This window comes from Pantoea sp. Lu_F5_004, from assembly GCF_051136245.1.
Taxonomy (GTDB): domain Bacteria; phylum Pseudomonadota; class Gammaproteobacteria; order Enterobacterales; family Enterobacteriaceae; genus Pantoea; species Pantoea agglomerans.
Genome location: NZ_CP194948.1, coordinates 1 through 163,713, shown reverse-complemented (window position 1 = coordinate 163,713; position 163,713 = coordinate 1). Strand labels below are relative to the sequence as shown.

Sequence of the window (163,713 nt, the reverse complement as noted above, 5' to 3'; positions counted from 1 at the left end):
TAGGAAGATCCGTGATGTGAACAGGCGAGAGCCGCTGTTACTCGATACAGTGGATACTATCACTCACTACAGCGGTTAATCTACTTACCATAGTGGTTATTTCTCTCGATACAGTGGTTGTTTTACTCGTTATAGTGGTTATCTACCCGGCTTTAACGCAGTCATACCGTGGCCTGAGGCTATGCCGGGATCTTTAGGGAACTTAATAAGGATCTTAAATGGATCTGTTATTGGATCTATTCAGTGGATAACCTGAGAAAACTGACTGAAAAAGAGTCGAACCACCGCCCTCCCCCTTTCCTTGATCTCCCTCTTTCATCGCAAGCACTCTGGAAAAAGCCGTCATCTACGCATAAGCAGGGTTATGCACACCGATTCAGGCCATTTACTCGCTATAGTGGTTGTTGAGTACTCGCCAGCGCGGTTGCTTTTCTCGCTATAGTGGTTGTTATACTCATTATAGTGGTTATTCTTCTCGCTACAGTGGTTACTGGCCCCCTTCCAGGCCTTGTGTCACAAGGCTTCAGACGCTGTAGGGATCTGTTAAGGATCTCAATTTGATCTATTGAGGATCGACCAATTGGATCTGGCCTGTGGATAACGGGGATAAACACATCAAACAAAGAATTAGCTGAGAGTCTCGGTCAGAAGTGATTCTTACCTTCAGTTCTGAACGTGTGGTTTACCAGAAGCCCGGTTGAGAAGATTTTTTACGGACAAAGCGATCTAACGCAGAGCACAGGTAAGACTGGAATGTTGCATACACCTATAACCATTAAATCTATAAGGTTACCAGGTTTGAATCAGGTCTCTGAAGCGCGTCCAGTGAAAATACAGAGAACTCACCATGACATTAAACACCTATCTATTTGATAAATAATGAGTTATTTATTATTTTCATGATGAAAACACCAGGGGATGCTTACTTAACGCAATATCTTTGTTTTGTCAGTGCTCAGAATCTGTCAGACATACTAAAAGAGAAATTAAAATGACGTTCCCGGAAGAAATTAATAAGTCGCCGGTGAAAGAACAACAGGAAGAACAAATACGTTCGGAAACTAACTAAAGCTTATAAACAGGCTTAGTGCGCAGGAAGTAATTTCAGGCATGTAAGAATGAGATGAAGATGAAGAGATAATATCCGGATCTGAATCCAGCACAGCAGAGCGTTAATTCTGACTGTCCGGTATGTTACATTATGGTGAATTATCCTAATTAAGATTGCTGTAAGCCTTGCCGCTTTAATCCTGCCCCCTGCTCCTGCTCTTAAATCGGCAGTCTTACTCTTTCATTATTTTGGTTCGTGACATCATAAAATGTTAAGCGAATTAAACCCTCATCTTTTCAGTACTAAGCCCCGCACTAAAAAGTCTTATGCGGAAAAAATGCCTGACATTATGTGTACAAGCAGCGAGACAGATTATGACCGCTACATAATGACAGGGCATCAAAGGGCATAGATTTGAAAGCAGTGATCATAAGTTAGCACTGATAGAAGTAACGATTACTAGCGCACTTTACCGTTATGCCTACTCCTTCAGGTTCAAAAACACTGTAATAGCTTCTGAGTAAAACTCTCCGCCAGCAGTAAGTACTGAGTGAAAGTACATTAGTTCTGGAAATTTTTCACCAGGCCATTTCACCCGTAATTACATGATTTATAGTAACTTTTATTGAATTTTCATGCTGAAAACACCATTGAAAATACATGAAAACGGTTTACGAGTAATCAGCAGACCGGCAGATGATTTATCAGAATTGGAATACGTCGATCTGAATCCTTAGTCGTTAAGATATTCGTTTCCTGTCGCCATTTTAAGTTCTCTGTCTCCACAAACCTGTAAGACACAAAAAAGCAGAGCGATTCACTTTCCAAGATTTACAATAGCACTCTGCTTGCATCTCACCATCACGAACAAAAAATCCAGGTTTTTGGCATTTTTCTAAAAAATTGGCAGATATGTGCTTTTTGTGTAGTATGCAAAAAACATTAACGCAGAGGGGCTTATGAAGCGTGATTATGGTGGAGTGCTGGAAATGGCCACACGTGCCAATTCCATGTTACACGGACTGAGTAACCACATTGAGCAGCAGCGTCAGGAATTTAACCAGACCGGTTTTTACCAGACCTTCTCACGTAATGCTGTCGCCAACATGCCATTGCTGAGTAAACATGCTGTTGTCGCCGCAATTGGTGATATGGAAGCAGCAGGTTATCAGTTTGGTAAAAAGCAGACCGGCAGCACCTCACAATACGCCCTGACTATCCAGAATGTAGTCGACATCTATCAGCATCGTAAAGTACCGAAATATCGCGACCGGCACGATGGCCCCTTTGTCGTATTCGTTGTCAGCCTTAAAGGCGGTGTCTCGAAAACAGTCAGCACCGTCACGCTGGCCCACGGTATGCGTGCACATCCTTCTATGCTGCACAATGACCTGCGTATTCTGGTTATAGACCTGGATCCACAGGCATCAAGTACGATGTTCCTGAGTCATACCAACAGTGTCGGTTCAGTTCTGGAGACGGCAGCGCAGGCGATGCTGAACGATCTTGATGCAGACCAGCTTCGTAAACAGTTTATTAAACCTACCGTCATGCCAGGCGTTGATGTGATCCCTGCCTCTATCGACGATGGTTTTGTTGCAAGCGACTGGGAAGAGCTGGTTGCTGAGCATCTGCCTGGCGTTGCGCCTTCGGAAGTATTGCGCCGCAACGTGATTGATCGTCTGGCAGGTGACTACGATTTCATCTTCCTTGATACCGGACCTCACCTTGATTCATTCATGCTGAATGCAATTGCAGCCAGTGATGTTCTGCTGACGCCGACGCCCCCGGCACAGGTCGATTTCCACTCCACCATGAAGTATCTGACGCGTCTGCCGGAAATGCTGGAGCGTATTGAGTCTGAAGGCATTGAACCCCGGCTTAAAGCCAATATCGGCTTTATGTCCAAAATGACTTCTAAACACGATCACCTGACTTCGCAAAGCTATGCCCGGGAAGTGTTTACCAAATCGATGCTGGATTGCAGCCTGCCGCGACTGGATGGATTTGAGCGCTGCGGTGAATCCTTTGATACGGTGATCAGTGCCAATCCCTCCTCTTATCCGGGCAGTGCGGACGCTCTGCGCAAAGCTAAATATGAAGCCGAGCAGTTCTCAAGGGCTGTGTTTGACCGCATTGAATATATCAGGAGTACCCTGTGAGCAAACCTATACAGCGCATCGGGCGCAAGTTTGGTGATTCTGCTATCGCAAACATGATCGACAGCAGCAGCCAGTCGCGCACATTTACGCTGAAGTCGGGCGCGAAGGCCACCTTTGTGCGCCAGCTAATCCTGCATGATGATATTGAAACCAGAACCAGCGTTGACCCAAAAATCAACGGACGTGACCAGAGCACGCTGACGCCGGAATCGCTTCAGGAGATCACCCGCACCATTACGCTGCAGCAATTTTTTCCGGCTATTGGTCGTGTCAACGGTGACCGGATTGAAATCATGGATGGTTCGCGCCGCCGCGCCGCATGTATTCTTTCCGGTGCCAGTCTGGAAGTACTGGTCACCGCTGATGAACTGAGCCTCAGTGATGCGCGTCAGCTGGCCGCTGATATTCAGACAGCAAAAGAGCATAACCTGCGTGAATTAGGCCTGCGCTTTATGCTGATGAACGAAAATGGCATGAGCAAAACAGAGATTGCTAAAGCAGAAGGCATCTCAAACGCCAAGGTCTCACGTGCGTTCCAGGCCGCAGCCGTACCCGCTGAATTTATCGAACTCTTTCCGGTCGTATCTGAGCTGACACTTCAGGATTACCAATTGCTGCTCGATGTCTGGGAAGAGGCGAAAGCGGAAGCGGTTGATGCCTCCTCGCTGGTAAGCGATATTAAGCAAACGCTAAAAGCTAATGATTCCCTGCTAAGCGCCAATGCGGATGAGAAGAAGAGCGCGATTCTTAACGGCTTTAAAAGCGCCCGTCGTCAGTTAAAAAAACCTGCACCCGTCAGCAAGACGGTGACGGAAAAGCTGGCTACCTTTACCACTGCTAACACCTACGCGCGTCGTAAAACTAATGATGAGAAGCGCACCGTGCAGTATGAATTCAGCCGTCTGCCAAAAGAGATTGCTGAACAGATCGACGCGTCGATCAGACAGATACTCTCCACGTTAAAATAATCCTCTTTACGTTTTGGATACCAGAACCGGCCCCTGTGCCGGTTTTTTAATTCTTCCCTCCACCGGCCTCCCGATTGTGCAATCCGTATCTTATCGCTTCGCCTGATCACGACTTCTGTTAGTCACACATCATTTCCGATGGGTAACGCTTGAACTCAGCACGGTTTATCGCTATAGCTAAAACGGTTTAGCTGTCAGGATTAATCAGAGGAGTTTTTTATGTCTGTACGCGTATGGTGCCTCGGGGATGCCGTGGTGGATTTGTTTCCCGAAATGCCGGGTCGCCTGATGCAGTGTCCGGGCGGGGCGCCTGCCAATGTCGCCGTTGGAATTGCCCGTCTGCAGGGAAACAGCGGTTTTATCGGACGAGTAGGGGATGATCCCTTTGGTGAGTTTATGCGGCAGACGCTCATTGAAGAGAAGGTTGATACCCGCTACATGATTGCCGACACCCAGCACCGCACTTCAACCGTAGTGGTCGGACTGGATGACCATGGCGAACGGTCCTTTACCTTTATGGTGAGGCCGAGTGCTGACCTGTTTCTTGAGGCGCAAGACCTGCCCGTATTCTGGCATGGGGAGTGGCTGCACTGCTGTTCTATTGCCTTATCAGCTGAACCGTCACGCACGGCGACCCTGACCGCCATGAAGCAGATCCGGGCAGCAGGCGGCCATGTCAGTTTCGATTTAAATCTGCGTCATGACCTCTGGCCCGATCCGCAATTGCTGCATGCGGTGGTGAACGAGGCGCTGAGCCATGCGGACGTGGTTAAACTGTCCGACGAGGAACTCGATTTTCTCTGTCCGGATCAGGAATCCACTGTCAGCATGCCGAAGCTGGCGGCGCGATTCAGCATAAAACTATTGCTGGTCACGCGGGGCAGGGAAGGGGTGATCGCCTGCTATCAGGGCCAGCTATACCACTATGCTACTTCACCCGTGGTCAGCATCGACACTACAGGCGCAGGTGATGCCTTTGTGGCCGGATTACTCTGGGGGCTGGCGAAGTTGGGTCTGCCTGCCGATGAATCGCAGCTGGCCATCTGCCTTACCAGCGCACAACGCTGCGGTGCACTGGCAATCACGGCTAAAGGAGCCATGACAGCACTTCCGCGGCTCCACCAGCTGAACGACCTGCCAGACTGATTATCATTATTCCCCCTGTTTTGGGAGCTATCTCACAATCACTAAACCGGTTTAGCTATTTTCATTGCGCAGGGAAATTACCCGTGGCTATGATTTGCGCCTAAACCGGTTTAGCAAAAAATCCGGTGGTGATAGCCTCTCTTCAGGGACATAAAAAATGAAAAAAAGCGCGTTAGCAGTGAGTCTCTCAACGATATTACTTTCCACATCAGTCTGGGCCGACTCCAGTATGAGCAGCATTGAGGCACGCCTTGCGGCCATGGAGCAGCGACTGCAGGCAGCCGAGCAGCGAGCGAATGCAGCGGAAACCCGCGCACAGGTCGCTGAGAAACAGGCACAGATGGCTGAGAAGCAGGCACAGCAGCTGGCTGCCGTGCAGCAACAGACCCAAAACTCCACCGCTGAGGTCGCGCAGCGCACCGCGAAACTGGAACAGAAATCAACCGATGAAGGTGGCTTCGAGTTCCACGGTTATGCCCGTTCAGGATTGCTGATGAACAGCTCGGCCGCCAAAACTCAGGGTGGCCCGACCGTGACCCCTGCCGGGGAAACCGGCGGGCACGTTGGTCGCCTTGGCAATGAGCCAGATACCTACGTTGAGCTCAACCTTGAACATAAGCAGACGCTGGACAACGGCGCCACCACCCGTTTCAAAGCGATGCTGGCCGATGGACAGCGCACCTACAACGACTGGACAGCCGCCAGCAGCGATCTCAACCTGCGTCAGGCGTTTGTCGAGCTCGGGCAGCTTCCTACCTTCAGCGGCGCATTCGATAACGCCACGGTCTGGGCCGGTAAGCGTTTTGATCGCGATAACTTTGATATTCACTGGATCGACTCCGATGTGGTGTTCCTTGCCGGTACCGGTGCCGGTATTTACGACATGAAATGGAGCGATCAGGCGCGCAGTAACATTTCCCTTTATGGTCGTACCTTTGGCGACATCGAAAACAATGAAAACACTGCGCAGAACTACATCCTGTCGCTGAATAATTTTGTCGGGCCGGTGCAGCTGATGGTCAGCGGTATGCGTGCGAAAGATAACGATGACCGACGGGATATCGACGGCCTCAGAGTCAAAAGCGATGCGGCAGAAACCGGCGTACATGCGCTGCTTGGCCTGCATAACGACAGCTTTTATGGGCTGACAGAGGGCACCTCGAAAACTGCACTGCTCTATGGTCATGGACTGGGCGCAGAGGTAAAGTCGATTGGTTCTGATGGCGCACTGTTGCCGGAAGCGAACACCTGGCGTCTGGCGAGTTACGGTATTACCCCGCTGGGCGGTGGCTGGCACATTGCACCTGCTTTACTGGCTCAGCGTAGTGACGATCGTTATGTCAAAGGTGACAGCTATGACTGGGCGACAGTTAACCTGCGGCTGATTCAGGAAATCACCCAGAACTTTGAGATGCAGTATGAAGGCTCTTATCAGTACATGGATCTGCGTCCCGAAGGCTACAACAACCGTAATGCGGTCAGCGGCAGCTTTACCAAACTCACCGTTGCGCCAACCCTGAAAGCCGGTGATGTCGGTGACTTCCTCAAACGTCCGGAAATTCGTCTCTTTGCAACCTGGATGAACTGGGATCATCGGCTGGATAACTATGCCAGTGACGACGCTTTCGGCAGTAAAGGATTCGATGCCGGTGGCGAATGGAACTTCGGCGTACAGATGGAAACCTGGTTCTGACCGGGCGGCCCCGGATGCCGGGGCCAGAGATCAGGATGGATAAAAACATAACAAGATTGAGGTGTGTATGGACTATGTAAAAATATCGCGGGCATTGCTGCCCCTGCTGGGTGGTAAAGAGAACATCGCCAGCGCTGCTCACTGCGCCACCCGGCTGCGGCTGGTGCTGGCGGATGATGAAAAAGCGGATACCACCGCGATTGGCAGGATTGAGGGGGTTAAAGGCTGCTTTCGCAATGCGGGCCAGCTTCAGGTTATCTTCGGAACCGGCGTGGTGAACAAGGTCTATGCTGCCTTTATCGCCGAGGCAGGCATCAGTGAATCGAGCAAATCCGAGGCCGCTGATATAGCCGCACGTAAGCTCAACCCTTTCCAGCGCATCGCCCGCCTGTTGTCGAACATCTTTGTGCCGATCATTCCGGCGATTGTGGCATCAGGTCTGCTGATGGGCCTGTTGGGGATGGTCAAAACTTACGGCTGGGTCAATCCGGAAAATGCGCTCTATATCATGCTGGATATGTGCAGCTCGGCGGCCTTTATTATCCTGCCGATCCTGATTGGCTTTACGGCTGCCCGCGAGTTTGGTGGTAACCCGTTTCTTGGTGCGACACTGGGCGGCATTCTCACTCATCCGGCGCTGACCAACGCCTGGGGCGTCGCCGCCGGTTTCCACACCATGAACTTCTTCGGCATTGAAGTGGCGATGATTGGCTATCAGGGCACGGTATTCCCGGTGCTGCTGGCGGTGTGGTTTATGAGCATGCTGGAAAAGCAGCTGCGTCGGGTTATCCCGGATGCGCTGGATCTGATCCTGACCCCGTTCCTGACGGTGATTATCTCTGGCTTTATTGCGTTGCTGATTATCGGACCGGCGGGTCGTATGCTGGGTGATGGCATCTCCTTTATTCTCAGTACGCTGATTGCGCACGCCGGCTGGCTGGCGGGACTGGTGTTTGGTGGACTCTATTCGGTGATTGTGATTACCGGCGTCCATCACAGTTTTCACGCTATCGAAGCCGGACTGCTGGGCAATCCTTCCATCGGCGTGAACTTCCTGCTGCCTATCTGGGCGATGGCGAACGTGGCTCAGGGCGGTGCCTGTCTGGCCGTATGGTTTAAAACCCGCGATGCGAAGATCAAAGCGATTTCGCTGCCTTCAGCGTTTTCCGCGCTGCTGGGGATTACCGAGGCGGCTATCTTTGGTATTAACCTGCGCTTTATGAAACCCTTTATAGCGGGTCTGGTGGGCGGCGCGCTCGGTGGTGCCTGGGTGGTGTCGGTCCATGTTTATATGACTGCGGTCGGACTGACCGGTTTGCCGGGCATGGCGATTGTCCAGGCTGGCTCTCTGCTCAACTATGTCATCGGCATCGCCATCGCGTTCACCACTGCATTTGTGATCTCTTACCTGCTTAAATACAAAACGGATTCTGAATAATGGCCTCATCAACACGTCTTGCCGCCATTCTGCAGGCGGTGATGCAGGGTATGCCAAAGGCGCTCAGCGACAGCCATTACCCTGGCTGGCATCTGGCACCGGTAACCGGCCTGCTAAACGATCCCAATGGCTTTATCCATTTCGACGGTGAATATCATCTCTTCTATCAGTGGAACGCGCTGGAGTGCGCGCATCAGCAAAAATGCTGGGGACACTGGCGCTCAGCCGATCTGCTGCACTGGCAGCATCAGCCCATCGCCCTGATGCCAGACGAGGAGTATGACCGCGGCGGTTGTTACTCGGGCAGTGCGGTAGACGATAACGGTGTACTGACGCTGATCTACACCGGCAATGTGAAGTTTGATGATGGCTCGCGCACCGCGTGGCAGTGTCTGGCGCAGCAGAACAGCACCGGCGGTTTTGACAAACTCGGTCCGGTTATCGCCGTGCCGGAGGGCTACACCGGCCACGTTCGCGATCCCAAAGTGTGGCGTCATGAAGATTACTGGTACATGGTGCTGGCCGCGCAGAATACCCAGCTGCAGGGCAGGGTACTGCTTTTGCGTTCTGATAATCTGCGCGAGTGGCAGAACCTCGGCGAGATTGCGGGCAGCAAACTGGGCGGGCTGGACGCCGCTGGCTACATGTGGGAGTGCCCGGATATGTTCACGCTCGGCGACAGCACCTATCTGATCTGCTGTCCGCAGGGTGTTATGCCTGAAGAGAAACGCTACCTGAACAGTCACGCCTGCGCCTGGCTGAGTGGCTCGCTGGATTATCAGCAGGCTGCATACCTGCACGGCCCGCTGAACGAAATGGATGCCGGGTTTGAATTCTATGCACCACAAACCACGCTGACCGCTGACGGCCGGCGTCTGCTGGTGGGCTGGATGGGAACGCCAGACGGTGAAGAGATGGCCCAGCCAACCGTGGCGCATCACTGGATCCATCAGATGACCTGTCTGCGCGAGCTGAGCTCCCGCAATGGCCGGCTATGTCAGCAGCCGATTGCAGAACTGCAGGCGCTGCGGGAGAGGGAGCAGCACTATCAGGGCCGCGCCGATGACGCGCCGCCAATCGCCGCGCAGCGGCTGGAGCTTGCGCTGGAGAGCCTGGGCGATATAGAACTCAATTTCGCCGATACGCTAATCCTTACGTGGCAGCAGAATGAACTGCGGCTTGCCCGTCGCAGCCTGGTATCGGGTCAATGGACCTATCGTTACTGGACAGGGGCTGCGCGCCGGTTGCAGATCCTGTGTGATCACTCCAGCGTTGAGATCTTTATCAACGACGGGGAAGGGGTGATGAGCAGCCGTTATTTTCCGGACCACCCGGCGATGCTAACCCTGCGCGGTCGCGCAGAACTGCAGGCCCGCTACTGGTCGTTACGCCGCTGCATGGTAGAATAAGTCCTTGTTTCACTAACCGATGCCTTGCCGTGAGAAAAACAAAACGCGTTACCATCAGTGACATCGCCGGACTGGCTGGGGTTTCTAAAGCCACTGCCAGCCTGGTGCTCAACGGCCGTGGCGAAGAGTTACGGGTGGCGAAGGAGACACGTGAGCGGGTTCTGACACTGGCCCGGGAACACCATTATCAGCCCAGCATCCACGCCCGGATGCTGCATGACGCCCGCAGTCATACGCTGGGGCTGGTGGTACCGGAAATCACCAACCACGGCTTTGCGGCCTTTTCCCATGCGCTGGAAAATCTCTGTCGCGCGGCCGGTCTGCAACTGTTGATCTCCTGCACCGATGAAAATGCCGGTCAGGAGATGGCCGTGGTCAATAACCTGGTGGCGCGTCAGGTCGACGGGCTGATTGTCGCCTCAAGTATGCTGAGCGACAGCGACTATGTCAGCCTCAGCGAACAGCTGCCGGTGCTGCTGTTTGACCGCCACATGAACAATACCAGGCTGCCCTGGGTCATCACAGACTCTGTGACGCCCACCGCTGAGCTGGTCGAAAAGCTGGCGCGCACCTGTCCGGAGGAGATCTATTTTCTTGGCGGACAGTCTGACCTCTCCCCGACCCAGGATCGTCTGACGGGATTCAAAGAGGGACTGATGCGGGCGGGTGTGACGCTGCGGCCGGAGTGGATAATTCAGGGTAACTACCATCCCGGCAGTGGCTATGAGATGTTTGCCGCGCTCTGTCGCCGGCTGGGACGCCCCCCTAAAGCGATGTTCACCGCCGCCTGCGGTCTGCTGGAGGGAGTACTGCGCTACATGAGCGAGCATAACCTGCTGAACAGCGACATCCGCATTGCCAGTTTCGACGATCACTATCTCTATGATTCACTCTCCATTCCGATCGACACGGTTGAGCAGAATGTCCCGGCACTGGCGCAGGCCTGCTTTTCAATGCTGACCACCATGATCGCTGGAGAGGATCCCGCTGACAGTCAGCTTATCCTGCCCGCCACGCTGCGGCTGCGCGGTTAACCGCCGGGCGCTTCAGGGCAGGGCGCTGCAGTGCTTTACCATTCGACCGGCAGGGCGGTGACGCCGCGCAGATTGGCTCTGTGGTTGCGGCGAACGCCAGCGGCCACGGGCCGCATCTCTGGCAATCGCGTCAGTAATACTTCCAGCGCCACCTCCATTTCTGCCAGTGCCAGCCGGTAGCCCATACAGTGATGTATACCGCCACCGAATGCCAGACAGCGCCCCTCATGCCGCCGGATATTCAGCCGTTCCGGAGAGGTAAATACCAGCGGGTCGTGATTGGCTGCACCAAGGCTAAGGAAGAAGCGGGTTCCGGGCGGGATGAGCTCTCCTGCCAACTCAATCTCTTCCAGAGTCGTGCGGTAAAGCATCTGGACCGAACTGTCGTAGCGCAGACATTCCTCTATGGCATCGGGTATCAGCGCATGATTCTGTTTCAGGCTCGCAAGTTCCTGCGGATGAGCATGCAGGGCCAGAATGGTGTTGCACAGCATGTTTGACGTAGTCTCATGACCGGCAAGAAACAGCAGTATCACATTGGCGATGATCTCATCGTGATCCAGCTGGTCGCCGTCACTGTCGCTGCGCAGAAAAAGTGACACCAGATCGCTGGCGGTGCTGTCACGACGGGAGACGATCACGGCACTGAAGTAATTTTCCAGCACGGCAAAAGCTTCAGCGGCTTTCAGCAAATCCGACTGGCTGATTTGAGGATCGAAAACCCTGACCAGCGCAGAGGTAAGGCGACCCAGTTCTGGTGCATCAGATTCTGAGACATCCAGCATCCGGCAGATAATGCGCACCGGTAGCGGAAAAGCGAATGCCTGAGCCAGATCGCAGGCACGACGGCCTTCCAGTGCATCAACCAGTTCATTGGCTATCGTCAGCGCCATCTCCCGGAGGGATTTAATCTCCCGGGCGCTGAACGCCTTCATAACCAGTCCTCTTAACCGGTTATGATCGGGTGGGTTCAGCACCAGAAACATTCTGCTGATACCCTGAAACAGCGGCAGTCCGGCTGCATCATCACCAAATCTTACTCTGACACTTTCCATATAATTTTTACCGACCCGCCGGTCGTTCAGCAGGGCGTCCACCACGGCGTGACTGCCACTGATGATGATCTTCTCTCCGGCAGGGATAAGCGGTCCCTGCTGATGCAGTTTTCGATAAAGGGGAAAGGGATTGTCAGAGTAGTCGGGGTTCATGAGTTCATGAAGCTGCATAGCATACTCCGGTGATTGAGGGTTAGTGCTGGCGCTGAATGCGGGAGAGGGAAGCGAACAGGCTGTTTTTATCACTTTCACTGAGGTGAGGTGCCGTGAGTTGTGACATCAGAAATTCTTTGTCCTCCTGCGAGAAGGCGCCAGCCATCAGGCGCTGGCTGATGGCCGTCAGGAGCTGGGTATCCAGCTGTTGTATCTGCTGTCTGGTCTCGGTCAGATCCCTGACAGGAACAGCGCTGTCTGGTGCTGAGAGCCAGTCAGCCCGATAGCGATACTGGATCGCCTTGCTGGCGTTCATCAAAGCGTGAACAAACGGCTCCACGGAGTGGGGTTCAAGCCCGGCCTGTTGTGCGTTTTGCAGCATGTTATCCAGCACCACCTGTTCCCGTGGCAGATCCTCAATAGGTAAATGATGCAGTGCTTTATAACCCGCCACCGCTTTCATCACCTGCATCCGTTCATTGAGCGCAGAAGAGAGTGATCCAAGAGAAACAGATGAAACCGAACCTGCAAAAACGTTACTGCACATAAACAGTGAAGAGAAAAAAATTGCCACAAAGTGCGTCATTTGCCTGCTCCATAAATGAAAACTGGCACTAATTTAGGCATGAAAAAATAACTGTGTGTGATTATTTTGTTTTCAAAATGTGAACAGAGGCCTGTGCCAGCCTGATACTGGCATATTGTTAATTTAAAGCCGGTTTTTCGCTTTTAATTCATGAAAGCTTCATATTGGTATGTCATTGTGCCCGGTTTATTTCAGCCCGGTCAGGCCGTTACCGGCTGTCATAATTCGATTAAGAGCGTCCGGCGTCTGATGGGATCATCTGCGAAGATTAACTGAGGTTTAGCAGGGCGGCACAGCCGCCCGGATCGGGTTTTGCGGAGTCAGGACAGACCTGTTATCAGGGAACGAACACGGCACGAACGCAGCCATCTTCTTTATGTTTAAACATTTCATAGCCCCGCGGCGCCTCTTCCAGCGGAAAACGATGCGTCGCCATGAAAGCCGGGTTCAGTTCGTTTCGGGCAACATGTTCAAGCAGACGGTGCATGTAGCGTTGCCCATGCTGCTGGGCGGTACGAATGGTCAGGCTCTTATTGATCATCAGCCCTAGCGGAAACTTATCCATGACGCCGTACACCCCCAGAATGGCGATGTTGCCGCCTTTACGGCAGACATACATCGCCTGCCGCAATGCTGCGCCCACATCAGTTTCAAGATGCAGCATCTGTTTGGTCTTGTCGTAGACCTGACTTAATCCCTCGCCACGTGCTTCCATACCAACAGCATCAATACAGCTGTCCGGGCCGCGTCCGCCGGTTAACTCCAGCAGCGCTTCGTTGATATCGACCTCCGTATAATCCAGCGTGATGCTGCCGGCGTAGTCGCGCGCCATCGCCAGTCGCTCCGGATAGCGATCGATACCGATGACCTGATGAGCTCCCATCAACCATGCGCTTTGCTGTGCCATCAGGCCGACGCCGCCACAACCCCAGACCACCACCGTGTCACCCGGATGAATATTACAGAAATCGGCGCCCATGTAGCCGGTGGGAGTCGCATCGGAGAGGAACAGCGCCTGCTCATCGGTTACGCCCTCAGGGACGACGAAGCAATCATTGTCCGCAAAAGGCACGCGAACATATTCTGCGTGTGAGCCTGCATAGCCACCAAACGCGTGACTGTAAGCGTATATGCCACCGGTCGCGTGACCCAGCACCGTCTCTCCTTTCTCCCACTGCGGATGGGTATTGTCACAACAGGAGGGCAACTGATGCTGGCAATACCAGCAGGAACCACATGAGATAAAGGAGGGTACCACCACCCGATCACCGCGTCGGATATTGTTGACCGCGCTGCCGACCTCCACCACTTCTCCCATGAATTCATGCCCCAGGATGTCGCCTTCCCGCATACCCGGAATCAGGCCATCAATGACGTGCAAATCGGAACCGCAGGTGGTAGTGAGCCTGACGCGAATAATGGCATCATGAGGATTGAGCAGACCAGGATCGGCCACGGTTTCAACGCTTAAATCGTTAACGCCATTCCAGCAGAGTGCGCGCATTTATTTCTCCTTATCCTGATGTCCGGCATGACGACCCGCAGGCTGCCCCTGCAGCGTGGGGATCTCACCGGTCTCTGCCAGACTCTTAAAGCGATGTAACGCTTTGCTGGCCACCTCTTTCGGTAACAGATCAAATAACGTCGTCACCTTTTTTCCCAGTGCGCCACCCGGTGGGGTGAAGTGCAACGTCAGAGCCAGTTCAGTACCCCATTCACCCGGGGCAGGGCGCAGACGTAATTCACCTTCGTTAGGAATGTCAGCACCTTCCAGCGAGCGCCAGACAATAATTTCGCCTGGCTGCGCTTCAACAATGCGGGTTTCCCAGCGGTAGTGCTTACCTAATGGCCCTTCAATCTGCCAGTGCGCATCGCTTTTATTAACCGGTTTCACGCTGGCAAAGTGGCTCATAATGCGTGGCAGGGTATCGGGCTCAAGCCACAGGGCAAAAAGTTCAGTGGCGGGCAAACCGACGGTAATCCAGCGCCGCAGTGTCAGGGTATTATCACTGGCGGTTGTCTGAGATGTTGTTGTCAAAACGTCCTCCGGTAGCTCTCTCAGTGGAACGAAAATCATTCAATCTGAGTTAAGAACAGCTAGCGGAATTTTGCGAGCGAAGCCGTGCCCTTCCGCGAAGATCAGCGATGCCAGAAAGGATGCCGGGTCGTGCGCACAGGAAAGCGCCATGCCGGTCTGGGTTCAGGTATAATGTGATTCGCGAGTGTGGCGGTTTTTTAGCAGCAACAAGAGGTAGATATGTCTGAATCTGAAGCGACTACCGGTGGTAAAAGTGTCGCGGCGTTAGTTGAGAGCCTGGAAAATCAGGCGGCAAAACGTTCAGACGCGAACTGGCACGAAGGTCTGAAAAGCAGCACCAAAATCGCACTGGAAAAAATTAATGGTGCGTTTGAGGCAAAATGGATCAGCGCAGACGAGAGCCTGAGCCTTAAGCAGCGCGTTTACAGCGTGCAGGATAAGTTGATTGAGCTGGCTTTGTGGTGATTTAAATTGCCCGTTGGCCCGCACGTAAATCGTCAGGGGTAAAAAAATGATATTTCAGCACGCAGCGTCGCCCGGCATTTTGTGCGCTGCGCAGTGAAGGAGTATTGCCGGGCAGAATGGTACCGGTGAGCAGCGCCTTCTCACCATATTGATGATGAAGCTGCTGCTGCAAACGCTGCTGAGCGCGCGCGGCGAGTCCACGGCCCTGATAAGCGGGCATTATCACTTCATCCATAATCTGAAACCCCTCAATAAAGGTCAGTCGCCGGGGGACACAAATCATCAGCCCTGCCACTATGCCCTGCCAGATAATCAGAAACACATGTCCCGCGGCGATATCCTCCCGTAACTCCTGCCTGCTGGTTGCCAGTAGCTGATCGCGCAGATGCGGCAGCGTGTGCCAGCTGGCACGATAGGCGCGGTTAATCGCCGTGATACAGGCGGGATAATCTTTCCGGCAGGCTGTCACCAGTGAAATATCTTCGTCGACAGGAACAGAGAGTGAAGCCAGGTCGCTGAGGAAAAGCAGTTGATCGGTTATACCGATGTCAGGATAAGTCGCAGGCAACAGGATGCGCAGCTTCAGAGGTTTCAGCGGCTGCCATGCCTGCATAATGGCGCTAGCGACCCTGTAATCGATGATGCCGTCACGCGCAACAACCTCAATAAAGGGCTGTGCAGGATCGCCACCCAGATAGCGCGGCCCGGTGAGATAACGCTGGCCATTTATCGTCAGTTCACGCTGCAAAAAGGCGTGCTGGGGCAGACCGGTTTCACGCCATGGAAAGGCGGCAGAAAAATGGTGATCGTGGCATCGTGTCTGCTGCTGCGCCAGCCAGCTGGCAAGCCAGTCGCTGAGACGTTCAGATGAGACAGGAACAGTACGGTAGAGCGACACCATATAATCCAGCATAAGATTCCTTATTGCCCGCCGTCAGTGATCTCCTGCCTCTCTCCGCGATAAATCTGTACCGTTGCCGGCTTGCAGATGAGGCTGATGAGAGTGTAAACGATGTGCTCTGTTTATGACCATCTCAACCTCTCAGCAAGCACCATTAGACCCCCTCTGCATGACGGCTCCGGACCTGCCAGACGGTTCAATGCTAACAATATGAGCAGATGTCCGTCATCTTGTGTGATCGCTTATCGCTCCGACCCTCTGAGCTGAATTAATCATGGGTAACGATCTCTTCGGGTCTGGCTGGATTTCGTATACATGGTCAAATTAATTGATGAAATAAGGTAGGGTTGCCCAAAAATTTAAACGCGAAATAGAAGTGAAATTTTTACTTAAATATTACTGAATCAGATAATCGGCAGCCGATAAATGGATTATGATAACGAGGCTGTTCAATAATTATAAAATTTCCGTTCTTTTTAACACTCGGGGGTTACATGGTTCATATTGATTTATGCACCCAGGAGGGCGTGATGAAAGCTTATGCTTTTCAGACGCCGATGCAGGCAATGACTCTGCTGGAAAAAATTAAAGATGATGAGTTTCAGTGGTTTAACCTTGAGTGGGAAGGGCGTCGCTTTACCTGTCCGCATCATTTTATTAAAAGGCTCAGCAGCCGATCTTATATTAAATCCTTTTGGCGTTAAATTCGCTTAAAAGATAAGGCTAATGCACAATTAAATATTGTTGATGCAGGTTTTATTTAACTGTTCTACGCATATTTTTAACGCAATAAATAACGGGGCAGAGCCTGCCCCGTTATTTTCAGCAACCGGATGGCGTTGTTATCACGGTCAGCGATAATAATAGCGCGTCATCTGCACAGATTCCGGTCTGCTCAGTATCATTATTACTGCTTAATCATTTTCTGCTGTTGCTTATCAGGGCTATCGAAACGCTAAACAATCCTTTCCTTTATGCAGGACTGGACGGTTGTGGGCTGCGCCCGCCAATGCGCCGTGATCCTGTGTAAATCATCTTCTGTTCTGCCCTTGACGAGAAACGTCTACTGTTACACTCAGATGACACTTAATCCGGATCCCGACTGCAATGCCCTATGAAAAAATGCGCCTTCGCTCGCTGCTGACTTTGCTTTCCATCGGGGGCGTCATTCTGACCTCCGGTCTGCTGCTGAGTGCGCTGCTGCTGTTTCAGAAGGCCAACATCGAAGACAGTCTGCTTGAAGGGAACATTGCCTATGCCCGCAAGCTGGCTGATACCACCGATCGTTACCTGGCGACAGCGCAACGTGAACTGGCCTGGAGTGCGTCGCAGATCAAGGGGCTCAGTGATATCAAAAGACTGGAAGCAGAGAGCGATCGCCTGCGAATGCAGTCGGGCTTTTTCAACTCGGTGGTGGTGGTCAATCATGATGCCATTATCGCAGCAACGTCACCCGATAGTCTGAATCTCATTGGCGTGAAGCTACACTCGGCGGCCAGCCTGCAGGCCATAGCGACCCAAAAGCCTTTTATCTCAGCTCCTTTTACCTCTGCTGCCGGTAACTATGTGGTGTTTTTATCACAACCTCTGTTCAGCGAAGATGGCCGCTATCTGGGCTACATTGGCGGGACTATTTATCTCAAGAAACAGAGCATGCTGAGCGAGATCCTGAGCCAGCATTTTTATACCAATGGGTCAACGGTCAGCGTGGTCAGCAATGAAGGGCTGATTATTTTCAGTCATGACGCGGCGCGCGTCGGAACAAAGATGCTGCTGAGTCTGGCACTGCAGAAACGGCTCGCCACGACAGAAAGTGGGCATTTTACGCTGGAGAGTGAGGGACAGCACTATCTGACCGGCTATGGCACACTGCATAAAACCGGCTGGAACGTGTTTATTACCGGCACTTCTGAAACGGTCAGGCAAATTCTGATGCGCACAGCAGAAAGCGCTGTCTGGTTCGTTCTGGGCATTATTGCCGTGACGGCGGCTATTATTGCCTTTATGGCCGGTCGGATCGCCTCTCCACTGGAAAAGCTGGCTGACAGAGTGCGCGATGGCGGCAGCGAAGCGCAGGCGGAATCTCTCGCCACGGTAAAAACCTGGTATTACGAGGCTGACCGGCTCAAAGAAGCCGTGCAGGCGCATCGCCACGCCGTTGCAGGTCACCTTGCCGCGCTAAACGATGAGGCGATGACCGATCCGCTGACCGGGCTCTGTAACCGACGCGGATTTTCGGCGCTGGCGGCGCAGTCAGACAGCGAGCATGAACAGTGTGCCATAGCCATTGATATTGACCATTTTAAGAAGATAAATGACTGGTACGGGCATGACGCGGGTGATGCGGTTCTGGTGAGCCTGGCAGCGTTGCTGCGTCAGGCCTGTCGCACCGGCGATATCGTCAGCCGGTTTGGTGGCGAGGAGTTTATTCTGCTGCTGCCGCATACCACGCTGGCTGATGCCGTCCGCACCGCGGAGCGCATCCGTGAGACCGTCAGCGCCACCACCTTTCCGTTTGCCGGAACGATGACGATATCAGCCGGGGTGGCTTCACGGAGTGCTCAGGATAGCGATCGCGACTCTCTGCTGCGGCGTGCCGATGAAGCGCTTTACGAAGCAAAAGCCGCCGGGCGTAATACCGTCATCATTGCCGGACCTGAGGGGTTCAGCGCGTCTGATTCGGTCGGGTAAGATTCCAGGGTGGGACAGGCTCAGCACTTACTGCGCAATCGCCAGCCGAGCCACTCATCCAGTGCCGCTTCAGGCAGCGGCCTCGAGTAGAAAAAGCCCTGTGCCTGGTCGCAGCCGAACTCGGTCAGCGCCGTATCGGTTTCCGCATTCTCCACGCCCTCAGCCAGCACCATATAATCGAGATCTTTAAGCATCGCTATAATACTGCGGGCGATGACGCGCGATGCGGTGTCAGATGAAATTTCGCTGATCAGTGAACGGTCCAGCTTGATCACATCCAGCGGTATGCGCCGCAGATAACTGATATTGCTGTAGCCGGTTCCAAAGTCATCCAGTGAAATACCGAATCCACGAAGTTTCAGCATCTCAAGCCCCCGCATTGCGGTTGCGCTCTCCAGAATCCGTTCCGTCTCCAGACACTCAATGCCCAGCAGCGAAACCGGGAGCTTCGCCCTGATCATCTGTTCTTCCAGCTCGTCGGCAAACCCGTCACGGGAAAAATCGCTGCTGCTGACGTTAATGGTGATGGGCAGCTGAATATAGCTGTTGCGCAGCCGGGAGAGCCGGGCGATGGCGTGCTCTGTCACCCAGGTGGTCAGTTCGCTGAGCAGCTCGGTTTGCACGGCAAAGGGTAAAAACTGTGCAGGAGACAGTTCGCCGCGCTGCGGATGCTGCCAGCGGATCAGGGCCTCCAGGCCAATTGGCTTGCCGCTGTGCAGACAGATTTTAGGCTGATACGCCAGCCACAATCCCTTATCCTGGCGTATCGCGATGGCCAGATCATGCATCAGGGTGAAGTCCTGCGTATGGCGCGTATCAGTAGCCTCGCTAAAAGGCATCGAGGCGACGTCGCGTGTAATGGCCTCGTGCAGCGCGCTGACCGCACGCCGCAGGATCTCCTGGGCAGGCATCTCCCCGGTATTGAAACTCGCCTCACCGGTGTGGGTCATCAGTGCAACCGACAGCCCATCGCCGAGATCCGCGCTGATCCCGGCCAGCTTGTTTGCCACCCAGCTGGCAGTGAGTCTGCTCTCCTGACGTGTCAGCAGGGCAAAGCGCCCGGTGGCCACGGTATAGAGCATCTCTCCTGGCGCAGGCCTCAGGCGCAGCGGCAGCAGTGTCGCCACATCTTTCAACAGGCTTTCAACCGGCCCCATGCCCATTGAGCGTGCAAGCTCGTAGGCGCGCGGCATATCGATACAGTCAATCAGCACCAGCCGCCGTGGCGTGGTGTCACCGGAGGCGGCAAGAAATTGCAGGTCGCGAATCAGACGCTGGCGGTTGGGCAGAGCGGTTACCGGGTCGGCAAAGCCAGCCGAGTACCAGGCCTCAAGAAATGACATCACCAGTGCCGCCAGCATCTTCAGCATGGCAACCTGATCCGCATTAAAGGGATGAGGCGCGGTGTCAGTCACGCACAGCGTACCCAGTATCAGACCTGTGCTGCTTTTAAGCGGTACGCCGGCATAAAAGCGGATAAAAGGCGCGCCAACAATCAGCGGATGCTCAGCAAAGCGGGTATCCAGCAACGTATCGGGTACTACCACGGTGCTGTCACTGTCCACTGCATGGCGGCAGAGCGAGTCCTGCCGGGAGGATTGAGTGAGTGTGAAATTTTGCGCGGCCTTTACATGCTGCATCTCATCATCCAGTACGGAGATAAAGCTGCCGGGTATACCGAGTGCCTGGCTGGCCAGCCGGACGAACTGTCGCAACACATCGTCACGACTTTCGTCGTTACTGCGCAGCGCGTGCAGGGTTCGCGTACGGCAATCGTCGCCGTCGCTGAGACTCATAAGCATGGATTCCTCCGCACCGGCTGATTACGGCGCGAAATTAAACAGAAAAATTGAAGGGTATGACGTCATGACTACAGGCAAATTCTGCAAAAAGAAAGAGTCATGACCATTTATTTTTTATCACACTGCACGCCACTACTGGTCAGAATAGCAAATCCCTTTTCTTTAACGAAATATTTTAGTAATTACGATTCTATTATTTTGTCGTTAAAAACTTTTAATTTCTTAAATATCCTGCCAGTATATAGAGCATAAACATAGCGCACTATATAATAACGCGCTAAAGTAGATGACATAACTTATTTTTGATTAATTTTAACTACACCAATGACAACATCGGGGAAACCTCATGAATTCACTCAGGCATTTCACTATCCGCCGCGTTGTGCTGTGGATGATGATCGTCTCACTGGGCATCGTCGTGCTGGCAGGCGGCTACAGCAGCCAGGTAGTGCGCGATATCTTTCGTCAAACCGATCGTTCGGCCGTTCTGACGCAGCAGCTGAGCTTTCTGGCACAGAGCGCTATCGTCATGCAGAGCGGTACGCTAGCCGATAAAAACGCGCTCGTCGCCTCCACCCCGGCCGATGCTGACTGGGATAGCTTCCGCGCGGCACTCACGACAACCCCCTCAGAATATGCAACGGTTGCCCGTGCGCAGCTGGACAAGGTGACGCAGCAGCTGGCCGGGAATCAGGCCCCGTTGAAGGCTGACCGGCATCGGCTTGAGGGCGTCTTGCTGGCAGCACTGCTGGCGGCAGTAGCATTGCTGCTGTTTTGCGACCGCTATCTGGTCGTTCATCTGGTGCGTCCGGTAGGTAAAATTCGCGGTCATTTAAAAATTATTGCCGATGGCGATCTGACGCGCGAGCCGGAAGATCTGGGGCGCAACTGTGTCGGACAACTGGTGCCGCTGGTCAAAGAGATGCAGCACAGTCTGTTGCAGACGGTCAGCGCTATCCGAGACAACGCCGCCATTCTTCATCGTGAAGCGGGCGACATTGCTGCGGGTAATGCCGATCTCTCCGACCGGACATCCACTCAGGCTGCTGCGCTGGAGCAGACCGCAGCCAGTATGGAGGAGATTACCGTCACCGTGCGTCACAATGCACAGAATGCCCGGGAGGCACGTGAACTGGCTGCCAGCACCACGGATACGACTCAGCAGGGCGTAGAACTGGTTCAGTTGGTATCGGCAGCCATCACCAGCATCGCTCAGGGATCAGAAAAAATCCGGCAGTTCACCACCACTATCAATGGCATTGCGTTTCAGACCAACATTCTGGCGTTAAACGCCGCTGTAGAAGCTGCCCGTGCGGGTGAGCAGGGCCGCGGCTTCGCGGTGGTCGCCAGTGAGGTACGTTCACTGGCACAGCGAAGTGCTGCTGCCTCTAAAGAGATCGAAGAGCTGATTGCCGATACCGTGGCACGCGTTGACGATGGACGGCGGGCGGCTGAGAGCGCAGGTACCACCATGGAGGCCGTGCTGCGCGGCGTCGGCGGCGTGAATGAACTGATCGGACAGATTGCGCTGGCTTCGGATGAACAGAGCAAAGGGATTGCTCAGGTCACGGTCGCCGTTGCAGAACTTGATCGCGTAACGCAGCAGAATGCGACGCTGGTTCAGCAGGTTTCGGCGACGGCAGGCAGTCTCAGTGGACAGACTGAAACGCTGGGCAGCGTGATTACGCGCTTTACCCTGCCGCATCCTCCTCTCGCCTTAGAGACTAAACGCGTCACGCCTGCTGAAAAAGGTGGCTGGGCAACGTTTGCGCGGGCATAGCCTGAACGTATTTTTTCTGAACTGTAGATAATGTCTGTCCGGGACGGGATAACGATTAACGCTCACTCTTTTTAAAAGAGGAATGAAACGGTCATTTTTTGTGACTGTGATTGACGTTGATCATCATTGGATCAACGCCACCATTCAGAATGACAATTACTCTTCTCAGCGGTACAAAAATTATCCGGGCAGCGATTTAAATATAATTCAGGTTATTTTCTCTGTTTTTACTGGTGCGCTACGCTTTCCTGATAAGTGTAAAATGCCGGGCTTTTAAAACTTAACTCAAATTTATGTTTTGGCCGCAGGCGTGTTCTTCCGCCAGGCCATCTCGCCGGGGCACCGTTATGCGGAGTATTTATATGGGAAATCAGATTTTACAACGGCCTGTCGCCGTCCAGCACAACGTACGTGAACTACGCCTTGCGGCCGGTCTCTCTCAGGAGATTGCAGCCGAGCGTTTCGATCTTAGTCAGCGTGTCTGGCAGACCAAAGAAGCAGCGAAAAATCCTGCGCTGCTCAGCCAGGGAGAATATGAACTGCTGATGTTGCTCGCCGGAGAGCATCCGCACTATCAACTGGTACCGAAGCTCAAAAAGTAAGGCATTCAGCCCCTGTTTTCTCTTAAGTAAAGTCATGTCGGGCCGATATAGAGAGTTAAGCGAAGCGTGTTTACCGCTCGTCTGCTCTGTTCTGGCCAGATAATGTTGGGCGTTCGTCGCACCCTCTCTGCCAGGCATAACGTATTAACTGATGCCTTTATGTTTGCGGCGTCAGCTTTATCGGGCTCAGCGCGGCAACCTGTTGCTGCCGGGTTCACTGACGGGCCTTTCTTCTGGCAGCGGGTCGGCAGTGAACTCTGCGCGTTCTGTCTGATTGAACGTGTCCTCTTTATGCTGTGGCTGGCCTGCCACAGCAGATAACATCAGAGGAGAGTTACGCTGAAACGTCCAGTTTATCATGATGCCGAGGCGGCTCGCCTCGACGCACTTAAGCAGTATCATCTGATGGATTCACCGCCGACCGATGCGCTGGATCGCCTTACTACGCTTGCCGCGCGGCTGTTTCGGGTGCCGGTCGCTTTTGTCTCGCTTATCGATGAAAAGCGACAGTTCTTTGCCTCCCGTTACGGTTTAAATATTTCAGGTACGGCGCGCAACGTTGCCTTCTGCCACCATACGCTGGCGCAGGGCGATATCCTCTGCGTGCCCGATACGCTGAAAGATCCGCGCTTCCGCGATAGCCCACTGGTTCACGGTTACCCCTTTATCCGCTTTTACGCGGGGATCCCGCTTTCGACCCCGGATGGGCATCACATTGGCACGGTCTGCCTGACCGACAGCCATCCGCGTGAGCCGCTGACCGCAGAGGACCGGAAGCATCTGATTGATATTGCTGCACTGGTGATGGATCGCATGGAGATGCATCGTCTGGAGTTATTGCGCTACACCAGCCAGCAGCGACTCGAGGCGATCTCATCCACTTCGCCTGACGCCATTGTCTGCACCGACCTTCGGCGTGGCATAACCTTCTGGAACCCGGCTGCCACCGCGCTGTTTGGCTACAGCGCAGAGGAGATGCGCGGCCAGTATATCAGCGAGCTGATCCCGGCTCGCTGCCAGACTGACTACCGTAATGAACTGGTCCGGATTACCTCTGACGAAGCGGCTATCTCGCACCCTCGCTCTTTGCAGATATGGGGTGTCACGCGTGAAGGTCGTGAATTTCCGGCAGAGGTCTCTTTTTCGGGCTGGCGTGAAGAGGGCGAGCGGCTGGTGGGCATGATCATCCGCGATGTCACGGCCCGCTATGAGAGTGAGGCGCGGCTCTGTGAGCTGGCCTCACTGGATATGCTGACACGTCTCGCCAGCCGGAGCGCGTTTATGGATCAGGTGGGCCAACTGACCCGGGCGGGCGTCCCCTATACGTTACTGATGACCGATCTCGATGGTTTTAAAGAGGTTAACGATACGCTGGGGCATGCGGCAGGCGATGCGTTGTTGTGTCACGTTGCCGAACAGATTCGTGCCGTCTGCGCCAGTGCTGTAACAGCTGCGCGCCTGGGCGGTGATGAATTTGTGATCCTGTTAGCGGGCGGCAGTGCTGAGGCAGCGATCACTGCGGAGAAACTGATTGCGGCCGTTCAGACGCCGTTCCGCTATCACGACTCGCCGGTGGTGGTCGGTGCCAGCACCGGCATCGCCTCCTATCCGGAGCACGGAAGGGATCCCTCTTCGGTGATGTCCGCCGCTGATCTGGCGCTCTACCGCGCCAAAGCGTCGGGTAAAGGCTGCAGCATGCTGTTTATGCCCGCGTTTCGTGAGGCGGAGCAGCAGCGCCGCCGCTTTGAGCGCGAACTGGAAACGGCTGTGCGGCAGCAGCAGTTCACTCTTTACTATCAGCCCCGCTACGACGTTGAAAGCGGAAAGCTTATTGGCTGTGAGACGCTGGTGCGCTGGCAGCATCCGACGCGCGGGCTGCTGTTGCCGGCTGAATTTATAGGCATGCTGGTTAAAAGCCCGCTTTCAGTCACGCTGGGTGAATGGATCATCCGCAGTGCTCTGGCACAGGTCCGGCAGTGGCAGGTTCGCTCTCCTCAGCTTCGCGTCAGCATCAACCTGTTTCCGCGCCAGCTGGCAGGGAACAGCCTGGAGACGGTGATACGTGAGAGTGCCGGAGGCGATGCCGGTTTTGTCGAGCTGGAAGTGGATGAGCCACTGCTGGCCGTGCTGATGCAGGATATGCCGGTTCAGGTTGACGCCGTACGCCGAACGGGAGCCTCGTTCGTTATCGATCATTACGGGCGTACGCTGGGGGCGATTAACCTGCTGCGCTATAGCGTTGTGACGGGTTTTAAAATCGATAAGTCGATGACGCACGAGCTGGGTTCCAGCGTGCGGGTGCGTATGATGTTCCGGGCAATTACCGCGCTCGGCAAAAGCCTGGGTATCCGGGTGGCTGCCGAAGGGGTGGAAGACAAAGAGCAGATCGCCTTTGTTACCGCCGCCGGATGCGACATTATGCAGGGCAATGGTCTGTGCCAGCCACTGACGCCGGCGGACTTTGAGGCGATGCTGTGCGGAGAGGAGCACTATCCACCCGCTGTCGCCAGTGGTTCCGACATTACGCCACGCGAATCGGTCTGATGGTGGCGAGCGGAGAGGAGAATGCCCGACGCCTGATAGTCTGCGCCTCAGGGTGAGTGTGCGGGCCGGTATTCCTGTTTCAGCAAGCCGAAGATCCAGTCATCCTGCCACTGGCCGTTGAGAAAGAAGTTCTGCCGCAACGTTCCCTCCTGCACAAAGCTCGCTGAGATCAGGGTCCGGCGTGAGGCCGCATTGCCTGCTGTCACCGTCGCGCTCAGTTTGCGGTAATCCTGTTGCTCAAAGCAGAAGGTGATAATGGCATGCAGAGACTCGCTGCCGTAGCCTTTGCCCTGCGCATCTGCGGCCAGAATAAAGCCAAACTCCGCAATACCCTCTCCGCGATCGATAAACCCGCAAAAGCCAGCCGGAGAACCGGATGTTTTTTCTCCGATAACCAGACAGAGCCAGTGCCTGCAACCCTTGTACCAGGCGGGCAGGCGGACATCAAATGAGTGGGTTCTGATCTCTTCAGCGCTGCGCGGATCGCTGATGTACTGCATCACCGATCTATCCTGACTGACTGCCAGATAGAAGGGCCAGTCTTCCTGCCGAAGTGGCCGATAAGTCAGGCGTGGCGAGGTGACTTTCAGCGGTATTTCAGCCGGTACTTTAGCTGGCTCTTCAGTTGTCATCGTGCAACTCCCTGTGGATCGGATCTCTGTGGCGATGGCGCAAAAATAGCACAGAGTGGCTGACTGGCGGGACGCGCTTTCGCTGCTCTGCGAGGTATCCCGCAATCCCGACGCTATCTCAACAGCGCCTGCTCTCGTGTATTATCCAGATCCCGCTGGCCACATTTGCTCTTATCGCTGCGCTGTCAGGCCTTCTTCCCACTTCATTGCTACGCTTTTAGCCAGATGGCTGAAAATTGACCCTGATGAGAGTAATCCCCATGGAATTGAAAACGTTTGAAACTGGAGCCTGGGCTGCACTGCAGGAATCTGCGCCCGATCCACAGGGCGGATTTCGTTATCTGATGCTCTGTACGGTCGATGCTCTGTTGCAACCTCAGGCGCGCACCGTGGTTCTGCGCCAGTGTGTCGACGACCGCCGGATGCTGACATTTCATACGGATGTTCGCAGCCCGAAGTGGCAGGAGATGGCGGCGAATCCGCAGGTTACCGTGCTGGGATATTGCCATCAGCGTCGCCTGCAGCTGCGGCTGGCAGGGCGGGTTGAGTGTTATGCGGCGGGAAGTGATGTTGCCCGGGCAGCCTGGCGTGCGTTACCGCAGCACACGCGGCAGACTTACACCGGCGGACCTCCGGGGGAAGCGCGGACAACGGCTAATGAAACGCCTGACGCGACGGCAGCGGAAACCGGGGAATCCCGTTTTGGCGTGGTGATTTTTCAGGCCAGTATGCTGGACGCCTATCAGCTTCAGCGAAACGAAAATCAGCGCGCCCTGTTTCGCTATTCGGCTAACGGCGAGTTGCAGGAAAGCGAATGGCTCAACCCCTGACCCGATATGCCTGATTCACTTCAGGTCGGGTTAACGCCTGATTGATCCTGTTTTCGCGCACGCGATAAAAGAGATTTCACTGTCTGCCGCTTCGTTATCTGTTTTTTATCTGCCGCACCGCTTAATCGATTTTAGCACCACGTTATCTTCATATAATGGCGTTTTTCTGCTTTTTACTATCTTTTGTCATTGTTTGTGCCATGCTTTAACTAACCGAAAAGCAGTGACTTATGCTCAAGGTAAAGAAAAGAACAAATGATCGCTCTGTATCACAGGCAGGTTAAACATGAACAATCAACCTCCTGAAAAACCAGGGTCAGAGGGTAGCGACCAGGTGATAAGCCTGGCGGAGGAAACCGTTGAGGTCTCGAAACAGCGGGTCATCGACGGTCATGTCAGGGTTACCCGACAGGTCACTGAGCATCAGCAGAAGATTGCGCTGATGCTCCGGCACCAGACGGCGGAAATAGAACGCATTCCTAAATCGGAACGCCTGGCTGAGATGCCGGAGATCCGTGAAGAAAATGGTGTTCTGATCATTCCTGTCGTTGAAGAGGAAATCGAGATCGTTCGTCATCTGGTGCTGAAAGAGGAGTGGCATATCCGCAAAGTTGTCAGTGAGGAAGCGACAGAACAGGTTGTCTCCCTGCGAAAACAGCACGCTCACCTGACCCGAATACCCTATTCAGAGCCGTCCGAATCCATCACCGAGGAGCACAACATGGCGCGTGAAACAATCGTAACAATGTTCAGCAATATCTCACTGGCAGAGGGTGCAAAGCGTAACCTGATCAAGGCCGGGTTCCTGGATGATGACATTGATATCATCTCCGGTGATCGTTTGCGTACCGAAGGTCAGGAGGCCCGTCACCCTGGCTTCTGGCAACGCCTGTTCGGCAATACGCTGGAGGAGGATCAGGCCGAAGTGTATGAAGACGCGATGCGAACCGGCGGAGTAGTGCTGTCGCTGCGGGCCGATGAAGATGAATTACCTCGCGCCCTGGGCATCCTTGATGCACATGAAGAGCTTACCGAGCGCAGTGCGGCGCTGCCCGATGATTACGCGCCCGGTTACGCGACCAGTGATGGTCTGACTGCACCTGCCAGTGGAACGCTTCAGGATAATGCCGCCGTCGATCCGCTCTCTACCGCTCCTGCCCATCGTGGCGCTGCCCGTACTGCCCTGACCGGTGACGAAAGTGACGAGGATGTACTGCGTCTGGCAGAGGAGCGACTGGAAGTGGGTAAACGTCTGGTCAGCGAAGGGTCAACCCGCGTTCGCCGCTACACTGTCACCGATCAGGTGTCAGAAAATGTATCGCTGCATGAGCAGCACGCCGCAATCTTCCGTCGTCCGGTGAATGAATCAGGTTCACCCACTCATGTTGACTGGTCTGAAAAAACTGTCGAAGTGGAAGAGACGCATGAGCAGCCCGTCATTAATAAGACCGCGGAGATCATTGAAGAGGTGGTGTTACGTAAAGAGACAAGCGATCGGGTTGAAACCATCAACGATTCGGTACGTCGTCAGGAAGTGGATATTGACCATGCCAGTACAGATCCTCTCGGCGCAGACCGGCTGACCGGGAATCGTACTGTGGCCGATCCGTTACTTGAAAGCACGCGTCAGGCCCGCGCTGACCACGACTCCCGTCCGGTAACGCCAGGCAGCGAGCCAGCGCATAAAGAGGGTTTCGCGGAGAAGGCCGGTGATAAAATCTCGGAAGCGAAAGAGAAGGTTGAAGACAAGTTTAAAAAGCCGTAATGCCGGAGCGGTAATTGTCGCATTTCATGCCTGAAAAACCCGTCGCAGACGGGTTTTTTTCATAAATCACACTGAAATTCCGAAGGCAATTTAATGGAATCACTTAGACCTGGCACCCGTTAATGGTGAATGGCCACATTGAAAGTTATATAGACCTCTCGTCTTAAGTGTATGTACGTTATTAGTGACCAGCCCCCCAGTATTAGATACAACGATCAGTTAGTAATGTCGGTTTGTTTACCTTCTGATTTTCCATTTCTCCAGCCTGCTGCAAATTCAGACGGCGTCTGGTTATTCAGCGATGAATGAGGTCTGGACTCGTTATAGTCCTGCCGCCAGTCATTAATGATTTTCCGGGCACGAACAATATCGCTGAACCAGTGTTCATTCAGGCATTCATCGCGAAAGCGTCCGTTAAAACTCTCAATAAATCCGTTCTGTGTCGGTTTACCGGGCTGAATAAGCCGCAGCTCCACGCAATGCTCAAAGGCCCATTGGTCAAGTGCTCTACAGGTAAACTCCGGCCCCTGGTCAGTTCTTATCGTAGCCGGATATCCGCGAAACAGCGCAATACTGTCCAGTATATGCGTGACCTGCACGCCTGAAATCCCAAAGGCAACAGTGTCAGTCAGGCATTCTTTTGTGAAGTCATCGACGCAGTTAAGGCACTTGATCCTGCGACCGGTGGCCAGTCCATCCATGACGAAATCCATTGACCAGGTCAGATTGGGCGCATCCGGGCGAAGCAGCGGAAGTCGCTCAGTCGCCAGACCCTTACGACGTCGTCTGCGCTTCACACTCAGGCCGTTAAGGTGATAAATGCGGTATACCCGCTTGTGGTTGACGTGAAGGCCCTCACGACGCAATAACTGCCAGATCCGCCGGTAACCAAAGCGACGGCGTTCAGGTGCCAGCTCTGTGATGCGTAGAGATAGCTGCGCGTCAGCAGCCGGACGCTGAGCTGAATAACGGCAGGTTGAAAGAGACAGACCTGCCAGCCTGCAGGCACGACGTTGCGACAGACCCGTTGCATCACACATGACTTCCACGACTTCCCGCTTCTGGTCTTTCGTCAGAACTTTCGACCCAAAGCCACCTGAAGCGCCTCCTTATCCAGCATGGCTTCGGCGAGCAGCTTCTTAAGGCGGACGTTCTCCTCTTCAGGTGACTTAAGCCGCTTTACCTCAGGGACTTCCATGCCGCCAAACTTCTTGCGCCAGGTGTAGAAAGTAGCGTCTGAAATAGCATACTTACGGCAGAGTTCCCGTGCAGAAACCCCGGCTTCGGCCTCGCGGAGGATACTGATGATCTGTTCGTCGGAAAACGCTTCTTCATGGGGATGCCCTCATGTGGCTTATGAAGACATTACTAACATCGGGGTGTACTAATCAACGGGGAGCAGGTCATATCAGTCATAGCACCATCGCCTGGCACGGGCTGACTCGATTACCATCCCGATAGTAAGAGGGATGGCCTCGCGCGGGTTTTTTGGATAGTAGAGGCTGAAAGTCACCAGATCAGAATCCATTCCAAACGCATCGAAGACGTTCTGAAGGCATTCCGCAGCGTCCTCCGGGTCAAGCTTCATGTCCTGATTAAGCGACATCTCTGGCGTGAGTGTTTTTTTCCGGAACGTAAGCAGCGATCGGCCGTTCCACGGCTCAATGAGTGCCATTACGCGTGCCTGTGTGTCATCTACCATAACTTATCCTCCCCGCGAGCGATGGCATTGTACAGTCTGACCGAATTGAAACTGATATCGGCAACGTCTCTTGCCAGAATCACCCAGCCCACGACGGGTATCGCCCGACCGACAAAGGTGCTGAGCTTATGCGTAAAAAGGATACGCGCGGTCCGGGGCGGGTATCCCCCTACGATGGTGGGGAGCTGTATGCCGAAAGGAAACTTGGCGTTAGGGAATACTCTGCGTGCTGCCCGTGAGGCATAGGAGGTACCCTTGAGAGCATCGCGCGGTTTGGTGCGGGTAGTCAGGACATTACGTCCAGACAGGATGGCCACGATCGCTCCGAAGTCATCAATGCCCAGCTGTTCAGCGACTTCTTCACAGAAAATCATGAAAAAGAGCTCACCAGTGGTGAGGTTCGGTCTGCCCGCGTAGAAATAGGTGTTATTGAGTTCTTCAGTCGTATCCACTGCCAGCTCCCACAAGTTCACTTCATTCATCATCCTGATGCTTTTTAAACAATACCTCGCGCGTTCATGCTTGACAACCTGACGGTCTGCGACAGGATAATAAAAAACGGTAATTTCACCTCATCTCCCTGCAGGCACTCGCGGCATCATTTCAGAAATGGGCATGGTTTCGCTATCCTTATGTCTTAAATGATTTTTTATGCCGTCAGCACGCTGAATAACGGGAGCGGGACGGCACCAGGCACTCTGGAGTGCATACCTGGCCATAGAGAGATAAAGGTTATAGAAAGGTTCGTGGGGTATTAAACATTTCCCATTGTTTATATCCATACCTTACATAGACCTGCATTTATCGATACCACAGGAATCTACATTAGAGTCACATAAGCGATTTGCTAGTGACGGCTTTGCCTTATTTAAGTTTGCTCCAACGTTTTTCTTAAGAGATAAAAAGGCTTTCTGTACATGTTGGTTACCAGTCTGTGCTGCCACGAAGCGATGAACCCCCCTCGCGTTGTGCAGACCGCGATCCCTGACTACCCTTGCTGTTGTTTCTATCCCAAAACGGGCCGGATAGCCTGAACGCCGGATTAGCATCTGCAATTTTTAGTCATTAACGGCAGGCGATCGTAAATCTGCCGTGCATTATCAATCAGGGAAATCATGACAGAACAACGCAACGCCGATCATTACCGCGCTGATGAGCACATTGATCCTTATATCTCGGTTCAGGGTGCAAGAACACATAATCTCAAAGATGTTTCACTGCGATTTCCCCGCAACGCCATGGTGGTGTTCACCGGGGTTTCAGGCTCCGGTAAATCGTCCCTCGCCTTTGATACCCTCTATGCTGAAGCCCAGCGCCGGTTTATCGAGTCGGTGTCGCCACATGCCCGTCGTCTGATCGATCAGGCTGCTGCGCCGGAGGTGGATAATATTGACGGACTTCCACCCGCGGTGGCGCTTCAGCAGAGCCGGGCTGGCGCGCAGGAGCGTTCAACGGTGGGCAGCCTCACCCGAATTTCTGTCACGCTGCGCCTGCTGTTTTCCCGGGCGGGCGTAAGGCCCGAAGGCGTTCCCTTTATGACCGCCGATTTTTTCTCACCTAACAATCCTGAAGGTGCCTGCCCCCATTGCCAGGGACTGGGAAGAGTGCACACCGTTAAAACCGAGTCGATGGTGCCGGATGTCTCACTGAGCATCCGCCAGGGAGCTATCGCTTCCTGGCCCAGAGGCTGGCATAACAAAAATCTGCGCAGCATCCTTGAGACACTCGGCTACGATGTCGATGCGCCCTGGCATACGCTTTCAGCCCGGGATCAGCAGTGGATACTGCTGACTGACGAACAGCCCTCGGTGCCGATTTTTGTCGGTCTGAACGCTGAGCAGCGTGAAAAAGCGCTGGCGGCGGGCGAAGAGCCGGCTTATACCGGCACGTACACCAGTGCAGCAAAAATCGTGCTGCAGAGTTATTCGGGTGGCAGCGAGACGACAAAGAAACGACTGGCACGCTTTGTGACAGTCACTCCCTGTTCTGAATGCCACGGTAAAAGGCTAAACCGGGATGCGCTGTCCGTCACCTTTGCCGGGCATGACATTTCCAGCCTGAGTGAGCTGCCGGTCTCAGAGCTTGCTGAACTGCTGAAGCCTTATGCACGTGGCGCATCGCCAGACCTGCCGGCAGAGGCAGCACTGCGTGAGGCGGTTATCCGGATGGCGTCGGATATCTGTATGCGGCTTGAGCAACTGGAAACGCTGGGTCTGGGTCATCTGGCGCCGGGACGCCGTACCACCGTACTCTCATCCGGCGAGCTGCAGCGCGTACGTCTGGCCACCCAGCTGATATCGCGGCTTTTTGGCGTGCTTTATGTGCTGGATGAGCCGTCAGCCGGGCTGCATCCAGATGATGTCAAATCGCTGCTCGCATCCCTGAAGAACCTGGTGCGTGCCGGTAATTCGCTGGTGGTCGTCGAACATAATATTGACCTCATCGCCGAGGCGGACTGGCTTATCGAGGTCGGCCCAGGCCCGGGAAATAATGGCGGTGAGATTGTCTATAACGGCGAACCAGCAGGGCTTGAAGAAGTCAGTGCGTCACCCACCTCGGGCTATCTTTTCTCACGAAGCTATACCGGGCTGCGCCAGCGCCGGCCCGCAGAGAGCTGGCTCAGCTTTGAACAGGTCTATTGCAACAATATTGCCGGAGTGGATATCGCCATCCCACTGGGGAGAATGACGGCCGTCACCGGCGTGTCCGGCTCCGGAAAATCGACGCTGCTGAATCGCGTGCTTCCGGAAATGCTCGGACGTTTTGACAAAACGCCTGACATCGAGGAGGGCGAGGAAGAGGATCTGGTGCCGGACGTTAAGGGTCAGGTTGTCAGCGGAAGTGACGCCATCGGCCGTCTGGTCCGAATCGATCAGCGTCCTATCGGACGGACACCACGCTCAAATCTGGCCACTTACACCGGATTTTTCGACATCGTCCGCAGGCTGTTTGCAGACACCGACGCGGCGAAAGCCAAAGGCTTCAGCGCCAGCCAGTTTTCCTTCAATCTGCCAGCCGGACGCTGTCCTGCCTGTGAAGGGCAGGGACAGATTTCGATTGAGCTGCTCTTCATGCCGAGCGCTACCGCCACCTGTTCCGTGTGCGCGGGAAGCCGTTATAATCCCGAAACGCTGGAGGTGAAGTGGAACAATCTGACGATAGCGGATGTGCTTGATCTGACCGTGGACGACGCCACTGAGGTGTTTCATGGACATGACGGGATCCAGCGTTCGCTGAAGGCACTGACGTCGCTGGGGCTGGGATATCTGACCCTGGGTCAGCCCGCCACTGAACTGTCGGGCGGCGAGTGCCAGCGTATCAAGCTCGCCTGGGAGCTGCAGCGGGTCCAGCGAACCTCCACGCTTTATCTGCTTGATGAACCGTCGACAGGCCTGCATCCATCGGATATGGATAAGCTGCTGGTTGTGCTGGATGAACTGGTGAAGCGTGGTCATACCGTCATCATGGCGGAACACAACATGCGCATAGTGGCAGAGGCGGACTGGGTGATTGATCTGGGTCCCGGCTCGGGTCTTAAAGGAGGAAGAGTTGTCTCCTCCGGCTCACCGGAAGAGGTCAGCGCATCTGCAGAGAGTCTGACTGCACCCTGGCTTTCCGCACAGCTGAAAAAGAGGGCGGGCGATCCGGAGTAAGCGGGCGTTAGAGATATCTTCCGCTGAAGGTGATGCAGTCTGAGGGCTCAGGGGCAATATGGAGGCTCCTGAACCCGCAAGCTCTTATTATTACCAGAGGAGAAGCCTTCTGGTCAGGAATGATATCGGTATTCTGCCAGTAGAAATGACCTTCCCGGCTTGTAAGGACTTTACTCAATAATATCCCTGTCACTCCCGTTACCGCTTTGCAGGTTTTCGATGGAATGTATCAACCTGCGGGCATTCTTAGGCGATCGCAGCAGCCAGGCCGTCTCTTCCAGTGAGTTATATTCTTCAAGCGACATCAGCACGCAGGATTCACCGTTCTGGCGAGTGATCAATACCGGCGATTTATCTTTAACCGTCTGAGCCATAATGTCACACAGATTCGGTTGGGCTTCGCTGTAACTGATTGCTCTCATGGAACCTCCGTAGTGGGTATTACAGCTCATTTTACAATGACGACTGCTGGCAGGGGAGTTTAGGTGAGAATTCTGGAGATGAAATCTCGAAAGTGTTTCCTTTTGCGAAACAGATGATGTAGTGTTTCTTATGGCGAAACAGGGAGTTTGATCGTGATTAAAAGCTGGAAGCACAAGGGATTACAAAAGCTTTATGAGAAAGGCGACACAAGCGGCGTGCAGTCTCAGGACGCAGAACGTATCAGGCTGCGCCTGCTTGTAATTGATGAAGCCGTATCAACGGATGAATTCAGAAACTATCCGGGCTTTCGCTTTCACCCACTGAAGGGTGACAGAAAGAACCTCTATTCAATTACGGTCAGAGCAAACTGGCGCATCACGTTCGAATTTACAGACGGCGACGCATTCATTCTCAACCTTGAGGATTATCACTGATGGCAATGTTTAATCCGCCACACCCTGGTGGCCTGATAGCGGAATATCTCGAAGATAACGACATCAGCCTGCGCAGTCTGGCTAAACAGCTGGGCGTTTCCGCAGCTTCGCTGAGCAAAGTGGCTAGCGGTAAAGCCTCCGTCAGCCCGGAAATGGCTGTACGGCTGGAGGCGGGCCTGGGTATTGCGGCACGGCTCTGGTTATCCATGCAGGCCGCATGTGATCTGCATAAGGCGCGAGAAACTACAGATGTTTCCGGCGTTCCTCTGCATCCTGGGATCGTAGCATCATCATTGCGGGACGAGACGGTATAGTCCTCGCCCCGTAGCGGCTTTCCTAATCGCCAATACAAACCTTTTATCTCATCAGCGCAGCGGCGCATTAACCTGTAACGCATCCAGCTCACGGGCGTCGTGACTGCAAAAAAAGGTGATTTCGCCGCCGCGCTGGCAGGAGAGCTCACGCAGTCGCTGCTGATTGTGCCGTCTCGCCACGTTATCCATGCCCATCATCCACTGGTAAAAGCGCAGTCCTGGCGTGCAGTGCCGCGTCTGCTGCCGCATTTCGCCGCGGTAAAACCAGGCATCGCCGCCGTGCAGTAGCCAGCCATCGGGTTGCTGAATCGCGATACCCGCGTGACCCGGTGTATGGCCCGCCAGCGGTACCAGCAAGATCTCCGGCGGTAAGTCACGCAGGCGATTAACCGCCTCAAAACCAAACCACTTTTCACCCTGCGGCTGATAGGTCTCCCAGTTGCTGATCCCACCCCATTGTCCAGGCCGGTAACGTTCCCGTGACAGCCAGCTATGGCGCTGATGCGCGGTATCAACCTCCTGCTGCAACAGATGGATTCGCGCCTGCGGAAAATCGGTCAGTCCGCCAGCATGATCAAAGTCGAGATGGGTCAGAATAATATGCCGCACATCCTCAGCCCGCAAACCCAGTGACGTAACCTGTGACAGTGCGGTCAGTTCATCGCGGCGCTGAATATTGTTTAATGCGCGGAAAAAGCCGGACAGGCGGCTGCCGGGCGCATGGATATCCTGGCGACCAAAGCCGGTATCAACCAGCACCAGCCCGTCGCGAGCCGTCTCAATCAACAGACAGTGACAGACCAGATGTGCTTTCAGGCCTTTACTGAATCCATCATAGAACGCGCCGCCCAGCGGGCACATACAGCCACAGTTAAGGTGGTGAATTTTCATCGGGCCTCCATAGGGTAAATCGGGATATCTCTGAGAAGCTACGGCATGTCCGGCGCGCAGCACATCAGCCTGGCTATAGAGTGTAGAGAGGGATGACGCAGTAGGCGGAGCGGTGAAGCGGATAACCGGGCAAAATTGCCGGTTATCCGCCAGAAAGCAGAGGATTATCAGGTGTGGAACAGCGGGAAAGCACCGGTCAGCAGACCGCCCGCCATCAGCACCAGACTGACCAGAATCCCCCACTTGATGGCAAAGCGCTGGTGGTCGCCGATGTCGACTTTCGCCAGACCCACCAGCAGGTAGACTGACGGCACCAGCGGGCTCAGCAGGTGGAACGGCTGGCCAACAATAGACGCGCGGGCAATCTCTTCCGCGGTGATGCCGTAGCTGGCTGCCGTCTGGGCGATAACCGGCAGGATGCCGAAATAAAACGCATCATTCGACATAAAGAAAGTAAACGGCAGACTGACCAGCGCGGTAAACACCGCAAGGTAAGGCCCGAAGCTATGTGGAATTACCGCCAGCAGACTCTTCGCCATGGCATCAACCATGCCGGTGCCGGAAAGGATGCCGGTGAAAATACCGGCGGCAAAAATCAGCGAGGTGACGGCCAGGACGTTACCGGCATGGGAGCCGATGCGCGCTTTCTGTTCCTCCAGCGTCGGATAGTTGAGCATCACCGCAATCGCAAACGCCAGCATAAACAGGATCTGAATCGGCAATAAACCAATCACCAGCAGCACCAGCAGCACGGTGGTCAGGATGAAGTTAGGCCAGAACATCTTCGGACGGCGATTAGCTGCGCACTCTTCAGCATCGCCCAGTCCCAGCTCAATGTTGTCGATATGGTGATCTTTCAGGGTCATTACGCCAAGACGCTTACGCTCACGCAGGCCAAACAGCACCGCCATCGCCACCAGGCTGGCGCAGGCCAGCAACATGGCGGGCAGCATCGGAATAAAGATGTCGAGGGCGTCGATGCGCAGTGCCGCTGCAGCACGGGCCGTCGGGCCACCCCAGGGGGAGAGGTTCATGATGCCGCTGGCGAGATTGACCAGACAGGTCATCATCAGCACGTTCATGCCCAGCCGGTGATAGAGCGGCAAAAAAGCAGCAATGGCGATCATGTAAGTGGTCGAGCTGTCACCATCCAGCGAGACCATTAGCGTCAGCACCGCCGTTCCGACCAGCACTTTCAGGGGATCCCCGCGCACCAGCCGGAGAATGAAGCGCACCAGCGGGTCAAACAGTCCGGCATCGATCATCAGACCAAAATAGAGAATGGAGAAGGTCAGCATCACGCCGGTAGGGGCCAGCGTTTTGACGCCATCCAGCATCATGGTACCCAGGCCCTGGTAAAACCCGCCAATCAGCGCAAATAGGGTAGGTATAAGGATCAGCGCAATCAAGGCTGACATGCGTTTGGTCATGATCAGATACATGAAGCAAACAACCATGGAAAAACCCAGTATCGTCAGCAAATTAACAGCCCTCGCAATGGCGTAAAAGTAATGAAAAAGTTACATGTCGGCAGGAAAATTCAGGTAAGTACTTAGCGTGATAATGATTAACCTGTTGTTTTAATTAACCCTGCTCAGAAAGATGATATTAAATCGCTGTCAGGATTTAGCATTTATTTAACAAAAAAAAGTGATCACGATCATCTTTAAACGAATCTTAAACGAGTTTGTGTGACTGGGATCAAAGGGGGCCACGTGCAACCATGCATTTCGGGCCAGCTGGAAATGGAATCAGAGGTGCTGGGTACAGGAGAAACAGGGGGAACGGCTGAGTCAGGATGCTCAGCCGGGCAGAGGGATTAGTTACTTAACAGCTGGAGAATCATCTCAGGAGTCTTGTTCGCCATCTTGCTGACGGCCGTCTGACCCTGCTGAATAATCTGGCTGCGTGCCAGCTGGCTTGCTTCTTCAGCATAGTCCGCATCCTGTATGCGGCTGCGAGCCGTTGACGTATCCACGCCCTGCTGCGCCAGCACATTACGGTTCGATTCGTAACGATTTATCTTCGCGCCATAGGTCGACTGATAGCCGCTGATCTTCTCCAGCGCGCTATCGAGAGCCTTCATGGTGGTGGAGATGTCATCACTGTTCAGCAGTGTGGTGTTGTTCAGCCCCAGCGTTTTGGTATCTGACGGCGTAGCGGGGATGCTATCCGACTGCACTGGCTGACCATAATCGGCGCTGGTGACCACTTCCAGAGGGCGACTCTCATGTGGCGGCGTTGCAGGCACGCCTTTGGGTTCCGGCAGCTTTCCCCAGGTCAGATTGCCGGTGAAGGAGCCATTGCCCACCACCACAACAATCAAATCCTCGCTGACGGTATCCAGCGTGATGCGCTCAAGCCGGTTACTGGTGATGGTGCCGTTGTTGAAATCGCCGCTGGCGACATCCTCATAGCGATCACCGTCACCGCTGTAAGTGATGTTCATGCCGTTGTAGGTGTTGCTGTTACTGCCCGCCAGCGTCCAGCTCGGGCCGCCCTCCAGCAACTGAGAACTGTCATAAGTCGCACCGCTGGCAAATCCGTTACTGCTGGTCAGGAGGCGACTATCCGCGGTAGCCGCATTAGTGATGCTTTTGCTGGCCCAGGTGTAATCAGGCGCACTGCCGTCCAGTGGTGTACCGACCAGGTGCTTACCGTCGCGGGTAAAAAGCTGGAGATCGTCATCCATACCCAGCGAATCAATCGTGATGCTTATCGCCGTCGAGCCTGCCGGGATATAGGCCAGCGGGATCACGCCCGAGGTAAAGGAGTAATTCTTGCCCGGCACCGGAAACTTTGTGTTGATAGGGTCAACGTTACCCAGTTTCGCAGGAGGCAGATCGGGATTATTAGTCGCCAGCGGATAACGCCCGAAAATCTCGGTGTGGTCAGCGACTTCATTGATGTCTGCCAGAATCTGCTGATACTGGCTGTTGACGCTCTGCCGATCCGCGTCTGACAGCGTGCCGTTGGCTGCCTGGACCGACAGGGTGCGCGCCTGGACCAGCAGATCGACGATGCTGCCAAGGCCGCCACTGGCAGTCTGGGAATAGCTGATGGCGTCATTGAGGCCACGCGCTACCACCGCATCGGCATTGATATTGGCCGTCATGCGGTTGGCAATCGCCTGACCTGCCGCGTCATCTCTGGCACTGTTAATTCTCATCCCTGATGATAACCGTTCAACCGTTCGTCCCAGAACAGAGTCAGTGTTGTACCGCGTTTTGTTCGTAATCGCGGCGGTTTCGTTATGGTTGATCGTTAACATGGTCGCTTCGAACAGGGAGAGGAGTCTCTGTTTTATCGGCAGGGTGATAAGCAGCTTTAATCTCTGTGGCGACAAAAAGGCAGGGAATACGGGGCCGGACGGTCAACAGTCTGATGGCTAACCGCTTTTCAGATAAAAATAATTAACGGTTCAAGGATGGCAGGAAACACGCCTGCTACGCGATGACGCAGCAGGCGAACGAAGATCAGTTAAAAACCATGCCGCCATCAATCAACAGCGACTGACCGGTCATGTAATCGGAATCGGGACTGGCGAGGTAGGCGACACAGGCTGCCACATCTTCCGGCTCTGAAAGACGTCCCAGCGTAATGCGTTTCGCAAATTCCTCGGTGCCGTAACCGGCAGGCTTGCCGGCTGCTTCAGAGATCTGCCGGTCGATCTCTTCCCACATCGGTGTTCTGACAATGCCAGGGCAGAAGGCGTTGACCGTGATGCCGGCAGGTGCCAGATCGCGCGCGGCGGTCTGCGTCAGGCCGCGCACGGCAAACTTACTGGAACTGTAAACCGCCAGCTCCGGATTACCGACATGACCCGCCTGAGAACAGGCGTTGATGATTTTGCCGCCGTGACCTTCTGCAGCAAACGCTTTAATCGCGGCCTGCATACCCCAGATCACCCCTTTGACATTGACGTTGTAGACCTTGTCGACCACCGCTTCGGTGATCTCAGCAATCGGCGTGGAGGGCGCAATACCGGCATTATTGACGATGACGTCAAAGCCGCCCAGCGTGCGGCGCGCCTCTTCTACCGCTTCCATCACCTGATCACGCTGCGAGACATCGACTTTCAGCGCAATCGCTTTGCCGCCCTGCTTATTGATCTTCTCCGCGACCTGGCGTGCGGTCTCCTGATTAAAATCGGCTACCGCAACCGCCAGTCCATCTTTCGCCAGACGCAGGGCGATCGCTTCACCAATGCCCTGGCCTGCGCCGGTCACAAATGCCACTCTGTTTTTCATCATGATTTCCTTTTTGAGAAATTAAAGAAGCTGGCTCAGATGCAGCTGACCCATCAGCAGCGGGTTGTCGGTGTAATCGACCGGCACAGCCACCACGGCGGGTCCCTGAACATCCATCGCTTTACGCAGCGTCGGCTCCAGCTCTGCCGCGCTGGTCACCGCAAAGCCCGCTGCCCCAAACGCTTCGGCGTAGGCTTTGAAATCGACCGGCCCAAAATTGACGCCCGAGACGCGGTGATATTTTTTCTCTTCCTGCATCGCCACCATGTTGTAGGCGTTATCGACCCAGACGATGTGCAGAATGTTGGCTTTTAAGCGGACGGCAGTTTCCAGTTCCATGCTGGATTGCAGGAAGCCGCCATCACCGGAAACTGAAACCACTTTGCGCTGCGGCTCGACCAGCCAGGCACCAATCGCCCACGGCAGGGCCACACCCATCGTCTGCTGACCGTTGGAGATCATGATCTGCCGGGCGCGGAAGCTGTAGAGATAGCGGGCGATCCAGATGTGGAAGCTGCCCATATCGACGGTAAGGCTGACGTCACTGTTAATGATGTCCTGCATGGCGCGCACAATGCGCAGCGGATGCAGAGCAAACTGATTGAGGCTGGCACCCTGCATCGCCAGCAATTTGCGCTGCTGCTGACGATCCTCAAGGATGGTGGCGGCTTCCGGGGTCAGCTGGAGTGGGGCGGTGATGCGCGCGGCGAGTTTACGCACCGTGGCGGCGATATCACCCACCAGTTCTGCGTCCGGCAGATAGCGGTTATCGGTCTCAGCGGGTATTACGTCGATATGAATCAGGGTGGCGTTACCGCTGTTCCACATCGCCGGTTCATATTCCACCGGGCTGTAGCCGATGGTGACGATCAGGTCAGCCTGTTGCAGCAGCCTGTCGCCCGCCTGGTTGTTAAACAGCCCGACGCGCCCGGCGAAGCGTGAGAAGTGATCCTGTCTGACCGCTCCCGCTGCCTGATAGGTGCTGGTGACCGGAATGTGACTGCGTGTCAGCAGCTCATGAATCGCTTCGCTGTTCTCTGTCTGGCTCGCCATTAATCCCAGCAGGATGACCGGATTTTTAGCCCCGGCGATGGCCTCGCTGACGGCGTCGATCATTGAGTCAGGTGCGGCGCCCAGTACCGGGCGGCCTTTGCTGCTCAACGCTTTGCCGGTAACCGGCTGATCGACAATATCCTGTGGCAGGCTGATAAAGGCACCGCCGCCCCGGCCATGTTCGGCGTGGCGAAACGCATTCGACAGGCATTCAGAAAGCGCAGCGGGGTCGGTGACCTCAACTGCATATTTAGTGATTGGGCGAAACATTGAAACCGTGTCCATGCTCTGATGAACCTGCTTGGCACTGTCGGAGCGCTTCACCTGACCGCCGATAGCCACCACCGGATCGCCTTCGCTGGTGGCGGTGGCCATGCCGGTGATCAGGTTGGAGCAGCCCGGCCCGGAGGTGACCAGCGCCACGCCCGCATTGCCGGTAAGGCGGCCCACTGCGGCGGCCATAAATGCGGCGTTTGCTTCGTGGCGAACCGGGATGGTCTGGATGGAGGAATCCAGCAGTGAGTCGAAGACTTTATCAATTTTTGCGCCAGGAATGCCAAAGACGTGGCGGACGCCCTGTGCCTCAAGTTGCGCCACCACCAGGTCAGCGCCACAGGTCCAGAGTGTGGTATCGGTTGGAGTTTTCATCGTCATTCCTCTGATTAGCTTTCTACCGCACGAATCGCGGCGTCAAGATTGGCGGGGTTCAGGTCGGCATTGAGAAAATCGCTGTCCTGCGGCAAATCCACGACCAGCTTGCTGATGGCACCAAAGGTCAGGGTGCCCTGTTCCAGCGCATAATCGAGAATGTGGCCGCCGCCTTCGCGGTCGTCGGTAATAAAATGTTCGTGATAGCCCGCAACGTTAATGCCCTGCATATATTGCGGCGTACGGAATCCGATCAGTTCGCCCGCACGCTGGCTGAAGGCAAAGGTCGGCTGATCGCCCAGCACTTCCGGCATGGAGCGATAGGGACGGCACTGGCACGGCACGGTGCGGGTCTCGACGCGACTGAAACGACCGCTGATGCGCAGTGCGCAGAACTGGTTATCGGAGGTGATTTCGTTGTCGATCACCTGATGGATCGCCTCACGCGACATCGGCCGGTCAAATTCATACAGATGCTGCGGTTTAAAAAAGGTCATCACAGCAAACGGGGTTTTCTGCGCCGGATCGGCCGGGTGCGCGCTGCCATCGGCATGCAGCTGATAGACCTTGCTGTCAAACGCGATCATCTCGCCATCCAGCCGGTTAAAGGTACCCAGGCCAAAATCCCCTTTACGCAACAGATCGGCAATACACACATTGCCGTCGTAAACGCCACTCAGCAGCGCACTCATTAAAGAGGTCTGATAGATAACGCTTTCTGGTGCATCCTGGGAAAGCCTTAAGACAGTATGTTTTAGTTGATCCTCACAGGAACAATCAGTTACACAATTGCTCATTTGATGCCTCGTCGATTAACCGTTAAGCCGTGTTAACCTAATGGTGAACCGATTCAGTCGGTGGGTCCAATAGCGAAACCTGTTAACTTTGAGACGTTTTTGATATGGAACTTCGCCACCTGCGTTATTTTGTTGCCGTAGCCGAGACGCTTCACTTCACCCGGGCCGCTGAAATGCTGGGGATTTCGCAGCCGCCGCTGAGTCAGCAGATACTGCGACTGGAGCAGGAAATTGGCACACCGTTGCTGAAGCGCCTGACGCGTGGAGTGGAACTCACCGAAGCGGGCGAAGCGTTTCTGGCGGATGCCAGGCAGATAGTGCAACTGGCCGATCAGGCACTGGAGAACGCACGCGGTATTGCGCGCGGGATCAGTGGTCAGCTGTCGCTGGGCTTTGCCAGCTCGGTGGCGTTTAATCCACGCATCTTCACCCTGATCCGCCAGTTTAAAGAACGTTATCCGGCGATGGAGCTGCTGACCCGCGAAGAGAATATGTCTTTGCTGATGCAGGATTTACAGGAAGGATTGCTGGATGCCGCTTTTATCCGGCTGCCGTGTGAAAGCAGCAAAGCATTTAATCTGCGCGTCATCTCCACCGAAAAGATGCTGATTGCGCTGCCGCGCTGCCATCCCCTCAGCGGCACACCCACCGTGGCGCTATCCGCGCTGGCGGGGGAAACCCTGGTGATCTTCCCGCGCGACGTCTCGCCCAGTCTGTATGAGTTGATTGTCACTGCCTGTCTGCGGGCGGGCTTTTCGCGTCACACTTTTCAGCAGGCTCCGCAGATCACTACGTCGCTGGGCATGGTGGCGGCGGGCTGCGGGATTGCGCTGGTGCCGGAGTCGATGCGCTGCGTAGATAACCCCGGGGTCAGCTTCTGCGATATCGAAAACAACACGCTGTTTACTGATGTTGCCTTTGCCTGGCGTCGGCTTCACCCGTCAAAAGCGGTGCTGCATCTGCTGGCGCTGCTGGCAGAACAGCCTGCGGCACCAGGCGAAGCGGGTTGATAAGCGCCAGCTATTGAACTGAAAACAATAACCAACTGGCGGCCAGGGACCGGGATGCCAATAATCGGTGCATGACTACATACCGCGTAAGAGTCGGGTTTCACAACCCGTCAGCCCTGACATTCAGGCAACTGGATGAAATTCTGGAGCCGCAGCGATTCTGGAGAACAGATTCGGCGGGCGGCCAGTTCCGCTATTTCATGGAGTATGAGTACCAGTCTGACGTGCGGGATCTCTGTTCGGTCTGCTCGCTGGCCTACAGTCAGGCCTGCAAAGTCAGAAAGTGCCCGCTGATTCTGGTCGAGGTGATGAACTGATCCTTTCCGGCGATCCCGCAGTTCTCAGCACGGGATCGCCGGGTATTGTTTTAACGTGAACCGCGCTGCATCAACAGACTTAACGCGGCGGGCAGCACCGTGAGCGTCACCAGCGTACCGCTGACCAGACCGCCAATAATCGCCAGTGCCATGGGCCCCCAGAAAACCTGATGGGCTATGGGGATCATGCCGAGTATTGCCGCACAGGCGGTCAGCAGAATGGGACGCGCACGGTGATGGGCAGCCTGCCGGATTGCCTCACCCGCGGGCAGTCCGGCCCGGCTATTCGCATCGACTTCACTGATCATGATTACCGCGTTGCGGATGATGATCCCCGCCAGGGCAATAATCCCCAGCAGCGCCACGAACCCCAGCGGTGTGCCAGCCGGCAGCATCGCAGATACGATGCCGGGCAGGCCAAAGGGTGCCATGCTCAGCGCCAGCAGCATGCCGGAGAAGCGTTGCAGCTGAATCATCAGCAAGACCAGCATGACGCAGATCGTCACCGGCAGCAGAGCAAACACTGAACCGTTGCCTTTATCCGATTCGGCTGCCACGCCACCTTCTTCAATACCGTATCCGGCAGGCAGCGAGGCGCGCAGGGCGGCGACGGTTGGTGCGAGCTGCTGCGAGACCTGTTCAGCCCGCTGACCGGGCGCAATATCGGTCTGTACTGTGATGTAAGCCAGCCTCTGACGTCGCCATATCACCGGGTCATCCACTCCCCAGTTCAGCGTTGCTACCTGTCGCAGTGGGATTTTCTGTCCGCTGGCATTAGTGATCATCAATCCTGCCAGTGTGTCAGTGTCCTGCCGCTCCGGGTCATTGCTGCGCAGCACGACATCGATCAGGCGGTTACGATCGCGCAGGGTGGTCACCACGCTGCCGGACATCAGAGTATTCAGCGCGGTGGCTATCGTTTCGGAAGAGAGTCCGGCTGCGCGGGCTGCGGTCTGGTTCACCGCCAGCGTCATGACCCGTTCTGGCTCTCCGGCGGTAAGATTGACCTCGCGTGTCAGCGGTGAGCGGGCGATCAACGCCGCCAGCCGATCGGCCGCCTGCCGCACCCTGGCATTATCCGGGCCGGTGATACGATATTTCAGCGGCCAGCCGACCGGTGGACCCAGCTCAAGCGGCGATACCCGGGTGGTGATATCACTGAAATCCACCGCCAGCTTCTGTTCCAGCCTGCTGCGCAGCCGATCGCGCGCCGCCAGATCTTTCGCCACCACCACCAGCTGCGCGATGTTTTCATTATCCAGCAGCACATCCATCGGCAGATAAAAGCGTATTGCGCCCGAGCCAACGTAGCTGGTGAAGTTCGCCACATCCCGATCGTTGCGCAGCATCTGTTCCAGCTGTGCGGTCCGGCGGGTGGTTTCAGCCTGCGCTGCACTGGCGGGAAGCGTCAGGCTGACCAGCAGCTCGGGGCGATCCGACGCAGGGAAAAATTCACCCTGCATAAAAGTGGTGGCGTAAAGGCTGACCAGCAGCACCGCCATCGCTGTGCCAATCGTCACCAGCCGGTTGCGCAGAATCACCTCCAGCAGCCGATGGTAGCTCCGCGTCAGCACGCCCGGCGGCTTATCGGCCTTGATGTGCCTGGCCGACAGCAGCCAGCAGCCGGTGAGCGGAGAGAAGATGACAGCGACGACCCACGAGCAGAGCAGCGCCAGGGCGATCACCACAAACAGCGAGTAGCAATATTCTCCGGCACTGGAGGCGGCGAACCCGACCGGAATGAAACCGGCGATCATCACCAGCGTACCGGTCAGCATCGGAAAGGCGGTGGTTTTAAACGCATAAGTCGCGGCTTGCCACTTGCTGTCGCCTGCCTCGAGTCGCGCCACCATCGCCTCGACAGTGATCATGGCATCATCCACCAGCAGCCCCAGCGCGATAATCAGCGCGCCAAGCGAGATGCGCTGGAGTCCGATGCCTGCCATTAACATGCCGGTAAAGGTCATTGCCAGTACCAGCGGGATCGCCGCCGCAACGACCAGACCGGCACGCAGTCCCAGCGAAACAAAGGAGACGGCTAACACGATGACGACCGCTTCGCCCAGTATCCGGACGAAGCCGCTGACCGCGTTTTTCACCACCGAAGACTGGTCGGCCACACGGGTCATAGTAATACCGTGTGGTAACTGACCGGCCAGCATCTGCATGCGCTGACTGAGCTGCTGACCGAAATCGAGCATGTTGCCGCTGCCGGCCATGGAGATCGCCAGCCCGATAGCCGGAACGCCGTTAACCCGGAACGTCGGGGCTGGTGGTTCGGCAGGTTGCAGGCTGATGGTGGCCAGATCGGTCAGCGGAATAAAACGCTCACCGATATGCAGGGTAATCGCCCGCAGATTTTCAACCGAAGTCAGGGTGCCGCTGACCCGCAGCGCAATATTCTCGCGGTCGGTACGCAGGCTGCCCGCCGGGACGACATCGTTCTGGGCTTTAATGGCGTCGCTGACCTGCTGTAAATCGAGACCCATGCCGTTCAGCTTGCGCGGCGAAAAGGCGATAACCACCTGCTGCTCCTGTACACCTAACAGGCTGGTTTTACCGATGTCGGGCAGACTGGCCAGGTTGCGACGCAGGTTATCAACCCGGTCGCGCAGCTCTCTGGCGGTAAAACCATCCGCCGTGAAGCCATAAATGGTGCCGAAGGTGTCATCAAACTCGTCGTTAACGGCCGGACCCTGCACGCCCTGCGGCAGTGAAGGGGCAACGTCCTGCATCTTTTTACGCAGCTGGTACCAGATGCCGGCCACCTGAGAGGGCGGCGTGTCATCGCGCAGGTTGACATAGATGACGGTTTGTCCGGCGCGGGTTTCGCTCTCAACCGCGTCCAGAGACGGGATCTCCTGCACCTTCTGTTCCAGTACGTCTGTGAGCAGTTGCACAGTGGTGTTCACATCAGCGCCTGGCCATTGGGCTGAGATTACGGCGGTTTTGATAGTAAACGCCGGGTCTTCGTTGCGTGACAGATTTTCATAGCTCAGCACACCCGCCGCCATGACCAGCAGCATGAAAAAGATCACCAGTTGCTGATGCGCCAGCGCCCAGCCGGAGAGGTTAAAGCCAGACGATTTTTTCATGGAGCCTCCTGGGAAAGCGCCACTTTTTCGCCAGGCTGCAGAGTGCTGACCCCGGCGGTGACAACGCGCTCCCCCGGCCGGATCCCGGCAGTAACGAAGATTTGTTGCGCGTTAAAGCGGGCCAGCACTACCGGACGAAGCTGCAGGCGTGACGCCGCATCAACGACCAGCAGCGCGGGTTTGTCTGCGGAGCGGGTCAGGGCGCTGGCGGGCAGGACGATGACCGGCGGCTGCGCATCGGGAAGGCTGACAATGACCGTGGCACCGGGAGCCATCGCCTCAGGCGGCTGATTTAGCGAGATGCGCAGCCGCCATGTGCGGGTCTGCGGATCGGCCTGCGGGCTGATGTCACGCACTGTGCCACTGGCCTGCACGCCGGGATCGGCGAGCAGCGTCACTTTTAGCGGTGTCCGGTCATCAGGGCGCAGCAGCGCAGGCGTTGTCAGGTCAAACACCGCATCGCGTGCATCTCCTGCTGCCAGCGTCATCACATTTTGTCCGGCGCTGACCACCTGACCTGGCTGAACCGTGATGGCGGTGATCCGACCTGCTGCAGGCGCAGTCAGCTGAGTCCAGCTGAGGTTATCCTGGGCATTTTTCAGTGCCGCTTCGCTGCTGAGACGGCGGGACTGCGCGCTCTGCCAGTCCGCCTGGGCGCTGTCCAGCTGGCTGCGGGCGATGGCCCCACCGGGCATCAGCAGCCGCATCCGATGCAGGTTAAGCGCGGCGACCCGTTCGGCGGCGCGTGCGCTGTCGAGATCGGCCCGCGCGCTGCTTAGCTGATTGCGTGACTGATCATTTTCCAGCGCTGCCAGCGATTGCCCGGCGTTGACGCGATCGCCCAGCTCAACCGCACGGCTTACCACCCGGCCATCCAGCCTGAATGCCAGCGCAACCTCTTCATGAGCACGGATTTCGCCAGTCAGCACCAGCGACGCATCACTGCTGAGCGGTGGGGCAATCACTGATTTAACCGGGCGGAGCGGGGCGGCAGGCGGAGCAGAACTATTGTCCCGGCAGCCGGTCATGATGAATACCCCAAGCAGCACGAAGATGATCGGTGCAAAGATGTGAATACCAAAGAGATGACGCCACACCTGGCGGGCAGCATCCGATAAGAAGTCTGTCATAACCGGGTTCCTTTAATGAGTTGTGCTCATTGAACCCGGCTTGTGTCCAGAAACGTTTTATGAACCATCAAGAAATGGTCAAGCCAGAACAATTTATCTCGCTGGCAGCGTTATCCCGATCAACAGACCGCCGTCGGCGGGCAGCGTGGCGTGAAGCGACCCGCCGTGCGCCTCGACGATCGCTTTGGCGATCGACAGTCCCAGACCGCTGCCGCCGGAGTGGCGGGCGCGTGAGGAGTCAGCCCGGGTAAAGCGGTCAAACAGCTGCGGCAGGAAGTCCGGTTCCACACCCTGACCGTAATCACGGAAGGTCATTGTGATCGCCTGATCGCTCTGGCTGGCGGTGATCAGCAATGCGCCACCGTCGGCAGCATAGCGCAGCGCATTTTCACAAATGATGGTCACCACCTGGCCCAGCCGGAAGGTATCGGCATACAGTCGCAGCTCCTCCGGTGCTATGACACTGATATTCACACCCGCCTGTTCTGCCTGCGGCATCAGCCAGCCGGAGCGCTCGCGCAGTAATTCGCAGAGATTAAACCACTCGCGGTTCAGGGTAAGCTGCCCGGCATCCGCCAGCGACAAGAGATGCAGTTCGTCTGTCAGGCGACTGAGCTGCGTCAGTTGCTTCATGATCATCGCCAGCTGTTGCGGTTCGGCAGGAAAGACGCCATCCAGAATCCCCTGCAGGCGACCCATCGCCGCCGTCAGCGGCGAGCGAAGTTCATGCGCCATCGCCACATGCGAGGTGCGCAGCTCACGCTCGTAACGCGCCAACTGCTGCGTCATCTGATTGAAGTCTTCAGTAAAACGTACCAGCTCCTGTGGGGCTTCTTTTACGATTACTGCCGATCGGCCAAATTCCCCTTTCGACACCGCTCGCGCTGCGGTAGCCAGCTGGCTGAACTGCGCCGACAGCGGGCGGGCGAAACGCAGCGCCATCAGCACCATAAACGGAATCATGACTACGACCAGCACGATCACGGTAAGCCAGTCCGACGAGGCCAGCGACGGATCGGAGAAGTTGATGCCCCACCACTGGTCGATAATCTGATGAAAGCGTGCCGGATCGCTGGCAGGGTGTTGGCGCAACCGGGTGAACTCATCCAGCAGCGCGGGCGGCATTCGGTAATAGACCCAGTACGCCTGCACGGCAAAGCGCAGCCACATACAGATGGCGATGAGCACCACGCTGCCGATCGCCAGAAACAGCACCCGGATGCAGATCCAGCGCCACAGTGAGGTATGCGTATCGTTCTTCATGGCTGTCTGAACCGGTAACCGACGCTGCGCACTGCCGGTAAGACATCAGAGATGCCTGCGGCTTCCAGTTTGCGACGCAGGTTATAGACGTGGGTATCGACTACCCGCTCAAGCGCATCGCTTTCCGGCAGACAGTGCTCCAGCAGAAACAGGCGGGTAAACGGACGTGTCGGGGCACGCATCAGGGTGACCAGCAGGGAAAATTCGGTCGGTGTCAGATCGAGGCGGCGCGGTGAGGCACCGTCACTATCGACCACTGCGGTAAGAGCCACCGGGTCCACCACTAAACCCGCCCAGCGCAGGGTTTCTGCCGCGGGAACCTGACTCTGCTGGCTGCGGCGCAGTACTGCCTGAACGCGCGCCACCACTTCGCCCGGATGATAGGGTTTGACCACGTAGTCATCCGCGCCATAGCGCAGTGCGCCGATGCGGTCCGGCGCATCACCCATCGCTGTCACCATGATTACCGGCGTATCGTCACGACGTCGCAGCGCTGCCAGCACTTCAGTACCGTTCATGCCGGGCAGCATGATATCCAGCAGGATCAGATCGGGCTGCCAGCGTCTGGCGGCATCCAGCCCGCCTGGCCCGTCACCGGCAATCATGACCTCATAATTTTCACGTTTCAGGTAGGCCTCAAGTACGCCCGCCGCATCAGCATCATCTTCAATAATCAGTACACGTTTTGACTGCATTTTCGGATCACCTTGACTGTTTCTTCATAAATCCCTGGTCGTTCATTGACACTCGCCTCGCATACTCCGGCCATTGACGCGGCTCTGAACCCCTCAGCTCCGCACCTGATGTGATAATGAGGAAACGTGATGATAACCGGAAAAATAACGCTGCACATGGTCTGTTTTTCGCTGGCATTAAGTGCCGCTGCGGCCATGGCTGATGAGAGTACCACGCCACCGCCCAGCCTGACGCTGGGCATTGCAGGTATCAATGCACCACGCTACAGCGGCGCCGATAAGCAGCACTGGCAACTGATGCCGGTGATCCAGGCGCGCGATGGGGCCTTCTTTTTAGACTCGCAGAAAGGGATTGGCTACGACCTGCAGGCAGATAACGGGCTTTATCTTGAACATACGCTGGGCTACGGGCTGGGCCGATCTGACCGGAATTCATCCTGGCGTGACGGGGATGACCGGCTCAGGGGCATGGGGAATATCGACGCAACGATGAACACCGCGCTGGCGCTGGGATGGTCGGTAACGCCGTGGCTGGTGCTGGAGGGCAAAGCGACGCTGCCATTAAGTGATAGTCAGGGTGTGCAGTACCGGACTTCCGTAACCCTGATCCCCTGGCAGACCAGTGACGATACCGTGGCACTGCAGGTGGCGGGTCTGTTTGGCGACGGGCGTTATATGAATACCTGGTATGGCGTTAACAGCAAGCAAAGTGCGCGCAGCGGATTTGAACGGTACGACGCCGCGGGTGGATTTTATGGCACCGACACCAGCCTGACCTGGAGCCATCAGTTCACGCCTGCCTGGGCCGCCAGTGTGATAGGTGACTACAGCTGGCTGGATAAGCATGCTTCAGATAGCCCCATCGTTGCACGGCACAACGGCGCATCGGCCACCCTGGCATTGAGCTACACCTTCTGAATGGCACCATGAAGAAAAGTGAGATGCGCAGCCACCGCCTTTTGCTTGCGGCACTGATTCTGTTGTATGTCGTGGTCTATACACTGACAGGCGTGGCGCTTAGTCTGTTGGATGCGCCGGGACGGGGGTAGCGCACTGCTGCAGTTGTTCGTCGCTTTAAGGCGCAGAGTGACTGCGCCAGGCATGTTCATTTTCTGCTACAGATGTCAGGCACGCTGGTCTCGCTGGTAAAGATGAATAATCTCTTCAGAGAGTTCGCGAGCCAGCATCGAGGTCATCAGGTGATCCTGCGCGTGAACCATAATTAATGTCATGGGTTGACGGCCTTCGCCTGCATCCTGTTCAATCAGCCGTGTTTGCATTTTATGCGCCTGTCGGGTGAAGGTATCCGCCTCGTGCAGCAGAACCCGGGCCTGTTCGATTTCACCCTGACGCGCCGCCCGTAACGCCTCAAAGCAAAGGCTGCGCGACTGCCCGGCATTAACAATAATTTCCATTACCGCCTCTTCCTGATCGATCATGCTAAATTCTCCGGATGGTTAAAACCGTTACGGGCAGCAGTTGCAGCAAACCATTCCCCGCTTTTTTTCACCGTGCGTTTCTGAGTAGTGATATCAAGCTCGACAAAACCGTAACGGTTTTTATAGCCGTTACACCATGACCAGTTATCAATAAAGGTCCACATATGGTAACCGAGGCACTGACTGCCCTCGTCGATCGCCCGGTGAACCCATTTAAGATGTTCAGCAACAAAGTCGATTCGATATTGATCGTCTATTTGTCCGGCCTGAACAAAACGTTGTTCATCTTCGACACCCATTCCATTTTCTGAAATAAAACAGCGTGGATTCCCATAATTCAGCCGCAGATTAGTGAGAATGTCATAGATGCCTGGTTCGTAAATTTCCCAGCCACGGTATGGATTCATTTTTCGGCCCGGCATCTCATAACTTTCAAAAAACCATTCAGGCATAAACGGAGCGGCAGGATTAATAGCGCTATCGCGGCATTTGACCCGCCGCGGCTGATAGTAATTGACCCCCAGCAGGTCAATGATGCCGTCAGCGATCAGCGCCTTGTCCTCAGCCTGCGTTAACGGTAACTGGTCGTACTGTCTGAGCAGCGCGACCAGATCCGCCGGAAATTCACCCCGTAAAACCGGGTCGAGAAAACTGCGATTAAACAGCAGGTCTGCATGATGAGCGGCCATGAGATCCGCCGGGTGCTGTGACCGCGGATAAGAAGGCGTGAGATTAAGCACAATGCCGATCTCTCCCGCTGAGCGGCTGGTCCTGAAAGCCCGGACCGCTGAGGCATGAGCCAGTACGGTGTGGTAAGCCACCGTAGCTGCCCGGCGGAAATCCACCACGTTAGGATAATGGAAGTCATACAGATACCCGCCTTCCACTGGCACAATCGGCTCGTTAAAAGTGAACCAGTGCAGCACGCGATCACCGAATAGCTCAAAGCAGAGGCTAGCGTAGCGAGTAAAAGCTGCAACGACCTGGCGATTTTCCCAGCCTCCCTGATCCTGCATCGACATCGGCATGTCAAAGTGAAACAGCGTAATAAATGGGGTAATGCCCTGTGCCAGGAGCTCATCAATCACCCGATTATAGAACGCCACTGCCTCTTGATTGACGTCGCCGGTGCCATCAGGGATCAACCGCGACCAACTGATGGAGGTGCGGAAACTGTTGTGATTCAGTTGCTTTAGCAGAGCGATATCCTGATGCCAGTGCTGGTAAAAAGTGGACGTCTCACCTGGGCCAACCTGCTGATGAAAGCGGGATGGCTGCTGCGAATACCAGTAATCCCAAATGGTGGCGCTTTTGCCACCGTTCAGGCTATCGCCCTCGGTCTGCAAAGCGGAACTGGCGCTGCCCCACCAGAACTTATCAGGAAATATATAGTGCATAATGCCTCTCTTCAGAAGAATCAGGGGGTACCGGCGGTTTTTGCCAGCGGAGCAGGTGACTGCGACTTTTCCGGCTCATTTTTCATCAGCGATCGCTCGTAGGCCCGCAGGAACGGCAGGTAACACAGCGCTGAAAACGCCATGCAGACCAGGCACATGACTACAGGACTGATCGCCCAGTTAGCTGCCCACGAGGCGCCAATCGGCGCTGGCGTCGTCCATGGCGTGAGAGAAACCACCTGAGCCAGCCAGCCCAGCCGGGTTGCGGTATAAGCCAGTACTGCGTTAAGCATCGGCACGCAGACAAAGGGGATAAACATCAGAGGATTCATGATGATCGGCGCGCCAAACAGGATCGGCTCGTTGATATTAAAAAAACTTGGCACAATGCCCATCCTGCCGATGGTTCGCAGATGGGTAGCGCGGCTGCGCAGTAACAGGAAAGCGAGAGGCAAAGTAGAGCCGACACCCCCAATCAGCAGATAGTGATCCCAGAAGCCCTGGAGATAGATATGCGGCAACACCGTGCCTGCCGCCAGGGCAGCCTGATTAGCAGAGAGATTAGCCATCCAGAACGGATTCATAATGCCGGTCACAATCAGTGCTCCGTGAATGCCGGCGAACCAGAAGATCTGACATAGCAGCACCGACAGCAGAATGGCAGGTAAAGAGTCAGACGCGGAGACCAGCGGTGCCAGCAGATGCATGATGGCCTGTGGAATGATCATTCCGGTCCGGGCTTCAATAAAAAGGTTCAGCGGGTGAAGAGTGCCGATAATCACTATCACCGGAATCAGGATCTCGAACGATCGTGCGACGCCGGTCGGTACCTCTTTTGGCAGACGGATAGTGATGTTGTTGTGCTTCAGCCAGGCGTAAACGCGGGTAGCGTAAATGGCAGTAATCAACGCGGTGAAAATCCCCTGACCGGAAAGATATTCGGTTGAAATAGTGTGATTTGAGTAGGGAGCTGCCACCAGTAAAAAGGCCATAAAGGCCAGCAGACCAGACATCACCGGATCCAGTGCGAATTGCCGTCCCAGACTGGCCCCGATACCCACTGATATAAAGAAAGTCATGACTCCCATGCTGAGATTAAACGGCAACATCAGCTGGTCACGGTAGGTGGCGGAAAAATCGAGCCAGGCACGGGCCAGGCTGTTGGTGCTGGTGGCGGAAAAGGGAGGAAAGATAAATACCAGCATAAACGAGCCAATAATCATAAACGGCAGGGCCGCAGTAAAGCCGTCACGGATGGCTATCACATATTTCTGCTGACCCAGCCGACCAGCAAGTGGCGTAATTGATTGCTCGATCACCGTAATCATCGATTGATAGAGGGAACTCATAAGGCCGCCTTGTCATGTGCTGCTGCGATCAGTGACAGGGCAAAATGCAGCACCTTGTCCCCCCGCTGCATGCCGTAATCCATCATATCGATCGGTTGTATCGGAATATTCTGGCCAGCTGTTTTTTCCGTCAGGCTTTGCAGCATGTACTTCACCTGTGGCCCAAGCAGAACCACCTGATAGTGGGAAAATTGCTCATCAAACTCCGCCACGCCAAATGCCTTTATCTCAACGGATAACCCTTGCTGAGCGGCCGCTTCCTCCATTTTTCGCACCAGCATGCTGGTAGACATACCTGCTGAACAACACAACATGATTTTGTACATGGTCACTGTTCCTCACCCTTTACACTCAAGTGAGGCTGATTGGATAACATATGGAAACCGGTTTCCATTGCGATAAATAAGAAGTGTGATGACTGTCAGAAACCCTTATCTACAGGTTTTTTTAATTAGATAACGATCACAAAAATGACTGAAAAGCCAGGGTAAGACCTGTATATGGGAAAACGGTTTCCACAGCATAGTGAAAAAGTTATACTTTGAGCTGCGAATTAATGTACAGCAGGACAGGGTTGGCTTTTTTTGGCTTAGCGCCATTTTCAGGGGAGAACGATGTCTACTATCAACGATGTATCGCGGCTGGCTGGGGTTTCCAAAGCCACAGTTTCCCGGGTGTTGAGCGGCTCACGTGGCGTGAAGGAAGCCAGTCGTCTGGCGGTACTCAAAGCCGCTGAAGAGCTGAATTACCGGCCTAATGTTATAGCCCAGTCATTATTCAGTCAGACAACCCACTGTATTGGCGTAATCTGTGCGCAGGAAAATGTTAACCAGATTACCGCCTGGCTTTTCGCGCTGGAAAAACAACTGCGCCAGCATCAAAAACATCTGTTGTTACGCTTTGCGCGCAGTAAAAGTGAAATCCTCACCGCACTCGATGAGCTGAGTTGTGGCCTGTGCGATGATGTGCTGATCATTGGTGCGCACTTACCGCTTAACATTGATGATGAACATGTCATTCTGGTCGACTGTGCTGAAGCAGAAGGGCCAAACAGTATTCAGTTCGATCACGCCTTTGCCGCTGAGACAGCCTGCAATTTCCTGATTAACCAGGGCCGGCGTCAAATTGCATTAATCCAGCCAGAGAATGGCAGTACGGCCGGGCAGGTGTTAGATGGCTATAAACTGGCGCTGGAAAATAATGTTTTACCCTTTAACCGCAATCTGGTCATCACTGATGCGGTCTCATCATCGGTAGCTATTCAGATGCTGTTGAATAACGCCAGTAGTCGTATTTTTAATGCATTACTGGTGGCTAATGAGCAGGAAGCACAGCGCGTAATGACGCAGTTACAGGCGTTCAATAAAGCGGTGCCTGACGACGTAATGGTCTTTAGCCTGGCGGGTACAGTTAATTTACCAGGTTTACCTGCTATACCGGCGATTGAATATTCCCTTGATGCGCTTGCATCCCGTATCGTCAGCTGGTTAACCGCCACTACCCAGCAGATGCTGGGTAGCTCGGTACTACGGGGTGATTTGATTATTCCCGACTGGCGGCAGCGCTAATTAAGCCAGTGGTTAAGCGATATTGCTCTGCTGGCGCTGCAGGAAGTTCCAGGTTGCGCCCAGCATGCCGGAGTCGTTGCCATAGGTCGCGGTATCAATGCGGATATCAAGATCATATTTTGCCAGCTGCTCTGCCAGTTCCTCGAGGAACGGCTCCCGCTCGGTAATTCCCCCACCGATAAATATCATCTGCGGATCAAACACGCTGAAGAGGTTATATAAGCAGGCTGCAAGATCCTGGTAGAATTTATTCACCACCTGCTGCGCGGCTTCTTCTTTGCGATCGTATGCGTCAAAGACATCTTTACCGGTAACGTCGTCGGAAGACTTTTCGATGAGCTGGCTGTAATTCTCCCGAAGCGCCGTCATGGTACAACTCTGGCTCATAGTATGGCGTTCAATATTGCTGCTGTCAGGGCGCGAAGTCAGCAGGCAGCCAAACTCGCCCGCGCGATTACGACCGCCCCGGATCAGCGCGCCGTTGCAGAAGGCCGCTCCGCCTAATCCCGTGCCGATGGTTAACATCAGAAAATCACTGAGCTTTTTTGCTTTACCCAGCCACTGTTCAGCCAGTAAGGCGCAGTGTGCATCATTTTCGACCGTGGCAGGCAGTGAGGTTTTTTCCGTAAGCCACTGGCTCAGATGAAACTGGTCGAAGTCCCGAATGGTACCGCCCATGGCGATATATCCGGCTTCTGCATCAATATAACCGGGCGTGCTGACGGCGATGCCAGCACAGCCGGGATTTTTCTCCAGCCATGCCAGGATTTCATCAAGTATTTTGTCGCGTGAATTATGGGAAATATCAGCACTGTCACTGGTCAGAATATTTCCCTGTTCATCAATCACGCCCATTTTTAAAGAGGTGCCACCAATATCGAAAGCTGCAATCTTCATTAACGTTCTCTGAGGTTGTTTTCATCCGATTAATTGTAGTGCTGAAAGAAAAAGGGCAGGAGGTCTGTCGGAGGCAATTTTGTCAGGAAAGGTACAGATTTATATGATGGGTGTGGCAGAGAGGGCGTTCTGATAACCCCGACACACAGGGAAGAACTGAGTAAGTTCTTTCAGGATGGCTGATGTATCACCCGCGCTGAGAGGGTGCCTGGCAGCGCGGGCTTAATAGTTGCTATGCCGTCATGACCACTTACGCAACAGGAGACTGGCGTTGACGCCGCCAAAACCAAAACCGTTCGACATGGCATAAGTCAGCGCGGTAGGACGTGCATTGAGCGCCACCAGGTCCAGATTACCTGCGGCTTCATCGGGATGATGGAGGTTCAGCGTCGGCGGAATAAGCTGCTGCTGCAGCGCCATCAGGGTGAATATCGCCTCAACGCCGCCTGCTGCACCCAGCAGATGGCCGGTGGCGGATTTCGTTGAAGCGATCGCGACCTGCGAATCATCGCCAAACACTGCGCGAATAGCCGCCAGCTCACCGTGATCGCCAACCTGAGTTGAGGTAGCGTGTGCGTTGATATGCTGGACGTCGTCCGGGCTGATGCCCGCCTGGCGCAGTGCGGTCCTCATCGCCCGCGCAGCCCCGCTGCCATCCTCCGGACCCGCGGTTAAGTGGTATGCATCGGCGCTGGTGCCATAGCCGACTATCTCCGCCAGCGGCGCCGCGCCGCGTGCTTCGGCATGGGCCAGCGACTCAATCACCAGCAGGCCGGCACCTTCGGCCATCACAAAGCCGTTTCTGTCGCGATCAAACGGACGTGAGGCATGGTGCGGCTGATCTTCATAGCCCACACATAGCGCACGTGCAGCCGCGAAACAGCCCAGCGTGACGCGATCCAGCGCCGCTTCTGTGCCGCCACAAATAGCAATGTCCGTTTCACCACTTCTTATTAACCTTGCGGCGTCACCAATCGCCTGAACCCCCGCCGCACAGGCAGTAACGGGCGCGCCCAGCGGACCGGTGAAGCCGTGTTTGATCGAGACATGACCCGCAGCCATGTTGGCCAGAAACGAAGGTGCTGTAAAGGGTGAGAGCCTGCGCGGGCCGCGTGCATCGGTAGTGCGCACCGCGTCGGCAATGGCACCAAAGCCGCCGACACCTGAAGCAATAATCGTCGCGGTGCGTTCACGCGCTGCCTCATCTTCAGGATGCCAGCCCGCCTGATTCAGCGCTTCTTCTGCTGCCAGCAGCGCGAATTCTATAAAGCGCGACATCTTTTTACGCTCTTTCGGCGCAATGAACGCCTCCGGGTCGTAACCTGCCAGCGGATCTTCATCGATGCCGGGCACGCTGCCACCCACTGAAATACCGGTGCCAGCAGTAAGCGTGTCGGGCAGGGTACGTATACCTGATTCCCCTGCCGTTAATCGCCGCCAGACGGATTCAACGCCACAACCGAGTGGCGAGACGATGCCCGCGCCGGTAATGACAATGCGTTGTGATGAGGCTAAGTGACTCATAATTTTGCTCCCTTAGACAGTCCGGACAGTGAGTGAAATGCTGCTGCGGAGAATAGATACACGCCTTGAGGGCGAAAGGTGAGGCCCTGCGTAGGGTGGTGCGATAGATGAACGCAGGGATGGAATACAGCAGACAGAGATAAACTTAGCAGCATCAGAATCCTGAGCGATAACCAGACAGAGTGCTATCGTTGATCTTGTGACTAAATAAGTCAATAGTCACATCATGCGCAATGATCAGGGCGCAAGGCTACGTAACACCAGCGCTGCCAGTTGTGCAGAGGCTTCTTCAGCATCATCAAGGCTGTACTGCAGCAGTACCGGACTGGCGTAGGGTTTGATCACCCGATAGATTGCCTCCGCCGCTTCGTCTGCCGGGGTTTTACGTTCAAACTCACCGGATTCACGACCCCGTCGCAGGATCTGCTGGATCAGATTCAGTAATCGCACTTCGTGTGCCATCGCTGACGGCCAGCGGTCACGCGACGCGACGGCAGCAATGTCATACAGTTTACGTTCGTGAAAAAAGAGTTCAGTGCCGGTGACGGAAAGCGTGCGAAACAGTCGCCGCAGTTGCTCCGATGCTCCAGGCGCATCGGCGATCGCGGCTTCGACGCGCTGCATAATCATCGCCAACCGGGTGGAGCAGATCACTTCGCCAATCGCCTGTTTCGATTCAAAAAATTTGTAGATATAGGCTTTGGAAAAGCCGATAGCACGGGCGAGATCGGAGACGGTGGTTTTTTCGTAACCATAATGCGCGAAGTGCTGCATGGCAGCATCAACAATCTGGTCACGCACATTGTGCCCGGCCGGGCCGCGTGTGCCATTTTCCATTACGGATTGAGTCATTGTCAGAACCTGGCAGATCAAAGGTGGGTGAAAAAATTCAGTGACCACTGTTAGGGGTGGTCACATTTTAGGCCCTGATGCGATTAAAATCCATGGTTCGCAACGAATTAAGAGAGTTGACGCCACTTAACCCGCACAGATGGCAAACTGGCAAGGTCGAGACTGATATTGACTTTGCTGGTTAGCATTAAGGTGATTTTAAAGCCTGCATTTTTCCGGGGAGTTCGCCTTTAAGGCCGGTTATAAAGCCTGAAACAGGATAAAAGAGTCTACGTTCGCTTGCGTGCCGAATTTGAATGTCAACTTAACATCATCTGAGTGAGTTGACAGATTCAGGGCTCTTTAGTGCTTCTTTAAATAAGCTGAATTATACTGTCGGAAATGGGCGCAAATTCAGTGATTTCTTAATGATTTACATTATCGATGATCAAATTACCTACAATTCAGATGACTGTACGCTGAGTCATATTCCTACCCAGGAAACGCTGAGTCTGAGTATTTCATCGGGTCGGCTGTTTGAGCAGTTGCTGAATTCCCAGGGAGAAATACTGGCACGTGAAACCCTGCTGACCGAAGTCTGGGATAAATATGGCCTGCGCGGATCAAACAGTAATCTGAATCAGTATCTGAGTATTCTGCGCAGAGCGCTCGCGGCTTATGGTTGTGAAAATCTGATTATCACCATTCCGAAAATCGGCATCCGACTCAATACTGACATCAAAATTGAACGTGAATCTTCCCCGGCTTTTGTTGTGACAGAGGTTCAGAGTGATGAAGAGTCTGCGGAGAGTACTGTTTCCAGCCAGGATAGCCCGGCGATAACCCACGATCTCGTTTTGGCCGACAAGGTTGTCAAAAAATCTGGCCTCAGCGTCAGGCAGGTTATTTTTGTCATCATCATGCTGATGTTGCTGGGAAGCGCTTTCTGGTACTTCATTATAAGTGAGCCTGCTGAAAAGAATTCCTCTATGAGTATTATCAAGCTGCAAGGCGGCTGTGAGGCGGTGATTGTTCAGGGACTGGATGTGTTTGAGCAAAAGTCACTGGATAAGCAAATTCTTGAAATTCTCAAAGAGAATAATCAATCCTGTGTGCCGGGACGACGCATCTATTTCGATAAAAATACTCCATTCACAACAACGGATTATGGCAGGACTATTCTCTCCGCATGTAACCTTAACAGCAGTGGCCATATCGTTTCCTGCGACAGCTTCTATTATCTTGACTGGAGAACGTTTTGAAACGTAACGCCACATTAATGCTGACGCTAACACTCGCTGCGCTGCTGCTGGTGCTTTTTGCCGGAATTAATTATTTTAAGCCCCGGCCTGACGATTTTCCTTTCCGCTGCTCAGCGTTCAGCCGCTATGATCTTAGCCGAAATGATGATGAAAAGATTAAGTTTGCTGTTTCCCAGGATCTTCGCTTTATTGATTCTAAACTGGGCTATCTCTTGCTGAACGGGCAGGTAACTTTTGGTGATAAAGAAACAACGCTTAATCGACGCATTGCGCTGAGCGCAGGGAATAAAATTGATAGGGACACTTATCGCTATAAAATAAGAACGGTCATTACCGCAACAAACGATACGACGCCAGATGCCGTGTTTGATCTGCTGCTGGCGGAGATCACGCTTGATCCTGGCTATCTGCAGCTGGATACGACTCAGGTCGATAAAAAGACCTATCTGATCGGTGGGCCGCTCGCCTATCTCTTTACCTGCCAGCGTTATTAAATGAAGAGACTTTCAGCTGAAATATAAACCGGAAGAGCCAATGCTCTTCCGGTTTGCTTTTAACTGCGCATTGCAGACAGCGTGTCTGTTACGCAGTACGGAAGCTTTCCAGGGTATCTGAGAAAATCTGAAGATCTGCAGCGCTAATAGGACTCGCCTTCGACAGAGAGAAAATCAACAGGTCGTCCATGTTAAGTGTGAATACCGCTTGTTTCTGGTAAAGACGAAGATTATCTGGCCGAAGGAAATCATAGGTAATCATGATGCCTGTAGTGAGATTATTACCCAGCACCACTGGCTGATGGACTTCCTGTTGCCAGTCTTTCATCTGCTTTTGCAGAATAGCGAGCTGGCTAAGAATATACTCTTCCGGATTATTATAGTCGCCTATAGATAATTTTTATATTCTGTGCTTTTTTATAAAATAATGAACAACATGCCATTATGAGCGTTTGCACTTTATAGCAATGGCTCATTCCTTCCTGGAAAAATTATTCTTTTCCAGGCAAATTAAAACGTCAGCAGGCCGAAAACCACGGCTGCAGCGATGCCAACAATACCCATGCCAAATGCAGATCCACTAATTGGATTTGCAGCAGGCACTGAGTCAGGGCTCACCCACTCAGTTTTTTCTTTTGAGCTTCCGCCTAATTGGTTGAAGAAATCTAAAATTACTGAAGTTAAAGACCCTCCACTAACGCCTTCGATTTCACGATTGTTTAATTCACGCTTGATATTTCCTTATGCAGTAATTACTGGAGCAGTGGCATCAAACTGGTTTTCAACAATCTGATTGAACCAGCCCACAGTTGAATCCCAGCCATTGATGGCACCATAAAGTGCGCCATCAACCAGGCCAACAACTGCGCCGACAATCAGGCCGACACCGCCAGAGATAATACCTGCACCTACGATGCCACCTGCGCTACCGCCGCTCAAACCGAAAGCAGTTATACCGGTAACACCACCTACAACGACAGCACCAACAAAATCAAAAAACCTGCGCCTGAAACATTTCGCATTTCTACAGGTGTTAAATCTCTCATTTACATCTCCAATAATAATCACTTATTCAATTATTCAGTATTGAATTTTTTAAAATGCCGCTTCAAGCGAACGGCGCTATTAGATTCGTAGACCATAAAAAATAAAATAGTAAAATATCCATAATTAATATTACGTGCTATTGGCATTAATAACTGAAGATGTGTTTTGTTTACAATGCATTTACATTCGTAGTAATTTAGAGTGCCGGGGTGAATATATTCACATCGTTATATGTTTTTTCTGCCGACTATTGATGAGGTGATTTAATTTTACCTTTAATCAGCTTTTCCTGAATGAAGAAAATGGTACGCATTCTGCGGCGAAAAAGCTTCAGAGGGAGGGTGTGCAGCTTGGTTAAAAGTCCAGAGAATGAGAAATCGGTCCTCATATGCAATTTAAGGTGAATGTTGCAGAGGTAAGGTAAATATATTTTTTGGTGTTTTTATCTGAGTTTTTGCTAAAAATTAGTATATAAAACTATATGCCTTACAATTTGTTATTTAAATGTCTGTTTTGGGGCCGGTGTGGTTTAATTTATGCCATCAAATGCTGTCGTGTTTTTTTATTTTTAGAGAGGAATTAACAATGGTTCCATAATGATTAAAGGTTTATCAATTATGCCGCATATTTAAACTTGTAGTGCCTTTTTGTGTGCTTGATATAGCGGGATTATAACATCAATGTTCATATGATTATGATTGATTCCTTTTTTAAGAAAAAAGTTATAACACTATCAGTAAGTCTCTACTTGTTAGTTTGATATACTGATTAATTGGCTTTTGAGCGGTGAAATATCTGGTTGTGACGTCGAATAGTGGCGTGATGCTCTTCCTTTTTGCGCGTTTATGGTGTTGAATTTTATCGGTATGGTTTTACTATAGTGAAACCAGTAGCAACCATTCTATGGCTCATATTTGGGGGAGAGTCAAAGATCATCAATACACCAGGCGAAAAAAAGAGACTATAACAAACGGATTTTTGCTAATTTTTCTACTAATCACTAACCTTGTGTTAGTTAGATTGAGTTAATTATTATGTATAGAGTGACTGAAAATCATGAGCGGATCATCGATGCGCTAGCCGGGTATACCCAGGTTGCTAATCCAGATGAGATTTCGCGCGGCAAGCGTCGTTATCATCTCACTAAAGATAATGTGCGCCGGGTTATGTTCATTCTTGATGGTGATTTCTTACTCAAATTAAAGAGCGAAAATAAGGTATTAAATATCTTATCGGCTCCTTTTGTTGTCGGTGTCACTCCGGCACTCGATGAACCACCTGTCTATCTGGAAAGAATTGATTATGGAAAGGTCAGTTTCATTGATTATGATGTGTTCTGGCGCCTGGTGTTTGAGAAAGACCTTTTCAATGATGCCATGTCCATTCTATCTGGCCAGTACTCTGACCTGATGAACTACATCCAGCTACCTAAAAATAACTCATATGATGAAGTGATTTCGTTGATTGGCCGCTGGGGGAAACTGCCACCGCACCTTAAGAAGAGATTTTCGGCACTTTATCTGATTGAAAACAGTTCTCATCTTTCAAAAAGCTCCATTTGCAGAGTGCTGAAAGAATTAAAAGAGAAAGGTGAACTCACCCTGGTTAATGGCAAGTTTACCTGATAATTTTTGTCTAAACTTTGAGATGCTTAAGGGAAAAATGGATTTTAAAGTCATTTGTACAAATGAAAACTACTTCTTTCGGCTGGGCATCTCAAAAATTATTGAGCAAGCACTGTTATGTGACACGCCAGTAGAGTTTTTACCCGCTTATGACGCACAAAATTTATATCAGGCGGATTTCATACTAATCAGTGTTGCACAGTGGCGCCTTTATATGTGCCAACCTGCCTACCGGGAACGGAAGCCCGGTAGCATTTTAATGGTGTTTGTTGATGAGGTTGCAGACATCGTTACGGAACAACTGCCTCTCTGCTATCGTTCTTTAATTACTATCTCGCGCAACGATTCTGTCCGTACTATTTCTGAAAAAATCGTCCATTTCTGGCTGGAAAATCAGGAAAGCGTCAAAGGATTTGTACCCTCGGATTGCTCACATTGTTATTTTTCGCGTATCACGGTTGTTCAGTTGCAGGTGCTAAGCTTTTTAAAGAAAGGGTACAGCGTGGGGCAGACAGCTAAACGTCTGAATCTTTCGGCTAAAACGATCTATGCACATAAGTATAATGTGATGAAGAAGTTTTCGCTAAGTGGTGATAAGCAGTTTAACGCTTTTATTAATGATGTCACCCTGCTGGAACTTTATAAAGGCGTTATTGAATCTGCAAAATTTTAGCTATTTACTCAGTACATATTGGAGTGATTTCTGAAGTTATTAGTCATTTCTGATGAACTGCTTCCCTGTGATGCACAGACTGCCTTTCGTGTTCAGGGTGTAAAGAGGTTTTTGTGAAGAAAGAGCCACTAGACAAAGAAAAATCTTTGGCCATTACTTTTAAAATGGTGACAGCAATCATGTTAGGTATGATTATTCTGCTATCTGTTTATATTTACAGTAACTATGTCGTTGCTGCACCCGTACTTCATCTTCCGGATACGTTTCAGTCAGGCGTGGATAGCCGTAATCTCTCTCAGTCTGTGCCAGCACTGAACTCTTCGCACGAAGGTCAGCAGGAACAAGCCCGACATAATCGGGAATTATCAACCGGGCTTCTTTTCAGCATCTGAAGTGGCAGTATTAAAAGTCACTTGTTGTATCAGCCATCGCCAGTACCGGAGTGCGAAGTTGTATGCCACTTATCTTTTCGCCAGTGAGTTGCCCGAAGTTACATGAACCGTCTGATAGGCTGATGAACTTAAAAGCCAGCGTCATCGCTGGCTTTTTGTGTTTTTGTAGAGGATTATTTCAGGATAAATATTCGATCTACATTGATTTCGCTATAGCCATCATCGCGGTCGATTTCACCGGTAATCCGGACCTTTTTGCCAATCAGATAACGATCATCATCGTCGTCATCATCTATATCGACACGAATACGGCCAGTCGAATCTTTTAACCAGTAGTGATTATCATCGGCCCTGCCACTGATAGTCCCTGTGAGCGTAACCTGTCGATCGTCGTGCATCGTTTTCGCCTCTGCAACGGTGACCTCCTGACGAGCATACGCCGAGCCCGAGCCCGAGCTGAGCAAGGCCAGTATCATCCATAATATTTTCTTCATTCACATCTCCTTTAACACGCATCTTTTACTGCGTTTATTTTTTAAAAACTAAAGCGGTAGCCGGCGTTCACCTGGCGCTGGTTGAAACGATTACCATCAACCATATCGGCTTCGATAAAAAGGGTATGGCTACTGATTTGCGCGCTGACAACGACACCGTTATTTCAGCCATTTCCTTCAAATGAGAGACGCTCCTCTGATCCATTCAGAGCTATAAGCAGCATCACCGTCAAACTCGCGTAAAACGCCTGTTTTAACATAAGTGTTAGTTTGTAATTGCTCTGATTAACTTCATCGCCTGCCAGTACAGTGGCTCATCCCATCATCGATTTAAAACTTTATAAAATGTTAAGGTCATTTGACGCCCGTACCGAGGTCCCATGCTGATGACCTGCGGTTAGTTGCAACTCTGGTTCCAGATAAAAATCCATGAGTTCGTCAGATAAACTGAATTTTTTTTGCTTTGAGTCATCCACTCAGGCCTGATGAGACACCATTACCGTATGTGTGATTATTCTGAGTATCGGTGACATTAAACAGATTCCTCAGGATCTTAACGTTCGAGCCGTAACCGCTGACACGCAATGCTATACCGTTGGTGCCCCTGAGTACTGATTTGTAATGCGTCGGCCTGCAATGAGGACTGGTTGCTCACAACCACCCCTTCTGCGTAAGCAATACCTGACGCAATCGATGTGACAGAGCTGCCCGATCCTAAATTTGCAGAAACCTGTTTTCCGCTCAACTCAAAAGCGACTGCGGTTATCCCTGAAGCATTGAGCACTAATTTATCAGCAGTAAAGTGACTGCCTGCAGACTGGATGAAAATGCCTTTAGCATAGTGCTCAGCATCTTTCACGGTAACCGTACTGCCTGTACCGGCAGTGATTTCAGCGGCAGTTGCACCTGTTACCAGGATCCCATAATAACCATCGCCAGTTGACTGATCGGCGATCAATGTAGTGCCATCAGCCAGAGTAACATCTCCCCCTCTCTGGCTTCCGACAACAGCAGCAGAACTGACCAGCGGCAACATACCCATTCCGCCAGCCAGCATCATCGCTTTTACGCGTTTATTTCTATCAGGAATTTTATTCATATCAGTAACTCTTCCTTAAGGTTTTATTAAAGGGCTAATAGCCTATGAATAGCGCTAAATAGGCTTGCTACCTCTCACTTCATAATTTGTCTTAGCCCGATACGAATTAAGTGTATTGTTTATTAAATCCATTAATAACAGCATGTTTACTAAAGGTGGCAGGATTATGCAGCGTGGAAGTGAATTGTGTAAAGAGAGTGAAAGTGTGTATCTTTTGGCTATAGGTTAAAAGGTATGCGGCATTCTGCGGGAATTTTTATTGAAAATTAAGCTTATGAGTTAGCTGTAACTCGGGAGGGTTTGTTATTTATTATTACAGTTATTCTCATTTGACAGTTATTTATTCTCTCCTGTCCGGAAGTTATCATATTATCAGAAGCAATACGGCTTGTTCAGAGATAGTTTAGCGAATTATTGCTATCATTATTGCACGCTCAGATACACTGCCCGGTTTCAGAAGTGAACTGGCCTAAAAGCTTTTCTGACAAACGTGTGGTTAAGAGCCCCTTAATTAAGACAATGATCGTTATTGCGCGCTGAGTCATAGCCTGGTGAACATGAGAAACGTAGTCTCACCGACCTGAAGTTAATGTTGAGAGAGGGTTAAATGAAAATAGTAAACCGAATAATGGTCTGTTCCCTGATGCTGGCTACTCTGCAAATGAGTGCCTGCACGCCCCATAGTGCTGAATCACCGCGCCTTACAATGCGTAATCCCGCAAGCGAATGGTGTGCTCAGCGTGGCGGACAGCAGGTAGAGGAGGCATCATCGAACGGAAATACACTCTATTGCCTGTTACCATCCGGAGAAAAGATTGAGCAGTGGGCATTGTTTCATCGCGATCACACGAAATAATCTTCTTGCGATTCGCCAGCCAGCAGGCGGGATGTGAGTGAAGTCTATGAAATTGAAGGTCATTGTTAACGATCACTTTTTGCGTCCAATCCCGTCCGGGTACTGATAAAAACCTCATTCTTTTATTACAGTCTTTTTTCTGTACGCCCTCGGCTTTGTGGCCTCATTCCTGCCCCGGAAAATGAGGCTTAGCCTTGCTATTTCTTATCAGCAGATCTTAAATTGTTTAATCGCATGAATGATTTTGACTGTTATTTAATAAGAGCAATCACAGGTGTGTTTAAGTAAATGCAAATGCATGATGTACGAAAAGATTTTCAATCCGAATTAATAAGTTATTTTTTATCAATGTGTGTGCTTGCCAATTTATTTTGATCTCATTTGGCAATAAACCTGATTTTGCTTTTGAGGTTCTTTAAATAATAAATGTTCAATCCATTTTGGCAATGGTTTTTTATTGTCTTATAATACATATAGTTATCACGGTTTTTGCGATAACCTCCCTCCTTTTTTTGATCTGAGTCAATTTATATAAAAAAATCAGATTCTGTTACCGATTGTCATAATGATACTATTTAATTAATTAAGGTATTTTCTTAAATAATAAAAGTATCATGAGGGCAATCCATTGAAATATTTTGGAAGCGCAGCGCTATGTTGCACCTTCTTTATTTGCACCAAATCTTATGCGGGCATCATGCTTAACGACATTGATGTTCAGGATTATCGCGATTTTGCAGAAAATCTGGGTAGTTATAATGTGGGTAGAATCAATGCCCCAGTTTATAGAAAAGATGGATCGCAATCTGACTATCTTGATTTTCCCATGCCTGATTTTGGCGGCGTATCTTCTATGGGCTACGCAACGCTTATCTCACCTTCGTATATTGTCAGTGTAAAACACAACTCCGGTTATAAAACGGTGGCATTTGGCAATGGTGCTCAATATGCCACAACCTACAATCTTATCAATCGTAACGAACTCAGCACACAAGATTTCCATGCGCCGCGGTTAAATAAGGTGGTTACGGAGGCTTCGCCTTACAATTACGTGACCAAATCAGACTTTATCGCTAATTATAAATCCCGCTATTCATGGTATACCCGAGTAGGTACCGGTACGCAGGAGCAAATCAATGATGACCAGACTGAGCGTGTCCGGCTGACGGGTGCTTATGACTGGAAGACTGGCGGTACTATCAGCGCAACTAACGTACAAGACATATCTTATAACACCTATCTGCGTTATTACAATTTGGGTCCTGATGATGCTAATACCACGCCTCTTTCAATCGGTGCTAACGCCGGAGATAGCGGCAGCCCGGTATTTGCCTGGGATGACATTGAGCAGCAATGGAAACTCGTCGCGGTTCATGTTGGTTACGACCTGGACAGCGGTCTTTACAAAAAACGTGCAATTGCAGGCTATATCCCGGGTGATTTCATTGCTTCGGTGCAGGCTGCCAATATTTCACCTGATGTCGTTGATATAGCAGGCAACGGCACGATTTTCTGGGACGATAGTGCAATCACGCAGTACGGCTCCTCCTGGTCATGGGCTGGTCTGGGTTCGGCTTACGCCTCAGCCGCACCCTCTACAGCCACCACTGCAGAACTTGATGCCACCAAAGATCTCCGTTTTAACGGGGCTGGCGGACTGATCACGCTGAATGCACCTATCAATATGGGCGCAGGCAAACTTCAGTTTTCTAACAACTATACCGTGGCTTCAGCCGAGGGTGTGAATGCGACCTGGGCAGGTGGCGGCATCGAAGTTGACGCAGATAAAGAAGTCCTGTGGCAGGTTAATGGATTGGCCAGCGATGCCATGCATAAAATCGGCGCGGGAACACTGCATATCAATGCAACTGGCAAAAATCCGGGTTCACTGAATGTGGGAGAGGGTACGGTTATCCTCGATCAGCAGGCTGATGCTTCAGGCAATAAACAGGCCTTTTCTTCAGTCACTTTAGTGAGTGGCCGGCCAACCGTAGTACTGAATGATGCCACTCAGGTGAGTACAGACCAAATCTTCTTTGGCTATCGTGGTGGCCGATTAGATTTGAATGGCAATGCGCTCAGCTTCAGGAAAATTAATCATACCGACAGTGGCGCTACGCTGGTCAACCACAGTGATACCGCAGCAACGCTGAATATTACAGGCTACACCGCCGCTGACGTTCCCTTTAATACCTTCCAGGGTAGCAATCCCAAAGGCACTCCGGGTTCAATCTATGTCTATAACAACCCCTATACGAAAGATACCGAGTACTTTCAGTTAAATACCTCGTCATACTGGTATTTCCCCACGGATAAATCCTCGACGTCCACCTGGACTTACCTGGGTACTGATGCCGATAAAGCCATTAATCATCGGCTGACGCAGCTAAACATTCAGGTGTTCCGCGGTTTTCTGGGTGAAACGCTGGAGAATGCGCTGAACGGCGTCATGAACGTTAATATTTTGCCGCGCAACGCCACGGCTATTACCGCACTCACCGGTGGTATAAATCTGAATGGTAATCTGGATGTTGCCAGCGGTACTGTAGTCCTTTCTGGGCAGCCAGTTCCACATGCAGGTGGCGTTGTCGTTGATGACGACTGGAACACCTCACTGTTCAAAGCCGATCAGATCAATGTTGGCACCGGTGCGCATTTCCAGGTGGGAGAATACGCGGGTGTCAAAGCAAATATTGTCGCCGCTGAATCAGCAACCCTCTCTCTGGGCTATAACGACAGCACTCAGGCAGGGGAGAAGAGCTGGCGCTGCTATTCTGCGATCTATTCTGATGATGTTTCCTGCAGTCAGCCGGTGCGCAGCGCGGATGATCTCGCGCTGTTACCCGCCAGCGAAGTGGAAGGGGACGTTCAGCTTGCAAACAACGCCTCACTTTATCTGGGCAAGGTGAATCATCAGGGTGCGGTGACTTCTACCGGTAGCAGCCTGATGACGCTGGATGCTAATGCGAACTGGACCATGACTGGCAACAGTAATGTCACCTCACTACTGGCGCAACGTGGATCAACACTTTCGATGGTTCCTTCAGGCAGCTGGAGCGCTAAAACGCTGAGCGTTGATTCACTGGATGCGACCGGATTGAATCTGATGTTAGGCGTCAAACCATCAACGCTGGAGAGCGACAAACTGATTGTAAAAAACTCGGTGCGTGGTGGCGATAACCTGCTGGATGTAAGCCTGTTAGTGAGCAGCGAAGAGCAGGTTGCGCTAACCCAGGATCTGGTGATGGTTGATGCACCGGTCGGCACGTCGCACAGCTATTTCTCTTTTGCAGACAGCTATAGCGGATTCAGTGTTTACACGCCAAATTATCAGGTGAAAGAAGATAACGACCGCGTGCTGTGGGTGCTCGAAAGTAATAAATCGGCTGAACCAGAACCCGCACCGGAAGTGACGCCTGAGCCAGAACCGACGCCCGCACCGGAAGTGACGCCTGAACCAGAACCGACACCCGCGCCGGAAGTGACGCCTGAACCAGAACCGACGCCCGCGCCGGAAGTGACGCCTGAGCCAGAACCAACGCCCGCTCCGGAAGTGACGCCTGAACCAGAACCGACGCCCGCACCGGAAGTGACGCCTGAACCAGAACCGACGCCGGAAGTAACACCTGAGCCAGTAACACCTGCTGAAAACCCGGTGGATGATAGTACTGCTGATCAGGCTGCTGCTGAGAAAGCAAAAACCGAAGCCGATGCAAAAGCGAAAGCAGAGGCCGAAGCTGAAGAAAAAGCGAAAGAGGAGGCCGCGAAAGCTGAAGATGAAGCCAAAAAACCGGCGTTTAACCCGGATGACTGGTTCTCTGTTTACGACAACCTGCCACTAATCCAGCGTACACGAGCCTTACTCGCCTCGCGGCAGTACATTTTCAGTGAAACGGTCAGCCAGTTGCATAACCGCACCGACAGTCTGCGCGCCTCGCCAGAAAGTAGCGGTTCATGGGCAACCATTGAGCAGAGGAAAGGACGTTTTCTGGGTCTGAATACTAACCAGCAGACGCTGAATGTGGGCTGGGATACCCGCAGCGACACGCAAACAGTCGGTTTCAGTGCCAGCTATACCCAGGGCGAAGTCAAAGATGGAGGGAGTGAAAAACATCGACTGGCCACGGTTGGCGCCTATTATTCATGGCAGTCTGATGCCGGATGGTTTGTTGATGCTGCCAGTCGCTATATGTATCTGAACCAGGAGTTAACGCTGGATCCTGCCCTGCATATCAACGGCATTAAAAAGGATAGTCAGATGCTGGCAGGAAGTCTGCGGACGGGATATCAGTTCGGTCTGGCTGACGATACGCTGTTTATTTCACCCTACGTGGGAGTCAGCGGTGGCATCATGTCAGGTTACACCCTGAAAGGAGAGGATGCAGAAGTGGCGTTGAGCTCAGCGACGCCTTACTTCACGACCACCGGCATTATGGCGCAGAAGCGCGGTCTGGGTGTGTGGCTGCCAAACGTGAACCTGAGCGCGAGCATTGAGTATCAATATTCGCCGGGTAAAAACGGCTCAACCACGACGCTTTCAGACCGTCAGTCGAATCGCCAATACAGCGCCTGGTCTGACAACCGCTATCGCAGCAGCGTGGGTCTGCAGGGTGTCATTACGCCTGACCTCTCACTCATCGCGAAAGTCGATACCAGTTTTGGTGGTGAGTTTAAAACGGATTACAGCGGTCAGGTCGGTTTCGCCTGGCACTTCTGATATCGTTCAACAACAGAGCATCACTGTTATAAAGCGTGATGCTCTGTTTATTAACGCACGGTATCATTCAGCAGTAATCTTCAGAAATATATTATCTGAAATCGTTATTAATGAGATACAGGAACGTTAACGCCTGAACATTAATTTAACGTCATTAATCCAGACACCGTTTAACTGAATTAGCATACCAGTCGCCACACTTCAGCAGGCACTTCGCTATAGGTCTCATTCATTATCAACTCGGCTTTGCGATGATCATATGCGCCTTCAAATGATGAGAGATCGTCAGAAGGAAGTTTTTTTCGCATATAACTTGTCACTATATCGAGAATATCGGTTGATGGGCAGTTTCTTAATTTATTCAGATAATAGATCTTATTCATAATTTTTGCTGAATTTAACCTGTTAAAATGGGCTTATGCGCGGTCTTAACTTTATCTAAGCTGACTCGCTATGATATCGATGCTGTCAGGAGAAATAATTAAGATCCTGACAACAGATATACGTGTATCCTTACGCACTGGATGCGTTCAGATGCACAATGTCGCATCTGACGCTTCACTTACCCGGCTAAGCGGAAGGTTAATAAATCAGTATTGCCACCTTGAAATGTTCATAACTTAATGAATTTATTTTTATTTTTTTCGTGTAGCTCTGCCGTAATCCCATATCAGATTGAAAAGATATGCATAGACCAGAAAAAAGATCACCAGTCCACACTCCAGTTTCAGCGCTTCGGGTAGCGTAATATTCAGCCACCATGCTGCAAATGGGATCAACACTAATAAAAGACCGGCTTCAAACAGAACGGCATGGAGGCATCTCATTCGCCAGTCTTTTTTAAATCCTGTTCTTAGCTGAACACTGTCAAATATCAGGTTGAACAGATAGTTCCAGCCCATAGCCAGCGTTGATGAGATTATAGTTAAAAGTGCCGATTGCGCAGGCGCTGCAGAAGCCCAGCTAATCAGGATAATAAAAACCAGCACATTAGCAGCAACTTCGAAAATAACCGCGTGCAGTACTCTCTCTGTAGTGGTACGTACCGGAGATAAATAGTGTTCCAAACCAGACTCTCATTAATCAGCCAGGCACCATTGCTGGTGCATGAAATTTCAGGATAACCGTCTCGTCAACACAGTTTTAAAAAAGGTCTGCAAGTTGCCCTGTCTTAAACGAATGAGAATTTAGCATCGCACCCGCAGAAAGTGAAAACGTAACGCGACTCCGCCATTAAAAACCCAGCCATGCTTGATATTTATCAAATATTATACAAAACGTGCTTTATCAGTTACCCGGCTTCGCGTATCAGCATCACCATTGCTCATTTTGCTCAGTTCTCCAGGGCCAGGGAGGCTAAGCTTATAGGTTTTTTCGTTGCAACGCAGTGTCGGTCTGCTTGATTCGAGGCGATGATAGCAACTCTGGATTGGAATGAAGCATTAAAACCAAAATCTGAACATATATAGATTTATATTTTAATATTTACATTAAATCTAGTTTTTAAGTCTGATTGATGGCGGTGTTTACCGTTCTGTAGCTCTTGCTGATTCAGGCGGACAGGGAAAAGATGATGCTGTTTAAAGTTAAAAGCGCGTTATCCACTGGGCCCTCCCGAGGGCATTCATCAGATCTCATCAGCGTAACCTCCACAACAAAAAATCCTTGCTCTCACGGGATATTGTGACCTGACGGTTTGCTCATATCGAGTTCTCGGCGGTATAAATCATAAAGTCCACTTTTCCGCTGACATACTCATCGGGTTTCTCTCCCTGCTCCAGATAAGTCAGCATCAGCTGCAGCGCAAGCTGGGCATGCTGCCGGGTGTTTTGATCCAGTGTCAGCGCAACGCTCTGCCGCGCCATCAGCGTGCGGGTGGTGGCGTAAAGCTCATGAGTAATCCAGATGCACTGATTCAGCCGACGATGTCGTGCCAGCGCCTGCCCGATCTCGGTATTCCCCAGGCCGGTGTTATAAATGCCCTGCAGATGACCGCTCTGAACCAGCTGCTTCTCCAGCAACTTACTGAGGGTGTCGCGATTTTCCTGGGCGGCCAGAACTTCACGTAACTGAAGATGGGGAAACCGACTGGTTATCAGGTCACGAAACCCTTCAATACGCTGACGATGCGCGCTGTAATCCCGGTGCCCACTGACCATCAATACCTCACCGGGCTGATGTAGCATTTTGCCCATCAGCTGAGCGGCTGTACGTCCTGCCTGCAACTGATTGATCCCCACATGACAGAGCCGGGCGGCACCAGGTAAATCGGTGACCAGCGAGATCACCGGTACGCCACGCGCCTGGCAATGGTCCAGCGCCTCATAGATCGCCGGATGTTCATGGGCAAAAACGATCAGCCCATCACGCGTCTCACCGCCCTGCCTGATAAGCTTTGCCAGTCGTTCTGGCTGAGCCTCGGGGACAAAAGTGCGGCGCAGCGTTAACCGACGATAGCCCAGATGCGAGGCGACCTCAGTAAAATCCTGTGCCAGCTGCTTAAAGAAAAACGAATCGTTGCTGCTCAGCAGTAGTTCTATCTGCCATGGATGACGATGCTCCTCAGGCAGGATACGCTTCAGCCCGACCTCACGGGCTGCCTGCAGCACCCTGTGAACCGTCTCCGGCGCGACGCCGCCACGTTCATTGAGCACCCGATCCACGGTTGCCAGTCCCACACCTGCCCGTCGGGCGACCTCTTTCAGCGACATATCGATCTCCTGTGAGGTAAACACCTCAAAACACCGTGCCGCTAGTGTAAAACGCAGCGTTATCCTGCAGATGCAGCTTTCTGCCGGACTATGATGGAGTTCAAATAAATGAATAAAAAGCAACGTGTTGCCCTGCTGGGGTGTGGCTTTATTGGTGAAGTTCATGCCGCGAATCTTCAGGCGCATCCTGGGGTTGAACTGGTATGGGTTGCGGATGCGGATCCCGCGCGCGCCGCCGACTTTGCGACCCGCTTTGATGCCCGGGCCGCGTCTGTCACCGAGGCGATAAATGATGGGCAGATTGATATGGTGCTGATCGCCAGCGCGACACCGACCCATGCTGATTTGCTGGAAGCCGCAGCCCGCGCCGGTAAAGCAATCTACTGTGAAAAACCGGTCGATCTCTCTCTTGAGCGGGCCCGTTCAGCCGTGGCTAATGTTCTCCCCTACAACGTGCCGGTCACAGTAGGGTTTAATCGCCGTTTTGATGTCAGCCATCAGCAGCTGAAGCAACAACTCCGCCAGGGGCGGATCGGCCCGGCGGAACTGATTCAGATGGTCTGCCGCTCCTCAGCCATGCCGCCGCTGGCCTATCTTCAGGCGTCCGGCGGGCAAATGCGCGATCAGGCTATCCACTTTTTTGACCTGCTGCGCTGGCTGACTGAAGAGGAGGTGACAGAGGTGGCGGCGATGGGTGCAGCGCTGGCTCTGCCCTCGATCAGCGAATTTGACGACGTGGACACCAGCACGCTGCTATTACGGCTGCAGGGCGGGGCGCTGGCACAGCTCGATAATGCCCGCCGCACCGGCTATGGCTACGATGAACGCATCAGCGTGATGGGACCGCACGGGATGCTGGAATCAACCTCTCAGCCACAGCGTGGCGTCAGCTGCTATCAGGGTGCGCAGATTCAGCAGCCAGGCTTATTGCCCGACTGGTTCAGCCGGGTGCAGCCAACTTATTATGCTCATCTGGATGCGTTTATCCGATCGCTGAACGGTGAGCAGATTGACGATCTGCCGGGCTTAGAGGATGGATTGAAAGCCCAGGCGATTGCGGAAGCTGCGGTGAACTCCCTGGCGGAACGGCGTTTCTGTGCGGTGGAAAAAATGCTGTTCTGATTCAGCGTGGCACCCTGGAAAAAAATAATTTTATTTTTATCGAATAGAAACTGGCGCTGAGTTGTTTACCGTACAGCGCCGCGCTAGCGGACTGCATCCGGTGGGTTTTATCGCCTGCCTCACAGACCCGATAAGGATAAATTATGACAACGCGTTCTGGTTTTTCTCTGCTTGCCGTTCCGGCACTACTGCTGATACTGCACTCTCCGCTGAGTGTGGCGATGGGCGACAATGACAGTGATAAAAAGACGCCTGACTGCCCCAAAGGTCAGGTCTATGACAGTCACACTAAAAGTTGTGTGCCTGAGAAGACCAGCAAGCTGAGTGATGACGATAAAACCCGCTATGCCTGGCATCTGGCGAAAAAGGGCGAATATCAGGCGGCGCTCAACCTGCTGGATACGCTGAAAAATCAGGATACCCGCGCAGCCTGGAACTATCGTGGTTACGCCACCCGAAAACTGGGCCGCACGGACGAGGGCATTGGCTATTATCAGCGCGCCATTGCACTTGATCCCCGTTACGCTAAAGTGCGTGAATATCTGGGCGAAGCCTGGATGATCAAAGGGCGTCCGGATCTGGCGCGTGAACAGTTAAAAACCATTGCCGGGATTTGTGGCACAGAGTGCGAGGAGTACCGCGATCTGCAGGCCGCGATCAATGGCCACCCCGAGGTCTGATGCGGCAGGGAGGAGCGAAAAATCACTCACAGTGACATCCGTCAGCACCTTGCGGAACATCTGACGCGGCTCTGGCGTTACGGCTATGTGCTGTCACACAACCGTGACATGGCAGAAGAGCTGGTGCAGTCAACCTGCGTACGCGCGCTGGAACGCAGCGCGCAGTTCACGCCGGCCACGCGCATTGACCGATGGCTCTTTTCGATCCTTCACTCCATCTGGGCCAGTGATTTACGGGCGCGAAAGGTGCGGCAGGGACAGGGATTCGTGGATCCCGATGCGCTGCTGGCCGCAGATAACCACGTCACCAGCGACGAAAACCGCCATTTCCAGCGCATTATGCAACAGGTTAACGTCTTACCCGAGGCCCAGCGTAATGCCCTGTTTCTGGTGTATGTCGAAGGTCTGACCTATCAGGAGGCGGCAGAGACGCTCTCGGTTCCGATTGGCACGATTATGAGCCGTCTGGCCGCCGCACGTGCCACGCTGGCCAGACAGCCGGCGACCTCGCCCGCACCGCAGGAGAAACGGAGATGAACAGGGAAACTTTTACACCACCGTGGCGCGATGAGGCAATTGTTGCCTGGCTGGATGGTGAGATGACGCCACAGGAAGCCGTGCAGTTTGAGCAGGCGATGGCAGGGGATCCCGAACTGGCGGCACGGGTTGAGCATTTACAGCAAAGTAATCTCGATTTTGAACAGGCTTTTGCGCCGCTGCTGGAACAGGCACCGCAGGCCAGAATGGCACAGCAACTGGCAGCCATCACGGCACCAGAGTCAATGCCAGTCAAAGGCTACAGCCGTCGGGCACTGATTGCTGCGTCTGTCAGCTTTCTGTTAGTGGGCAGCGGCATTGGTTTCCTGGCAAGACCGGAAGATGATGAGAAAGATGAAAGCCAGAATATCCGCGATCTGGAGGCGCGTTATATGTCGCTCTACAGTGCTGAAACGCTGGCCGATACGCCTGATGACGCCGCCATATTGCAGAAGGGGCTGGACCGTACCCGACTCGATTTAGGATTGCAGCTGCATCCGCAGCAACTCAGCCTGCCAGGAGCTGAACTGAAAATGGTGCGGATCCTGCGCTACGAACGGACGTCGATTGCACAAATCGCCTGGCTGCATGCTGATTATGGCCCGATGGCGCTCTGTATCTCGCCTGCGCCGGATAACGCGAATCCCATCGCCCGTGAACAGCGCCATGGCATGCAGCTGGCCTGGTGGAAGCGTGACGGCTATCAGTATGTGCTGATTGGCCGCAACCCACCGGCCCAGCTGGCATCCACAGCGGAAACATTGCAGACAGCACTCAGTTAATCCGGCGGACCCTTCAGCAGTTACCGCTATAGCGGCTGTCTGCCCTGCGCGGCAATGGCCAGCGCAATGTTGACGCGATCATCAACCACCCCGACCAGCCGATCCATTCCGAAGGCTGAGCGGGAGATGGCGGTGGTGGCATGCAGCGCCAGCGAGCCTGAAGCCGGATCAATTGTCTTTCCGCTGTCCAGCGAGGCCAGCATCACGACTGGCCGGCTGACATTTTTAACCGTCAGTACACCAAAAATACGGTAATTCCCGCCACCCAGTGAGGCCACGCGACTGCTGACAAAGTGAATATTTGGGTAATGCTCTGCATCAAAAAACAGATTACTTTTCAGTTGCCAGGTTAACAGGCTGTTCGAGGCCACCAGCGTCCCTACCGGAATAGTCACTTCAATACGATCGTCACGGTCTTCATCAGGATTGAGTGTCACTGTGCCGGTCACACCCTGCAGTCTGGCCTGTGAAAATTCGTGACCAAAGGCGCGCCATGAAAGGCCTATCGACGTTTTATCGGGGGTAATGGCATAGGTTACCGGCGCGGCGTAAAGCACCGGGCTGAGCAGGGCTAACAGAGTGCATAAACAGGCGGCACGCATCATCACTATTTTCTCTTTTTTAGGCAGACCCAACGTTAACGCCTGAAACCGCGATCTTATTCACTTTTTTTAGCACTGTTTTTACCTTACAGGCACAGATAATCTGTCAGATATTAACTGACTGTCACATGAGATTCACCAAAGGACAAAGATTATTGTAAGGGCAGGATATTAATAACAAACAATATTAAGAATACATTAAGAAGGCTTTATTAATCTGTGTTTTTACTGAAATCGGCGTGGCGCTATTTTTTACCGATGTGAGGCTGTGATTCGCAGGCTGAATTTAGCCTATAAATATCAGTGTGTTAATTTTAATATTAAAAGTTTTCGTCTGATGGATGAGCTCGTTTCTGTGCTCATTACAGGAGAATCCTGCTGTTTTTAAACAAAATATCAATAAATCAAAAAGAGTAGTGGTCAGGGTGATTATTACTTCTTTAATAGTGAACTTTTCCGGAAATGATCAGCTTACTCCTGCCTGATTTTATTGTAATTAACACGCTTCATTTAATGTTCAGTTAACTTTCATGCGGTAGTTTGTATTAGCAGTCCGGCAACCTTAATTCCATAAAGGGAAAATAGGGTGTCGATAGCACCCTGGCCGACTGTTAGTCATTCGTTATTTCAATTCTTTTCCGGCGTTGTGCCTGATTAACAACGCGCGACAGCTTATGGGTTTGATCTGCAGGAGTTTTAGCATGGATTTTTTGCCATTTTCCCGGCCTTCATTCGGTGATGAAGAGCTCGCTGCTGTTAAAGCGGTATTTGACTCTGGCTGGATAACGACCGGGGCAAAATGCGCCGAACTGGAGCAGGCCTTTGTTCAGCTGACCGGTAACCAGCACGCCATCGCAGTAAGCTCTGCCACTGCCGGAATGCATGTCACGCTGATGGCGATGGGGATCGGGCCTGGCGATGAGGTGATCACGCCGTCCATGACCTGGGTCTCTACCCTGAACCTGATCACGCTGCTGGGTGCCACGCCGGTGATGATTGATGTGGATCCCGACAACCTGATGGTGACGCCGGAACGGATAGCGCAGGCGATTACGTCCCGCACCCGCGCCATTATTCCGGTGCATTACGCTGGTGCACCTGCCGATCTCGCGCCAATCTATCAACTGGCTCAACAGCATGGCATCGCCATCATTGAAGATGCGGCTCACGCCGTGGGCACCACTTATCATCAAAAACCGATCGGGCAGCGCGGTACGGCGATTTTCTCTTTCCACGCCATCAAAAATATCACCTGCGCGGAAGGAGGGCTGGTGGTGACCGATGACGCCGCTCTCGCAGATCGTATACGCAGCCTGAAATTTCATGGCCTGGCGGTGGATGCGTTTGATCGTCAGACCCAGGGACGTCTGCCGCAGGCGGAAGTCATGATGCCGGGCTTTAAATACAATCTGCCCGATATCAGCGCGGCGATTGCGCTGGTGCAGTTACAGAAACTGCCTGGCTTTATTGCCCGCCGCCGTGAGATTGCTGAACGCTATCTTGAAGCGCTGCGCATGCTGCCGTTCACGCCGCTGTCACTGCCCGCCTGGCCACATCAGCATGCGTGGCACCTGTTTATTATCCGCATCGATGAACAGCGCTGTGGTCTTTCGCGTGATGCCTTTATGCAGGCACTGAAGACGCGGGATATTGGCAGCGGTCTGCATTTCCGTGCGGCGCATACCCATAAATATTATCGCGAGCACTATCCCGATTTACGTCTTCCCGCCAGTGAACTTAACAGCCAGCAGATGTGTTCGATTCCACTGTTTCCGTCAATGACGGATCAGGATGTCGGACGTGTGATTCAGGCTTTACATGACATTGCCGGAGCCTGAGATGCGCGATATCAAACCGATCAATATGCTCTCGGTGGTCATCCCTGTCTATAACGAGCAGGAGAGTCTGCCGGAGCTGCTTCAGCGCACCTGCGCCACCTGTGACTCAATTAAGATTGAGTATGAAATTCTGCTGGTGGATGACGGCAGCAGCGATCGTTCTGCCGAACTGATTGAACAGGCCGCCACGGCTCCCGGCAGCCGGATAACCGGCGTGCTGCTCAACCGCAACTACGGTCAGCATTCCGCCATCATGGCCGGATTCAGCCAGGTCCGTGGCGATCTGATTATTACGCTGGATGCCGATCTGCAGAACCCGCCGGAAGAGATCCCGCGGCTGGTTGACGCCGCGCGTGAGGGTTATGACGTGGTGGGTACCGTCCGACAGCAGCGCCAGGACACCTGGTTCCGTCGTAAAGCCTCACGCACGCTCAACCGGCTGATTCAGCGGGTCACCGGCAAAGCGATGGGCGATTACGGCTGCATGCTGCGCGCCTATCGTCGCCACATCGTCGAGGCGATGCTCAACTGTCACGAGCGCAGCACTTTTATTCCGATTCTGGCCAACACCTTTGCCCGACACACCATTGAGCTGCCGGTCATCCACGCCGAGCGCGCCTTTGGCGATTCGAAATACAGCTTTATGCGCCTGATTAACCTGATGTACGACCTGGTGACCTGTCTGACCACCACGCCGCTGCGATTGCTCAGCGTGGTCGGCAGCCTGATTGCGCTCTCAGGCTTCGCCTTCTCTTTGGTGTTGATCGTGTTGCGACTCTTTTTTGGTGCGGCCTGGGCGGGTGACGGCGTCTTCGTGTTGTTCGCCGTGCTGTTCATGTTTATCGGCGCCCAGTTTGTGGGTATGGGACTGCTCGGGGAGTACATCGGGCGCATTTACAACGACGTTCGGGCGCGTCCGCGCTATTTCGTTCAACGCATTGTTCAGGCTCCAGAAGAGCCTTCAGTACAGGATAATCAATCATGAAGACCGTTGTTTTCGCCTATCACGACATGGGCTGTGTCGGCATCAATGCGCTGCTGAGTGCAGGCTATGAGATTACCGCCATTTTTACTCACAACGATGTGGCGACCGAAAACCACTTTTTCGGCTCAGTCGCCCGTCTGGCGGCAGAGCATGGCATTCCGGTCTATGCACCCGACGAGGCGAATCACCCGATCTGGCTTGACCGTATCCGCACTATGGCGCCAGAGATGATCTTCTCCTTCTACTATCGCCATCTGCTGAGCGATGAGATCCTGCAATGCGCCCCAAAGGGTGCTTTTAACCTGCACGGCTCGCTGCTGCCAAAATATCGCGGCCGGGCACCGCTGAACTGGGCGCTGGTCAACGGCGAGAATGAAACGGGCGTTACGCTACATCGCATGGTGAAGCGCGCGGATGCCGGTAATATTCTGGCGCAGCAGAAAGTCGCTATTGAAGATCAGGACAACGCGCTGACGCTGCATCGTAAACTAACCCAGGCTGCAGAGCAGTTGCTCGGCGACGTTTTACCTCGCCTGCGCAAGGGTGAAGTGAGTGAGTGGCCACAGGATGAAAGTCAGGCGACACGGGTAGATCGTCGCACGGCTGAAGATGGCCGCATTGACTGGAATCAGCCTGCTCAGACGATTCACAATCTGGTCAGAGCGGTTACCGATCCCTGGCCTGGCGCATTCGCCTTTGCCGGTTCGGTTAAATTTATTGTCTGGAAGAGCCGGGTTCATCCGCAGCAGCATCAGGCAAAGCCAGGGACGGTACTCTCTAAGCAGCCATTCCTGATCGCCTGTGGTGAGGGCGCGCTGGAAATCCAGACCGGCCAGTCCGAGCATGGCGTTTACATGAATGGCAGCCAGCTGGCGCAGAGTCTGGGCATCGTCCCTGGCGCACTGCTCTATTCAAAACCGCAGTCGGCGCTGCAACGTCGTACCCGCGTGCTGATCCTTGGCGTTAACGGCTTTATCGGTAACCATCTTACCGAGCGGTTGTTACAGGATGAGCATTTCGAGGTCTATGGCCTGGATATCAGTTCAGACGCGATCAGCCGCTTCCTGGATCATCCGCGCTTCCATTTCGTCGAAGGGGATATCGCTATCCATTCCGAATGGATTGAGTATCACATCAAAAAATGCGACGTCATTCTGCCGCTGGTGGCCATCGCCACGCCGATTGAGTACACCCGCAATCCACTGCGCGTGTTTGAACTCGATTTCGAAGAGAACCTGAAAATCATTCGCGACTGCGTAAAGTATCAGAAACGCATCATTTTCCCATCCACTTCAGAAGTCTACGGCATGTGTACCGATGACAGCTTCGATGAGGATTGCTCTAATCTGGTCGTCGGGCCGATCAACAAACAGCGCTGGATCTACTCGGTATCCAAACAGCTGCTGGACCGCGTTATCTGGGCCTACGGCGAAAAAGAGGGGCTGCGTTTTACCCTGTTCCGTCCGTTCAACTGGATGGGACCACGTCTGGATAACCTTAATGCAGCACGCATCGGCAGTTCCCGCGCGATCACTCAGCTCATCCTTAACCTGGTAGAAGGTTCGCCCATTAAGCTGATCGACGGCGGCAAACAGAAGCGCTGCTTTACCGATATTCAGGATGGCGTTGAGGCGCTATTCCGCATTATCGAAAACAAACAGCTGAATTGTGATGGTCAGATCATCAATATCGGTAATCCGGACAACGAAGCCAGTATTAAAGAGCTGGCAGAGCAGCTGCTGGCCAGCTTTGAGCGTCATCCGCTGCGCAGCCAGTTCCCGCCGTTTGCCGGTTTCCGCGAGGTAGAAAGCAGCAGCTACTACGGCAAAGGCTATCAGGATGTGGAGCACCGTAAACCGGCTATCCGCAATGCGCGTCGCTTACTCGGCTGGACCCCGACCGTGACGATGGATGTCACTATCGACAACACGCTCGACTTCTTCCTGCGCACCGTTGAGCCACAGGCTGATAAGTGATGAAGAAGATCGGTCTGCGGATTGACGTAGATACCTGGCGCGGCACGAAGCAGGGCGTGCCGGCGCTGCTTGAGCTGTTCCGGCGTCATGCGGTGCGGGGCAGCTTTTTCTTCAGCGTGGGACCAGACAACATGGGCCGCCATCTCTGGCGGCTGGTGAAACCGGCGTTTCTTATGAAGATGCTGCGCTCCCGCGCCGCATCGCTCTATGGCTGGGACATCCTGCTCGCCGGAACGGCCTGGCCGGGAAAGCAGATGGGACGGGAATTGCGGCACATCATTCAGGACGCCACTCGTCAGCACGAAGTCGGTCTGCACGCCTGGGACCACTTTGCCTGGCAGACCTGGGCCGGCGTCTGGCCGCAGGATAAGCTGGTTGAGCAGATAGCACGCGGCACCGAAACGCTGAGTGAGATACTCGGTCATCCTGTCAGCTGTTCGGCCGTCGCGGGCTGGCGAGCCGATGGCCGGGTGATCGCCGCCAAACAGGACTTTGGCTTTCACTACAACAGCGACTGTCGCGGCAGCGGCCCGTTCCGGCCCATGTTGCCGGATGGACAGATCGGTACCGTACAGATTCCGGTAACGTTGCCCACATGGGATGAAGTGGTTGGCCGCGAGGTCAGCGCAGAAGGCTATAACGACTACATTCTGGCGAAAATGCTCTCTTCTGACGATGGGGCGGTATACACCGTGCATGCCGAAGTCGAAGGGATTATCGGCTACCCGGACTTTGACCAGCTGCTGGCTGCTGCGGCCCGTCACGGCATTCAGTTCTGTCCGTTAAGCGAGCTGCTGCCCGACGATCTGAGTACCTTGCCGGTGGGCAGGGTAGTCAGAGGCGAAATCCCCGGACGCGAAGGGTGGCTGGGCTGCCAGAAACTGACTGAAGAGGCGAACTAGTGCGGATACATAACAACACGAAGTGGCTACTTTTTTTCAGCTTTTTTATTCTCTATTACCTGCTTCCGCCCATGTTCCGCGACCTCTGGCAACCGGATGAGACCCGTTATGCGGAGATCAGCCGGGAGATGCTGACAACCGGTAACTGGGTGACGCCACACTTTTTTGGCCTGCGCTATTTTGAAAAACCGATTGCCGGCTACTGGGTCAACTCGCTGGGCCAGTGGCTGTTTGGCCACAACAACTTTGGTGTGCGGGCGGGATCGATATTCTCCACGGCGATGACCGCCGTGCTGATCTACTGGCTCGGCAGGCGGCTGTTTGGTTCGGCACGCACGGCTGCCGTCGGCACGATTATTTTCCTTAGTTCGCTGCTGGTTTATGCTGTCGGCACCTATGCGGTGCTCGATCCGATGCTGATGCTCTGGCTGGCGGCCGCGATGTGCAGCTTCTGGCTGTCGACGGAGGCCAGCGGACGCGCCGGGCGGGCGGGCGGCTATCTGCTGCTTGGCCTCGCCTGCGGCATGGGGTTTATGACCAAAGGCTTTCTGGCGCTGGCAGTGCCGGTGCTGGCTATTCTGCCGTGGGCGATCTGGCGGCAGCGACTGCGCGAACTGCTCTGCTTCGGACCGCTGGCGCTGCTCTCAGCCGCGGCGATCAGCGCACCCTGGGCGCTGGCGATCTATCATCAGGCACCGGATTTCTGGCACTACTTCTTCTGGGTTGAGCATATCCAGCGCTTTGCCGAGGACAATGCCCAGCACAAAGCGCCTTTCTGGTATTACCTGCCGGTTCTGCTGCTGGGAACGCTGCCGTGGCTGGCGCTGTTGCCGGGCGCATTGATGACCGGCTGGCGCGAGCGTCAGCAGCATCCCGGCGCGCTCTATCTGCTGAGCTGGACGGTGATGCCGCTGCTGTTTTTCAGCCTGGCAAAAGGCAAGCTGCCAACCTATATCCTGCCCTGTTTTGTGCCGCTGTCGCTGCTGATGGCGCACTATGGCCTGAACGCCGCGCAGCGGGCAGGGCGCGCATTAACAGTCAATGGCTGGCTCAACCTGATTTTCGGCATCATTACTCTGGCAACGGTCGTGCTGGTGCTCGCTCCCTGGAGCGTGACGCATCATCCGCTGTTCGCCACGCATGAGATGCTGAAACTTGCGCTGGGGGCACTGGCATTTCTCATCTGGGGGCTGGTGGGCGCATATAGCTGCCGCTCTGCACAACGTCGCTGGCTGGCGGCCGCGCTTTGCCCGCTGGGCGTCGCCCTGTTTATTGGCACGGCGATCCCGGATAAAATCCGCGACGCCAAACAGCCGCAGCGCTTTGTCTCGACGATTAGCCAGCGTCTGGCCTCAAGTCACTTTATCCTGGCGGACAATCCCGGCGTGGCATCTGCCGCAGCCTGGCATCTGCAACGCAGCGATATCGGCTTCTATGACACCAAAGGCGAGCTGGAATATGGGCTGAGCTACCCGGATGCGCAATCCCGCTTTGTCTCTCAGGCGGACTTCGGCGGCTGGCTTGCCGATCATCGCCGTACAGGAAGCGTATCACTGCTGTTGCTGGTTGATTCAGTACACAGTGATATCGGCGAGGATGTTCCGGTGCCGGACGCCGTCTATCGCCAGGGCAGGCTGGTCTGCCTCTATTACAGTCAGATGAAGTGATGCTGCTGCTGATTGTACTGGTCAGTCTGCTCAGTTGCAGCGCGCAACTGTGCCAGAAACAGGCGACTCACGCGGCATCGCGCCGGGTCCGCTTAAGCTGGATTGGGGTGAGCGTGCTGTTGCTGGGTGTTGCGATGCTTCTCTGGCTGCTGGTGCTGCAGCGGGTGCCTGTCAGCCAGGCCTATCCGATGCTGAGCCTTAACTTTATTTTCGTTGCGCTGGCAGGACGCATCCTCTGGCGCGAGCGCCTGACGCTGCGCCAGATCGCCGGCACGCTACTGGTGGTAACGGGTGTGGCGCTGATGGCGAGCCAGCTATGAAAGGGTATGGATGGGTCGCATGCAGTGTGCTGCTGGTCTCAGCGGCACAGCTGATGATGCGCTGGGCGATGCCGCGTCTGCCCGATGTCAGCAGCATAACGTCGCTGCCTGCTGTTGCCCTGCTGCCCGCCTTGCTGCTGCTGGCCGGGCTGGGCGCTTATGGTGTTTCGATGCTCTGCTGGATTCGGGCGCTGCGCTATTTTCCGCTGAACCGGGTCTATCCGCTGCTCAGCCTCAGTTATGTGCTGGTGTGGCTGGTGGCTGTCTGTTTGCCGGTATTCCATGAGGCGTTCAGCTGGCACAGCCTGGCGGGCGTAGTGATTATTGTCATCGGCCTGCTGTGTATCGTGGTTAAGCCCTGAACAAAAAAATTAGCATTTCCGCATTATAAATCCTGTTTATTACCGTTTTCGGGCAGAAATTAATGCTGCCATGATAGGCATATTATCGTTTTAGTGTTAAAAATCCTTTTTGTTACCGTTTTCGGACAACTAATAAAGGATTCACTATGCTGGTCGGCTTTAGCGCACTGCGCGAACGTTATTCTATCAAACTGGCGCAGCCATTACGCGTTAAGTCAGCTATTGGAACGGTACGCTCTCATCATGAGAGCCAGGGGCAGGTGGAAAAACATTATCCACCTGGCTATCAACCGGAAGATGATTTTGCCGGTCACTTTGCCTTTGGTCTCAAGTACGAAGAGATTCACCTGGAGTTTTTTGCCCGCCTGTTTACCGCTGTCGGCCCGGAACCTCTGGAGGCGTGGTGTCGTCAGGAGCCGTTCGGACAGTATGCGCGACGGGTTGGCTTTTTCTATGAATGGTTGACCGGCAACACGCTGCAGGTACCGGATGTCACCAATGGAGGCTATATTGAGGCCATTTCATCCAAAGCCTATCTGACCCGAACGACAGTAAAGCGCGTCAGACGGTGGCGCATCAATGATAACTTGCCAGGATGTGTGGATTTCTGCCCGCTGGTGCGCAGGACCGCGGCCGTTGAACAGGCGCTTAAGTTCGATCTCAATGATGCCTTAAACGATCTGGATAATGCCTTTGGCACAGACATTCTGATGCGCACTGCCAGTTGGCTGACATTTAAAGAGTCGCGCGCCAGTTTTCTGATTGAGAAAGAGTCGGATCAGGGCGACCGCATTCAGCGTTTTGCTCACGTCATTGCGCAGTATTGCGGACAGCTTGACGATCCGCTCAGTGATACCAGCCTGTATACCATACAGCAGGGCATTCTTGGCCAGGACGCATTGGGTTTGGGCCTGCGCCGCTCACCCGTGTTTGTCGGGCAATCGACAATGCGTGAAGATATCGTCCACTATATTGCGCCACACTATGATGATGTCCCTCGCTTCATGCAGGGCCTGAAAGCCTTTGACATGGCGACGCGGGGAGCCGCGCCACTGGCGCGTGCCGCTGTTATTGCGTTTGGCTTCGTCTATATCCACCCGATGCGTGATGGCAATGGCCGCATCCATCGATTTTTGGTCAATGACACGCTGATTCGTGACGGAGCGATACCGGATGGTGTCATCCTGCCGGTCTCAGCCACTATCACCAGCTCGATGGATTTTCGGGTCGGTTATGACCGCACGCTAGATGTATTTTCTAAACGGCTGATGCAGCGCTATGCGGGTTGCTATCGGTTTGGCGAGCTCAAAACCTATGAAGATGGCACGCTGAGTAATTTCAGTTTTAGCGACTATGAGGATGCCCGTTTCACCTGGCGTTATCCCGACTTAACCGAGCATGTGCTCTATACCTGCAAAGTTATAGAGCACACCGTTCGAAAAGAGATGGCTGATGAAGCGCGCGTATTGGTGATATTTCAGCGTGCACAGCAGCGTCTGAAGGAAGTCGTTGAAATGCCCGATCAGGACGCGAGTCGCATTATTCGTTCGCTGAAGGAAAATGGCTGGCAGATCTCAGGCAAGCTTAAAAAAACGTTCCCGTTGCTCGAAGATATCACGCTCTCCGGGCGCATCGTGGAAGCGGTCAGATCGGCGTTTGAGACGCAGGCAGAATGACTGCCTGGGTTTCACCGCGAATCCCTGCGCACTATGCTCAGCACAGCGGTTTAAGCTGTGCTGCCAGCGCCTGGATATCGCTAACGATCAAATCAGGCGCAGGTGCCAGCGGATAAGGTACCTGGCCGTTGCGGGTAACAAAGGCGGTTTTCATCCCTGTACGTTTTGCGCCACCCACATCCCAGCCATGCGCCGCCACCATCATGCACGCTGCGGCGTGTTGGCCCATTTCCTCCATTGCCCACTGATAGACTCTGAGATCGGGTTTATACACCTGCACCTGTTCCACGCTAAGGATGCGGGTGAACAGCGGTGCCAGTCCGGCTGAACTGAGTTGTTTTTCAGCCAGCGCGGCTGAGGAATTGGTCAGTGCAACCAGCGTAAATCCCTGCTGCTTCAGGGTAGCCAGTCCTGCGGCAACGTCCGGATGGGCGGGCATGGTTGCAATAATGTCAGCCAGCGGCGTCGCGTCAGCTGGCAGAGTGACGCCGTAACGCGAAGCGGTCATCTTCAGTACCGCTTCGGCAATATCACCAAAGCTGTGCCAGCTGCCGGTCACTGATTCGACCAGTGAATGATGCAACAGAGAGGTAAACCAGGCCTCGGCGCGCTCCGGCCTGTTACCAAGCCGCTGCGCGACAACCTGGCTCAGTTCTTTGGTGTCCAGAAGGGTTTCATTGACATCGAAAAACAGGATGCCGCTTAAGGGTTCGGGGCTAGTAAGGCTGGACATAAGGGTCTCCGGCTGGCTTGTAGGGTGTGATGCTTAGGCATTATGGGCGCTGATTGAAGGTAGGTTACTAGAAGGGATTGCTCAAGATTAGAGGGCGGTAGAGACTAAAATTGTGGAATTACATCAAATACCAATGGTGCGCATAATACTAATTATGTTAAATTTGAATGAATTAAGATAATGTGAAGGGTTGTTGCTCTCTCTTCTCTTCTTAAACAGCATCTGTATATATTCCATTATAACTTCCTCTCGTTCCCTCCCTGTCGTACGGTTTACACATAGAGAGAATAATTTATTATCTCTGGAACGGTAAAATCTACAGGGAGAGTAAAAATGGATGCTGCACTACTTTCAATGATGCGTTCAGGTGGCCGCAACCGGGCATGGGCCGAAACAATGGTTAATCTGGAAGCGAGAAAGCTGGTAGAAGCCGCTAACGTAATTTCAGGCTTTCATCTGCGCGACAGCCTCACGCGACTTCAGTTTGTTCAGGAGATCAGGGATGTCGTTGAGAAACAGTTTGCCGCAGCACGTCAGGCCAGGACCGACGAAAACTGTATAGCCTGTATAAAAAACCTACGGAAAGAGACTGAGAACCTTCGTGAACAGGATCGCCTGCTACGGATGCAGACCGCAAAACTCATCGCTAAAGTGGAGTTTGTCCGGGACAATAACGAAATTGTCGGGTACGTCATATCTGCGGTACATATCGTTTTATCCGGGGTTGCCATGTTTGGCGGGATGATCATGATCTCTTCCATGATCCCCATCGGTATGCTAGCCGGTGCCACGCTGTTCATTGACGGCGTAAATGGCATATCGAAGGAAGTCAGTCATCTCCGTTACGGCAAAGAGTCGCACTCTGAAGGAATTTTTGCAGACGGGGCAATGGAGGCTGCGCAGTTCATGGGATTCAGCCCGAACACAGGACTGGCACTTTACAATGCTGCTACACTGAGCGCCAGCGTGTACGGTGTTTTTGGTCTGGCAAGAAAACCCGGCGCGTGGCGTCTGTTCCGGTGGTTGCCCCGTGATTATTACCGGAAAGTTGATACCATGAGCAGACCAAAATTAACGATGAAAATCGTGGACTATGGCGTCAAAGCGAAAGTGATTTTTGACCTTATCACGACCGATCAGCAGAGTCGCTAATTTCTGTTCGCTCTCTGGTATCGCCAGGACTTATAAGACAACACAGGCGGTTGTACAAATATGGCAACCGCACAACCGCAGAGCAGCGCAATTCCACCGGAAAAAACGGTCTCGCTGGAGCCAACAAAGAGCAAAAAAATAAAGATAGCAAGACAACACAGCACAACGGTCAGCGCTATTGTGAAGCGTCTGGACAGATCCTGAATGGCATCCCCCAGGGAACCGCCATAACTTTCCAGGTTGTTTTTGACTTTTCGCAGGTCTGCGGAGCTAAAGCCTGAGCGCAGCAGGGCATCTTCACTTACTATCATTGCTTTTCATCCTTAAAATGCTCCAGAGAACACCACAAGATATAACAAAAAGTGGTCCGGTTATCGAGCCCGGCTTTCCCCACATTGACCCGACTACTATTAGATGTCATACGTGAGATTTCCCTGCAAGCTATTGATAATATTACACCTAAGTCATCGCGCAGCCAGAAAGGAATTTGTCATGTGTTCCAGCTTTTTCGGGTTTTACGGCGTATCAAAACAGGCCGTAGCTAACGTTTTCATCTCTGCCAACACAATATACGTTTTTGATGCCAACGTCCTCCTGACCCTTATTAGTAATAAATCCTGATAAGATTAATGGCTCCTATCAAAAATATGCATGTACGGCCAAATCCGCCCTCCCTACCGCATCCTCTCACTGGCAAGATGATAAACATCGCTGCGCTCGCGTTTACCCACAGCAACAACGGCAATTACCAGCTGATCGTCTATTACCTGATAAACCAAACGAAAACCGGACGCTCTGAGTTTGATTTTATAGCAGTCTTTAATCCCACGTAGTCTTGCAGAAGGAATATGGGGATTGTCACAACATTTCTTCAGCTTTTTGGCAAACTGCTGCTTGAGAGATTTGTCCAGCTTCTGCCACTCTTTAAAAGCCTCTTCCCTGAATTTGACGGTATAACTCACAAAAGCGCATCCAAATCGACATCAAGCAGACGCTGGCCGCTGCGCTCACTGACCAGCTTAACCAGTTCCTGATCATCAAGGGCATCAAGCATCTGTTCATAAAGCTCAGCCGGGACGCAATAGAATGCAGGCTGGTTGCGGTTAAGAATGGCGACAGGATAACCGTCACCTGCATTAACCGTGGCCATCGGATTTTTCTTCAGTTCGCTTACGCTGGCACTGGTATCGCTTAAAATAATGTTTGGCATAGAGCCTCCAGGACTGCTTAACAGGTCTTTATAGTAGCAGCCTCAAGACCTGATAACCAGTCTCTTTCGGTAGATACAAATGGCTATGTTTGATGAACTGCAAAGGCTGAATGAGCTATTTGAAATGCCGGAAGATGGGATTATTTTTCATTTCTCTTTTTCGCGCCGACAGGAACAGGATCTTCAGTTGCAGCATCCTGAATAATCAGCGCACTGCTTTTCTTATCTAAGGTCTTGAGTAGCGGCTGCGATTCTCTGAGTACAAGGTCCAGACGCTGCATATCCCCCGTCAGTTTTTGATATACGGGCGAGCCAGGCTGAATACCTTTTATGCTGCGGCTGAGCTGTTGCAGGCTTTGCTGCATATCCTCAGACAGTGTTTTCATTGCAGGGCTGCTGATAAATCCATCAATATGCCTGAGCGATTTTTGTATTTCTGTCATGGTGCGCTGACTTTGTTTTAGCGTACCGGTCGCAACTGAAATCAGTGGCCGAAGCGGAAGACTGTTCATCTTATCCACTATAGCCACAATCTTTTGCTGTATCTGGTTTAAACCACCAGGCGTTGTGGGGATGACTTTGTAACCCGCGACGATATCCGGACCTTTGTCGGGCTCAACATTTGCATAATAGTCTAAGTCGATAAACAGCGAACCGGAAAGCAGACTGCCTGTTTTCAGCGAGCCTCTTAACCCCTGTTTTTTACCCAGCTGTAGCTTTTTCTCCAGGTCAAAGTCTTCCCTCATTCCGCTCATGAATCTCTGGGGTTCAATATGAATCAGTACGGGAACCTCATAATGGCTGCGAAAATTCCGGGTTATCTCTGGCGAGGTAAAAGGAACCTGAGCAACCGTCCCCAGGCGTATTCCACGAAACTCGACAGGCGCGCCTGCCTGAAGTCCGCGAACAGAATCGGTAAAGAACATCACGAAGTCGAGGTGTTCGGTATAACGTGAATTCGCGATGCTTCGCAGATCGTCATAAAGAGTATAAGTTGCTACGCCCTTAACCGGCTGGCCCAGGGCCACGCCTTCAGGCAGGTCAAAACTGACCCCGCCACTTAATAATGTGGTGATGGAGCCCATCTCCACGCGCATCCCGGATGAGGATAAATCCACAGCAATCCCACTATTCTTCCAGAAACGAACGTTTGAGGTGACAAGCTGATCAAAGGGCGAAGCGATAAAAACCTGATAACGCATCATCCTTTTTTCCATATCAAACCGGCTGTTCTCGACTGACCCGACACGCAGGCCGCGAAACAGAACCGGGTAGCCCGGCATGAGTTGCCCCGCTTCACGATTATTAAGCGTGATTCTGATCCCCTTTGCATTCGGTGAGGACTGGGGAGGCGCATCTGACAGCCGATAGCGTTCCGGCGCTGGCCCCGGTGAACCTGGCTGTAAGGCTATATAGGCGCCTGAGAACAAGGTACTTAAGCCCGTTATCCCTTCGAATCCAATTTCAGGCCTGACCACCCAAAAAGCGCTATTGCCGTTCAATAGTTTTTGCATACCAGTGTGCATGCGAACCTTGATCTCGACGTGCTTAAGATCGTCAGTAAGCTCGGTACTTTCAACGACACCCACATCAATGTTGCGGTTTTTTATTACGGTTTTACCTGCCTTAATCCCCTGTGCGTTTTCGGTCATCAGAATCACCAGAGGTCCCTGCTGGCTTTTATGGTAATACAATAAAAAGGCACCGATGAGCAGCGTGACAAAGGGAATGATCCAGACAGAAGACCATCTTTTGTTGGGGTTTACATGAGCACTATCCGGCTTATCCGACAAAGTATGGACCCGTGTATAAACAGAGTAACCTGAACTTTTCAGGGCGTTCTGTTGAAAAAAGATTCGATCTCAGGGCTATGTATTCGCTGGTCTTTCCTGAGGCCATGATAGTTAATCTCATCATTAAGCGTTAAATTTCGATAAGTCAGGATCATAAAATCTACTTTCATACGGAGATGCATTATTTCCAGTAAATAATGGATCGAATAGTTTGTAATAACGTCGGGACAGGAGGGTTTATAAGTATAAAGATATGTTTTTAAATAAAGCTTTAGAAATACAAATCTGTGATCAACGTGTCATATTATTTTAATAAAATCAAATCAATCAGTTACCAACATTATGGAGGTTAACGACTCAAAATAAAGAGGAATAATCCTGCGTTTAAAGTCTAATAAATACACTAAAATCATCACTAATGAACAGTATTGCCCACCTACGTCCTCGCTGAAGTGCCTAAAATCCCTGAGCGCTGCATGACTTTCTGGTATTGCGTCTGTCACCGAGGTATGTCAGGTTAACTCTTTTACGAATTGAAACATTGTTGCAGCCGATCTATTTTTACTTCGCATTCCAATTTAGCAGAGGCACCTATGTTCCTTAACTATTTTGCTTTGGGTATGCTGATCTTCGTTTTCATAATTATTTTTTATGGAATTATCGTTCTTCATGATATTCCCTATTTAATCGCAAAGTCCCGTAATCATCCTCATGCCGATGCCATTCACGTCGCAGGTTGGGTAAGTCTGTTTACACTGCATGTCATATGGCCTTTCCTGTGGATCTGGGCCACACTTTATCGTCCGGATCGTGGTTGGGGTATGCAGAACCAGTACACTTCATTACTGGAACTGCAGCAGCGCGTAGCAGAACTGGAGCGTTTACAGGCTGATTCCAAACCGCTTCGACCGGAGCGATGATATGGATCTGCTCATTATTTTAAGCTACGTTGCGATAGCCTGGGCTGTTTTTAAAATATTTCGCATACCCGTCAATAAATGGACAGTGCCAACAGCGGCCCTCGGTGGGGTTTTTCTGGTCAGCGCGCTAATTCTGCTAATGAATTATAACCATCCCTATACGTCACTGGCACAAAAAGCGGTTGTCGCGATTCCTGTTACTCCACAAGTGACCGGCGTCGTAAATGAAGTTACTGATAAAAAAGAAGTGCTTATTAAAAAGGGAGAAATGCTCTTCACCCTGGATCAGACACGTTATAAGGTCCGCGTCGAAAGATTACAAGCCGACCTGAGCACTGCTATTAACAATATTGAAGCGATGAAAGGACAATTAAGCGAAGCCGTTGCCTACACAACCCATGTATCTGCTGAGCGGGATAGATTATTTCTGGACTATCAACGCTATCTCAAAGGCAGTAAGGCGAAAGTCAATCCATTCTCTGAACGTGATATTGATAATGCCAGACAGATATTTCTGGCGCAGGATGCCCTGGTAAAAGGTTCTCTGGCGGAACAGGAGCAGCTCAGAAGCCAGTTGAACAGTGTATCAGGAGGAGAACAATCCCAGATAGCCAGTCTGCGCGCGCAATTAGCAGAAGCCCGGTATAACCTGGATCAGACGGTTGTCCGCGCACCCAGTGATGGTTATGTCACTCAGGTCTTAATCCGTCCCGGAAGCTACGCAGCCGCCCTGCCGCTGCGCCCGGTCATGATATTCATTCCTGTGCAAAAACGTCAGATCATTGCTCAGTTCAGACAAAATTCCCTGCTTCGCCTGACAGCGGGAGATGAAGCAGAGGTCGTTTTTAATGCCCTTCCGGGACAGGTATTCTCAGGAAAACTGCTCAGAGTTTTGCCAGTGGTTCCAGGCGGAGCTTATCAGGCACAGGGAACGGTGCAATCGCTGAGCCTTGCTTCAGGTTCTGATGGCGTATTAGCCTTAATTGAATTAAACCCAAATCAGGACGTTGATGCATTGCCAGACGGCATATTTGCTCAGGTTGCGGTCTATTCTGACCACTTCACGCATGTTTCGGTCATGCGTAAAATTTTGCTGAGAATGACCAGCTGGGTGCATTACCTCTACCTGGATCACTGATGATAAATATATCCTTAACTTTCCATCCATTAACTGTTGGCCTCCTTTCAGAAGATGTTAATCAGAACAGTTATGAACGGCCTGGCTTTGTAATAGACTCTGATTTGAAATTACCCTGAAAACACGGCGGGTGGTTAATTAAATTACTGATCGGTTCTCACAAAACAGGATCGTAAATAAGCTTTTGAAATAGCTGTTTTCATTGAATATGCTATGTTTTAAATGTAGTTACGAATTCTAATCGTCTTTTATAACATTCCGAGGATACGCATATGAAAAAATTAATTTTTGGTGTGGTTGTTTGCTCCTTATCGTTTGGCTCATTTGCTGCCGAAATGATGTCAAAGAATGATTTTATGAAAGTGAAGGATCAGTATGAAAAGATAGGCGATATCTCAACATCAGGTGAGACCAGCCCTTCAGATGCAAAAGCGGAGCTATCAGAAATGGCCGATAAAAAAGGCGGCGATGTGTTCGTGCTGACCTCAGCCAATACGAATAACAAAATTAAAGGTACCGCTGATGTATACAAGAAAAAATAGCGAAGTAACGAAGCTATCTGTCTGAAATACAGACTGAAATAGGTGATTTTTTTTCGGAGCCTCAGGAAATATGTTCTTAATACAGGTTGATCGATGCCCTCTACTAGCGTAAAGGGCATCTTTCTAGCACCATCAGGACCTTAAACCGTTTTCAGCGAGGATGAGCTGAACGTCGGTGACAGGGCCTTTTCGGCCCAGGCTGATGCGCTGATAACACGTCACGCTAATCCGCCTGCACTTGCATTAACTCCAGGCGATGACGTTATCAGGCGTCAGGCCAGGGTTCCCCTAATCAGCCGCCGCCCGGCTCTCCCCTATTTCTTATCCTGCGACCAGGTTGCACTGCGGATATCGACCTTCACCGGTAACAGACCAATCTGGGTAAACTTATCGGCCAGTGCCTGCTGCTGCGTGAAGACTTCAGGTGTCATCCGCTCTGCCCCGAACGGCATCCTTGCCAGCGCCCGTTGCCAGATCGGCTGCGGCAGACCGGTTGAGGTGGACATGATTTTTGCCGTCTCTTCCTGATGTTGATTGGCCCAGGTACTTAGCGACCCAAGCTCATCCACCACCTGGCTGGCGATTTGCGGCCAGGTTTCCGCAAACTTACGGCTGGCAAGATAGAAGGTGTAGTGTGGCACCAGGCCTTCGGCATTTTTAATCAGCCGCGCGTGGGCGTTGGTTTCAACTTCTGCGTAGTAAGGATCCCAGATTACCCAGGCATCCACTGCACCGCGCTGGAAAGCGGCACGCGCATCCGCGGGTGGCAGATAGACCGGTGTAATGTCTTTATAGCTCAGCCCCGCCTGCTCCAGCGCAGTGACCAGCAGATAGTTAACGTCAGAGCCCTTATTCAGCGCCACGCGTTTGCCTTTGAGATCCGCCACGCTTTTAATGGGGGAGTCGGCGGGCACCACAATCGCCTCGGTTTTGGGGTTAGCGGGAGAATGTGCCAGATAAACCAGGTCGGCCTGTGCGGCCTGAGCAAAAGTCGGTGGCGCGTCGCCGGTTGCGGCCAGATCGATACTGCCGATGTTCAGGCCTTCCAGCATCTGCGGCCCGGCCGGGAACTCAATCCAGTGAACCGCAATCCCCTGCTTCTTAAATTCCTGATCCAGCGTGCCGCGATATTTCAGCAGAGCGAAGATATTGGCTTTCTGAAAACCAATATTAACTGTTTCGGGCTTCTCTGCTGCAGCCTGGGTGTTGAACGCTAATCCCGCCTGGGCGGCAATAATCAATGCGCTGAGTAAAACTCTTTTCATCTCTCATTCCTGAGTCTGGTTGTTGTCAGCGCAACATAACAAACGCGGGTTGAAGCACTTAGCGATCAAATGTTCGATGCTTAGCGAAAAAAACGCTATGGATGCCAGACCGACTCACGTACCCGAATGGCGCGACTCAATAACCCCAGAGCATAGAAGCGGTCAGCGATGATCTGCTGTTCCCGGATGATGGCTAAGTTCATGCGCTGGGTCTGATGGCTGCGCCGCGCTAAGGCATGCATCAGTGAAGGCGCTGATATCCCGAGTTCGGTGGAGAGCAACGCAGCGGCTTCTGCGCGGTGTGCATCGATGTAGCGGCCAGTCTGCTCCAGCGCGGTGAGCAGAACCTGCAGCAGATCGCCCGACTGCGCCGCGAACCCGCGTTCGGCAAGGTAAAACTGATGATTATTGACCCGGCCGGTGCCATCAGCGATCACCCTGAACTGTCCGCTGTTCTCTGCATCGCTGAGCAGCGGATCCCACATCATCCAGGCATCCACTGCGTTGAGGTCGCTGGGCGTCAGCGGATATTTTGGCGGTGCATAGACGATGCGCACATCATCCAGCCCTAAACCCGCTTCATCCAGAATCTGCAGCAGCAGATAGTGAACGTTGGAACCACGATTCACGGCGATGCGTTTTCCTCTGAGATCGCCAATCTGCTGAACCGTGCTGCTGTTCGGTACCAGCAGTGCCACGCTCTGCGGCGCGGCGGGTTCCCAGGCAACATAAACCATCGGGCTGTTGCTGGCCTGCGCAAACAAGGGGGGAACTTCACCGGTCGTGCCGAAATCGATCTCCTGTTGGCTCAGCGCATGCAGAAGCTGCGGACCCGCAGGAAACTCACTCCACAGCACGCTGACGCCTCTATCGGCCAGCTGCTGTTCCAGTGACTGGCGCGCTTTCAGGATGCCGAGGTTGCCAAATTTCTGATAACCGATGCGCAGTTCCCGCTCCCGTTCTGGCTGCTGATTCAGAGAAGTGTCGCGCTGACGCAGTGAAGTGCGGCGCGGTTTAATCACTCCCAGATGGCCCAGTTGGGTGCGCAGCGTATGACGACTGATGCCAAGTAGCGCGGCGGCCTGCAGTTGATTGCCCTGAGTGAGTTCCAGCGCATTCTTTATCAGCGCCTCAATCACCCGGGGATAGAGCGGTGTTTCGTTCTGCTGCATCTGCTGCCGTAAAAACTGATCCAGCGCCTCCTCTCCCGGTGGCAGCTCGCTACCCGTCAGATTATTCAGCCGGAGCTGCTGCGGCGTGACCAGCGAGGTTTTGCTGAGCAGGACGGCATTATGCAGGGTGTTCTCCAGCTCGCGGATGTTGCCCGGCCAACTGTAGTTCATCAGCGTGGCGACAGCATCTTCACTGAGACGTAACTGAGGTCGGCCCAGACGGCGCGCATAGAGCTGCAGGAAGTGAGTGGCCAGCACCGGGATATCTTCGCAGCGCTGGCGCAGCGGCGGCAGCGTGACGCTGGCCACATTGAGCCGGTAGTAGAGGTCTTCCCGGAAGCGCCGTTCACGAATCGCCACCGCCAGGTCGCGGTTGGTGGCCGCAATGACCCGCACATTGACCTTTACAGCCCTGGAGGAACCCACACGAGTAATCTCACGCTCCTGCAGCACGCGCAGCAGCTTCACCTGCAGCGACGCACTCAGTTCACCGACTTCATCCAGCAGCAGCGTCCCGCCCTCTGCCGCCTCAAACCAGCCGCGATGGCGATCCTGTGCGCCGGTAAATGCCCCTTTCTCATGACCAAAGAGCTCAGACTCCGCCAGACTCTCGGTGAGGGCACCACAGTTGACCGCCAGAAACGGCTGTCTGCTGCGGGCGCTGTGATGATGCAGATAGCGCGCCATCACCTCTTTGCCGGTGCCGGTTTCACCAATGATCAGCACCGTCGCGTCGGTAGGCGCAAGCTGATCCAGCACGCTTTTAAAGGCGCGCGATGCGGGGTCAATCAACTCAGGGCTGGCAATCTGCATCTTATTCACCAGGTTAACTGGAAAGCCATGACCATACCGCGTGGCTAACGCGGAAACGAGAGGCTAACCAGACCGGATTGTTGCCAATGCAGCAGGCTGTAACTTTACCTGTCGCAAATGCAGCAATATTCAGCAAGAGAAAATACAAATATGTTATTGAATTAATGAAATAAATTTCAATACACAGAGTGGCATGCATCCTGCTAACACCTATATAACTAAAGAATTTATGCCTATGTATTAAATTCAAATATCGTTATAAAGGAATCTGCTAATGAGTCATGCGACACAGGAAAACCTCAACCTCTTCTGGTTTCTGCCCACCCATGGCGATGGGCGCTATCTTGGCACCACCGAAGGCGGCAGAGCAGTCGATTTACCCTATTTACAGCAGGTTGCGCTGGCGGCAGATAATCTGGGCTACTACGGTGTATTAATCCCGACCGGTAAGAGCTGTGAGGATTCCTGGCTTGTCGCCTCTGCACTGGCTCCGATCACCAAAAAGCTGCGCTATTTAGTGGCCGTGCGTCCTGGCCTGCAACCGCCAAGCCTGGCGGCGCGTATGGCGGCCACGCTGGATCGGCTTTCTGGCGGACGTTTATTGATTAACGTGGTCACGGGGGGCGATCCGGTTGAGAACAAAGGTGACGGCATCTTTCTGAGTCATGAAGAGCGCTATCAGGTGACCAGAGAGTTTCTTGAGGTTTACTCCCGCCTGCTGAAAGGCGAGAAGGTCGATTTTTCGGGTGAGCATATCCGCGTGGAAGGCGCTGAGATCCTCTTCCCGCCGGTGCAGGAAAATGGCCCACCGCTCTATTTTGGTGGTTCGTCTGATGCCGCTATCGACGTTGCGGCGAATCAGATCGACACTTATCTGACGTGGGGCGAGCCGGTTGAACAGGTAGCGGAAAAACTGGCAGTGGTTCGTCAGCGGGCGCAGGAGGGTGGCCGTAGCCTCTCCTACGGCATCCGGCTGCATGTCATTGTCCGTGAAACCGAAGAGGAAGCCTGGGCGGCGGCCGATCGGCTGATTTCTCATCTGGATGAAGAGACCATTGCCGCAGCGCAGAAGATCTTTGCCCGCATGGACTCAGCCGGACAGGCGCGGATGAGCGCGCTGCATCAGGGCTCACGAGACAGCCTGCGCATTGGCCCCAATCTCTGGGCAGGCGTCGGCCTGGTGCGCGGCGGCGCGGGTACTGCGCTGGTGGGGAGTCCGCAACAGGTAGCCGATCGCATCCGGGAGTATCAGGCGCTGGGGATCGAGAACTTTATTTTCTCCGGCTATCCGCACCTTGAAGAGGCGCACCGCTTCGCTGAACTGGTGATGCCGCTGTTACCGCTGGCTGCCAACGCCGAAAAGAAACAGCGCAGCGTGAACACCGGTCCTTTTGGTGAAACCATTGGCGGTGACCGTCGTCCTGATAAACAGGCCAGCGCCAGTTAACAGAAGAGAAGGCTTGCTTATGTCACAGCAGCAGATAGTCATTATCGGCGGTGGTTTTACCGGAACCGCGCTGGCGATCCATCTGGCCCGGGCTGGCCAGGCAGGATTGCACGTGACGGTGATTGAACCACGAGCGCAGCTTGCTCAGGGGGTGGCATACGGCACCACCGATCCGGCCCACCGCATCAATGTGCCGGCCGCCAGAATGCAGCTTGCTGGTGATGAAGAGGGCATATTTGACCGCGACTATCGCACATCACCCGCCTTTCAGGCCGACCCGGACGCGTTGTGGCGTGACGGCAATGTTTACCCGCAACGTGGTGAGTTTGGTCGCTGGGTCAATGCGCAGTTTGTGCATCAGCAGCAGCATTCGCCGGTAAAACTCAGCCATCTGCGTGACAGCGCAGTTGCGCTGCAGGATGGCGTAGTGACCACAGCCTCAGGGCAGAAGATCCGGGCTGATCAGGTGGTGCTGGCAATCAGCCATCCACCGCCGGATCTGCCCGCGCTGCTGAAGCCGTTACAGGGGCATCCGGGGTTGATTGCCAATCCCTGGCAGAATGGCGCGCTGGCACAGATCGCACCTGACGATCGGGTAGGGATTATCGGTTCAGGCCTGACCATGTCCGATGTGGTGGCATCGCTGCATCGCCAGCAGCATCGCGGAGAGATTACCGCCTTCTCACGCCGTGGACAGCTGCCGCGTGCCAACCTGAGCGGCAGCGATGAGAGCTACACCCTGGATTACAGTCAGCCGCAGCCCGCCAGCGCACGTGGCTGGTTACGTCGTGTGCGTCAGGAGGTAAAACAGGCGGCCGCATTGAATCTGCCCTGGCAGCTGGTGCTGGATGATATCCGCCGTAATGGTCAGCATATCTGGCAGAGCCTCTCACTGCATGAGCAGCAGCGTTTTCTGCACCATCTTCGCCCCTGGTGGGATGTTCACCGCTACCGGATTGCCCCACAGGTAAGCCAGATTCTGAACCAGCAGCAGGCGAGCGGTCAGTTGTCACTGCTGGCGGCACGTCTGATGGGGGCAGAAGCGGTGGGAAACAATCTTGAGCTGACGCTGCGCCGGCGTGGAGCGCAATCAGAAATACGGGTGGTGGATAAAGTGATTGTCACCACCGGGCCAGCGCACAACGCACTGCTTAAAAGCAACGCGCTGCTGCGCCAGCTCCACGGCGAGGGCGTGATTCAGCCCGACCCGCTGGCGCTGGGCATTCAGGTTAACGCGCTGTCACAGACGCTGAATGCACAGGGTGATGCCAATCCTCATCTCTTTGTGGCCGGGCCTGCCGCGCGTGGTCGCTTTGGCGAACTCATGGGATTACCGCAGGTTGCAGAACACGCTGAGTCCGTAGCACGGCAGCTACTCTCCACTATGCCGCTGCCCCTCAGCGAGCGATGTCCCGGTTCACTCATCTACTGAATCACCCTTCCGGAGCAATCACTAAAAGGTGGGCGGCAAGCGATTGCCGCATCCGCCCAGGAGTCGCTATGTCATCGCAACGTGAAATTCGCCTGAATGCTTTCGATATGAACTGTGTCGGTCATCAATCGCCCGGCTTATGGGCGCATCCCCGGGATCGTTCCTGGCAGTACAAAGAGCTGGAGTACTGGACCGACTTAGCACGCCTGCTGGAGCGCGGCAGGTTTGATGGACTGTTTATTGCTGACGTGCTTGGGGTCTACGACGTGCTCAACGGCAATAACCAGGCCGCAATTCGCCACGCCACGCAGGTGCCGGTAAACGATCCGCTGGCGTTAATCACGCCGATGGCGCTGGTGACGGAACATCTGGGCTTTGGCCTGACCGCGTCACTGTCATTTGAGCACCCCTACCCGTTTGCGCGGCGGATCTCGACGCTGGATCATCTGACCAAAGGCCGCATTGGCTGGAATATTGTGACCTCCTATCTGGAAAGCGGTGCGCGTAATATCGGACATCAGGCCCAGACCGACCACGATGCGCGCTACGACTATGCCGATGAATACCTGCAGGTTATCTATAAGCTGCTGGAGGGAAGCTGGGAAGATGGCGCGGTCCTGCGCGATCGTGAACGTCATATTTTCAGCGACCCGAATAAAATCCATCCGATTAATCATCAGGGTAAATTCTTCCAGGTGCCCGGCATCCATCTGTGCGAACCTTCGCCGCAGCGCACGCCGGTACTTTACCAGGCGGGCGCCTCCAGCCGCGGTAAAGCGTTTGCGGCGGAACATGCCGAATGCGTGTTCGTGGCGGCACCTTCGAAAGTTCTGCTGAAGAAAACCGTGGCGGATATTCGCCGGAGAGCCGCTGAAGCGGGACGCGATCCCCGCTCCATACTGGTCTTCAACCTGCAGACAGTCATTGTGGGTGAAACCGACCTCGCGGCGCAGGCCAAATGGGAGGAGTACAAGCGCTATGTCAGTTACGAAGGCGCGCTGGCGCTGATCTCAGGCTGGACCGGTATCGATTTCGGGCAGTATCAGCCGGATCAGGTACTGAAACATCTGCACACCAATGCGATTCAGTCGGCGGTTGAGACATTCTCTACTGCCGATCCCAACCGACAATGGACGGTGCAGGGCCTGGCAGACTGGGTAGGCATTGGCGGATTTGGTCCGCTGCTGGTGGGCAGCGCCGAAACGGTGGCCGATGAGCTGCAAAGCTGGGTTGAAGAGACAGACGTCGATGGTTTTAACCTCGCCTACGCCGTGACGCACGAAACCTTTACTGACGTGGTGGAACTGCTGGTGCCGGAACTGCAAAAGCGTGGCGTCTACAAGCAGGAGTATCAGCCCGGCACGCTGCGTGAAAAGTTATTTGGCCAGGGGCCGCGGCTGGCGTTGCCGCATCCGGGTGCCGGTTATCGCCGGAGTGCGGATGTGGAACAGCGAGCAGCCAGGGTGGAAGTTTCATAACAGAGACGGCTGGCTGTCCGGCATGAATAACCGGCGCATAGCAAAGTGCAAAGAGACAAGAGTACGTCTTGTCGCCGGTTGATGGACAGGCATTACCGGACCGGTCATTGCTGTTAACCGTTGCTGAATCGGTCTGCCATGTGCTGCTGAAACCTCACGCGTTTCAGCAGTATAAAAAACAACATTTCGCTGAATACTACCGGATGAATTTTATACTTCATGCGGGGTTTGTTGTGGGTGAAATATGATACTATCTTATTGAATTAATTATAATAGTTATCTGTATTTGTTGGTTGTTAACTATGCCGGGAATTCATATAAAACCCTCGTTACCTGCTGAATATAATAACGAGGATACGATGACTACATTAGAAATTGACAACACCTTAACTGCGCCACCGCCTCACTCTCAACCGGTTCGATCGGTGAGTGATGTGGCCCGGCTGATCAACAGTAACACCGAAAAAAACAGCTATGCGCGCTGGATTGTTTTCCTGGCGCTGGGCGGCGTGTTTCTTGATGCCTACGATCTCACTACCCTCTCCTACGGCATTGATGATGTGGTCAAGGAGTTTGGTTTAATCCCGGTACTCACGGGCCTGGTGACGTCGTCAATCATGATCGGCACCATTTTGGGTAATCTGGTCGGCGGCTGGCTGACCGATAAATATGGCCGTTACTCAGTGTTTATGGCGGACATGCTGTTTTTTGTCGTCTCCGCCATTGCAGCAGGGCTCGCCCCCAACGTCTGGGTGTTGATTGGTGCTCGTTTTCTGATGGGCGTCGGCGTCGGGATCGATCTGCCAGTTGCCATGGCCTATCTGGCAGAATTCTCTAAGTTCTCCGGCAAGGGCAATAAAGCATCGCGCCTCGCAGCCTGGTGCCCGATGTGGTATGCGGCTTCGTCTGCCTGCTTCTTTATTATTTTTGCGCTTTATTTCCTGCTGCCCGCCGAACATATTGACTGGCTGTGGCGCGCCTCGCTGCTGTTTGGCGCCGTACCGGCGCTACTGATTATTGCGGTGCGCAGTAAGTTTATGAATGAGTCACCGCTGTGGGCGGCGAATCAGGGCGACCTGAGCGGTGCGGTGCGTATTCTGCGTGACTCTTACGGCATTGTTGCGCATGAGGAGCCGCCCGCTAAAACCGATGCGGTGAAAGCGACGCCGAAAGTGCGTTTCCGCGTACTGTTTCAGAAGCCTTATCTGGAGCGCACGGTCGTCAGTGCGGTGATGAACGTCTGTATTTCGTTTGAATACACCGCCATCGCTTTCTTCCTGCCCTCTATCCTGGCGCAATTTCTGGGCGCGGGTGTATTTGAAACCATCTCTGCCTCACTGGGACTGAATGCGTTGTTCGCCTTTACCGGCGGGCTGTTGGGGATGCGACTGGCGTGGAAATTCCCTTCACGGCATGTCGCAATCGCCGGATTTGCGCTGCAGTTTATCGCGCTGATTTCGCTGGCTTTGATCGGTCATCCACAGGCGACTGCTGGCGTGGTGTTTGCGGTACTGATGCTGGGTTTGTGGCTCTTCGCAGAGGGATTCGGACCCGGCGCGCAGTTAATGATCTATCCGGCGCTCTCCTACCCGACCCACATACGCGCCACCGGTGTCGGCTTTAGTCGTTCGCTCTCTGGTGTGGGCAGCGCGCTGGCGCTGTTTATTCTGCCAATTTTGCAGGCGCGTTACGGCACCAATATGTTCTGGATTGTCTCACTGGCCGCCCTTATCCCGATTATTTTCCTGTTAATCATTCGTTTTGAACCGACCCGACAGGACATCGATGAACAACCCGACTCAGGAGTGGATCATGTCTGAATTAAATCGTACCGAATTTGCCGAACTGGTTCAGCATTTCAGGCCGCTATTCGCCCGCATCGCTGAGGGGGCCAGTGCCCGTGAAACCGAACGCACACTATTGCATGAGCCGATCAACTGGCTGAAAGCGGCACGCTTCGGCACCCTGCGTATCCCCAAAGAAGAAGGCGGCTTTGGGGTTTCGCTGCCCCAGTTATTTGCTCTGCTGACCGAACTGGCTGAGGCAGATTCGAACCTGCCACAGGCGCTGCGTGCGCACTTCGCATTTATTGAGGATCGCCTGAACCAGCCTGCCAGCGAGGATCGGCGTCGCTGGTTCCGCCGCTTTGTGGACGGTGAGCTGGTGGGCAGCGGCTGGAGTGAAATCGGCGCGGTGAAGCTGGGTGAGGTCAATACTCAGGTTTCTCCCGATGAAATGGGATGGCGGATCAGCGGTGAGAAGTTCTACAGCACCGGCACGCTCTATGCAGACTGGATTGATGTCTATGCTCAGCGTACTGACAATGGCCGTGACGTGATTGCCCTGGTGAACACCCACCAGAATGAGGTGGAGCGCGATGATGACTGGGATGGTTTCGGGCAGCGGCTGACCGGCAGCGGCACTACGCGCTTTCATCAGGCCCGGGTTGAACTGCCACATGTCTATGATTTCAGTGAGCGTTTCCGCTATCAGACGGCATTCTATCAGCATGTCTTACTGGCCACGCTGGCGGGCATCGGGCGGGCAGTGGTACGCGATGCCGCTCAGGGCGTGGCGCAGCGTAAACGCATTTACAGTCATGGTAATGCTTCGCAGGTGAAGCAGGATGTGCAGGTGTTGCAAGTGGTGGGTCAGATAAGCAGCTGGGCATGGGCAGTCGAAGCCGCTGTCGACCGGGCGACCTACTCGTTGCAGAGGGCATTTGAGCTGCAACTGAGTGGCGCAGATGAGGCGCAGCTTCATGCGGCTAACGTGCTGGCCGAAGTGGAGTCTGCCCAGGCACAGGCGGTGGCCGTTGAGCTGGTGACGCGTGCGGCAACAGAATTCTTCAATGCGCTGGGTGCATCTGATACCCGCGTCAGCAAGGCACTCGACCGGCACTGGCGTAATGCAAGAACGGTGTCATCGCACAATCCGGTGATCTACAAGCTACGTAACGTAGGTGACTGGGAGGTGAACGGCACCGATCCGACCTTCATCTGGCAGATAGGCAATGGAAACGGGATATAAAATAGCTGTTTCATGGGCAGGTATTTGGGTGTGGTAATGGATCAGCCTGCTACGGAAGCAGCATGGGATAGCGACAGTTTTCATTTTATCCGGACAGGAAACTGGCGTTGGCCATTTAATAGCGGTCATTCAGTACGTGATGCGGTAAATAAACACGCTAAACGCGACGTATGCTAATTATCATTTATTAAGCATCAATCGATCGTTATTTTCTGCCAGCCTGAAGGGTTACTTTTTTGCAAAGGGAAAAGAGCCAGCATTACATCATGACACTGGCTCTTTTTTCATCAGCGTGGTTGTTAAGGCTTACTTACAGGCTCTGGCATAGCTGAAGAGTGATGAGTTGAGATTTTCCAGCCCTGACCATCCCAGACATAAGTGAAGGTGTAACGTGCTGTGACGTGGGTGCTATCTTTAAAAGTAAATGTATAAACGCCGGTATCAATCGCTTTATTACAACCGATTCTGATAGTCCGGGAATCGATTTTACCGCTCGGTCCTTTTTTCAGGAAATCTTTAAAATAATCGATACGTTCCTGATCGGTCAGACGTACCTGATTTGAAATGGTCGGCAGTAAAACGGCATCGCTGACATATAACTCAGAGACTTTAGTTGCATCGCCGGTTGCCAGAGCATCATTCCAGGTATTAAACAGGCTTGCGACATCCTGCTCGGAGGCTTTAACACAGGTCACGGGCTGTTGTGCCAGCGTAATTGCAGGCGCGCAGGAGAGACCTAAAAGGCATAATGATAATAACGTTTTTTTCATAAAAATATCCTCTTTTACCCTGGTGGAAGCCGGCGAGCTGTGAGACATCCCAGACGCCGCCATAAAAAGTGCTAATAATTCGCTATTGCGGTATGGTCATGCTGTCTTATCGAAAATGAGTCCGATGCGGTAAATAAATGGCCAGTCTCATTTGATTCAAAAATATGATAAATATACGCATCGACGCTTTTACTGGCTGGATTGCAAGATAACTGATGATAATTACCATCAGGTATTTAAATCTTCAAAAAGGCAGGATTTAGTTTTTTATCCTGTATCTTAATAGCACCAGGCTTGTGAGTAGTACAGTTGAGCAGTCTGTAATTCAGGCCTGTGAATATAGTGCCGCCCATTTTTTCAGTAATGTTAAGAGTAAAAAAGTTTTCAAAGGAAAACCCTTAAGGATAATGTTATCTGGGGTTTTTTATGAGCGTCAGATTCAACAGGCTGACTATTTAATCCTGTCTGCGCTCATTCAAATAAAGTTTTCTGGCATTTTCACTGTTTATCGCGATAAATAAATCAGCGTCAGAATGCGTGATTTAATTAAGTGATGTCTGAACAGATAACAGGTTCAGAATTTAAACTATCCCGCGTTGAGGTTTTTTTTGTCAGTATCCTGTTTTAATCCGATGTTCCGATAGCAGATGCTGTTCCGCCTATCGATAAACATCAGTGTGTACTCACCATGAATCCCTGCCCCATCCGATTGTAGTGACTCGCGATCCGGTAAAAACAAGGCTGGATGCTGCACCCAATCATGACTTCGTATAATTGTTCTTATACGAAGTCATGACATATAGATGGTGCCGGGTTAAGATGGATAGCAGTAAAGTTCGCCCTGAAAATGACAACGCTACGTAAATTCTGCCCGGTTATCCCCCTGCTTAATTCTCAGAATTAACGTAGCGCGATCATCGGCGTCTTTGGTTGATAAGTGAGCAAACATGAGTGAGTTAGTGCCGTTAACCCCTCTGACGGTTGACCGGAATAGCGATATCACCGAACGGCTCCGGCAGTTCGTTCAGGATAAAGAGGCTTTCTCACCTAACACCTGGCGACAGCTGCTTAGCGTAATGCGAATCTGCAATCGCTGGTCGGAAGATAACCAGCGCAGCTTCCTGCCCATGAGTGCAGACGATTTGCGTGACTATCTCTCTTTTCTGGCTGAAAGCGGCCGGGCCTCCTCAACCGTCACTTCACACGCGGCGTTAATTTCGATGTTACACCGTAACGCCGGATTGCCGGTGCCCAATGTCTCTCCGCTGGTTTTCCGTACGATGAAGAAGATAAACCGTGTAGCCGTGATCAACGGTGAGCGGGCAGGCCAGGCCGTGCCCTTCAGGCTGACAGATCTTCTGGCGCTGGATAAAGAATGGGCAGGTTCTGATAACCTTCAGGCGCTTCGCGATCTGGCTTTTTTACATGTGGCTTATGCGACACTACTGCGTATCAGTGAACTGTCGCGATTGCGGGTGCGGGATGTGATGCGTGCCGGCGATGGACGTATCATTCTGGATGTGGCGTGGACAAAAACTATTGTGCAGACCGGCGGATTGATTAAGGCGCTCAGCACCCGTTCGACTCAGCGACTGGAGGAGTGGATTGAAGCGTCCGGGATATCAAGCCAGCCTGATGCCTGGCTGTTTACTGCAGTACATCGGTCTGGCCGGCCACTGATTGCTGAAAAGCCGATGAGCACAAGGTCACTGGAACAGATTTTTAGCCGTGCATGGCGTACTGCCGGAAAAGTGGGCGCAGTAAAGGCCAACAAAAATCGCTACACCGGCTGGAGTGGCCACAGCGCCAGGGTGGGAGCTGCGCAGGATATGGCAGATAAAGGCTATCCGATTGCCAGGATCATGCAGGAAGGCACCTGGAAAAAACCAGAAACACTGATGCGCTATATCCGCCATGTGGATGCACACAAAGGTGCCATGGTGGAGTTTATGGAGCAATATAGTGACCCTGATTATCCTGGCTGATGGCTCCTGAAAAGAGAATAAAGCCCTTTTTCAGGCTGAAGTTATCCACAGAAAAAGTGGACAGCCTGTGTGTAAGCCGGTACGGATTATCGCTGCGGCGGGTATCCACAGCGTTCATCCGGCTGATTTAATTGATTTATTCTTACTGCCATACCACCTGCGGCGTTTCTGTCATGATAAACAGAGCACGTCGGCAATTATGAGTGAGTTGCTGCGCCCGGCAGTGAACCCTGCTCTGGCGCTCAGTGAACTGCAGCAGGAGAATTAAAATTACACGAACCCTACTTCATTTTGGTTCCCATCACATACGTGTGTGGTAACAGTTCGATCGTCCCCTGACATTTCCATACCAAACAGCAGCTCTTCGATGCTCTTAGCTTCTTTGTTGCGTCCGGCGAGAACCTGTCCAGCCTGAGGGTCGAGGACGACGAAGTCAGCTTCCTTACCAGCAGTAAAGCTGCCTATCTTATCCTGCAGGGAGAGGACAGTTGCGCCACCCAGCGTAGCAAGGTAGAGATTCTCCATCGGTGTCAGTGAGTGGACGGCGTCAGGTTTATCCGTGAATGCCTTGCGCATCTGCGTCACTTTGTAGGCTTCATCCATGGTTTGAAGTAGAGATAAACTTGTGCCTGCGCCGACATCGGTTCCTAAACCAACCGGGATATTGTAATGATGGGCTTTATGGCCTGATGGGAGCGAAGCATACAAAATGCGACATTTCCCCTTTATCGTAATGTCGGGTTTACACAACCAGAGCTGACGATGCAGCTCTGATTGTTATGCTCTCAGCTAATATGTAATCACCAGTAGAAAATGGTTATGTGAAGTTGTAGACAACCTGCACAATTACGGTTTTCTCACCATTCAAAGCGCCGACATAAACAGATTCCTGAGGATCAGTTCTGCGCCAACAGGTTGACTCTAAGTCACACTCAGTCCGCCTGTATCCTATGGACGTCAGATAATTTTCTATTTTACTGGTATCTTTCGTATCGTAGAATTTCACTGCATACACATGCGTCGCAGGTCCTGTGATGTTTGCAAAATCAAAGGAATAACGGGCGGAAATTCGCGGCATTTTTCTTAGTATGTCAGGAGTATAAAAATCATACTCCCGTTTATCCTGCTCGGTATAGTGAGCGCTACCAGCGAATTCCATTTTGACCCATGGCCAGGCATAGGTGAGAGCAATAGCAATAACGATAATTGCACCACCTGATACCTTGAGTGACTTACGCATAGGGTAATGCTCCCCCTTTAGCTTTGTCTATATATGAACCATCAGCGCTGGCAATACCAACTATCCCCGAATGGAAGTCACTCCACGGTCTGACTGTCGTCATAAAATTCGGCAGAAATCCTATTCGAGGCCTCGCATTGGGGGATTTTTCAGGGGCGGGGAATAAAAGTGGCAAAAAGGAATCGTTTTTCCAGGAGCCGATTTTACCGTAATAATCCCATCTTTTTAGCGCCTCTGCTTTGCTGACTGGACGCAGAAGTTCAAAGGGATTAGGCATGGTGACAACACGGTAAAAACCCAGCAAATCTGACACCAGATCTTCTCCGCTAAAGCCACTATCTGTAACGCAATTGATGGGGAATGATGCCTGCAATCCTTCAAACTTCCGGGCCAGTGACATCATCATTGCCAGCGCAATGCTTCTACGTTCGAAATACGGACGACCGCGTTTGATATGCCAGGTAATAAATTTACCCATTTTCATGGTTCTTGTCGGATCAATCATAGACTGCGAATAGGTAACGTCGTAGCGTTCCTTGCCTGAAGATTCTCCGGAATCAATACTTCTCAACAGCGTTCTTATGTCAGTCCCCTGAGCATGACCGAGATCAATCCATCCAAGGACTTCGGTATATATAAGGCCATATTTAAGATGACTTTGCCGACCATCAATAATATCATTTCTTTTACTCATCCTTAATCTCCTTTCCTTTTTAATTAAAAAAACTAACTACCTGGTCCTCATTAGATTTTATATCCCTGGTCGAAACCTCTGGGCATACTTTTAACAACAGGTGTAGCAGGTGATCTTCTTAGTTTGTTGAGTTGCCTGCCTTTACCCTGAGAATAGTCTGTCGTGTGGTATTGAATTCTCGGGCAACCGCGCTCACGCTAATACCCGCGCTGAGGCGTGCCTGGGCGGATTGTTTCTGTTCATCATTCAGGGTGGAAGGACGTCCGAAACGCTATCCTGATGCCTTTGGCCGCGCAATACCGGCGTGCGTGCGCTCGATTAGCAGATCCTTTTCAAACACTGTTACAGCCGAGATAACCTGCATTGTCATTTTCCCCGCCGGACTGGTCAGGTCCACACCTCCGAGCGCCAGGCAATGGACCCTGATACCCGATGCAGCCAGTTGTTCCACCGTTTTCCTGACATCAATAGCATTTCGTCCAAGGCGATCCAGTTTGGAGACAATCAGCACGTCACCATTTTCCATTCTGTCGAGCAGACGGGTTAATCCCGGCCGCTCACTGGCAGCAACGGAGCCACTGATGTGCTCCTCAATAAGTCTTTGGGATTTGTGATGGCAAAACCGACAGCTTCTATTTCCCTGCGCTGGTTTTCCGTGTTCTGCCCCAGTGTGGAAACGCGGCAGTAAGCAAAAACGCGTGACATAATGAAATTTCCGTCCGAAAAGGATGTAAGAATCATAATGCATGTCCGAAACTAATTTCACTTACTTTCGGACAGCATGGAGATCCAATGTGTGACACCGAACAGTTTAGGACACCATCAGGCGGCCAACGCCAGCCGCTGATCATACGCATATTACGTTTTAACGCCTGCTCAAAAAATGCATCCACTGAGACTGGCGAACGGGTTGCAAACGCCAGTGCCGTGGTTGTGCCATTTTTTACCAACTGATCAAGGAAGACAGACGCTTCCTGTGAAGCGTACGCGTGATTGCTGTATTTTATTTCTGTTGGAAACGTGTAGGTATTGAGCCAGCCAATAAGCTGTTCGCCATATTCACTGATCATGGTGATTTGAGGATAATGAACATGAGTGTCAACGAGTCCAGGCGTAATAATTTTCCCGCTGTAGTCAATCATGCTGTCGACCGGCTGATCTTTCAGTATCGTATAATCACCCGAATTTAAAATATATACATATTTAACAAAAAGATAGCTGCCTTTGTAATGGGCGGCTGCTTCTTTATCTTTTGCTGGGTCGGCTTTAAAGTAGATGATCTCCGCCCGATATCCAACCGTTTCTGCTGCTGCGTAAAAAAGAGAAAAGAGACAACAATGCTATAAACTCAAGTTTCATTTACTACTCCATTTACTTTTTTAAAAAATCCGTATCACTCTTTTCAGGGCGGGAATAATAGGTGAAATGAGGTAGGTTGAAGATACCAAAAATACGATGAAATTATTAATCTGAAAAGATCATTTAACTTCTGAAATTAATCCTTTTTGCTGCTGTCTTATCAGTGTGTCAGTCAATGTTGTCTGAAGTTTGAATTTCAGCTGCTTAAGTGTGTCAATATTAAATCGTTTACATTATGGTCCGGGTTTACAGAGTTGCAGCCTTTATTGTCATACTCATACCGGACAACGCATTAACATTTATATCATTACAGGACAAAAATATGGGAAACTGGCCCCTCTTAATGTCGGGAGTTGTTATGCTTTCAGTCGCTACTACAACCATCGCATCCGCTCAGGATCAGCTGCCAGGCTACGCTCAGGGTGCAGAGATTATCCAGGTTAACAGCAGTCAGGACCAGATCGACAATATCGGAGATGTGGTTTACCGCCAGGTAAAAAGCACGCGCTCTGTCAGGCAATTGCATATGTCACTGCTGGTTCCCCGCACCAATGAATTGAAACCAGCGATCGTCTATTTTCCCGGCGGTGGTTTCCTGACAGCGGAACGTGACAAATTTATTTCAATGCGGCTGGCGTTAGCGGAAGCCGGTTTTGTAGTTGCTGCTGCAGAATACCGCACTATTCCTGATATTTTTCCGGCACCAGTTTTAGATGCCAAAGCCGCAGTCCGATATCTGCGCCAGCATGCCTCAGAGTATGGCATCGATCCGGCGCGTATAGGGGTTCTGGGCGATTCGGCTGGGGGATGGCTCGCCCAGATGATGGGGACTACTAATGGGGATAAAACGTTTGATAAAGGCGATTTCCCTGACCAGTCTTCAGATGTTCAGGCGGTGGCCACGTTGTATGGCATTTCCGATCTACGGAGCATCGGCGAAGGCTTTCCCGATGCAATACAAAAAGTGCATCAATCCCCTGCCGTAACTGAAGCTCTGCTGGTTAATGGTGCCGCTTTCCGCGATTTCGCCGGGGCATCAGTGACCGACGAGCCCGAGAAAGCGCTTTACGCAAGTCCGGTTGGTCACCTGAAAGGCGTTAAACCGCCATTTTTAATTATGCACGGCAGTAACGATACTCTGGTCTCTCCGGAGCAGAGTGCGAATCTTTATAACGCCCTTAAAAAAGCGGGTGACCGTGCTGAATACGTATTGATTGAAGGGGCTGAGCATGGTGATTACCGCTGGTATCAACCTGAGGTAATCACCAAAGTTACCCACTGGTTCCGCCAGGCGCTGGGCGGACCGGTGAAATCACAGAATCCATCAGCGGCAGATCCTGACGCCAGCCTTTAACTTAATGAGATGCTTTCTTGCCTGTTAACCTGTGCAGACAAGAAAGCACTCATTTGGCGCTTATTAACTCACTCGACTGCTGCAGGTCCGTGTAACGTATCATCCGGCCCGCCAGGCTTTAGCCGTTACTGCACGTAATTTTCCTGTTTACTGCAGCTACTGTGGCAGCCGCGGCAACTCCCCTTTTCCTCCCTGAGCATGACCGGTATTGACTGTACCCGGCTTCCCGCTTTTCGCAATGCCAGCAGGATGATTCCGTTCAGCACCAGCACGCTTATCAGGCAGGTAGCACTGAATGCAGGATGGTCGGCAAAAGTGACGGTCTGGTAAAACAGCGTGGCGGTGGTGTAGGCGATGTTGAGTCCCCAGAAGAATGAGAACATCATCCATTTTTTACCGGCTTCCCGCGCAATAGCGCCCATGACCGAGACGCAGGGAACATAAAGCAGGACAAAAATTAAGTAACTGTAAGCGGCAAAGCCACTGCCAAATTTGGCTGACATCACGCCCATCGAGCCGGTCGCCATCTCACCATCGCCTTTACTGGCATCGATGGGATGGGCCAGCGCATCAATTCTGAAGGCAGCCGTTAACCCCGCCCAGGTCTCTGTCAGCGCCTCTTTAAGCTCATCCAGCAGGTTGAAAGCCTGCGGATCAAATGGACTGCTCTGGATTGCCTCTGTGGTGTAAAGGCTGTTGAGCGTGCCGACGACGACCTCTTTCGCCATGATGCCGCTCACCAGTCCCACGGTTGCCTGCCAGTTATCCTGAGTGACCCCTATCGGCAACAGCACGGGCGTGATCGCTTTGCTGGTCGCCGCCAGCGCAGAGTGGTTAATGTCATTAACCATCTGGCCATTAAAGGCAAAGCTGCTCAGTACGCCAATCAGCATGCTCACCAGGATAATCACCTGTCCGGCTCGCACCACAAACATTTTCAGCCGTTGCCAGGTCTGCAACAGCAGGCTTTTGAGGTGAGGCCGGTGATAGACCGGCAACTCCATGATAAACGGCGAGGCTTCTCCGCCCAGCAGGGTATGCTTAAGCACCAGCCCGGTCGCGATGGCCACCACAATGCCCAGCAGATAGAGGGAGAAAACCAGACTGGAACTGTGGGTGTTAAAGAATGCCGCAGCGAAAACCGCAAAAATCGCCAGCCGTGCGCCACATGACATAAAAGGCGCAATCAACACCGTCAGCAGACGCTCACGCGGTGTATCCAGCGTCCGTGTCCCCATGACCGACGGGACATTACAGCCAAAGCCGACAATCAGCGGCACAAAGGATTTTCCCGGCAGGCCCAGTGACTGCATCAGACGATCCATCACAAAAGCGGCGCGCGCCATGTAGCCGGAGTCTTCAAGGAAAGCGAGGAACAGGAACATCAGGCCAATCTGCGGAATGATCGGCAGCACGGTATTGATACCGGCACCGATACCCTGCGCCAGGAAAACCGTCAGCCAGTCAGGGAAGTGGCTGACATAGCCCAGCCATTGTGCACCATGAATGAATATCGCCACCGAACTGCTGTCGAACAGTGGCTGTAGCGCAGCACCAATGTTGATTGAAAGAACAAACATCACATACATCACTGCCAGGAATATCGGAATGCCCAGCCAGCGGTTCAGCACAATTTTATCGATCTTGCGGGTCAGATCGGCGGGCATTGCGTGATGAATGTTACTCACTGCCGCGCAAAGTGCATTGATGGTGCGATAGCGGTAATCGGCAATCTGTACGCCGGTCTCTCCACCGGCCTGCTGCATAATCTCGGGCAAATGCGGAACCAGCGACGGACAAAGTTTCTGACTGTTGATATCCCCTTCCAGCAGTTGCAAGGCCAGCCAGTAGCGTTTTTGTGGGGCTATGGCGGCGGGCATCTGTTGGCAGAGCTTCTCAATGGCCGTTTCAATCGCGGCCGGATAACGTACCCGTTCCGGTGCGCGGTAAATATGAGGCTGGTCAATCAGCGCTTTGAGCTGGGCAATACCATCACCCCTGGTTGAGGTCAGTGAAACAACCGGACATCCCAGATGAGCTGACAGTGCTGCGACATCAATAGTGATGTTCTGGCTGGCGGCAATATCCTGCATGTTCAGGGCGACAATGCAGGGCACGCCCAGTTCCAGCAGTTGAAAGGTCAGGAACAGATTACTTTCCAGACTGGAGGCATCGACGACGTTAATCACGACATCGGCGTGATCCTGATAGAGATACTGGCAGGCGATGCTCTCATCTATCGAGCTTTCAGCAGATAGCGTCGTCAGCGATCGGGTGCCTGGCAGATCGATGAGCCGGACATCTGACTGCGCGGTAAAAAATTGCCCCTCTTTGCGCTCAACCGTGACGCCAGCCCAGTTCCCTACCCGCTGTCGGGCACCGGTGAGCTGATTAAACAGCGTGGTTTTGCCGGTATTGGGGTTACCAATCAGCCCGATGGTTATCTTTTTCATCAGACGATTTCCTCCAGGATGATGTCGTCCAGGTCACGCTGCCGCACCGCCAGGCTGACACGGCGGGTAGAGATCTGCACTGGGTCGCCCATTGGCGCCACGCGAATGACCTCAATAACTGCGCCGGGAAGCATACCCATTGTCAGTAATTTCTGGCGCCAGGCGGAATTTACCGATGGCTTATAGCCAAGGATTCGGTAGGTACTGCCCATATTCATTGCCATATCACGCCCTGCCTAAGAGTAAGAAGCACTCATTCTATAAATGATAAGCGTTTCGCTTTTTGATCTGGCATCGGGCAGACAGTGAAAAAGCGCTCTGAATGGCTTTCGTTTAGAAAACAGAGAACATCTTCCTGTAACCTGGTTGCTTACGGGAAGGGTTGATACAGGCGATGTCTATAAGATCTCCTATCGTCAGGTTCTGGGCTTTGGGGCGTCGGCATCTATAATCCGGGCAGTGATTTTTCCATGAATGCAGGGGGCTATTCGTCCGTTGAGAATGGCGACAAGCCTTACGGCAATCTGATTGTCGTAAGTTGTCCAAAATCCAAAAGGCTTATATGAAACAAATTACTGTTACTCACCTCCAGCAACTCAGCGAGCAGGCTGCGGATTCTCCTCGCTTGCGAGCCAATCGTAACTTACACCCTGAATTGAGCAATCCGGTGCAGCGGCTGGCCATCGCTATGGAGCCGGGTACCTATGTCCGCCCTCACCGACATCCGCATACCTTTGAGTTGCTGACCTCGCTCAGTGGGCGGTTTCAGGTATTACATTTTGACGAAAATGGGCATGTGACCCAACGGGTGGTTTTAGGTGAAGAGTGTAAGGTGCTGGAGACGGACGCAGGCACCTGGCATGCGGTGTTATCGATGGATAAAGGTGGCGTTATTTTTGAGATTAAACACGGGGGTTACCAGCCTTTGACTGAACAGGACTCAGCCCCCTGGGCACCCGCCGAAAATGAGCCGGGAGCTGAGGAGCTAATGAAATGGTACGCACAGGCACAAGTGGGTGAGGGTTTTAGATAATAGTTGCTTTGCGCTGAGTAAAAGGTATCGCTATCGATGCCGTTCTGCCTGAGCGAAACCCGATGGAAAGCATTTACCGCTAATTTCCGCCAGGCGTTACTGTTCCCCCATTTTTAAAATTCCGCAAGAAGTTAACAGTATCGTTTTAGTTACATCATTCTATAGTGCTATAAATAACAGTTACGGCCCTTCGGGCCGTGCGGGGCGGCTGGTCAATGAGCACTCGGATTCACAGAACGGCTCCGTTAAGGTTTAATCAAAAAAAGCCAATCTGGCAGGATAGCGCCGGTAACCTTATATGCTCCAATAGGGTGTTGTAACTAATTAGCGGTTGGGCTAGTTGCTGTAAGAGAAGAAAGGCGCCCTGGGAGGATCATTTTCGTAATGGCAGTGCCCTGATTTTCAGGCCACCGCCAGATGATGAGCGAATAAAGCTTACTTCAGAACACGAACCGTTTTTACATCAATCTCTACGCTGTTCCAGTCTTTATCAACTTCACCTTCGATGCGGACTTTATCACTCGGTGATAACGATTGCCCCATCCAGCGCTTGTCATCAATATCGACATTAATTGTTCCGGTAGCATCTTTGAACTCATAAAGTTCATGCCCGACTTGTCTGATAATGTTACCTTCCAGAACGACCCATGCGTCATCACGCAGTGTCTTAACCTGAGCGACAGAAACTACGCCGGGCGTCGGACCTTTAAATCCGCCCTGAGAATACCCCTGCCCTGCTGGACTCACAAAGCCTTCCTGCGCAGAAACTCCAAAACTCATACCGGCAAACAATGCTGCTAAAAGAATCTTTTTCATATTTTTATCTCCGTTAAATGGTAAGGCTAATTTACGATGCAGATCTTAACGGGATCTTAAGAAGAAGGATTATCTACGCGTGTTTTAAAAATGTAATGAACATAAAGCGAACGATAATTCCATTACAATATAACAATCAAAGTTAAACATGTGTTGTTAACAACAAAATAAACTCTTATCTGAGAGGTAAGCTTTAACATCCACTACAATATGGTAATTCTTGCGCTTTCACTTTGCATAATTTCGCACAAATCACATAGCTCACCTGCCTGTTAACGGCTATTGTTTCCTGGCATAGATATATCCCAGTATTAAATCATTCTGTATCTCAGTTTTGCTCATTATATATTTTGTACTTTTTATAACCACTCGATTGAGTGGTTTTTTTTGCGTGACTAACGGTAGTGACGGATCCCTGTAACGTTAAGCAATCCGTTTACGGCAATAGTTCCCATCCATAATGTGGTCTGTTCTGGCGCGAAAAAGGAGGGGAATGCTGTCTGCAAATACATAAACCAGGAAATGAAATGTGGTTAAACACCCGTTTAGTATTGAAACTTTCTTAAAGAGAGTGGTGATAGCCTGATGCCCATCACAACTGAGGAGAGATAAAGACGCATGCAGAATTTACCGAAATTCGGAGATTCACCCGCATGAGCCTCCGAATAAGTGAAAATTATTTCAGTCTCTGAGCATCATCCTGGGCTTCTTTCAAATCCATTTTTGCAGATTCCAGCTTCAGTTTCTTTTCCTCTACCTTACTGGTTTTCTTCATGATTCTGTCAGTGCGACCTTCTGTATTCGCTTCAGCAAGTTCCTCCTGGGCTTCCTGGAGCTCGAGCTCCGCTTTTTTTACCTTCATCTCGCGTCTGCTGACATCATGAGATGCGCGCGTTGCCTGACGTTCATCAGTACAATACGTTTCAACCTTATTACGAGCAATATTGAGCCGTGCAATTTCTGCACTATTACCCTGTTTTTTGGCCATTTCAGTTTTGGTTAAAATATCTGACAACTGATCATTACAGGAATCTGTCGCAGCGAACCCTGCCAGGGGTGACGATATCAAAATCAAAGCGATAATTTTACTTTTCATAGCTAAATAAAATCCTTGTTAAAATAGACTAATCAGAATGATAGTTCCGATTGAATATAGCGAAGAAAATCAGAGTCACAAGAGATAAATTGATAAATGAAGTTATATTCCAATTCTGGATTCATTGTTAAAGTCCAGTAATGATTGTTAATTTTTAACAGCTGAGAAAATTTTTCTGAAATAAAGTGGGTGCACATCTGGTCGAAACACAATTCAGGCTCGTCCATGTTGCATACTCCTGAGCAAGCCATGGAGTTGATCCAGATCATTTTCTTCCCGATAAAGATGCAAACTGCCAGATTGTTAGCATGTCGTTTAACAATCACAGCGAATAATGCCGCATCTTCTTAAAAAGTAACGACAGGAAAGTAAAATGACATCTTTTAATTCTGGCAAGAAATTCGCCTTCGCTGTTGCGATGATGGCTTCCGTTATGTCCCTTTCCGCCTGCTCAAGCAATTACGTGATCTCCACCAACGATGGGCACATGATTACGACTCATGGAAAACCCGCAAGAGATAAAGAAACAGGCATGATCTCTTATAAAGACACGGATGGAAACATGCATCAGTTACAACAGCATGATGTTAAAGAGATTGTGCAAAAGTAAATCTGCTTTAATAACGCTCTTAATCGTTATCCTGAAAATCTCACCCTGTGGAAAAACTGAGCAATGAAAATTTCTGTAATTGGCTTTGGTTTATTATTATGTGCATCCTCCTCTGCCATGGCCATTGGCCTGAACGCCGAACAAAGTAAAAACACTTCGGTGCTGGATGCAGAAATCGGCCGTTCATCCGGCGGGCTTTACGTCGATGGTCAGTGGATGAAAAATACGGCGGATGGTGTTCAGATTGGTCAGGCGGGTACCGGTTATAACCTGGAAATCGGACCGGTGATGCTGACGGCTGGCGTTAAAGCCGCTTACATCGGCGGCAAAAAAGGAGACAACGGCGTTGCATTTCCTGTTGGCGGCGGTGTGAAAATCAATCTTCCTGCTAATTTTGCGTTGTATGGAGAGGGTTATTCCGCCCCGGAACAGTTGACCAACAGCGTCAAGAATTTCGTTGAGGCCAATGGCGGTGTCAGCTGGTCACCTGTGGGGCCACTGGTTTTAAAAGTGGGCTATCGCTATGCGGGTGTTGATGGCAAAGATGGACGTCCGGGTCATACCCTGATCGATGGTCCCTATATCGGTGGCGGCCTGACATTTTAACGTCGGATGACTCTTCCCTTTTTTGTGGTGAGGAAACCCTGCAGATTGACCGATCGGTTTCCTTACTCAATTACTCGTCTAAACTCAGGCGGGGAGCACTGAGAAACAGATTATGAAACCTCTTATGCTAATGTTATTTACTCTCTGTCTGACCGGATGTGCGCAGTATAAATGGGTCAAGCCTGATGCATCTGAACAGCAGGAAACAATAGCGGAAACAGCCTGTCGGGCCCAGGCACTGCGGGATTTACCTCCTGACAATGTCGTTAGCGGTAAATACACCTCAAAAGACAGTAAATATAAAACCACTGACACCGATTACTCTACCAGCGATGCCAATGAAAACCAGCGAGAGATCCTTGTGAAAGATTGTATGTTTAAAAAAGGCTGGCAGCAGATTGAGATTCAGCAATAGCCATATCTCCCTCCCCGAGGCCAGGTCAACCCCTGGCCAGCGGTAATCAGCCTCAGAGGTCAGGTTTTATTTCTGTATCATCCTCTTGTCGTTCAGCACGCTGCCGCCGGCACCGTTCCGAGCAATACAGCACCTCGTCCCAGCATCGTTCCCACTTTTTTCGCCATGACATCGGTTTGTTACACGTTTTACAGTAGCGAACCGGTAATGCCTTTTTATTGCCTTTAAATACCTTAGTCCCTCCTGAGAAACCCTGATAATGCTGACAATAGTGTCCTCGTACAGTTTTTAGCTTAGTGCCGTTTCCAATAAGGGAAGGCGAGATTGTCGCGAAGTTAGCGTCATGCTCCTTTGCCGAAGCAACTCATTAACTGTTTATTCAGTGATTCTGCCATTTGATCTGACATCGCACTTTGAAATCTGAGCTGTCTGGATTCCTTGACACACGGGTAGGCGACTGACCAATTAATTGCGATGGTTAACAAAGCGCATTCCCTTTAAAAGTGCAGGGATATCTGACCAGGTTTTTTGTTTAGCCTCTTATTCTATAGGTTGTGTCACAAACGAGTGATGTAAGTAAGCAATGAACTCAATCAATAACGCTTGTAAGTAAGTATTGAGGGCAATTGAGATCGCACCGCTTTACCGTTTTATCAGCGCATAGGGCAATATGGAACCCGGATGATGTTGCTCAGATTGCCTTGATCAGCAGATAGCCTCCCTGGCCCCATACGACGGCTAGAAAAGTCATTACGCCCGTAAATAATCAATCGAGGGACATACGGTAAGACGTAATTCTGACTGTTTTATATCCATTTACTGAAGTACGTCTATCCAGGCTTTTAAAACCAGCCCGTAACCCGCCTGGCGATGATAGTCTTAACCGGAACGTTATTTAACGTGATAAATTAACCTGTTATCATGACCTTACAAATAGTCTAATAAATCAGCCCGCTAATGCTGATTTTCCGTAATTTTGCTATGTGTTCTATACAAAACAATTACGATTAACCTCATGCCCATATCCAGCTTTAGCTGGAAGAAGTATGCAACGATGTTTGACTCTCAGAACAAAGCAGGTATGGGATTAGCGAAGCGATGCCGCTGGTAAAACAGCGTGAAAGCACAGTTTATCCATAACGTAACTAAATTATTCAGCATCATCAGATGGTGCACCGTTTTGACATTTTGAGCGAAGAGTGTAAAAAAAAGAGTAACTTTACTTTTGTTTAAGGGTCTTACGTTAATTACAGTTTAAACTCTTTGAGAAAGCGATTAATATGTTGGTGTTGAACTACCGGTTCTGTATTTTGATTCTTCGAAGGCAAGCATCTTAAAAAAGCAGGTCTGACGAAAAGCATCAGCGTGAACCCGCTCTGTATTTTATTATCTGAACATGACTATGGTGACTTTGATGAGTGACACTCTCAACAGCTTGAATAATATCCGTACCCTTCGCGCAAACGCTCGCGAGCTTGACCTTGCTGCCCTGGAAGAAATGCTGGAAAAACTGTCGGTTGTGGTAAGTGAGCGACGTGAAGAAGCGCAGGCTTCTGAAGCAGCTAATCGTGAAAAAGCTGAGAAACTGGCAAAATACCGTGAATTACTGTTGCAGGAAGGTATTGATCCTAACGAACTGTTAAATGGTATGCCGACTGCGCCAGCAGTGAAGAAAAAACGCGCGCCTCGTCCTGCTAAATATCAATACACCGACGAAAATGGTGAGGTTAAGCAGTGGACTGGCCAGGGCCGTACCCCATCTGCTATTAAATCTGCCATTGATGCAGGTAAATCGCTGGATGATTTCCTGATTTAATTCAGTATGAATTATGAAACACCGCCTGCATCAGGCAGGCGGTTTTTTCGCCATAAATGGTCAGGCTCAAGCATCTCAATTACCGGCCAGCCTGTACCCTTTCCTTTCTCATCTTGTTATTGTCTCTCCATCCATAATCCTGCTCAGGCGTTCCCTGAACTCAATAACTCAAAAGCCTTACGCAATCACGCAACAGGCAATGGGTCTTATCCTGTTATCTCAACCGCTTTATTTATTCAGCGATTGCGTGTTGCGGGCTGTGATAATTTCCAGTCCGATCTGCTGACCATAAGAGAGCTCAAGCGTATTGCCATCAGGATCGGCAAAAAATGCCCAGTAGCCTACTGGCGCACCAGATTGCTGCGCGTCGCGTCGCAACACACCTTCAAGCCGTGCGAGTGCCACTTTTTCATCTATCTCTTCACGGCTGGCACAGGCCACGCCAATATGACCAAATGGACCCAGCGGCGTATCCTCACTGTTGTCAGATTGCACCAGCACCAGCGCGAAAGGTCGGGTTAAATCCGACAGCCACGCCACTTTCTGTGCTTCAGGAATGCCAGGTTCGCGCTGGTGTATCACCTGCATCCCGGCATAACGCTGATAAAAATCCACGCTCTTCTCTAAATCCCGTACCTGCAAAGCAAGATGAGTGAAACCGGTATCGTTTGACATGGCCGCTCCCTGTTTAAGTTGAGCAGTCACCATGCCACAGGCAGGATTCAGAATTTGATCACGGATGCTCAGCCGCTTCGTTCTTCACACATGGCCTGGTTACGCCCTGCCCGTTTCGCGTGATACAACGCCTCATCCGCGCGCGCTATCAGCGATTCTTTTTCCTGTTGTGAGTCTGAAGCAAGATAGACGGCGCAGCCTGCACTCAGGGTGACGTGCTTCTGCGGCAATTCCGTGGTGAGATGCGGAATATCGAGCCGGTTAACAGCGTCGATGATTGATTGAGCAAGGTGCAACGCGGCTGACAACGGTTCTCCAGGCAGAATAATGGCAAACTCTTCGCCGCCATATCGCGCTGTGAGGTCGTTTTTGCGGCGGGCGGCGTTCTTCAGGACAGTAGCCACTTTTTTCAGGCAATCGTCACCCGCCACATGGCCGTAGGTATCGTTGAAACGTTTAAAGTAATCGATATCGAGCAGGATCAATGACACGGGCTGGCCACTGCGCTCCACGTTCTGCAGGCATTCAGTCAGCATGTGATCAAAATGGCGCCGGTTGGCAACACCCGTCAGCCCGTCACTCTGTGCCAGATTTTCCAGTGCGCGATTAGCCGCGGTCAGCTCATCGCGTAATTGCGTCAGTTCAAGCTGATAACGCAGCGTATGCCGTGCCTGACGCAGTACAAATGCACCCAGTAAAAGAATAACAATCAGCAGCGCCAGGCTCAGAATCAGATCCTGTACCCAGCTCTTAAGCCAGTGGTTAAACAGTGCGCGCTTGTCATATCCCGCGGCCACTACCAATGGATATCGCTGTGAGCGGACAAAGCCAAAGATGCGTTTTTTACCATCAAGCGCAGCGGTCCACTGACCGCTGCCTTTATCCGCATGGGCCAGCATCCTGAGGAAAAGCGGACTCACTGAGAGATTTTTACCGATGTAGCTATCCGGCATTGGACGGGCGTAAAGCACGGTACTGTCTGCCAGCATCAGGACCAGCACATCGCCATCGCTCAGTTCATAATAGCTATAGAAACGGCGGAAATAGTCCACTTTAATGGTGGCGAGCAGGACACCCCGAAAGCCGTTAAAGGCATCGTTCACACGAAGCGTAACCGGGATCACCAGCTCGTGAGTAGTGCGGCTGCGAAGCACCGGGCCGACATGGAGGGTATCGCGAGCGCTGGCGCGGTGATAATCAAAATATTCACGATCGGAATTATTGATGTCAGGCGGTATCCGGCTCATAGAAGTGGCTATCCATTTCCCCTGCGCATCATAGTAGAACAAGCCGTGTAGCTGCGGCAGGCGGCTCTGCAACAGGCGCATCGTCTGGCTCAGCGCATCGCCATCTACACCGGTTGTGGCAATCTGCTTTTCGAGCTCGCGTTGCACTTCGCGTAAAGAGAGCTCGGTCTGCAAAAACGTATCGTCCGCCTGGCGCGCCTGTGATAGCGACAGATTAACCGCCGTATCTTCAGCTTTATCGACGGTTTCGTTCCAGTCTTCCCGCAGCGTCCACACATTTAAGCCAATCACCGCCACGCTGAGCAATACGCCTGAAAGGATAATACTTCTTAGCAGCGGCGAGATTTTTGGCGCTGGCCCCTCATTTTTCCGGCGAAACGTCATGCCTGTCCTTAATAAACCCTGTTGACTGATTTAAGCACAGTAAATCAAAAGCAAAAATGCAAATCCCACAATCCTGTTTCAACAATGATGTTCCGCAATTAACCAGCAGATTTCGCTTAAAATTTCTTCTTTATTGGTTTAACCAGCGCTATTAATAGTGGATTAATAGCGAATGTGGCTACACTAGCGCTTCAAATATCACATGGGTAAATGTTACCCTTGCCAGCTGAATAATTTGCACTTTATTGATTAAGTTGAGTATTTGAGGATTTGTTATGAGTAAAAACCTGAGCAGCCTGAACAATATCCGCACGCTTCGTGCAGAGGCGCGCAATATGGCTTTAGATATGCTGGAAGAGTTACGCCAGAAATTAGAGACCGTGGTGAATGAACGTCGTGAAGAGGAAAACGCGCGGGTAGCGGAAGCCCGTGAGAAAGCAGAAAAACTGGCGTTCTACCATGAGCTGTTAATGGAAGAAGGGATTAACCCGGCGGAGCTGGTAAATGGCGCATCTCCCTCGGTAACCAGCAAAAAGAAACGCGCAAAGCGTCCGGCGAAATACCGTTACAATGACGAAAATGGTCAGGTCCGTTACTGGACGGGTCAGGGCCGAACGCCTTCCGTAATTAAGGCGGCCATTGAAAACGGCCAGCCGTTGGATGATTTCCTGCTGTAGTCACATTTATTTCTGCCGGAATAGTGACCGCCATTACGCGGGAATATTCCGGCAGGCAAAGCCACAGGCGCAGATATTCATCCGCGCCGGGTCACTCATCATCCTGTCGTAATGCCTCATCACTCATCACCGGATGCGGCCCCCGAAACGTCCGGCGCCACTCGCTGGGAGAGACGCCAAACCGGGATTTAAAACGCTGACGAAATGACACGGGCGAATCAAAACCCGCCTTTTCTGCCACACATTCAATGCTGATGCCGGTGGTTTCGAGTAATAGCTGGCTGCGTTGCAGACGCTCTGCTGTCAGCCACTCTCCCAGGGACATGCCTGTCGCCTTATGAAAATGACGCGTCAGCGTTCGCCTGCTCATGCTGAGCGTCCGCGAAAGTGAGTCAAGATCCTGCGGCTGATCCAGATTCTGTCGCAGGGACGCCAGCAACGCGTTGATCTTACTGTCACGCGTTGTTTCCGGAACCGGCCGCTCAATGAACTGCGCCTGACCGCCTTCACGGTAAGGCGGCACCACCATGCGTCTGGCTACCCGATTAGCCATGGCGCTGCCATAGTGGTGACGGATGATATCCAGACAGCAGTCGATGCCCGCCGCGGTGCCGGCAGAGGTGATCAGACGATTGTCACGGGTATAAAGAGCATTACTGTCGAGGTGAACCTGCGGAAAGCGCTCGCTGAAGTCACGCTCAAATTCCCAGTGAGTGGCAGCACGATGCTGATCGAGCAAACCTGCATAAGCCAGTACATAAGTGCCCAGACATAGTCCGACGACCTCTGCGCCGCGCTGCCAGGCTGCCACCAGCTTATCAAGCAGCGCCTGCGCGGGTTTTTCAGCCGGATTGTGCCAGTAGGGCACGATAATAATCTCCGCCTGATCAAGCGGGTCAAGACCCTGTTCCACCGTAATTGACAATCCCATCTCTGAAATGACCGGGCCTGGTTTCAGTGCGCAGATATCGACATGAAACAGATCCGGCTGCGGCAGGGCAGAGCCGAACAGAATACAGGGAACTGAAAAATGAAACGGACTAAAACCGGCCGTTGCCAGTACCGCGACTCTCAGAGCAGCCATCTTCTCCCCTTACTGTGTGACAGCGTAGTGTTGAGATCTCCAGCACAATTGTGCCGGTTTAGTGCCACGACGCTCAGAACGTCATTGTTTCACCATCTTCCGGGATCAGCACCTGGTCAGCAATGCCCTGTTCGGTAGTCCAGGCACGTAGCTCAGCGCGCGTCAGTAAACAGTGGTTGATCGCCTCCATGTGTGAGGCAACCAGCGTTGCCTCAGGCAGAATATTCAGCGTACGCTGGGTATCCTCTTTTCCCATGATAATCGGGCCATAGAGATCGTTGGTTGCATTGCCGATATTCATTACCACTACCTGCGGCTGAAAACGTTGCAGCGCTCTGACATAGGGCTTAACCCATACGGTATCGCCAGCAATGTAGAGGTTTTTTTCTGCCGGATGGGTAAATACCAGGCCACAGGCGTCACCCAGAATATCGCCCATCACTTTGTCTGCATATAAGGCATTGCTGCCATGCTGACCGTCGGTTTTATAGATTGTCAGGCCATCAACAAACGGATTCTCATCCTGCAGCACGCGAACATTTTCAAAACCCTGCGAACGAATCAGCGCTGCATCTGTTTCGTTCTGGCTGTAGATCACCATCGTCTTCGGCACTAACTGCTGCGCAGCCTCATCCCAGTGATCCATATGCGTGTGAGTGATAATAACCGCATCGACTGCCAGCAGTGCAGCGACCGGGACAGGCAGCTCAACCATCGGATTTCTAAGATGCGGACGGGCATTTCCGGCAAACCCGGGCCAGGCCTCTTTTTCGGCCAGCATCGGATCGATCAGGAATTTTTTGCCTGCATAGTCCAGTAGCAGGGTGGCATTACGAATCTGGGTCAGCTTCATTTTGGCTCCTTGAACAGTCTCAGTGAAATCAGCCAGGCTTACTGGCTACCATGAGGTCACTTTACGGCACTGTTTACCTGCGCGTGACAGGCTCAGAGGACAGTGTTCGATGAAATCGGGCCAAACTGCACTATTTTCTTGTGGCAGGGTATTTATCGGTGCTGGCGTCGCGACGAGACAGCCCGGAATGTTCAGGAATGGCAGGAGTTCCGGAAGTTGCTTTTAACTCTTTACCGACAACGATAACGCTCTCTGACGATGTCTGTTAAAAGCATTGCCGGTTAAAATATTAGTAGCCCTGGCGGGTCCCGGACCTGTGTTCTGATTATTAACCTTTGACAGGAGAGTCTGTGAACGACTTATGGAAATTGCACTGGCTGGAGGCATCGGGTGATGTCGGGCCTTATAAATCGTCAATAGTCAGGGCCGCTGAGCTCGCCTGCGAGCACCTCTCCTCCGTGACGCGTGTCCCTCCTCTGGATATTCTGGTTCAGTGCATGCCGGAGGCAGTCATTCCTGAAACCGGTTTTGCAGGCCGGACTTATAGTCCCACCCTGTTCGGCCTGGCCATTGACCCGGCAAATCCGAATCTGCCCGGGATGCTGGAAAATGGCACGCTGGTGCGGCAGATCGTGCATGAAGTCCATCACTGTTTGCGAATGCGCGGACCGGGATATGGCTGGACGCTGGGTGAAGCGCTGGTCAGCGAAGGTCTGGCGGGTCAGTTCGTCTGCTGGCTGCTTAAAACGGCAGCAGAGCCGTGGGAACGAGCCATAGAGCTAAGCGAATTGCAGGCTAATCCAGTGCCGCTGACCACGCTGCAAAGCCCTCATTATGATCATTCTGCCTGGTTCTTCGGCACGGGTGACTTTCGCCGATGGTATGGCTATACGCTGGGCTACCAGATGGTCGCCGCATGGCGCCGTGATAACGCGGAATGCGCTACAGAGAAATGGTTCAGCGTGACAGCCGATGAGGTGATTGCCACGGGGCTGGCTAAGGGCTTGCTGACAAATTGAGGTTAAAAAAATGCCGCAGCAGGCTGCGGCATGTTATTTCAGATTCGCATCAGAAATCGGCTTTCAGAACCACACGGTAATTGGCTTTACCGGCGCGGACGTGATCCAGCGCTTTATTGATGTCAGACATCGGGAAGAACTCAACCTGTGGCGCAATATCCGCACGCGAGGCGAGTCGCAGCAGCGAACGCAGCTGGCCTGGTGAGCCGGTTGATGAACCGGTCACCGCTTTGTCGCCCAGGATCAGATCAAAAGCACTCACTTCAATCGGCTTCAGCACGGCACCCACGGTGTGGAATTTACCCTGAGGTGCCAGCGCAGCGAAATAAGGTTTCCAGTCCAGGTCGACCGCCACAGTACTCAGGATCAGGTCAAAACGGCCTGCCTGCTTTTTCAGGGCTTCAGGATCACGGCTGTTAACCACTTCATCCGCGCCCATATCCAGGATTGACTGCTTCTTATCCGGCGTTGAGCTGAATGCCACCACTTCGGCACCCATCGCGTGCAGGATCTTGATTGCGATATGGCCCAGTCCGCCGATACCAATCACACCCACACGGCTGGTCGCCGTGATGTTGCTCATCAGCAGCGGTTTAAACACGGTGATACCGCCACACAGCAGCGGACCGGCGCTCGCCACATCCAGTTTTTCCGGCAGCGGAATAACCCATTGCCAGTCAGCACGCAGCTTCTCGGCAAAACCACCTTTGTTCATGATGGTCGGGATGCTGCCCTGCTGACAGTTAACCTGCTCGCCGTTAATACAGGCATCGCAGTGCTGACAGCTTTTTGCTGTCCAGCCGATTCCTACACGCTGGCCGACTGAAAGACCTTTATTCTTAGCCGCTTCGCCCAGGGCTGAAACCCGGCCAATCACTTCATGTCCTGCAATCACCGGGAACTGAGAGATGCCCCACTCGTTGTCGATCATCGACAGATCTGAGTGGCAGACACCACAATATTCGACCTGGACTTCGACTTCTTCGGCTGCCAGTTCGGCGGCATCGTACTCATAGAGTTCAAGGGCCTGGCCAGCCTGCATGGCTGCATAACTTTTAATTTTCATTCATACCTCTGCGTGGTTAATCACCGACAAGTGTAACAACTGAAAGCCCGCCCTGCCTGGTCGTTACGCTTACACCGCACTTTTTTATCTTTTATGCTGATAAATCAGCCCTTAACCTGCGCACCGGAAAGAGTTTGTAACACCTTGAGCTGCGCGACGGCTTCCTGCATCGCATCCATCCCCTGCGTCAGTTCACGCAGGCTGCCGAGATGCTTAGCAATGTCAGCGCGCTCATGTCGCGTCTGTTGATTCATGGCCGCCAGGGTATCGGCTGCACTGATACTGCGCTCTGCCATCTGGGCGGCGGTCTGCGCCGAATCACTGGCCACCAGCCGGATACGTGAGATGGTGCTGACTGCCTCACCGATGTTACTGGCCGTGGCTTCGGCCTGCTCTTTGGAGGAGTGCGCCAGACGACGAACTTCGCCCGCGACCACAGCAAATCCCCGCCCAGCCTCGCCTGCACGAGCCGCTTCTACTGCGGCATTCAGCGCCAGGATATTGGTCTGGAAAGCAATATTGCTGATGCCATGCGTAATCTCATTGATGCCGTTGGAAATTTTCTCCAGATCGTCCAGACCATCATCCAGCCGCCCCTGAGCCTGCTGGCTCTCGGTGGCGATGTTACTGATGTTACGGATACTGCTCTCTGCCAGGCTCAGGGTTTCTCCCTGGCTCTGAGTAGCTGTTTCCAGCACCGGCAGCGCCTCCATCAGCGGCGTCAGCGCCTGCTGATAAGTGATAACCCGATCCAGAACCCGCGTCTGAACGCTGTTAAGCGCTTCCCAGCGGCGCAACGCTCGCTGCGCGTAGTGTGCCGCGTAGCCGGCGTACTCTACCGGGAACTGGCTCATCGCTTTGACGTCATGATTAAAGAACACCAGCGCAGAGAGCGTTTGATTGATGGGCACGCCCAGGATTTCGCCGAAGCTGGAAAAACCGGCGGCGGCAATGCCTTTGAAGAAGTGGGCATTATGCAGCTTATCGGCATTGCCGACGCGACGCAGGATACAGTCGTTCATCAGGATCGCCGCGGGTTTGCCATGCTGAGCGGTAAAAGCCTGCCACTCCTGCTGCGTCGTCTGTTTAAAGTCTTTCTCCTCCATCAGGAACAGCCGATCGCCAAACTCAAGATCGCAGAAAAAGTGTACGCCGCCCGATTCAATTTTGGCGATCGAGCGAATAAAGAACTCGCCGCCAACTTTAACGCCGAAAGTGAGTCCCTTTAGCCGTTCGCTCAGTTGCGCTTCGTTGCAGTTAAGATGTTCACACAGCGCCGCAACAAACGGCTGCTGCTGCCCCTGGCGGTTAAACACTGACGTCACAGTGCGCGCAATCGGATCGGCTTCAGCAATCAGCCAGCTCTTATCGCGTGGCGTGAAGTTCTGGCTTTTAAAAGGAGCAAATGATTTTCCTGGCGCCATCTGGCAGAACACAATCACCGCCTTGCCCTGCAACACCCTGCCACCTGTACCAATCCAGGTGCCATCAAAGGTGATTTTACCCCCGGCCGAACCGCCAATCGCCAGGCAGGGAAAGCGCCCGCTGTTATACCAGGCCTGCATCAGAAAGCCTTCAGATGCCGACAATCCATCACAGTAAATCATGGCGAAAGTACGATCGGCAGAGAGCGGCATCCGCACCTGCAAGCGCGCCAGCTCCTGCTGGATGGCGGTGATGCGCTGGCTGGCGGTCTGGGTGTCGGCGACATGCAGATCAACAATATGCGTCTCATGGCGTGCGATCAGTGTGTCCGGCAGCCAGAGGTAGCTTCCCTCCGGACCATTGCCATCACAGTAGGTGCTTTGCGATCTGCTGCTGCTCAGCGCGCCGTTGGAAGAGAGCGTCAACACCGTCAGGTCGGCGGAGTTGAAGCGCTGCCAGGCCTGACTGACCCGCTGAAAATCGGCTTCAGGCGGAACGAAGGTCATCAGGATGCCGCCCGCCCGCGAGCTTAAACCCACGGAGGCCAGTGAATCTGGCAACGCACGACAATCGTAGGTGCCATTGGCAGGCTGACTGCTACGCCTAAGACGGGCAACAGGCAGGTGTCTTTTGATCGTCTTAATGATCGACATATTATTATTTTCGCTTTTATTTGAGTAATTTGCGCTTAAATTAGCGCTTTCTGGTGTGTATAAAAGGAGGGCTAAAAGCAGGTCCGTTCGCGTTCAGAACTCGTCGCGGAGTGCCGGGTTCATCAATGATCGGCGCACTCAACGCCTGTTGGTTATCGCCAGTAGCGGGAAAACCTTTAACGATTGCTGCAGTTGGTTTAATGGATGAAGATGTTATATTTTCGTAGCATAAAATAAGCTTTAGCGTGATTTTACCGGGAAGATATAAGGCTGTGCGGGTGACTGATGTTTACTGTTTGCGATACAGACTCATCAGTGCGACAATTGTAATGTCAAGTGTAAATACAAAGGAACTCGCTATGGGCACAATTAACATTCGAATCGATGATGACCTGAAGACACGATCCTATGCTGCGCTCGAAAAAATGGGTGTGACTCCTTCTGATGCGCTGCGCCTGATGCTTGAATATATTGCAGATAATGAACGTCTTCCCTTTAAGCAAACGTTACTCAGTGACGAAGATGCGGCGTTAGTAGACATAGTTAAAGAACGCCTGCGAAACCCTGAGCCTGTCCGGGTCACACTGGATGACCTTTAATGACCTGGCAACTGGAGTTCGATCAGAGGGCACTGAAAGAGTGGCGCAAGCTGGGCCCGACAGTACGTGAACAGCTTAAAAAGAAGCTGGCTGAGTGTCTTGAGTCACCCAGAATTGAGGCGAACAAACTCAGCGGGATACCTGACTGCTATAAGATCAAGCTAAAGTCATCCGGTTATCGACTTGTATACCAGGTTATTGATGACCGGGTGGTGGTTTTTGTGGTGGCTGTCGGGAAAAGAGAGCGCTCAGAGGTTTATTCTGCCGCTTCCAGGCGTCTCTCTTAAACAGGCGACTTCACCGCTAACAAACAAAGCGGCGCTATTCCTGTTTACCTGTCACTCTGCTGGTTCCAGTGCTGTTCGCAGCGCTCCCGAGCTTCGGCAGGCAGGTCGCGTAAATCAGGCAGCGTGTCGCCGGAACCGTAGCCCATTGATCCCCTCGCTTCCTGCTGTTCATCCTGCGCGGCGAACGTGATTTTCTCATCCAGCTGCTGCCAGCTATCGCCCTGCTGCCGGTAGATGACAGCAAAAGTGGGCGTCTGTGCATCATCGCCGTAAATCTCATATTTCTGCTTCTGCTCGTCAGAGCCCAGCTCAAGCGTGTCGATTAAGGTCGCATTACTCATAGCACTCTCCTTTTTCGTCAGGTCTGTAAGCGTAGTTCATCACCTACGGCCCTGCCGACACTATCCCCCTTCGAAAAATTAACATCACTATTATCAATCAATTAAGTATGTGCATTTGCATAAACGAAGCGGACGACTATGCTTGCAGATGTGACTAGCTAGTCCTTTTTATCTAATGGAACATTGATATGAGGTCTTCCTATGACACAACAGAAATACAGAGGTGGTGCCGGCAATTTTGCCAACGATCCAGAACGGGCGAGTGAAGCTGGCAGTGCAGGAGGCAAGGCCAGTGGGGGCAATTTCAAAAACGATCCTGAAAAAGCCAGGGAAGCCGGTCGGAAAGGAGGCAAAATTAGTCGCCGTCCTTCTAAGTAATTCTGAATAAAGCGCTTTAGGACGTATTACGCCATGGAATGGCATCTATTCCAATAAGTTTCATCATGCCCCCTCTTTTAGCCTTAATGCCTCTCTGACCAGGATAAAAGCGGGTGAATGTTGCTTGCGGCTGGGATAGTAGAGGTAATAGCCGGGAAACGGCTCGCACCAGCGCTCCAGCACGCGGATCAAGGTGCCCTGCTCCAGCCCTTCTGCGACTTCCTGCTCAGGCAGGAAAGCGATCCCCAGCCCTGCGAGAGCCGCTTCTGCAATGTGTGCCGAAGTGTTGAACGTCAGTTGTCCATCTACCCGCACATTTAACGGTCCCTCTTCACCGTCAAACTCCCAGACGTACAACCCACCCGCTGTCGCCTGCCGCATGTTAATGCAGTTGTGATGCAGCAAATCCTGCGGAACCTGCGGCGCAGCATGACGACGAAAGTAGTCGGGCGTGGCCACCGCAGCCATCCGTAATTGCGGGCTTATCGGCATCGCCACCATGTCTTTATCAATGGTGTCTCCCATCCTGACCCCTGCATCAAATCGATCGGCCACGATATTGCGTAAGCCATGATTAGCATCGAACTCAAGCCGGATATCAGGATAAGCCGCCAGCAATGGCGTCAGCTTTGGCATCAGGAGTGAGCTCAGAATATGCGGCCCGCAGGTGATCCGTACCGTGCCGGCTGGCTTGTCCCGCATCGCGGTCAGCATATCCAGTTCCGCCTCAATTTCATCGAACCGATTGCCAATCGCCTGGATTAACCGTTCACCCGCCGCGGTCGGTGAGACGTTACGGGTCGTGCGGGTAAGCAGCCGAATCTCCATCCGGTTTTCCAGCGCGGTAATGGTCTGACTCAATGCAGGCTGCGTCACGCCCAGCAGCGCTGCCGCGCGGGTAAAGCTGCCCTCACGCGCCACGGTAATAAAAGCCTGCAGGTCATTCATGTTGCGCTTCATACTGCACTCCCGCCGATAGATTTATAAGTTCTGGTTATAACCCCATTAAGGATTCATTAGCTAGTCAATATAAAGCGAAACAGTAAAATTTCCTGAGTTCATCAGCACCGCAAACAATGAAACAGGACACAACATGACTTCCACGGAAACTACTGACTGTTCCCCCCGGCATAAAGACGCGCACTGGGGTGGCGTCTGGGCAATGACGCTGTGTGTATTCGCGCTTATCGCCTCTGAATTCATGCCGGTCAGCCTGTTATCGCCGTTATCACAAGACCTAGCGGTCAGCGAAGGTCTGGTCGGACAGGGCATCGCTATCTCCGGCGCACTGGCAGTGATCACCAGCCTCTCAATAACCCGCATCGCAGGGAATCTCGACCGCAAAATCCTGTTGCTGGCGCTCACGCTGGTAATGGCACTATCCGGATTGATGGTGGCGATGGCACCCAACTATCTGACTTACATGACTGGCCGGGCATTGATTGGCGTGGTGATTGGCGGTTTCTGGTCGATGTCAGCGGCGGTCGCTATCCGGCTGGTCCCCACCGGGCAGGTGCCGCGCGCGCTGGCCATTTTCAACGGCGGCAATGCGCTGGCGACGGTTATCGCTGCACCGCTGGGCAGCTATCTCGGTTCTGTCATCGGCTGGCGCGGGGCTTTTTTCAGCCTGGTGCCGGTAGCCTTGATCGCACTGCTCTGGCAGGCGTTAACGCTGCCATCGATGCCAGTCGATTCGGCCCGGCAGCGCAGCGGAAAAATCCTGCAGCTGCTGCGTTCGCCGCTGGTTACGGTGGGTCTGACCGCCTGCGGCCTGCTCTTTATGGGCCAGTTCACCCTGTTCACCTATCTCCGCCCGTTTCTGGAAACCGTGACGCAGGTTGACGTTTCTACGCTGTCGCTGGTGCTGCTGACTATTGGCGTCGCCGGCTTTATCGGCACGCTGATTATCGGCGCTGTTTTGCAGCGCGGATTCTATCTGACCCTGATGATCATCCCGTTGATTATGGCGCTGGTTGCGGTGCTGCTCATGGTGTTCGGTCATCACCTGTGGCTGGTGGCGCCACTGCTTGGCATCTGGGGACTGGTGGCAACAGCGGCACCAACCGGATGGTGGGCCTGGATCGCCAGAACCTTTCCGGATAATGCCGAGACCGGTGGCGGATTAATGGTGGCCATCGTACAGCTGTCGATTGCTTTGGGGTCGACGCTGGGTGGCCTGGCCTTTGACCATGCAGGCTGGCAGACCACCTTTGCCATCAGCGCCACATTACTGGTCACTGCCGCCGGACTGGCGATGATCACCGCCCGTAAGGAAAGCGCTGCCTGATAGCAGATGCGTTGTTTAACCGGGCAACCCGTTGCCCTGATGTCGTCAACCCCGATAAGGATCTTCTTATGAGAGCATTAACCCTGATGTTTGGACTGTTGCTCAGTTCATTTGCGGCCAGCGCTGCCGATATGTCACGCGGCGCCGATAACTTTTATCAAAGCGAGAAAGTCACCCGCGAGAAAGTCACCTTTAAAAACCAGTATCAGATGGGCGTGACCGGCACGCTGTACAGACCAAAAGAGGCCGGTAAAACGGCGCGCCTTCCGGCGATTGTGGTAGGTCATCCGATGGGCGCAGTCAAAGAGCAGAGCGCCAGCCTGTATGCGCAGAAAATGGCTGAGCAGGGATTTGTTACCCTGGCAATTGATCTTTCATTCTGGGGCGAAAGTGAAGGCCAGCCGCGCAACGCGGTCTCTCCGGATATCTATGCCGAAGACTTCAGCGCCGCCGTGGATTACCTGGGTACCCGCCAATTTGTCGATCGCGACAGGATTGGTGTGCTGGGCATCTGTGGCAGTGGCAGTTTCGTCATCAGCGCAGCAAAGATTGATCCCCGCATGAAAGCCATTGCTACCGTCAGCATGTATGACATGGGGTCAGCCAACCGTAATGCGCTGAATAAAAGCCAGACACTGGCGCAGCGCAAGCAAATCATTGAAGCGGCGGCACAGCAACGCTATGTAGAGTTCACCGGGGGTAAAACTGAGTACACCAGTGGTACACCACATAAAATCGATGCTGATTCGCCTCCGATAGCCAAAGAGTTCTATGATTTTTACCGGACGCCTCGCGGTGAGTTCACCCCGAAAAACAGTTCAGCTGCGCTGACCACGCACCCGACGCTCACCAGCAACGTGAAATTCATGAACTTCTATCCGTTTAATGACATTGAGACTATCTCACCGCGCCCGATGCTCTTCATCACGGGTGATAAAGCGCATTCACGCGAGTTCAGCGAAGATGCGTTCCAGCGTGCGGCACAGCCAAAAGAGCTCTATATCGTGCCTGATGCAGGCCATGTGGACCTTTATGATCGCACTGACCTGATCCCGTTTGCGAAGCTGACCGCCTTCTTTAAACAGCATTTGTAATCTTCCGCTGATCATTGATCCCAGCCCGTCTGCAGCCGCCTGCAGACGGGCTTTCTGCGTTATTGGCCTTTGCGATGGCGGGTCAGGTAGTGCTTCACCAGCACAAAGAAGAGCGGAACAAAGAACAGCGCCAGTACCGTGCCTGCCAGCGTACCGCCGATGATACCGGTGCCGATGGCGATGCGGCTGTTAGCACCAGCACCCGTCGCCACCGCCAGCGGGATCACCCCGGCGATAAAGGCCAGCGACGTCATCATAATCGGCCGCAGACGGGTTCGCGCTGCCTGCAACGCAGCCGCACTCAGCGAACTTCCCCGACGAACCGCATCCTCCGCAAATTCGATGATCAGTATCGCGTTTTTGGAGGTGAGTCCGACCGTGGTCAGCAACGCCACCTGGAAATAGATATCATTGCTTAATCCACGCAGTACCACCGCCAGCACGGTACCCAGTACGCCGAGCGGCACCGCTAACAGCACGGAGAAAGGCACCGACCAGCTCTCATACAGCGCAGCAAGACAGAGGAACACCACCAGAATCGAGATCGCATACAGCGTGGTTGACTGCCCGCCCGCCTGCTTCTCCTGCAGCGAAAGTCCGCTCCATGCCCCCGTGGTCCCTGCCGGGAGTTCATTGGCCAGTCGCTCAATGGTGTTCATAGCATCGCCGGAGCTGAACCCTTCGGCGTTCTGCCCCTGAATTTCGTAGGAGGCAGAGCCGTTGTAGCGGTTAAGGCTTTCGGGTCCCATGGTCCATCGGGTCGAGGCAAACGCCGAGAATGGCGTCATGGTGCCTTCACTGTTACGGATGTACCATTTATCCAGATCCGAAGGTGATGAACGATACTGACCGTCGCCCTGCACATAGACCCGCTTTACCCGCCCCCGGTCGATGAAGTCATTGATATAGGCACCGCCCCAGGCGCTGGTCAGCGTATCGGTCACGTCATCCAGCTGCAGTCCCAGTGCCACCGCTTTGCTGGTATCAATATCGACCTGCAACTGCGGCGTTTGCGGCAGGATATTGGCCCGCACGCCAAGCAGTTCCGGGCTTTGCGCTGCGCTTTGTAAGAGCTGATCGCGCAGGTTGCCCAGTTGCTCACGCGTGGTGCCACCACTGGCCAGCAGCTCATAGGTAAAACCGTTGTTCTGTCCCAGACCCGGCACCGACGGCGGCGTCAGCGCAAAGATCTGCGCATCCCGAATCGACGCCAGCGCGTAGGTGGCGCGCCCGGCAATCGCTTCGGCAGAGTTTTCACTACCCGGTCGCTGATCCCAGTTCTTAAGCTTAATAAACGCCATACCGGCATTCTGCGCAGCACCGCTGAAGTTAAAACCGTTGATGGTGAAGACCACATCAATATTCTGTTTCTCTTCGGTCAGGAACCAGTCAACAATCTGCTGATTGACTGCCTCAGTGCGGCTGGCCGTGGCACCCGCTGGCAATGTTGCCTGAAGCATGATGCTGCCCTGATCTTCAGTCGGCAGGAAGCTGCCCGGCAAGCGGGTAAACATCACAAACAGTACCACGCCCATTGCCGCATAAAGCGACACCATGATCAGCGGACGGCGCAGAGTGCTCACCACTTTGTGACGATACTGACGCTCGGTAGCGGCATAAAAGCGGTTAAAACCGCCAAAGAAGCCTTTACGATGGGGTGAGGTCGGCCGCAGCAACATGCCACACAGTGCAGGCGTCAGGGTCAGTGCCACCACCACGGAGAAGGTCATGGCGGCGATGATGGTGATGGAGAACTGCCGGTAAATCACACCGGTCGACCCGGCGAAAAAGGCCATGGGCAGAAATACCGCGGAGAGCACGAGCGCGATAGCCACCAGCGCGCCGGAGATCTCTTTCATCGACTTTTCCGTTGCCTCACGCGCCGGCAGACCTTCGTCATGCATAATGCGTTCGACGTTTTCGACGACCACGATGGCATCATCCACCAGCAGCCCGATGGCCAGCACCATAGCAAACAGCGTCAGGGTATTGATGGTGTAGCCGCACAGCGCCAGTACGCCAAAGGTGCCGAGCAGTACCACCGGCACCGCCAGCGCCGGGATCAGCGTCGCACGGATATTCTGCAGGAACAGGTACATCACCACCACTACCAGCGCAATCGCTTCGATCAGGGTGATCACCACATCCTCAACGGAGATTTTGATGAAGTCAGTGCTGTCGAGCGCATAAGCCACCTCATAACCTTCCGGCATTGAGTGGCGATACTCTTCAACTTTGTTTTTCACCAGCGTCGCGGTGGCCAGCGCATTTGCGCCCGGCGCCAGCATCACACCGACACCCGCCGCAGGATGCCCGTTGAGTCGGGTGGTCATGTCATAGGATTCGCCGCCCAGCTCCACCCGCGCCACATCACCCACGCGTACGATGGCACCGCTTTTGTCGCTTTTGACGATGATGTTTCGGAACTGCTCTGGCGTCTGCAGTCGCGACTGCGCTCTGACCGTGGCGGTGAGCTGCTGATTATCAGGCGATGGCAGGCCGCCGATTTTACCGGCTGAAACCTGAATGTTCTGCGAGCGTATTGCCGCCGACACATCGGAGGGCTGCAACGCAAAGGAGTTGAGTTTGAAGGGATCGAGCCAGATGCGCATCGCGTACTGACCGCCGAACACCTGGATGTCACCTACCCCTTCGGTCCTGGCCAGCGGCTCCTGCATATTACTGACCAGCCAGTCACCGATATCCGTGCTGTTACTTTTGCCCGTGGTGTCATACAACCCCATCACCAGCAGGAAGTTTGACTGCGATTTGGTCACGGTAACACCAAGCTGCTGCACTTCGCTGGGCAGACGGGAGAGCGCCTGCTGCACCTTGTTCTGCACCTGCACCTGAGCCGTGTCCGGATCGGTGCCCTGACTGAAGGTGACGGTAACCGACACATTCCCCTGTGAACTGCTGCTGGAGGTAAAATAGAGCAGATTATCCAGCCCGGTAAGCTGCTGCTCGATCACCTGCGTGACGCTGTTCTCCAGCGTCTCCGCAGAAGCACCGGTGTACGTTGCGCTGATATTCACCGAAGGCGGTGCAACATCGGGATATTGTTCAACCGGCAACAGGGTAATAGAGAGCGCGCCAAGCAGCATGATTAAAATGGCAACAACCCATGCGAAAACGGGACGATAAATAAAAAAACGAGAAAACATCAGCGGGATCTCTTCCTTTTGGGCGGGTGCAAAACCTGCATTCCTGCAGGCTAACAAACAGCGTTGATTATAGGGTGTAACCTCAGGCTGAACATCCTGACGTGTTCTTTTCTTAAAGCTGAGGGATCGTACCGTGACGCTGCATTTTCGATTTATCGCGGATTTAACTGTGCTGACATCCGATGTGGGCATCAAAGAGAAAGCCGATCCATAACGAATCTGATGATGCATTAAGCAAAATGGTGAGCCCTGACTATCCTCAAATAAAGGATATTGATCAGGAGAAAACCATGAAATTTTTCTACTTCGTTTCGCTTATCGCCTCTGCCCTCTATTTACTGGCCTTCCTGCCTAAACTCCGCACCCGTCGTGAACCCATAGCCTACTGGGGGTGCTGGACTTATCTGGGCGCCAACGCCATTTTCTGGGCCGTTTATGGTGTCATGCATTACATTTAATGTCATTTTTTAAGCAAAGCGGTAAACAGGGATGTTTAGGGCACTATCCTTCTGATTAATCGGGTTAGCGCGAGCGGGATCGTAGAGATTTATTATTTTTCAGATTTCATCACAGCGACAGGATTTTGTGCCTTCTTACAGGCCCGGCAGTTATACAGAACTGCGAGACGTGCTGGAAAAATCATATAAGGCGGCTACGCTGATTTTAAGCTAACCCTCTGGATTTTAAAGCCTCCCGTCCCGCGGAACACGATGATTTCTTCTTCTGTTCCGTTATGGGATATATTGGCATCACTATCGTGAAATTTTCTCTGCATAACAGGTTATCCCGGCAATGGCTTTGATCCCTAAAAACTATACGCGGCTGGAAAGCGGCTACCGTGAGAAAGCACTTAAAATCTATCCGTGGGTGTGTGGACGCTGCTCACGCGAGTTTGTCTATTCAAACCTGCGCGAACTGACGGTTCACCATATCGATCACGACCACACCAACAACCCGGAAGATGGCAGTAACTGGGAGTTGTTGTGTCTCTATTGTCATGACCACGAGCACTCAAAGTACACCGAGGCTGACCAGTATGGCACCCGTGTAGTGGCTGGCGAGGACGCACAAAAAGATGTCGGTGAAGCTACCTACAATCCCTTTGCTGACCTGAAGTCGATGCTGAATAAGAAGAAGTAACGGCTGAACTGTCAGGCTGGCCGACCGGCCTGACAGTCTCGCTTCCCGAAGATGATCACAACGTCTGGCCGCGGCCAGAACGCAGTGTAGTCCGTCGTGCCAGATGCCACCCTGGCCAGACTCAGCGCGATATGAATCTTTTACCAGCCGGTTATTTCAGATTTTGATATCATTCATGGCCGGGTGAACCGTACGTTAATCCCCCCTCACCGACACTCTTTTTGAGGCTATCTGTCGACAGCACCTTTCCTATTGGCGTGTAGCTATAGGAGGTCTGGAATGTCTCGTAAAAAAGAACCAGCGTCTTATTGCCATACAGCATCACATCGCCCTGCTGGATCGTGCCGGGTTTGTGCGGATCGTTATTAAGAGCAGCAGGCAGGTCTGCAAACTTCTCATTGCCGTTCAGCTCCGCCATCGTCATGGTCAGCGGGAGTTGCTGTACAAATGCTTTCGCGGTGGCGTTATCCGCCAGCGCAATCTCATACGACTGATGGTTGATCGTCATAATAATCTTCATGGGACGCAGCTCTCCTGCCCGAACCGGGCCACTGGCTTTAGCGGGTATCAGACTATAGGTGGAAAGTAAAACCAGCAAAAGTAAGGCTCTTTTCATAAGGTTGCTCTCCGGATTATGGCGCATCTGTTCAGACATGGAGTGCGTTGCTGCGATCGCCGTCCAGCCCTGAATAAACTGGCTCACTTACCTGCCGTTACCTGATGGTAAAGGTTTATGCTTCACCCTTTTCCTGCATCATCTCCCTGTCAGCGGAACTCACGCACCGCTTATTCTGCAACAGCCTGGATGCGCTGCGCTTCATCTGATGTGCTGAACTGATTTGCGGCTTACGTTTCGGACTGTCGAAACATTTTGAGAAATATTTTCCCTGAATAACAGCCGGTTTCCACGTTGTTGCAACTATTTCTGTACCAGGCTTAATTAATAACAACAGAGACAATGTGGAGCATTATGAAAGAGCAAAATCGCACAAATGGCATCGCTCCTTATGGGGGCGCTGCCGGAGGCTGGGGCGCATTGAAGGCGGTTGCCGATGCTATCCGCGGCCAGATGTCTGTGAAACAGGATGTGATCGCCCTGTTTAAAGTCAACCAGCCGCAGGGCTTTGACTGTCCGGGCTGCGCCTGGCCCGACCCGCAACATGCCTCATCATTTGAGTTCTGCGAAAACGGCGCAAAAGCCGTCTCTTGGGAAGCGACCAGCAAACGCACCACACCGGAATTTTTTGCCGCTCATACCGTGACTGAGCTGTGGGAGCGCAGCGCACTGCATCTGGAGGGCGAAGGCCGCCTGACCCATCCGATGAAGTACGATGCCGCTACGGATACCTATCAGCCCATCGAATGGGAGACGGCGTTCCGGGAGATTGGAGAGCATCTGCGCAGTTACGACGATCCGGACAGCGTCGAGTTTTATACCTCGGGACGCGCCTCCAATGAAGCGGCGTTTCTGTGGCAACTTTTCGCCCGCGAATATGGCACCAATAACTTCCCTGACTGTTCAAACATGTGCCATGAACCGACCAGTGTCGGGCTTCCGGAGTCAATTGGTGTCGGCAAAGGTACGGTAGAGCTGGAAGATTTTGATCACTGCGACCTGGTCCTTTGTATCGGCCACAACCCAGGTACCAACCATCCGCGCATGCTGGGCACGCTACGGGAAGTGTCGAAACGCGGTGCCACTATTGTGGCGATCAACCCGCTGCGTGAACGTGGCCTGGAGCGTTTTACTTCGCCGCAGAGCCCGATTGAGATGCTGTCAATGAGCTCCACTGAGCTGGCGTCGACCTACTACAAGGTCAGGGTGGGCGGTGACGCAGCGATGCTGAAAGGGGTGATGAAGATCCTGCTCACTATGCACGAGGAGGCGCAGAGCAAAGGCGAACCCGGCGTCATTGATGAAGCATTCATTACTGAGCACACTGAAGGCTTTGACGCCCTGAAAGCCGACCTAGAGAGCACGGACTGGGAGCATATCCTGAAAGTCTCGGGCATGGCCCGTGAGGAGATCCAGCATATCGCCCGGCTCTACGCCAGCGCTGAACGTACCATCATCTGTTATGGCATGGGCATTACCCAGCACCAGTACGGCACTCAGAACGTGCAGCAAATCGCTAACCTGCTGCTGATGCGCGGCAATATCGGCAAGCCGGGTGCAGGTATCTGTCCGTTACGCGGTCACTCCAATGTGCAGGGCGATCGCACAGTGGGCATTACTGAGATTCCACCGCAATCGCTGCTTGATAGTCTGGAGAAGGTGTTTGGTTTCCGCCCGCCGCAGAAGCATGGTCACGGCGCCGTTGAGGCAATAAAGGCGATGCGCGACGGCAAAGCCAAAGCGTTGCTTTGTCTGGGCGGCAACCTGGCGGAAGCGATTTCCGATCCACAAGTCACGTTCCCGGCGATGCGCAATCTTGATCTGGTGGTGCATATGGCGACCAAACTGAACCGCTCGCACCTGTTACTGGGTAAACATAATTATCTGCTGCCGGTGCTGGGCCGAACAGAGACCGATGTTCAGGCAACCGGCGCGCAGAGCGTCACCGTGGAAGATTCAATGTCGATGGTGCATGCCTCACGCGGTTCGCTGGATCCCGCCTCACCCCATCTTAAGTCTGAACCGGCGCTGGTCGCCTCACTGGCGAAGGCAACGCTGCCGGACAGCGTGGTTGACTGGTCGGCCATGGCAGCCGATTACAGCCGCATCCGCGATGCCATTGAAGCGGTGTTCCCGGCGTTTGAAAACTTCAATGAGAGGATTAAGCATCCGGGCGGATTCCGGCTTCATAATGCCGCCTCAGAGCGCGTCTGGCTCACACCCTCTGGCCGTGCGCAGTTTAAAGTGATGCAGGGCATCAATGAAGATCCCCGGTCACTGAAGTGCCATGATCTGGTGCTCACTACCCTGCGCAGTCACGATCAGTACAACACCACACTTTACGGGCTGAATGACCGCTATCGTGGCGTGACAGGCCGCCGCGATGTGCTGTTTATCAATGCAGAAGAGGCGGAGAAGCGACAGTTACGGGTAGGTGATCGTGTCGATCTGATGGCGCTGGACCCGGATGGCAATCCCACCTCGCGCCAGATGAAAAACCTGACCATCGTGATTATTGATATGGCCCCAGGTTCGGTCGGCGCTTACTATCCCGAAGCCAATGTGATGGTTCCGCTCGACAGCCACGATACCAAAAGCGGCATTCCCGCCTATAAAAGTATTCCGATATCCATGAAACGTGTAACTGACGAGACCCGGACGACCTCAGGCGTTTTACGCTAGTCAGGCGTCTCAATTTGCGAATGTTGCCAGCGTGGCCGGTGCTCCGGTCACGCTGTTTTTATTGTCGCGCCCTGAAGTTTTATCGATCCTGTCTGCCTGCTTTACCGCCTGTAAAGCACCCGACGTGAAGCAAGCCTGACGGTAACATCATATACACTACAGTCCTGAAAACGGCTCTATAAACGATCGACTCTTTTTTGCCTGCGCAGATGTTCAGCGCCCTACCGGAAAACTGCCATGTTTCACCTGATTTTCAGCTTACCCAGCTGGTATGTTATTGCGCGCGTCATTATTCCCTTGTCCCTGCCACTGGCTGTAAAGATCCTGCTCTCCGCTCTGGTGCTGCTGGCTTCACAATATCTGCTGGTGAGCCGTTTTACCTCGGGCGGGATCTTCTCCGCTGAAATGCCCCGCATTATCATCATTCTGTTTAACTGGGCCTACAGCACCGTGCTGCTGCTGGCGCTGCTTCAGATGCTGATGGATGCGGTCATGCTGTTTGCCCTGCTGTTGCATCATCCACTGGAGCTGGTTCCCGGTGTTCGCTATCTGGCCGTTGTGCTGGCGATGGGGCTGGCTGCCTTTGGCGTTCAGCAGGCGATACGTGTGCCGCCAGTCAAAGAGGTGACCCTTGCGCTGCACAACCTGCCCGCTGAGTTCGATGGCTATCAGCTGCTGCAGCTGACCGACCTGCATATCACCCGGTTGTTTAATGCGGCCTGGACCGCCGCAATGGTTGAACGGGCAATGTCTCTCAAAGCCGATCTGATTGTGGTCACGGGCGATGTGATCGATGGCAGTCTGGCGCATCGACGACAGGACGTTGCGCCGCTGCGCGGGCTGGCAGCGCCTGACGGCGTATGGGCTATCACCGGCAATCATGAATATTTCTTCCATCAGGCAATCTGGACGGCGCATCTGGCCTCACTGGGTCTGCAACCTCTGCTCAACAGCCATACCGTTATCCAGCGCGGAACTGCAAAGCTGGTGATGGCTGGCCTGCCGGACGCCTCCGCACCCGGCAGAAACGCGGTCGGCCCGGATCTGGCCCGCGCGCTGGAACAGGCACCTGAAAACGCGCCGGTAATCCTGCTGGATCACCAGCCACGCAATGCACGCCAGAACGCAGCGCAGGGCGTGGATGTGCAGCTCTCAGGACATACGCATGGCGGACTGATTATCGGGCTGGACAGGCTATTTGCTAAACCCAACGCCGGATTTGTTTCCGGGCTTTATCAGGTCGGCGGAATGCAGCTCTATGTGAATAACGGCACTGCACTCTGGCCAGGCATGGCGGTGAGGCTGGGTCGTCCCTCAGAACTCACCCGGATTACCCTTCGCCGCCAGCCGTAGTTGCGTGAAGAAATAGCCTCAGGAAAGTGCGGTTTTCGCAGGTGTGCATAAGATTGAGTGAGACAAAGGAGATCACCATGACGATGTTATGTACGGCCTGCGGAACGGCTTATCCCGCTCATTCCACTCATCAGCAATGTAAAATCTGTGATGATGAACGCCAGTACGTTCCGGCCGCTGGTCAGCGCTGGATCGCGTTTGCTGAACTGCGCGCCAGCCACGCCAATAAGTGGACGGCCCATAGCGATGCGCTGTTAAGTCTTAAAACCGTGCCTGAGTTTGCCATCAACCAGCGCGCTTTTCTGCTGCGCACGCCGCACGGCAACGTGCTGTGGGACTGCATTGCCAACCTTGATGATGCCACCTATACGCTGATCGCGGCGCTGGGCGGCATTGATGCTATCGCGATTTCACATCCGCACTACTACACCACCATGCAGGAGTGGGCTGAAGCGTTTAATGCGCCCATTCATCTGCACGCCCGCGATCGTCAATGGATTGTGCGGAAGAGTCCGCATATCCAGTTATGGCAGGGCGAGTCGCTGACGCTGATGCCCTCTGTGACGCTGTTACGGCTGGGCGGCCATTTTCCCGGCGGCAGCGTGCTGCACTGGAACGAAGACGAAGGGGTGATTCTGGCGGGTGATATTATCCAGGTTACGCCGGGTGCGCATGGCGTGTCGTTTATGTGGAGCTACCCGAATATGCTGCCGCTGTCAGCCGCTACGGTAGGCGACATACTGCATCGGCTCTCCGGCGTGACATTCGGGCAACTGTATGGCGCGTTTGAAGGGCAGGATATCCATCAGCAGGCAAAAGAGAAGGTGATGCGGTCGGGAGAGAAGTATCTGGCCTGTCTGCAGGATCATCAGGCGTAGCGCGGAATAAACGCTGAGAAGAGAACAGCCGCCCACAGGCGGCTGTTTAGCACCATTATGCGGTCTGGAACACCGCAACCATCGTACGTAACTGCCCTGCGCGCGCGGCGAGTTCATCAGCTGAGGAGGCCGACTCTTCTACCAGCACGGCGTTCTGCTGCGTCACCTGATCCATCTGGTTCACCGCAATATTGACCTGCGAGATGCCACTGCTCTGCTCTTCGGATGAAGAAGTGATGTCGCGCATCAGCTGAGAGGTCTGTTCAATGGCGCAGACGCTCTGTTTCACCTTATCGCCAGCGTTCTGCGCCATGGCGATCCCTTCCTGCGCGTGACCGACCGACTGCTCAATCAGACCTTTGATCTCTTTAGCTGCACTGGCTGAACGTTGTGCCAGTGCCCGCACTTCCGATGCAACAACCGCAAAACCTTTACCCTGCTCACCGGCGCGTGCCGCTTCCACGGCCGCATTCAGTGCCAGAATGTTGGTCTGGAAGGCGATACTGTCGATCACCGAGGTAATCTCTTCAATTTTACCTGAGCTGCCACGAATTTTGTGCATGGTCTCCATCACCGAATCCATCGCTGCACCACTGGAGAGTGCAGCCTGCGTGGCAGATTCTGCACGGGCAGAGGCAAAGCGCGTGTTATCCGCGTTCTGCTGAATGATTGCCGCCAGCTGCTCCATGCTGGCAGCCGTTTCAGCCAGTGAAGCCGCCTGTTGCTCGGTGCGCGACGACAGATCGCCATTGCCACGGGCAATCTCTTCTGAGGAGTTGGCGATGGTAGCCGCGTTACCTTTGATATCCGACACCAGCTGAGCAAGCCGCTGCTGCATCCGCATCAGTGCATTCAGCAGCTCAGCCATCTCATTGCTGCCGGAAACGTTCAGCTGTGCTGTCAGATCGCCCGCCGCGACGCGGCTGGCAACTTCGACCGCTTCTTTAACCGGACGGGTCACTGAACGGGTAATCATGACGGCCAGCAGAATGGCCAGCAGCGCGACAGCAAACAGACCTGCCAGTAACAGATATTGCGCATAGCGGCGTTCCTGGATCTGCGTCTGCATCATTCCTTCCAGACGATGGCTGGTTTGTTCACCCAGCTCGCCGTAACGGTTAATCGCCTGGGTAAAGACCCGCACATAGTCAACCGGCGTCACGCTGGCGTGACCGCTGACAAAGACACTATCAGCCAGATTCAGTGCACTCAGCGCCTGCTGGTTCGCATCCTGTGCCAGATTGCCAAAGGTGGTTTTAAGATCTGGCTCAATGGAAAATACTTTATCCATGTTGCCGCTAAACTGTCTCAGCGCCGTTTTGCCATAATCAAGCTGAAATGCCATGCGGCTGCGATCGGCATCCGACACATTCCCACCCGCAATCAGCGACGTGCCGCTAGCACGAATCTGTCCCAGCGTTTCAGTCAGTTGCGGCAGGCGACTAAAGATACTGACAATCAGCTGGTAGGTATTCAGATCGGCATCCAGCGATAGCTGATAGAAATCAAGTACATCCTGGTTCGTATCGAGCAGCGCCTGAATCAGCTGAGCATGTCGCGTCAGGCTGGTTGCCAGGGTCAGTTTGCCCGCGTTAATATCGTTCTGCAGCTGGCTCCACTCCTGATTAACCCGCTCCAGCCGTTTCAGCGGCTGCGCCTGCTCATTATTCTGACGTAATTCGTCAGCAATCGTCTGAGATAAGCGATTAACCTCACTGACCAACGCCATACGTGGCGCGTTATCTGGTTTGTTCAGCGAGATAGCGATCGCACTTTCCGCACGGTGCCGCTGCAGCAGGTTCAGCAACTTGAGCACCTTTCTTTCGACCGGTATACCGGTCAGTTCCACATTCTTTGTATCAATAAGCTGGTTGCCCGTCTGAATAAACAGAAAGGTGGGTAAAATAAACAGCACCAGCGCAAAGGATCCGAGTAACAGGAATTTCGCTGGCAAATTAATCCGGTCGAGTATTTTTTTCATTCTTTTCCGCTCTGATGTGTGAGACGTGCAGGTGTGTAGCGCACGAAATAGCTTTCGTAATATTATTTTTACCGTTTCTTTGACATAGCCAGAGATGACTCATGCAGCACAATGTCGCTATGAAGAAAGGAGTTTCGTATAAAAATCAGAAGTACATATAACACAGAAGGGAGTATAGATTGCGCTGCGTTATTTTACAGTGAATAAAATGACAATATTTACTTCAATATTCACCTAAGCCAAACTTGAAAAATACCCTTAAAAATCATAAAATTGAAATAAAAACACCTGGCAAAAATCATTAAGCCACAAGCCTGACTTCAGCGTTATTGTTTTGAAGATAAAGAAATTCAAGTTGCGTCATGAATAGCCGATAACTGACATCCTGCCTGTATCTGACTCATTATCACCAGACTATCAAAACAAATATCTACGCCCGGCAAATTCCAATTTAAACCTTATAACCCTAAAGAGTTACCTGCACTTTTATAATGAAATCGATTTCATATTATATTTATTTCAGGAAAAGCCGTTTTATTTATTCTGATTTAAGATAAAAAAAAGCCCCCACATTGTGGAGGCCCTTAAGTTACTGCTCAACCATTAAAAACTTTCCCAGTTCGCCTTAGTCAGGTCGATGGTCTGGTGCTCAGGCTGCTTTGTGTGTAATACCGGACGCCGTACTGCAGCGGTCTGCTGCGACTGCACTGCACTGTGATTGCTTTCCAGCTTAAAGGTCGCCACCAGTCCCGACAGCGTTTCTGCCTGCTCCTGCAGCGACTTAGAGGCGGATGAGGCCTCTTCCACCAGCGAGGCGTTCTGTTGCGTCACTTCATCCATCTGACCGATAGCCTGATGAACCTGTTCAATGCCTTTGCTCTGCTCAGAGGTAGCCGCCGCAATCTCATTGACCAGATCGGCCACCTGCTGAATCGCCTGACGGACATTTTCACTATTAGATCCAACGCCGCTGGCCTGCTCTAAACCGTGCTCGACCTGTGAAACCGATGTTGAGATAAGATCCTTAATTTCACGGGCGGCAGAAGAGGAGCGCTGCGCCAGATTGCGCACTTCAGAGGCAACAACGGCGAAGCCGCGACCATGCTCGCCCGCACGCGCTGCCTCGACTGCCGCATTCAGCGCCAGAATATTGGTCTGAAACGCGATGCCTTCAATCAGCCCGGTAATTTCAGAGATTTTGGCAGAGCTGGCACGGATTTCATCCATGGTGCTGAGCATCTGCTTCACCGCCGTCCCATTCTGGATTGACATGTGATTCGCGTTATTTGCCAGGCTGCTGGCCTGATGCGCACCTTCTGAGTTCTGTCGCACCGTTTCGCTCAGTGTCGCCATGCTGGCTGAGGTTTGCTCCAGTGAAGCCGCCTGTTCTTCCGTGCGTGCAGAGAGATCTTCGTTGCCTGCGGCAATCTGCGTTGATCCGGTACTGACCGATTGCGCGGCATGATTGACAGAGAGCAGCGTGCCGGAGACGCGCGCCAGCAGCTGATTAAATGCCATCGCCGTTTTGCCGATCTCATCCTTACTGCGGACCTCCGCGGTATGAGTCAGGTCGAGGGTATGACTCACCTGCGTCATGGTATTGACCATGCCTGAGAGGCTCTTTTTAATGCCGAGAATCACCTTAGCGGAGAAACCGGCCAGTATCAGAATAAGCAGCAGCGATCCACCAGACATCGCCCACAGGGTCTGGCTATAAACGCGCTTGTTCTCCGCCCTGAGCTGTTCGCCAATATCGATATTCAGCTGAATCTGACGGGTGAAATCCGCTTCCATCTTACGGGATGCGGCACCAATACCACCCTCACTCTGCAATAACGGCAGCGTGACCGCATCATTATGGGCGCGTGACGCAGCAAGAAATGCCGGCAATGCGCTGCGGACCGCATCCAGATTTTTATAGGCCTGTTCCGTCATCGCTTTGTCTTCATCGTTCGAGACATCGTTTGTCATGTAGTAATCATTGAGCGACTTAATTTGCGAAAGCAGATTCTCAATGCGCTCTTCCGCAGCAGGGAATTTTGCCGCATCGCTGGTGCTGTGGTGGCGATAAAGCGCAATACCTAACTGATTGGTGACACTGATCGATTTATTGAGATCGCGAATGCTGGGTATCGCGTTCATCTGTACATATTCAAAGCGGGATTGAAAGCCCGAAATCACTGATAAAGAGATAATCACCAGTGCAATCAGTGACATTGCAAGCAGTGAGAAAATCAATACCAGACGTTGTGTAATAGTCATACTTGCCCCCGGCAAAAAAGAATAATCTGGACATAATTCAAAGTTGGATCGTTCTTATCGGCTTTTGTCTGCAGGGCTTTAATTAAGCATGGCGAATATATTTTTATTTTTCCTTGCGAATGGCACAGAGTGAACTACACAGGAAACTATTCTGGCATTAGTTCATTTTTATTTTGACACGCCCTTTTACATCTCATCATCTGCGATAAATTTACCAGATGGGCTGTCAGAAGTTTTCCACTGCCGGATGGTCACAATGAAGCGGCAGCAGACATTCATTGGGATCTGATCATTAGCTCGCTAATTCAACAGTTCTGATGATGATAATTGTAAAGAGAAGGCAATAAATTTTGTGAGATGCCGTGACAGAAGCAGCAACGGCAGGGGTTGTAAAGCTGAAGAGCTGAAGGGTGAAAAAACAGCATGACAGTCTGTCATCAGATTTTCTGATAAGAGGGTGACTGGCTACCTGTCGGATAACAGGCGTCCATATCAGATTTTAGCCTTTTGTGTCAGGGCCAGATTAAATCAGTGAAATCGCTGGCAGAATGCTGAATCTGGTCTATGCTCACTGGCCCGACCAGGCTTTTGTCTGTTGGGTAGCAATAACGCTTAAAATAAAAAAAGGTAGTCGTCATGGATTTAGCCACATTTGAAACCAGAACCGGTCTTTGGCCACACATGCAGTTTACGGATGTTGAATATGAAGTGTGCAGCGCAGGTGTAGAGATCTATGCCATTGATGTCAGTCGTCAGACCAAGAGCAAGCTCTTTATCTGTCGTGTCACCAACGAGCAGCAGGCAGCGTCGCTAACGGCACAGTTCAAAGAGTGGTTGCCGAAGTTAAAGCTTAAAAAACGCAAAGTTGCATTGAATCTGGCGCGCATGGCGTGCGAGAAGAGCTACCCCGCGAATCCTAAATTCCAGGATCGTTCTGACATGCGTCGGAACACATCCAGGCTCTGATGCCTGCTTCAGCCTGAACCTGTTACAGCGGGCAGGCTGAAACGCTTTATTATCCTGTCTGCGCTGCGGCACGTTTTAATCACGCGCCGCAGGCACCTGGAACAGCCGACATTCCCCGGGCTCAATTGAGATATCACTGAAAGTCGTGATATGCATCTCTATCCACGTATTCGCGGCCCGAAGCGTGTGAGGTGAGTTGCGTTGTTCCAGTTCAGCCACAAAATCCCGGGTACTCACTGTGCACTGACCGGTATCATCCCGCCTCATCGCCTCTCTGAATGCTGACCAGACCTCATCATCCTGTGACATCTCAACCCCACACCTGCTTTCAACCGACAAAATACTGTATGCATGAACAGTACAATTATTCTTGTAAACGGTCAAGTCTGCTCTGTGTACCACTCTCAGATCGCTAAGCAATGGCTTAATTGTGGCCATTTATAGCAGAAGCAGCAGCCGAAACAGGACTTTAATCCTAATCTTAGAAATCGTTTTCATATCGGATTAAGGTGTTGATTTTTAGAGTCATTAAACATTGTTAGCGTTTTAATTATTTGATATCTAACTAAAAAAAGAGTTAACCGTAGCGGCATAAACATGGTTTTTGCCCTATCTTTGAATGGCTCTGTGATGAAATCCACTTCTTTTACAGAGCGATCTGACTCCTACCCTTGCCCCCTTTACAGGGGGCACTTTTTTCAGATAACGCAGATACCCACATCTGATTGTCTCTGCAGACCGGCAACGTTCATGCGTTGCGGACTACTGTGCTGATGACGTTAAAGGCGTGTCTGGAAAAGTGGTTGATTTGTAAGCTGATAATTCATTGGCGGTGCGGACATCAGCAGAAGCCTGAAACAGCGGATTGAATCTGAAAACAATTTTCCGGATTAGCAAATAAACGGATTTTTACCCGCTTAAAAACCTCGCCAGAATGACATGGTAAAGAGAGTAAAAAGTGCGTAATAATCTGGCAATATCAGATTGACCAGCGCCTCACCAGGGATGCTGTAACGTTATAATAATGCGCTATATCTGCTATTCGCTCCCGCTTTTGCGGGGGCTTTTCTTTTCCAGTCATTTCTATGCCCGGTTATTGCCGCACCGCCATCTGATGTCCTGATTGTCGAATCCTGTCGTACTACCTGAATCTACGATTAAATTAATGCTGCAAATATAACGGCATAATGGTCGCAGTTGTGCCCTTAACCGGCAATATTTCTGTGATATGTTTAATCAGTAACTTTTGCCACGTGAGTCTGATTATGCTCTCCACCCTTATTTACCGTAGCCAGCTTGCGGGTTCTGTCTCGCCAGAGAGATTGAAAGCGCTGGTGGAGCGCGCCAGTATCAAAAATGCCGAGGCTGAAGTCACCGGGATACTGCTCTATGACGGTCAACACTTTTTTCAGGTGCTGGAGGGTAGCGTCGACAACGTTCACACAGTTTTCCAGCGTATCAGTCAGGATGAGCGGCATTTTAACCTGATTGAGCTGATGCGGGATTACGCCCCTGCGCGTCGCTTCGGTCATGCCGGTATGGCCTTGTTTGATTTACGTGATTATCAGAAACACACCGTAGTGGATGCCCTGCTTAAGCGGGTCACCCTGAGTGATGAACGGATCAGAGATGACCGGGTGGTAAAGTTCCTGCGTTCTTTCGTCGAGGGGCGGGATAAAGAGACGTTTATCAAAATTGATCCTGCCAGTCAGTGGACGCTGACAACGCCAGTCACCTCCGAAACTCAGCCAGCCTGGCAACCGGCACCGGGTCAGCGTTGTGAATTTGCTTTACAGCCTATCGTGGATACAGCGAATCGCCGGATTGTCTCCTGTGAAGCCTTAATACGTGGTCAGCACGGCGCATCACCCGCTGATTACTTTTCACAGTTGCCAGAAAGCGAGCGCTATCAGGGCGATCTGCACTCTAAAACCTACGCTTTCCAGCTGGCCAGGCATCTGGGGTTGCGCGAGCAGACACTCTCCGTCAACCTGCTGCCCATGTCGCTGGTGGTAATCGATAATGCTGTTGAACATCTTATCCAGCAGATCAGGCAGCAGGGATTGCGACCAGAGCAGGTGGTGGTTGAAGTGACCGAAGATGAGATCATCTCGCGCTTCGACGCATTCCAGTTTGCTGTCCAGCAGCTGAAAGCGGCCGGGATCAGCCTGGCGCTCGACGATTTTGGCGCCGGTTTCGCTGGCCTGTCGCTGTTAGCCGATTTCCAGCCCGACAAAGTTAAAATCGATCGCAAGCTAATCACCGATATCCACCGCAGTGGCCCGCGTCAGGCGATAGTGATGGCCATCATTAAATGCTGTCAGGCGCTGGAAATTACGGTCATTGCGGAAGGGGTTGAAAAAATTGAAGAGTGGCTCTGGCTGGAAGGTGCCGGGGTACGCTATTACCAGGGCTTTCTGTTTGCCCGTCCAGCCCTCAATGCCCTGCCTGCAGTAAGCTGGCCAGCACGACGCCCGGAATCGCCCTCGCCGTGATCATTCCCTTTCCTGCCCTTTTGCCCATAATTTGATGCGGCTCACACCGCTTCGCTGCAAAAGGCAAAAGCTGTGCCATGCTTGATTCATCTGACAGCCTTCAGGCAACACAGATATTCATCAGGTCACTGGACAACAACCGGAAATGGGAGAGTCATCATGAACGAAGATCGCATTGGCGGTAACTGGAAGCAGTTCAAAGGTAAAGTTAAGGAAAAATGGGGTGATCTTACGGATGATGATATGACCGTTGTAGAAGGGAAGCGCGATCAGCTGGTCGGTAAAATTCAGGAACGCTACGGCTACGAGAAAGATCGTGCCGAAAAAGAAGTGAAAGAGTGGGAAGATTCCAACAAGTACCACTGGTAACGCGTTCTTAATCGCCGGGCGTCCCTGCGTCCGGCACCTGCCCTGTAGCCCTGTTTAATCCCTCTCACCCACTGCCATCTCTGCACCCGATACACCGGCAGATTATGGAAATGATTGTTTCTTTATTTATTCCTGACGCGCATACTGCGTCATCTTCCCTGTTCATGGGATCTCAATGCCTTCCGGATATCAATTATGCCCCAGCACTCTACTGACACCGTATGTGGTCTCGTCGGTGTTCTTCCTGAAACTCTGCGCCGCTGGCGCCGTGCCGGGCTGTTAACGCCGCCTGGTCCTGCTGGCTACTCAGATAATCAGCTTACGCGTGCGCTCTGTGTGCGTGAAATGACCTCAGGGGGTCATACGCTCTTTGATATCCATACTGCGCTGAACTGGTCCAGCGTTACGCTGCCTGGCGGCTGGGCCTGTCGGGAAGAGGATATGTTGCATCTGCTGGCGCACAATACGGACGCAGATGTTGATCGCGAACTACAGATGATGAATACCGACTATTGTGGTGATGATTATGTTAATCGCTACCTGCGACCGCTCAACCTCTGGCTGCGCACTGACCTCAGCGAAGGTGCGGCGTGGCGACAGCAGCGTTTTCATTCAGCGGTAGTCAGTCAGTGGGAGCGCCTGGCGCTGGCCTCACAACGACGCAGCACCGTACCGCTGTTTCTTGAAGCAGTCAGCGTCACAGATGAAACCGAGATCTGGATGGAAGCGATACGGCTTAACGGACAGGGCTTTCGGGTTGAAGTTGCAGCAGATGCGTCAGGTATTCCCGCCGTGGCGCAACGCCGCTTTGAACATCATCTGATGTGGTGTGGTGATGGTATCAGCGCATCGATGAAGGCTGCATTTCACTCCAGTCTTGAGGCGGGTGAACCGATCATGCTGACCGGAACGAATACCGGCTTACCGTCGCAAATCAGCCTGATGGCTGCCAGCGCCTGAACTCTTTTGACTTTCTTACCTGCCAGCAATTAAAAAGGCGGAAACAGCCTGTGCCGTTTCCGCCCTGTTCATATTACTGATGTTCAAGGGTACGCTGACCGCCGATCGCAATCGGGATACGGCGCGGTTTCTCGCTCTCCGGTATTTCCTGGATCAGATCAATGCTAAGCAGACCTTCCGCCAGGCTGGCTCCGGTGACCTTCATGTGCTCTGGAATGGAAAAGCTCAGCTGGAAATCGTGTCGGGAAATACCGCGGTGGATCCAGCTGGTGTTCTCTTCCCGGCCCTCGCCAGACGCTTCCTGGGACGATTTCTCTCTGTGACCGGCCACTGAAAGCCGTCCGCCTCGTAACTCGATCTCCAGTTCATGCTCTTTCCAGCCAGGTACGCTGACGGTCAACGCATAGCGATTATCCTCTACCCGCTGCAGATCGTAAGCGGGAACCGACGTTACCGGGCTGTCGCCAGTAAGCTGACTGAACAATTTATCGATGCGGTTAAAGCGGTCTGAAAAGACAGAATCAGCCAGCGAAGGGAACACTGAAAATTGTTGTACTGACATGGTGATAATCTCCTGAACAGGTTCATCCAAAAGTTCATCTGATCGGGTTCATATTTCCGATCATCTCCATAAATAGGGATCAGTTGTCAGCTTTCAAGTCGGTAAATATAATTTTTTTACCGTTATCAGACAGCCGGTTACCACAGCAATAAATTTCAGGATATTAACGCAACCGTTACTTTTTGCTCTGAGGTGCAAGAGCAAAATGGGGATGACAGCCAGCCAGTAATAACAGCAACTCATATTCTCCCTGACTTAATAATGTCGGGTTACCTGCGGCTTCTTTGGTTTGCCAGACGCGCAGGCTAAGGTCAAAACGCTCAGCAGCGCTCTGCTGTGAGAGCCCGGCGGCAAGACGAAGTTCACGTACATTACTCTGGACGACCACAGGCGGCCTGGGGGGACGATTCACCAAACAAAGACTCCTTAAACATGATTAAACCGCAAAGGCACAGCGCTTTGCCATCAATAAAAGCGAAGCGACCTGAGAGCGGCCAGAACGAAAAGACCAGAGAATAATTGACTATTTTAAATAAATGTCAAATTTCAGAGTTAAAAATCATGCATGATTTTTTTATAAGCGAAGCGGTATATTTTGTCCTGACAGAGACTTTTCTATTTCCATAGAGTGCTTTATTCCTCCAGCCAGGAATTATCCTGTTATTTGCCTTAAGGGCCATTCAGGGATTAATCCGCTACCTCAATCTCCCTTTCTTCATCAGGATAGATGTATCGCCTGAGGGTCATGTTCAGGCAGCATCATTGAAAAAGAGGAGGATAATAAATGAAAAATCCTATCCAGCGTCGCTCGCCCGACGATCTGTCGCAGGTGGAAATTCGTGAACAGTGGCAAATCACCTACTGGACCCAGGAACTGAGGACGACACAGGAAAGGCTGACACGCGCGATCCGCGAGCGAGGGCCGCGGACCGAACAGGTACGTGACTGGCTGGAGCAAAACCCGCCGCCACGTCGTCCGACACAATTCACACACGGCATGAAAGGTTAAACTGATTACTGTCTGAAGCGACGCGTTACTGGCGGTCTTGCGGTAGATTGACCTATAGCAGTCAGGAGTACACTGACAGGTCATATCTGCCGGTCTTCATCTTTTCGGGCTTTTACCTTGAGTTTTAATAGGTTACCTCCCTTATCAACCAGCGGATAGCGATCCGTCTCTGGCTGCAGACCTGTTTCACTGTAAAACTGACTTAGAAATAACATTAACCACCCTGAATGCTTATTCATCTCCTGACGGAAAATAAACATTAACAACCGTAAAAACCCTCTCCTGGCTATATAAAATGAACAAATGTAAATAATCAGGCGCATCTTCGATTAAATTTTCGAATCGTAACAACCCCTTTAATGCGTTAAAGAAAATATTAAGAGACACCCGCTGCATAGTCCCTTATCATCCAGGTGAAAATAAAAATCACGCCATATTTCCTGCCGCCCGAATCACATTTCGCTCCGGACAGTTTTCTTTTTTCGCTCCGTAATCAGCCGGTGCGGGGGTTCTACACACATGTTAAACAATTTAAACGGCGACAATGAGCGCCGCAGCCGCGCCTTACAGGCGTTGCGCGACCCTGATGAAAGCCGCGATGAAGTTCTCAGGAAATTTGTCCGGTTAGCCAGTCAGGCCCTGGGTATCCCGGGCAGCTTTATATCGGTGCTGGATGACGAATTCCAGACCGTTCGGGCATCACACAATTTTGATCTGCAACGTTCAAAGCGTGCGGATTCACTTTGTCGCCACGTGGTTGATAGCGACAGTGCGGTAATCGTCCCTGATACTTATTACGATGCGCGTTTTGTCACGCATCCCCTGATCACTGGCGCACCCTTTATCCGCTTTTATGTCGGTGTGCCACTGAAAACACGCGATGGCATTATTCTGGGCACACTATGTGTAACCGACACCGAGCCACATGCGTTTCCCAGTGACCAGGTGACGACATTAACGCTGCTCTCTACGCTGGTAATGTCCTTTCTTGAAGCCTGGCACTCGGCGGGTTTTACCGATCCGGTGACCGGGCTGCCTAACCGTCAGCGCCTGATACGTGATTTGCAATATCTTGCCGTTGCCGGCGATACCACGCCACGCCGTCTGGTTCTGATTGATTGCATCGATATGTCGCGTGCTTATGAACTGGCCCGCACCATGGGAATGAGCCCGGTTGAGAGCCTGCTGAAAGATATGGCCACTCTGCTGCCGCTGCGCCTGCGTCCAGCGGTTGGGGAGATGATCTATACGGTGGCCACCGGCCGCTTTGCTATCCTGACCCGAGCGGATAGCCGACTCAGTGCAGCCTGGGTAGCCGGTCGTCTGGAAGGCATCAGTGCGGATATGGATGAAGGTCTGTCGGTCGCGCTGACTCCCCATACCGGTGAGGCTGACTTTGTCGCTGGCAGCATGCCAGCGTCTGAAATATTAGGCCGTGCGGTCAGTGCGCTGCATGAAGCGGTCGGCCGTGGGCTGCCCTCTCAGCGCTTTGACGCTGAGGCCGAAACGCAGCGTTCAGAAGATTTCCTGCTGATGACCGATCTTAAAACGGCGTTACGCGAGAACACCGGGCTATATATGGTCTATCAGCCGAAAATTTGCCTGCAAAGTGGTAAACCCGTGGGTCTGGAAGCGCTTATCCGCTGGCAACATCCCAGCCGGGGCGAACTTTCTCCTGCTGCCTTTATCCCGCTGGCTGAGCAGACCGATCTGCTCTCTGTACTGACTGCCTGGATTATCGATCGGGCGGTTGAGCGCCTCAGCCGGTTGAGGAATAACTGCATCCAGCTGCCGCTAACGATAAACGTCAGCGTACGTGACTTTGCGCGCGAGGGGTTCGCTTCAGCGCTGGAAAGTAAGATGGTCAAATCTAAGCTCCCGACCTCTCTGCTGGGAATCGAATGTCTGGAAACCGAACGTATCCTTGAAAGCCCGACCGCCCTGCGCGGGCTGGAGATGCTCAGAGCACGAGGATTCACTATTTCACTCGATGATTTCGGTTCCGGCTACAGCAATATCAGTTATCTGCGTCGCATGCCGCTTGATGTGATTAAGCTGGATCGTTCCCTGATCAGTGAGCTTTCCTCTGACACGGCTTCACGTATCATTGCACGCAGCATCATCGCCATGCTTAAAGAGCTGGACTATACCGTAGTGGCAGAAGGGGTTGAGTGTCCGGATGCAGTAACATCCCTGACCGAATATGGCTGCGATCAGGCTCAGGGCTATTTCTATTCGAAGCCGTTGAACGAAGAAGCATTGGATCACTGGCTGCACTGGAAGCTGCGTGGCGAGTGTCATTAAAACTGGAGCAGACGCAATCTGATATCAGATTGCGTTTTCAGTGAGCAGATCGAGCTCTGATATCCTCCTATGATTCTAATTCAAAATATTTGATCAATATCAGCAAAAGTTAGCTATATCAGTCTGGCGAGATCGCGCCTATCATTCATTCCATCGAGGCAAAACGCCTCTCCCCGACTGAAATACGCTAAGGAATTGACCATGAAATCCATCAAAACTTTCGTTGCTGTTGCTGCACTTTCTCCGATTTCATTCGGTAGTTTTGCCCAGACTATTACCGCTACCGCTTCTACCCTGGATGCTGCTGAAGCGAAAGTCGCGGCACAGGCCAAAGATGCAGGTGCATCCTATAAAATTACCGGCGCACGTGTTGATAATCGTGCTTATGTCTCTGCTGAACTGATCAAATAACATTTACCCCTTCAATACGATGAGGCTGCCATTACGGCGGCCTTTTTTATTATGCAGGAAGCATAAGTTAGTCTGCTCAGGTTCAGCGTCTCTGATCCCATTACGATTGTTGGAACCGTGCCCCGTAATTTGCCGTTCCGCTTACTGCCACCTGCCGTGGTGCAGTCTGTGCGACAGTGAATAAGTAGAGATGAAACATTTTTTGAACAATGCTAGCGTGTGCGCAACAATCTTATAAAACGGAGCTGCACATGCTGACTACCATTATATACCGCAGCCATATTTCAGATGACTTTCCCATCAGAACTCTGCCCGCGATGGTCGACAACGCCAGCAAAATAAATGCGGCTCACGACGTGACCGGCATCTTATTATTTAACGGTACCCATTTTTTTCAATTACTTGAGGGTCCGGAAGCGGGCATTCAGGCAGTCTATCAGAGAATTTGTGCAGATCGACGGCACCACAATGTGGTGGAGCTGATGCGCGACTATGCGCCTTACCGCCGATTTGGTAATGCGGGCATGGTCCTCTTTGACCTGCGTGAACACGATCGCTCGTCGCTCCTGCAGGCAGTGCTGGATAAAGGGACGTCCAAATATCGCCTCACCTATGATGATCGGGCACTGCAATTCCTGCGCACGTTTGTAGAGTCTCGCGAGAAAGAGAACTACTACGAGGTCCTCCCGCCGGGTTACTGGGAGTTTATTTCTGAGCACAATGATGTGCCGGATTCCCGTCCGGAGACAGAAGGCGTCAGCTTTCGCCCGGTGGTGGATCCCCTCGCTCGTCAGGTTACAGCGATTGAAGCGACCACCCTGCGGCCTGCTCCCGCCGACGAAACCTCAGGCGATCAGCTTTATGTTAACGATCTGGAAACCGTGAAAAAGACGTTTGCCCACGCTGGCCTGGTCTGCCCGGACGGTATGACATTGTACGTCAGCCTGCTGCCTATGACGCTGGTGGTGATACCCGATGCCGTCGATCATATTGTGACCGCTATTCAGCAGGCGGGACTGGTCCCTGAGCAGGTTGTAGTTGGCGTAAGTGAAACCGCAGTGATCTCGCAGCTGGAAGCGTTCTCTGATGCCGTACGCGCGCTAAAAGCAGTCGGAATCAGTCTGTCGATCGACAATTTTGGTGACGGCTCCGCGGGATTGTCCTTGCTGACTCACATTCAGCCCGACCGCATTCGTATTGATGCCGGTATCACCCGCGACGTTCATCGCAGTGGGCCAAAGCAGGCGGTGGTTCAGGCGATTATTAAATGCTGTTCAGCACTCGAAATTACCGTCATCGCGGCAGGGATCGTACAGGCAGAAGAGTGGATGTGGCTGGAGGCTGCAGGCGTGATCAACTTCCAGGGCACGCTGTTCGCAGCCGCGGGGCGCTATGAAGCACAATCCGTTGCCTGGCCGGAATACCGTGAGGCGATGTAACACTCTCTGTCCCGATGGTGATAAAGCGGTACGTCATTGCGAGGCCGCTTTCTTCACCGATGCCCTGCGCGGCAGTATCAGAGCCGCAGCGGTCCCATTAAACATCGCCCCTCCCCCGCGCCCCCATCGGATCCGTTCTTGCGACAGCAATAACAGCAGCGCCTAACTGCAGGTTCCGGTCATACCTTAACCTCTGCACTCATTCTGGCTTAGCTCTATTGGGTAACCACTGTAGAGAGTAAAGTTACCTGTTTAACTCTTCTACTGAGCAAATCAGTGGCTGCGGATCCATTTTTAGGATCAAACTTCATTACCTATCCACTGTAGCGAGTAAAGTAACGATATTCAGGATTCGGAAACCACTGTAGCGAGTAAACGGAGTAAGTAAATTGTCATTCGTCCTTCTGAATTGCAGCGCGAAGGCGCATTACCCCTTGTTTCAGGTACTCCAGGTACGGTTTCACTTAGTCATAACCACTATAGCGAGTAAAAACCCGATCTTCCTCTCAACAATGAATTTTGACCCTTGATTGCAAAATCCGCCCTGCATACGGCCTGGCAGAAACGCTTTGAAAAGAAAATTGAGCTCTGTGGCTGCAAAAACCTGAAGCACGCCACACTGTTTAACGGCTGTGGCGAGTAACCATCTATAGGTGTGGGCATTTGGCAATTTAACAGGAAGTCTTTTACTGACAATATATAAGTTGATAGTGAGTACTTACTATATTTAAGATAACCACTATATCGAGCATAGGCCAGTGACAATAACAACCACTATAGCGAGTAAGCTCCCCATTTCTGCTCCCAATTAACAACCACTGTAGCGAGAATATCTCATTCCTCAGCGTCAATATCTGATGATTAACTGACCGCTTTAGCGATAAAGCAACCTGATAACCACTGTAGCGTGTAGTTTACTCACCCTTATTGGACGAAAGGGAGCTGAAAAAGCGCGGTAACGGAGGAGATAACCACTATAGCGAGTAGAGTAATAACACCAATTTCACTGCACAGCCTGCGTGAATACTTCATGTCTGGCATGCATTATGTGCCGTGATCAGGTGGGTAACCACTATAGCGAGTAAAGATGGGATCATTCTGGCTGTTACGCTCTTTGAGACCGCTCTTCCGGGAGAGACTAACCACTATAGAGAGTAAACACAGCACCGGGCTCAATTCAGGCCCTGCCGATGGGGAGTGAGTAATAGCGCGATTAACCCTATTCAGACAGGCGTTACGTATGTTGCTGACGGGCTGGCAACCACTATAGTGAGTAACGTTACTCGCTACAGTGGTTATTGCCTTTCAGCCCGGCGTTCCCGATAAGAGGTTGAAAGCGGAGTACATGTTTGCAAAAACCGTGTCATTGCTTCTTCTGCTTCCTGATTTTGTTCAGCAGCTCTTTTTCCTCACGCGAGACCATCACCAGCTCACTGCTATCCTCTTCAATCACCGGTTCAGGCAGGGTGACGTCAATTACGTCGGAATCGATATCAAGATCGTCAAACTCATCCATCTCATCATCGATCAGGCCTGACTTACTGAGCGGCAGTTCGGCCGGACGCAGTTTAGGATGACGGTAATGAACCCAGAAGTAGACTGATGAACCACGTCGGGTTTCGGTGTAGTCGAGATAACCGATCTCTTTCAACTGCTCCATGGCCTTTCTGACGGTGGCATTCTGCGTTATCACGCGCGAGGTCAGATTAAGTCTGGCGCGCAGACGCGCCATAGATATCGGCGCAGGCTTTGGCGGAAGGCTTTCAATGAAGGTGTAGAGCGCCTGAGCAGACTCTTTGCGTGCCAGCTCATTGATGGCTTTAAGCTGCAGCAGAACCTTTCTGTCGAACTGATACAGCTCAAAGATCTTGGGATCGGCCTGCAGCGTTACCGTGTCCTTCTTGATGCTGTATTTCGCAGACTGCACCAGATGCGTCGTGTAGTTCTCTCCGCCCTTACTGGTAAAAGTCAGGGTGTTAGAGGCAATACGGGTCAGCGAAGCGTCCAGGCGGCTTCTGAGCTTCGAGGAGAGCCGCACTGAGGGTATGCCGCATAGTTTGGCAAATTCAACGAATGAGAGCGTTACCGTGTCTCCCAGACACTCATGCGTAGCGAAAGCACGAATGATCCCGACCCAGGTTTTGAAATCATTATCCATATCCAGGCGGGCACCCAGAATCTTGATGTTGTCATAGCCTTCTGACCTGACCAGGGATAACTGTTTAAGATCCTGGGTCACATCCATGGCGTTCATCTGGTTTTTCTGACTGCGTGCTGTGGATTTTAACGTCGGAACAAATAAACCGAGTCGCATCAATGCTACCGGCTGGACGGTGTTGTTACTGTTGGGGGTAAGAGTAACAACTTCACCTGTACGTTTATCTGTTTCACTAAACGCATCAGCTATGTTCAGGATATCTGGTTCTTTTCTTGGCAT

145 protein-coding genes and 2 pseudogenes are annotated in these 163,713 nt (G+C 52.6%); 77 read left to right on the top strand and 70 right to left on the bottom strand.

The window, feature by feature from the left end; translation table 11 throughout:
- Positions 1-2,010 precede the first annotated feature (2,010 nt).
- The 7 genes from ACR8BN_RS22545 to ACR8BN_RS22515 all read left to right on the top strand — a co-directional run bounded on the left by ACR8BN_RS22545 (position 2,011) and on the right by ACR8BN_RS22515 (position 10,901).
- A complete protein-coding gene (locus ACR8BN_RS22545) occupies positions 2,011-3,213 on the top strand; it encodes an AAA family ATPase (RefSeq protein ID WP_010256940.1) in 1,203 nt (400 codons plus the stop codon).
- A complete protein-coding gene (locus ACR8BN_RS22540) occupies positions 3,210-4,181 on the top strand; it encodes a ParB family protein (protein ID WP_039387355.1) in 972 nt (323 codons plus the stop codon). Before ACR8BN_RS22545 ends, ACR8BN_RS22540 begins: the two co-directional genes overlap by 4 nt.
- 219 nt (positions 4,182-4,400) lie before the next feature.
- Positions 4,401-5,327 (top strand): aminoimidazole riboside kinase, encoded by a 927-nt coding sequence (locus ACR8BN_RS22535; protein ID WP_434747829.1) that lies wholly within the window; start codon positions 4,401-4,403, stop codon positions 5,325-5,327.
- Positions 5,328-5,484: 157 nt separating this feature from the next.
- Positions 5,485-7,020, top strand: coding sequence for a carbohydrate porin (locus tag ACR8BN_RS22530; protein WP_031593101.1), 1,536 nt, complete (start codon positions 5,485-5,487; stop codon positions 7,018-7,020).
- Positions 7,021-7,087: 67 nt separating this feature from the next.
- The gene (locus ACR8BN_RS22525) at positions 7,088-8,458 is read left to right on the top strand and encodes a sucrose-specific PTS transporter subunit IIBC (RefSeq protein WP_010256928.1); all 1,371 of its coding nucleotides are present in this window, start codon (positions 7,088-7,090) and stop codon (positions 8,456-8,458) included.
- Entirely contained in the window at positions 8,458-9,867 is a 1,410-nt protein-coding gene (locus tag ACR8BN_RS22520; RefSeq protein WP_031593103.1) for a sucrose-6-phosphate hydrolase, read from the top strand. Before ACR8BN_RS22525 ends, ACR8BN_RS22520 begins: the two co-directional genes overlap by 1 nt.
- Before the next feature lie 29 nt (positions 9,868-9,896).
- A complete protein-coding gene (locus ACR8BN_RS22515; protein WP_083070592.1) occupies positions 9,897-10,901 on the top strand; it encodes a substrate-binding domain-containing protein in 1,005 nt (334 codons plus the stop codon).
- A gap of 35 nt (positions 10,902-10,936) precedes the next feature.
- Here the strand turns inward: ACR8BN_RS22515 and ACR8BN_RS22510 are convergent, their stop codons facing one another.
- From ACR8BN_RS22510 to ACR8BN_RS22495, 4 genes are all read right to left on the bottom strand, one after another.
- Entirely contained in the window at positions 10,937-12,127 is a 1,191-nt protein-coding gene (locus tag ACR8BN_RS22510; RefSeq protein WP_275103348.1) for a cytochrome P450, read from the bottom strand.
- Positions 12,128-12,149: 22 nt separating this feature from the next.
- On the bottom strand, positions 12,150-12,695 hold the full coding sequence (locus tag ACR8BN_RS22505) for a chorismate mutase (protein WP_031593108.1): 546 nt from the start codon (positions 12,693-12,695) through the stop codon (positions 12,150-12,152).
- A 337-nt stretch (positions 12,696-13,032) separates the two neighbouring features.
- On the bottom strand, positions 13,033-14,199 hold the full coding sequence (locus tag ACR8BN_RS22500) for a zinc-dependent alcohol dehydrogenase (RefSeq protein WP_031593109.1): 1,167 nt from the start codon (positions 14,197-14,199) through the stop codon (positions 13,033-13,035).
- The gene (locus ACR8BN_RS22495) at positions 14,200-14,733 is read right to left on the bottom strand and encodes an SRPBCC family protein (RefSeq protein WP_064703105.1); all 534 of its coding nucleotides are present in this window, start codon (positions 14,731-14,733) and stop codon (positions 14,200-14,202) included.
- Positions 14,734-14,952: 219 nt separating this feature from the next.
- Between ACR8BN_RS22495 and ACR8BN_RS22490 the strand changes: the two genes are divergently transcribed.
- Complete coding sequence (locus ACR8BN_RS22490; protein WP_031593111.1) at positions 14,953-15,198, top strand: hypothetical protein; 246 nt, start codon at positions 14,953-14,955, stop codon at positions 15,196-15,198.
- 1 nt (position 15,199) lies between these two features.
- On the opposite strand, the gene ACR8BN_RS22485 is transcribed toward ACR8BN_RS22490, so the two are convergent.
- Positions 15,200-16,111 (bottom strand): hypothetical protein, encoded by a 912-nt coding sequence (locus ACR8BN_RS22485; RefSeq protein WP_031593112.1) that lies wholly within the window; start codon positions 16,109-16,111, stop codon positions 15,200-15,202.
- A gap of 518 nt (positions 16,112-16,629) precedes the next feature.
- Here ACR8BN_RS22485 and ACR8BN_RS22480 point away from each other — a divergent pair.
- Both ACR8BN_RS22480 and ACR8BN_RS22475 read left to right on the top strand, forming a co-directional pair.
- Positions 16,630-16,803: a hypothetical protein gene (locus ACR8BN_RS22480; protein ID WP_231115725.1), complete on the top strand. Its 174-nt coding sequence runs from the start codon at positions 16,630-16,632 to the stop codon at positions 16,801-16,803.
- 403 nt (positions 16,804-17,206) lie between these two features.
- Positions 17,207-18,790, top strand: a complete 1,584-nt coding sequence (locus ACR8BN_RS22475; protein WP_039387330.1) for a sensor domain-containing diguanylate cyclase — start codon at positions 17,207-17,209, stop codon at positions 18,788-18,790.
- Between the two features lie 20 nt (positions 18,791-18,810).
- Here ACR8BN_RS22475 and ACR8BN_RS22470 read toward each other — a convergent pair whose 3' ends face one another.
- Complete coding sequence (locus tag ACR8BN_RS22470; RefSeq protein ID WP_425023802.1) at positions 18,811-20,592, bottom strand: EAL domain-containing protein; 1,782 nt, start codon at positions 20,590-20,592, stop codon at positions 18,811-18,813.
- 346 nt (positions 20,593-20,938) lie between these two features.
- Between ACR8BN_RS22470 and ACR8BN_RS22465 the strand changes: the two genes are divergently transcribed.
- From ACR8BN_RS22465 to ACR8BN_RS22455, 3 genes are all read left to right on the top strand, one after another.
- A complete protein-coding gene (locus ACR8BN_RS22465) occupies positions 20,939-22,372 on the top strand; it encodes a methyl-accepting chemotaxis protein (protein ID WP_434747828.1) in 1,434 nt (477 codons plus the stop codon).
- Positions 22,373-22,734: 362 nt separating this feature from the next.
- Positions 22,735-22,974 carry a hypothetical protein gene (locus ACR8BN_RS22460; protein ID WP_031593758.1) on the top strand — a complete coding sequence of 80 codons (240 nt, stop codon included), beginning with the start codon at positions 22,735-22,737 and terminating at the stop codon, positions 22,972-22,974.
- Positions 22,975-23,379: 405 nt separating this feature from the next.
- Entirely contained in the window at positions 23,380-25,518 is a 2,139-nt protein-coding gene (locus tag ACR8BN_RS22455) for a putative bifunctional diguanylate cyclase/phosphodiesterase (RefSeq protein WP_425022133.1), read from the top strand.
- Between the two features lie 47 nt (positions 25,519-25,565).
- On the opposite strand, the gene ACR8BN_RS22450 is transcribed toward ACR8BN_RS22455, so the two are convergent.
- Entirely contained in the window at positions 25,566-26,150 is a 585-nt protein-coding gene (locus tag ACR8BN_RS22450) for a GNAT family N-acetyltransferase (RefSeq protein ID WP_434747827.1), read from the bottom strand.
- A 260-nt stretch (positions 26,151-26,410) separates the two neighbouring features.
- On the opposite strand from ACR8BN_RS22450, the gene ACR8BN_RS22445 reads away from it, so the two are divergent.
- Positions 26,411-26,980 carry a pyridoxamine 5'-phosphate oxidase family protein gene (locus ACR8BN_RS22445; RefSeq protein WP_069027158.1) on the top strand — a complete coding sequence of 190 codons (570 nt, stop codon included), beginning with the start codon at positions 26,411-26,413 and terminating at the stop codon, positions 26,978-26,980.
- Between the two features lie 286 nt (positions 26,981-27,266).
- Positions 27,267-28,745: a YsnF/AvaK domain-containing protein gene (locus ACR8BN_RS22440; RefSeq protein WP_109653666.1), complete on the top strand. Its 1,479-nt coding sequence runs from the start codon at positions 27,267-27,269 to the stop codon at positions 28,743-28,745.
- 215 nt (positions 28,746-28,960) lie between these two features.
- Here the strand turns inward: ACR8BN_RS22440 and ACR8BN_RS22435 are convergent.
- The 3 genes from ACR8BN_RS22435 to ACR8BN_RS22425 form a co-directional block, all read right to left on the bottom strand.
- Positions 28,961-30,054, bottom strand: a protein-coding gene (locus ACR8BN_RS22435) for an IS3 family transposase (protein ID WP_434747857.1) whose coding sequence is annotated in 2 segments (ribosomal slippage) — positions 28,961-29,823 and positions 29,823-30,054 — 1,095 coding nt in all. Because the reading frame shifts where the segments join, the coding sequence is not laid out codon by codon here.
- Between the two features lie 99 nt (positions 30,055-30,153).
- Positions 30,154-30,447 (bottom strand): DUF1493 family protein, encoded by a 294-nt coding sequence (locus ACR8BN_RS22430; RefSeq protein WP_022624214.1) that lies wholly within the window; start codon positions 30,445-30,447, stop codon positions 30,154-30,156.
- A complete protein-coding gene (locus ACR8BN_RS22425) occupies positions 30,441-30,899 on the bottom strand; it encodes an STM2901 family protein (protein WP_031593749.1) in 459 nt (152 codons plus the stop codon). The genes ACR8BN_RS22430 and ACR8BN_RS22425 overlap by 7 nt, the downstream gene beginning before the upstream one ends.
- A gap of 663 nt (positions 30,900-31,562) precedes the next feature.
- Here ACR8BN_RS22425 and ACR8BN_RS22420 point away from each other — a divergent pair.
- Entirely contained in the window at positions 31,563-34,100 is a 2,538-nt protein-coding gene (locus tag ACR8BN_RS22420; RefSeq protein WP_434747826.1) for an excinuclease ABC subunit A, read from the top strand.
- Between the two features lie 170 nt (positions 34,101-34,270).
- Here the strand turns inward: ACR8BN_RS22420 and yefM are convergent, their stop codons facing one another.
- Entirely contained in the window at positions 34,271-34,522 is a 252-nt protein-coding gene (yefM, locus tag ACR8BN_RS22415) for a YoeB-YefM toxin-antitoxin system antitoxin YefM (RefSeq protein ID WP_434747825.1), read from the bottom strand.
- A gap of 153 nt (positions 34,523-34,675) precedes the next feature.
- Between yefM and ACR8BN_RS22410 the strand changes: the two genes are divergently transcribed.
- A complete protein-coding gene (locus ACR8BN_RS22410; RefSeq protein ID WP_039387308.1) occupies positions 34,676-34,957 on the top strand; it encodes a type II toxin-antitoxin system RelE/ParE family toxin in 282 nt (93 codons plus the stop codon).
- Entirely contained in the window at positions 34,957-35,271 is a 315-nt protein-coding gene (locus ACR8BN_RS22405) for a HigA family addiction module antitoxin (RefSeq protein ID WP_039387307.1), read from the top strand. Before ACR8BN_RS22410 ends, ACR8BN_RS22405 begins: the two co-directional genes overlap by 1 nt.
- Before the next feature lie 51 nt (positions 35,272-35,322).
- Here ACR8BN_RS22405 and ACR8BN_RS22400 read toward each other — a convergent pair whose 3' ends face one another.
- From ACR8BN_RS22400 to budA, 6 genes are all read right to left on the bottom strand, one after another.
- Entirely contained in the window at positions 35,323-36,162 is an 840-nt protein-coding gene (locus tag ACR8BN_RS22400; protein WP_434747824.1) for an MBL fold metallo-hydrolase, read from the bottom strand.
- 167 nt (positions 36,163-36,329) lie between these two features.
- Positions 36,330-37,643 carry a CitMHS family transporter gene (locus ACR8BN_RS22395; protein WP_031593743.1) on the bottom strand — a complete coding sequence of 438 codons (1,314 nt, stop codon included), beginning with the start codon at positions 37,641-37,643 and terminating at the stop codon, positions 36,330-36,332.
- A 338-nt stretch (positions 37,644-37,981) separates the two neighbouring features.
- Positions 37,982-39,433 carry a flagellin gene (locus ACR8BN_RS22390; protein WP_434747823.1) on the bottom strand — a complete coding sequence of 484 codons (1,452 nt, stop codon included), beginning with the start codon at positions 39,431-39,433 and terminating at the stop codon, positions 37,982-37,984.
- 205 nt (positions 39,434-39,638) lie between these two features.
- Complete coding sequence (locus ACR8BN_RS22385) at positions 39,639-40,412, bottom strand: (S)-acetoin forming diacetyl reductase (protein WP_064703086.1); 774 nt, start codon at positions 40,410-40,412, stop codon at positions 39,639-39,641.
- Between the two features lie 21 nt (positions 40,413-40,433).
- On the bottom strand, positions 40,434-42,113 hold the full coding sequence (gene alsS, locus ACR8BN_RS22380; RefSeq protein WP_010256852.1) for an acetolactate synthase AlsS: 1,680 nt from the start codon (positions 42,111-42,113) through the stop codon (positions 40,434-40,436).
- Positions 42,114-42,127: 14 nt separating this feature from the next.
- Positions 42,128-42,910, bottom strand: coding sequence for an acetolactate decarboxylase (gene budA / locus ACR8BN_RS22375; RefSeq protein ID WP_434747822.1), 783 nt, complete (start codon positions 42,908-42,910; stop codon positions 42,128-42,130).
- Between the two features lie 104 nt (positions 42,911-43,014).
- Here budA and ACR8BN_RS22370 point away from each other — a divergent pair, with 104 nt between their 5' ends.
- Together ACR8BN_RS22370 and ACR8BN_RS22365 are read left to right on the top strand one after the other, a co-directional pair.
- Complete coding sequence (locus ACR8BN_RS22370; RefSeq protein WP_069027166.1) at positions 43,015-43,920, top strand: LysR family transcriptional regulator; 906 nt, start codon at positions 43,015-43,017, stop codon at positions 43,918-43,920.
- Between the two features lie 71 nt (positions 43,921-43,991).
- Complete coding sequence (locus tag ACR8BN_RS22365; protein ID WP_010256845.1) at positions 43,992-44,237, top strand: hypothetical protein; 246 nt, start codon at positions 43,992-43,994, stop codon at positions 44,235-44,237.
- Positions 44,238-44,287: 50 nt separating this feature from the next.
- Here the strand turns inward: ACR8BN_RS22365 and ACR8BN_RS22360 are convergent, their stop codons facing one another.
- The 4 genes from ACR8BN_RS22360 to ACR8BN_RS22345 form a co-directional block, all read right to left on the bottom strand.
- Positions 44,288-47,332: an efflux RND transporter permease subunit gene (locus ACR8BN_RS22360; protein ID WP_115764962.1), complete on the bottom strand. Its 3,045-nt coding sequence runs from the start codon at positions 47,330-47,332 to the stop codon at positions 44,288-44,290.
- Positions 47,329-48,462 carry an efflux RND transporter periplasmic adaptor subunit gene (locus ACR8BN_RS22355; RefSeq protein WP_425023791.1) on the bottom strand — a complete coding sequence of 378 codons (1,134 nt, stop codon included), beginning with the start codon at positions 48,460-48,462 and terminating at the stop codon, positions 47,329-47,331. The genes ACR8BN_RS22360 and ACR8BN_RS22355 overlap by 4 nt, the downstream gene beginning before the upstream one ends.
- 93 nt (positions 48,463-48,555) lie before the next feature.
- Positions 48,556-49,725, bottom strand: coding sequence for a sensor histidine kinase (locus ACR8BN_RS22350; RefSeq protein ID WP_031594551.1), 1,170 nt, complete (start codon positions 49,723-49,725; stop codon positions 48,556-48,558).
- Positions 49,722-50,420 carry a response regulator gene (locus tag ACR8BN_RS22345; protein WP_083070645.1) on the bottom strand — a complete coding sequence of 233 codons (699 nt, stop codon included), beginning with the start codon at positions 50,418-50,420 and terminating at the stop codon, positions 49,722-49,724. Before ACR8BN_RS22345 ends, ACR8BN_RS22350 begins: the two co-directional genes overlap by 4 nt.
- A gap of 129 nt (positions 50,421-50,549) precedes the next feature.
- Here ACR8BN_RS22345 and ACR8BN_RS22340 point away from each other — a divergent pair, with 129 nt between their 5' ends.
- Positions 50,550-51,338, top strand: coding sequence for a MipA/OmpV family protein (locus ACR8BN_RS22340; RefSeq protein WP_031594549.1), 789 nt, complete (start codon positions 50,550-50,552; stop codon positions 51,336-51,338).
- A 206-nt stretch (positions 51,339-51,544) separates the two neighbouring features.
- Here ACR8BN_RS22340 and ACR8BN_RS22335 read toward each other — a convergent pair whose 3' ends face one another.
- From ACR8BN_RS22335 to ACR8BN_RS22320, 4 genes are read right to left on the bottom strand one after another with little or no spacing between them, the layout of a single operon-like run.
- A complete protein-coding gene (locus ACR8BN_RS22335) occupies positions 51,545-51,859 on the bottom strand; it encodes a PTS lactose/cellobiose transporter subunit IIA (RefSeq protein ID WP_039387287.1) in 315 nt (104 codons plus the stop codon).
- Complete coding sequence (locus ACR8BN_RS22330) at positions 51,856-53,256, bottom strand: glycoside hydrolase family 1 protein (RefSeq protein WP_430019082.1); 1,401 nt, start codon at positions 53,254-53,256, stop codon at positions 51,856-51,858. Before ACR8BN_RS22330 ends, ACR8BN_RS22335 begins: the two co-directional genes overlap by 4 nt.
- Before the next feature lie 20 nt (positions 53,257-53,276).
- The gene (locus ACR8BN_RS22325; RefSeq protein ID WP_031594545.1) at positions 53,277-54,605 is read right to left on the bottom strand and encodes a PTS sugar transporter subunit IIC; all 1,329 of its coding nucleotides are present in this window, start codon (positions 54,603-54,605) and stop codon (positions 53,277-53,279) included.
- Positions 54,602-54,931 (bottom strand): PTS sugar transporter subunit IIB, encoded by a 330-nt coding sequence (locus ACR8BN_RS22320; protein WP_031594544.1) that lies wholly within the window; start codon positions 54,929-54,931, stop codon positions 54,602-54,604. Before ACR8BN_RS22320 ends, ACR8BN_RS22325 begins: the two co-directional genes overlap by 4 nt.
- A gap of 288 nt (positions 54,932-55,219) precedes the next feature.
- Between ACR8BN_RS22320 and ACR8BN_RS22315 the strand changes: the two genes are divergently transcribed.
- Entirely contained in the window at positions 55,220-56,173 is a 954-nt protein-coding gene (locus ACR8BN_RS22315; RefSeq protein ID WP_064703080.1) for a LacI family DNA-binding transcriptional regulator, read from the top strand.
- A 12-nt stretch (positions 56,174-56,185) separates the two neighbouring features.
- Here ACR8BN_RS22315 and ACR8BN_RS22310 read toward each other — a convergent pair whose 3' ends face one another.
- From ACR8BN_RS22310 to ACR8BN_RS22300, 3 genes are all read right to left on the bottom strand, one after another.
- Complete coding sequence (locus ACR8BN_RS22310; protein ID WP_207091050.1) at positions 56,186-57,070, bottom strand: ROK family protein; 885 nt, start codon at positions 57,068-57,070, stop codon at positions 56,186-56,188.
- 240 nt (positions 57,071-57,310) lie between these two features.
- Positions 57,311-58,594, bottom strand: a complete 1,284-nt coding sequence (fabF, locus tag ACR8BN_RS22305; protein ID WP_434747821.1) for a beta-ketoacyl-ACP synthase II — start codon at positions 58,592-58,594, stop codon at positions 57,311-57,313.
- Between the two features lie 237 nt (positions 58,595-58,831).
- Positions 58,832-59,446 (bottom strand): TetR/AcrR family transcriptional regulator, encoded by a 615-nt coding sequence (locus ACR8BN_RS22300; protein WP_109653683.1) that lies wholly within the window; start codon positions 59,444-59,446, stop codon positions 58,832-58,834.
- Positions 59,447-59,853: 407 nt separating this feature from the next.
- On the opposite strand from ACR8BN_RS22300, the gene ACR8BN_RS22295 reads away from it, so the two are divergent.
- Both ACR8BN_RS22295 and ACR8BN_RS22290 read left to right on the top strand, forming a co-directional pair.
- Positions 59,854-60,687, top strand: a complete 834-nt coding sequence (locus ACR8BN_RS22295; protein ID WP_434747856.1) for a winged helix-turn-helix domain-containing protein — start codon at positions 59,854-59,856, stop codon at positions 60,685-60,687.
- Positions 60,684-61,181: a FidL-like protein gene (locus tag ACR8BN_RS22290; RefSeq protein ID WP_064703077.1), complete on the top strand. Its 498-nt coding sequence runs from the start codon at positions 60,684-60,686 to the stop codon at positions 61,179-61,181. The genes ACR8BN_RS22295 and ACR8BN_RS22290 overlap by 4 nt, the downstream gene beginning before the upstream one ends.
- Before the next feature lie 88 nt (positions 61,182-61,269).
- Here the strand turns inward: ACR8BN_RS22290 and ACR8BN_RS22285 are convergent, their stop codons facing one another.
- Together ACR8BN_RS22285 and ACR8BN_RS22280 are read right to left on the bottom strand one after the other, a co-directional pair.
- The gene (locus tag ACR8BN_RS22285) at positions 61,270-61,542 is read right to left on the bottom strand and encodes a DcrB-related protein (RefSeq protein ID WP_434747855.1); all 273 of its coding nucleotides are present in this window, start codon (positions 61,540-61,542) and stop codon (positions 61,270-61,272) included.
- Positions 61,543-61,922: 380 nt separating this feature from the next.
- Positions 61,923-62,249: a hypothetical protein gene (locus tag ACR8BN_RS22280; RefSeq protein WP_434747820.1), complete on the bottom strand. Its 327-nt coding sequence runs from the start codon at positions 62,247-62,249 to the stop codon at positions 61,923-61,925.
- 1,013 nt (positions 62,250-63,262) lie between these two features.
- Here ACR8BN_RS22280 and ACR8BN_RS22275 point away from each other — a divergent pair.
- The 3 genes from ACR8BN_RS22275 to ACR8BN_RS22265 all read left to right on the top strand — a co-directional run bounded on the left by ACR8BN_RS22275 (position 63,263) and on the right by ACR8BN_RS22265 (position 64,918).
- Complete coding sequence (locus ACR8BN_RS22275; protein WP_031594259.1) at positions 63,263-63,853, top strand: helix-turn-helix domain-containing protein; 591 nt, start codon at positions 63,263-63,265, stop codon at positions 63,851-63,853.
- Positions 63,819-64,526 carry a helix-turn-helix transcriptional regulator gene (locus tag ACR8BN_RS22270; protein ID WP_235188770.1) on the top strand — a complete coding sequence of 236 codons (708 nt, stop codon included), beginning with the start codon at positions 63,819-63,821 and terminating at the stop codon, positions 64,524-64,526. Before ACR8BN_RS22275 ends, ACR8BN_RS22270 begins: the two co-directional genes overlap by 35 nt.
- A 113-nt stretch (positions 64,527-64,639) precedes the next feature.
- Complete coding sequence (locus ACR8BN_RS22265) at positions 64,640-64,918, top strand: hypothetical protein (RefSeq protein WP_430019077.1); 279 nt, start codon at positions 64,640-64,642, stop codon at positions 64,916-64,918.
- A gap of 173 nt (positions 64,919-65,091) precedes the next feature.
- On the opposite strand, the gene ACR8BN_RS22260 is transcribed toward ACR8BN_RS22265, so the two are convergent.
- Both ACR8BN_RS22260 and ACR8BN_RS22255 read right to left on the bottom strand, forming a co-directional pair.
- Positions 65,092-65,412 (bottom strand): NirD/YgiW/YdeI family stress tolerance protein, encoded by a 321-nt coding sequence (locus ACR8BN_RS22260; RefSeq protein WP_434747819.1) that lies wholly within the window; start codon positions 65,410-65,412, stop codon positions 65,092-65,094.
- A 553-nt stretch (positions 65,413-65,965) separates the two neighbouring features.
- Complete coding sequence (locus tag ACR8BN_RS22255) at positions 65,966-66,511, bottom strand: hypothetical protein (RefSeq protein ID WP_430019074.1); 546 nt, start codon at positions 66,509-66,511, stop codon at positions 65,966-65,968.
- A gap of 607 nt (positions 66,512-67,118) precedes the next feature.
- Between ACR8BN_RS22255 and ACR8BN_RS22250 the strand changes: the two genes are divergently transcribed.
- Positions 67,119-67,367 (top strand): putative hemolysin, encoded by a 249-nt coding sequence (locus ACR8BN_RS22250; RefSeq protein ID WP_430019073.1) that lies wholly within the window; start codon positions 67,119-67,121, stop codon positions 67,365-67,367.
- 697 nt (positions 67,368-68,064) lie between these two features.
- On the top strand, positions 68,065-72,084 hold the full coding sequence (locus ACR8BN_RS22245; RefSeq protein WP_434747818.1) for a S6 family peptidase: 4,020 nt from the start codon (positions 68,065-68,067) through the stop codon (positions 72,082-72,084).
- A 179-nt stretch (positions 72,085-72,263) separates the two neighbouring features.
- Here the strand turns inward: ACR8BN_RS22245 and ACR8BN_RS22240 are convergent, their stop codons facing one another.
- The 3 genes from ACR8BN_RS22240 to ACR8BN_RS22230 all read right to left on the bottom strand — a co-directional run bounded on the left by ACR8BN_RS22240 (position 72,264) and on the right by ACR8BN_RS22230 (position 74,795).
- Positions 72,264-72,467 carry an Hha/YmoA family nucleoid-associated regulatory protein gene (locus ACR8BN_RS22240; RefSeq protein WP_031593862.1) on the bottom strand — a complete coding sequence of 68 codons (204 nt, stop codon included), beginning with the start codon at positions 72,465-72,467 and terminating at the stop codon, positions 72,264-72,266.
- A gap of 252 nt (positions 72,468-72,719) precedes the next feature.
- On the bottom strand, positions 72,720-73,151 hold the full coding sequence (locus ACR8BN_RS22235) for a PACE efflux transporter (protein WP_434747817.1): 432 nt from the start codon (positions 73,149-73,151) through the stop codon (positions 72,720-72,722).
- Positions 73,152-73,784: 633 nt separating this feature from the next.
- Complete coding sequence (locus ACR8BN_RS22230; RefSeq protein ID WP_311977966.1) at positions 73,785-74,795, bottom strand: LacI family DNA-binding transcriptional regulator; 1,011 nt, start codon at positions 74,793-74,795, stop codon at positions 73,785-73,787.
- Between the two features lie 108 nt (positions 74,796-74,903).
- On the opposite strand from ACR8BN_RS22230, the gene ACR8BN_RS22225 reads away from it, so the two are divergent.
- The 4 genes from ACR8BN_RS22225 (at position 74,904) to ACR8BN_RS22210 (ending at position 77,916) form a co-directional block, all read left to right on the top strand.
- A complete protein-coding gene (locus ACR8BN_RS22225; RefSeq protein ID WP_311977964.1) occupies positions 74,904-75,917 on the top strand; it encodes a Gfo/Idh/MocA family oxidoreductase in 1,014 nt (337 codons plus the stop codon).
- 143 nt (positions 75,918-76,060) lie between these two features.
- Positions 76,061-76,597, top strand: coding sequence for a tetratricopeptide repeat protein (locus ACR8BN_RS22220; RefSeq protein WP_434747816.1), 537 nt, complete (start codon positions 76,061-76,063; stop codon positions 76,595-76,597).
- 87 nt (positions 76,598-76,684) lie between these two features.
- Positions 76,685-77,134, top strand: coding sequence for a sigma-70 family RNA polymerase sigma factor (locus ACR8BN_RS22215; protein ID WP_434747815.1), 450 nt, complete (start codon positions 76,685-76,687; stop codon positions 77,132-77,134).
- Positions 77,131-77,916, top strand: coding sequence for an anti-sigma factor family protein (locus ACR8BN_RS22210; protein ID WP_434747814.1), 786 nt, complete (start codon positions 77,131-77,133; stop codon positions 77,914-77,916). The genes ACR8BN_RS22215 and ACR8BN_RS22210 overlap by 4 nt, the downstream gene beginning before the upstream one ends.
- A gap of 26 nt (positions 77,917-77,942) precedes the next feature.
- On the opposite strand, the gene ACR8BN_RS22205 is transcribed toward ACR8BN_RS22210, so the two are convergent.
- Positions 77,943-78,521, bottom strand: a complete 579-nt coding sequence (locus ACR8BN_RS22205) for a YceI family protein (protein ID WP_031593855.1) — start codon at positions 78,519-78,521, stop codon at positions 77,943-77,945.
- 698 nt (positions 78,522-79,219) lie between these two features.
- Between ACR8BN_RS22205 and arnB the strand changes: the two genes are divergently transcribed.
- The 8 genes from arnB to ACR8BN_RS22165 all read left to right on the top strand — a co-directional run bounded on the left by arnB (position 79,220) and on the right by ACR8BN_RS22165 (position 88,244).
- Entirely contained in the window at positions 79,220-80,356 is a 1,137-nt protein-coding gene (arnB, locus tag ACR8BN_RS22200) for a UDP-4-amino-4-deoxy-L-arabinose aminotransferase (RefSeq protein WP_434747813.1), read from the top strand.
- Between the two features lies 1 nt (position 80,357).
- The gene (gene arnC, locus ACR8BN_RS22195) at positions 80,358-81,341 is read left to right on the top strand and encodes an undecaprenyl-phosphate 4-deoxy-4-formamido-L-arabinose transferase (RefSeq protein ID WP_069027197.1); all 984 of its coding nucleotides are present in this window, start codon (positions 80,358-80,360) and stop codon (positions 81,339-81,341) included.
- Positions 81,338-83,317, top strand: coding sequence for a bifunctional UDP-4-amino-4-deoxy-L-arabinose formyltransferase/UDP-glucuronic acid oxidase ArnA (arnA, locus tag ACR8BN_RS22190; RefSeq protein ID WP_434747854.1), 1,980 nt, complete (start codon positions 81,338-81,340; stop codon positions 83,315-83,317). The genes arnC and arnA overlap by 4 nt, the downstream gene beginning before the upstream one ends.
- Positions 83,317-84,219 (top strand): 4-deoxy-4-formamido-L-arabinose-phosphoundecaprenol deformylase, encoded by a 903-nt coding sequence (gene arnD / locus ACR8BN_RS22185; RefSeq protein ID WP_434747853.1) that lies wholly within the window; start codon positions 83,317-83,319, stop codon positions 84,217-84,219. Before arnA ends, arnD begins: the two co-directional genes overlap by 1 nt.
- On the top strand, positions 84,219-85,886 hold the full coding sequence (gene arnT / locus ACR8BN_RS22180; RefSeq protein ID WP_208443724.1) for a lipid IV(A) 4-amino-4-deoxy-L-arabinosyltransferase: 1,668 nt from the start codon (positions 84,219-84,221) through the stop codon (positions 85,884-85,886). The genes arnD and arnT overlap by 1 nt, the downstream gene beginning before the upstream one ends.
- Entirely contained in the window at positions 85,886-86,206 is a 321-nt protein-coding gene (arnE, locus tag ACR8BN_RS22175; protein WP_022624286.1) for a 4-amino-4-deoxy-L-arabinose-phosphoundecaprenol flippase subunit ArnE, read from the top strand. The genes arnT and arnE overlap by 1 nt, the downstream gene beginning before the upstream one ends.
- On the top strand, positions 86,203-86,568 hold the full coding sequence (arnF, locus tag ACR8BN_RS22170; protein WP_010257128.1) for a 4-amino-4-deoxy-L-arabinose-phosphoundecaprenol flippase subunit ArnF: 366 nt from the start codon (positions 86,203-86,205) through the stop codon (positions 86,566-86,568). The genes arnE and arnF overlap by 4 nt, the downstream gene beginning before the upstream one ends.
- Positions 86,569-86,714: 146 nt before the next feature.
- Positions 86,715-88,244, top strand: coding sequence for a Fic family protein (locus tag ACR8BN_RS22165; RefSeq protein WP_434747852.1), 1,530 nt, complete (start codon positions 86,715-86,717; stop codon positions 88,242-88,244).
- Between the two features lie 37 nt (positions 88,245-88,281).
- Here ACR8BN_RS22165 and ACR8BN_RS22160 read toward each other — a convergent pair whose 3' ends face one another.
- On the bottom strand, positions 88,282-88,977 hold the full coding sequence (locus tag ACR8BN_RS22160) for a haloacid dehalogenase type II (protein ID WP_434747851.1): 696 nt from the start codon (positions 88,975-88,977) through the stop codon (positions 88,282-88,284).
- 333 nt (positions 88,978-89,310) lie between these two features.
- On the opposite strand from ACR8BN_RS22160, the gene ACR8BN_RS22155 reads away from it, so the two are divergent.
- The gene (locus ACR8BN_RS22155) at positions 89,311-90,129 is read left to right on the top strand and encodes a DUF4225 domain-containing protein (RefSeq protein ID WP_434747850.1); all 819 of its coding nucleotides are present in this window, start codon (positions 89,311-89,313) and stop codon (positions 90,127-90,129) included.
- Here the strand turns inward: ACR8BN_RS22155 and ACR8BN_RS22150 are convergent.
- From ACR8BN_RS22150 to pqiB, 4 genes are all read right to left on the bottom strand, one after another.
- Positions 90,126-90,440, bottom strand: a complete 315-nt coding sequence (locus tag ACR8BN_RS22150; protein ID WP_031593845.1) for a hypothetical protein — start codon at positions 90,438-90,440, stop codon at positions 90,126-90,128. The two genes, ACR8BN_RS22155 and ACR8BN_RS22150, sit on opposite strands and share 4 nt — an antisense overlap.
- Positions 90,441-90,803: 363 nt before the next feature.
- Complete coding sequence (locus ACR8BN_RS22145; protein ID WP_434747849.1) at positions 90,804-91,091, bottom strand: type II toxin-antitoxin system RelE family toxin; 288 nt, start codon at positions 91,089-91,091, stop codon at positions 90,804-90,806.
- The gene (locus ACR8BN_RS22140) at positions 91,088-91,339 is read right to left on the bottom strand and encodes a type II toxin-antitoxin system Phd/YefM family antitoxin (protein ID WP_039387444.1); all 252 of its coding nucleotides are present in this window, start codon (positions 91,337-91,339) and stop codon (positions 91,088-91,090) included. The genes ACR8BN_RS22145 and ACR8BN_RS22140 overlap by 4 nt, the downstream gene beginning before the upstream one ends.
- 140 nt (positions 91,340-91,479) lie before the next feature.
- Positions 91,480-93,132, bottom strand: coding sequence for an intermembrane transport protein PqiB (gene pqiB / locus ACR8BN_RS22135; RefSeq protein ID WP_434747848.1), 1,653 nt, complete (start codon positions 93,130-93,132; stop codon positions 91,480-91,482).
- Between the two features lie 593 nt (positions 93,133-93,725).
- On the opposite strand from pqiB, the gene ACR8BN_RS22130 reads away from it, so the two are divergent.
- The 3 genes from ACR8BN_RS22130 to yahO all read left to right on the top strand — a co-directional run bounded on the left by ACR8BN_RS22130 (position 93,726) and on the right by yahO (position 95,732).
- Positions 93,726-94,052 carry a DUF3302 domain-containing protein gene (locus ACR8BN_RS22130; protein ID WP_033759973.1) on the top strand — a complete coding sequence of 109 codons (327 nt, stop codon included), beginning with the start codon at positions 93,726-93,728 and terminating at the stop codon, positions 94,050-94,052.
- 1 nt (position 94,053) lies between these two features.
- Positions 94,054-95,190 carry an HlyD family secretion protein gene (locus ACR8BN_RS22125; protein ID WP_191939527.1) on the top strand — a complete coding sequence of 379 codons (1,137 nt, stop codon included), beginning with the start codon at positions 94,054-94,056 and terminating at the stop codon, positions 95,188-95,190.
- A 272-nt stretch (positions 95,191-95,462) separates the two neighbouring features.
- Entirely contained in the window at positions 95,463-95,732 is a 270-nt protein-coding gene (gene yahO / locus ACR8BN_RS22120; RefSeq protein WP_191939526.1) for a DUF1471 family periplasmic protein YahO, read from the top strand.
- Positions 95,733-96,046: 314 nt separating this feature from the next.
- Here the strand turns inward: yahO and ACR8BN_RS22115 are convergent, their stop codons facing one another.
- Both ACR8BN_RS22115 and ACR8BN_RS22110 read right to left on the bottom strand, forming a co-directional pair.
- A complete protein-coding gene (locus tag ACR8BN_RS22115; RefSeq protein ID WP_434747847.1) occupies positions 96,047-96,997 on the bottom strand; it encodes a sulfonate ABC transporter substrate-binding protein in 951 nt (316 codons plus the stop codon).
- A 95-nt stretch (positions 96,998-97,092) separates the two neighbouring features.
- On the bottom strand, positions 97,093-98,982 hold the full coding sequence (locus tag ACR8BN_RS22110) for an aliphatic sulfonate ABC transporter substrate-binding protein (RefSeq protein WP_434747846.1): 1,890 nt from the start codon (positions 98,980-98,982) through the stop codon (positions 97,093-97,095).
- A 274-nt stretch (positions 98,983-99,256) separates the two neighbouring features.
- On the opposite strand from ACR8BN_RS22110, the gene ssuD reads away from it, so the two are divergent.
- The 5 genes from ssuD (at position 99,257) to ACR8BN_RS22085 (ending at position 106,369) form a co-directional block, all read left to right on the top strand.
- Positions 99,257-100,429, top strand: a complete 1,173-nt coding sequence (ssuD, locus tag ACR8BN_RS22105; RefSeq protein WP_434747845.1) for an FMNH2-dependent alkanesulfonate monooxygenase — start codon at positions 99,257-99,259, stop codon at positions 100,427-100,429.
- A 19-nt stretch (positions 100,430-100,448) separates the two neighbouring features.
- Positions 100,449-101,861, top strand: coding sequence for an FAD/NAD(P)-binding protein (locus ACR8BN_RS22100; RefSeq protein WP_434747844.1), 1,413 nt, complete (start codon positions 100,449-100,451; stop codon positions 101,859-101,861).
- A 68-nt stretch (positions 101,862-101,929) separates the two neighbouring features.
- Positions 101,930-103,339 carry an LLM class flavin-dependent oxidoreductase gene (locus ACR8BN_RS22095; protein ID WP_434747843.1) on the top strand — a complete coding sequence of 470 codons (1,410 nt, stop codon included), beginning with the start codon at positions 101,930-101,932 and terminating at the stop codon, positions 103,337-103,339.
- 359 nt (positions 103,340-103,698) lie between these two features.
- Complete coding sequence (locus tag ACR8BN_RS22090) at positions 103,699-105,159, top strand: MFS transporter (protein ID WP_434747842.1); 1,461 nt, start codon at positions 103,699-103,701, stop codon at positions 105,157-105,159.
- Positions 105,152-106,369 (top strand): monooxygenase, encoded by a 1,218-nt coding sequence (locus ACR8BN_RS22085; protein WP_069027118.1) that lies wholly within the window; start codon positions 105,152-105,154, stop codon positions 106,367-106,369. The genes ACR8BN_RS22090 and ACR8BN_RS22085 overlap by 8 nt, the downstream gene beginning before the upstream one ends.
- A gap of 299 nt (positions 106,370-106,668) precedes the next feature.
- Here the strand turns inward: ACR8BN_RS22085 and ACR8BN_RS22080 are convergent, their stop codons facing one another.
- Entirely contained in the window at positions 106,669-107,139 is a 471-nt protein-coding gene (locus ACR8BN_RS22080; protein ID WP_031593793.1) for an SgcJ/EcaC family oxidoreductase, read from the bottom strand.
- Positions 107,140-108,086: 947 nt separating this feature from the next.
- On the opposite strand from ACR8BN_RS22080, the gene ACR8BN_RS22075 reads away from it, so the two are divergent.
- On the top strand, positions 108,087-109,124 hold the full coding sequence (locus tag ACR8BN_RS22075; protein ID WP_064703442.1) for a tyrosine-type recombinase/integrase: 1,038 nt from the start codon (positions 108,087-108,089) through the stop codon (positions 109,122-109,124).
- A gap of 270 nt (positions 109,125-109,394) precedes the next feature.
- Here ACR8BN_RS22075 and ACR8BN_RS22070 read toward each other — a convergent pair whose 3' ends face one another.
- From ACR8BN_RS22070 to ACR8BN_RS22050, 5 genes and pseudogenes are all read right to left on the bottom strand, one after another.
- A complete protein-coding gene (locus tag ACR8BN_RS22070; protein WP_434747841.1) occupies positions 109,395-109,832 on the bottom strand; it encodes an amidohydrolase family protein in 438 nt (145 codons plus the stop codon).
- A 109-nt stretch (positions 109,833-109,941) separates the two neighbouring features.
- Complete coding sequence (locus ACR8BN_RS22065; protein WP_031593789.1) at positions 109,942-110,364, bottom strand: hypothetical protein; 423 nt, start codon at positions 110,362-110,364, stop codon at positions 109,942-109,944.
- Positions 110,357-111,058 (bottom strand): hypothetical protein, encoded by a 702-nt coding sequence (locus ACR8BN_RS22060; RefSeq protein WP_434747840.1) that lies wholly within the window; start codon positions 111,056-111,058, stop codon positions 110,357-110,359. Before ACR8BN_RS22060 ends, ACR8BN_RS22065 begins: the two co-directional genes overlap by 8 nt.
- A gap of 118 nt (positions 111,059-111,176) precedes the next feature.
- Positions 111,177-111,763, bottom strand: a pseudogene (locus ACR8BN_RS22055) (recombinase family protein).
- Positions 111,764-111,795: 32 nt separating this feature from the next.
- Complete coding sequence (locus tag ACR8BN_RS22050) at positions 111,796-112,200, bottom strand: amidohydrolase family protein (protein ID WP_434747839.1); 405 nt, start codon at positions 112,198-112,200, stop codon at positions 111,796-111,798.
- A gap of 539 nt (positions 112,201-112,739) precedes the next feature.
- On the opposite strand from ACR8BN_RS22050, the gene ACR8BN_RS22045 reads away from it, so the two are divergent.
- On the top strand, positions 112,740-113,771 hold the full coding sequence (locus ACR8BN_RS22045; RefSeq protein WP_109653751.1) for an alpha/beta hydrolase fold domain-containing protein: 1,032 nt from the start codon (positions 112,740-112,742) through the stop codon (positions 113,769-113,771).
- 125 nt (positions 113,772-113,896) lie between these two features.
- On the opposite strand, the gene feoB is transcribed toward ACR8BN_RS22045, so the two are convergent.
- Together feoB and ACR8BN_RS22035 are read right to left on the bottom strand one after the other, a co-directional pair.
- Positions 113,897-116,224, bottom strand: a complete 2,328-nt coding sequence (gene feoB, locus ACR8BN_RS22040) for a Fe(2+) transporter permease subunit FeoB (RefSeq protein ID WP_434747838.1) — start codon at positions 116,222-116,224, stop codon at positions 113,897-113,899.
- Complete coding sequence (locus tag ACR8BN_RS22035; RefSeq protein WP_031593784.1) at positions 116,224-116,448, bottom strand: FeoA domain-containing protein; 225 nt, start codon at positions 116,446-116,448, stop codon at positions 116,224-116,226. Before ACR8BN_RS22035 ends, feoB begins: the two co-directional genes overlap by 1 nt.
- 338 nt (positions 116,449-116,786) lie before the next feature.
- Between ACR8BN_RS22035 and ACR8BN_RS22030 the strand changes: the two genes are divergently transcribed.
- Entirely contained in the window at positions 116,787-117,257 is a 471-nt protein-coding gene (locus ACR8BN_RS22030) for a WbuC family cupin fold metalloprotein (RefSeq protein ID WP_143991465.1), read from the top strand.
- A gap of 435 nt (positions 117,258-117,692) precedes the next feature.
- Here the strand turns inward: ACR8BN_RS22030 and ACR8BN_RS22025 are convergent, their stop codons facing one another.
- Positions 117,693-118,073: a YgiW/YdeI family stress tolerance OB fold protein gene (locus tag ACR8BN_RS22025; RefSeq protein WP_069027125.1), complete on the bottom strand. Its 381-nt coding sequence runs from the start codon at positions 118,071-118,073 to the stop codon at positions 117,693-117,695.
- Between the two features lie 676 nt (positions 118,074-118,749).
- Entirely contained in the window at positions 118,750-119,169 is a 420-nt protein-coding gene (locus ACR8BN_RS22020) for a DUF1090 family protein (RefSeq protein ID WP_074399947.1), read from the bottom strand.
- Positions 119,170-119,542: 373 nt separating this feature from the next.
- Between ACR8BN_RS22020 and ACR8BN_RS22015 the strand changes: the two genes are divergently transcribed.
- The 3 genes from ACR8BN_RS22015 to ACR8BN_RS22005 all read left to right on the top strand — a co-directional run bounded on the left by ACR8BN_RS22015 (position 119,543) and on the right by ACR8BN_RS22005 (position 120,800).
- Positions 119,543-119,779, top strand: coding sequence for a YgdI/YgdR family lipoprotein (locus tag ACR8BN_RS22015; protein WP_031593778.1), 237 nt, complete (start codon positions 119,543-119,545; stop codon positions 119,777-119,779).
- Between the two features lie 63 nt (positions 119,780-119,842).
- Complete coding sequence (locus ACR8BN_RS22010; RefSeq protein WP_039387415.1) at positions 119,843-120,385, top strand: YfaZ family outer membrane protein; 543 nt, start codon at positions 119,843-119,845, stop codon at positions 120,383-120,385.
- 112 nt (positions 120,386-120,497) lie between these two features.
- Complete coding sequence (locus tag ACR8BN_RS22005) at positions 120,498-120,800, top strand: hypothetical protein (protein WP_031593776.1); 303 nt, start codon at positions 120,498-120,500, stop codon at positions 120,798-120,800.
- A gap of 52 nt (positions 120,801-120,852) precedes the next feature.
- Here ACR8BN_RS22005 and ACR8BN_RS22000 read toward each other — a convergent pair.
- Positions 120,853-121,032: pseudogene (locus ACR8BN_RS22000) on the bottom strand (DUF2256 domain-containing protein); the annotation flags it as partial.
- Between the two features lie 1,182 nt (positions 121,033-122,214).
- On the opposite strand from ACR8BN_RS22000, the gene ACR8BN_RS21995 reads away from it, so the two are divergent.
- Positions 122,215-122,616, top strand: coding sequence for an H-NS family histone-like protein (locus tag ACR8BN_RS21995; RefSeq protein ID WP_010257055.1), 402 nt, complete (start codon positions 122,215-122,217; stop codon positions 122,614-122,616).
- A 228-nt stretch (positions 122,617-122,844) separates the two neighbouring features.
- Here ACR8BN_RS21995 and ACR8BN_RS21990 read toward each other — a convergent pair whose 3' ends face one another.
- Positions 122,845-123,291 (bottom strand): VOC family protein, encoded by a 447-nt coding sequence (locus ACR8BN_RS21990; RefSeq protein ID WP_031593775.1) that lies wholly within the window; start codon positions 123,289-123,291, stop codon positions 122,845-122,847.
- 68 nt (positions 123,292-123,359) lie between these two features.
- The gene (locus ACR8BN_RS21985; RefSeq protein ID WP_083070608.1) at positions 123,360-124,922 is read right to left on the bottom strand and encodes a sensor domain-containing diguanylate cyclase; all 1,563 of its coding nucleotides are present in this window, start codon (positions 124,920-124,922) and stop codon (positions 123,360-123,362) included.
- A gap of 275 nt (positions 124,923-125,197) precedes the next feature.
- Here ACR8BN_RS21985 and ACR8BN_RS21980 point away from each other — a divergent pair, with 275 nt between their 5' ends.
- Positions 125,198-125,599, top strand: a complete 402-nt coding sequence (locus tag ACR8BN_RS21980; RefSeq protein ID WP_430019053.1) for an H-NS family histone-like protein — start codon at positions 125,198-125,200, stop codon at positions 125,597-125,599.
- A 91-nt stretch (positions 125,600-125,690) separates the two neighbouring features.
- Here the strand turns inward: ACR8BN_RS21980 and ACR8BN_RS21975 are convergent, their stop codons facing one another.
- Together ACR8BN_RS21975 and ACR8BN_RS21970 are read right to left on the bottom strand one after the other, a co-directional pair.
- Complete coding sequence (locus ACR8BN_RS21975; protein WP_083070606.1) at positions 125,691-126,683, bottom strand: GlxA family transcriptional regulator; 993 nt, start codon at positions 126,681-126,683, stop codon at positions 125,691-125,693.
- 73 nt (positions 126,684-126,756) lie between these two features.
- Positions 126,757-127,536: an MBL fold metallo-hydrolase gene (locus ACR8BN_RS21970; RefSeq protein ID WP_434747837.1), complete on the bottom strand. Its 780-nt coding sequence runs from the start codon at positions 127,534-127,536 to the stop codon at positions 126,757-126,759.
- Positions 127,537-127,886: 350 nt separating this feature from the next.
- On the opposite strand from ACR8BN_RS21970, the gene ACR8BN_RS21965 reads away from it, so the two are divergent.
- Entirely contained in the window at positions 127,887-128,555 is a 669-nt protein-coding gene (locus tag ACR8BN_RS21965) for a DUF2268 domain-containing putative Zn-dependent protease (protein ID WP_434747836.1), read from the top strand.
- 49 nt (positions 128,556-128,604) lie between these two features.
- Here the strand turns inward: ACR8BN_RS21965 and ahr are convergent, their stop codons facing one another.
- Complete coding sequence (gene ahr, locus ACR8BN_RS21960; protein WP_039387390.1) at positions 128,605-129,621, bottom strand: NADPH-dependent aldehyde reductase Ahr; 1,017 nt, start codon at positions 129,619-129,621, stop codon at positions 128,605-128,607.
- Between the two features lie 104 nt (positions 129,622-129,725).
- Positions 129,726-131,699 carry a methyl-accepting chemotaxis protein gene (locus ACR8BN_RS21955; protein WP_430019051.1) on the bottom strand — a complete coding sequence of 658 codons (1,974 nt, stop codon included), beginning with the start codon at positions 131,697-131,699 and terminating at the stop codon, positions 129,726-129,728.
- 359 nt (positions 131,700-132,058) lie between these two features.
- On the opposite strand from ACR8BN_RS21955, the gene ACR8BN_RS21950 reads away from it, so the two are divergent.
- Both ACR8BN_RS21950 and ACR8BN_RS21945 read left to right on the top strand, forming a co-directional pair.
- Complete coding sequence (locus tag ACR8BN_RS21950; RefSeq protein WP_010257033.1) at positions 132,059-132,298, top strand: type II toxin-antitoxin system RelB/DinJ family antitoxin; 240 nt, start codon at positions 132,059-132,061, stop codon at positions 132,296-132,298.
- Positions 132,298-132,585, top strand: coding sequence for a type II toxin-antitoxin system RelE family toxin (locus ACR8BN_RS21945; protein ID WP_010257030.1), 288 nt, complete (start codon positions 132,298-132,300; stop codon positions 132,583-132,585). The genes ACR8BN_RS21950 and ACR8BN_RS21945 overlap by 1 nt, the downstream gene beginning before the upstream one ends.
- Before the next feature lie 44 nt (positions 132,586-132,629).
- Here ACR8BN_RS21945 and ACR8BN_RS21940 read toward each other — a convergent pair whose 3' ends face one another.
- Positions 132,630-132,926, bottom strand: a complete 297-nt coding sequence (locus ACR8BN_RS21940; RefSeq protein WP_033770131.1) for a hypothetical protein — start codon at positions 132,924-132,926, stop codon at positions 132,630-132,632.
- A gap of 201 nt (positions 132,927-133,127) precedes the next feature.
- Between ACR8BN_RS21940 and ACR8BN_RS21935 the strand changes: the two genes are divergently transcribed.
- Positions 133,128-133,304, top strand: a complete 177-nt coding sequence (locus ACR8BN_RS21935; RefSeq protein ID WP_010257023.1) for a general stress protein — start codon at positions 133,128-133,130, stop codon at positions 133,302-133,304.
- 63 nt (positions 133,305-133,367) lie between these two features.
- Here ACR8BN_RS21935 and ACR8BN_RS21930 read toward each other — a convergent pair whose 3' ends face one another.
- Positions 133,368-134,264, bottom strand: a complete 897-nt coding sequence (locus ACR8BN_RS21930; RefSeq protein WP_434747835.1) for a LysR family transcriptional regulator — start codon at positions 134,262-134,264, stop codon at positions 133,368-133,370.
- Positions 134,265-134,466: 202 nt separating this feature from the next.
- Between ACR8BN_RS21930 and ACR8BN_RS21925 the strand changes: the two genes are divergently transcribed.
- Together ACR8BN_RS21925 and ACR8BN_RS21920 are read left to right on the top strand one after the other, a co-directional pair.
- Positions 134,467-135,591, top strand: a complete 1,125-nt coding sequence (locus tag ACR8BN_RS21925; protein ID WP_208443734.1) for an MFS transporter — start codon at positions 134,467-134,469, stop codon at positions 135,589-135,591.
- A 68-nt stretch (positions 135,592-135,659) separates the two neighbouring features.
- On the top strand, positions 135,660-136,685 hold the full coding sequence (locus ACR8BN_RS21920; protein WP_311977946.1) for an alpha/beta hydrolase: 1,026 nt from the start codon (positions 135,660-135,662) through the stop codon (positions 136,683-136,685).
- A 59-nt stretch (positions 136,686-136,744) separates the two neighbouring features.
- Here ACR8BN_RS21920 and ACR8BN_RS21915 read toward each other — a convergent pair whose 3' ends face one another.
- On the bottom strand, positions 136,745-139,849 hold the full coding sequence (locus tag ACR8BN_RS21915) for an efflux RND transporter permease subunit (RefSeq protein ID WP_434747834.1): 3,105 nt from the start codon (positions 139,847-139,849) through the stop codon (positions 136,745-136,747).
- Between the two features lie 290 nt (positions 139,850-140,139).
- Here ACR8BN_RS21915 and ACR8BN_RS21910 point away from each other — a divergent pair, with 290 nt between their 5' ends.
- Entirely contained in the window at positions 140,140-140,307 is a 168-nt protein-coding gene (locus ACR8BN_RS21910) for a hypothetical protein (protein WP_009093121.1), read from the top strand.
- A gap of 334 nt (positions 140,308-140,641) precedes the next feature.
- A complete protein-coding gene (yajD, locus tag ACR8BN_RS21905) occupies positions 140,642-140,989 on the top strand; it encodes an HNH nuclease YajD (protein WP_003850685.1) in 348 nt (115 codons plus the stop codon).
- 169 nt (positions 140,990-141,158) lie between these two features.
- Here yajD and ACR8BN_RS21900 read toward each other — a convergent pair whose 3' ends face one another.
- A complete protein-coding gene (locus tag ACR8BN_RS21900) occupies positions 141,159-141,692 on the bottom strand; it encodes a cyclophilin-like fold protein (protein WP_434747833.1) in 534 nt (177 codons plus the stop codon).
- Positions 141,693-141,959: 267 nt separating this feature from the next.
- Between ACR8BN_RS21900 and ACR8BN_RS21895 the strand changes: the two genes are divergently transcribed.
- The 3 genes from ACR8BN_RS21895 to ACR8BN_RS21885 all read left to right on the top strand — a co-directional run bounded on the left by ACR8BN_RS21895 (position 141,960) and on the right by ACR8BN_RS21885 (position 146,518).
- Complete coding sequence (locus tag ACR8BN_RS21895; RefSeq protein WP_134161881.1) at positions 141,960-144,287, top strand: FdhF/YdeP family oxidoreductase; 2,328 nt, start codon at positions 141,960-141,962, stop codon at positions 144,285-144,287.
- Positions 144,288-144,524: 237 nt separating this feature from the next.
- Positions 144,525-145,640 (top strand): metallophosphoesterase, encoded by a 1,116-nt coding sequence (locus tag ACR8BN_RS21890; RefSeq protein WP_207092019.1) that lies wholly within the window; start codon positions 144,525-144,527, stop codon positions 145,638-145,640.
- A 77-nt stretch (positions 145,641-145,717) separates the two neighbouring features.
- A complete protein-coding gene (locus ACR8BN_RS21885; RefSeq protein ID WP_083070599.1) occupies positions 145,718-146,518 on the top strand; it encodes an MBL fold metallo-hydrolase in 801 nt (266 codons plus the stop codon).
- A 55-nt stretch (positions 146,519-146,573) separates the two neighbouring features.
- On the opposite strand, the gene ACR8BN_RS21880 is transcribed toward ACR8BN_RS21885, so the two are convergent.
- Complete coding sequence (locus ACR8BN_RS21880) at positions 146,574-148,499, bottom strand: methyl-accepting chemotaxis protein (protein ID WP_434747832.1); 1,926 nt, start codon at positions 148,497-148,499, stop codon at positions 146,574-146,576.
- 603 nt (positions 148,500-149,102) lie between these two features.
- Positions 149,103-150,761 (bottom strand): methyl-accepting chemotaxis protein, encoded by a 1,659-nt coding sequence (locus tag ACR8BN_RS21875; RefSeq protein ID WP_115758453.1) that lies wholly within the window; start codon positions 150,759-150,761, stop codon positions 149,103-149,105.
- 636 nt (positions 150,762-151,397) lie between these two features.
- On the opposite strand from ACR8BN_RS21875, the gene ACR8BN_RS21870 reads away from it, so the two are divergent.
- Positions 151,398-151,727 (top strand): hypothetical protein, encoded by a 330-nt coding sequence (locus ACR8BN_RS21870; protein WP_031593089.1) that lies wholly within the window; start codon positions 151,398-151,400, stop codon positions 151,725-151,727.
- Positions 151,728-151,802: 75 nt separating this feature from the next.
- On the opposite strand, the gene ACR8BN_RS21865 is transcribed toward ACR8BN_RS21870, so the two are convergent.
- Positions 151,803-152,036: a hypothetical protein gene (locus tag ACR8BN_RS21865; protein ID WP_060678836.1), complete on the bottom strand. Its 234-nt coding sequence runs from the start codon at positions 152,034-152,036 to the stop codon at positions 151,803-151,805.
- Positions 152,037-152,992: 956 nt separating this feature from the next.
- On the opposite strand from ACR8BN_RS21865, the gene ACR8BN_RS21860 reads away from it, so the two are divergent.
- The 3 genes from ACR8BN_RS21860 (at position 152,993) to ACR8BN_RS21850 (ending at position 155,551) form a co-directional block, all read left to right on the top strand.
- On the top strand, positions 152,993-154,222 hold the full coding sequence (locus ACR8BN_RS21860) for a diguanylate phosphodiesterase (protein ID WP_031593091.1): 1,230 nt from the start codon (positions 152,993-152,995) through the stop codon (positions 154,220-154,222).
- A gap of 159 nt (positions 154,223-154,381) precedes the next feature.
- Positions 154,382-154,591: a CsbD family protein gene (locus tag ACR8BN_RS21855; RefSeq protein ID WP_010256969.1), complete on the top strand. Its 210-nt coding sequence runs from the start codon at positions 154,382-154,384 to the stop codon at positions 154,589-154,591.
- Between the two features lie 195 nt (positions 154,592-154,786).
- Positions 154,787-155,551 carry a MerR family transcriptional regulator gene (locus ACR8BN_RS21850; protein ID WP_031593092.1) on the top strand — a complete coding sequence of 255 codons (765 nt, stop codon included), beginning with the start codon at positions 154,787-154,789 and terminating at the stop codon, positions 155,549-155,551.
- Positions 155,552-155,624: 73 nt separating this feature from the next.
- Here the strand turns inward: ACR8BN_RS21850 and ACR8BN_RS21845 are convergent, their stop codons facing one another.
- Together ACR8BN_RS21845 and ACR8BN_RS21840 are read right to left on the bottom strand one after the other, a co-directional pair.
- Positions 155,625-156,113: an Hsp20 family protein gene (locus ACR8BN_RS21845; protein ID WP_039387365.1), complete on the bottom strand. Its 489-nt coding sequence runs from the start codon at positions 156,111-156,113 to the stop codon at positions 155,625-155,627.
- 175 nt (positions 156,114-156,288) lie between these two features.
- The gene (locus ACR8BN_RS21840; RefSeq protein ID WP_022624236.1) at positions 156,289-156,528 is read right to left on the bottom strand and encodes a hypothetical protein; all 240 of its coding nucleotides are present in this window, start codon (positions 156,526-156,528) and stop codon (positions 156,289-156,291) included.
- Positions 156,529-156,897: 369 nt separating this feature from the next.
- On the opposite strand from ACR8BN_RS21840, the gene ACR8BN_RS21835 reads away from it, so the two are divergent.
- From ACR8BN_RS21835 to ACR8BN_RS21820, 4 genes are all read left to right on the top strand, one after another.
- Entirely contained in the window at positions 156,898-157,122 is a 225-nt protein-coding gene (locus ACR8BN_RS21835) for a DUF3606 domain-containing protein (RefSeq protein ID WP_010256955.1), read from the top strand.
- Positions 157,123-157,641: 519 nt separating this feature from the next.
- Positions 157,642-159,426, top strand: a complete 1,785-nt coding sequence (locus tag ACR8BN_RS21830) for a GGDEF and EAL domain-containing protein (protein WP_134161885.1) — start codon at positions 157,642-157,644, stop codon at positions 159,424-159,426.
- Between the two features lie 201 nt (positions 159,427-159,627).
- Positions 159,628-159,837, top strand: coding sequence for a DUF1471 domain-containing protein (locus ACR8BN_RS21825; protein WP_434747831.1), 210 nt, complete (start codon positions 159,628-159,630; stop codon positions 159,835-159,837).
- 251 nt (positions 159,838-160,088) lie between these two features.
- Positions 160,089-161,276, top strand: coding sequence for a diguanylate phosphodiesterase (locus ACR8BN_RS21820; protein WP_434747830.1), 1,188 nt, complete (start codon positions 160,089-160,091; stop codon positions 161,274-161,276).
- Between the two features lie 1,363 nt (positions 161,277-162,639).
- On the opposite strand, the gene ACR8BN_RS21815 is transcribed toward ACR8BN_RS21820, so the two are convergent.
- Complete coding sequence (locus tag ACR8BN_RS21815; protein ID WP_031593098.1) at positions 162,640-163,713, bottom strand: RepB family plasmid replication initiator protein; 1,074 nt, start codon at positions 163,711-163,713, stop codon at positions 162,640-162,642.

Coding starts and splice junctions, on each gene's coding strand:
- ACR8BN_RS22525 (WP_010256928.1), top strand. CDS start 7,088: ATGGACTATGTAAAAATATCGCGGGCATTGCTGCCCCTGCTGGGTGGT.
- ACR8BN_RS22155 (WP_434747850.1), top strand. CDS start 89,311: ATGGATGCTGCACTACTTTCAATGATGCGTTCAGGTGGCCGCAACCGG.
- ACR8BN_RS22325 (WP_031594545.1), bottom strand. CDS start 54,605: ATGAGTTCCCTCTATCAATCGATGATTACGGTGATCGAGCAATCAATT.
- ACR8BN_RS22490 (WP_031593111.1), top strand. CDS start 14,953: ATGTCTGAATCTGAAGCGACTACCGGTGGTAAAAGTGTCGCGGCGTTA.
- ACR8BN_RS21915 (WP_434747834.1), bottom strand. CDS start 139,849: ATGTTTTCTCGTTTTTTTATTTATCGTCCCGTTTTCGCATGGGTTGTT.
- ACR8BN_RS21980 (WP_430019053.1), top strand. CDS start 125,198: ATGAGTAAAAACCTGAGCAGCCTGAACAATATCCGCACGCTTCGTGCA.
- ACR8BN_RS22030 (WP_143991465.1), top strand. CDS start 116,787: ATGAAACAAATTACTGTTACTCACCTCCAGCAACTCAGCGAGCAGGCT.
- ACR8BN_RS22445 (WP_069027158.1), top strand. CDS start 26,411: ATGGAATTGAAAACGTTTGAAACTGGAGCCTGGGCTGCACTGCAGGAA.
- ACR8BN_RS22260 (WP_434747819.1), bottom strand. CDS start 65,412: ATGAAGAAAATATTATGGATGATACTGGCCTTGCTCAGCTCGGGCTCG.
- ACR8BN_RS22315 (WP_064703080.1), top strand. CDS start 55,220: ATGTCTACTATCAACGATGTATCGCGGCTGGCTGGGGTTTCCAAAGCC.
- ACR8BN_RS22015 (WP_031593778.1), top strand. CDS start 119,543: ATGACATCTTTTAATTCTGGCAAGAAATTCGCCTTCGCTGTTGCGATG.
- ACR8BN_RS22530 (WP_031593101.1), top strand. CDS start 5,485: ATGAAAAAAAGCGCGTTAGCAGTGAGTCTCTCAACGATATTACTTTCC.
- ACR8BN_RS22450 (WP_434747827.1), bottom strand. CDS start 26,150: ATGACAACTGAAGAGCCAGCTAAAGTACCGGCTGAAATACCGCTGAAA.
- arnA (WP_434747854.1), top strand. CDS start 81,338: ATGAAGACCGTTGTTTTCGCCTATCACGACATGGGCTGTGTCGGCATC.
- ACR8BN_RS21855 (WP_010256969.1), top strand. CDS start 154,382: ATGAACGAAGATCGCATTGGCGGTAACTGGAAGCAGTTCAAAGGTAAA.
- ACR8BN_RS21970 (WP_434747837.1), bottom strand. CDS start 127,536: ATGAAGCTGACCCAGATTCGTAATGCCACCCTGCTACTGGACTATGCA.
- ACR8BN_RS22370 (WP_069027166.1), top strand. CDS start 43,015: ATGGAACTTCGCCACCTGCGTTATTTTGTTGCCGTAGCCGAGACGCTT.
- ACR8BN_RS22340 (WP_031594549.1), top strand. CDS start 50,550: ATGATAACCGGAAAAATAACGCTGCACATGGTCTGTTTTTCGCTGGCA.
- ACR8BN_RS21890 (WP_207092019.1), top strand. CDS start 144,525: ATGTTTCACCTGATTTTCAGCTTACCCAGCTGGTATGTTATTGCGCGC.
- ACR8BN_RS22345 (WP_083070645.1), bottom strand. CDS start 50,420: ATGCAGTCAAAACGTGTACTGATTATTGAAGATGATGCTGATGCGGCG.
- ACR8BN_RS22110 (WP_434747846.1), bottom strand. CDS start 98,982: ATGCAGATTGCCAGCCCTGAGTTGATTGACCCCGCATCGCGCGCCTTT.
- ACR8BN_RS22310 (WP_207091050.1), bottom strand. CDS start 57,070: ATGAAGATTGCAGCTTTCGATATTGGTGGCACCTCTTTAAAAATGGGC.
- ACR8BN_RS22160 (WP_434747851.1), bottom strand. CDS start 88,977: ATGTCCAGCCTTACTAGCCCCGAACCCTTAAGCGGCATCCTGTTTTTC.
- ACR8BN_RS22390 (WP_434747823.1), bottom strand. CDS start 39,433: ATGTTAACGATCAACCATAACGAAACCGCCGCGATTACGAACAAAACG.
- ACR8BN_RS22420 (WP_434747826.1), top strand. CDS start 31,563: ATGACAGAACAACGCAACGCCGATCATTACCGCGCTGATGAGCACATT.
- ACR8BN_RS22150 (WP_031593845.1), bottom strand. CDS start 90,440: ATGATAGTAAGTGAAGATGCCCTGCTGCGCTCAGGCTTTAGCTCCGCA.
- ACR8BN_RS22545 (WP_010256940.1), top strand. CDS start 2,011: ATGAAGCGTGATTATGGTGGAGTGCTGGAAATGGCCACACGTGCCAAT.
- ACR8BN_RS21870 (WP_031593089.1), top strand. CDS start 151,398: ATGGATTTAGCCACATTTGAAACCAGAACCGGTCTTTGGCCACACATG.
- ahr (WP_039387390.1), bottom strand. CDS start 129,621: ATGAAAATTAAAAGTTATGCAGCCATGCAGGCTGGCCAGGCCCTTGAA.
- ACR8BN_RS22350 (WP_031594551.1), bottom strand. CDS start 49,725: ATGAAGAACGATACGCATACCTCACTGTGGCGCTGGATCTGCATCCGG.
- ACR8BN_RS22455 (WP_425022133.1), top strand. CDS start 23,380: ATGGATTCACCGCCGACCGATGCGCTGGATCGCCTTACTACGCTTGCC.
- ACR8BN_RS21910 (WP_009093121.1), top strand. CDS start 140,140: ATGAAATTTTTCTACTTCGTTTCGCTTATCGCCTCTGCCCTCTATTTA.
- ACR8BN_RS22225 (WP_311977964.1), top strand. CDS start 74,904: ATGAATAAAAAGCAACGTGTTGCCCTGCTGGGGTGTGGCTTTATTGGT.
- arnF (WP_010257128.1), top strand. CDS start 86,203: ATGAAAGGGTATGGATGGGTCGCATGCAGTGTGCTGCTGGTCTCAGCG.
- arnC (WP_069027197.1), top strand. CDS start 80,358: ATGCGCGATATCAAACCGATCAATATGCTCTCGGTGGTCATCCCTGTC.
- alsS (WP_010256852.1), bottom strand. CDS start 42,113: ATGAAAACTCCAACCGATACCACACTCTGGACCTGTGGCGCTGACCTG.
- ACR8BN_RS21990 (WP_031593775.1), bottom strand. CDS start 123,291: ATGTCAAACGATACCGGTTTCACTCATCTTGCTTTGCAGGTACGGGAT.
- ACR8BN_RS22005 (WP_031593776.1), top strand. CDS start 120,498: ATGAAACCTCTTATGCTAATGTTATTTACTCTCTGTCTGACCGGATGT.
- ACR8BN_RS21995 (WP_010257055.1), top strand. CDS start 122,215: ATGAGTGACACTCTCAACAGCTTGAATAATATCCGTACCCTTCGCGCA.
- ACR8BN_RS22430 (WP_022624214.1), bottom strand. CDS start 30,447: ATGGTAGATGACACACAGGCACGCGTAATGGCACTCATTGAGCCGTGG.
- ACR8BN_RS22365 (WP_010256845.1), top strand. CDS start 43,992: ATGACTACATACCGCGTAAGAGTCGGGTTTCACAACCCGTCAGCCCTG.
- ACR8BN_RS22330 (WP_430019082.1), bottom strand. CDS start 53,256: ATGCACTATATATTTCCTGATAAGTTCTGGTGGGGCAGCGCCAGTTCC.
- ACR8BN_RS22065 (WP_031593789.1), bottom strand. CDS start 110,364: ATGCGTAAGTCACTCAAGGTATCAGGTGGTGCAATTATCGTTATTGCT.
- ACR8BN_RS22025 (WP_069027125.1), bottom strand. CDS start 118,073: ATGAAAAAGATTCTTTTAGCAGCATTGTTTGCCGGTATGAGTTTTGGA.
- ACR8BN_RS21820 (WP_434747830.1), top strand. CDS start 160,089: ATGCTGACTACCATTATATACCGCAGCCATATTTCAGATGACTTTCCC.
- arnE (WP_022624286.1), top strand. CDS start 85,886: ATGCTGCTGCTGATTGTACTGGTCAGTCTGCTCAGTTGCAGCGCGCAA.
- ACR8BN_RS21830 (WP_134161885.1), top strand. CDS start 157,642: ATGTTAAACAATTTAAACGGCGACAATGAGCGCCGCAGCCGCGCCTTA.
- ACR8BN_RS21885 (WP_083070599.1), top strand. CDS start 145,718: ATGACGATGTTATGTACGGCCTGCGGAACGGCTTATCCCGCTCATTCC.
- ACR8BN_RS22230 (WP_311977966.1), bottom strand. CDS start 74,795: ATGTCGCTGAAAGAGGTCGCCCGACGGGCAGGTGTGGGACTGGCAACC.
- ACR8BN_RS21920 (WP_311977946.1), top strand. CDS start 135,660: ATGAGAGCATTAACCCTGATGTTTGGACTGTTGCTCAGTTCATTTGCG.
- ACR8BN_RS22095 (WP_434747843.1), top strand. CDS start 101,930: ATGTCATCGCAACGTGAAATTCGCCTGAATGCTTTCGATATGAACTGT.
- ACR8BN_RS22460 (WP_031593758.1), top strand. CDS start 22,735: ATGGGAAATCAGATTTTACAACGGCCTGTCGCCGTCCAGCACAACGTA.
- ACR8BN_RS22020 (WP_074399947.1), bottom strand. CDS start 119,169: ATGAAAAGTAAAATTATCGCTTTGATTTTGATATCGTCACCCCTGGCA.
- ACR8BN_RS21825 (WP_434747831.1), top strand. CDS start 159,628: ATGAAATCCATCAAAACTTTCGTTGCTGTTGCTGCACTTTCTCCGATT.
- ACR8BN_RS22320 (WP_031594544.1), bottom strand. CDS start 54,931: ATGTACAAAATCATGTTGTGTTGTTCAGCAGGTATGTCTACCAGCATG.
- ssuD (WP_434747845.1), top strand. CDS start 99,257: ATGAGTCATGCGACACAGGAAAACCTCAACCTCTTCTGGTTTCTGCCC.
- ACR8BN_RS21845 (WP_039387365.1), bottom strand. CDS start 156,113: ATGTCAGTACAACAATTTTCAGTGTTCCCTTCGCTGGCTGATTCTGTC.
- ACR8BN_RS22385 (WP_064703086.1), bottom strand. CDS start 40,412: ATGAAAAACAGAGTGGCATTTGTGACCGGCGCAGGCCAGGGCATTGGT.
- ACR8BN_RS22060 (WP_434747840.1), bottom strand. CDS start 111,058: ATGAGTAAAAGAAATGATATTATTGATGGTCGGCAAAGTCATCTTAAA.
- ACR8BN_RS22085 (WP_069027118.1), top strand. CDS start 105,152: ATGTCTGAATTAAATCGTACCGAATTTGCCGAACTGGTTCAGCATTTC.
- ACR8BN_RS21940 (WP_033770131.1), bottom strand. CDS start 132,926: ATGAGTAATGCGACCTTAATCGACACGCTTGAGCTGGGCTCTGACGAG.
- ACR8BN_RS22480 (WP_231115725.1), top strand. CDS start 16,630: ATGAAAGCTTATGCTTTTCAGACGCCGATGCAGGCAATGACTCTGCTG.
- ACR8BN_RS22400 (WP_434747824.1), bottom strand. CDS start 36,162: ATGAAAATTCACCACCTTAACTGTGGCTGTATGTGCCCGCTGGGCGGC.
- ACR8BN_RS21945 (WP_010257030.1), top strand. CDS start 132,298: ATGACCTGGCAACTGGAGTTCGATCAGAGGGCACTGAAAGAGTGGCGC.
- ACR8BN_RS22205 (WP_031593855.1), bottom strand. CDS start 78,521: ATGATGCGTGCCGCCTGTTTATGCACTCTGTTAGCCCTGCTCAGCCCG.
- ACR8BN_RS21815 (WP_031593098.1), bottom strand. CDS start 163,713: ATGCCAAGAAAAGAACCAGATATCCTGAACATAGCTGATGCGTTTAGT.
- budA (WP_434747822.1), bottom strand. CDS start 42,910: ATGAGCAATTGTGTAACTGATTGTTCCTGTGAGGATCAACTAAAACAT.
- ACR8BN_RS22335 (WP_039387287.1), bottom strand. CDS start 51,859: ATGATCGATCAGGAAGAGGCGGTAATGGAAATTATTGTTAATGCCGGG.
- ACR8BN_RS21925 (WP_208443734.1), top strand. CDS start 134,467: ATGACGCTGTGTGTATTCGCGCTTATCGCCTCTGAATTCATGCCGGTC.
- ACR8BN_RS22300 (WP_109653683.1), bottom strand. CDS start 59,446: ATGACTCAATCCGTAATGGAAAATGGCACACGCGGCCCGGCCGGGCAC.
- ACR8BN_RS22475 (WP_039387330.1), top strand. CDS start 17,207: ATGCCCTATGAAAAAATGCGCCTTCGCTCGCTGCTGACTTTGCTTTCC.
- ACR8BN_RS22520 (WP_031593103.1), top strand. CDS start 8,458: ATGGCCTCATCAACACGTCTTGCCGCCATTCTGCAGGCGGTGATGCAG.
- ACR8BN_RS22010 (WP_039387415.1), top strand. CDS start 119,843: ATGAAAATTTCTGTAATTGGCTTTGGTTTATTATTATGTGCATCCTCC.
- ACR8BN_RS22250 (WP_430019073.1), top strand. CDS start 67,119: ATGAAAATAGTAAACCGAATAATGGTCTGTTCCCTGATGCTGGCTACT.
- ACR8BN_RS22100 (WP_434747844.1), top strand. CDS start 100,449: ATGTCACAGCAGCAGATAGTCATTATCGGCGGTGGTTTTACCGGAACC.
- ACR8BN_RS22245 (WP_434747818.1), top strand. CDS start 68,065: ATGCTTAACGACATTGATGTTCAGGATTATCGCGATTTTGCAGAAAAT.
- ACR8BN_RS22465 (WP_434747828.1), top strand. CDS start 20,939: ATGAATTCACTCAGGCATTTCACTATCCGCCGCGTTGTGCTGTGGATG.
- ACR8BN_RS22295 (WP_434747856.1), top strand. CDS start 59,854: ATGATTTACATTATCGATGATCAAATTACCTACAATTCAGATGACTGT.
- ACR8BN_RS22125 (WP_191939527.1), top strand. CDS start 94,054: ATGGATCTGCTCATTATTTTAAGCTACGTTGCGATAGCCTGGGCTGTT.
- ACR8BN_RS22405 (WP_039387307.1), top strand. CDS start 34,957: ATGGCAATGTTTAATCCGCCACACCCTGGTGGCCTGATAGCGGAATAT.
- ACR8BN_RS22210 (WP_434747814.1), top strand. CDS start 77,131: ATGAACAGGGAAACTTTTACACCACCGTGGCGCGATGAGGCAATTGTT.
- ACR8BN_RS22075 (WP_064703442.1), top strand. CDS start 108,087: ATGAGTGAGTTAGTGCCGTTAACCCCTCTGACGGTTGACCGGAATAGC.
- fabF (WP_434747821.1), bottom strand. CDS start 58,594: ATGAGTCACTTAGCCTCATCACAACGCATTGTCATTACCGGCGCGGGC.
- ACR8BN_RS22130 (WP_033759973.1), top strand. CDS start 93,726: ATGTTCCTTAACTATTTTGCTTTGGGTATGCTGATCTTCGTTTTCATA.
- ACR8BN_RS22505 (WP_031593108.1), bottom strand. CDS start 12,695: ATGACGCACTTTGTGGCAATTTTTTTCTCTTCACTGTTTATGTGCAGT.
- ACR8BN_RS22090 (WP_434747842.1), top strand. CDS start 103,699: ATGACTACATTAGAAATTGACAACACCTTAACTGCGCCACCGCCTCAC.
- ACR8BN_RS21835 (WP_010256955.1), top strand. CDS start 156,898: ATGAAAAATCCTATCCAGCGTCGCTCGCCCGACGATCTGTCGCAGGTG.
- ACR8BN_RS22275 (WP_031594259.1), top strand. CDS start 63,263: ATGTATAGAGTGACTGAAAATCATGAGCGGATCATCGATGCGCTAGCC.
- ACR8BN_RS21975 (WP_083070606.1), bottom strand. CDS start 126,683: ATGGCTGCTCTGAGAGTCGCGGTACTGGCAACGGCCGGTTTTAGTCCG.
- ACR8BN_RS21930 (WP_434747835.1), bottom strand. CDS start 134,264: ATGAAGCGCAACATGAATGACCTGCAGGCTTTTATTACCGTGGCGCGT.
- ACR8BN_RS22165 (WP_434747852.1), top strand. CDS start 86,715: ATGCTGGTCGGCTTTAGCGCACTGCGCGAACGTTATTCTATCAAACTG.
- yajD (WP_003850685.1), top strand. CDS start 140,642: ATGGCTTTGATCCCTAAAAACTATACGCGGCTGGAAAGCGGCTACCGT.
- ACR8BN_RS21850 (WP_031593092.1), top strand. CDS start 154,787: ATGCCCCAGCACTCTACTGACACCGTATGTGGTCTCGTCGGTGTTCTT.
- ACR8BN_RS22035 (WP_031593784.1), bottom strand. CDS start 116,448: ATGGCAATGAATATGGGCAGTACCTACCGAATCCTTGGCTATAAGCCA.
- ACR8BN_RS21955 (WP_430019051.1), bottom strand. CDS start 131,699: ATGTCGATCATTAAGACGATCAAAAGACACCTGCCTGTTGCCCGTCTT.
- ACR8BN_RS22140 (WP_039387444.1), bottom strand. CDS start 91,339: ATGCCAAACATTATTTTAAGCGATACCAGTGCCAGCGTAAGCGAACTG.
- ACR8BN_RS22360 (WP_115764962.1), bottom strand. CDS start 47,332: ATGAAAAAATCGTCTGGCTTTAACCTCTCCGGCTGGGCGCTGGCGCAT.
- ACR8BN_RS22440 (WP_109653666.1), top strand. CDS start 27,267: ATGAACAATCAACCTCCTGAAAAACCAGGGTCAGAGGGTAGCGACCAG.
- arnD (WP_434747853.1), top strand. CDS start 83,317: ATGAAGAAGATCGGTCTGCGGATTGACGTAGATACCTGGCGCGGCACG.
- ACR8BN_RS22255 (WP_430019074.1), bottom strand. CDS start 66,511: ATGAATAAAATTCCTGATAGAAATAAACGCGTAAAAGCGATGATGCTG.
- ACR8BN_RS22470 (WP_425023802.1), bottom strand. CDS start 20,592: ATGCTTATGAGTCTCAGCGACGGCGACGATTGCCGTACGCGAACCCTG.
- ACR8BN_RS22220 (WP_434747816.1), top strand. CDS start 76,061: ATGACAACGCGTTCTGGTTTTTCTCTGCTTGCCGTTCCGGCACTACTG.
- yefM (WP_434747825.1), bottom strand. CDS start 34,522: ATGAGAGCAATCAGTTACAGCGAAGCCCAACCGAATCTGTGTGACATT.
- arnB (WP_434747813.1), top strand. CDS start 79,220: ATGGATTTTTTGCCATTTTCCCGGCCTTCATTCGGTGATGAAGAGCTC.
- ACR8BN_RS22240 (WP_031593862.1), bottom strand. CDS start 72,467: ATGAATAAGATCTATTATCTGAATAAATTAAGAAACTGCCCATCAACC.
- ACR8BN_RS22050 (WP_434747839.1), bottom strand. CDS start 112,200: ATGATTGACTACAGCGGGAAAATTATTACGCCTGGACTCGTTGACACT.
- ACR8BN_RS22080 (WP_031593793.1), bottom strand. CDS start 107,139: ATGAAAAAAACGTTATTATCATTATGCCTTTTAGGTCTCTCCTGCGCG.
- ACR8BN_RS21875 (WP_115758453.1), bottom strand. CDS start 150,761: ATGACTATTACACAACGTCTGGTATTGATTTTCTCACTGCTTGCAATG.
- ACR8BN_RS22510 (WP_275103348.1), bottom strand. CDS start 12,127: ATGCAGCTTCATGAACTCATGAACCCCGACTACTCTGACAATCCCTTT.
- ACR8BN_RS22045 (WP_109653751.1), top strand. CDS start 112,740: ATGGGAAACTGGCCCCTCTTAATGTCGGGAGTTGTTATGCTTTCAGTC.
- feoB (WP_434747838.1), bottom strand. CDS start 116,224: ATGAAAAAGATAACCATCGGGCTGATTGGTAACCCCAATACCGGCAAA.
- ACR8BN_RS21935 (WP_010257023.1), top strand. CDS start 133,128: ATGACACAACAGAAATACAGAGGTGGTGCCGGCAATTTTGCCAACGAT.
- ACR8BN_RS22535 (WP_434747829.1), top strand. CDS start 4,401: ATGTCTGTACGCGTATGGTGCCTCGGGGATGCCGTGGTGGATTTGTTT.
- ACR8BN_RS21860 (WP_031593091.1), top strand. CDS start 152,993: ATGCTCTCCACCCTTATTTACCGTAGCCAGCTTGCGGGTTCTGTCTCG.
- ACR8BN_RS21985 (WP_083070608.1), bottom strand. CDS start 124,922: ATGACGTTTCGCCGGAAAAATGAGGGGCCAGCGCCAAAAATCTCGCCG.
- ACR8BN_RS21950 (WP_010257033.1), top strand. CDS start 132,059: ATGGGCACAATTAACATTCGAATCGATGATGACCTGAAGACACGATCC.
- ACR8BN_RS21895 (WP_134161881.1), top strand. CDS start 141,960: ATGAAAGAGCAAAATCGCACAAATGGCATCGCTCCTTATGGGGGCGCT.
- ACR8BN_RS21865 (WP_060678836.1), bottom strand. CDS start 152,036: ATGTCACAGGATGATGAGGTCTGGTCAGCATTCAGAGAGGCGATGAGG.
- yahO (WP_191939526.1), top strand. CDS start 95,463: ATGAAAAAATTAATTTTTGGTGTGGTTGTTTGCTCCTTATCGTTTGGC.
- ACR8BN_RS22355 (WP_425023791.1), bottom strand. CDS start 48,462: ATGACAGACTTCTTATCGGATGCTGCCCGCCAGGTGTGGCGTCATCTC.
- ACR8BN_RS21880 (WP_434747832.1), bottom strand. CDS start 148,499: ATGAAAAAAATACTCGACCGGATTAATTTGCCAGCGAAATTCCTGTTA.
- ACR8BN_RS22115 (WP_434747847.1), bottom strand. CDS start 96,997: ATGAAAAGAGTTTTACTCAGCGCATTGATTATTGCCGCCCAGGCGGGA.
- ACR8BN_RS22500 (WP_031593109.1), bottom strand. CDS start 14,199: ATGCGCGCACTCTGCTGGAATGGCGTTAACGATTTAAGCGTTGAAACC.
- ACR8BN_RS22485 (WP_031593112.1), bottom strand. CDS start 16,111: ATGCTGGATTATATGGTGTCGCTCTACCGTACTGTTCCTGTCTCATCT.